The sequence below is a fragment of the Kluyvera sp. CRP genome, from assembly GCF_019930565.1.
GTDB lineage: Bacteria > Pseudomonadota > Gammaproteobacteria > Enterobacterales > Enterobacteriaceae > Kluyvera > Kluyvera georgiana_A.
This window is the reverse complement of sequence record NZ_CP082841.1, coordinates 749,731-980,416: the sequence shown is the minus strand read 5'-3', so window position 1 is coordinate 980,416 and position 230,686 is coordinate 749,731. Positions and strand designations below refer to the sequence as shown.

Annotated in this window: 183 protein-coding genes, 14 tRNA genes, 9 rRNA genes, 1 pseudogene and 3 riboswitches (2 of these 210 running past the window's edge); of the genes and pseudogenes, 141 read left to right on the top strand and 66 right to left on the bottom strand. The window is 55.4% G+C overall.

All coding sequences use genetic code 11. The features are described 5' to 3' along the window. On the top strand, positions 1-174 hold the end of the coding sequence (locus K7B04_RS04460; protein WP_223804122.1) for an aminoimidazole riboside kinase. It extends 771 nt beyond the left edge of the window; 174 of the gene's 945 nt are visible here — the last part of the coding sequence; its start codon lies beyond the left edge, outside the window; it ends in the stop codon at positions 172-174. 58 nt (positions 175-232) lie between these two features. Here the strand turns inward: K7B04_RS04460 and metJ are convergent, their stop codons facing one another. Beyond that, positions 233-550 carry a met regulon transcriptional regulator MetJ gene (gene metJ / locus K7B04_RS04455; RefSeq protein WP_012907792.1) on the bottom strand — a complete coding sequence of 106 codons (318 nt, stop codon included), beginning with the start codon at positions 548-550 and terminating at the stop codon, positions 233-235. Positions 551-809: 259 nt separating this feature from the next. On the opposite strand from metJ, the gene metB reads away from it, so the two are divergent. Next, positions 810-1,970, top strand: coding sequence for a cystathionine gamma-synthase (metB, locus tag K7B04_RS04450; RefSeq protein ID WP_163448636.1), 1,161 nt, complete (start codon positions 810-812; stop codon positions 1,968-1,970). Between the two features lie 2 nt (positions 1,971-1,972). Beyond that, positions 1,973-4,405 (top strand): bifunctional aspartate kinase/homoserine dehydrogenase II, encoded by a 2,433-nt coding sequence (locus K7B04_RS04445; RefSeq protein ID WP_163448635.1) that lies wholly within the window; start codon positions 1,973-1,975, stop codon positions 4,403-4,405. Here the strand turns inward: K7B04_RS04445 and K7B04_RS04440 are convergent, their stop codons facing one another. Further along, positions 4,406-4,786 (bottom strand): carboxymuconolactone decarboxylase family protein, encoded by a 381-nt coding sequence (locus K7B04_RS04440; RefSeq protein WP_163448642.1) that lies wholly within the window; start codon positions 4,784-4,786, stop codon positions 4,406-4,408. It abuts the gene before it with no gap. An 88-nt stretch (positions 4,787-4,874) separates the two neighbouring features. Between K7B04_RS04440 and K7B04_RS04435 the strand changes: the two genes are divergently transcribed. Then, a complete protein-coding gene (locus K7B04_RS04435; RefSeq protein WP_163448634.1) occupies positions 4,875-5,783 on the top strand; it encodes a LysR family transcriptional regulator in 909 nt (302 codons plus the stop codon). On the opposite strand, the gene malI is transcribed toward K7B04_RS04435, so the two are convergent. The 3 genes from malI to K7B04_RS04420 all read right to left on the bottom strand — a co-directional run bounded on the left by malI (position 5,756) and on the right by K7B04_RS04420 (position 9,691). Continuing rightward, positions 5,756-6,772 carry a Mal regulon transcriptional regulator MalI gene (malI, locus tag K7B04_RS04430; RefSeq protein ID WP_065357279.1) on the bottom strand — a complete coding sequence of 339 codons (1,017 nt, stop codon included), beginning with the start codon at positions 6,770-6,772 and terminating at the stop codon, positions 5,756-5,758. The two genes, K7B04_RS04435 and malI, sit on opposite strands and share 28 nt — an antisense overlap. 88 nt (positions 6,773-6,860) lie before the next feature. Continuing rightward, on the bottom strand, positions 6,861-8,360 hold the full coding sequence (locus K7B04_RS04425; RefSeq protein ID WP_223803554.1) for a PTS transporter subunit EIIC: 1,500 nt from the start codon (positions 8,358-8,360) through the stop codon (positions 6,861-6,863). Positions 8,361-8,542: 182 nt separating this feature from the next. Continuing rightward, complete coding sequence (locus K7B04_RS04420) at positions 8,543-9,691, bottom strand: cytoplasmic protein (RefSeq protein WP_223804121.1); 1,149 nt, start codon at positions 9,689-9,691, stop codon at positions 8,543-8,545. Positions 9,692-9,824: 133 nt separating this feature from the next. Between K7B04_RS04420 and K7B04_RS04415 the strand changes: the two genes are divergently transcribed. The 4 genes from K7B04_RS04415 to katG all read left to right on the top strand — a co-directional run bounded on the left by K7B04_RS04415 (position 9,825) and on the right by katG (position 15,882). Beyond that, positions 9,825-11,381, top strand: coding sequence for a bifunctional UDP-sugar hydrolase/5'-nucleotidase (locus K7B04_RS04415; RefSeq protein ID WP_223803553.1), 1,557 nt, complete (start codon positions 9,825-9,827; stop codon positions 11,379-11,381). Between the two features lie 194 nt (positions 11,382-11,575). Then, positions 11,576-12,463, top strand: coding sequence for a methylenetetrahydrofolate reductase (gene metF, locus K7B04_RS04410; RefSeq protein ID WP_223803552.1), 888 nt, complete (start codon positions 11,576-11,578; stop codon positions 12,461-12,463). 112 nt (positions 12,464-12,575) lie between these two features. After that, entirely contained in the window at positions 12,576-13,481 is a 906-nt protein-coding gene (locus K7B04_RS04405) for a DMT family transporter (RefSeq protein ID WP_167577191.1), read from the top strand. Between the two features lie 226 nt (positions 13,482-13,707). Beyond that, positions 13,708-15,882, top strand: coding sequence for a catalase/peroxidase HPI (katG, locus tag K7B04_RS04400; protein ID WP_223803551.1), 2,175 nt, complete (start codon positions 13,708-13,710; stop codon positions 15,880-15,882). Between the two features lie 273 nt (positions 15,883-16,155). Here the strand turns inward: katG and K7B04_RS04395 are convergent, their stop codons facing one another. Genes K7B04_RS04395 through ptsP form a run of 3 tightly spaced genes read right to left on the bottom strand, consistent with a single transcriptional unit; the run spans position 16,156 to position 20,446 of the window. Continuing rightward, a complete protein-coding gene (locus K7B04_RS04395) occupies positions 16,156-17,259 on the bottom strand; it encodes a glycerol dehydrogenase (RefSeq protein ID WP_163448629.1) in 1,104 nt (367 codons plus the stop codon). Positions 17,260-17,270: 11 nt separating this feature from the next. After that, a complete protein-coding gene (gene fsa, locus K7B04_RS04390; RefSeq protein WP_167577189.1) occupies positions 17,271-17,933 on the bottom strand; it encodes a fructose-6-phosphate aldolase in 663 nt (220 codons plus the stop codon). Between the two features lie 11 nt (positions 17,934-17,944). Next, complete coding sequence (ptsP, locus tag K7B04_RS04385) at positions 17,945-20,446, bottom strand: phosphoenolpyruvate--protein phosphotransferase (RefSeq protein ID WP_223803550.1); 2,502 nt, start codon at positions 20,444-20,446, stop codon at positions 17,945-17,947. A gap of 312 nt (positions 20,447-20,758) precedes the next feature. Between ptsP and K7B04_RS04380 the strand changes: the two genes are divergently transcribed. The 3 genes from K7B04_RS04380 (at position 20,759) to K7B04_RS04370 (ending at position 22,624) form a co-directional block, all read left to right on the top strand. Then, positions 20,759-21,838, top strand: a complete 1,080-nt coding sequence (locus K7B04_RS04380) for a PTS fructose transporter subunit EIIC (RefSeq protein ID WP_163448626.1) — start codon at positions 20,759-20,761, stop codon at positions 21,836-21,838. A 17-nt stretch (positions 21,839-21,855) separates the two neighbouring features. Beyond that, positions 21,856-22,176 (top strand): PTS fructose-like transporter subunit IIB, encoded by a 321-nt coding sequence (locus tag K7B04_RS04375; RefSeq protein ID WP_163448625.1) that lies wholly within the window; start codon positions 21,856-21,858, stop codon positions 22,174-22,176. Between the two features lie 91 nt (positions 22,177-22,267). Continuing rightward, positions 22,268-22,624, top strand: coding sequence for a PTS fructose-like transporter subunit IIB (locus tag K7B04_RS04370; RefSeq protein ID WP_167577186.1), 357 nt, complete (start codon positions 22,268-22,270; stop codon positions 22,622-22,624). Here the strand turns inward: K7B04_RS04370 and K7B04_RS04365 are convergent. The 3 genes from K7B04_RS04365 to argE all read right to left on the bottom strand — a co-directional run bounded on the left by K7B04_RS04365 (position 22,611) and on the right by argE (position 27,672). Then, positions 22,611-23,456, bottom strand: coding sequence for an AraC family transcriptional regulator (locus K7B04_RS04365; RefSeq protein ID WP_223803549.1), 846 nt, complete (start codon positions 23,454-23,456; stop codon positions 22,611-22,613). The genes K7B04_RS04370 and K7B04_RS04365 overlap by 14 nt on opposite strands. 100 nt (positions 23,457-23,556) lie before the next feature. Further along, positions 23,557-26,208 (bottom strand): phosphoenolpyruvate carboxylase, encoded by a 2,652-nt coding sequence (gene ppc, locus K7B04_RS04360; protein WP_223803548.1) that lies wholly within the window; start codon positions 26,206-26,208, stop codon positions 23,557-23,559. A gap of 312 nt (positions 26,209-26,520) precedes the next feature. Continuing rightward, positions 26,521-27,672 carry an acetylornithine deacetylase gene (gene argE, locus K7B04_RS04355; RefSeq protein WP_064540316.1) on the bottom strand — a complete coding sequence of 384 codons (1,152 nt, stop codon included), beginning with the start codon at positions 27,670-27,672 and terminating at the stop codon, positions 26,521-26,523. 153 nt (positions 27,673-27,825) lie between these two features. On the opposite strand from argE, the gene argC reads away from it, so the two are divergent. From argC to oxyR, 4 genes are all read left to right on the top strand, one after another. Then, positions 27,826-28,830, top strand: a complete 1,005-nt coding sequence (gene argC / locus K7B04_RS04350; RefSeq protein ID WP_223803547.1) for an N-acetyl-gamma-glutamyl-phosphate reductase — start codon at positions 27,826-27,828, stop codon at positions 28,828-28,830. A gap of 12 nt (positions 28,831-28,842) precedes the next feature. Next, positions 28,843-29,616, top strand: a complete 774-nt coding sequence (gene argB / locus K7B04_RS04345) for an acetylglutamate kinase (protein WP_163448620.1) — start codon at positions 28,843-28,845, stop codon at positions 29,614-29,616. Positions 29,617-29,811: 195 nt separating this feature from the next. Further along, positions 29,812-31,185 carry an argininosuccinate lyase gene (gene argH, locus K7B04_RS04340; RefSeq protein ID WP_223803546.1) on the top strand — a complete coding sequence of 458 codons (1,374 nt, stop codon included), beginning with the start codon at positions 29,812-29,814 and terminating at the stop codon, positions 31,183-31,185. A 278-nt stretch (positions 31,186-31,463) separates the two neighbouring features. After that, positions 31,464-32,381, top strand: a complete 918-nt coding sequence (oxyR, locus tag K7B04_RS04335; protein ID WP_163448618.1) for a DNA-binding transcriptional regulator OxyR — start codon at positions 31,464-31,466, stop codon at positions 32,379-32,381. Here oxyR and sthA read toward each other — a convergent pair. Then, positions 32,364-33,764: a Si-specific NAD(P)(+) transhydrogenase gene (gene sthA, locus K7B04_RS04330; RefSeq protein WP_064540302.1), complete on the bottom strand. Its 1,401-nt coding sequence runs from the start codon at positions 33,762-33,764 to the stop codon at positions 32,364-32,366. The genes oxyR and sthA overlap by 18 nt on opposite strands. A 197-nt stretch (positions 33,765-33,961) precedes the next feature. Between sthA and fabR the strand changes: the two genes are divergently transcribed. Both fabR and K7B04_RS04320 read left to right on the top strand, forming a co-directional pair. Next, complete coding sequence (gene fabR, locus K7B04_RS04325; protein ID WP_064540299.1) at positions 33,962-34,597, top strand: HTH-type transcriptional repressor FabR; 636 nt, start codon at positions 33,962-33,964, stop codon at positions 34,595-34,597. A 15-nt stretch (positions 34,598-34,612) separates the two neighbouring features. After that, complete coding sequence (locus K7B04_RS04320; RefSeq protein ID WP_163448616.1) at positions 34,613-34,966, top strand: YijD family membrane protein; 354 nt, start codon at positions 34,613-34,615, stop codon at positions 34,964-34,966. Between the two features lie 49 nt (positions 34,967-35,015). Here K7B04_RS04320 and trmA read toward each other — a convergent pair whose 3' ends face one another. Next, positions 35,016-36,116 (bottom strand): tRNA (uridine(54)-C5)-methyltransferase TrmA, encoded by a 1,101-nt coding sequence (gene trmA, locus K7B04_RS04315; RefSeq protein WP_223803545.1) that lies wholly within the window; start codon positions 36,114-36,116, stop codon positions 35,016-35,018. A 114-nt stretch (positions 36,117-36,230) separates the two neighbouring features. Next, positions 36,231-36,419: riboswitch (cobalamin riboswitch) on the top strand. 65 nt (positions 36,420-36,484) lie between these two features. Here trmA and btuB point away from each other — a divergent pair. The 9 genes from btuB to K7B04_RS04270 all read left to right on the top strand — a co-directional run bounded on the left by btuB (position 36,485) and on the right by K7B04_RS04270 (position 44,969). After that, complete coding sequence (gene btuB, locus K7B04_RS04310; RefSeq protein ID WP_223803544.1) at positions 36,485-38,341, top strand: TonB-dependent vitamin B12 receptor BtuB; 1,857 nt, start codon at positions 36,485-36,487, stop codon at positions 38,339-38,341. After that, on the top strand, positions 38,286-39,143 hold the full coding sequence (gene murI / locus K7B04_RS04305; protein ID WP_064540286.1) for a glutamate racemase: 858 nt from the start codon (positions 38,286-38,288) through the stop codon (positions 39,141-39,143). The genes btuB and murI overlap by 56 nt, the downstream gene beginning before the upstream one ends. A 368-nt stretch (positions 39,144-39,511) precedes the next feature. After that, positions 39,512-41,051, top strand: a 16S ribosomal RNA gene (locus K7B04_RS04300). Positions 41,052-41,121: 70 nt separating this feature from the next. Beyond that, a tRNA-Ile gene (locus tag K7B04_RS04295) sits at positions 41,122-41,198 on the top strand. A 110-nt stretch (positions 41,199-41,308) separates the two neighbouring features. Further along, a tRNA-Ala gene (locus K7B04_RS04290) sits at positions 41,309-41,384 on the top strand. Positions 41,385-41,592: 208 nt separating this feature from the next. After that, positions 41,593-44,500, top strand: a 23S ribosomal RNA gene (locus K7B04_RS04285). A 93-nt stretch (positions 44,501-44,593) separates the two neighbouring features. Further along, a 5S ribosomal RNA gene (gene rrf / locus K7B04_RS04280) occupies positions 44,594-44,709 on the top strand. The 16S, 23S and 5S rRNA genes sit together here with 4 tRNA genes alongside, the layout of an rRNA operon. A gap of 55 nt (positions 44,710-44,764) precedes the next feature. Then, positions 44,765-44,841, top strand: a tRNA-Asp gene (locus K7B04_RS04275). Positions 44,842-44,893: 52 nt separating this feature from the next. Then, a tRNA-Trp gene (locus tag K7B04_RS04270) sits at positions 44,894-44,969 on the top strand. A 99-nt stretch (positions 44,970-45,068) separates the two neighbouring features. On the opposite strand, the gene hdfR is transcribed toward K7B04_RS04270, so the two are convergent. Next, entirely contained in the window at positions 45,069-45,887 is an 819-nt protein-coding gene (gene hdfR, locus K7B04_RS04265) for an HTH-type transcriptional regulator HdfR (RefSeq protein WP_163448139.1), read from the bottom strand. A gap of 118 nt (positions 45,888-46,005) precedes the next feature. On the opposite strand from hdfR, the gene K7B04_RS04260 reads away from it, so the two are divergent. Further along, positions 46,006-46,344, top strand: a complete 339-nt coding sequence (locus tag K7B04_RS04260) for a DUF413 domain-containing protein (protein ID WP_064549235.1) — start codon at positions 46,006-46,008, stop codon at positions 46,342-46,344. Between the two features lie 25 nt (positions 46,345-46,369). On the opposite strand, the gene K7B04_RS04255 is transcribed toward K7B04_RS04260, so the two are convergent. Further along, positions 46,370-47,890, bottom strand: coding sequence for a YifB family Mg chelatase-like AAA ATPase (locus tag K7B04_RS04255; protein ID WP_223803543.1), 1,521 nt, complete (start codon positions 47,888-47,890; stop codon positions 46,370-46,372). 355 nt (positions 47,891-48,245) lie between these two features. On the opposite strand from K7B04_RS04255, the gene ilvL reads away from it, so the two are divergent. From ilvL to K7B04_RS04185, 14 genes are all read left to right on the top strand, one after another. Continuing rightward, complete coding sequence (ilvL, locus tag K7B04_RS04250) at positions 48,246-48,344, top strand: ilv operon leader peptide (RefSeq protein WP_001311244.1); 99 nt, start codon at positions 48,246-48,248, stop codon at positions 48,342-48,344. 139 nt (positions 48,345-48,483) lie between these two features. Further along, on the top strand, positions 48,484-50,130 hold the full coding sequence (gene ilvG / locus K7B04_RS04245; RefSeq protein WP_223803542.1) for an acetolactate synthase 2 catalytic subunit: 1,647 nt from the start codon (positions 48,484-48,486) through the stop codon (positions 50,128-50,130). Beyond that, the gene (ilvM, locus tag K7B04_RS04240; RefSeq protein WP_040118523.1) at positions 50,127-50,393 is read left to right on the top strand and encodes an acetolactate synthase 2 small subunit; all 267 of its coding nucleotides are present in this window, start codon (positions 50,127-50,129) and stop codon (positions 50,391-50,393) included. The genes ilvG and ilvM overlap by 4 nt, the downstream gene beginning before the upstream one ends. A gap of 17 nt (positions 50,394-50,410) precedes the next feature. After that, positions 50,411-51,340, top strand: a complete 930-nt coding sequence (locus K7B04_RS04235) for a branched-chain amino acid transaminase (protein ID WP_163448141.1) — start codon at positions 50,411-50,413, stop codon at positions 51,338-51,340. 63 nt (positions 51,341-51,403) lie between these two features. After that, the gene (gene ilvD / locus K7B04_RS04230; RefSeq protein ID WP_223803541.1) at positions 51,404-53,254 is read left to right on the top strand and encodes a dihydroxy-acid dehydratase; all 1,851 of its coding nucleotides are present in this window, start codon (positions 51,404-51,406) and stop codon (positions 53,252-53,254) included. A 5-nt stretch (positions 53,255-53,259) separates the two neighbouring features. Further along, positions 53,260-54,804, top strand: a complete 1,545-nt coding sequence (gene ilvA, locus K7B04_RS04225) for a threonine ammonia-lyase, biosynthetic (RefSeq protein WP_163448142.1) — start codon at positions 53,260-53,262, stop codon at positions 54,802-54,804. A 251-nt stretch (positions 54,805-55,055) separates the two neighbouring features. Continuing rightward, positions 55,056-55,565: a PTS sugar transporter subunit IIA gene (locus K7B04_RS04220; protein ID WP_223803540.1), complete on the top strand. Its 510-nt coding sequence runs from the start codon at positions 55,056-55,058 to the stop codon at positions 55,563-55,565. Between the two features lies 1 nt (position 55,566). After that, a complete protein-coding gene (locus K7B04_RS04215) occupies positions 55,567-55,845 on the top strand; it encodes a PTS sugar transporter subunit IIB (RefSeq protein WP_223803539.1) in 279 nt (92 codons plus the stop codon). Positions 55,846-55,890: 45 nt separating this feature from the next. Next, positions 55,891-57,294 (top strand): PTS transporter subunit IIC, encoded by a 1,404-nt coding sequence (locus K7B04_RS04210; protein ID WP_223803538.1) that lies wholly within the window; start codon positions 55,891-55,893, stop codon positions 57,292-57,294. 68 nt (positions 57,295-57,362) lie between these two features. Continuing rightward, positions 57,363-59,426: a BglG family transcription antiterminator gene (locus K7B04_RS04205; RefSeq protein ID WP_223803537.1), complete on the top strand. Its 2,064-nt coding sequence runs from the start codon at positions 57,363-57,365 to the stop codon at positions 59,424-59,426. A 102-nt stretch (positions 59,427-59,528) separates the two neighbouring features. Next, on the top strand, positions 59,529-60,191 hold the full coding sequence (locus K7B04_RS04200; RefSeq protein ID WP_009654927.1) for a class II aldolase/adducin family protein: 663 nt from the start codon (positions 59,529-59,531) through the stop codon (positions 60,189-60,191). A gap of 45 nt (positions 60,192-60,236) precedes the next feature. Continuing rightward, the gene (locus tag K7B04_RS04195; RefSeq protein WP_223803536.1) at positions 60,237-61,250 is read left to right on the top strand and encodes a dihydroxyacetone kinase subunit DhaK; all 1,014 of its coding nucleotides are present in this window, start codon (positions 60,237-60,239) and stop codon (positions 61,248-61,250) included. Positions 61,251-61,259: 9 nt separating this feature from the next. Further along, on the top strand, positions 61,260-61,901 hold the full coding sequence (locus tag K7B04_RS04190) for a dihydroxyacetone kinase subunit L (protein WP_223803535.1): 642 nt from the start codon (positions 61,260-61,262) through the stop codon (positions 61,899-61,901). Positions 61,902-61,916: 15 nt separating this feature from the next. Further along, on the top strand, positions 61,917-62,183 hold the full coding sequence (locus K7B04_RS04185) for an HPr family phosphocarrier protein (RefSeq protein WP_009654924.1): 267 nt from the start codon (positions 61,917-61,919) through the stop codon (positions 62,181-62,183). A gap of 133 nt (positions 62,184-62,316) precedes the next feature. On the opposite strand, the gene fabV is transcribed toward K7B04_RS04185, so the two are convergent. The 4 genes from fabV to ilvY form a co-directional block, all read right to left on the bottom strand. After that, positions 62,317-63,510, bottom strand: a complete 1,194-nt coding sequence (gene fabV / locus K7B04_RS04180) for an enoyl-ACP reductase FabV (protein WP_032449369.1) — start codon at positions 63,508-63,510, stop codon at positions 62,317-62,319. 217 nt (positions 63,511-63,727) lie between these two features. Continuing rightward, on the bottom strand, positions 63,728-64,357 hold the full coding sequence (gene dhaL, locus K7B04_RS04175; RefSeq protein WP_163448147.1) for a dihydroxyacetone kinase subunit DhaL: 630 nt from the start codon (positions 64,355-64,357) through the stop codon (positions 63,728-63,730). 1 nt (position 64,358) lies between these two features. Next, on the bottom strand, positions 64,359-65,363 hold the full coding sequence (locus K7B04_RS04170; RefSeq protein ID WP_223803534.1) for a dihydroxyacetone kinase subunit DhaK: 1,005 nt from the start codon (positions 65,361-65,363) through the stop codon (positions 64,359-64,361). A gap of 120 nt (positions 65,364-65,483) precedes the next feature. Beyond that, complete coding sequence (gene ilvY, locus K7B04_RS04165) at positions 65,484-66,386, bottom strand: HTH-type transcriptional activator IlvY (RefSeq protein WP_009654922.1); 903 nt, start codon at positions 66,384-66,386, stop codon at positions 65,484-65,486. A 151-nt stretch (positions 66,387-66,537) separates the two neighbouring features. Here ilvY and ilvC point away from each other — a divergent pair, with 151 nt between their 5' ends. Then, the gene (ilvC, locus tag K7B04_RS04160; RefSeq protein WP_069325102.1) at positions 66,538-68,013 is read left to right on the top strand and encodes a ketol-acid reductoisomerase; all 1,476 of its coding nucleotides are present in this window, start codon (positions 66,538-66,540) and stop codon (positions 68,011-68,013) included. A gap of 76 nt (positions 68,014-68,089) precedes the next feature. Here ilvC and ppiC read toward each other — a convergent pair whose 3' ends face one another. The 3 genes from ppiC to K7B04_RS04145 are packed head-to-tail and all read right to left on the bottom strand — an operon-like array spanning position 68,090 to position 71,328. Continuing rightward, positions 68,090-68,371, bottom strand: coding sequence for a peptidylprolyl isomerase PpiC (gene ppiC, locus K7B04_RS04155; protein ID WP_004886861.1), 282 nt, complete (start codon positions 68,369-68,371; stop codon positions 68,090-68,092). Between the two features lie 57 nt (positions 68,372-68,428). After that, the gene (locus K7B04_RS04150; protein WP_223803533.1) at positions 68,429-69,922 is read right to left on the bottom strand and encodes an alpha-N-arabinofuranosidase; all 1,494 of its coding nucleotides are present in this window, start codon (positions 69,920-69,922) and stop codon (positions 68,429-68,431) included. An 11-nt stretch (positions 69,923-69,933) separates the two neighbouring features. Next, positions 69,934-71,328 (bottom strand): MFS transporter, encoded by a 1,395-nt coding sequence (locus tag K7B04_RS04145; protein WP_223803532.1) that lies wholly within the window; start codon positions 71,326-71,328, stop codon positions 69,934-69,936. A gap of 429 nt (positions 71,329-71,757) precedes the next feature. On the opposite strand from K7B04_RS04145, the gene rep reads away from it, so the two are divergent. Then, the gene (gene rep / locus K7B04_RS04140; RefSeq protein WP_223803531.1) at positions 71,758-73,779 is read left to right on the top strand and encodes a DNA helicase Rep; all 2,022 of its coding nucleotides are present in this window, start codon (positions 71,758-71,760) and stop codon (positions 73,777-73,779) included. 53 nt (positions 73,780-73,832) lie between these two features. Here the strand turns inward: rep and gppA are convergent, their stop codons facing one another. After that, the gene (gene gppA / locus K7B04_RS04135; RefSeq protein ID WP_223803530.1) at positions 73,833-75,317 is read right to left on the bottom strand and encodes a guanosine-5'-triphosphate,3'-diphosphate diphosphatase; all 1,485 of its coding nucleotides are present in this window, start codon (positions 75,315-75,317) and stop codon (positions 73,833-73,835) included. Positions 75,318-75,324: 7 nt separating this feature from the next. Beyond that, a complete protein-coding gene (gene rhlB, locus K7B04_RS04130) occupies positions 75,325-76,590 on the bottom strand; it encodes an ATP-dependent RNA helicase RhlB (protein ID WP_064546396.1) in 1,266 nt (421 codons plus the stop codon). Positions 76,591-76,733: 143 nt separating this feature from the next. Here rhlB and trxA point away from each other — a divergent pair, with 143 nt between their 5' ends. From trxA to K7B04_RS04030, 21 genes are all read left to right on the top strand, one after another. Further along, the gene (gene trxA, locus K7B04_RS04125; RefSeq protein WP_004386384.1) at positions 76,734-77,063 is read left to right on the top strand and encodes a thioredoxin TrxA; all 330 of its coding nucleotides are present in this window, start codon (positions 76,734-76,736) and stop codon (positions 77,061-77,063) included. 161 nt (positions 77,064-77,224) lie between these two features. Then, positions 77,225-77,308 (top strand): rho operon leader peptide, encoded by an 84-nt coding sequence (locus K7B04_RS24545; RefSeq protein WP_106929928.1) that lies wholly within the window; start codon positions 77,225-77,227, stop codon positions 77,306-77,308. Between the two features lie 86 nt (positions 77,309-77,394). Further along, positions 77,395-78,654: a transcription termination factor Rho gene (rho, locus tag K7B04_RS04120; RefSeq protein ID WP_035895778.1), complete on the top strand. Its 1,260-nt coding sequence runs from the start codon at positions 77,395-77,397 to the stop codon at positions 78,652-78,654. A gap of 241 nt (positions 78,655-78,895) precedes the next feature. Beyond that, positions 78,896-79,999, top strand: a complete 1,104-nt coding sequence (gene wecA / locus K7B04_RS04115; RefSeq protein ID WP_163448150.1) for a UDP-N-acetylglucosamine--undecaprenyl-phosphate N-acetylglucosaminephosphotransferase — start codon at positions 78,896-78,898, stop codon at positions 79,997-79,999. Between the two features lie 13 nt (positions 80,000-80,012). Then, positions 80,013-81,059 (top strand): ECA polysaccharide chain length modulation protein, encoded by a 1,047-nt coding sequence (gene wzzE / locus K7B04_RS04110; protein ID WP_163448151.1) that lies wholly within the window; start codon positions 80,013-80,015, stop codon positions 81,057-81,059. A gap of 56 nt (positions 81,060-81,115) precedes the next feature. Beyond that, entirely contained in the window at positions 81,116-82,246 is a 1,131-nt protein-coding gene (gene wecB, locus K7B04_RS04105) for a UDP-N-acetylglucosamine 2-epimerase (non-hydrolyzing) (protein WP_163448152.1), read from the top strand. Continuing rightward, on the top strand, positions 82,243-83,505 hold the full coding sequence (gene wecC, locus K7B04_RS04100) for a UDP-N-acetyl-D-mannosamine dehydrogenase (RefSeq protein ID WP_163448153.1): 1,263 nt from the start codon (positions 82,243-82,245) through the stop codon (positions 83,503-83,505). Before wecB ends, wecC begins: the two co-directional genes overlap by 4 nt. Beyond that, positions 83,502-84,569, top strand: coding sequence for a dTDP-glucose 4,6-dehydratase (gene rffG / locus K7B04_RS04095; RefSeq protein ID WP_163448154.1), 1,068 nt, complete (start codon positions 83,502-83,504; stop codon positions 84,567-84,569). Before wecC ends, rffG begins: the two co-directional genes overlap by 4 nt. Positions 84,570-84,591: 22 nt before the next feature. After that, positions 84,592-85,473 (top strand): glucose-1-phosphate thymidylyltransferase RfbA, encoded by an 882-nt coding sequence (gene rfbA / locus K7B04_RS04090; RefSeq protein WP_163448155.1) that lies wholly within the window; start codon positions 84,592-84,594, stop codon positions 85,471-85,473. After that, complete coding sequence (rffC, locus tag K7B04_RS04085) at positions 85,451-86,125, top strand: dTDP-4-amino-4,6-dideoxy-D-galactose acyltransferase (RefSeq protein WP_163448156.1); 675 nt, start codon at positions 85,451-85,453, stop codon at positions 86,123-86,125. The genes rfbA and rffC overlap by 23 nt, the downstream gene beginning before the upstream one ends. A 4-nt stretch (positions 86,126-86,129) precedes the next feature. Further along, positions 86,130-87,260, top strand: a complete 1,131-nt coding sequence (gene rffA, locus K7B04_RS04080; protein WP_163448157.1) for a dTDP-4-amino-4,6-dideoxygalactose transaminase — start codon at positions 86,130-86,132, stop codon at positions 87,258-87,260. 1 nt (position 87,261) lies between these two features. Further along, positions 87,262-88,512 (top strand): lipid III flippase WzxE, encoded by a 1,251-nt coding sequence (wzxE, locus tag K7B04_RS04075; RefSeq protein ID WP_163448158.1) that lies wholly within the window; start codon positions 87,262-87,264, stop codon positions 88,510-88,512. Then, positions 88,509-89,588: a TDP-N-acetylfucosamine:lipid II N-acetylfucosaminyltransferase gene (locus tag K7B04_RS04070; RefSeq protein WP_163448159.1), complete on the top strand. Its 1,080-nt coding sequence runs from the start codon at positions 88,509-88,511 to the stop codon at positions 89,586-89,588. The genes wzxE and K7B04_RS04070 overlap by 4 nt, the downstream gene beginning before the upstream one ends. Beyond that, positions 89,585-90,934: an ECA oligosaccharide polymerase gene (gene wzyE / locus K7B04_RS04065; protein WP_163448160.1), complete on the top strand. Its 1,350-nt coding sequence runs from the start codon at positions 89,585-89,587 to the stop codon at positions 90,932-90,934. Before K7B04_RS04070 ends, wzyE begins: the two co-directional genes overlap by 4 nt. Before the next feature lies 1 nt (position 90,935). Next, a complete protein-coding gene (gene wecG / locus K7B04_RS04060; RefSeq protein WP_163448161.1) occupies positions 90,936-91,676 on the top strand; it encodes a lipopolysaccharide N-acetylmannosaminouronosyltransferase in 741 nt (246 codons plus the stop codon). Positions 91,677-91,907: 231 nt separating this feature from the next. Then, the gene (locus K7B04_RS04055; protein ID WP_163448162.1) at positions 91,908-93,293 is read left to right on the top strand and encodes an amino acid permease; all 1,386 of its coding nucleotides are present in this window, start codon (positions 91,908-91,910) and stop codon (positions 93,291-93,293) included. Between the two features lie 102 nt (positions 93,294-93,395). Next, positions 93,396-93,472: transfer RNA gene (locus tag K7B04_RS04050), tRNA-Arg, on the top strand. A gap of 58 nt (positions 93,473-93,530) precedes the next feature. Beyond that, positions 93,531-93,606 (top strand) — tRNA-His (locus K7B04_RS04045). Positions 93,607-93,629: 23 nt separating this feature from the next. Beyond that, positions 93,630-93,715, top strand: a tRNA-Leu gene (locus K7B04_RS04040). A gap of 42 nt (positions 93,716-93,757) precedes the next feature. After that, positions 93,758-93,834 (top strand) — tRNA-Pro (locus K7B04_RS04035). 145 nt (positions 93,835-93,979) lie between these two features. Beyond that, positions 93,980-95,215 (top strand): anaerobic sulfatase maturase, encoded by a 1,236-nt coding sequence (locus K7B04_RS04030; RefSeq protein ID WP_223803529.1) that lies wholly within the window; start codon positions 93,980-93,982, stop codon positions 95,213-95,215. A 45-nt stretch (positions 95,216-95,260) separates the two neighbouring features. Here the strand turns inward: K7B04_RS04030 and K7B04_RS04025 are convergent, their stop codons facing one another. The 5 genes from K7B04_RS04025 to hemC all read right to left on the bottom strand — a co-directional run bounded on the left by K7B04_RS04025 (position 95,261) and on the right by hemC (position 101,669). Beyond that, positions 95,261-96,913 (bottom strand): arylsulfatase, encoded by a 1,653-nt coding sequence (locus K7B04_RS04025; RefSeq protein WP_167577161.1) that lies wholly within the window; start codon positions 96,911-96,913, stop codon positions 95,261-95,263. Positions 96,914-97,575: 662 nt separating this feature from the next. Beyond that, positions 97,576-98,772 (bottom strand): protoheme IX biogenesis protein HemY, encoded by a 1,197-nt coding sequence (gene hemY, locus K7B04_RS04020; protein ID WP_223803528.1) that lies wholly within the window; start codon positions 98,770-98,772, stop codon positions 97,576-97,578. A gap of 3 nt (positions 98,773-98,775) precedes the next feature. Continuing rightward, the gene (gene hemX, locus K7B04_RS04015) at positions 98,776-99,969 is read right to left on the bottom strand and encodes a uroporphyrinogen-III C-methyltransferase (protein ID WP_167577160.1); all 1,194 of its coding nucleotides are present in this window, start codon (positions 99,967-99,969) and stop codon (positions 98,776-98,778) included. Between the two features lie 21 nt (positions 99,970-99,990). Then, on the bottom strand, positions 99,991-100,731 hold the full coding sequence (hemD, locus tag K7B04_RS04010; RefSeq protein ID WP_223803527.1) for a uroporphyrinogen-III synthase: 741 nt from the start codon (positions 100,729-100,731) through the stop codon (positions 99,991-99,993). Continuing rightward, on the bottom strand, positions 100,728-101,669 hold the full coding sequence (gene hemC / locus K7B04_RS04005; protein WP_223803526.1) for a hydroxymethylbilane synthase: 942 nt from the start codon (positions 101,667-101,669) through the stop codon (positions 100,728-100,730). The genes hemD and hemC overlap by 4 nt, the downstream gene beginning before the upstream one ends. A 407-nt stretch (positions 101,670-102,076) precedes the next feature. On the opposite strand from hemC, the gene cyaA reads away from it, so the two are divergent. After that, positions 102,077-104,623 (top strand): class I adenylate cyclase, encoded by a 2,547-nt coding sequence (cyaA, locus tag K7B04_RS04000; RefSeq protein WP_064546437.1) that lies wholly within the window; start codon positions 102,077-102,079, stop codon positions 104,621-104,623. A gap of 43 nt (positions 104,624-104,666) precedes the next feature. Here the strand turns inward: cyaA and cyaY are convergent, their stop codons facing one another. Further along, positions 104,667-104,987 (bottom strand): iron donor protein CyaY, encoded by a 321-nt coding sequence (gene cyaY, locus K7B04_RS03995; protein WP_163448169.1) that lies wholly within the window; start codon positions 104,985-104,987, stop codon positions 104,667-104,669. A gap of 139 nt (positions 104,988-105,126) precedes the next feature. Here cyaY and K7B04_RS03990 point away from each other — a divergent pair, with 139 nt between their 5' ends. From K7B04_RS03990 to corA, 7 genes are all read left to right on the top strand, one after another. Further along, complete coding sequence (locus tag K7B04_RS03990) at positions 105,127-105,330, top strand: lipoprotein (RefSeq protein ID WP_163448170.1); 204 nt, start codon at positions 105,127-105,129, stop codon at positions 105,328-105,330. Between the two features lie 32 nt (positions 105,331-105,362). Next, positions 105,363-106,187: a diaminopimelate epimerase gene (gene dapF / locus K7B04_RS03985; RefSeq protein WP_064546442.1), complete on the top strand. Its 825-nt coding sequence runs from the start codon at positions 105,363-105,365 to the stop codon at positions 106,185-106,187. After that, positions 106,184-106,891: a DUF484 domain-containing protein gene (locus tag K7B04_RS03980; RefSeq protein WP_223803525.1), complete on the top strand. Its 708-nt coding sequence runs from the start codon at positions 106,184-106,186 to the stop codon at positions 106,889-106,891. Before dapF ends, K7B04_RS03980 begins: the two co-directional genes overlap by 4 nt. Further along, positions 106,888-107,793 carry a tyrosine recombinase XerC gene (xerC, locus tag K7B04_RS03975; RefSeq protein WP_223803524.1) on the top strand — a complete coding sequence of 302 codons (906 nt, stop codon included), beginning with the start codon at positions 106,888-106,890 and terminating at the stop codon, positions 107,791-107,793. Before K7B04_RS03980 ends, xerC begins: the two co-directional genes overlap by 4 nt. Beyond that, a complete protein-coding gene (yigB, locus tag K7B04_RS03970) occupies positions 107,793-108,509 on the top strand; it encodes a 5-amino-6-(5-phospho-D-ribitylamino)uracil phosphatase YigB (RefSeq protein WP_223803523.1) in 717 nt (238 codons plus the stop codon). Before xerC ends, yigB begins: the two co-directional genes overlap by 1 nt. Positions 108,510-108,572: 63 nt before the next feature. Beyond that, the gene (gene uvrD, locus K7B04_RS03965; RefSeq protein WP_065357473.1) at positions 108,573-110,735 is read left to right on the top strand and encodes a DNA helicase II; all 2,163 of its coding nucleotides are present in this window, start codon (positions 108,573-108,575) and stop codon (positions 110,733-110,735) included. A 356-nt stretch (positions 110,736-111,091) separates the two neighbouring features. Beyond that, complete coding sequence (corA, locus tag K7B04_RS03960) at positions 111,092-112,042, top strand: magnesium/cobalt transporter CorA (protein ID WP_064546451.1); 951 nt, start codon at positions 111,092-111,094, stop codon at positions 112,040-112,042. A gap of 42 nt (positions 112,043-112,084) precedes the next feature. On the opposite strand, the gene rarD is transcribed toward corA, so the two are convergent. After that, positions 112,085-112,978, bottom strand: coding sequence for an EamA family transporter RarD (gene rarD / locus K7B04_RS03955; RefSeq protein ID WP_163448176.1), 894 nt, complete (start codon positions 112,976-112,978; stop codon positions 112,085-112,087). Between the two features lie 50 nt (positions 112,979-113,028). Then, positions 113,029-113,496, bottom strand: coding sequence for an acyl-CoA thioesterase YigI (yigI, locus tag K7B04_RS03950; protein ID WP_106929870.1), 468 nt, complete (start codon positions 113,494-113,496; stop codon positions 113,029-113,031). Between the two features lie 161 nt (positions 113,497-113,657). Here yigI and pldA point away from each other — a divergent pair, with 161 nt between their 5' ends. The 3 genes from pldA to rhtC all read left to right on the top strand — a co-directional run bounded on the left by pldA (position 113,658) and on the right by rhtC (position 117,176). Further along, positions 113,658-114,524, top strand: a complete 867-nt coding sequence (gene pldA, locus K7B04_RS03945) for a phospholipase A (RefSeq protein WP_163448177.1) — start codon at positions 113,658-113,660, stop codon at positions 114,522-114,524. 118 nt (positions 114,525-114,642) lie between these two features. Next, positions 114,643-116,472 (top strand): ATP-dependent DNA helicase RecQ, encoded by a 1,830-nt coding sequence (gene recQ / locus K7B04_RS03940; RefSeq protein ID WP_223803522.1) that lies wholly within the window; start codon positions 114,643-114,645, stop codon positions 116,470-116,472. Positions 116,473-116,552: 80 nt separating this feature from the next. Continuing rightward, on the top strand, positions 116,553-117,176 hold the full coding sequence (gene rhtC / locus K7B04_RS03935; RefSeq protein WP_065357470.1) for a threonine export protein RhtC: 624 nt from the start codon (positions 116,553-116,555) through the stop codon (positions 117,174-117,176). Between the two features lie 47 nt (positions 117,177-117,223). Here the strand turns inward: rhtC and K7B04_RS03930 are convergent, their stop codons facing one another. After that, the gene (locus K7B04_RS03930) at positions 117,224-118,108 is read right to left on the bottom strand and encodes an Rpn family recombination-promoting nuclease/putative transposase (protein WP_223803521.1); all 885 of its coding nucleotides are present in this window, start codon (positions 118,106-118,108) and stop codon (positions 117,224-117,226) included. Positions 118,109-118,262: 154 nt separating this feature from the next. Next, positions 118,263-118,883 (bottom strand): homoserine/homoserine lactone efflux protein, encoded by a 621-nt coding sequence (rhtB, locus tag K7B04_RS03925; protein WP_064546461.1) that lies wholly within the window; start codon positions 118,881-118,883, stop codon positions 118,263-118,265. 109 nt (positions 118,884-118,992) lie between these two features. On the opposite strand from rhtB, the gene pldB reads away from it, so the two are divergent. The 3 genes from pldB to K7B04_RS03910 all read left to right on the top strand — a co-directional run bounded on the left by pldB (position 118,993) and on the right by K7B04_RS03910 (position 121,812). Then, the gene (gene pldB / locus K7B04_RS03920; RefSeq protein WP_167577155.1) at positions 118,993-119,985 is read left to right on the top strand and encodes a lysophospholipase L2; all 993 of its coding nucleotides are present in this window, start codon (positions 118,993-118,995) and stop codon (positions 119,983-119,985) included. Between the two features lie 41 nt (positions 119,986-120,026). Further along, on the top strand, positions 120,027-120,827 hold the full coding sequence (gene yigL, locus K7B04_RS03915) for a sugar/pyridoxal phosphate phosphatase YigL (RefSeq protein ID WP_163448182.1): 801 nt from the start codon (positions 120,027-120,029) through the stop codon (positions 120,825-120,827). An 85-nt stretch (positions 120,828-120,912) separates the two neighbouring features. Further along, entirely contained in the window at positions 120,913-121,812 is a 900-nt protein-coding gene (locus K7B04_RS03910) for a carboxylate/amino acid/amine transporter (protein WP_163448183.1), read from the top strand. Here the strand turns inward: K7B04_RS03910 and metR are convergent. Beyond that, positions 121,700-122,653 carry an HTH-type transcriptional regulator MetR gene (gene metR / locus K7B04_RS03905; RefSeq protein ID WP_163448184.1) on the bottom strand — a complete coding sequence of 318 codons (954 nt, stop codon included), beginning with the start codon at positions 122,651-122,653 and terminating at the stop codon, positions 121,700-121,702. The two genes, K7B04_RS03910 and metR, sit on opposite strands and share 113 nt — an antisense overlap. Before the next feature lie 117 nt (positions 122,654-122,770). On the opposite strand from metR, the gene metE reads away from it, so the two are divergent. Continuing rightward, positions 122,771-125,032 (top strand): 5-methyltetrahydropteroyltriglutamate--homocysteine S-methyltransferase, encoded by a 2,262-nt coding sequence (metE, locus tag K7B04_RS03900; protein ID WP_223804120.1) that lies wholly within the window; start codon positions 122,771-122,773, stop codon positions 125,030-125,032. A 50-nt stretch (positions 125,033-125,082) separates the two neighbouring features. Here metE and K7B04_RS03895 read toward each other — a convergent pair whose 3' ends face one another. Together K7B04_RS03895 and K7B04_RS03890 are read right to left on the bottom strand one after the other, a co-directional pair. After that, a complete protein-coding gene (locus K7B04_RS03895; protein WP_163448185.1) occupies positions 125,083-126,546 on the bottom strand; it encodes a family 1 glycosylhydrolase in 1,464 nt (487 codons plus the stop codon). A gap of 434 nt (positions 126,547-126,980) precedes the next feature. Then, on the bottom strand, positions 126,981-127,793 hold the full coding sequence (locus K7B04_RS03890; RefSeq protein ID WP_163448186.1) for a dienelactone hydrolase family protein: 813 nt from the start codon (positions 127,791-127,793) through the stop codon (positions 126,981-126,983). Between the two features lie 237 nt (positions 127,794-128,030). On the opposite strand from K7B04_RS03890, the gene udp reads away from it, so the two are divergent. The 9 genes from udp to tatD all read left to right on the top strand — a co-directional run bounded on the left by udp (position 128,031) and on the right by tatD (position 135,905). Next, positions 128,031-128,792, top strand: coding sequence for a uridine phosphorylase (gene udp, locus K7B04_RS03885; protein WP_064546475.1), 762 nt, complete (start codon positions 128,031-128,033; stop codon positions 128,790-128,792). Between the two features lie 140 nt (positions 128,793-128,932). Next, complete coding sequence (gene rmuC, locus K7B04_RS03880) at positions 128,933-130,342, top strand: DNA recombination protein RmuC (RefSeq protein WP_223803520.1); 1,410 nt, start codon at positions 128,933-128,935, stop codon at positions 130,340-130,342. A 100-nt stretch (positions 130,343-130,442) separates the two neighbouring features. Next, positions 130,443-131,198, top strand: a complete 756-nt coding sequence (gene ubiE, locus K7B04_RS03875) for a bifunctional demethylmenaquinone methyltransferase/2-methoxy-6-polyprenyl-1,4-benzoquinol methylase UbiE (protein ID WP_064546477.1) — start codon at positions 130,443-130,445, stop codon at positions 131,196-131,198. A 16-nt stretch (positions 131,199-131,214) separates the two neighbouring features. Next, a complete protein-coding gene (locus K7B04_RS03870; RefSeq protein WP_223803519.1) occupies positions 131,215-131,820 on the top strand; it encodes an SCP2 domain-containing protein in 606 nt (201 codons plus the stop codon). Then, positions 131,817-133,457, top strand: a complete 1,641-nt coding sequence (gene ubiB, locus K7B04_RS03865; RefSeq protein ID WP_163448189.1) for a ubiquinone biosynthesis regulatory protein kinase UbiB — start codon at positions 131,817-131,819, stop codon at positions 133,455-133,457. Before K7B04_RS03870 ends, ubiB begins: the two co-directional genes overlap by 4 nt. 76 nt (positions 133,458-133,533) lie before the next feature. Further along, entirely contained in the window at positions 133,534-133,788 is a 255-nt protein-coding gene (gene tatA / locus K7B04_RS03860; RefSeq protein WP_064546483.1) for a Sec-independent protein translocase subunit TatA, read from the top strand. A gap of 3 nt (positions 133,789-133,791) precedes the next feature. Beyond that, positions 133,792-134,316, top strand: coding sequence for a Sec-independent protein translocase protein TatB (gene tatB / locus K7B04_RS03855; RefSeq protein ID WP_167577151.1), 525 nt, complete (start codon positions 133,792-133,794; stop codon positions 134,314-134,316). 2 nt (positions 134,317-134,318) lie between these two features. Beyond that, on the top strand, positions 134,319-135,083 hold the full coding sequence (tatC, locus tag K7B04_RS03850) for a Sec-independent protein translocase subunit TatC (RefSeq protein WP_064546487.1): 765 nt from the start codon (positions 134,319-134,321) through the stop codon (positions 135,081-135,083). A gap of 27 nt (positions 135,084-135,110) precedes the next feature. Further along, positions 135,111-135,905: a 3'-5' ssDNA/RNA exonuclease TatD gene (tatD, locus tag K7B04_RS03845; RefSeq protein WP_223803518.1), complete on the top strand. Its 795-nt coding sequence runs from the start codon at positions 135,111-135,113 to the stop codon at positions 135,903-135,905. Between the two features lies 1 nt (position 135,906). On the opposite strand, the gene rfaH is transcribed toward tatD, so the two are convergent. Further along, the gene (gene rfaH, locus K7B04_RS03840) at positions 135,907-136,395 is read right to left on the bottom strand and encodes a transcription/translation regulatory transformer protein RfaH (protein ID WP_163448192.1); all 489 of its coding nucleotides are present in this window, start codon (positions 136,393-136,395) and stop codon (positions 135,907-135,909) included. A gap of 162 nt (positions 136,396-136,557) precedes the next feature. On the opposite strand from rfaH, the gene ubiD reads away from it, so the two are divergent. Both ubiD and fre read left to right on the top strand, forming a co-directional pair. Beyond that, on the top strand, positions 136,558-138,036 hold the full coding sequence (gene ubiD / locus K7B04_RS03835; protein WP_223803517.1) for a 4-hydroxy-3-polyprenylbenzoate decarboxylase: 1,479 nt from the start codon (positions 136,558-136,560) through the stop codon (positions 138,034-138,036). A gap of 86 nt (positions 138,037-138,122) precedes the next feature. Further along, complete coding sequence (gene fre, locus K7B04_RS03830; RefSeq protein WP_064546498.1) at positions 138,123-138,824, top strand: NAD(P)H-flavin reductase; 702 nt, start codon at positions 138,123-138,125, stop codon at positions 138,822-138,824. A gap of 33 nt (positions 138,825-138,857) precedes the next feature. Here fre and K7B04_RS03825 read toward each other — a convergent pair whose 3' ends face one another. The 6 genes from K7B04_RS03825 to fadB form a co-directional block, all read right to left on the bottom strand. Beyond that, complete coding sequence (locus K7B04_RS03825; RefSeq protein ID WP_223803516.1) at positions 138,858-139,505, bottom strand: hypothetical protein; 648 nt, start codon at positions 139,503-139,505, stop codon at positions 138,858-138,860. An 8-nt stretch (positions 139,506-139,513) separates the two neighbouring features. Continuing rightward, a complete protein-coding gene (locus K7B04_RS03820) occupies positions 139,514-141,664 on the bottom strand; it encodes a hydantoinase/oxoprolinase family protein (RefSeq protein WP_223803515.1) in 2,151 nt (716 codons plus the stop codon). Positions 141,665-141,673: 9 nt separating this feature from the next. Next, positions 141,674-142,969: a hypothetical protein gene (locus K7B04_RS03815; protein ID WP_223803514.1), complete on the bottom strand. Its 1,296-nt coding sequence runs from the start codon at positions 142,967-142,969 to the stop codon at positions 141,674-141,676. Positions 142,970-142,978: 9 nt separating this feature from the next. Continuing rightward, a complete protein-coding gene (locus tag K7B04_RS03810) occupies positions 142,979-144,325 on the bottom strand; it encodes an FAD-dependent oxidoreductase (RefSeq protein ID WP_223803513.1) in 1,347 nt (448 codons plus the stop codon). A gap of 346 nt (positions 144,326-144,671) precedes the next feature. After that, a complete protein-coding gene (fadA, locus tag K7B04_RS03805; protein WP_223803512.1) occupies positions 144,672-145,835 on the bottom strand; it encodes an acetyl-CoA C-acyltransferase FadA in 1,164 nt (387 codons plus the stop codon). Between the two features lie 9 nt (positions 145,836-145,844). Beyond that, positions 145,845-148,034 (bottom strand): fatty acid oxidation complex subunit alpha FadB, encoded by a 2,190-nt coding sequence (gene fadB, locus K7B04_RS03800; protein ID WP_163448200.1) that lies wholly within the window; start codon positions 148,032-148,034, stop codon positions 145,845-145,847. Between the two features lie 191 nt (positions 148,035-148,225). Here fadB and pepQ point away from each other — a divergent pair, with 191 nt between their 5' ends. From pepQ to birA, 10 genes are all read left to right on the top strand, one after another. Continuing rightward, positions 148,226-149,557 (top strand): Xaa-Pro dipeptidase, encoded by a 1,332-nt coding sequence (pepQ, locus tag K7B04_RS03795; protein WP_163448201.1) that lies wholly within the window; start codon positions 148,226-148,228, stop codon positions 149,555-149,557. Then, positions 149,557-150,171, top strand: a complete 615-nt coding sequence (locus K7B04_RS03790) for an IMPACT family protein (protein ID WP_223803511.1) — start codon at positions 149,557-149,559, stop codon at positions 150,169-150,171. The genes pepQ and K7B04_RS03790 overlap by 1 nt, the downstream gene beginning before the upstream one ends. A gap of 42 nt (positions 150,172-150,213) precedes the next feature. Beyond that, positions 150,214-151,665 carry a Trk system potassium transporter TrkH gene (trkH, locus tag K7B04_RS03785; protein WP_064546515.1) on the top strand — a complete coding sequence of 484 codons (1,452 nt, stop codon included), beginning with the start codon at positions 150,214-150,216 and terminating at the stop codon, positions 151,663-151,665. Between the two features lie 12 nt (positions 151,666-151,677). Next, a complete protein-coding gene (gene hemG, locus K7B04_RS03780) occupies positions 151,678-152,211 on the top strand; it encodes a menaquinone-dependent protoporphyrinogen IX dehydrogenase (RefSeq protein ID WP_223803510.1) in 534 nt (177 codons plus the stop codon). Between the two features lie 386 nt (positions 152,212-152,597). Further along, positions 152,598-154,137, top strand: a 16S ribosomal RNA gene (locus K7B04_RS03775). Between the two features lie 85 nt (positions 154,138-154,222). Beyond that, positions 154,223-154,298 (top strand) — tRNA-Glu (locus K7B04_RS03770). Positions 154,299-154,509: 211 nt separating this feature from the next. Next, a 23S ribosomal RNA gene (locus tag K7B04_RS03765) occupies positions 154,510-157,417 on the top strand. Positions 157,418-157,509: 92 nt separating this feature from the next. Beyond that, positions 157,510-157,625 (top strand): 5S ribosomal RNA (gene rrf, locus K7B04_RS03760). 368 nt (positions 157,626-157,993) lie between these two features. After that, on the top strand, positions 157,994-159,022 hold the full coding sequence (gene murB, locus K7B04_RS03755) for a UDP-N-acetylmuramate dehydrogenase (protein WP_223803509.1): 1,029 nt from the start codon (positions 157,994-157,996) through the stop codon (positions 159,020-159,022). Next, positions 159,019-159,981: a bifunctional biotin--[acetyl-CoA-carboxylase] ligase/biotin operon repressor BirA gene (gene birA, locus K7B04_RS03750; RefSeq protein ID WP_223803508.1), complete on the top strand. Its 963-nt coding sequence runs from the start codon at positions 159,019-159,021 to the stop codon at positions 159,979-159,981. The genes murB and birA overlap by 4 nt, the downstream gene beginning before the upstream one ends. 36 nt (positions 159,982-160,017) lie before the next feature. Here the strand turns inward: birA and coaA are convergent, their stop codons facing one another. After that, a complete protein-coding gene (coaA, locus tag K7B04_RS03745) occupies positions 160,018-160,968 on the bottom strand; it encodes a type I pantothenate kinase (RefSeq protein ID WP_065358485.1) in 951 nt (316 codons plus the stop codon). A 423-nt stretch (positions 160,969-161,391) separates the two neighbouring features. Between coaA and K7B04_RS03740 the strand changes: the two genes are divergently transcribed. The 13 genes from K7B04_RS03740 to rpoC all read left to right on the top strand — a co-directional run bounded on the left by K7B04_RS03740 (position 161,392) and on the right by rpoC (position 175,449). After that, positions 161,392-161,467, top strand: a tRNA-Thr gene (locus K7B04_RS03740). Positions 161,468-161,470: 3 nt separating this feature from the next. Next, positions 161,471-161,555: transfer RNA gene (locus K7B04_RS03735), tRNA-Tyr, on the top strand. A 119-nt stretch (positions 161,556-161,674) separates the two neighbouring features. After that, positions 161,675-161,749, top strand: a tRNA-Gly gene (locus tag K7B04_RS03730). A 5-nt stretch (positions 161,750-161,754) separates the two neighbouring features. After that, positions 161,755-161,830: transfer RNA gene (locus K7B04_RS03725), tRNA-Thr, on the top strand. 116 nt (positions 161,831-161,946) lie between these two features. Beyond that, complete coding sequence (gene tuf, locus K7B04_RS03720) at positions 161,947-163,131, top strand: elongation factor Tu (protein WP_047407352.1); 1,185 nt, start codon at positions 161,947-161,949, stop codon at positions 163,129-163,131. 221 nt (positions 163,132-163,352) lie between these two features. Continuing rightward, on the top strand, positions 163,353-163,736 hold the full coding sequence (gene secE, locus K7B04_RS03715) for a preprotein translocase subunit SecE (RefSeq protein ID WP_064546531.1): 384 nt from the start codon (positions 163,353-163,355) through the stop codon (positions 163,734-163,736). Position 163,737: 1 nt separating this feature from the next. After that, a complete protein-coding gene (nusG, locus tag K7B04_RS03710; protein WP_003862341.1) occupies positions 163,738-164,283 on the top strand; it encodes a transcription termination/antitermination protein NusG in 546 nt (181 codons plus the stop codon). Positions 164,284-164,440: 157 nt separating this feature from the next. Beyond that, the gene (gene rplK, locus K7B04_RS03705) at positions 164,441-164,869 is read left to right on the top strand and encodes a 50S ribosomal protein L11 (protein WP_012133815.1); all 429 of its coding nucleotides are present in this window, start codon (positions 164,441-164,443) and stop codon (positions 164,867-164,869) included. Positions 164,870-164,872: 3 nt separating this feature from the next. After that, positions 164,873-165,577 carry a 50S ribosomal protein L1 gene (rplA, locus tag K7B04_RS03700; protein WP_064546534.1) on the top strand — a complete coding sequence of 235 codons (705 nt, stop codon included), beginning with the start codon at positions 164,873-164,875 and terminating at the stop codon, positions 165,575-165,577. A gap of 295 nt (positions 165,578-165,872) precedes the next feature. Continuing rightward, a complete protein-coding gene (gene rplJ / locus K7B04_RS03695) occupies positions 165,873-166,370 on the top strand; it encodes a 50S ribosomal protein L10 (protein ID WP_001207203.1) in 498 nt (165 codons plus the stop codon). 66 nt (positions 166,371-166,436) lie between these two features. Further along, entirely contained in the window at positions 166,437-166,802 is a 366-nt protein-coding gene (rplL, locus tag K7B04_RS03690) for a 50S ribosomal protein L7/L12 (protein WP_000028882.1), read from the top strand. A gap of 318 nt (positions 166,803-167,120) precedes the next feature. Further along, positions 167,121-171,149: a DNA-directed RNA polymerase subunit beta gene (gene rpoB / locus K7B04_RS03685; RefSeq protein ID WP_064546536.1), complete on the top strand. Its 4,029-nt coding sequence runs from the start codon at positions 167,121-167,123 to the stop codon at positions 171,147-171,149. Positions 171,150-171,225: 76 nt separating this feature from the next. Then, the gene (gene rpoC, locus K7B04_RS03680; protein ID WP_163449377.1) at positions 171,226-175,449 is read left to right on the top strand and encodes a DNA-directed RNA polymerase subunit beta'; all 4,224 of its coding nucleotides are present in this window, start codon (positions 171,226-171,228) and stop codon (positions 175,447-175,449) included. A 193-nt stretch (positions 175,450-175,642) separates the two neighbouring features. Here rpoC and K7B04_RS03675 read toward each other — a convergent pair whose 3' ends face one another. The 10 genes from K7B04_RS03675 to K7B04_RS03630 all read right to left on the bottom strand — a co-directional run bounded on the left by K7B04_RS03675 (position 175,643) and on the right by K7B04_RS03630 (position 184,331). Continuing rightward, entirely contained in the window at positions 175,643-175,960 is a 318-nt protein-coding gene (locus tag K7B04_RS03675; protein ID WP_064546540.1) for a PTS lactose/cellobiose transporter subunit IIA, read from the bottom strand. A gap of 7 nt (positions 175,961-175,967) precedes the next feature. Continuing rightward, complete coding sequence (locus K7B04_RS03670; RefSeq protein ID WP_064546542.1) at positions 175,968-176,273, bottom strand: PTS sugar transporter subunit IIB; 306 nt, start codon at positions 176,271-176,273, stop codon at positions 175,968-175,970. A gap of 186 nt (positions 176,274-176,459) precedes the next feature. After that, positions 176,460-178,001, bottom strand: coding sequence for a sensor domain-containing diguanylate cyclase (locus tag K7B04_RS03665; RefSeq protein ID WP_223804119.1), 1,542 nt, complete (start codon positions 177,999-178,001; stop codon positions 176,460-176,462). Positions 178,002-178,233: 232 nt separating this feature from the next. Next, positions 178,234-179,364, bottom strand: coding sequence for a 2-iminoacetate synthase ThiH (gene thiH, locus K7B04_RS03660; RefSeq protein ID WP_163449378.1), 1,131 nt, complete (start codon positions 179,362-179,364; stop codon positions 178,234-178,236). Continuing rightward, positions 179,361-180,131, bottom strand: a complete 771-nt coding sequence (gene thiG, locus K7B04_RS03655; RefSeq protein ID WP_223803507.1) for a thiazole synthase — start codon at positions 180,129-180,131, stop codon at positions 179,361-179,363. Before thiG ends, thiH begins: the two co-directional genes overlap by 4 nt. A 1-nt stretch (position 180,132) precedes the next feature. Next, positions 180,133-180,333, bottom strand: a complete 201-nt coding sequence (thiS, locus tag K7B04_RS03650) for a sulfur carrier protein ThiS (RefSeq protein ID WP_001166845.1) — start codon at positions 180,331-180,333, stop codon at positions 180,133-180,135. Further along, the gene (thiF, locus tag K7B04_RS03645) at positions 180,314-181,072 is read right to left on the bottom strand and encodes a thiazole biosynthesis adenylyltransferase ThiF (protein WP_223804118.1); all 759 of its coding nucleotides are present in this window, start codon (positions 181,070-181,072) and stop codon (positions 180,314-180,316) included. Before thiF ends, thiS begins: the two co-directional genes overlap by 20 nt. Further along, positions 181,065-181,700 carry a thiamine phosphate synthase gene (gene thiE, locus K7B04_RS03640; RefSeq protein WP_223803506.1) on the bottom strand — a complete coding sequence of 212 codons (636 nt, stop codon included), beginning with the start codon at positions 181,698-181,700 and terminating at the stop codon, positions 181,065-181,067. The genes thiF and thiE overlap by 8 nt, the downstream gene beginning before the upstream one ends. Further along, positions 181,700-183,598, bottom strand: a complete 1,899-nt coding sequence (gene thiC / locus K7B04_RS03635; RefSeq protein WP_163449381.1) for a phosphomethylpyrimidine synthase ThiC — start codon at positions 183,596-183,598, stop codon at positions 181,700-181,702. Before thiC ends, thiE begins: the two co-directional genes overlap by 1 nt. Positions 183,599-183,684: 86 nt before the next feature. Next, positions 183,685-183,794: riboswitch (TPP riboswitch) on the bottom strand. A gap of 51 nt (positions 183,795-183,845) precedes the next feature. Beyond that, the gene (locus tag K7B04_RS03630; RefSeq protein ID WP_064546558.1) at positions 183,846-184,331 is read right to left on the bottom strand and encodes an Rsd/AlgQ family anti-sigma factor; all 486 of its coding nucleotides are present in this window, start codon (positions 184,329-184,331) and stop codon (positions 183,846-183,848) included. Between the two features lie 97 nt (positions 184,332-184,428). On the opposite strand from K7B04_RS03630, the gene nudC reads away from it, so the two are divergent. The 6 genes from nudC to K7B04_RS03600 all read left to right on the top strand — a co-directional run bounded on the left by nudC (position 184,429) and on the right by K7B04_RS03600 (position 188,775). Beyond that, positions 184,429-185,202, top strand: a complete 774-nt coding sequence (gene nudC / locus K7B04_RS03625; protein ID WP_163449382.1) for an NAD(+) diphosphatase — start codon at positions 184,429-184,431, stop codon at positions 185,200-185,202. Positions 185,203-185,242: 40 nt separating this feature from the next. After that, positions 185,243-186,307: a uroporphyrinogen decarboxylase gene (gene hemE / locus K7B04_RS03620; RefSeq protein ID WP_163449383.1), complete on the top strand. Its 1,065-nt coding sequence runs from the start codon at positions 185,243-185,245 to the stop codon at positions 186,305-186,307. Then, entirely contained in the window at positions 186,307-186,987 is a 681-nt protein-coding gene (gene nfi / locus K7B04_RS03615; RefSeq protein WP_223803505.1) for a deoxyribonuclease V, read from the top strand. The genes hemE and nfi overlap by 1 nt, the downstream gene beginning before the upstream one ends. 33 nt (positions 186,988-187,020) lie before the next feature. After that, positions 187,021-187,611, top strand: coding sequence for a YjaG family protein (locus tag K7B04_RS03610; RefSeq protein ID WP_065358223.1), 591 nt, complete (start codon positions 187,021-187,023; stop codon positions 187,609-187,611). A gap of 186 nt (positions 187,612-187,797) precedes the next feature. Then, positions 187,798-188,070 carry a nucleoid-associated protein HU-alpha gene (gene hupA, locus K7B04_RS03605; protein WP_001044509.1) on the top strand — a complete coding sequence of 91 codons (273 nt, stop codon included), beginning with the start codon at positions 187,798-187,800 and terminating at the stop codon, positions 188,068-188,070. 12 nt (positions 188,071-188,082) lie between these two features. Further along, complete coding sequence (locus tag K7B04_RS03600; protein ID WP_223804117.1) at positions 188,083-188,775, top strand: DUF1481 domain-containing protein; 693 nt, start codon at positions 188,083-188,085, stop codon at positions 188,773-188,775. Positions 188,776-188,778: 3 nt separating this feature from the next. Here K7B04_RS03600 and zraP read toward each other — a convergent pair whose 3' ends face one another. After that, positions 188,779-189,213, bottom strand: coding sequence for a zinc resistance sensor/chaperone ZraP (gene zraP, locus K7B04_RS03595; protein ID WP_223803504.1), 435 nt, complete (start codon positions 189,211-189,213; stop codon positions 188,779-188,781). Positions 189,214-189,461: 248 nt separating this feature from the next. Here zraP and zraS point away from each other — a divergent pair, with 248 nt between their 5' ends. Then, the gene (zraS, locus tag K7B04_RS03590) at positions 189,462-190,841 is read left to right on the top strand and encodes a two-component system sensor histidine kinase ZraS (RefSeq protein WP_223803503.1); all 1,380 of its coding nucleotides are present in this window, start codon (positions 189,462-189,464) and stop codon (positions 190,839-190,841) included. Beyond that, a complete protein-coding gene (gene zraR, locus K7B04_RS03585; RefSeq protein ID WP_223803502.1) occupies positions 190,838-192,169 on the top strand; it encodes a sigma-54-dependent response regulator transcription factor ZraR in 1,332 nt (443 codons plus the stop codon). Before zraS ends, zraR begins: the two co-directional genes overlap by 4 nt. On the opposite strand, the gene purD is transcribed toward zraR, so the two are convergent. Both purD and purH read right to left on the bottom strand, forming a co-directional pair. Further along, positions 192,166-193,455 carry a phosphoribosylamine--glycine ligase gene (gene purD / locus K7B04_RS03580; protein ID WP_223803501.1) on the bottom strand — a complete coding sequence of 430 codons (1,290 nt, stop codon included), beginning with the start codon at positions 193,453-193,455 and terminating at the stop codon, positions 192,166-192,168. The genes zraR and purD overlap by 4 nt on opposite strands. 15 nt (positions 193,456-193,470) lie before the next feature. After that, the gene (purH, locus tag K7B04_RS03575) at positions 193,471-195,060 is read right to left on the bottom strand and encodes a bifunctional phosphoribosylaminoimidazolecarboxamide formyltransferase/IMP cyclohydrolase (RefSeq protein ID WP_223803500.1); all 1,590 of its coding nucleotides are present in this window, start codon (positions 195,058-195,060) and stop codon (positions 193,471-193,473) included. Between the two features lie 622 nt (positions 195,061-195,682). Here purH and K7B04_RS03570 point away from each other — a divergent pair. From K7B04_RS03570 to rrf (K7B04_RS03555), 4 genes are all read left to right on the top strand, one after another. Then, positions 195,683-197,222, top strand: a 16S ribosomal RNA gene (locus K7B04_RS03570). A gap of 85 nt (positions 197,223-197,307) precedes the next feature. After that, positions 197,308-197,383: transfer RNA gene (locus K7B04_RS03565), tRNA-Glu, on the top strand. A gap of 211 nt (positions 197,384-197,594) precedes the next feature. Continuing rightward, a 23S ribosomal RNA gene (locus tag K7B04_RS03560) occupies positions 197,595-200,502 on the top strand. A 91-nt stretch (positions 200,503-200,593) separates the two neighbouring features. Then, positions 200,594-200,709, top strand: a 5S ribosomal RNA gene (gene rrf / locus K7B04_RS03555). 280 nt (positions 200,710-200,989) lie between these two features. Here the strand turns inward: rrf (K7B04_RS03555) and K7B04_RS03550 are convergent. Then, positions 200,990-201,442 carry an acetyltransferase gene (locus K7B04_RS03550; RefSeq protein WP_223803499.1) on the bottom strand — a complete coding sequence of 151 codons (453 nt, stop codon included), beginning with the start codon at positions 201,440-201,442 and terminating at the stop codon, positions 200,990-200,992. A 159-nt stretch (positions 201,443-201,601) separates the two neighbouring features. On the opposite strand from K7B04_RS03550, the gene metA reads away from it, so the two are divergent. From metA to aceK, 4 genes are all read left to right on the top strand, one after another. Then, positions 201,602-202,531: a homoserine O-succinyltransferase gene (gene metA, locus K7B04_RS03545; RefSeq protein WP_163447568.1), complete on the top strand. Its 930-nt coding sequence runs from the start codon at positions 201,602-201,604 to the stop codon at positions 202,529-202,531. A 271-nt stretch (positions 202,532-202,802) separates the two neighbouring features. Continuing rightward, positions 202,803-204,404 (top strand): malate synthase A, encoded by a 1,602-nt coding sequence (aceB, locus tag K7B04_RS03540; protein ID WP_223803498.1) that lies wholly within the window; start codon positions 202,803-202,805, stop codon positions 204,402-204,404. Between the two features lie 31 nt (positions 204,405-204,435). Then, complete coding sequence (gene aceA, locus K7B04_RS03535) at positions 204,436-205,740, top strand: isocitrate lyase (protein WP_163447566.1); 1,305 nt, start codon at positions 204,436-204,438, stop codon at positions 205,738-205,740. 102 nt (positions 205,741-205,842) lie between these two features. Beyond that, entirely contained in the window at positions 205,843-207,627 is a 1,785-nt protein-coding gene (gene aceK, locus K7B04_RS03530) for a bifunctional isocitrate dehydrogenase kinase/phosphatase (protein WP_223804116.1), read from the top strand. A gap of 51 nt (positions 207,628-207,678) precedes the next feature. Here aceK and iclR read toward each other — a convergent pair whose 3' ends face one another. Continuing rightward, entirely contained in the window at positions 207,679-208,506 is an 828-nt protein-coding gene (gene iclR, locus K7B04_RS03525) for a glyoxylate bypass operon transcriptional repressor IclR (protein ID WP_223803497.1), read from the bottom strand. A 198-nt stretch (positions 208,507-208,704) separates the two neighbouring features. On the opposite strand from iclR, the gene metH reads away from it, so the two are divergent. Further along, positions 208,705-212,388 carry a methionine synthase gene (gene metH / locus K7B04_RS03520; RefSeq protein ID WP_223803496.1) on the top strand — a complete coding sequence of 1,228 codons (3,684 nt, stop codon included), beginning with the start codon at positions 208,705-208,707 and terminating at the stop codon, positions 212,386-212,388. Positions 212,389-212,579: 191 nt separating this feature from the next. After that, positions 212,580-214,211: a Na/Pi cotransporter family protein gene (locus K7B04_RS03515; RefSeq protein ID WP_163447563.1), complete on the top strand. Its 1,632-nt coding sequence runs from the start codon at positions 212,580-212,582 to the stop codon at positions 214,209-214,211. Positions 214,212-214,367: 156 nt separating this feature from the next. Here K7B04_RS03515 and pepE read toward each other — a convergent pair whose 3' ends face one another. Next, positions 214,368-215,057, bottom strand: a complete 690-nt coding sequence (gene pepE, locus K7B04_RS03510) for a dipeptidase PepE (protein ID WP_163447574.1) — start codon at positions 215,055-215,057, stop codon at positions 214,368-214,370. A 214-nt stretch (positions 215,058-215,271) separates the two neighbouring features. Between pepE and K7B04_RS03505 the strand changes: the two are divergent. The 3 genes and pseudogenes from K7B04_RS03505 to rluF all read left to right on the top strand — a co-directional run bounded on the left by K7B04_RS03505 (position 215,272) and on the right by rluF (position 216,933). After that, positions 215,272-215,630 (top strand): annotated as a pseudogene (locus K7B04_RS03505) (type II toxin-antitoxin system RelE/ParE family toxin). Then, a complete protein-coding gene (locus K7B04_RS03500) occupies positions 215,620-215,937 on the top strand; it encodes a helix-turn-helix transcriptional regulator (RefSeq protein WP_163447561.1) in 318 nt (105 codons plus the stop codon). The pseudogene K7B04_RS03505 and the gene K7B04_RS03500 overlap by 11 nt, the downstream one beginning before the upstream one ends. A gap of 123 nt (positions 215,938-216,060) precedes the next feature. After that, on the top strand, positions 216,061-216,933 hold the full coding sequence (gene rluF, locus K7B04_RS03495; RefSeq protein WP_163447560.1) for a 23S rRNA pseudouridine(2604) synthase RluF: 873 nt from the start codon (positions 216,061-216,063) through the stop codon (positions 216,931-216,933). On the opposite strand, the gene K7B04_RS03490 is transcribed toward rluF, so the two are convergent. From K7B04_RS03490 to rtcR, 3 genes are all read right to left on the bottom strand, one after another. Continuing rightward, complete coding sequence (locus tag K7B04_RS03490; protein WP_064546605.1) at positions 216,930-217,202, bottom strand: DUF3811 domain-containing protein; 273 nt, start codon at positions 217,200-217,202, stop codon at positions 216,930-216,932. The two genes, rluF and K7B04_RS03490, sit on opposite strands and share 4 nt — an antisense overlap. A gap of 140 nt (positions 217,203-217,342) precedes the next feature. Further along, the gene (gene panS / locus K7B04_RS03485; protein WP_163447559.1) at positions 217,343-218,269 is read right to left on the bottom strand and encodes a ketopantoate/pantoate/pantothenate transporter PanS; all 927 of its coding nucleotides are present in this window, start codon (positions 218,267-218,269) and stop codon (positions 217,343-217,345) included. A gap of 235 nt (positions 218,270-218,504) precedes the next feature. Continuing rightward, complete coding sequence (gene rtcR / locus K7B04_RS03480) at positions 218,505-220,085, bottom strand: RNA repair transcriptional activator RtcR (protein WP_223803495.1); 1,581 nt, start codon at positions 220,083-220,085, stop codon at positions 218,505-218,507. A gap of 451 nt (positions 220,086-220,536) precedes the next feature. On the opposite strand from rtcR, the gene K7B04_RS03475 reads away from it, so the two are divergent. Then, positions 220,537-221,664, top strand: a complete 1,128-nt coding sequence (locus K7B04_RS03475; RefSeq protein ID WP_223803494.1) for a slipin family protein — start codon at positions 220,537-220,539, stop codon at positions 221,662-221,664. An 8-nt stretch (positions 221,665-221,672) separates the two neighbouring features. Further along, positions 221,673-222,458, top strand: a complete 786-nt coding sequence (locus tag K7B04_RS03470) for a nucleotidyltransferase domain-containing protein (protein WP_223804115.1) — start codon at positions 221,673-221,675, stop codon at positions 222,456-222,458. An 86-nt stretch (positions 222,459-222,544) separates the two neighbouring features. On the opposite strand, the gene lysC is transcribed toward K7B04_RS03470, so the two are convergent. Further along, positions 222,545-223,894 carry a lysine-sensitive aspartokinase 3 gene (gene lysC, locus K7B04_RS03465; RefSeq protein ID WP_223803493.1) on the bottom strand — a complete coding sequence of 450 codons (1,350 nt, stop codon included), beginning with the start codon at positions 223,892-223,894 and terminating at the stop codon, positions 222,545-222,547. Between the two features lie 115 nt (positions 223,895-224,009). Next, positions 224,010-224,207: riboswitch (Lysine riboswitch) on the bottom strand. A gap of 244 nt (positions 224,208-224,451) precedes the next feature. On the opposite strand from lysC, the gene pgi reads away from it, so the two are divergent. The 5 genes from pgi to K7B04_RS03440 all read left to right on the top strand — a co-directional run bounded on the left by pgi (position 224,452) and on the right by K7B04_RS03440 (position 230,213). Continuing rightward, positions 224,452-226,101 carry a glucose-6-phosphate isomerase gene (gene pgi / locus K7B04_RS03460; protein ID WP_163447555.1) on the top strand — a complete coding sequence of 550 codons (1,650 nt, stop codon included), beginning with the start codon at positions 224,452-224,454 and terminating at the stop codon, positions 226,099-226,101. Positions 226,102-226,437: 336 nt separating this feature from the next. Further along, a complete protein-coding gene (gene yjbE, locus K7B04_RS03455) occupies positions 226,438-226,683 on the top strand; it encodes an exopolysaccharide production protein YjbE (RefSeq protein ID WP_163447554.1) in 246 nt (81 codons plus the stop codon). A gap of 64 nt (positions 226,684-226,747) precedes the next feature. Further along, complete coding sequence (locus K7B04_RS03450; protein WP_223803492.1) at positions 226,748-227,386, top strand: YjbF family lipoprotein; 639 nt, start codon at positions 226,748-226,750, stop codon at positions 227,384-227,386. Then, entirely contained in the window at positions 227,380-228,117 is a 738-nt protein-coding gene (locus tag K7B04_RS03445; protein ID WP_223804114.1) for a capsule biosynthesis GfcC D2 domain-containing protein, read from the top strand. Before K7B04_RS03450 ends, K7B04_RS03445 begins: the two co-directional genes overlap by 7 nt. Further along, entirely contained in the window at positions 228,117-230,213 is a 2,097-nt protein-coding gene (locus K7B04_RS03440; protein WP_223803491.1) for a YjbH domain-containing protein, read from the top strand. The genes K7B04_RS03445 and K7B04_RS03440 overlap by 1 nt, the downstream gene beginning before the upstream one ends. A 40-nt stretch (positions 230,214-230,253) precedes the next feature. Here K7B04_RS03440 and K7B04_RS03435 read toward each other — a convergent pair whose 3' ends face one another. Continuing rightward, positions 230,254-230,686 carry the 3' portion of an acyltransferase gene (locus K7B04_RS03435; RefSeq protein WP_223803490.1) on the bottom strand. 23 nt of this gene lie beyond the right edge of the window, so only the last 433 of its 456 coding nucleotides appear in the window; its start codon lies beyond the right edge, outside the window — the gene reads right to left on this strand; it ends in the stop codon at positions 230,254-230,256.

The following is a 230,686-nucleotide window of genomic DNA, read 5'->3' as shown; positions in this document are numbered from 1 at the left end:
GCACAGCAAGGGATGCCTGACGATGTCACGCAGTTACATCGCGCGATGGCGCAAGCCAGCGCCTGTGGCGCACTGGCGACCACGCAGAAAGGGGCGCTTTCGGCGATTCCCGACCGCGATGCGGTGGCGCAGTTTATTGCCGCGCGACCATGGCCGGAGTACGAGATGAAGTAACGCTCGCTGACAATAAAAAAGCCGGGAAACATTAACGTTTCCCGGCTTCTTCAGCGAATCAATATTCCCACGTCTCCGGGTCAATTCCCAGCTCACGCATAATTTCTTTCGCCGCTTCCGGAATTTCATCGCTGCGCTCTTTCCGCAGGTCTTCATCGTTAGGTAACGGTTGACCGGTAAAAGCATGCAGGAACGCTTCACACAGCAGTTCGCTGTTGGTGGCGTGACGCAGGTTGTTCACCTGACGACGCGTGCGTTCATCGGTGAGGATCTTCAACACCTTCAGAGGAATGGAAACCGTAATTTTTTTTACTTGCTCACTCTTCTTACCGTGCTCAGCGTATGGGCTGATATATTCGCCGCTCCATTCAGCCATGAGATACCTTTAATCCTCTAGTCATTAGTTAACAGGCCGGTTCAGGGCCATGATCGCGCGTAGTGTACCGTAGTGGCCTTGCGCTGACACGCGCTTCGCCTTCGCAGATGTGCGCTAATGCATATAATTTTAACGGCTATTTGCCAATAGCTCAATCTATACGCAAAGAGGTTTAGATGTCTAGATGTATTGACGGCTATGGCAACAATGTTTACTCTGGGGTCTGACTTTTCACAGACCTTGCCAGGAACGAATCCTCATGACCCGTAAACAGGCCACCATCGCAGTGCGTAGCGGATTAAATGACGACGAGCAGTATGGTTGTGTTGTCCCGCCGATCCATCTTTCCAGTACCTATAACTTTACCGGCTTTAACGAACCGCGCGCGCATGACTACTCGCGTCGCGGCAACCCGACGCGTGACGTCGTGCAGCGCGCGCTGGCTGAGCTGGAAGGCGGCGCGGGCGCCGTGATGACCAATACGGGCATGTCGGCGATTCACCTGGTGACCACCGTCTTCCTGAAACCTGGCGATCTGCTGGTGGCGCCACACGACTGCTACGGCGGCAGCTACCGTCTGTTTGATAGCCTGGCAAAGCGCGGCTGCTATCGCGTGCTGTTTGTCGATCAGGGCAATGATGAAGCCTTAAAAGCGGCGCTGGCGGAAAAACCGAAGCTGGTTCTGGTCGAAAGCCCGAGCAACCCGCTGCTGCGCGTGGTCGATATTGCGAAAATCTGCCAGCTGGCACGTGAGGCCGGCGCGGTGAGCGTGGTGGATAACACCTTCTTAAGCCCGGCGCTGCAAAACCCGCTGGCGCTTGGCGCCGATCTGGTACTGCACTCCTGCACCAAATACCTCAACGGCCATTCCGACGTGGTGGCGGGCGTGGTGATTGCTAAAGATCCGGATACCGTCACAGAACTGGCATGGTGGGCGAATAATATCGGCGTCACCGGCAGCGCGTTCGACAGCTACCTGTTGCTGCGCGGCCTGCGTACGCTCTCTCCACGTATGGAAGTGGCGCAGCGTAACGCGTATGCGATTGTCGACTTCCTGAAAACCCAACCGCTGGTGAAAAAGCTGTATCATCCTTCTCTGCCGGAAAACCAGGGCCACGAAATTGCCGCCCGCCAGCAGAAAGGGTTTGGCGCGATGCTCAGCTTCGAGCTCAACGGCGACGAGCAAACGCTGCGCCGCTTCCTGAGCGGGCTGTCGTTGTTCACCCTGGCGGAGTCGCTGGGCGGGGTAGAGAGCCTGATCTCGCATGCGGCTACCATGACCCATGCGGGCATGGCGCCGGAAGCGCGCGCCGCTGCGGGGATTTCTGAGACGCTATTACGCATCTCAACCGGTATTGAAGATAGCGAAGACTTAATTGCCGATCTGGAAAATGGATTCCGGATCGCAGCACAGGGGTAAATATGAGTGTGATTGCGCAGGCAGGGGCGAAAGAGCGTCAGCTGCATAAATTTGGTGGGAGTAGTCTGGCGGATGTGAAGTGTTACCTGCGTGTTGCCGGCATTATGGCGGAGTACTCTCAGCCAGGCGATATGATGGTGGTTTCCGCCGCCGGTAGCACCACCAACCAGCTGATCAACTGGCTGAAGCTCAGTCAGACCGATCGCCTCTCTGCGCATCAGGTTCAGCAGACGCTGCGCCGCTATCAGTCCGATCTGATTAGCGGCCTGCTGCCCGCCGAGATTGCCGATGGCATGATTGCCGACTTTATTCATGACCTGGAGCGGTTAGCCGGGCTGCTGGATAACGGCGTCAACGACGCGGTGTACGCGGAAGTGGTCGGCCACGGTGAACTGTGGTCGGCGCGCCTGATGGCGGAAGTCCTCAAGCTGCAAGGTCTGGACGCTGCCTGGCTCGATGCTCGCGCGTTCCTCCGTGCTGAACGTAGCGCGCAGCCGCAGGTGGATGAAGGATTGTCATACCCGCTGTTACAACAGCTGATGGCGCAGCATCCGGGTAAACGTCTGGTGGTGACCGGTTTTATCAGCCGTAATAACGCGGGTGAAACCGTACTGTTGGGGCGTAACGGTTCCGACTATTCCGCCACCCAGATTGGCGCGCTGGCGGGTGTTTCCCGCGTTACCATCTGGAGCGACGTGGCGGGCGTGTACAGCGCCGATCCGCGTAAAGTGAAAGATGCTTGTCTGCTGCCGCTGCTGCGTCTGGATGAAGCCAGTGAACTGGCGCGTCTGGCCGCTCCGGTGCTGCACGCGCGTACCTTACAGCCGGTTTCCGGCAGCGATATCGATCTGCAATTGCGCTGTAGCTACACGCCGGATCAAGGGTCCACGCGCATCGAACGCGTGCTGGCTTCCGGTACCGGCGCGCGGATTGTCACCAGTCATGATGATGTCTGTTTAATCGAATTCCGCGTTCCGGCTAGCCAGGACTTTAAGCTGGCGCATAAGGAGATCGACCAGATACTCAAACGCGCGCAGATTCGTCCGCTGGCGGTTGGCGTGCACGCGGATCATCGTCTGCTGCAGTTCTGCTATACCTCGGAAGTGGTTGATAGCGCGCTGAAAATTCTCGATGAAGCGGGTCTGCCGGGCGAGCTACGCCTGCGACAGGGGCTGGCGCTGGTGGCGATGGTTGGTGCGGGCGTCACCCGCAACCCGCTGCACTGCCACCGTTTCTGGCAACAGCTTAAGGGGCAGCCGGTCGAATTTACCTGGCAGTCGGAAGAGGGCATCAGCCTGGTCGCCGTACTGCGTGCTGGCCCGACGGAAAGCCTGATTCAGGGGCTGCACCAGTCGATTTTCCGCGCCGAAAAACGCATTGGCCTGGTGCTGTTCGGCAAAGGGAATATCGGTTCCCGCTGGCTGGAACTGTTTGCCCGTGAGCAGACGACGCTATCGGCGCGAACCGGTTTTGAATTTGTGCTGGCAGGCGTGGTGGATAGCCGCCGCAGCCTGCTGAGCTATGAAGGGCTGGACGCCAGCCGCGCGCTGGCTTTCTTTGACGATGAAGCCGTTGAGCAGGACGAAGAGTCGCTGTTCCTGTGGATGCGCGCCCATCCATATGACGACCTGGTGGTACTGGATGTCACCGCCAGCGAACAGCTGGCCGATCAGTATCTCGATTTTGCCAGCCACGGTTTCCACGTGATCAGCGCCAACAAACTGGCCGGGGCCAGCAGCAGCGATAAATATCGCCAGATTCACGACGCGTTTGAAAAAACCGGCCGTCACTGGCTGTATAACGCCACCGTAGGCGCGGGTCTGCCGGTTAATCATACCGTGCGCGACCTGATTGAAAGCGGCGACAGCATTCTGGCGATCAGCGGTATCTTTTCCGGCACGCTCTCCTGGCTGTTCCTGCAGTTTGATGGCACTGTGCCGTTTACCGACCTTGTCGATCAGGCCTGGCAGCAGGGGCTGACCGAGCCGGATCCGCGTGTCGACCTCTCCGGTAAGGATGTGATGCGTAAGCTGGTGATTCTGGCGCGTGAGGCGGGCTATGACATTGAGCCGGACCAGGTTCGCGTGGAATCGTTGGTGCCGGCGCACTGTGAAGAAGGCTCAATCGACCATTTCTTTGAGAACGGCGATGAGCTGAACGAGCAGATGTTGCAGCGTCTGGAAGCCGCTCAGGAAATGGGGCTGGTGCTGCGTTATGTGGCGCGTTTCGACGCCAACGGCAAAGCGCGCGTCGGCGTGGAAGCGGTGCGTCAGGAACATCCGCTGGCCTCGCTGCTACCGTGTGATAACGTCTTTGCCATTGAAAGCCGCTGGTATCGCGATAACCCGCTGGTGATTCGTGGGCCGGGCGCCGGCCGCGACGTGACCGCCGGGGCCATTCAGTCGGATATTAATCGTCTGGCGCAGTTGCTGTAACTAGCGTTTGCCGTTCGCCGCAAAAACCTCTTTTGCGGCGAACAGGCCGTTGAGCGCCGCCGGAAATCCCGCATAAACCGCCATCTGCATAATCACTTCAATAATTTCTTCCTGCGTTAAGCCAACGTGCAGCGCAGCGGCGATGTGCACTTTGAGCTGCGGCGCGGCGTTACCCATGGCGGTCAGCGCGGCGACGGTGGCGATTTCCCGGCTGCGCAGGTCCAGTCCCGGGCGCGCATAAATATCGCCAAACGGGAACTCAAGCAGATAGCGGGCGAAGTCCGGTGCGATATCCTTCAGGCTATTCACGACGGCCTCTCCCCCTTTTCCATCAACCTGTTGCAGCATTTTCTGACCGGTTATATAGCGTTCTGAATCCATCATCATCACCTCGTTTGTTAGCGTATGGCGAGAGGATAGAGCGCGCAGAATCATTTGGATAATACCGATTCCGTGATACCTTTTCGGTATGACTACATCCCCTTTGCACGCGCTGGATATCCGGCTGCTGCGCTACTTTGCCGTGGTGGCGGAAGAGAACAATATGCGTCGTGCGGCGGAAAGGCTGTATATGTCGCAGCCGCCGCTGAGCCGTCACATTCGCCAGCTTGAAGAACGGCTGGGGGTAACGCTTTTTGTCCGGCATACCAAAGGGCTGACGTTAACGGCTGAAGGGCGACAGGTGCTGGCGATTATTCGCCCACTGTTGGCGCAGCAGGATGAAACCTATGATGCCCTGAGCCGGCTCGCTCAGGCTGGCGCGTCATCGCTACGGATTGGATTGACCACCGCGTTTGAGCAGGGCGTTTTTGCCACGCTGGAAACCGTGCTGGCGGCCCAGGTGGAGACACTGCACGTTGTGCGGCACGGTTCACCAGAGCTGGTGCGTCAGGTGCGCCGCGGAAAACTGGATGCTGCGCTGGTGGCGCTGCCGCTGGAAACCTCAGAGTTAAGCCTGATTCCTGTTGGCCGACAGGAGCCGTTGATTGCGGCGTTGCCCGCACAATGGCCTGAGTCAGCGCAGCAGCAACTGATGCTCAGCGCGCTGAACGGCCGACCGTTATTCTGGTTCAAGCGCGAGCGTAACCCCGCCTTCTTTGACTTTACTCGCGATATTTTCCGCCGGGCGGGTTACCTGCCCGCCTGTATTGAAGAGCCGCTGGAACACGACGTGCTGCTGGCGCGTATTGCCCGCGGAGAAGGGCTGAGCTTGTTTCCCGAATCTTTTGCTGCGATTCAGCGTCAGGGCGTGGTTTTCCGCCCCATTGATGAAGCCGCCCTGTACGTCCAGTGCGGGCTCGTGATGTCGCCGGAAAACGCGGCGAGGCTGGATTGGCTGGTGAACGTGGTTCAGGCAGACTCGCGCGGCACCAGTTGACCCGACAACGTAATCGCCTGATTTTGTAATGTTGGCTCGCGCAATTTACGGATCATCAGCGTCGCGGCCTGACGCCCGGTCTCTTCGCTGGCCGAGGAGACGTAGGTAAATGACGGCGAGGTCAGGTTGATGTGCAACATGTCTTCAAAGCCGATCAGCGCCACCTGCTGGGTTAAAAAGACATCTTTCCCCACGGTGCGCCCCACCTTATGAATTCCATCGATACAGCCGATCATCGCGTCCGGTGAATGACACAACAGGGCGGTAATGGCGTTATTGTTTTCCAGCAGCTGACGCGTCGCGACGCTGGCGGCGTACGTATCATCGCCGCAGGCGGGACTGAATTCGTCGCGAGTCGCAATGCCGAGGCGGGTGAGGGTACTGCGAAAACCGACCAGCCGCTGCTGGCGAATCAGATCGTGTTCCTGGCCGCCAAGGTAGGCGATGTAGCGATGGCCGCGCTCCAGCAGATAGCGAGTTGCCAGACTGGCCGCCTGTTGGTTATCACGCATCACCAGGTTGCATTTTTCTTTGATGGGAGACTGTGAGACGACGACCAGCGGTAATGGGCATTGGCGAATTTGTGCGGGCAGCGTATCGCGACGCACATCCGATGCCAGATAGATAACGCCAGCGACGCCCTGCTGTTTAAACGACAGGAGGCAGCGTTCAAGATGTTCGTGCTCGTTAAGCGGCTGGCCGAGGAACACCATGTAACCCTGCGCTTCCAGCTCCTGGACAATGCTGGCCATCACTTTGATGGAGAAGCTGTCGCTAAAGTCGCGCAGAATCAGGCCGATCAAATTGGAGGTATTGGCCCGGAGGTTGGCGGCCGCCACGTTGTGGACGTAGCCCAGCTCGTGGATAGCAGCCTGCACTTTTTCGATGGTCGCATCGGAGATTTTTCCTTTCTGGCGTAGCACCAGCGACACGGTAGAAACCGAGACGCCCGCGCGCTTCGCGACATCAATTATGCTGACCTTCTTCAAAAGCGCTCCCTGGACCATCGTGAATATCCGCAGAAAACAAGGAGGTGCCCATCATGGATGGGACCTCCAACCGGCGACAATCTTATGATTATTTGCCAATCATCGTCGACATGGTTTGCGCGATAAATTGCGCTCTGGCGCCAAAAATCACCTGAATACCGTTATCACCGACGAAAACGACGCCGCGCGCACCGATATTGTTCAGACCATCTTTATCCACTGAGTCTTTATCCGACACTTCCAGGCGTAGACGGGTAATGCACGAGCCCACGGAGGCGATATTCTGCTCGCCGCCCAGCAGGCTGATAATTTCCGTTGCCAGATCTTCATCGGTTTTATCGTTAGCGCTCACCGTGGTTTCGGTACGGCCCGGCGTTTTGACGTCAAAACGGCGAATCACGAAACGGAAGGTGAAGTAGTAAATCAGCCCCATCGGCACGCCGACGATAATCGCGTTCAGGAAGTTCGTCTGATAGCCGTTAAACGACGGCAGAATGCCAAACGAGATATAGTCGATAAGCCCAGCGGAGAACGATTTGGCAATGTGCGCGTGCAGCAGGTACATCACCATGTAGGAGAGGCCCGCCATAATGGCGTTGAAGACGTAGAGAATGGGCGCCACGAAGATAAAGGTGAACTCAACCGGCTCGGTGATCCCGGTGAGGAAACAGGTCAGCGCGGCGGAGAACAGAATACCGGCGGCGATTTTTTTATTTTTCGTGTGCGCTTCATGGTACATCGCCAGACACGCTGCAGGCAGCGCGAACAGCATCAGCGGGAACTCGCCCTGCATAAACTTACCGGCGTTCTGATAAGTGTCGCTGCTGAAGGATTTCACCCCTTCTTCCAGCATTTTGAACCAGATGGTTTGGTCGCCGTGAATCACCTGGCCTGCGTGGGTGGTGTAATCGCCGAAGGAGTACCAGAATGACGGATACCAGATGTGGTGCAGGCCCAGTGGAATCAGCGCGCGCTCAACCAGCCCGAAGATAAAGGTCGATACCGCTTGGTTATCGCCGTTGATCACCACCGACAGCGCGTCGATGCCCGCCTGAATGTGCTGCCAGATGTACGGCAGAAGCAGACCGAGAATAAACGACAGCAGGGCGGTTGCAATGGCGACAAAGCGTTTGCCGGAGAAGAATCCAAGGAACTCCGGTAGCTGCATTTTGTGGAAGCGGTTATAGCACCACGCGGCGAGGATACCGCAAATCAGGCCGCCAAAGACGCCCATTTGCAGAGTCGGAATGCCGACCACCATCGCATATTTCCCGCCTTGCCCCGCCATTTCCGGCGTGATACCGAGCACGGTACTGATGGTAATGTTGGTCACAAAGACGGAGACCGCGGCAGACAGCGCCGCGATGCCGGATTCGGACGCCAGACCGACGGCGGAGCCGATAGCAAACAGCATCGGCAGGTTGTCGAAAATAATGCCGCCTGCGTTCATCATCAACGGCAGGTGGAATTTATCCCCGAACGCCAGCAACAGACCGGCCGCAGGCAGCAGCGAGATGGGCAGCATCAGCGCGCGGCCTATCATCGACAGTTTAGAAAGCGATTTAACGACACTTGATATCAGACTCATACTGATTTCCCCCGGATAGACGCCTCTTCGTGCGTGCTTTTAATAACCCTGTTTATGTTAGGTATAACGTTATAGTAGAACGTTCTACTTATCGTGAAACAAGCCATTAACGTCTGCAATAGAATTTTTGTCAGGGCCGCAGAGGAGTGAGAGAACTGAGAAGTAGTTCTCACTTTAATGTATTAGAGGGTGGGGATTCGTGTGGGCATATATTCATCGTTTTGGGCATTGTACTGGCATGCCAGGGTGGTCACGAGACGCATAATATGCGCGGCAGAGTAGCGGGAGCTTTGCTGAAACTCATCCTGCACGGCGAGCCAGCGGAAGAAACGTCGACTGGCTGTGAGGGTTATCTTGCTACCATTGTCCTGGCGGTGGTCGGTTAATGGGCAGACCATTTTTTGATTACGGCCCTGCGCCCATAACTGCCACTGATTTTTCCACCATCCTTGATTCGTTTTGCCCAACAGTCGCCAGGCATCCGTATTGTCTTCATCGATGGTCTTCTCTTCAATAAACCAGAGTGAAGCCCGGCGCTGACGAAATAACTCCGCCCATGCGGTGATGATCGCCCCGCGAAGAAAGCATTCGTGGGCCACAATATGGGTACCCACCTCAGGGAAGCGGTTCTTGAGTACGCGAAAATGGCCATGGGCAGCTATGACAGGTCGTAGAATCATCCCGTTCGCATTGCGCTTCAGCGCCGCTGCCCCGTACTGGATTTCGTCAAATTGACTGCGCTGAAGGAACTGCCGTTCTTTCAGTGCAACGCTTTGAATAATATCGTGATGATGGGTCGGTGTGGGGCGAATGCCTTTCCAGCGGTAGCGCAACGTATTTCCTGCCGGATATGGCGTGTAATTGCTCGATACATGGAGGATATTGCCGCGAACAGCATCGAAACTAAAAAGCAGGTAGAGCTTCTGCGCGGCAAGTTCGCCCTGAAAGTCCATAATAAACGGCACGCTGCAAATCGCGTCTGGTGATAAGGCATTTGTCAGCGGCTGTCGCTTTGGCGTCCACACTTTTTTGCAGCGTTGACACTGCAATCGTTGGCTTCCTCCCGGATTATGCCCGTAACGGATCACCTCCGCCTGGTAGCAAGCAGGGCAAAAATGGCCGTATTCACGCGCATAGCCGGTGAAACAGGCGGCTGCCCAGCGTTGAAATTCCTGATCATTAAAAAGTGGCGGGTAGCTTCCGCATGCCTGGCAGTGCAGGGCGGGATAGCCCAATCGATAATCCGGCCACTGATAATCTGGCGATGTGGCTAACCCTAAATTAGGGCAACCATACGTTTTGCAGGTATTAATCGTGAAGAGAGAATCCATCGTGCTACCAACGATTTCGACAGGTCGTTGATTTTGTTCTACGACTTTCACCCACCGCTGTGATTGTTCTCACATAAAAAAACCTTTCAGAACGTAACGTAGCGATTCCTCATATGACTGAAAGGGATTGATTATGAAGTTAAAAACGATTGCCGCCGGCATACTGCTGACTCTGCCATTCTGGGCGTGCGCCAAAGACGTCACCATTATCTATACCAACGATCTGCATGCCCATGTGGAACCTTATAAGGTGCCATGGATTGCCGATGGAAAGCGCGATATTGGCGGCTGGGCGAATATCACCACGTTGGTGAAGCAGGAAAAAGCCCAAAATAAGGCCACGTGGTTTTTTGATGCTGGCGACTATTTTACCGGGCCGTACATCAGCAGTTTGACTAAGGGTAAGGCGATTATCGACATCATGAACACGATGTCGTTTGATGCCGTCACGATGGGTAACCATGAATTTGACCACGGTTGGGACAACACGCTGCTGCAGCTGAGTCAGGCAAAATTCCCGATTGTGCAGGGCAATATTTTCTATCAGAACAGCAGCAAAATGTTCTGGGATAAGCCGTACACCATTATTGAAAAAGATGGGGTGAAGATTGGCGTGATTGGCCTGCACGGCGTGTTTGCTTTTGATGACACCGTTTCTGCCTCGACGCGCGTTGGGATTGAAGCGCGTGATGAGGTGAAGTGGCTACAACGCTATATTGATGAGCTAAAAGGTAAGGTAGATCTGACGGTGGCGCTGATTCATGAAGGAACTCCGGCGCGCCAGTCCAGCCAGGGAAGCACCGACGTTCGTCGCGCGTTGGATAAAGACATTCAGACCGCCAGCCAGGTGAAAGGGCTGGATATCCTAATCACTGGCCACGCCCACGTCGGCACGCCGGAGCCGATTAAAGTGGGTAAGACGCTGATTTTGTCCACCGATAGCGGCGGTATTGACGTGGGGAAACTGGTGCTGGATTACAAAGAGAAGCCACATGACTTTACGGTGAAGAATTTTGAGCTGAAAACCATTTTTGCCGATGAGTGGAAGCCTGATCCACAAACGAAGCAGGTGATTGATGGCTGGAATAAAAAGCTCGATAAAGTGGTGCAGCAAACGGTAACCCGCGCGCCGGTGGAACTGACCCGCGCTTATGGCGAGTCTTCCTCTCTGGGCAACCTGGCGGCGGATGCACTGCTGGCGGCGGCGGGAAAAGAGACCCAGTTAGCCCTGACCAACTCTGGCGGCATTCGTAATGAAATTCCGGCGGGAGAGGTCACGATGGGCGGCATTATCAGTACCTTCCCGTTCCCTAACGAACTGGTGACGATGGATTTGACCGGTAAACAGCTTCGTAGTTTGATGGAGCATGGCGCAGGCTTGAGTAATGGTGTATTGCAGGTTTCCAAAGGGCTGGAGATGCAGTATGACAGCAGTAAGCCCGTCGGCCAGCGCGTGACGGCGTTCACCCTGAACGGCAAATCGATTGATGATGCGACGGTTTATCACATCGCGACCAATAGCTTCCTGGCCGATGGCGGTGATGGTTTTGCCGCCTTTACTGAAGGCAAGGCGCGTAATACGTCAGGGGGATACTATGTCTCCAATGCGGTGGTGGATTACTTTAAATCCGGCGGTCAGCTTTCCGATGAGCTGTTAAACGGGATGCGAGTGAAGGATGTGAAGCACTAAGCGGACCCACTGCGGCGGGTTGCCCGCCGCAGTGCCAGATGAATATTTTTCATCTTCGCTGAAGATTACTCACTTTTTACGCCGATCTTTCTATTGACGCCCGTCGCCTTTTGCGGCATTTTTACATCCAGACGTCTAAACGGATAGATGTTTACAACACAACAATAATGACACGCGATTGATAGAGGTAAGGTATGAGCTTTTTTCACGCCAACCAGCGGGAAGCGCTGAATCAGAGTCTGGCCGAAGTGCAGGGGCAGATTAACGTTTCTTTCGAGTTTTTCCCGCCGCGCACCAGTGAAATGGAGCAAACCCTGTGGAACTCTATCGACCGTCTGAGCAGCCTGAAGCCAAAATTTGTTTCGGTCACCTACGGCGCCAACTCCGGCGAACGTGACCGTACGCACAGCATCATTAAAGGCATTAAAGATCGCACGGGTCTGGAAGCCGTGCCGCATCTGACCTGCATTGACGCCACCCGCGACGAGCTGCGCGCGATTGCTCAGGACTACTGGAGCAACGGTATTCGCCACATTGTGGCCCTGCGCGGCGACCTGCCGCCGGGCAGCGGCAAGCCGGAAATGTATGCAGCCGACCTGGTCACCTTGCTGAAAGACGTGGCGGACTTCGATATTTCCGTCGCCGCCTATCCGGAAGTACACCCGGAAGCAAAAAGTGCTCAGGCCGACCTGCTCAACCTGAAGCGTAAAGTGGATGCCGGTGCAAACCGCGCGATCACCCAGTTCTTCTTTGATGTTGAAAGCTATCTGCGCTTCCGCGACCGCTGTGTCTCTGCGGGGATTGATGTTGAAATCATTCCGGGGATCCTGCCGGTGTCGAACTTCAAACAGGCGAAAAAATTTGCCGATATGACCAACGTCCGCATTCCGGCGTGGATGTCGACCATGTTTGAAGGGCTGGACGATGATGCGGAAACCCGCAAACTGGTTGGCGCCAGCATCGCGATGGACATGGTGAAAATCCTCAGCCGTGAAGGGGTGAAGGATTTCCACTTCTACACGCTGAACCGTGCGGAAATGAGCTACGCCATCTGCCACACGCTGGGCGTGCGCCCGGCGTAATTGCCGGCCCGGTAAGCGCAGCGCTACCGGGCAATTCCCGACAAAAGCCCTGTCTATGCAGGGCTTTTGCGCAGTATAGTAACGGCCATCACATCACCGTTACGGACTTACCATGACCACCGAAGGGAAAAGCAATCCGCTGGCGCTTGTTGGCCTGCTGACGCTGACGCTCATCTGGAGCTACAGCTGGATTGCGATGAAACAGGTGACGCTCTACATCGGCGCCTTCGACTTCACCGCGCTACGCTGCATCTCCGGCGCACTACTGCTGTTTATCGTTTTACTCCTGCGTGGGCGCGGCATGCGGCCAACGCCGTTTGGCTACACGCTGGCGATTGCGCTGCTGCAAACCTGCGGCATGATTGGCCTCGCGCAGTGGGCGCTGATGAGCGGCGGGGCCGGGAAAGTGGCGATTCTGACCTACACCATGCCGTTCTGGGTGGTGATTATGGCGGCGCTATTCCTGGGCGAACGCATGCGACGGCTGCAATATGCGGCGATTGGCGTGGCGGCGGTGGGACTGTGTCTGGTGATGCAGCCATGGCAGCTCGACCTCTCTTCGTTAAAAAGCGCGCTGTTAGCGATTCTCTCCGGCATCAGTTGGGGGGCGAGCGCCATCGTCGCGAAACGTATGTACCGGCGTCATCCAGGGCTCGATCTGTTGGCACTGACCAGCTGGCAAATGCTGTATGCCGCCGTCATCATGAGCGCCGTGGCGTTACTGGTGCCGCAGCAACCGGTCGACTGGCATCCCGCTGTTTTTGGGGCGCTGGCCTACAGCGCTATCCTGGCGACGGCGCTGGCCTGGAGCCTGTGGCTGTATGTGTTGCGAAACCTGCCTGCCGGTATTGCCAGCCTGAGTACGCTGGCGGTGCCGGTGTTTGGCGTGCTGTTTTCCTGGTGGCTGCTGGGGGAAAAGCCGGACGGATTGGAAACTGTCGGCATTGTACTGATCGTGTTTGCCCTGGCGGTTATCAGTCTCAAAAAGCGCGTTCCTCAGGTCCAACGTAGCCGATGAGAGATAATGAATTCCTTATATTTTATAAGGAATTTCTTGCCAATCCTCCCCAGGTCACAGCCATCGTGTCCCATTCTATGCAAGGATAAGTATGGCCTACGCAAAAATTCCGCTCTGACAAGGAAAAAATAAGAGGAATTAACTATCAAATCCGTGGGTCATTTCAGCTATAACTTATCAGCAGGGGTGTATATCTTAATGATAAATACTGTAAGGGAGCATAGTGATGAGCACGCCAGACGATATCCAGAACGCAGGTAAATGTCCTTTCCACCACGGTGGTGGCCACGACCAGAGCGCCGGTGCCGGCACCAGTAGCAAAGACTGGTGGCCGAAACAGCTGCGCGTTGATCTACTTAATCAGCATTCCAATCGATCCAACCCGCTGGGTGAGGATTTTGATTATCGTAAAGAATTCAGCAAATTAGATTACTCCGCACTGAAGGGGGACATCCGCGCGCTGTTAACCGAGTCGCAATCCTGGTGGCCTGCCGACTGGGGTAGCTATGTGGGGCTGTTTATCCGCATGGCGTGGCACGGGGCGGGTACCTACCGTTCAGCCGATGGTCGTGGTGGCGCAGGTCGCGGTCAACAGCGTTTTGCCCCGCTGAACTCGTGGCCGGATAACGTGAGCCTGGATAAGGCGCGTCGTCTGCTGTGGCCAATCAAACAGAAATACGGCCAAAAAATTTCCTGGGCCGACCTGTATATTCTGGCGGGTAACGTGGCGCTGGAAAACTCCGGCTTCCGTACCTTTGGTTTTGGTGCCGGGCGTGAAGACGTCTGGGAACCGGATCTGGACGTGAACTGGGGTGATGAAAAAACCTGGCTGGCGCACCGTGACCCGGAAGAGCTGGCAAAACGCCCGCTGGCAGCCACTGAAATGGGCCTGATTTACGTCAACCCGGAAGGACCAAACGCCAGCGGCGAACCGCTGTCGGCGGCATCGGCCATTCGCGCAACCTTCGGCAACATGGGGATGGATGACGAAGAAACCGTCGCCCTGATCGCCGGTGGCCACACGCTGGGTAAAACCCACGGTGCAGGCCCGGCCACGCATGTTGGTCCGGATCCGGAAGCGGCGCCGATTGAAAACCAGGGCCTCGGCTGGAAGAGCGATTTCGGCACGGGCGTCGGTAAAGATGCGATCACCTCTGGTCTGGAAGTGGTATGGACTCAGACCCCGACCCAGTGGAGCAACTACTTCTTCGAGAACCTGTTCAAATACGAATGGGTACAGACTCGCAGCCCGGCTGGCGCTATCCAGTTTGAAGCAGTAGACGCGCCGGAAATCATTCCGGATCCGTTCGACCCGTCGAAAAAACGTAAGCCAACGATGCTGGTGACCGACCTGACGCTGCGCTTCGACCCGGACTTCGAGAAAATTTCCCGTCGCTTCCTTAACGATCCGCAGGCCTTCAACGAAGCCTTTGCCCGCGCGTGGTTCAAACTGACCCACCGTGATATGGGGCCAAAAGCGCGTTACATCGGGCCGGAAGTACCGCGTGAAGATCTGATTTGGCAGGATCCGCTGCCGCACGCGTTCTTCAACCCATCAGCAGAAGATATCGCCAGTCTGAAAGCGGATATTGCCGCTTCCGGTCTGACGGTGAGCGAACTGGTGTCGGTAGCGTGGGCGTCAGCCTCAACGTTCCGCGGCGGTGATAAGCGTGGCGGCGCCAACGGCGCGCGTCTGGCGCTGGCTCCGCAGCGTAGCTGGGACGTTAACGCTACGGCGGCACGCGTGTTGCCAGTGCTGGAAGGCATCTATAAATCGGCGCATAAAGCGTCGCTGGCCGATATTATCGTGCTGGCTGGCGTGGTAGGCATTGAGCAGGCGGCGAAAGCGGCTGGCGTTAGCATCTCCGTACCGTTCACTCCGGGCCGCGTTGATGCGCGTCAGGATCAGACCGATATCGAGATGTTCGAACTGCTCAAGCCGGTTGCCGATGGTTTCCGTAACTATCGTGCGGCGCCGGGTGAAGCGACCACAGAGTCTCTGCTGATCGACAAAGCACAGTTACTGACGCTGACCGCACCGGAACTGACCGTACTGGTCGGCGGGATGCGCGTACTGGGTGCGAACTTTGACGGCAGCAACCACGGCGTGTTGACCGACAACGTCGGTGCGCTGACCACCGACTTCTTCGTTAATCTGCTGGATATGCGCACGGAATGGAAGGCTACGGACGAAACGGCTGAGCTGTTTGAAGGCCGTGATCGTGTGAGCGGTGAGGTGAAATACACTGCGACGCGCGCCGATCTGGTGTTCGGTTCCAACGCCGTACTGCGCGCGCTGGCGGAAGTTTACGCTTCCAGCGATGCGAAAGAGAAGTTTGTGAAGGACTTCGTCGCGGCTTGGGTGAAAGTGATGAACCTGGACCGTTTCGACCTGCTGTAAGGTCGGTTTGAGGTATAAAAAAATCCCCGCGAAAGCGGGGATTTTTTTTGGTGGGGGGGCGGGATTTCCCCTCACCCCGGCCCTCTCCCCAAAGGGGCGAGGGGGAAAATCGGCCCGAGTCGATTTTGAGTGCTGTACCTAAAACGGCTCATTACGATCCTCCCCCCAAAGGGCGAGGGAGAAAAGCGGTCTGAGCAGATTTTGATCGCTGTATTCACAAACCGCACTAAACGGTCCCCTCTCCCCCGTGGGGAGAGGGTTAGGGTGAGGGGGTTACTCCCACTCGTGCAGAAAACGCTGCCCATACTGGTCGGCAACCAGCAGCGCCGCGTACACGCGGTCAGGATCCGCGCCGCCAGGCATGTTGTGAATGGTTTCCCCTTCCGCGCAGGCCGCTTCCGCCACCAGGCGCATTTTCGCCGGGATATCTTCTTTAATATCCAGCTGCGCCAGGGTGATCGGCAGACCAACGCTGTGGCACAGCGCGGCAACGGTCTCAATTTCTTCCACCGACGCGTTTTCAAGCACCAGTTGAGTCAGCGTACCGAAAGCGACTTTCTCGCCGTGATAGAAGTGATGCGCGTCCGGAATGGCTGTCATGCCGTTGTGGATAGCGTGTGCCGCGGCCAGGCCGCCGCTTTCAAAACCAACGCCGCTGAGATAGGTATTGGCTTCAATCACGCGCTCCAGCGCCGGAGTGACCACGTGCTGCTCGGCGGCCAGCATCGCTTTTTCACCTTCTTCAATCAGCGTGTTGTAGCACAGTTCGGCCAGCGCCAGCGCCGCCTGAGTACACTTGCCGCCTGCCATGGTGGTGGCACCGCTGCGTGAGCAGGCGCGGGCTTCAAACCAGGTGGCCAGCGCATCGCCAATCCCGGCGGCCAGCAGACGTGCCGGGGCGCCGGCGACGATTTTGGTGTCGACGATAACCATGTTTGGGTTATGCGGCAGCATCAGGTAGCGGTCGAATTCACCGTCATCGGTGTACAACACGGAGAGCGCGCTGCACGGCGCGTCGGTGGAGGCGATGGTGGGCACGATAGCCACCGGCAAATTCATAAAGTGGGCCAGCGCTTTCGCGGTATCCAACGTTTTCCCGCCGCCAATACCTAAAATAGCGCTGCATTTTGCGCTGGTGGCGACGTCCTGCAGTCGATTGACTTCATTCTGTGAGCACTCGCCGCCAAACGGCGCGATTTCAACGGACAGACCTGCGCCGGTCAGGCTCTTGCGCAGCGTCTCTTCGGCAAATCCCAGTACAAACTTATCGCCGACGACCAGCCAGCTGTTCGCCATCGGTTTTAAGTAATCACCCAGGCGAGTGATGACGTCAGCGCCCTGAATATACTTACCTGGTGATTGAATAATGCGATCCATACATTTCTCCCTTACAGGTTCAGATTACCAAATGCGTTTTTCCAGTCTTGCTCGAACTTCTCTATAGCTGACTCTACAGCGGGCGTGCCGAGCATTTGTTGCGCTACATCTAAAGGAAGGGTGATGGCCTCACATCCCGCTAATAAACAGTCCAGCGCCTGACGTGGGGTTTTAAAGCTGGCGGCCAGCACTTTGCTCTGTGGCGCGTGCAGTTCCAGCAGCGTTTGTAATTCCTGCACCATACGGATGCCGTCGCCACCCTGGGCATCCACGCGGTTAACGTATGGCGCGACATATTCAGCGCCGGCCAGTGCGGCGAGCAGCCCCTGCGCCGCGCTGTAAACCGCGGTACCCAGCGTCGGTATGCCTTCTTTTTTCAAAAGCTTGATTGCGGCCAGCCCTTCGGCGGTGACCGGTACTTTCACCACGATGCCGGGAACGGCCTCGTTCAGGCGACGAGCGTCGGCAACCATACCATCCGCCGTGCGGCTCATGGTTTGGGCAAACAGCGTGCCGTTTTCGCCCATCGCTTTTTTCAGGCGCGGCAGCACATCCCAGATAGATTCACGGCTGGCGGCGACAATACTCGGGTTGGTGGTCACGCCAACAATCGGGAAAATACGCGCCAGACGCTCAACTTCCTGCACATTGGCGGTATCCAGATACAGTTCCATGCTATGTCCTCTTAAAGTTCCAGTTCGTGTTGCAGCAGGCTGGCAATCGCGTCGGCTGAAGCGGCGTTAACCAGCGAGTGACGGAATTCTTCATGCATAATCCGGCGAGCCAGGCGCGAGAAAATGCGCATATGCTGGTCGCCCGCGGCATGTTTGTTAAGCGTCAGCATAATGATGAATTGCGCCTGTTCATCGCCCCAGGCCACCGGCGCGGGCAGGCGTGCGACGCTGATGGTCGACTGTTCAATATGCTCAGATTTGCTGTGCGGAATGGCAAAGCTAAAGCCAAGGCCGGTCGAGAAGACCGCTTCGCGTGCCCACAGGTCGGCCTCAAGCTTGCGCGGATAGCGGCAGCGCCCGGCGAGCAGCAGGTTATCGGTCATGCCTTTGAGCACCTCCTCTTTGCTGCGCCAGTCGTTATCCAGCGAAATGCAGCGCGGGGTAATCAGCGGCGCATCCTGCTGGCTCATGCGGAACTGTGCCAGTAAATGTTCCACTTCCAGCGAGGTACGGCAGGCCATCGCCTGATTCAGAAGCTGACGACAGGCGCGGCTGTCGAGCTGGGCCAGGCGCGCTTTGGTGGCCGGAATCGAGGGCGCGCTCATGCTGATTTCGTCCAGCCCCAGCCCAACCAGCAGCGGCAGGACGGAGCCTTTCGCTCCCAGTTCGCCGCACAGACCAATCCATTTTCCCTGACGATGCACCGCCTGGACGGCGTAGTCGAGTGCGCGCAGGAAGGCCGGATTCAGACTGTTGTAGTGACGGGTGACCCTCGCGTTATCACGGTCGACCGCCAGCAGGTATTGCGTCAGGTCGTTACTGCCGATGCTAAAGAAATCAATCTCTTCACAGCACTGATCGATGATGAACATCACCGAAGGGACTTCCAGCATGATGCCCAGCGGAATGCGCTCATCAAACGGCACGTGCTCGCTGCGCAGTTGCTGTTTCGCTTCGGCAACCTTTTCTTTTACCCACAGGATCTCTTCCATGGAGGAGATCATCGGAATCATAATTTTCAGGCTGCCGTGCGCCGAGGCCCGCAGAATGGCGCGCAGTTGGGTGGTGAACAGCGTGGAATATTCTTCATAAATACGCACCGCGCGGTAGCCAAGGAACGGGTTGTTCTCCGCCGGAATATTGAGGTAATCCACCGGCTTATCACCGCCGATATCCATGGTGCGGATAATAATGCTACGTCCGTTGGCGGACTCCAGCGCCTGACAGAAAATATTGTAGAGCTCACTCTCGCTCGGCTCGCTGGCGCGGTCCATATACAGCATTTCAGTGCGGAACAGGCCTACCGCTTCCGCGCCGTTACCAAAGGCCGCCTGCGCTTCGACGGAGTGAGCGATGTTGGCCGCCACTTCCAGACGAATCCCGTCGGCGCTGCGCGCCTCTTTATTCAGCCACACGCTCTGCTGTTCGCGGATAGCGGCCTGAACGCGCGCCTCCTGCTGGTAGTAGCGGGTAATGGCTTCGTCAGGCGCGACAATGACCGCTCCGGCGTTGCCATCGAGGTAGACCGTCTGGTTTTGCCACGGCGTCAGCGCGTCAATTTCCACGCCAACAAGGGTGGGAATATTGAATGAGCGCGCAAGTATTACCGTGTGTGAGGTCGTGCCGCCGCTTTGCAGCAGCAGGCCTTTGAGCTGCGTTTTGTCCAGCTCAAGGAATTGGCTTGGGGTTAGCTCTTCCGCCATACAGATAGACGGCTGAGTCAGCTGGCCCGGCGCCGGGAAACGCTGTTCGCCATAAATGTGCTGTAAAAGCTGAAAGCCGACGTCACGCACGTCCAGCGCGCGCTCCTGCAGATAGCTGCTGCTGGAACGGGCGAACTCGGCGCAGAAATGGTTGGTGCTGGCGATAATTGCCTGTGCGCAGCTGAGGCCCTGATTGACGCCTTCCAGCAGATGCTGGCGTAGCGAGGTGTCGGTGGCCAGCGAACGATGTGCTTCAAGGATAGTGCTGGCGGTGCTGTCGCTGTCCAGCAGGCGCAGTTCCAGCGTTCTGACCAGCCGCGTCAGGCCGCCGTCCAGCGCGGATTGTTCCTGCTCCGGACTTTGTGCCGTAGGCAGTTCGCCGAGGTTATTGAGATCCAGCGCGGCCAGGCGGGTCAGGATGCCGCCGGCGCTGCCGTTGCATACCGGCTGCGCGCGGAACAGCGTTGGGTTCAGGCGAGTCAGCGACGCCGGCAGCGGTTCCTGCTCAACGGCGGTAACTTGCGCCAGCGGCGCATCGCACAGTGGGAATTCGTCTTTCAGCCAGACGGACAGGCGTTCGTGAGCGGCGTTTTCATCAGTACCGCTAATGAGCAACTGGCAGCTATCGCCCGCCAGCGTGTCGGTACCGATAATCGCCAGCGCGCTTTTGGCGTTGCCCTTACGGTCGGTGCGCAGGTTATGCCATTCAATGTCGCAGCAAAAGGTATTGCACAGCGTTTCGACATGGCTGGCCGGACGGGCGTGCACGCCGTTCGGCAATTCACAGATAAATTCAACAACCAAGGCCATAACCTTCTCTCCCAAATCAGTCGATATGGGTAACAGAATAGGGGGCATGTTATCGGCGCTGCTATCTGACATTTATGTCAAAAACTGGACAAATGTATTGTCCGCTTGAAAATGCGAGCCACCTCACAGGTTGCTAGTGGAGCTTATAAAGAGGGGAATAGCGTTAACTTTTGAGGTCGCTCGCATTTTTCTTCTGACATTACAAAAATCCAGTAAATGCACTTTTTATCCACTGTCTGTCCCGCCACCAATTGCCTATTGTTTGCCACAACACCTTAATGGACATGGGCCGAAGAAGCCCAGGAGCGACTGATGAAAGAATTGGTGCACATACTCAAAAACACCCGTCAGCACTTAATGACTGGCGTGTCGCACATGATCCCGTTTGTGGTTGCGGGGGGTATTTTACTGGCGGTCTCGGTCATGTTGTACGGCAAAGGGGCCGTACCGGATGCGGCCACCGATCCCAACCTGAAGAAGCTGTTTGATATTGGCGTCGCGGGTCTGACGCTGATGGTGCCATTCCTGGCGGCCTATATCGGTTACTCCATCGCCGAGCGCTCCGCACTGGCGCCTTGCGCCATCGGCGCGTGGGTGGGCAACAGTTTTGGCGCGGGCTTCTTCGGCGCGCTGATCGCCGGGATTATCGGCGGAATCGTCGTCTACTATCTGAAAAAAATTCCGGTGCACAAAGTGTTGCGCTCGGTGATGCCAATCTTCGTCATTCCTATCGTCGGCACCTTCATAACCGCAGGCGTGATGATGTGGGGGCTGGGTGAACCGGTGGGTCTGCTGACGACCAGCCTGACCCACTGGCTGCAAGGCATGCAGCAGGGCAGCATCGTGGTGCTGGCGGTGATTATGGGCCTGATGCTGGCGTTCGACATGGGCGGCCCGGTGAACAAAGTGGCCTACGCCTTCATGCTGATTTGTGTCTCGCAGGGTGTTTATACCGTGGTAGCGATTGCTGCCGTCGGCATCTGCGTTCCGCCGCTGGGTCTGGGCCTGGCCACGCTGATTAATCGTAAGAATTTCAATAACGAAGAGCGCGAAGCCGGGAAAGCGGCGCTCGTCATGGGGTGTGTGGGCGTCACCGAAGGGGCGATTCCATTCGCTGCCGCCGACCCGCTACGCGTGATTCCATCCATCATGTTGGGTTCCGTTTGCGGCGCGGTGACCGCTGCGCTGATGGGGGCACAGTGTTACGCCGGATGGGGCGGTCTGATTGTCCTGCCGGTGGTAGAAGGCAAACTGGGCTATTTGCTGGCGATTGTGGTGGGGGCTGTGGTGACCGCCGTCAGCGTTAACCTGCTGAAAAGCCTGGCGCGTAAGAACAAGAAAGCGGTTGTCGAAAAAGAAGATGACCTGGATTTAGATTTCGAAATTAACTAATTGAGAAGGTAGAGATTATGACCAATATTATTGCGGTAACGGCCTGTCCTTCCGGCGTAGCACACACCTACATGGCCGCGGAAGCGCTGGAAAGCGCGGCCAAATCCAAAGGCTGGAACGTGAAGGTAGAAACGCAGGGGTCGATTGGTCAGGAAAATGAGCTGACCGCCAGCGACGTCGCGGCTGCGGATATGGTCATTTTGACCAAGGATATCGGCATCAAATTTGAAGAGCGCTTCACCGGGAAAACGATCGTACGCGTCAATATTAGCGATGCAGTAAAACGCGCCGACGCTATTATGAATAAAATCGAGGCACACTTAGCGCAGAGCGCATAAGCATTATCTCGATATTATAGGTACTTACAGACTGGCGGGCGCGAAAGAGTATTTGCGCCTGCCAGCGTTTGTTTTCTGCAAGGAGGGGACGATGACGGCAACGGGCGGACGAATGTTAGTGGCGGTAACCGCCTGCGTGAGCGGCGTGGCCCATACCTATATGGCGGCTGAACGTCTGGAGAAGCTCTGTCAGCAGGAAAAATGGACCATCAAAATCGAAACCCAGGGGGCGCTGGGCATTGAGAATGCGCTCACGGAAGAGGACATTCGCCGCGCTGACGCGGTACTGCTGATCACCGATATTGAGTTGAATGGGGCCGAACGTTTTACCCAGAGCCGCTATGTGCAGTCGGGTATCAGCGCTTTTCTACGCGATCCGCAAAAGGTGATGATCGCGGTGCGTAAGCTGCTTTCCGCGCCTCAGCACACGCATATTATTCTGTCGTAGTCAGCTGGCTGTGGTACTGGCGACGGTACTCTGACGGTGAGCGTGCGGTGTTTTTGCGAAACAGGCGGCAGAAGTAGTTGCTATCGACGAACCCACAGGCGTGGGCGATCTCTTTTACCTTCAGATCATACCCCTTCAACAGCCGTCTGGCGTGCTCCAGGCGGGTGTGGTTGAGGTATTCATTAAAGCCCATAATGCCGCTTTTCTGGAACAGGTGTGACAGGTAGTTCGGCGAAATATAGAACGCCTGTGCCACTGATTCGCGGGTCAGCGGTTCGGCGAAGTGGCTATCGATATATTCGCGAATGGCGTCGAACAGTGCCTGGCTGCGCGAGGCGGTCTGAATCTGGCTGCTGAGCAGGTCGGCGCAGTGGCTGATGAGGCTGGTGGCAATCAGCCGCGCGGTTTGCTGCTCCTGCGGCTGCATTTGAATTTCGCTCATGGTTTGCAGCAGGAAGGAACCGACGCGCGGCCCGCGACGGGCAACATGCTGTTTTGCCAGATTACTCAAGCGGTAGCCATCCCACTGCTGGATGCTAAACCCCAACTGCTGTTTGCCAAACAGAATGCTTAGCGTGGTGGCAGGTTCCAGCCAGTGAGGAAAATTCCAGCCGCCAGCGGGAACGAACAGCGCATCCAGCGTCTGCATGGGCGTGTCGTCGCCCAGTCCGGCGTCGGCGAGTTGCCCTTCCAGCACAATTTCGAGGCGCGGAAAGTCGACCTGAAAAGCCATATCGGGAACGGGCGTGTGATTGCCGGCAAAACCGATTTTTTGCAGCGGGGTGGCCCCGGACGCAATGCGGGAAAGCAGTGGGTTGATGTCGAAAAACATGGGGCTCCCTGTCGTGATGAACAACAAAGAAACCTTAACTGAGGGTATGAAAAAAGGCCACAAAGAATGTGGCCTTTTGGGGTGTCCGCGTCTTGATAAATTAACCGGTGTTACGCATACCCGCTGCGACGCCCGCGATGGTGACCATCAGCGCCTGCTCGACGTTAGGATCCGGCTCCAGGCCTTCTTCTTCCGCTTTACGAGAACGGTGCAGCAGTTCGGCCTGCAGTACGTTCAGCGGGTCGGTGTAGATGTTACGCAGCTGGATAGACTCGGCAATCCACGGCAGGTCGGCCATCAGGTGCGCGTCGTTGGCGATGTCCAGCACCACTTTGATGTCGGCTTCGAGCAGATCGCGCAGTTCGGCACCCAGCGCCCACAGCTCCTGTTTCACCAGACGCTGATCGTAATATTCTGCCAGCCATAGGTCGGCTTTCGAGTAGACCATCTCCAGCATCCCCAGACGGGTAGAGAAGAACGGCCAGTCGCGGCACATGGTTTCCAGCTTGCTCTGCTTGCCGTCTTCCACCACTTTTTGCAGCGCCGCGCCGGCACCCAGCCAGGCTGGCAACATCAGGCGGTTCTGTGTCCAGGCGAAGATCCACGGGATGGCGCGCAGGGACTCGACGCCGCCGGTTGGGCGACGTTTTGCCGGACGTGAACCCAGCGGCAGTTTACCCAGCTCCTGTTCCGGCGTGGCGGAACGGAAATAAGGCACGAAATCTTTGTTTTCACGCACGTAGCCGCGGTACATCTCGCAGGAGATATCGGACAGCTCGTCCATGATGCCGCGCCACTCTTCTTTTGGCTCCGGCGGCGGCAGCAGGTTCGCTTCCAGAATCGCGCTGGTGTACAGCGACAGGCTGCTGACGGTGACTTCCGGCAGACCGTATTTGAAGCGGATCATCTCGCCCTGTTCCGTCACGCGCAGACCGCCTTTCAGGCTTCCCGGAGGCTGAGAGAGCAGCGCCGCGTGCGCCGGTGCGCCGCCGCGACCAATAGAACCACCGCGACCATGGAACAGCGTCAGTTCAATACCGGCTTTTTCACAGGTTTTGATCAACGCATCCTGCGCCTGGTACTGCGCCCACGAAGCCGCCATAACGCCCGCATCTTTCGCGGAGTCGGAATAGCCGATCATGACCATCTGCTTGCCCTGAATAAAGCCGCGATACCAGTCAATGTTGAGCAACTGGGTCATCACGTCGTCGGCGTTGTTCAGGTCGTCCAGGGTTTCGAACAGTGGGGAGACCGGCAGCGCGAAGGTGATGCCGGCTTCTTTCAGCAGCAGGTGAACCGCCAGCACGTCGGACGGCGTTTTGGCCATCGAGATCACGTAAGCGGCAACCGAGCCGATCGGCGCATCGACAATGGCTTTACAGGTATTCAGAACTTCACGGGTGTCGTTGCTTGGCTCCCAGCTACGCGGGAGGAGCGGACGTTTAGAATTCAGTTCGCGGATCAGGAAGGCCTGTTTGTCGGCTTCTGACCAGCTTTCGTAGTCGCCGATGCCCAGGTAGCGGGTCAGTTCGCCCAGCGCTTCAGTGTGGCGGGTGCTCTCCTGACGCACGTCAATACGCACCAGCGGTACGCCAAAACACTTCACGCGACGCAGCGTGTCGAGCAGCTCGCCGTTAGCGATGATGCCCATACCGCAGGCCTGCAGTGATTTATAGCAGGCGTACAGCGGTTCCCACAGCTGCTCGTTCTGGCTGATCAGACCGGCTGGTTTTGGCAGGCGCTGGCCTTTCAGACGCGCTTCCAGCCAGGCCTGGGTGGCCATCAGCTGGCTGCGCAGGGTTTTCATCAGGTAGCGATACGGCTCGGTCGCGCCTTCTTCGCCAACCCGCTCGCGCAGTTCGTCGGTGCATTCCACCATCGACAGCTCGGAAATCAGCACCTGAATATCTTTCAGGAACAGATCGGTCGCTTTCCAGCGGCTGAGCAGCAGCACGTGGCGGGTGATTTCGGCGGTGACGTTCGGGTTGCCGTCACGGTCGCCGCCCATCCAGGAGGTGAAGCGTACCGGCACGAAATCGACCGGAAGCTGGTAGCCCAGGTTCTCTTCCAGCTGTTCATTCAGCTCACGCAGGTAGTTCGGTACGCCTTCCCACAGGCTGTTTTCCACCACCGCGAAGCCCCATTTGGCTTCATCCACCGGGCTTGGGCGATGTTTACGAATTTCATCGGTGTGCCATGACTGAGCAATCAGCTGGCGCAGACGGCGCATCACCTGGTTGCGTTCGTAGTCGGCAATGTCGTTATTATCGAGCTGTTTCAGACAGTTGTTGATTTCGCCCATTTTATGAATCAGCGTACGACGCGTGATTTCAGTCGGGTGCGCGGTGAGTACCAGCTCCAGCGACAGGGATTCAACGGCTTTTTTAATTGTGGTTTCGTCGAGATTGGGTTGGTCTTTGAGTTTACGCAGGGTACGGGCAATCACTTCCGGGTTGCTTGCCGCTTCACCTTTCGGCGAAATGCTGTGGTACTGCTCGGCGGTATTGGCCAGGTTCAGGAACTGGCTAAACGCGCGGGCAACCGGCAGCAGTTCATCGTTGGACAGGTTCTGCAGCGTGGTGAGCAGCTCCTGACGATTGGCTTCGTTGCCGGCACGTGAAGATTTGGACAACTTACGGATCGTTTCTACACGGTCAAGAATGTTCTCACCAAGCGCATCCTTGATGGTATCGCCTAGCACTTTACCGAGCATACTGACATTACTACGCAACGCGGAATATTGTTCGTTCATTAACCCAGACACCCCATCTCATTTTATTTTGTTATATCCCAGCCTTTGGAACGAAAGGGCGGGATAAAGACACCTCTTTTATAAAGCCACGTAAAAACCCGTACGTCAATTGCTGCGAAATCGCTTCAGCAAACGAATAAATTGCGGCAATTGACGAAAGTTAATTCACATCGTGCCAGATAAGAAATGCTTATGAAAATGTGAAGGCGATCGCGGGAATCGGGGGGCGGAGAGATGCCGGATGGCGCTGCGCTTATCCGGCCTGCAGGCGAGGGTAGACCCGGTAAGCGTAGCGTCACCGGGCAGAACACATTAATGCCAGCAGAAGTGATGCACGACCTGGGTAATTAATTCGCGCGTCGGCTTAATAAAGCGCGTTTCCAGGTATTCGTCCGGCTGGTGTGCCTGATTAATCGAGCCTGGCCCGAGGACGATGGTCGGGCACAAGGTCTGGATAAACGGCGCTTCGGTGCAGTAGTTCACCACTTCGGTCTTGGTGCCGAGCAGTTTTTCCAGCACTTCAACCAGCTGATGATCTGGCGGGCATTCGTAGCCCGGAATCGGTGCGTGCAGCTCGCTAACCGTCAGGCGCCCCGGCCATTGCGCGCTGACCGGCTCCAATGCTTCATCCAGCAGACCGTTGAGGTCGCTCAGCGTCATGCCCGGCAGCGGGCGGATATCCATATGTAGCTCACAGCAGGCGCAGATACGGTTGGACGCATCGCCACCGTGGAGGCTACCGAGATTGAGCGTTGGGTACGGTACGGTGAACGCTTCATAGTGATAGCGCTCTTTCAGCGAGTCGCGCAGCTGCATCACGCGGCCAATGGCGTCGTGCATGATTTCAATGGCGTTCACACCGCGCGCCGGGTCGCTGGAGTGGCCGGACTGGCCCATGACGCGAATGGCGTTCGACATATGACCTTTGTGCGCGCGCACCGGCTGCAATGAGGTGGGCTCACCGATGATAGCGCAGTCCGGGCGTAGCTCGGTGGATTCGGAGAAATAGCGCGCACCCGCCATGCTGGTCTCTTCATCCGCCGTCGCCAGAATGTAGAGCGGCTTTTTCAACTGCGTCACGTCAACATCCCGCAGCGCGTCGAGAATAAAGGCGAAGAAGCCTTTCATATCGGCAGTGCCCAGACCGTAGAGCTTGTTATCGTGCTCGGTCAGGGTAAACGGATCGCGGGTCCAACGCCCGTCGTCGAACGGTACGGTATCGGTATGACCGGCAAGCAGTAGCCCGCCCGCGCCATGTCCGGTGCTGGCCAGCAGGTTGAATTTATTGCGCGTGCCGGGAACCGGCTGCACCTCAACATTGAAGCCGAGAGAGGCGAACCAATCGGCCAGCAGAGTGATTAAAGACGCATTACTCTGATCGAGTGCTTCTTCGGTTGCGCTGATGGACGGTGTGGCGATCAACGCACGGTAAATCTCGATAAATGGTGGTAAATTGTTTTTCATTGTTGACACACCTCGGGTCGTGATAGTATCAATATTCATGCAGTATTTGTGAATAAAAATACATTATCATTAGGCGTAAGAAAACCCACCAACGGTAGGGTGAAGTGACGACGCTTAATCAGGCAAACAGACATAAGAAGGTAAACGGCCCCGATGTTGAATACGCTGATTGTGGGCGCGAGCGGTTACGCTGGCGCTGAGCTTGTGACCTATGTGAATCGCCATCCTCATATGAACATAACCGCTTTGACGGTCTCAGCGCAAAGCAATGATGCGGGAAAGTTAATCTCCGATTTGCATCCACAGCTAAAAGGGATTGTTGATCTCCCTTTGCAGCCGATGTCCGACATCAGTGAATTCAGCGCCGGTGTTGATGTGGTGTTCCTCGCTACCGCTCATGAAGTCAGCCACGACCTTGCGCCGCAGTTCCTCGCGGCGGGCTGTGTGGTGTTTGATCTCTCCGGCGCGTTCCGCGTGAACGACGGCGCCTTCTATGAAAATTATTACGGATTTACCCATCAGCACCCGGAACTGCTGGCGCAGGCGGTATATGGCCTGGCCGAATGGAGCGGCGAAGCGCTGAAAGAGGCGCAGCTGATTGCCGTGCCGGGGTGTTATCCCACGGCGGCACAGCTTTCCTTAAAACCGTTGATCGACGGCGATTTACTGGATCTCTCCCAGTGGCCGGTGATCAACGCGACCAGCGGCGTGAGTGGCGCGGGGCGTAAAGCGGCGATCTCCAACAGTTTCTGCGAAGTGAGTCTGCAGCCTTACGGCGTGTTTACCCACCGCCATCAGCCGGAAATCGCCAGCCACCTTGGTGCCGAGGTGATTTTCACCCCGCACCTGGGCAATTTCCCGCGCGGGATTCTGGAAACCATCACCTGCCGCCTGAAACCGGGCGTGACCCATGCTCAGGTGGCGGAAGCCTTACAGCAGGCCTACGGCGATAAGCCGATGGTGCGTTTATACGACAAGGGTGTTCCGGCGCTGAAAAACGTCGTCGGCTTGCCATTCTGTGATATCGGTTTTGCCGTGCAGGGCGAGCATCTGATCGTGGTGGCGACCGAAGACAACCTATTGAAAGGCGCTGCCGCACAGGCCGTGCAGTGCGCCAATATCCGTTTCGGCTTCGCTGAGACGCAGTCTCTTATCTAAGGTGTGATGACGATGAATCCATTAATTATCAAACTGGGCGGCGTGTTGCTGGATAGCGAAGAAGCGCTGGAGCGTCTGTTTACCGCGCTGGTGAACTACCGCGAGTCGCATCAACGCCCGCTGGTGATTGTCCACGGCGGCGGCTGCGTGGTGGATGAGCTGATGAAGCAGCTCAACCTGCCGGTGAAAAAGAAAAATGGCCTGCGCGTGACGCCTGCCGATCAGATCGACATTATTACCGGTGCGCTGGCGGGCACTGCCAACAAAACGCTGCTGGCCTGGGCGAAGAAGCATGAAATCGCCTCCGTGGGCCTGTTCCTCGGCGACGGTGACAGCGTGCAGGTCACTAAACTGGATGAAGAATTGGGCCACGTTGGTCTGGCGCAGCCGGGCTCGCCTAAACTGATTAATCTGCTGCTGGAAGGCGGTTTCCTGCCGGTGGTGAGCTCTATCGGCGTGACCGTCGAAGGGCAATTGATGAACGTCAACGCGGACCAGGCGGCAACCGCGCTGGCGGCCACGCTGGGTGCGGATCTGATCCTACTCTCCGACGTCAGCGGTATTCTCGATGGCAAAGGCCAGCGCATTGCGGAAATGACTGCGGCCAAGGCGGAACAGCTGATCGAGCAGGGGATTATTACCGACGGCATGATTGTGAAGGTGAACGCGGCGCTGGACGCGGCGCGTACGCTCGGCCGCCCGGTCGATATCGCCTCATGGCGTCACGCGGAGCAGCTGCCGGCGCTGTTTAACGGCACGCCGATTGGTACGCGTATTCTGGCATAAGTTTTTCCCCCTCACCCTAACCCTCTCCCCACAGGGGAGAGGGGACTGGCCGGAGCCGGTATAGTTCTCCCACTCTCCACAGGGACGAGGGAACTGACGGTTTTCCCCCTCTCCCTCAGGGAGAGGGCCGGGGTGAGGGTTGTTTTCAGGCCGGAGACTACCCGGCATAAATAAACGAATTTAAGGAAGCATGTTATGGCACTTTGGGGCGGGCGTTTTTCTCAGGCAGCAGATCAGCGGTTCAAACAGTTCAACGACTCTTTACGCTTTGATTATCGCCTGGCGGAGCAGGATATCGTTGGCTCTGTAGCCTGGTCTAAAGCGCTGGTGACGGTTGGCGTACTGACGGCGGAAGAGCAATCTCAACTGGAAGCGGCGCTGAGCGTGCTGTTGGAAGAAGTTCGCGCTAATCCGCAACAGATCCTGGAAAGCGATGCCGAAGACATCCATAGCTGGGTGGAAGGTAAGCTGATTGATAAGGTGGGCCAACTGGGTAAGAAGCTGCATACCGGGCGTAGCCGTAACGATCAGGTCGCGACCGATCTCAAGCTGTGGTGCAAAGACACCGTGGCGGAGCTGCTGGCCGCGAATCGTCAGCTGCAAACCGCGCTGGTGGAAACTGCGCAGGCTAACCAGGACGCGGTGATGCCGGGTTACACTCACCTGCAACGCGCGCAGCCGGTGACGTTTGCTCACTGGTGCCTGGCCTACGTAGAGATGCTGGCGCGCGATGAAAGCCGCCTGCAGGATACCCTCAAGCGTCTGGACGTCAGCCCGCTGGGCTGCGGCGCGCTGGCGGGTACCGCTTATGAAATTGACCGTGAACAGCTGGCGGGCTGGCTGGGCTTCGCGTCCGCGACCCGCAACAGTCTGGACAGCGTGTCTGACCGTGACCACGTGCTGGAGCTGCTGTCTAACGCTTCCATCGGTATGGTGCACCTGTCGCGCTTCGCGGAAGACCTGATCTTCTTTAATACCGGTGAAGCGGGCTTTGTTGAGCTTTCCGACCGCGTGACGTCAGGCTCTTCTCTGATGCCGCAGAAGAAAAACCCGGATGCGCTGGAGCTGATCCGCGGTAAATGTGGCCGTGTACAGGGTGCGCTGACCGGCATGATGATGACCCTCAAAGGTCTGCCGTTGGCTTACAACAAAGACATGCAGGAAGATAAAGAAGGCGTATTTGACGCGCTGGATACCTGGCTGGACTGTCTGCATATGGCGGCGCTGGTGCTGGACGGCATTCAGGTGAAGCGTCCGCGTTGCCAGGAAGCGGCGCAGCAGGGCTACGCCAACGCCACCGAACTGGCGGATTATCTGGTCGCTAAAGGCGTGCCGTTCCGTGAAGCTCACCACATCGTGGGCGAAGCGGTGGTGGAAGCCATCGCCCAGGGCAAGCCGCTGGAAGATCTGCCGTTGGCCAATCTGCAGAAATTCAGCGCGGTGATTGGCGACGACGTTTACCCGATTCTGTCGCTGCAATCGTGCCTCGATAAGCGTGCGGCAAAAGGCGGCGTTTCGCCGAAGCAGGTAGCGCAGGCGATTAGCGACGCGAAGGCGCGCCTGAGCTAGCCCTCTGCATAGCCAAAAGATAGCCCGGCCGAGCGCAAGCGACGCCGGGTTTTTTTATGCGCAAAAAAAGCGGGCCACGGGGCCCGCAAACGTTCATGTTGGCTTTAGTTAGTCGAGTTTTGAGAGAAACTCAGAAATCCACGCGGCGACTTCAAAGGGTTAAACAAGGAACCGCGCTGTTTCTGTGGTCTATTATTAAACAGAATCCTTGATAGGGATAATCATTCATTGCTATTCTATCTATCGCCATGAACTATCGTGGCGATGGAGGATGAATAATGAATATTCGCGATCTTGAATACCTGGTGGCATTAGCTGAACACCGGCATTTCCGCCGGGCGGCAGATTCCTGCCACGTCAGCCAGCCAACCCTGAGCGGGCAGATTCGTAAACTGGAAGATGAACTGGGCGTTATGCTGCTGGAACGCACCAGCCGTAAGGTGCTGTTTACCCAGGCCGGGCTGCTGCTGGTGGACCAGGCGCGTACCGTGCTACGTGAGGTCAAAGTGCTCAAGGAGATGGCTAGCCAGCAGGGGGAGACGATGTCCGGCCCGTTGCATATCGGCCTGATCCCGACCGTTGGCCCGTACCTGCTGCCCCACATTATCCCAATGCTGCACCAGACGTTCCCGAAGCTGGAAATGTACCTGCACGAAGCGCAAACCCATCAGCTGCTGGCGCAGCTTGATAGCGGTAAGCTGGACTGCGCCATTCTGGCCCTGGTGAAAGAGAGCGAAGCCTTTATTGAGGTGCCGCTGTTTGACGAACCGATGATGCTGGCGATCTATGAAGATCACCCATGGGCTGAGCGCGATCGCGTGCCGATGTCGGATCTGGCCGGTGAGAAACTGCTGATGCTGGAAGACGGTCACTGCCTGCGCGATCAGGCGATGGGGTTCTGTTTTGAAGCCGGTGCGGATGAAGATACTCACTTCCGCGCGACCAGTCTGGAAACGCTGCGCAATATGGTGGCGGCGGGCAGCGGTATTACCTTACTGCCAGCGCTGGCCGTGCCGCATGAGCGTAAACGCGATGGTGTCGTTTACCTGCCATGCATTAAGCCGGAGCCGCGCCGCACCGTTGGGCTGGTCTATCGACCTGGATCGCCGCTGCGCAGCCGCTATGAGCAGCTGGCAGAGACCGTCCGTGAGGCGATGGACGGTCATTTCGACAAGGCGTTAAAACAGGCGATTTAAGCCGTTTAGCGCCGCAACCCGATAGGCTTCCGCCATCGTCGGGTAGTTAAAGGTGGTGTTAACGAAGTACTCAATGGTGTTACCGCCACCTTTCTGCTCCATGATCGCCTGGCCGATGTGAATAATTTCGGCCGCGCGTTCGCCAAAGCAGTGAATGCCAAGGATCTCCTTCGTCTCCCGGTGGAACAGGATTTTCAGGCTCCCCACGCTCATCCCGACGATTTGCGCTCGCGCCAGGTGTTTAAACTGGGCGCGTCCGACCTCGTACGGCACCTTCATGGCGGTCAGTTGCTGTTCGGTTTTGCCAACAGAGCTGATTTCCGGAATGGTATAGATACCGGTCGGAATATCTTCAATCAGGTGTGCGGTGGCTTCACCTTTCATCAGCGCCTGGGCAGCAATACGTCCCTGATCGTAGGCAGCAGAGGCCAGGCTCGGATAACCGATTACGTCGCCGACGGCATAGACATGCGGCAGGGCGGTCTGGTACATGCTGTTCACTTTCAGCTGGCCGCGGCCATCGGCCTGTAGGCCAATATTTTCCAGCGACAGTGAGTCGGTGTTGCCGGTACGGCCGTTGGCAAACAGCAGGCAGTCGGCCTTGAGCTTTTTGCCGGACTTCAGGTGCATGATCACGCCGTCGTCCACGCCTTCAATCTTCTCGTACTCTTCGTTGTGGCGAATGACCACGCCGCTGTTCCAGAAGTGATAAGAAAGCGAGTCTGACATCTCCTGATCGAGGAAGGCCAGCAGACGGTCGCGGGTGTTGATCAGGTCAACTTTCACGTCCATGCCACGGAAGATAGATGCGTATTCGCAGCCAATAACCCCGGCGCCGTAGATAATGACGTGGCGCGGTTCGTGGTGCAGACTCAGGATGGAATCGCTGTCGTAAATGCGCGGATGAGTGAAATCCACGTCGGCCGGACGATACGGGCGTGAACCGCAGGCGATCACGAATTTATCGGCGGTTAACGTTTCAACGGAGCCGTCCGGGCATTCCAGCGCGATGGTGTGTTCATCGACGAAACGGGCGTCTCCCTGCAGCATTTCACAGTGATTGCGCTCATAAAAACCCTGACGCATGCGAGTTTGCTGATTGATAACGCTATCGGCATGATTCAGGATGTCGGCAAAGGAAGAGCGGAGAAGTCGGCTGTGGTCGCTGTAGAGAGGGTTCTGGTTGAATTCGATAATACGGCTGACGGCATGGCGAAGAGCTTTGGACGGGATGGTACCCCAGTGGGTACAGCCGCCGCCGACATTATGATAACGCTCAATAACGGCGACACGGGCTCCTTGCTTCACCAGACCCATAGCAGCGCCTTCGCCGCCGGGGCCGGAACCAATTACTATTGCATCATAATCGTAGGAATGTGGCATGGTAGGGCTTACCTGTTCTTATACATAAAAGCAACAGAATCATAACATCATCGAAGATATAACCCAATTATCGTTGGGCTTTTTTCATACGAAATAGCATAAATAGCATGTAAACAATCATTAACAAAGCGACGTAAGTCGATTCGTTTTAATCTCTGGTATAGTGCCAGCATGTCATGTGGAAGGATTCAGTTATCGTGATGGGTGTTAGAGCGCAACAAAAAGAAAAAACCCGGCGGTCGCTGGTCGAAGCGGCATTCAGTCAACTGAGTGCTGAACGTAGTTTTGCCAGCTTGAGCCTGCGCGAAGTCGCGCGTGAGGCGGGAATTGCGCCAACCTCCTTTTATCGCCATTTCCGTGATGTGGACGAGCTGGGGCTGACCATGGTCGACGAAAGCGGCCTGATGCTGCGCCAGCTGATGCGCCAGGCACGCCAGCGTATCGCCAAAGGTGGCAGCGTGATCCGCACTTCCGTCTCAACCTTTATGGAATTTATTGGTAACAACCCGAACGCCTTCCGCCTGCTGCTGCGTGAACGTTCCGGGACGTCTGCCGCCTTCCGCGCCGCGGTGGCGCGTGAAATTCAGCACTTCATTGCGGAACTTGCTGACTATCTGGAAATCGAAAACCATATGCCTCGTGCGTTCACGGAAGCGCAGGCAGAGGCGATGGTGACAATCGTATTTAGCGCGGGAGCGGAGGCTCTGGATGTTAGCCTTGAGCAGCGCCGACAGCTGGAAGAGCGGCTGGTGCTGCAGTTACGGATGATCTCCAAAGGCGCATACTACTGGTATCGCCGTGAACAAGAGAAGACGACACATCAGTCCGAATAAGGTGGTAAACGAGCAATGAAACAGTCAGGTCAAGAAAAGGGTACGCTGCTGCTGGCGCTGTTAGCTGGCTTATCGATTAACGGCACGTTTGCAGCCCTGTTTAGCTCCATTGTACCTTTCTCCATTTTTCCCATTATCTCGCTGGTGCTGACGGTCTATTGCCTGCATCAGCGCTACCAGAACCGCACGATGCCGGTAGGGCTGCCTGGCCTGGCAGCTGGCTGCTTTATCCTTGGCGTGCTGCTGTATAGCACCGTGGTGCGTGCGGAGTACCCGGATATCGGTTCTAACTTCTTCCCGGCGGTACTGTCGGTAGCGATGGTCTTCTGGATTGGCGTGAAGTTGCGTAACCGCAGGCAGGAATCGTAATTATCGCCCAGGCCGGATGGCGCTACGCTTATCCGGCCTACCTTCAGTCTTACTTCTTCGTTAACAGCACGCCGCATTCCATATGATGGGTATACGGGAACTGATCGAACAGCGCGAGGCGTGACACCTTGTGCGTCTGGCTCAACGTTTCCAGGTTCTGGCACAGTGTCTCCGGGTTACAGGAGATGTACAGAATGTTCGGATACGCCTGCACCATCTTCTCCGTTTCGCTATCCAGCCCGCTGCGCGGTGGGTCGACGAAAATCGTTTCGCATTGATAGCTTTTCAGATCAATGCCCTGCAAGCGGTTAAATTCCCGCACACCGTTCATCGCCTGAGTGAACTCTTCCGCCGCCATGCGGATAATCTGCACGTTGTCGATCTGGTTGGCGGCAATGTTGTACTGCGCCGCCGCGACGGACGGCTTGGCGATTTCAGTGGCCAGCACCCGGTTGAAGTTACGCGCCAGCGCCAGCGAGAAGTTGCCGTTGCCGCAGTACAGTTCCAGCAGGTCGCCCTGTGAATTGTTCGTGGCGTCCAGCGCCCACTCCAGCATCTGGATGTTCATGGCGGCGTTCGGCTGGGTGAAGCTGTTCTCGACCTGACGGTAGATCATCTCTTTGCCCGCTACCGGCAGGCGCTCATCGATATAATCTTGATCCAGCTCGATTTTGGTTTTCGTCGCGCGGCCAATCAGGTGCACATTCAGCCCCCGGGCACGTAGCGCATCGCGCAGCGCGTCGGCCTGCTCGCGCCATGCGTCATCGAGCTTTTTATGATACAGCAGTGAGACGACCGCCTGATTGCTCAGCGTGGTGAGGTAGTCAATCTGGAAAAGCTTATGACGCAGGACGTGGTTCTCGCGCACGCCGTCTAGCATCGCGGTCATCAGCGTGTTGATCAGTTCGCTGGCGGCCGGGAAGGCGTCGACGCGGATGCGGCTTTTGGTCTGCTGGTCGAACATGATGTGGTACAGATCATCGCCGTCGTGCCAGATGCGAAATTCGGCGCGCATCCGGTAGTGGCTGACCGGCGAGCGGAACACCTCCGGCGCGGGTGCGCTAAACGGCGCCATCATCGTTTGCAGGCGAGTCACTTTCTCGGCGAGCTGTGCGTCGTACTGTTCGGTTGGGAGGTGTTCGGGGGTCATGATGCATCCTGAATAATAAAAGTACGCGGGGATTGTAGGGCCTGCTCAGGGGATGTCCAGTATCGATGCAGGTGAAAATCGTAAATAGCAGTCTGGACATCTATATGTAACTAAATGTAGCATTCGCGTACCGGTCCTGTGAGTTAAAAGGGAATCCAGTGTAAATCTGGGGCTGACGCGCAGCGGTAAGGATGGTGAGAGACGAGCGCACGAAGTGCAGACACTGCGGCTTGCCGTGGGAAGTCATCGTTTCTCTATTATAGCCTCCAAGCCCGAAGACCTGCCGGATGACGTCGCATGAGGTTTTATCGTCGCGAGCAACTGATAAAGCCTGCGGCATCCTTTTTCTGTTTCGGATGCTTTGAAAAATGATTAAAAAAGCTTCGCTGATGACGGCGTTATCCGTCACGGCTTTTTCCGGCTGGGCGCAGGACAGCAATTCAGACACGTTAGTGGTCACCGCTAATCGCTTCCAACAACCTGTGAATACTGTACTGGCGCCGACCGATGTGGTCACGCGTGATGATATTCAGCGCTGGCAATCAAAAGACCTGAATGATGTGATGCGCCGACTTCCCGGCGTGGATATTTCGCAGACCGGCGGCATGGGTAACAGCAGCTCTCTTTATGTACGTGGTACTGAGGGGCGTCATGTTCTGGCGCTGATTGACGGCGTGCCGATGGCGCGTGCGGGCATTTCCAACGGTATTGATATCAGCCAAATCCCCGTTTCACTGGTGCAGCGCGTGGAATATATTCGCGGGCCGCGTTCAGCGGTTTATGGTTCCGGAGCCATCGGTGGTGTCGTCAATATCATTACTATGAGCGACAATGAACGCGCGCAGATTAACGCAGGCGTGGGGACCGATGGCTATCAAACCTACGACGGCGCGGTGAACAAACGCTTTGGCGACACGGTGGTGACCGCGGCGGGCGCTTACCAGACGACGAATGGCTTCAACGTTCAGCCAAACTCCCCTTACAGCGGCGACAGCGATCGCGACGGTTATCGTAATAAACTGTTCCTCGGCGGCGTGCAGCATAAGTTCGACGATAATTTCTCCGGCTTTTTCCGTGGTTACGGCTATACCGCCAACAGCGACTACGATCAGGGCTCATACGGCTATGCGGGTGGCAATGACGAAAGTCAGAGCTACAACCAATCCTGGGACACCGGCCTGCGCTACAACTCCGGTATCTACTCCTCTCAACTGATCGCCAACTACCAGCGTCTGAAGAATTACAACTACAGTAACGATCTCGGTCGCTATGCGGGTGACGCTACGCTGGATGATATGGAGCAGCGCTACATCCAGTGGGGTAATAACGTTGAAGTCGGGCACGGGGCGATTAGCGGCGGCGTGGACTGGAAGCAGGAGAAGCTGACGTCCAGCAGTACAACTCTCTCGGATACTTACAAACGTGATACCACCGGGCTGTACCTGACCGGGCAGCAGCAGATTGACGCGGTGACGCTGGAAGCGTCCGGACGTGAGGATCACGATGAGCAGTTCGGCTGGCACGGTACCTGGCAGACCGCCGCGGGCTGGGAGTTTGTCGATGGCTATCGCGCGACGCTCTCCTATGGCACGGGTTTCCTGGCGCCTTCGCTGGGCCAGCAGTTCGGCGCAACGCGCTTTGCCTCTTCTTATGGTCCCGGCATCGCCGCTAACCCAAACCTGAAACCGGAAGAGTCTAAGCAGTGGGAAACGGGTCTGGAGGGTTTAACCGGGCCGCTTGACTGGCGTCTCTCCGCCTACCATTACGAAATCCAGAACCTGATTGACTACAAGAACAATCAGTATATCAACGTGAAGTCGGCCACTATTAAAGGCGTGGAGTGGACGGGCAACATCACTACCGGCCCGGTGGATCATCACCTGACGCTGCAATATGTCGACCCGCGCGATGACCAGACGGATAAAGTACTCTACCGCCGCGCCAAGCAGCAGGTGAAGTATGAATTGACCGGGCAAGTCGCCGACCTTGGCTGGAACGTCATGTACCAGTACCTCGGGGAGCGTTACGACAACGACTATGACAATGGTCGCGATGTCAAAATGGGTGGGGTCAGCCTCTGGGATATCGGATTGTCGTATCCGGTCACCTCACACCTGACAGTTCGTGGTAAAATAGCCAACCTGTTCGATAAAGATTACGAGACAGTTTATGGCTACCAAACTGCAGGACGGGAATACACCTTGTCTGGCAGCTACACCTTCTGAACCACGTCCCACCGTGCTGGTCTTTGACTCTGGCGTCGGTGGGCTGTCGGTCTATGATGAGATCCGGCATCTTCTGCCGGATCTCCATTACATCTACGCTTTCGATAACGTCGCGTTTCCCTATGGGGAGAAGAGCGAGGAATTTATCGTCGAGCGAGTCCTGGAAATCGTGACTGCGGTACAGCAGCGCTATCCGTTAGCGCTGGCGGTGATTGCCTGTAACACGGCGAGCACGGTATCGCTGCCTGCGCTGCGCGAAAAATTCGCCTTCCCGGTTGTCGGCGTCGTACCCGCTATTAAACCGGCGGCACGGCTGTCGGCTAACCGCATTGTGGGGCTGCTGGCGACGCGGGGTACGGTGAAACGTCCTTATACTCACGAGCTGATCGCGCGCTTTGCGAATGAATGCCGCATTGAGATGTTAGGTTCCGCCGAGCTGGTGGAGCTGGCGGAAGCAAAACTGCACGGAGAACCGGTCTCGCTGGAAGAGCTACGTCGTATTCTGCGCCCGTGGCTGCGGATGCCGGAGCCGCCGGATACCGTTGTACTCGGTTGTACCCACTTCCCTCTATTACAAGAGGAGTTGCTGCAGGTGCTGCCGGAAGGAACGCGCCTGGTGGATTCCGGCGCGGCGATTGCACGGCGTACGGCCTGGTTGCTGGAACATGAAGCGCCGGATGCAAAATCGAGCGACGCGAATCTGGCTTATTGCATGGCCCTGACGGCAGAAACTGAACAACTTTTACCCGTTTTACAGCGTTATGGCTTTGAAACGCTCGAAAAACTACCTGTTTCAGCCTGATTTGTTCAAAAAAGAGGCGGTTGAAAAGTTTTTTTAAAACAGGGCTTGTCAACGTCTCAGAACTCCCTATAATGCGCCTCCACTGACACGGAACAACGGATTATAAGCCGCCGGGTCAGGGAGGTTCTCCTGAGAATCTCAACAGAGAAAAGCGAAATAAACGCTTGACTCTGAAGCGGGAAAGCGTAATATGCACATCCCGCGCCGCTGAGAAAAGCGAAGCGGCACTGCTCTTTAACAATTTATCAGACAATCTGTGTGGGCACTCGAAGATACGGATTCTTAACGTCGCAAGACGAAAAATGAATACCAAGTCTCTGAGTGAACACGTAATTCATTACGAAGTTTAATTCACGAGCATCAAACTTAAATTGAAGAGTTTGATCATGGCTCAGATTGAACGCTGGCGGCAGGCCTAACACATGCAAGTCGAACGGTAGCACAGAGAGCTTGCTCTCGGGTGACGAGTGGCGGACGGGTGAGTAATGTCTGGGAAACTGCCCGATGGAGGGGGATAACTACTGGAAACGGTAGCTAATACCGCATAACGTCGCAAGACCAAAGTGGGGGACCTTCGGGCCTCACACCATCGGATGTGCCCAGATGGGATTAGCTAGTAGGTGGGGTAACGGCTCACCTAGGCGACGATCCCTAGCTGGTCTGAGAGGATGACCAGCCACACTGGAACTGAGACACGGTCCAGACTCCTACGGGAGGCAGCAGTGGGGAATATTGCACAATGGGCGCAAGCCTGATGCAGCCATGCCGCGTGTATGAAGAAGGCCTTCGGGTTGTAAAGTACTTTCAGCGAGGAGGAAGGCGTTGTGGTTAATAACCGCAGCGATTGACGTTACTCGCAGAAGAAGCACCGGCTAACTCCGTGCCAGCAGCCGCGGTAATACGGAGGGTGCAAGCGTTAATCGGAATTACTGGGCGTAAAGCGCACGCAGGCGGTTTGTTAAGTCAGATGTGAAATCCCCGGGCTCAACCTGGGAACTGCATTTGAAACTGGCAAGCTTGAGTCTCGTAGAGGGGGGTAGAATTCCAGGTGTAGCGGTGAAATGCGTAGAGATCTGGAGGAATACCGGTGGCGAAGGCGGCCCCCTGGACGAAGACTGACGCTCAGGTGCGAAAGCGTGGGGAGCAAACAGGATTAGATACCCTGGTAGTCCACGCCGTAAACGATGTCTATTTGGAGGTTGTGCCCTTGAGGCGTGGCTTCCGGAGCTAACGCGTTAAATAGACCGCCTGGGGAGTACGGCCGCAAGGTTAAAACTCAAATGAATTGACGGGGGCCCGCACAAGCGGTGGAGCATGTGGTTTAATTCGATGCAACGCGAAGAACCTTACCTACTCTTGACATCCAGAGAACTTAGCAGAGATGCTTTGGTGCCTTCGGGAACTCTGAGACAGGTGCTGCATGGCTGTCGTCAGCTCGTGTTGTGAAATGTTGGGTTAAGTCCCGCAACGAGCGCAACCCTTATCCTTTGTTGCCAGCGGTTCGGCCGGGAACTCAAAGGAGACTGCCAGTGATAAACTGGAGGAAGGTGGGGATGACGTCAAGTCATCATGGCCCTTACGAGTAGGGCTACACACGTGCTACAATGGCATATACAAAGAGAAGCGACCTCGCGAGAGCAAGCGGACCTCATAAAGTATGTCGTAGTCCGGATTGGAGTCTGCAACTCGACTCCATGAAGTCGGAATCGCTAGTAATCGTAGATCAGAATGCTACGGTGAATACGTTCCCGGGCCTTGTACACACCGCCCGTCACACCATGGGAGTGGGTTGCAAAAGAAGTAGGTAGCTTAACCTTCGGGAGGGCGCTTACCACTTTGTGATTCATGACTGGGGTGAAGTCGTAACAAGGTAACCGTAGGGGAACCTGCGGTTGGATCACCTCCTTACCTTAAAGAAGCGTTCTTTGAAGTGCTCACACAGATTGTCTGATGAAAAATAGCAGTAAAGAATCTCTGCAGGCTTGTAGCTCAGGTGGTTAGAGCGCACCCCTGATAAGGGTGAGGTCGGTGGTTCAAGTCCACTCAGGCCTACCAAATTCTTCCTGATACCGCGTTGTGAAACGACTCGCATACTTCAGTATGCTTCGCCGTTCCACGCCTTGTCTCAGAAAGAATTACGGTTTTAAGAGATTCTGTCAAACGATGGGGCTATAGCTCAGCTGGGAGAGCGCCTGCTTTGCACGCAGGAGGTCTGCGGTTCGATCCCGCATAGCTCCACCATCTTTACTGCAACAAACCAAGAAAACTTCAGAGTGTACCTGAAAAGGTTCACTGCGAAGTTTTGCTCTTTAAAAATCTGGATCAAGCTGAAAATTGAAACGACACACTGTGTCTGTTCTCCGTAATAAGAACAGATAAGCGGTGTGTTCGAGTCTCTCAAATTTTCGCAAGTCGATGATGAATCGAAAGAAACATCTTCGGGTTGTGAGGTTAAGCGACTAAGCGTACACGGTGGATGCCCTGGCAGTCAGAGGCGATGAAGGACGTGCTAATCTGCGATAAGCGTCGGTAAGGTGATATGAACCGTTATAACCGGCGATTTCCGAATGGGGAAACCCAGTGTGTTTCGACACACTATCATTACGTGAATACATAGCGTAATGAAGCGAACCGGGGGAACTGAAACATCTAAGTACCCCGAGGAAAAGAAATCAACCGAGATTCCCCCAGTAGCGGCGAGCGAACGGGGAGCAGCCCAGAGTCTGAATCAGCTTGTGTGTTAGTGGAACGGTCTGGAAAGTCCGACGGTACAGGGTGATAGTCCCGTACACCAAAATGCACAGGTTGTGAACTCGAAGAGTAGGGCGGGACACGTGGTATCCTGTCTGAATATGGGGGGACCATCCTCCAAGGCTAAATACTCCTGACTGACCGATAGTGAACCAGTACCGTGAGGGAAAGGCGAAAAGAACCCCGGCGAGGGGAGTGAAAAAGAACCTGAAACCGTGTACGTACAAGCAGTGGGAGCACCCTTTGGGGTGTGACTGCGTACCTTTTGTATAATGGGTCAGCGACTTATATTCTGTAGCAAGGTTAACCGTATAGGGGAGCCGAAGGGAAACCGAGTCTTAACTGGGCGTTAAGTTGCAGGGTATAGACCCGAAACCCGGTGATCTAGCCATGGGCAGGTTGAAGGTTGGGTAACACTAACTGGAGGACCGAACCGACTAATGTTGAAAAATTAGCGGATGACTTGTGGCTGGGGGTGAAAGGCCAATCAAACCGGGAGATAGCTGGTTCTCCCCGAAAGCTATTTAGGTAGCGCCTCGTGAACTCATCTTCGGGGGTAGAGCACTGTTTCGGCTAGGGGGTCATCCCGACTTACCAACCCGATGCAAACTGCGAATACCGAAGAATGTTATCACGGGAGACACACGGCGGGTGCTAACGTCCGTCGTGAAGAGGGAAACAACCCAGACCGCCAGCTAAGGTCCCAAAGTCACAGTTAAGTGGGAAACGATGTGGGAAGGCTCAGACAGCCAGGATGTTGGCTTAGAAGCAGCCATCATTTAAAGAAAGCGTAATAGCTCACTGGTCGAGTCGGCCTGCGCGGAAGATGTAACGGGGCTAAACTGTGCACCGAAGCTGCGGCAGCGACACTATGTGTTGTTGGGTAGGGGAGCGTTCTGTAAGCCTGCGAAGGTGTCTCGTGAGGGATGCTGGAGGTATCAGAAGTGCGAATGCTGACATAAGTAACGATAATGCGGGTGAAAAACCCGCACGCCGGAAGACCAAGGGTTCCTGTCCAACGTTAATCGGGGCAGGGTGAGTCGACCCCTAAGGCGAGGCCGAAAGGCGTAGTCGATGGGAAACAGGTTAATATTCCTGTACTTGGTGTTACTGCGAAGGGGGGACGGAGAAGGCTATGTTAGCCGGGCGACGGTTGTCCCGGTTTAAGCATGTAGGCGGAGCGTTTAGGTAAATCCGGACGCTTACTAACGCTGAGGTGTGATGACGAGGCACTACGGTGCTGAAGTAACAAATGCCCTGCTTCCAGGAAAAGCCTCTAAGCATCAGGTAACATCAAATCGTACCCCAAACCGACACAGGTGGTCAGGTAGAGAATACCAAGGCGCTTGAGAGAACTCGGGTGAAGGAACTAGGCAAAATGGTGCCGTAACTTCGGGAGAAGGCACGCTGATATGTAGGTGAAGTGGTTTACCCATGGAGCTGAAATCAGTCGAAGATACCAGCTGGCTGCAACTGTTTATTAAAAACACAGCACTGTGCAAACACGAAAGTGGACGTATACGGTGTGACGCCTGCCCGGTGCCGGAAGGTTAATTGATGGGGTTAGCGGCAACGCGAAGCTCTTGATCGAAGCCCCGGTAAACGGCGGCCGTAACTATAACGGTCCTAAGGTAGCGAAATTCCTTGTCGGGTAAGTTCCGACCTGCACGAATGGCGTAATGATGGCCAGGCTGTCTCCACCCGAGACTCAGTGAAATTGAACTCGCTGTGAAGATGCAGTGTACCCGCGGCAAGACGGAAAGACCCCGTGAACCTTTACTATAGCTTGACACTGAACACTGGTCCTTGATGTGTAGGATAGGTGGGAGGCTTTGAAGCGCGGACGCCAGTTCGTGTGGAGCCATCCTTGAAATACCACCCTTTAATGGCTGGTGTTCTAACGTAGACCCGTGATCCGGGTTGCGGACAGTGTCTGGTGGGTAGTTTGACTGGGGCGGTCTCCTCCTAAAGAGTAACGGAGGAGCACGAAGGTTAGCTAATCCTGGTCGGACATCAGGAGGTTAGTGCAAAGGCATAAGCTAGCTTGACTGCGAGAGTGACGGCTCGAGCAGGTGCGAAAGCAGGTCTTAGTGATCCGGTGGTTCTGAATGGAAGGGCCATCGCTCAACGGATAAAAGGTACTCCGGGGATAACAGGCTGATACCGCCCAAGAGTTCATATCGACGGCGGTGTTTGGCACCTCGATGTCGGCTCATCACATCCTGGGGCTGAAGTAGGTCCCAAGGGTATGGCTGTTCGCCATTTAAAGTGGTACGCGAGCTGGGTTTAGAACGTCGTGAGACAGTTCGGTCCCTATCTGCCGTGGGCGCTGGAGAATTGAGGGGGGCTGCTCCTAGTACGAGAGGACCGGAGTGGACGCATCACTGGTGTTCGGGTTGTCATGCCAATGGCATTGCCCGGTAGCTAAATGCGGAAAAGATAAGTGCTGAAAGCATCTAAGCACGAAACTTGCCCCGAGATGAGTTCTCCCTGACTCCTTGAGAGTCCTGAAGGAACGTTGAAGACGACGACGTTGATAGGTCGGGTGTGTAAGCGTAGCGATACGTTGAGCTAACCGATACTAATGAACCGTGAGGCTTAACCTTACAACGCCGAAGATGTTTTGGCGAAGAGACACGATATTCAGCTTGATTACAGATAACATCAGAACGCATAAAGCGGTCTGAAAACAGAATTTGCCTGGCGGCTGTAGCGCGGTGGTCCCACCTGACCCCATGCCGAACTCAGAAGTGAAACGCCGTAGCGCCGATGGTAGTGTGGGGTCTCCCCATGCGAGAGTAGGGAACTGCCAGGCATCAAATTGCAGTAAACCGGGATGAATAATCCGGGTAGTGACAAAGAAATTCGGTGGAGCGGTAGTTCAGTCGGTTAGAATACCTGCCTGTCACGCAGGGGGTCGCGGGTTCGAGTCCCGTCCGTTCCGCCACTTATTCAATATTAAGCCTGCTAAATTAGCAGGCTTAATGATAAGAAAATTTAGGGGCGTAGCTCAGTTGGTAGAGCACCGGTCTCCAAAACCGGGTGTCGCGAGTTCGAGTCTCTCCGCCCCTGCCATCTATAATCCTTTGCTTCGGCGAAGGATTTTTTTTGCCCAAAATTTACCTTCCTGAAAGGCCCATCGCTGTTCTCCGGGCCATAAAATGATCGCTTTAATCAAAAAACGTTGTTTTTCAATATGTCGCGAATTTGTGCTTGTTTATCGCTATTTTGCAGCCAGATTGCGTATAAAGGCCGTAAAATCGCTGCGCCATCGGTTACCGGATATAACCCATCCTGCTCTTGTGCCCATGAAACAGGCAACCAGGTGCAACCTTTTAGCGGCACCAGTTGAAGGCGTGCCAGGCTAGCCGAACTGGTAGTCAGCAAAGGAATATCGTCAGCAGCGATAAGCCCCACTTCATGCTGATGGAAATCGGCCCCCCACTCCAGACGCAGATAGTTCAGATCGGCTTTGGTCGTTTCCGGGGAAGCACAATACAGCTCAAGCTCAAAATGGCCCAGTAGTTGGCTGCTGAATTCATCCATCTTGGGCGCTTCGGTAGTGAGTAAGAGATCGAGTTGGCGCTCGTGCAACTGCTTAACCAGCGACTGACGTTGGGCGATCCGCGCCTCAAACTGCAGAGAATTATCTGCCTGATAAAGCCGTGCCAGCCACTTATTGAGCATGCACTCCCACAGCGAAGCGCTCGCACCGATTGAAAACTCATTGTGTCGCGAGGTGTTCGCCACTTCTTTACGCGCAGCCTGCCACGTACTCATCAGCGTTTCGGCGTAGGGGAGAAGTTTTTCTCCCGCCGCGGTTAAACGGATGTTATTACGATGCCGGGTAAACAGGTTAACCCCAAGCTGATTTTCTAACTGACGGATTCGAAAGCTCACCGCAGATTGTGTCAGATAGAGCGCTTCTGCAGCTCGCCCGAAGTGGCGAGTTCTGCTCACTTCGAGGAAAGTTTTCAGCAATTCGGTATCCACAGCTTTCTCCGCAAATTTTTTTGTCGTAATGATTTAAATCTTTTGTTTTACACTCTGTCAAGCGTATCTAATACTCCGCGCCATAAATAGCTCGGCCAAAGAATTAGGAGCGTGTAGGATGGCGGAAAGCTTTACGACGACTAATCGTTTTTTCGATAATAAAAATTATCCGCGCGGGTTCTCTCGTCATGGTGATTTCACCATCAAAGAGGCGCAGCTGCTTGAGCGTTATGGCTTTGCCTTTAACGAACTCGATCTTGGCAAACGCGAGCCTGCGACCGAAGAAGAACAGCAGTTTGTTTCGGTATGCCGCGGTGAACGTGAGCCAGCGACGGATGCTGAACGCGTATGGACCAAGTATGTTACGCGCATTAAGCGTCCGAAGCGTTTCCACACCCTGTCTGGTGGTAAACCGCAGGTGGAAGGCGCTGAAGACTACACCGATAGCGACGATTAATAAAAAAGGGGCTTTGGCCCCTTTTTTATTGTAGTAAGGTTTGCAGATGGGCAAGCATCCTGTCGATACCGCGATAGCTGAGCGCTTCCTGCAAATGATGTTTTGCAATATCCTCAACTCCCTCCATATCTGCCAGCGTACGCGACACCTTTAGCAAGCGCTGCCAGGCGCGAATAGACAATCCCAGACGCGTTAACGTTTGTTCAAGCCATAACGCATCTGCCTCCCCCAGCGAACAATACTGCCGGATGTCGCTACTGCCTAAATGCGCATTAAGCTTTCCCTGGCGCTCATACTGGCGCTGCTGCGCCACGATAACCCGTTGCTGTACCGTCTGGCTGTTTTCTCCCGTATGTACAGACTGGCTCAGCAGACCTGGCGGCGGCAGCGGTATCTCCAGCGACAGATCAAAGCGGTCGAGAAACGGACCAGAAAGCCGATTGAGGTAACGCAGCGTCTGCTCTGGTGTACAGCGGTTATGCTGCCCCTCGTAGTGCCCGGTCGGACTCGGATTCATGGCAGCAATGAGCTGAAACCGCGCGGGGTAGGTAATTTTTGCTCGTGTACGTGAAATATGAATCTTGCCGGACTCGATTGGCTCTCGCAGTGCATCCAGAACCCGACGTTCAAATTCCGGTAGCTCATCGAGAAACAGGATGCCGTTATGGGCGAGAGAGATCTCGCCTGGCGCAGGAATTGACCCACCGCCGACCATTGCTGTCAGAGAAGCACTATGATGAGGCGCGCGAAAAGGACGGCGACGCCATTCGTTTTGCACGCGATAGGTATTCTCCAGACTAATGATGGCCGCGCTTTCCAGTGCTTCACGATCGCTGAGCGGCGGAAGCAATCCGCGCATTCGGGTGGCGAGCATAGTTTTTCCCGTACCTGGCGGCCCAATAAGCAACAGATTATGGCCACCGGATGCCGTTATCTCTAAAGCACGTTTACCCTGTTGCTGACCCATCACTTCGCTTAAATCTTCACACGCGACAGCCGTCGACAGGCTCTCCGGCGGTGGCAGACGTAAATCCTGCTTTCCTTCCAGAAATGCGCAGACTTCAAGAAGATGACTGGCAATGAGACAGTCGCTACCGCCCAGTAGCCCCACGAGCGGCGCGTCATCATCGGACAGTATAATCTGGCGACCGGCGTGGGTTGCCTCCATTGCGGCCGATAGCGCCCCAGGAATACCGCGTAGCGCGCCCGTGAGCGCTAATTCGCCTACAAACTCATACTGCCCCAGTTTTTGGCTATTAAGCTGCTCAGAAGCCGCCAGGAGCGCAATAGCGATAGGTAAATCATATCGCCCGCCTTCCTTGGGGAGGTCGGCGGGTGCCAGGTTGATGGTTATCTTCTTTGCCGGAAAGGTATATCCGCTGTTGATGATAGCGCTACGCACCCGGTCACGGGCCTCTTTGACGGTGGTTTCCGGTAACCCCACCATGACCAAGCCGGGCAACCCCTGGCTGATATGCACTTCGATAGTAATGAGCGGGGCGCTGATCCCCAGCGCGGCGCGCGTATAGACGACGGATAGCGACATAGTTCCCTCCCTGAATGGCGGTATTATGTGTCATCCTGTCGTAGCATTAATCCGATGATTACCGTATTTACGTGGCGCATTCCTGGGTTTTCGCTGATTTTCAGCGCGTTTCATTTTTTGCGGAAGCGCGCTCGAATAACGCAACCCACACCGAGCATGAAGTCTTCCGCCGGGCCGTGGTCAGAGTCAAAAGGTGAAATTTTTTCATTTCATAAATTCTCTATATAAAACAAATCGTTTTAATCAGATCGTTAGCATGGTAATCATCCGTGTCATAAAAAAAACTTGTGCTTTTTGTGATGTCTGTGGTAACTCTGTAGGTATTCCTTCGAACAAGATGCAAGAACAGACGAAAATGACAGCCCTTCTACGAGTGATTAGCCTGGTCGTGATTAGCGTGGTGGTGATTATTATCCCACCGTGCGGGGCTGCACTTGGACGAGGAAAGGCATAGAAATCAAGCCTTAACGAACTAAGACCCCCGCACCGAAAGGTCCGGGGGTTTTTTTATGACCTAAAAACAATAACGGGAGGCAGATGATGACACGCAGCATAAAATTCTGTTTCTCACGATCTACGGCGGGGAACTAACTATGAATGGCGCACAGTGGGTGGTACATGCGTTGCGAGCGCAGGGTGTTGAAACGGTATTCGGTTATCCAGGTGGAGCCATTATGCCGGTTTATGACGCGCTGTATGACGGCGGCGTAGAACATCTGCTGTGTCGACACGAGCAGGGCGCGGCGATGGCGGCCATTGGCTATGCCCGTTCTACGGGTAAAACCGGTGTCTGCATCGCCACTTCGGGCCCAGGGGCAACTAACCTGATCACCGGCCTGGCGGACGCGCTGCTCGACTCGGTTCCCGTGGTTGCCATCACTGGTCAGGTTGCCGCACCGTTAATCGGTACCGATGCTTTCCAGGAAGTGGACGTCCTTGGTTTGTCACTGGCCTGCACCAAACACAGTTTCCTGGTGCAATCCCTGGAAGAGTTGCCGCGCGTGATGGCAGAAGCGTTCCAGGTGGCAAACTCAGGCCGTCCAGGCCCGGTCCTGGTGGATATTCCTAAGGATGTGCAGATCGCGCAAGGCGAACTGGACCCGTTCTTCTCCACCGTCGAAAGTGACGATGTTTTCCCGCACGCCGAAATGGCGCAGGCTCAGCAGATGCTGGCGCAGGCGCACAAACCGATGCTGTACGTTGGTGGTGGTGTTGGGATGGCGCAGGCGGTTACGGCGCTGCGTGAATTTATGTCTGTGACGCAAATGCCCGCGACTTGCACCCTGAAAGGTCTGGGCGCGGTACCGGCAGACTACCCGTTCTACCTCGGTATGCTGGGGATGCATGGCACCAAAGCTGCTAACCTGGCGGTACAGGAATGTGACCTGCTGATCGCCGTCGGCGCGCGCTTTGACGACCGTGTGACCGGTAAGCTGAATACCTTCGCGCCGCACGCGAAAGTTATCCATATGGATATCGACCCGGCTGAAATGAATAAGCTGCGCCAGACGCACGTTGCGTTGCAGGGTGACCTGAATGCGCTGCTGCCCGTGTTGCAGCAGCCGCTGGCCATCGACGCCTGGCGTCAGCACAACGCCGGGATGCGCGCCGAGCACGCCTGGCGCTATGATCATCCTGGTGACGCTATCTATGCGCCTCTGCTGCTCAAGCAGCTCTCCGATCGTAAACCGGCGGAATGCGTTGTCACGACCGACGTGGGCCAGCACCAGATGTGGTCCGCTCAGCATATGACCTACACCCGTCCAGAGAACTTCATCACCTCGAGCGGCTTAGGCACCATGGGCTTCGGCCTGCCAGCCGCCGTGGGCGCCCAGGTCGCGCGCCCGAACGATACGGTTATCTGTATCTCCGGTGACGGCTCTTTCATGATGAATGTGCAAGAGCTGGGCACCGTGAAGCGTAAGCAGTTACCGCTGAAGATCGTGTTACTCGACAACCAGCGGTTAGGAATGGTTCGACAATGGCAGCAGCTGTTCTTCCAGGAACGTTATAGCGAAACCACCCTCACCGATAACCCCGATTTCCTCATGCTGGCCAGCGCCTTTGGCATCCCTGGTCAGCACATCACCCGTAAAGACCAGGTTGAAGCGGCACTCGACACCATGCTGGCAAGCGAAGGCCCGTACCTGCTTCATGTCTCAATTGACGAACTTGAGAATGTCTGGCCCCTGGTGCCGCCTGGTGCCAGTAACTCACAAATGCTGGAGAAATTATCATGATGCAACATCAGGTCAACGTGCAGGCCCGCTTCAACCCGGAAACCTTAGAACGCGTCTTACGCGTGGTGCGTCATCGCGGCTTTCAGATTTGCTCGATGAATATGGAAACCGCCAGCGACGCGCAGAATATAAATATCGAATTGACCGTTGCCAGCCCACGGTCGGTCGACTTACTGTTTAGCCAATTAAATAAACTGGTGGACGTGGCCTCGGTTGCCGTTCAGCAGTGTACAAGCACATCACAACAACAAATTCGCGCCTGAGCGCAATAGGAAGAGAAATGACGACGAAAAAAGCGGATTACATCTGGTTCAACGGTGAGATGGTACGTTGGGAAGAGGCAAAGGTGCACGTCATGTCCCATGCCCTACACTACGGCACCTCCGTCTTCGAAGGCATCCGTTGCTACGACTCTCACAAAGGCCCGGTCGTTTTCCGTCACCGCGAGCACATGCAGCGCCTGCGTGACTCCGCCAAAATCTATCGTTTCCCGGTCTCTCAGAGCGTTGATGAGCTGATGGAAGCCTGCCGCGCCGTGCTGCGCAAAAATAACCTGACCAGCGCCTATATTCGCCCGCTGGTTTTTGTTGGTGATGTTGGTATGGGCGTAAACCCGCCGGACGGTTACAGCACCGACGTGATCATCGCGGCGTTCCCGTGGGGGGCTTATCTGGGCGCGGAAGCGCTGGATCAGGGGATCGATGCGATGGTTTCTTCCTGGAACCGCGCCGCGCCGAACACCATCCCAACCGCCGCGAAAGCGGGCGGTAACTACCTCTCCTCACTGCTGGTCGGCAGCGAAGCGCGCCGTCATGGCTATCAGGAAGGGATTGCGCTGGACGTCAACGGCTACATCTCCGAAGGCGCGGGTGAAAACCTGTTTGAAGTGAAAGATGGCGTGCTGTTCACTCCGCCGTTTACCTCTTCCGCGCTGCCGGGTATTACCCGTGACGCGATCATCAAGCTGGCGAAAGACCTCGGTCTGGAAGTCCGTGAGCAGGTACTCTCTCGCGAATCCCTGTACCTGGCGGACGAAGTGTTCATGTCCGGTACCGCGGCAGAAATTACCCCGGTACGCAGCGTCGATGGTATCCAGGTGGGCGAAGGCCGCTGCGGTCCGGTCACCAAACGTATTCAGCAAGCATTCTTTGGCCTCTTCACCGGCGAAACCGAAGATAAATGGGGCTGGTTGGATCAGGTTAATCAATAAGATAAATAATGGGGCGGCACGCACCGCCCCATTAACGAGACAGAGACTGGGAGTAACTAAAGCATGCCTAAATATCGTTCCGCCACCACTACCCACGGCCGCAATATGGCGGGCGCCCGCGCACTGTGGCGCGCCACCGGGATGACCGACGCTGACTTCGGTAAGCCGATTATCGCCGTCGTGAACTCGTTTACCCAGTTCGTGCCGGGTCACGTGCACCTGCGCGATCTCGGTAAACTGGTTGCCGAGCAGATTGAAGCCGCTGGCGGCGTGGCCAAAGAGTTCAACACCATTGCGGTGGATGACGGTATCGCCATGGGCCACGGGGGCATGCTTTATTCACTGCCGTCCCGCGAGCTGATCGCTGACTCCGTTGAGTACATGGTCAACGCCCACTGTGCCGACGCGATGGTCTGCATCTCGAACTGTGACAAAATCACCCCGGGGATGTTAATGGCCTCTCTGCGCCTGAACATTCCGGTGATCTTCGTTTCTGGCGGCCCAATGGAAGCCGGGAAAACGAAACTCTCTGACAAAATCATCAAGCTCGACCTGGTCGATGCGATGATTCAGGGCGCGGACCCGAAAGTTTCCGACTCGCAGAGCGAGCAGGTTGAGCGCTCCGCCTGCCCAACCTGCGGATCGTGTTCCGGTATGTTCACCGCTAACTCGATGAACTGTCTGACCGAAGCGCTGGGCCTGTCGCAGCCGGGTAATGGTTCGCTGTTGGCAACCCACGCTGATCGCAAAGAACTGTTCCTCACCGCAGGCCAGCGTATTGTTGAGCTGACCAAACGCTACTACGAGCAGGACGATGCTTCCGCGTTGCCGCGCAACATTGCCAGTAAAGCGGCGTTTGAGAACGCCATGACGCTGGATATCGCCATGGGCGGTTCCACCAACACCGTACTGCACCTGCTGGCGGCGGCGCAGGAAGCGGAAATCGACTTCACCATGAGTGATATCGACAAGCTGTCCCGTAAAGTGCCGCAGCTGTGTAAAGTGGCGCCAAGTACCCAGAAATACCATATGGAAGACGTGCACCGTGCGGGCGGCGTGCTGGGCATTCTCGGCGAGCTGGACCGTGCCGGCCTGCTGAACCGCGAAGTCAAAAACGTGCTCGGTCTGACTCTGCCGCAGACGCTGGAGCAGTACGACATCACCGTGACCCAGGACGAAGCGGTCAAAAAAATGTTCCGCGCCGGCCCGGCGGGTATTCGTACCACCCAGGCGTTCTCGCAGGACTGCCGTTGGGATACCCTGGATGACGATCGCGCCGAAGGCTGCATCCGCTCGCTGGAGCACGCGTACAGCAAAGATGGCGGTCTGGCCGTGCTGTACGGCAACTTCGCGGAAAACGGCTGCATCGTGAAAACCGCGGGGGTGGATGACAGTATCCTCAAATTCACCGGCCCGGCAAAAGTCTACGAAAGCCAGGACGAGGCGGTTGAAGCGATCCTCGGCGGTAGAGTGGTTGAAGGCGACGTGGTGGTCATTCGTTACGAAGGGCCGAAAGGCGGGCCGGGCATGCAGGAAATGCTCTACCCAACCACCTTCCTGAAATCGATGGGGCTTGGCAAAGCCTGTGCGCTGATCACCGATGGTCGTTTCTCCGGCGGTACCTCCGGTCTCTCTATCGGCCACGTTTCTCCGGAAGCGGCCAGCGGCGGTAACATCGCGATCATTGAAGATGGCGACATGATTGCTATCGACATTCCGAACCGTGGCATTCAGCTGCAGCTGAGCGAAGCGGAAATCGCCGCCCGTCGTGAAGCGCAGGAAGCTCGCGGCGACCAGGCGTGGACGCCGAAAAACCGTGAACGTCAGGTCTCCTTTGCCCTTCGCGCCTATGCCAGCCTGGCAACCAGCGCCGACAAAGGTGCGGTGCGCGATAAATCGAAACTGGGGGGTTAATCACCATGGCGGAATCACAGCCCCTATCCGGCACCCCTGAGGGTGCCGAGTATCTCAGAGCGGTGCTGCGCGCACCGGTCTACGAAGCGGTACAGGTAACGCCGCTGCAAAAAATGGACAAGCTCTCTTCGCGCCTCGACAACGTCATTCTGGTCAAGCGCGAAGACCGTCAGCCAGTGCACAGCTTTAAGCTGCGCGGCGCGTACGCGATGATGGCGGGCTTAACGCCTGAACAGAAAGCGCGTGGGGTCATCACCGCTTCTGCGGGCAACCATGCTCAGGGCGTGGCGTTCTCCTCTGCACGTCTGGGCCTGAAGTCGCTGATTGTCATGCCGGTGGCGACTGCCGATATCAAAGTTGATGCTGTTCGCGGCTTTGGCGGCGAAGTACTGTTGCACGGCGCTAACTTTGATGAAGCCAAAGCCAAAGCGATTGAACTGGCGCAGCAGCAGGGCTTTACCTGGGTTCCGCCTTTCGATCACCCGATGGTGATCGCCGGACAAGGTACGCTGGCCCTGGAGTTGCTCCAGCAGGACGCACACCTCGACCGCGTGTTTGTGCCGGTGGGCGGTGGCGGTCTGGCGGCGGGCGTGGCGGTGCTGATCAAACAGCTGATGCCGCAGATCAAAGTGATTGCCGTCGAAGCCGAAGACTCCGCCTGCCTGAAGGCGGCGCTGGATGCCGGTCATCCGGTGGATCTGCCGCGCGTGGGTCTCTTTGCTGAAGGCGTGGCGGTAAAACGTATCGGTGACGAAACCTTCCGTCTGTGCCAGGAATATCTCGACGACATTATTACCGTCGATAGCGATGCGATCTGTGCGGCGATGAAAGACCTGTTTGAAGATGTGCGCGCGGTAGCGGAACCTTCCGGGGCGCTGGCGCTGGCGGGGATGAAAAAATACATCGCTCAGCACAACATTCGCGGTGAGCGTCTGGCGCATATTCTTTCAGGCGCTAACGTCAATTTCCACGGCCTGCGCTACGTTTCCGAACGCTGCGAGCTAGGGGAACAGCGTGAAGCGTTGCTGGCGGTGACGATCCCGGAAGAGAAGGGCAGCTTCCTGAAGTTTTGCCAACTGCTGGGCGGGCGTTCGGTCACCGAGTTTAACTACCGCTTCGCCGACGCGAAAAACGCCTGCATTTTTGTGGGCGTGCGTCTGAGTCGCGGCTTCGAAGAGCGCAAGGAAATCCTTAATCTGCTCAACGATGGCGGCTATAGCGTCGTCGACCTCTCCGACGACGAAATGGCTAAGCTGCACGTGCGCTATATGGTCGGTGGTCGTCCGTCGAAGCCGTTGCAGGAACGTTTGTTCAGCTTCGAGTTCCCGGAATCGCCGGGTGCGCTGCTGAAGTTCCTCTACACCCTGGGCACGCACTGGAATATTTCCCTGTTCCATTATCGTAGCCACGGCACCGACTATGGCCGTGTACTGGCGGCGTTTGAGCTGGGCGATAACGAACCGGACTTCGAAACCCGGCTCAACGAACTGGGCTATGAGTGCCACGACGAGACCAATAACCCGGCGTTTCGTTTCTTCCTGGCAGGCTAAGCACCGTTTCTCGGGGGATAACCATCGCGGTTATCCCTCGTTATTTCATTTTCCCGTCTCTGCTTCCCTCTATTTTTCCCGTTAGCCTGTTCTTACAATAAAAATGTGATGCAATTCATAATAAAACGCTCACCGCGTTGCGCCAGGTTCTGGTCATCTTTTGGGGGCAATACTTCTCGCTCGACCGTAACTCCTGAATTAACATTGTCGGTAGTTAATTCTTAGCGGTTAGAGAGGATATTCGGATGAGAATGGATATAGTTGATACCCCGAATGAAAATGCGCAAGGAAGTAAATATTTAACGCCTCAGCTTACGTTCCTCGATAAGCATTATAATAATTCCACGGACTTTTTTTCTTCGATATTTTTACTGCTGAAAGAGAAAGGCTACGTTCGGGATTCTTTCCTCGATGCCATTCTTGCCAGAGAAAAAGCCTATCCAACCGGGTTACCCACGATGCCGGTGGCTATCGCGCTGCCGCATACCGACCCCCAGCACGTCATTCGTCCCTTTATCTCTGTTACGCGACTGTCACAACCTCTCGCCTGGCAGGAAATGGGGAATGACGACAATACGCTCTACGTTCAATTTATTGTTCTTCTTGGTTTTATTGACCACAGCAGCCACCTGACAGCGCTGCAAAACCTGATGGACTGCCTTGCTGATGAACAGGTCGTCCAGACCCTACGCGAGATAGACGATGTAGATACCTTTCTCTGTACCCTCACATCAAGACTGCAATTGGATAAGGATTTATAAAATGAAAAAAGTCATTGTTGCCTGTGGAAGCGGCGTTGCGACCTCACAAACAGTTGCCAGTAAAGTGACTCGCTTATTGAATGAACGTAACCAGTCGCACATTAAAGTTGAAGTAATCGACCTTAAATCTCTCGATAGCCATATTAAGGATAGTGCTGCGTATATCGCAATTACTAAAGTTGATAAGCAATATCCTATCCCCGTGATTAACGGTATCGCATTTCTGACCGGTATGGGTATGGAACCGGAATTACAAAAGGTCATTGATGCCTGTAAATAAGGCGTAGCTCTTTAATCCTTATAATTATTTTAGTGGAGAAGTGCTATGGACTTTCTTGGTGTAGTCATAAATTATATTCTGAATTTAGGCGCGCCGGTTTTTGTGCCTTTTATTATGTTATTAGCCGGGCTGGTGGTGCGGATGAAATTCCGCGATGCGGCTTCGGCGGCCATCACGCTAGGCGTCGCCTTCGTTGGGATGAGCATGCTGATTGGTTTTATGGTTGATGCTATCGGTGTCGCCGCGCAGACCATGATGAACCGCACCGGCCTTGAACTGAGTATCGTCGACGGCGGTTGGACGACGATGGCGAATATCTCCTGGGCCTGGCCTTATGCATTCGCCATGTTCCCGCTTCAGGTTGGCGTAAACATTGTGATGTTGATGCTAAACAAGACCAATACCTTCAACGCCGACCTCTGGAACGTGTGGGGGAAAATCTTTACCGCGTTTATCGTAGTGAGCGTCACCACCCCATTGTTTGGCCCGGTCTGGAGCCTGGTGCTGGCGTTCCTGATTGCAGCTTTGCAGATTATCGTTGAGCTGAACGCTGGCGACATTCACCAGCATCGCATTGAGAAACTGACTGGCATCCCCGGCGTCACCTGTACCCACCGCATGGTGTTCTTTGGCGCAATTTATTACCCGTTCGATCTGCTGCTGCGCAAAATTCCGGTGTGCAATAAGCCGATGGATGCCACCGCGCTGCGCGCAAAAGTTGGCGTTTTTGCGGAAAACCATATCATCGGTTTTATTCTCGGGATCCTGTTCGGCATTATCGCGGGCTACAGTGTGGCGAAAACGCTGATGCTGGGCGTTCAGGCCGCAACGGCGCTGGTGCTGTTCCCGATGATTTCCAAACTCTTTATGCAGGCGCTGTCGCCTATTTCGGAAGCCATCAGCGACTACATGAACAAGAAATTCTCCGGGCGTAAGCTGTTCGTCGGCATCGATTGGCCATTTATGGGCGGCGCCAGCGAAATCTGGTTTGCCATCATCGTTGCGATTCCGTTCACGCTCATCTGGGCGCTGATTCTGCCGGGCAATAAGATTTTACCCTTCGCCGGTATTATTAATATTTCCCTGATTGTTCCTGCCTACCTGGTGACGCGTGGCAACACCCTGCGCATGGTGATCCTTAGCATTATCGGGGTGCCGTTCTTCCTGTTCGTGGGTACGCAGTTTGCGCCAATGATTACCGAACTGGGCCAGGCGACGAAGGCAATTACCATTCCCGCCGGCCAGCTGATTTCCAATAGCTCCATTGATGCCCCGGTCTTTACCTATGCCTTCTCCTTCCTGTTCAAATTCCTGGAAGGCAACTTTATCCCGCTCATTTTCGCCATCTGGTGGGGATGCGGCTACTTCTTCTACTCCCGCGAGCTGCGTCGTGAAAGCAGCCTCGCGCAGCAGGAAGCCGAGCAGCAGGAGAAAGCTCAGCAGGCTTAATTCTGGGTTTCATGTTCATGTCTGGCGGCAGGCGCCGCCGCCAGACTTTTGATTGCAGGAGAGTCGACATGGCTATGGATAAACGTGTGGTTGCAGTGCTGGATGCCATTGTGAACGATCCCGGCATCACGGGGACGAAGCTTGAGGAGCAGTTTTGCCTGACGCGCAAACAGCTGAGCTATACGCTGAAAAAGGTGAATGATTATCTGGAATCGAACCACTTCGACCGGATCAACCGCCTGAAAACCGGGAAACTGCATATCCCGCGCCATGTGATTGAGCATTTTCGTCAGAATCAGACCGCTGAAACCGAGCATCGCTATCTCTACTCGGAAGATGAACGCGGACAGATGATTATCTTTATGCTGTTGACCCGCAGCGAGCGGCTTTCATTGTTGCATCTCTCCTCTTCGCTGGGCGTCAGCCAGAATACGATTATCAACGACCTGAAAAAGGTGCGCACCGAGGTTATCGAGCACGGGCTGGAGATAAGCTATGACAGGGGCAATGGCTACCATATTCTGGGTGAGGAGCTGGAAAAACGCTACCTGTTGCTAAACTGCCTGCGCCGGGTGCTGGAAATCCCGGTCGCCAAAAACATTATTGCTCAATACAACAATGTGATGAGCGACTATCTGGAAAAGGTGGGCAATGTTTTCAGCGAAATTGAAAAACGTTTTAAAATTCAGTTTACCGACCGCCAGCTTCAGGAGCTTATTTATTTTATCTGCTTTGTCCTGCACCGTATTGATTCAGGAAAAAGTCTGGTCAATATCCCGAGCAGCTACGCTGACATTATTGGCAGCAGAGAATATACATTGATGCAGAGCGTTATCAGTAAAATCAATATCAGTAGCGAGAATGAACTGGTTTTCCTGACGGCACTGATCCAAAGTTCAAATATTCAAAGCATTGCCGATAAATATTTCCACCTTGATACGCTTCTGCTCGAAAGCGTGGTCGCGGTGGTCGATAACTTCGAAAAAATAAGCTGCGTCACCATCAAAGAAAAAAATGAGCTGATTGAAAAGATCTATCAGCACTGGAAACCGGCCTATTACCGTATTCGCTACCATCTGACCAACACCAGCAGCGTTTACGATCTGGTGGTGAAAGAGTTCAGCCACCTGCACGAGATGGTTCGCCGGGCGGCGGTGCCGTTCGAAACGGTATTGCACTGTGAAATTCCCGATGAAGAGATGGCATTTTTGACGGTGCTTTTTGGCGGCTGGCTGACTCGCGAAGGGGTTATCCATCAGATTAAGCTGCAGAAAACGGCGGTGGTCGTGTGTGAGAATAGCGCCACGATTTCGACTTATCTGTTTCTGACGCTGCAGGTGCTATTCCCGGAACTGCACTTTACCGAGGTGATGTCGCGCCGCGAGTTTGAGCGCTATACCGGGCACTACGATGTGGTCTTCTCGACCACACACCTGAATACCAGCAAGATGGTGTTTGTGGTGAATCCGTCCATCAGCAGCATCCATAAGAGCGCATTCCGCAATCATGTTATCAGCGCGCTACAGGGCGTGGACCCGAACATTATTCAGATAGAGCAACTGCTGCTTATCTTCGAACGCTTCGGCAACATTATCGATCACAAAGGATTGCAGCGCGCGCTGGCCAGCTATATCTACGATGAAAAAAGCGCCGCGAGCGCGGTGGGCAACATTGAACCGCCAGCGCCGTCGCTGACCGACTTGCTGCGGCGCGAACACGTTCAGTTTGTCACTTCGTGTCCCGGCGACTGGCAGCAGGCCATTACTCAGGCCGCTGCGTCACTGTTGGAAAGCGGCGTGATTGAACCCCGCTATCTGCAAATTATGCTGAATAAAATCGCTGACGAGCAGCCCTATATCATGCTGGCCGATGGCGTGATTATCGCCCACGCAGGCGTCGATGATGGCGCACTGGATACGGGGATGGCGTTATTACGCCTGCCTTCTAAGATTGATTTCGCGGGTTATATGCAGGCCGATATTATTATCGTCCTGGCAACTAATAATCCACAGAAACATCTCAAGGCGCTCGCGCAATTAAATGAATTTCTCGAATTTTATGATGGCGGTAATGTTATTCGCCGCGCGCAGGATGAATATGCATTGATAAAAGAATTCGTCCATCACCTGTAATAAGTCATTAAACGCCGTTGCAGCTAAAAACTGCAACGTTATTTCCCGGCAACCATTGTCGCGACATCGCTCGCCCCTATAACCGTATACAGGATAAATATTATGTTAGAAATTCAGAAAAAACACGTTGTCGAAATGGCCAGAACCGCTCAGCAATGGGGACTGTGTAAACATAAAGCGGGTAATTCCAGCGTACGAGATAAAGAGACGGGACTTATTCTGGTAACCCCCACGACCATCGACAAAATGCATTTAACGCCGCGCGATATCGTGGTAATGGACGTTGAAGCCAATGTGATTGAAAGCGAAGCGGGTTTGCGCCCGACCAGCGAATGTCTGATGCATATCGAGATTTATAAGGCGCGCCCGGATGTGTTTGCGATTTCCCACACCCATTCGCTGTATGCGACTTCGTTTGCCGTACTGAATAAACCGATCCCGGCGGTGGTGTACGAATGCGCGATCCTCAATCTGAAAGATGGCGTCATTCCGGTTGCGCCCTATGGCCGCCCCGGCACGCCTGCGTTGTCGAACAGCGTTATCGAACCTATCAAACGCGCTGATGCCATTCTGATGGAAAAGCATGGAGCTATCGGCGTAGACAAGGACCCGTATGAAGCGGTGCTGAAGTCTGCCTATCTTGAGGAGATGGCGCAGATTTACTACCACGCGCTGGTGATTAACGGCGGCAAGGAGCCTGAATCCTTCGCCCCGGAAGAGCTGCAACGCTGGGCCTATCCGTCGCAGATTAAATTTTCCCGCTAACTGAGCGCCCGCCCGTTCAGGGCGGAATATTCATGGAGAGAGCGCATGAAAAAATTTCTGAATCAGGCGGAGAACTTTATCCCGGAGATGCTGGAAGGTATCTATCTGGCGCATCCCGATAAATTCCGCTGTGTTAATGAGGATTTTCACTGTCTTGCCACGGCGCGTCCGGTGCCTGGCAAGGTGGGGATCGTCACCGGTGGCGGTTCCGGGCATCTGCCGCTATTCCTCGGCTACGTCGGTCAGGGCATGCTGGACGGCTGCGCCATTGGCGATGTGTTTCAGTCACCCTCGCCGGAGCAGATTCTCGCCGTCACGCAGGCGGTCGATAGCGGCGCGGGCGTGCTTTATCTGTACGGTAACTATAACGGCGATATTTTCAATTTTGATATGGCGGCGGAAATGGCCGACATGGAGAGTGATATCCGAACCGCGACGGTAGTGGCGGCTGATGATTCGGCAGGTGCGGTGCCGGACGGTACAGAAGCCACCACCCGTCGTGGGGTTGCGGGGATCTTCTTCGTCTACAAATGCGCCGGGGCATCCGCGGCCAGAATGGATGACCTTGAAACCGTCCAGCGCATTGCGCAGAAAGCAGGAGACCGCGTGCGCACGCTTGGCGTCGCGCTGTCTCCGTGTATCGTGCCGCGAATCGGTAAACCGGGTTTCCATATTGGCGACAACGAAATGGAGATTGGCATGGGGATTCACGGCGAAAGCGGTATTCGCCGGGGTCCGCAGCTCAGCGCCGAACAGATTGCCGAAGAGATGATGTCCTGGCTGCTGGCGGACTCACCTTGCCAGCAGGGCGATGAAGTTGCCGTGTTGATCAATGGGCTTGGCGCCACGCCGCTGGAAGAGTTGTACCTGATGTATCGCCATGTACATCAGATTCTGGCCGAGAGCCAGATGCGCATTTTCCGCGTCTGGATTGGCGAATTTGCGACGGCAATGGAGATGACCGGTATGTCCATTAGCCTGATGCCGGTGGATGACGAGCTGAAAACGCTGCTCAACGCCGGGGCCGATACCCCGATGTTCCGCCAGTTTCCGGCTTAAGGAGGGGGGATGACGCTAGATACGCAGAGTCTGCGACCGCTTTTTACCGAGTGGGCGCGCATCATGGAGGCCAACAAATCGGTCCTGACCGAGCTGGATAGCGTGGTTGGCGACGGGGATCTGGGGCTGACGATGAGCGACGGTTTCGCGGCGGCGGCGCGCTACGCGCAGCAGAGCGAAGAACGTGACCTGGGGCGATTCTTCTACACGGCGGGCAAGGCGATGGCCTCGGCGGTGCCGTCGACCATGGGGACGCTGATGGCTTCCGGGCTGATGCAGGCGGGTAAGGCGTTTAAAGGCCGGGAAACGCTGGGGCTAACGGAAGCCGGCGTGTTGTTCCAGGCCTGGTATGACGGCGTGCAGCAGCGCGGGAAAGCGCAGCCGGGCGAAAAAACCTTCCTCGATGGCATGGCCCCTGCGCTGGCGGCGCTGCTTGCCGGAGAGGAACCGCTGACCGCGGCGAGGAATGCGCTACTGCAAGCACAACAGGGCGTGCAGCAGACAACCACCATGGTGGCGAAGCACGGGCGTGCAGCTATTCATGGCGAGCGCTCGCGCACGTTTGTCGATCCTGGCGCCATGGTCGCGCAACTGTTGATCCAGGGCTATTTTAACTTCGTGCAGGCTATTTGCCCGAGCGACGGGCGGTAAGTAAGGAACGCAATTATGTTGAAAGAAGTGGTGAAAATCAGCAATCAACACGGCATTCATGCCCGTCCGGCGGGGGTTTTGGCCAAAGCCTGCGCGCAGTATCAATCGCGGATCGAGATGATCTATGACGGCAAGGTTATCAAAGGGAAAAGCATCATGAGCATTCTGGGGGCAGGGATCAAAGGCCGAGGATCGCTTGAGATCATCTGTAGCGGTAGCGATGAGCAGGAGGCAATGGAAAAGTTGAAGGTGCTGTTCGCGGAAGGCTTTGGCTTCGATTAGCCCACGCCTTATCAGGCGGAATAAAAAAGGGTTCATGCTTTCGCACGAACCCTTTGCCCGATGACGCTACGCTTATCGGGACGACAAATCTCGTTGGCCGGGTAAGGCGTAACCGACACCCGGCTTCAACGCATTACAGCGTGATGACGTCGAATTCAACTTCAGGGTTCACGTCCGCATCGTAATCCACACCGTCGAGAGCAAAACCGAACAGGTTCAGGAATTCCTGCTTGTATCCTGCATAGTCGGTTTCTTGCGTCAGGTTTTCGGTGGTGATCAGCGGCCACAGGTCACGGCACGCCTGCTGAATATCGTCACGCAGTTCCCAGTCATCCATACGGATACGCTGATTGTCATCAAGCGCCACTTTATCGCCGTACAGGCTGGTGGTCATCAGACGGTTGATCTGCTCGATACAACCTTCGTGAATCCCCTGTTCTTTCATCAGCTTGAAGACCATGGAGATGTACAGCGGCATCACCGGAATAGCAGAAGAGGCCTGGGTGATAACGGATTTCAGTACTGCAACGTTCGCGGAGCCGTGCAGTGGAGCCAGCTGGTTACGCAGTTCACCTGCCGCGCGGTCGAGGTCTTCTTTCGCTTTGCCCAGCGCGCCGTGCCAGTAGATTGGCCAGGTCAGGTCGGTACCGATGTAGGAGTAGGCCACGGTTTTCACGCCTTCGGCCAGCACGCCTGCTTCGCTCAGCGCGCCCATCCACAGTTCCCAGTCTTCGCCGCCCATGACGGTAACGGTGTTCTTAACTTCTTCTTCGGTGGCCGGCTCAATGCTGGCGGTGATGATCTGATCTTTGTTGGTATCAATCGCTTTAGAGGTATAAACCTCGCCGATTGGCTTCAGCGCAGAACGAACGATTTCACCGGTTTTCGGCATTTTACGCACTGGAGAGGCCAGTGAGTAAACCACTAAATCAATCTGACCCAGGTCTTCTTTGATCAGTTTGATGACTGCGTCGCGGCATTCATCGGAGAACGCGTCGCCGTTGATGCTTTTGGAATACAGACCTTCGCGTTTTGCGGCCTCATCGAAGGCGGCAGAGTTATACCAGCCCGCGGAACCCGGTTTGGTTTCCGTGCCCGGTTTTTCGAAAAATACGCCGATAGTGGCGGCACCGCTACCAAACGCGGCGGAAATTCTGGAAGCCAGGCCGTAACCGGTGGAAGCACCGATCACCAGCACGCGGGAAGGGCCGTTAGCGATTTTCCCGTTTTTCTTCACATATTCGATCTGTTTTTCCACGTTGACTTTACAGCCAGTCGGATGGGTCGTTGTACAGATGAATCCACGAATTTTTGGTTTGATTATCATAATGATGGCTAATTAAGTTTGTATTTTCGCTGTCAAGTGCGCAATGACACCGTCTGTTCTGGCTTGTTTAACATCAGGGTTAACAAGCCCCCCACATCTATTATGGCACGGGGCATTATACAGAAAAGCGGCTGCAATGATGAATTACGTCTGATTTTCGCTATAACGCAAAAGGGCCCATGTACGGACATGAACCCTTTTTACACGGGCAGGTGGGTTAGCGGGTATGGGTGAATTCGGCCATAAATTGCAGAATTAGCGCCATCGACACCGCGCCGGGGTCGCAGTGGCCGATGGCCCGTTCGCCGAGGTTTTTCGCGCGCCCGAAGCGGGCCACCATCGTGGATGTCCCTTCCGCACCGGCCATCGCCGCCTGCGCGCAGTTTGCCAGCGCTTCGGATAATGGCAGGGTTGCGTCTGAACGTGCGCGCGCTGCCGCTGCGGCGAGTGCATCCATCATTGTTTTATCGCCCGGCTCTGCGCCGCCGCGCTGGTGGATTGCCTGCATACCTGTCTCCAGCCATTCAGCCAGCGTCGCGGCATCCAGCTCGCGGCGTCCAGCCAGCCCTTTGCCGCCCGCGCGGAACAGGGTGCCGAAGATCGCGCCGGAAGCGCCGCCCATGCTGGTCATCAGCCGCGTGCCGCTTTGCAGCAGGCAGTCACCGATATCGGCGGGAGAAAATTCAGGCGCGGAAAGTAGCGTCTGCAAAGCGGTAAAGCCGCGCTTAATGCCAATGCCGTGATCGCCATCGCCAATGACCTGGTCGAGTGCGGTCAGGCGCGGTTCGCTGGCGATCATGCCCTGGGCAACGTGCTGTAGACAGGCGGTGAATTGCGTGGTGTTCATCTTATTTTCTCCAGCCGAGGGTATTGATGGGGTGGTCATACAGACGTTGCATTTCATCGTCCAGCCGCAGCAGGCTTAACGAAAATCCGGACATCTCCAGCGAGGTGCAAAAGTGGCCGACCTGCACGTCGTGAGTGTGAATGCCGCGTTCTGCCAGCGCCATGCCGACCTTACGGGTGATGACCATGAGCTCAGTGTTGCTCAGCGCACCCAGGTTATTGACGCTGACGCAGACGTTATCGCCGTGGCCAAACGGCAGGTCATCGCACAGGCGGGCGATCATCATCTCGACCAGCTCGTCGCTATGCGGCATGGGCATGCGGCATAGCCCCGGCTCACCATGAATACCAATTCCCAGCTCAATTTCGTTGTCTGCCAGCGTGAAGTTAAAGGCGTCGGACTGCGGTAGTGCGCAGCCGCTGAGCGCCACGCCGATGGTACGCGTATTGTGATTGGCCTTTTGCGCCAGTGCCTCCAGCGCGGGCAGAGTGTAGCGCTCAAACTGTGCCGCCGCACCGGCGAGTTTATACAAGAACGCCAGCCCACCGACGCCGCGGCGATCGGACATTTTCTCCGGCGGCGCAGAGGCAATATCATCCGTGGCGCGCACGGTGCGGCACTCAATGCCTTCTTCCGCCAGTATTTCGGCGGCGATATCAAAGTTCATGCCGTCGCCGGAGTAATTCCCATAGAGGAACAGAATGCCGTTGCCCTGATGAACGGCCCGGCTGGCTTCGATAATCTGATCGGGAGAAGGCGAGGTGAAAACCTCACCCAGCGCGCAGGCATCGATGCCACCTTCACCGACGAACCCGGCAAACGTCGGCTCATGGCCGCTGCCGCCGCCGCTGACGATAACGGTCTGGCCGGTTTGCGTCATCGTGCGATAAACCGCGCAGTACTCCGGGAGGGCGTGGATCCTTCCGCACCCGGCGTACACCAGCCCTTCCATGATTTCGCTGCGGATATTATCGGTGTTGTTGAACAGCTTTTTGGGTTTCTGCATCGTCACTCCCTCTCGTAAGGTCCTGTTTCTTTAGCGACGATTTTACCTGCACAGCCCGTTTAGACCTGGCACCTTTGATACCAATTAATCTCCCAAACCTGGGGCATGACTGGGGCCATGCTATTCGGTCATTTTACGCTCGAGCACAATCTTCCAGAACGCATCCACCAACGGCTCATGCAGCCGTTTTTTCTGCACGCAGACCCCCAGTTCGAACGGGGTCTTCTCATCGCTGCGTTCTAAAATCATCACGCGGTTGCGCACCGGTTCCGGGCTGTTTTCCAGCACGATTTCGGGAATGAGCGCCACGCCGCAGCCCAGCGCCACCATTGAGACCATCGCCTCATGGCCGCCTACCGTCGCGTAAATAGATGGATTACTGATTTTGTGACGACGGAACCACAGCTCAATGCGGCGGCGTACCGGCCCCTGATCGGCCATGATAAACGGCACCGTCGACCAGTCGGGCTTATCAACCGAAACCTGATTGCGCACCGGGCAGGGCAGCGCCGGGGCGATCAGCACCACCGCCAGATTTTCCAGCATCGAAAAGGCGACCGCGCCGGGCAGCGTTTCCGGCTTACCGGCAATCGCCAGATCGGCCTCGCCGGTGACCACTTTGTCCATGGCGTCGGCGGCGTCGCCGGTGGTGAGCTTAATTTCCACCGAGGGATGTTCGGCGCGGAAGCGGTCGAGGATCGGCGGCAGATGACTGTACGCCGCGGTCACTGAACAGAAGATATGGAGTTCGCCGGAAAGGGACGGCCCCTGCTGATCGAGGGTATGGCGCAACTGCTGATATTGCAAAAGCGTCTGTTGGGCAAACACTCGCAGCTCTTCACCGGCTTCGGTCAGCGTGACCGTGCGGTTATCGCGTACAAACAGCGGCTGGCCGAGATCTTCTTCCAGCCGCTGAATCTGCCGGGAGAGCGTGGAGGGGCTGACGTGCATCGCCCGCGCGCTGCGGCCAAAGTGGCGGCTTTCCGCCAGATGCAGGAAGGTTTTCAGATCGCGTAAATCCACCGATTTCACCTCACGGATTTATATTGCAGAAATTGCAACGTAATGTTGTGAATATATCAATTTCCGCAATGAATTTCCTGTTGTAATGTGGGTTCATTCTCGCAAAAGCGAACCGAACAATAAGACACACAACATCACGGAGTACACCATCATGGCTAACTACTTTAATACACTGAATCTGCGCCAGCAGCTGGCGCAGCTGGGTAAATGCCGCTTTATGGGCCGCGACGAATTCGCCGACGGCGCGAGCTACCTGCAGGGTAAAAAAGTGGTCATCGTCGGCTGTGGCGCTCAGGGTCTGAACCAGGGCCTGAACATGCGTGACTCCGGTCTGGATATCTCCTATGCCCTGCGTAAAGAAGCGATTGCTGAGAAGCGGGCTTCCTGGCGTAAAGCGACCGAAAACGGCTTCAAAGTAGGCACCTACGAAGAGCTGATCCCGCAGGCGGACCTGGTGGTTAACCTGACGCCAGACAAACAGCACTCCGACGTGGTGCGTTCCGTACAGCCGCTGATGAAAGACGGTGCGGCGCTGGGCTACTCCCACGGCTTCAACATCGTCGAAGTCGGCGAGCAGATCCGTAAAGACATCACCGTGGTGATGGTAGCGCCGAAATGCCCGGGTACCGAAGTGCGTGAAGAGTACAAACGTGGTTTCGGTGTTCCGACCCTGATCGCCGTTCACCCGGAAAACGATCCGAAAGGCGAAGGTATGGCGATTGCTAAAGCCTGGGCTGCGGCCACCGGCGGTCACCGTGCGGGCGTACTGGAATCTTCTTTCGTTGCGGAAGTGAAATCTGACCTGATGGGCGAGCAGACTATCCTGTGCGGTATGCTGCAGGCCGGTTCTCTGCTGTGCTTCGACAAGCTGGTGGCAGAAGGCACCGACCCGGCTTATGCGGAAAAACTGATTCAGTTCGGCTGGGAAACCATCACCGAAGCGCTGAAGCAGGGCGGCATCACCCTGATGATGGACCGTCTGTCTAACCCGGCGAAACTGCGTGCTTACGCGCTGTCTGAACAGCTGAAAGAGATCATGGCTCCGCTGTTCCAGAAACACATGGATGACATCATCTCCGGCGAATTCTCCTCCGGCATGATGGCTGACTGGGCTAACGACGATAAGAAACTGCTGACCTGGCGTGAAGAGACCGGCAAAACCGCGTTCGAAACCGCTCCGCAGTATGAAGGCAAAATCGGCGAGCAGGAGTACTTCGATAAAGGCGTGCTGATGATTGCGATGGTGAAAGCGGGCGTTGAGCTGGCGTTCGAAACCATGGTCGATTCCGGCATCATCGAAGAATCCGCTTACTACGAATCACTGCACGAACTGCCGCTGATCGCCAACACCATCGCCCGTAAGCGTCTGTACGAAATGAACGTGGTTATCTCCGATACCGCAGAATACGGTAACTACCTGTTCTCTTACGCTTGCGTGCCGCTGCTGAAAGAGTTCATGACCACCCTGCAGACCGGCGATCTGGGCAAAGCGATTGCCGAAGGCGCGGTAGACAACGCGCAGCTGCGTGATGTGAACGACGCCATTCGCGGCCATGCTATCGAGAAAGTGGGCCAGAAACTGCGTGGCTATATGACGGATATGAAACGTATTGCAGTCGCGGGCTGATGCCCTCACCCCAACCCTCTCCCGCAGGGAGAGGGAGCAAACATTAAAGGCCTTCTCTTTGAGAAGGCCTTGCTGTTTATTTCCGGTACAGCACTTTGATGATGTGGTAACCGAACTGAGTGTGCAGCGGGCCGGTTGGCTCCAGCACCGGGCAGGAGAAGACCACTTTGTCGAACGCCGGCACCATCTGGCCCTGGCGGAATTCACCTAAGTCGCCGCCGCGTTTGCCCGACGGGCAGATGGAGTGCTTCTTTGCCAGCTTGCCGAAGTCGGCGCCGTTTTTAATCTGCTCCAGAAGATCCAATGCCAGTTTCTCTTCTTTTACAAGGATATGCAGTGCTGCTGCTGTTTTTGCCATGGTTTGCGCCCTGGGTTAAGTGATAAATCAGGGCGCAATATTAGCATGTAAAAGCCGTTACAGGATGTCGAAGGTGATGCGGTTCCACGACAGCGGCGGCAGGGTGAGGTCGGAGGCCGTTAGCGTCTCCGGCGCAACGCGATCCGGACGATCAAAGGTATTTTTCGCGTAGAGATCGTCACAGCGGAGGATCTGATGTTCTGCAAGACGCGTCTGGCCAAACGCCGACAGATCCGGATCCAGCGTGAAGTTGTCGTGAAAATCGCTGTTCAGCGCGAATAAATAGAGTTTACCCGCTGCGGCATTGTGCACCACGGCAGACTGGATGCGCCGTGCGTCACCGTATTTGCTGCTGAAGGTGCCCGCAGGAATGAAGTGGCGCAACGCGCTGCCTTTCGCCACGTTAGCCACCATCGCAAAGGGCCAGAAGATGGTCTGACGAATCACCCCGCCGCCCGCTTCGGTAAAGATGGGGGCAATGACGTTCACTAACTGCGCCAGGCTGGCCATTTTTACCCGATCGCAGTGGTTAATGAGGGAGCAGAGAAGACCGCCAACGACCAGCGCGTCGAGAAAAGAGTAACGATCTTCCAGCAAAGGCGGCGCAACCTTAAAGCGATTCTCTTTATGCTTCATCGGCGCATCCCAGGGGTCGCCGCGCAGATACCAGACGTTCCATTCATCGAAGGAGATCATAATGTCCTTCTTACCGCGCTTGTACGCTTTCACGTAGTTGGCGGTGCTGACGATGGTCTCGATAAAGTTGTCCATATTGACGAAGGAGGCCAGAAAGTCGCTTTCTGTGCCTTCGTTTTCATAATACTGGTGGCAGGAGATGTAATCGACGTAGTCGTACAGTTCTTCGAGAACGACCCGATCCCAGGTGGGGAAGGTATCCATCATCGAGCTTGAACTCCCGCACGCAATGAGCTCAACCTCCGGGTCGACGCAGCGCAGAATTTTGGCCGTCTCGCGCGCCTTTTTGGCGTAGTCGTCGGCGCTCATCTGCCCGGTTTGCCACGGGCCGTCCATCTCGTTACCGAGGCACCAGAGTTTAAAGTTATAAGGCTCGGCGTCGCCGTGCTGCACGCGCAGATCGCTGAGCGTGGTGCCGCCAGGGTGGTTACAGTATTCAATAAAGTATCCCGCTTCCTGCGGCGTGCCGGTCCCCAGATTGATGGCGATCATCGGCTCGACGTGGGTTTGTTGGCACCAGTGGTTAAACTCGCTGATGCCAAACTGGTTGCTCTCTTTGCTGATCCACGCGTAGTCCAGGCGCACCGGACGCTCTTCTTTGGGGCCAATACCATCGCGCCAGTTGAAGCCGGAGACATAGTTGCCGCCGGGATAGCGCACGGTGGTGACGTTCATCTCTTTCACCAGGTTAATCACGTCCTGGCGGAACCCTTGCGCATCGGCTTCCGGGTGGCCGGGTTCGTAAATACCGGTATAAACCGCACGGCCCAGATGCTCAACGAAAGAGCCAAACAGCCGGGGGTTAATCTCGGCGATGCGATTATCCGGGGTAATGGCGAAGTGGAGCTTCGACATAACGTTCCTCCTTAAGCGGGGTAGTGGTTAGCTTTTAAATCGGTCTGAATTTCGTTCATCATCCGGGTGTCCAGCTTGTAAAAGAACAGGAACAGCAGTGATGTGATGATGCTGCCCGCTGCGGGAATGACGGTGATCAGCAGCATAATGGCGTTCAGTGTCTCTGGCGTTTGCTGAGGCGCATCCGGAACATAGTGTGTTAAGGACAGGATGGTGGCGGTAATCGTGCCGGCAATCGCCAGACTTACCTTCAGGGCAAACAGGTTGCCGGATGCATAGACGCCGGACATACGACGCTTGAATTTCCATGCGCCAAAGTCGTCGGCATCACCAATAAAGGACCAGAATATCGGCACCGTAATCGCGCCAATATAGCCGCGCAGGGTGTTGAGGGCGAAAATAGTCTCTATGTTTCGTGGGTCGATAAAGTAAATCAGGATGGAGATGGCGGCGGTAATAAAACCAACGTAAATATATAGTTTCACCTTGCAAATATATTTTGTTAGCGTATTGGTGGTCAGGTTACCTAATATCGCAGCCACGATCCCGATACTGATAAACACCGTCGTCCAGAGGTCGTTAAGGTGCATAAGATATTTGGTGAAATAGATGGTCGCGCCGCCGCAGACAAAAGCGGGAATACAACCGATAAACATCCCGGAGACCACCAGAACCCACTGCTTGTTTTTAAAGGCAAAAAGCAGGCTTTTGAAGATATTTTCCTGCGGCCCCTCTTCCGGCGCGATGCGCTCGCGGGTATTGAAGACACACAGCAGGAACATGCAGAGACCAATAATTGAAAAGAGGGTGTTGGTAATAAAGAACCCTTTTTGCTGATCGCCCGCGCCGAAATAGTGTACGAGCGGCAACAGCGTTAAGGAACACAGCAGCACCGCACAGTTGGCCATGGTAAAACGGTAGGACTGACACGAGATGCGATCGACCGGGTTGGCGGTAATGACGCTACCCAGCGAACAGTAAGGAATATTGACCGTACTGTACAATACTGACAGCAACAGGTAGGTGACAAAAGCATACACGCCTTTCCAGCCCGCGGTGATATCCGGCGTATAGAACGCGAGGATACAGATCAGGCAGAAGGGAACGCAGCCGTAAAGAATATAAGGGCGAAAACGTCCATAGCGTGAACGCGTGCGATCGGCAATACCGCCAAGCATAGGGTCGACAAACGCATCGACCAGTCTGACGACTAAAAACATGGTGGCGAGGAGCGCTGCATCCAGACCAAATATATCGGTATAAAAATAGGTGAGGAACATGGTGACCGGGCCCCAACTCATATTACAGGCCGCATCGCCAAAACCAAATCCTAGCTTCTCCCTAACGCTCAATCTCTCCGTGCTATTGGTCACGGTGACGTCTGGTAATAAAATTTCCTGTGCCATTCTTTATTTCACCATAAAGTAAGTGGTTAATTATTGCTAACAGTGAGAACAACAGGTAAACCCAAACAGATAACGAAAGTCATGACGGGGACAATACTATTGATGGCATTGTTTTCATTTTGTGATGTTTCATTGATATCGCTGGTTACCCTCTTTTTTGTGCAGGGATACAGCTATATTCTCCATATTAATAAAACAGTTGTTTTCATTTGAAATTAATTGTTCAGAAGATGAATTACTCTCGAAATATATTATCCAGAATACGGCTCGCCGATTTTCATCGGGAAAAAGCATGAGCTAGTGGCATAAACATCAGCCTCCGTTCGCTTCAGCGCTGATTTTCTTCGGCGCCTTTCAGTGGGCGATCCCTCCCGCCAGACTTTCTGCTACAATCCACACCCCCGTGTTTACAGATTGAGCAATCCCCCTATGCGTTTGAACCCCGGACAACAACAAGCCGTCGAATTCGTCACCGGACCCTGCCTGGTGCTGGCGGGTGCTGGCTCCGGCAAGACCCGCGTTATCACCAATAAGATTGCCCACCTGATCCACGCCTGTGGCTATCAGGCGCGTCATATTGCCGCCGTGACCTTTACCAACAAGGCCGCGCGTGAGATGAAAGAGCGTGTGGCGCAAACGTTAGGGCGCAAAGAAGCACGTGGGCTGATGATCTCCACCTTCCACACGCTTGGGCTGGATATCATTAAGCGCGAGTACGCCGCGCTGGGAATGAAGTCGAACTTCTCGTTGTTTGACGATACCGACCAGACTGCGCTGCTCAAGGAGCTGACTGAAGGGCTGATTGAAGACGATAAGGTGGTGTTCCAGCAGCTGATCTCGACGATCTCCAACTGGAAAAACGATCTGATGACCCCGGCGCAGGCGGCGGCCAGCGCGAAGGGCGAGCGGGACCGTATTTTTGCCCACTGCTACGGTCTGTATGATGCGCATATGAAAGCCTGTAACGTGCTGGACTTCGACGATCTGATCCTGTTGCCGACGCTGCTGCTGCAACGTAATGAAGAGGTGCGTGAGCGCTGGCAGAATAAAATCCGCTACCTGCTGGTGGATGAATATCAGGATACCAACACCAGCCAGTACGAGCTGGTGAAGCTGCTGGTGGGGCAACGCGCGCGCTTTACCGTGGTGGGTGACGATGACCAGTCCATCTACTCATGGCGCGGCGCGCGTCCGCAGAATCTGGTGCTGCTGAGCAAAGACTTCCCTGCGCTGCAGGTGATTAAGCTCGAGCAAAACTATCGCTCCTCCGGGCGTATCCTGAAGGCGGCGAACATTCTGATCGCCAACAACCCGCACGTGTTTGAAAAACGGCTGTTTTCCGAGTTGGGTTATGGTCCGGAACTGAAGGTATTGAGCGCCAACCACGAAGAGCACGAGGCTGAGCGTGTTACCGGCGAGTTGATTGCGCACCACTTCGTCAACAAGACGCAGTATAAGGATTATGCAATCCTCTACCGCGGCAACCACCAGTCGCGGGTGTTTGAAAAATTCCTGATGCAGAACCGCATCCCGTACAAAATTTCCGGCGGCACCTCGTTCTTCTCACGCCCGGAGATTAAAGACCTCCTGGCCTACCTGCGCGTGCTGAGCAACCCGGATGACGACAGCGCGTTCCTGCGTATCGTCAACACGCCGAAACGCGAGATTGGCCCCGCAACGCTGCAAAAACTCGGCGAGTGGGCGATGACCCGCAACAAGAGCCTGTTCACCGCCAGCTTCGATATGGGGCTGAGCCAGACGCTCACCGGCCGTGGCTATGAATCGCTGACGCGCTTTACCCAGTGGCTGGGCGAAATTCAGCGCCTGGCGGAACGCGAGCCGATCGCCGCTGTGCGCGATCTGATTCACGGTATTGATTACGAATCCTGGCTGTTTGAAACCTCGCCGAGCCCGAAAGCCGCCGAAATGCGCATGAAAAACGTCAACACGTTGTTCAGTTGGATGACGGAAATGCTGGAAGGCAGCGAGCTGGAAGAGCCGATGACCCTGACGCAGGTGGTCACTCGCTTTACGCTGCGTGACATGATGGAGCGCGGCGAAAGCGAGGAAGAACTGGATCAGGTTCAGCTGATGACCCTGCACGCATCAAAAGGTCTGGAGTTCCCGTACGTCTTCCTGGTGGGGATGGAGGAGGGGCTGCTGCCGCACCAGAGCAGCATTGACGAAGATAACGTTGATGAAGAGCGCCGCCTGGCCTACGTCGGCATTACCCGCGCGCAGAAAGAGCTGATTTTTACTCTGTGCAAAGAACGCCGTCAGTACGGTGAATTAGTGCGTCCGGAGCCGAGCCGTTTCCTGCTGGAACTGCCGCAGGATGATGTGATCTGGGAACAGGAGCGGAAGGTGATTACTGCGGAAGAACGTATGCACAAAGGGCAGGCTAATGTCGCCAATATTCGTGAAATGCTGGCGAAGGCGAAAAAATCATAACTGAGTCATGGTAGGCCGGATAAGCGCAGCGTCATCCGGCAACCCGATGAGGTTTAGCGGACTTCCAGCGGCCAGTGAATATAGCTTTGCCACTGGCACTCCTGATCGACCATTTCGCGGCCCAGAGGGTGGTGCGCAAGCCAGCCTTCCGGCAGCGTCAGCGTCAGGTTTTCACCTTCGGCAACCAGCGTAATCGCGGGCAGGAGATCGTCACGACGGCGGCTGGCAAACAGAATCGCCAGGCGTAGCAGGCGGCAAAGATGCTCGGCTACGCGCGGCGGTACGGCGTTCTGCTGATGCAGCGTAGGCAGATTGACGGTGTTGGTCTGGTTTAACAGCAGGGTGGCGAGCAGCTTTTTCTGTGCGGGGGTAAAACCCGGTAGATCGAGGTTACGCACCAGATAGGCTGCGTGCTGCGGGGCTTGCTTGAAGTCAACGCTGAGGCCGATTTCATGCAGCGCGCAGGCGCTTAGCAGCAGTTCGCGGCTTAATGGCTCCAGTTCCCAGCTTTTAGCAACCTGATCGACAAAGTTATCCGCCAGCTGTGCGACGCGGTTCGCCTGCTCAGTGTCGACCATAAAACGGCGCTGAATATTGCGCAGCGTGCGGCTGCGAATATCTTCATCGACCGCCAGATGCAGCATACCGTAAACCAACCCTTCGCGCAGTGCGCCGCCGGCCAGGGTCATGCACTGGATGTTCAGTTCGGTAAAAATAGCGATCAGGATCGCCAGCCCGCTCGGGAAAACCAGCGCGCGTTCCAGCGTTAACCCTTCAATCTCCAGCTCTTCCAGACGGCCACACTGGATGGCGCGCTGCTTGAGCTGCTGAAGTTTTGCGAGGGTGATGCGTTCATCCATTCCCTGCGCCATCATGATTTCCTGCAACGCCTGAACCGTACCGGAGGCACCGACACAGACTTTCCAGCCGTGGTGACGCAGTTCATCCGCGACCGGCTTTAACACTTCACGGGCGGCACGTTCCGCTTCGTCGAAATGTTCCTGCGCCAGATTACGGTCGGTGAAGTAGCGCTCCAGCCAGGTCACGCAGCCCATCGACAGGCTGAACAACGAGGTAGTTTGCGCACCGGTGCCGGTCACCAGTTCAGTACTGGCGCCACCGATATCGACCACTAAACGACGATCGTCGCCGCCAGTGGTGTGCGCGACGCCCTGATAAATCAGACGTGCTTCTTCTTCGCCGCGGATAACCTGCACCGGACAGCCGAGGATCTCCTGGGCTTTGGCGATAAAGACGTCGGCATTCACGGCAAGACGCAGCGTTGCGGTTGCCACGATGCGGATTTGCGTGGGGGGAATATCTTGTAATCGCTCGGCGAAAAGACGCAGGCACTGCCAGCCTCGTTCCATGGCTTCCGTCGACAGGATGTTGTCCTGGCTCAGCCCGGCGGCCAGACGCACTTTACGCTTGATACGGGTGAGCGTCTGGATGCTACCCGCCACCTCGCGCACAATCAGCATATGAAAACTATTGGAACCGAGATCAATGGCTGCGTACAGCGAGGTGGTAGTGAGCATAACTTATTTAACCTGAACGACGACGATTACGTGGCGCGCCCGAACGACGCGGACCGTTACCCTGGCGAACGCGCGTCAGACGCAGCGGCTTCGGCAGGTCGGTTAACAAGGCATCCGGGTTGTACTTACTGACCGGAATCGAGTGACCCGTGTAGGTCTCAATGGCCGGCAAGTTCAGTGCATACTCTTCACAGGCGAGGCTAATTGAGTGGCCGCTTGCGCCTGCGCGACCGGTACGACCGATGCGGTGTACGTAGTCTTCACAGTCGTCTGGCAGGTCATAGTTAAAGACGTGCGTCACAGCAGGAATGTGCAGGCCGCGCGCCGCAACGTCGGTCGCGACAAGAATGTCGAGATCGCCACGGGTGAAATCTTCCAGAATACGCAGACGTTTTTTCTGCGCCACGTCACCGGTCAGCAGGCCGACGCGATGACCATCGGCAGCCAGGTGGCCCCAGATGTCTTCACAGCGGTGCTTGGTGTTGGCGAAGATAATCGCGCGATCGGGCCATTCTTCTTCCAGCAGCGTTTGCAGTAAACGCATTTTTTCTTCATTGGAAGGATAGAAAAGCTCTTCTTTAATGCGATGGCCCGTTTTCTGCTCTGGCTCCACTTCCACATATTCGGCGTTGTTCATTTGCTCGAACGCCAGTTCGCGTACGCGGTAAGAAAGGGTGGCGGAGAACAGCATGTTCAGACGCTGGTTGGCCGGCGGCATGCGGCGGAACAGCCAACGGATATCTTTAATAAAGCCGAGATCGTACATACGATCGGCTTCGTCCAGCACCACGACCTGGATCGCGCCCAGATTAATATGGTTCTGTTTTGCATAATCAATGAGACGGCCGGTGGTGCCGATCAGAATATCGACGCCGCTCTCCAGCACTTTCAGCTGTTTGTCATAGCCGTCACCGCCGTAGGCCAGGCCCAGCTTCAGACCGGTGGCCTGAGCCAGCGGCTCTGCGTCAGCGTGAATCTGTACCGCCAGCTCACGGGTCGGCGCCATAATTAACGCGCGCGGTTGATTCACCTGGCGGTCAGCAACTGCCGGGTGAGAAAGAAGATAATGAAACGTTGACGTCAGGAACGCCATCGTTTTTCCGGTACCGGTTTGCGCCTGTCCAGCTACATCACGTCCAGCAAGCGTCAGCGGCAAAGCCAGCGCCTGAATGGGCGTGCAATTATAAAACCCTTTAGTTTCAAGGGCTTCAACCACTTTAGGGTGCAGGGCGAAGTCGGAAAACTTCTGTTCAGTTAAATGTGTTTTGCTCATAGTGTGGTAGAATATCAGCTTACTATTGCATTAAGAAAGCGTATCCGGTGAAATAACGTCAACCTTTGTTGGCGAAGTCAACATCAACACCTCGTTGGTTAATGCTACACCAACACACCAGGCTTATTCCTGTGGAGTTAAATATGAGCGATAAAATTATTCACCTGACTGACGACAGTTTTGACACGGACGTACTCAAAGCTGACGGGCTGACCCTCGTCGATTTCTGGGCAGAGTGGTGTGGTCCGTGCAAAATGATCGCCCCGATTCTGGATGAAATCGCCGATGAGTATCAGGGTAAACTGACCGTTGCCAAACTGAACATCGATCAGAACCCGGGCACTGCACCGAAGTATGGCATCCGCGGTATCCCTACGCTGCTGCTGTTCAAGAACGGCGAAGTGGCTGCAACCAAAGTTGGCGCGCTGTCTAAAGGCCAGCTCAAAGAGTTCCTCGACGCTAACCTGGCGTAAGCAATTCGACTCGGGCGTCCTGTGTTCTTAAATTGAGCGGAACTCTGGACGCCCGGCTTTAGTCGTGCTAAGTTAAGTTTGACTTCGTTTTAAACATACCTTGTTTGAATCTTGTTTGACCCAAACCTCCCGTCGCATTTAGCCACGTCAGAGGTTGAAAAATTCCAGGCTTGTCACTCTTTCCGTCTTGTCGTTTCAGTTCTGCGTACTTTCCTGTGACCAGGCAGCGAACAGACATGAGTTGATGGCCGTAAACAGGCACGGATGACCCTGCCATACCATTCACAAATTAAGTTCGAGATTTACCCCGAGTTTAAGAACCCACACCATTATGAATCTTACCGAATTAAAGAACACGCCGGTTTCTGAGCTGATCACTCTCGGCGAAAATATGGGTCTGGAAAACCAGGCACGTATGCGCAAGCAGGACATCATTTTCGCCATCCTGAAGCAGCACGCGAAGAGTGGCGAAGATATCTTTGGCGACGGTGTGCTGGAGATACTGCAGGATGGATTTGGTTTCCTCCGCTCCGCAGACAGCTCCTACCTCGCCGGCCCTGATGATATCTACGTTTCCCCCAGCCAAATCCGCCGTTTCAACCTCCGCACTGGTGACACCATCTCTGGTAAGATTCGTCCTCCGAAAGAGGGTGAGCGTTACTTTGCACTGTTGAAAGTTAACGAAGTTAACTACGACAAGCCGGAAAACTCGCGCAACAAGATCCTGTTCGAGAACTTAACACCGCTGCACGCAAACTCCCGTCTGCGTATGGAACGTGGTAACGGTTCTACCGAAGACTTAACGGCTCGCGTACTGGATCTGGCATCGCCGATCGGTCGCGGCCAGCGTGGTCTGATTGTGGCGCCGCCGAAAGCCGGTAAAACCATGCTGCTGCAGAACATCGCGCAGAGCATTGCCTACAATCACCCGGACTGCGTGCTGATGGTGCTGCTGATTGACGAACGTCCGGAAGAAGTGACCGAGATGCAGCGTCTGGTGAAAGGTGAAGTGGTTGCTTCTACCTTTGACGAACCGGCATCTCGTCACGTTCAGGTAGCCGAAATGGTTATCGAGAAGGCGAAACGTCTGGTAGAACACAAGAAAGACGTGATCATCCTGCTCGACTCCATCACCCGTCTGGCGCGTGCCTACAACACCGTGGTTCCGGCTTCCGGTAAAGTCCTGACCGGTGGTGTGGACGCCAACGCCCTGCATCGTCCGAAGCGTTTCTTCGGCGCGGCGCGTAACGTGGAAGAGGGCGGCAGCCTGACCATCATCGCCACTGCGCTTATCGATACCGGCTCTAAAATGGATGAAGTTATCTACGAAGAGTTTAAAGGTACCGGCAACATGGAACTGCATCTCTCTCGTAAGATTGCGGAAAAACGCGTCTTCCCGGCTATCGACTACAACCGTTCCGGTACCCGTAAAGAAGAGCTGCTCACCACGCCTGAAGAGCTGCAGAAAATGTGGATCCTGCGCAAAATCATCCATCCGATGGGTGAAATCGACGCGATGGAATTCCTCATTAACAAACTGGCCATGACCAAGACCAACGACGATTTCTTCGACATGATGAAACGTTCGTAAAACACGGTTTTTCGCTGAAAAACGCCACACAATTGTGTGGCGTTTTTGTTTTTAGGAGTTTCGCCGATGGGGTTCCGCTTTTTTTTCGCGGACAATTGCGGTTTACGGCTACAATAATAGCTAGTTTGTAAAATTGGTTATAAATCAGGCGAGTTTCCCCAATATTCATCAGGCTTCCTCTTCTGATGAGTAGTTATCGTGGGTATACTTTCGCTACTAATATTCGCAGCGAGTATAAATTGTGAGTTTACTGGCCGTCGGTACTGACCTGATCAGTATTTTTTTGTTCACCACCGTATTTCTTTTTTTCGCCCGCCGGGTGGCTAAAAAGATCGGGTTGGTGGACAGACCTAATTTTCGTAAACGTCACCAGGGGGTTATCCCGCTTGTGGGCGGCATCTCTGTATACGCCGGTATTTGCCTCACTTTTGCGATCGCCAATTACTACATCCCGCATGCTTCCCTTTATCTGGCCTGTGCTGGCGTACTCGTGCTGGTCGGCGCACTCGACGACCGTTATGACATCAGCGTTAAAATTCGCGCAATCATTCAAGCGCTGATTGGTATTGTGATGATGAGCGTCGGAGGGCTGTACCTGCGCAGCCTCGGCTATATCTTCGGCTCGTGGGAGCTGGTGCTCGGTCCGTTTGGCTTCTTCCTGACCTTGTTTGCCGTCTGGGCCATCATCAATGCTTTCAATATGGTGGACGGTATCGATGGCCTGCTTGGCGGCCTGTCGAGCGTCAGCTTCGGCGCCATTGGTCTGATTCTGTGGTTTGACGGGCAGACCAGCCTCGCCATGTGGTGCTTTGCCATGATTGCCGCCATCCTGCCATACATTATGCTCAACCTGGGCGTGCTGGGGCGTCGCTATAAAGTCTTTATGGGGGATGCCGGCAGTACGCTGATTGGCTTCACCGTTATCTGGATCCTGCTGGAAACCACCCAGGGTACGCATCACCCGATTAGTCCGGTCACCGCGCTGTGGATTGTCGCCATTCCGCTTATGGACATGGTGGCGATTATGTATCGCCGTCTGCGTAAGGGCATGAGCCCGTTCTCGGCTGACCGTCAGCATATTCACCATCTGATCATGCGTGCGGGCTTCACCTCTCGTCAGGCGCTGGTGTTGATTACGGTTGCCGCCGCGTTGCTGGCGGGCATTGGTGTGGCTGCCGAATACACTCGCGTTGTGCCTGAATGGGTCATGCTGATTTTGTTCCTGATGGCTTTTGGCCTCTACGGTTACTGCATCAAGCGGGCATGGAAAGTGGCGCGTTTTATTAAACGCATGAAGCGCAGAATGCGTCGGAACAGTGAAAAAAATCCAAAATTAACCAAGTAAAACTGGGGTAGTAATGACACAACCATTACCGGAAGCACAGTTATCAAGTGCGGAGAATGAACTGGATATTCGTGGCCTGTTTCGCGCGTTGTGGTCGGGGAAACACTGGATTATCGGCCTTGCGGTGCTATTTGCCGCTGTTGTGCTGATTTATACCTTTTTTGCCCGACAGGAATGGAGCACCACGGCGATCACCGACCGGCCAACGGTCAACATGCTAGGCGGCTATTACTCGCAGCAGCAATTCCTGCGCAATCTGGATGTGAAGGTTAACCCAACCACCACGACGCCGCCGTCGGTGATGGATGAAGTTTACAAAGAGTTCGTTATGCAGCTCGCCTCCTGGGATACCCGTCGTGATTTCTGGTCGCAGACGGACTACTACAAGCAGCGGATGGTGGGCAATTCCCGCGCCGATGCCGCCCAGCTTGATGACCTGATTAACGACATTCAGTTCATCCCAGGCGATGCGCAAAAAAACGTGAGCGACAGCGTCACGCTGAGCGCAGAAACCGCGCAGGACGCCAATAACCTGCTTCGCCAGTACGTGGCGTTTGCCAGCGAACGTGCCGCGGGGCATCTGAATGACGAGCTGAAAGGCGCGTGGGCCGCGCGAACCATTCAGGTGAAAGCGCAGGTGAAGCGTCAGGAAGAGGTGGCTCAGGCGATTTTCAATCGCCGTCTGCACAGCATTGAAGCCGCGCTGAAAATTGCGCAGCAGAACAATATTACCCGTAGCGTCACGGATGTACCGGCCGATGAGCTCCCGGATTCCGAGCTTTCTTTACTGGGACGTCCGATGCTGCAGGCACGACTGGAAAACCTGCAGGCTGTTGGGCCGACCTTCGATCTGGATTACGACCAGGCGCGCGCTATGCTGACGACCCTCAACGTGGGGCCGACGCTGGCAAAGAGTTTTCAGACTTATCGGTATTTGCGCACACCGGAGGAGCCGGTAAAACGCACCAGCCCGCGCCGCGTATTCCTGATGGTGATGTGGGGCATTGTCGGCGCATTGGTGGGTGCGGGGGTGGCACTGGCGCGTCGTCGCACGCAGTAAATACCCATCAATGGTGAAGGGCGATGGGCCTGGTTCATCTATAGAAGAGAATCGATGTGAAAGTTCTGACTGTATTTGGCACACGTCCGGAGGCGATCAAAATGGCGCCTCTGGTTCATGCGCTAGCAAAGGATCCTCATTTTGAGGCAAAAGTATGCGTCACCGCACAGCATAGGGAAATGCTTGATCAGGTGCTAAACCTCTTCTCCATTGTTCCGGACTATGACCTCAACATCATGAGTCCAGGACAGGGTTTAACCGAAATAACCTGCCGCATTCTGCAGGGGTTGAAGCCTGTTCTGGAGTTGTTTAAACCGGATGTCGTTCTGGTGCATGGCGACACGACAACGACCGCCGCGGCAAGCCTGGCGGCATTTTATCAGCGCATTCCCGTTGGTCATGTGGAAGCGGGGCTGCGCACGGGCGATCTCTATTCGCCGTGGCCGGAAGAAGCGAATCGCACGCTCACCGGGCACCTGGCGATGTATCATTTCGCGCCGACCGAAAATTCGCGGCAGAATCTGCTGCGGGAGAATCTGCCGGATAAGCGCATTTTCGTCACCGGCAACACGGTGATTGACGCGCTGTTCTGGGTTCGCGATCGGGTGCTGAACGATACCGCGCTGCGTAGCGATATGGCGCAGCGTTATCCGTTCCTCAGCAATGGCAAAAAGACGATTCTGGTCACGGGGCACCGTCGCGAGAGTTTTGGTCAGGGCTTTGAACATATTTGTCATGCGCTGGCCAAAATTGCCGCGGATAACCCGGATGTGCAGATTGTGTATCCGGTGCACCTCAATCCGAATGTCAGCGAACCGGTCAATCGGATTCTGGGGCACATCGATAGCGTCATATTGATTGAACCGCAGGACTACTTGCCGTTTGTCTGGTTGATGAATCATGCATGGCTGATTCTCACCGATTCGGGCGGCATTCAGGAAGAGGCGCCGTCGCTGGGCAAACCCGTACTGGTGATGCGTGAAACCACTGAGCGTCCGGAAGCCATCGATGCCGGCACGGTCCGCCTGGTGGGAACGGATAGCCAACGCATTGTGGATGAAGTTACGCGCCTGCTGCGCGATGACGAAGAATATCAAAGGATGAGCCGGGCCCATAACCCCTACGGGGATGGCCGGGCATGCGAACGTATTTTGGCAGCATTAAAAAATAATCAGGTAACGTTATGAGTTTCTCAACCCTCTCGGTGATCGGTCTGGGCTATATCGGCCTTCCTACGGCGGCGGCGTTTGCCTCCCGGCAAAAGCAGGTTGTGGGCGTCGATATCAATCAACACGCGGTGGATACCATCAACCGCGGTGAAATTCATATTGTCGAACCCGATCTCGACAGGGTGGTGAAAACCGCGGTGGCGGATGGCTATCTGCGCGCCACCACCACGCCAGAAGCGGCCGACGCTTACCTGATTGCCGTGCCGACGCCGTTTAAAGGCGATCACGAGCCGGATATGATTTATGTCGAAGCGGCAGCGCGTTCCATTGCGCCGGTGCTGAAGAAAGGGGCGCTGGTGATCCTCGAGTCCACTTCGCCGGTTGGCGCGACCGAGCAAATGGCCGGCTGGTTGGCTGAGATGCGCCCGGATCTGACCTTCCCGCAGCAGGTTGGCGAGCAGGCGGATATTAACATTGCCTACTGCCCGGAACGCGTGTTGCCGGGGCAGGTGATGGTCGAACTGATTAAAAACGACCGCGTCATTGGCGGCATGACGCCGGTGTGCTCCGCGCGCGCCAGCGAGCTGTACAACATTTTCCTCGAAGGCGAATGCGTGGTGACCAACGCCCGCACCGCCGAGATGTGTAAGCTGACGGAAAACAGCTTCCGCGACGTTAACATCGCGTTTGCTAACGAACTGTCGCTGATCTGCGCCGATCAGGGGATTAACGTCTGGGAATTGATTCGCCTGGCGAATCGTCATCCTCGCGTCAACATTCTCCAGCCGGGTCCTGGGGTGGGCGGGCACTGTATTGCCGTCGACCCGTGGTTCATCGTGGCGCAAAATCCGCAGCAGGCACGTCTGATCCGTACCGCGCGTGAAGTGAACGACCATAAACCGTTCTGGGTGATCGACAAGGTGAAGGCGAATGTCGCCGACTGCCTGGCCGCCAGCGACAAACGCGCCAGCGAATTGAAAATTGCCTGCTTTGGCCTGGCATTTAAACCGAACATCGATGACCTGCGCGAAAGTCCGGCGATGGAAATTGCTGAACTGATCGCCCAGTGGCACAGTGGCGAAACGCTGGTGGTAGAGCCGAATATTCATCAACTGCCGAAAAAACTCGACGGCCTGTGCTCGCTGGTGTCGGTAGAGACGGCGTTAGCCGATGCCGATGTGTTGGTGATGCTGGTCGACCATGCTCAGTTCAAAGCCATCAGCGGCGACGTGATTGCCCAGCAGTTTATTGTCGATACCAAAGGGGTCTGGCGTTGAAACGTATTCTGGTGACTGGCGGCGCGGGCTTTATTGGCTCCGCCGTCGTACGTCACATCATTAACCACACCGCGGACAGCGTGGTGGTCGTTGATAAGCTGACCTACGCCGGTAACCTGGCGTCTTTAGCGCCGGTTGCGGATGATGATCGCTTTGCTTTCGAGCAGGTAGATATCTGCGATCGCCCGGCGCTGGACCGCGTATTTGCCCAGTATCGCCCGGACGTGGTGATGCACCTGGCCGCGGAAAGCCACGTTGACCGTTCTATCGATGGACCGGCGGCATTTATCGAAACCAACATTGTCGGTACCTACACGCTGCTGGAAGCCGCTCGCGCCTGGTGGTCCACGCTGGATGATGCGGGTAAAGCGGCGTTCCGCTTCCACCATATTTCTACCGATGAAGTGTACGGCGATCTGCATTCGACGGACGATTTCTTTACCGAAACCACGCCGTATGCGCCAAGCAGCCCGTATTCCGCGTCGAAAGCCAGCAGCGACCATCTGGTACGCGCCTGGCTGCGTACCTATGGCCTGCCGACGCTTATCACTAACTGTTCAAACAACTACGGTCCGTACCACTTCCCGGAAAAACTGATCCCGCTGACTATTCTCAACGCCCTGGCGGGTAAACCGCTGCCGGTGTACGGCAACGGTCAGCAGATTCGCGACTGGCTGTTTGTCGATGACCACGCCCGCGCGCTCTATCTCGTCGCCACCACCGGCGGCATTGGCGAAACCTACAATATTGGCGGTCATAACGAGCGTAAAAATATCGAGGTCGTCGAGACGATTTGCGCGCTGCTTGAAGAACTGGTGCCGCAAAAGCCGCAGGGTATTGCGCGTTATCATGACCTGATTACTTTTGTCGCCGATCGTCCGGGCCATGATTTACGCTACGCGATTGATGCCGCGAAAATTGCCCGCGAGCTGGGCTGGACGCCGGAAGAGACGTTTGAAAGCGGTATGCGTAAAACGGTGCAGTGGTACCTCGCCAACGAAAGCTGGTGGAAGCAGGTACAGGACGGCAGCTATCAGGGTGAACGCCTGGGTCTGAAAGGCTAAAACGCCCGGAGGAGGAAAAGCAATGAAAGGCATTATTCTGGCTGGCGGCTCGGGTACGCGCCTGCATCCGATTACCCGCGGCGTGTCGAAGCAGCTGTTGCCGATTTACGATAAGCCAATGATCTACTACCCGCTGTCGGTGCTGATGCTGGCGGGGATCCGTGACATTTTGATTATCACTACCCCGGAAGACAGAAGTTACTTCCAGCGACTGTTGGGCGACGGCAGTGAGTTCGGTATTTCACTACAGTACGCTGAACAGCCAAGCCCGGACGGGCTGGCGCAGGCGTTTATCATTGGCGAAACCTTCCTCAACGGCGAGCCGTCGTGTCTGGTTCTGGGTGACAATATCTTCTTTGGCCAGGGCTTCAGCCCGAAACTGCGTCACGTGGCAGCGCGTAGTGAAGGGGCGACAGTCTTTGGTTATCAGGTGATGGATCCGGAACGTTTTGGCGTGGTGGAATTTGATGACCAGTTCCAGGCGCTGTCGCTGGAAGAAAAACCGAAACAACCGAAATCGAACTGGGCGGTCACCGGGCTGTATTTCTACGACAGCAATGTTGTGGAATACGCGAAGCGGGTGAAGCCCTCCGAACGCGGCGAGCTGGAAATCACGTCTATCAACCAGATGTATCTGGATGATGGCAAGCTGACCGTCGAGTTGCTGGGGCGCGGTTTTGCCTGGTTGGATACCGGCACCCACGACAGCCTGATTGAAGCGAGCATGTTTGTGCAGACGGTCGAAAAACGTCAGGGCTTTAAAATTGCCTGTCTGGAAGAGATCGCCTGGCGCAACGGCTGGCTCGACGACGAAGGCGTGAAGCGTGCCGCCGCCGGGCTGGCGAAAACCGGTTACGGTCAATATCTGCTGGAGCTGCTTCGTGCCCGTCCGCGCCAATATTGAGCCCCTGACGTGGGAAAATCAGTTTTTCGGCGTGAATAGCGCGATCGTCCGCTTTGCCGACGATGCGCCGCTGCTGACCGCCGAACGGCTGGCGGGCTGGTCGCGGGTGCAGGCGAAGATCGCCGCACACCAGGTCGCGCAACTGGATGCGCTGCAGGCGCTGGGCTTTCAGCTCGTGGAAGGCGAGGTCGATCTGGCGCTGCCCGTCACGCCGGTAGCCTGCCCGCAGGCGCAGGTGGCCTGCGAGTCCGATATCCCGGAATTACGGGCACTGGCGGCGCAGGCGTTTGCCTTAAGCCGCTTTCGTGCGCCGTGGTACGCTCCCGACGCCAGCGGCCACTTCTATGCTCAGTGGATAGAAAACGCGGTCAAAGGCACGTTTGATAACCAGTGCCTGGTTTTTCGCGACAACAACGGCGCGATCCGCGCATTTGTTTCTCTACGAGAATTGAGTGCCTCCGATGCGCGTATTGGCCTGCTGGCCGGACGCGGCGCGGGCGCAGAATTGATGCAGGCTGCGGTACGCTGGGCGTATACTCGCGGCCTATCGACGCTACGTGTGGCGACGCAAGCCGGCAACACCGCAGCACTTCAACGCTATATTCACAGCGGCGCTAATGTCGTCAGCACCGCGTACTGGCTATACAGGTGACATCATGATCCCATTTAACGCCCCACCAGTCGTGGGTACCGAACTCGATTACATGCAATCCGCGATGGGCAGCGGCAAGTTGTGCGGCGACGGCGGCTTTACCCGCCGCTGCCAGCAGTGGATGGAGCAACGCTTTGGTAGCGCCAAAGTGCTGTTAACGCCGTCCTGTACCGCATCGCTGGAGATGGCGGCCATCCTGCTGGATATCCAGCCGGGCGACGAAGTGATCATGCCGAGCTATACCTTTGTCTCCACCGCCAACGCCTTCGTGCTGCGCGGCGCCAAAATTGTGTTTGTCGACGTGCATAAAGAGACCATGAACATCGATGAGACGCGGATTGAAGCGGCAATCACCGACAAAACCCGCGCCATCGTGCCGGTGCACTACGCGGGCGTGGCCTGCGAGATGGACACCATCATGGCGTTGGCGAAGAAGTACAACCTGTTCGTGGTAGAAGACGCCGCGCAGGGCGTGATGTCGACCTACAAAGGCCGCGCGCTGGGCTCCATCGGCCATATCGGTTGCTTCAGTTTCCACGAAACCAAAAACTACACTGCGGGTGGTGAAGGCGGCGCAACGCTGATTAACGATCGTGCGCTGGTCGAGCGGGCGGAAATCATCCGCGAAAAAGGCACCAACCGTAGCCAGTTCTTCCGTGGGCTGGTGGATAAGTACACCTGGCGCGATATTGGTTCGAGCTACTTGATGTCCGATCTGCAGGCCGCCTATCTGTGGGCGCAGCTCGAAGCCGCCGACCGTATCAACAAGCAACGTCTCGCGCTATGGCAGAGCTACTATGATGCGCTGCTGCCGCTGGCTGACAGCGGACGTATTGACCTGCCGGTGATTCCGCAAGACTGCGACCATAATGCGCACATGTTTTACATCAAGCTGCGCGACGTTGAAGACCGCAGCGCGCTGATTAACTGGCTGAAAGAGGCCGAGATTCTGGCGGTGTTCCACTATATTCCGCTGCACTCCTGTCCGGCGGGCGAGAAGTTTGGCGAGTTCCACGGTGAAGATCGCTTTACCACCAAAGAAAGTGAGCGCCTACTTCGTTTACCGCTGTTCTACAATCTGTCGCCGGTCAATCAGCGCACGGTGATCAATACGCTGCTGAGCTACTTCGCCTGATATGTCGCTGGCAAAAGCTTCGGTGTGGACCGCCGCGTCCACGCTGGTAAAAATTGGCGTTGGCCTGCTGGTGGTGAAGCTGCTGGCGGTGTCGTTTGGCCCCTCGGGCGTCGGCCAGGCGGGTAACTTCCGCCAACTGGTGACCGTGCTCGGCGTACTCGCCGGGGCCGGTATTTTCAACGGGGTGACGAAATTTGTTGCCCAGCATCATGACGACCCGGCACGCTTGCGGCAGGTCGTCGGCACCTCCTCGGCGATGGTGTTGGGTTTTTCGACGCTACTGGCGGCGATTTTCCTGCTGGCGGCGGCACCGATAAGTCAGGGCCTGTTTGGTCATAGCCACTATCAGGGGCTGGTACGGCTGGTTGCGCTGGTACAGATGGGCATCGCCTGGGCGAACCTGCTGCTGGCGCTGATGAAAGGGTTCCGCGATGCGGCGGGTAATGCGCTGTCGTTGATCGCCGGGAGCCTGATTGGCGTTGTGGCCTATTACGCCTGCTATCGGCTAGGCGGTTACGAGGGGGCGCTACTGGGGCTGGCGCTGGTGCCCGCGCTGATTGTCATTCCCGGGGCGGTGATGTTAACCCGGCGCGGCCAGATTCCGTGGGGTTATCTCAAGCCGCAGTGGGACAATGCGCTGGCGGGCCAGTTGGGTAAATTTACCCTGATGGCGCTGATTACCTCGGTCACGATGCCGGTGGCCTACGTGATGATGCGAAACCTGATGGCGGCGCACTACAGCTGGGATGAAGTCGGGATTTGGCAGGGCGTCAGCAGTATCTCCGACGCTTATCTACAGTTTATTACCGCTTCGTTTAGCGTCTATTTGCTACCAACGTTATCGCGCCTGGTCGCGAAGCAGGATATTTCCCGCGAAATTGGCCGCTCGCTGAAGTTTGTATTACCCGCCGTGGCGGCGGCGAGTCTGACCGTCTGGTTGCTGCGCGATTTTGCTATCTGGCTGCTGTTCTCCTCGAAGTTTGTCGCCATGCGCGACCTGTTCGCGTGGCAGCTGGTGGGCGATGTATTGAAAGTAGGCGCTTACGTTTTTGGTTATTTAGTCATCGCTAAGGCTTCGCTGCGCTTTTATATTCTGGCGGAACTGAGTCAGTTCACGCTGCTCACGGCGTTCTCGCACTGGCTGATTCCGGCGCACGGTGCGCTGGGGGCGGCGCAGGCCTATATGGCGACCTATATTGTTTATTTCGCGCTGTGTAGCGGCGTATTTTTAATTTGGCGTAAACGGCAATGACCGAACTGATACATATCCTGGGATCGGATATCCCTCATCATAACCAGACAGTGCTGCGGTTTTTTGCCGAGGAGCTGGCCGAAGAGCCTGCACACGCCCGTCAGTTTATGGTGGTCAGCAAAGACGACGGCCTGGAGGCCGCGTTCCCTTCGCTGATGATTGAACGCTACGTCGATAAATCGGCGCTGGCGAAAGCCGTGGTGGCGAAGGCGAAGGCCAATCGCCAGCAGCGATTCTTCTTCCACGGCCAGTTTAATACCGGCATCTGGTTGGCGTTACTGAGCGGCGGCCTGAAGCCGTCGCAGGTGAGCTGGCATATCTGGGGAGCCGATCTGTATGAAGTCTCGCGTGGCCTGAAGTTCCGCCTGTTCTATCCGCTGCGCCGGATGGCACAAGGCCGCGTAGGGCGCGTGTTCGCCACCTGCGGCGATCTGAGCTATTTCGGCAATATGCACCCGCAGGTGCCCGGTGAGGTGCTCTATTTCCCGACGCGGATGGATCCGGCGCTGAATTCGCTGGCGGATTCCACGCCGCGAGAAGGCAAGTTGACCATTCTGGTGGGCAACTCTGGCGATCGTAGTAACGAACACATTGCCGCGCTGAAGGCGGTGCACCAGCAGTTTGGCGACACGGTAAACGTGATCGTACCGATGGGCTATCCGGCCAATAACGAGGCTTATATCGCTGAAGTAGACCACGCCGCGCAGGCGTTGTTCAGCAAAGAAAATGTGCAGATTCTGCGGGAAAAGCTGGAATTTGACGCCTATCTTGCCTTGTTGCGCCGCTGCGACCTGGGCTATTTTATTTTTGCGCGCCAGCAGGGTATTGGCACGCTGTGCTTGCTCATTCAGGCGGGGATTCCCTGCGTGTTGAATCGTCAGAACCCGTTCTGGCTGGATATGGCCGAGCAGAACATTCCGGTGTTGTTTACTGACGACGTGCTCACCGAGCCGGTGGTGCGAGAAGCCCAGCGTCAGCTGGCGCTGGTGGACAAAAACGCCATCGCCTTTTTCAAACCTAACTATCTGGCGCCATGGCATCGGGCGTTGCAACTGGCGGCGGGGGAAGCGGTATGAGCGAAATGCAGTTTACCGGGCTGTTCGTCGTCTGGCTGCTGTCGACGCTGTTTATCGGCACCCTGACGTGGTTCGAGTTTCGCCGCGTGCGTTTTAACTTCAACGTCTTCTTTTCGTTGTTGTTCCTGCTGACTTTTTTCTTCGGCTTCCCGCTGACCTGTACCCTGGTGTTTCGCTTCGGCGTCGGCGTTTCTCCGCCTGATGTATTGCTGCAAACGCTACTGATTTCGGTCTGTTTCTACGCGGTGTACTACGTCACTTACAAAACCCGGCTGCGCCCTGCCAATGCGACGGTCACGCGCCGCCCGCTGTTTACCATGAATCGGGTTGAGACGCATATTACCTGGGTATTGCTGATGGGGCTTGCGCTGTTGACGGTCGGCACGTTCTTCCTGCACAACGGTTTTCTGCTCTTTAAGCTGCACTCCTATAGCCAGATTTTTTCCAATGAGGTCTCCGGGGTCGCGCTTAAGCGCTTCTTTTACTTCTTTATTCCGGCGATGCTGGTTGTCTATTTTCTCAAGCCGAGCTTTAAAGCGTGGATTGGCTTCCTGATTGCTACCGTGGCCTTCGGCCTGCTGACCTATGCTATCGTCGGCGGCACGCGAGCTAACATTATCATCGCTTTCGCTATCTTCCTGTTTATCGGTATTATTCGCGGCTGGATTTCGCTGTGGATGCTGGTGGCGGCGGGCGTGCTGGGCATTGTTGGCATGTTCTGGCTGGCGTTGAAACGCTACGGTATGAACGTCAGTGGTGACGAAGCGTTTTATACCTTCCTTTACCTGACGCGCGACACTTTCTCGCCGTGGGAGAACCTGGCGCTGCTGCTGCAAAACTACGATAAGATCGACTTCCAGGGCCTGGCGCCAATGGTGCGCGACTTTTACGTCTTTATCCCCAGTTGGCTGTGGCCATCGCGCCCAAGCATTGTGCTGAATACCGCCAACTACTTTACCTGGGAAGTGCTTAACAACCACTCCGGACTGGCTATCTCACCGACGCTGATTGGCTCGCTGGTGGTGATGGGCGGCATGTGGTTTGTGCCGCTGGGCGCGGTCGCGGTAGGGCTGATTATTAAGTGGTTCGACTGGCTGTATAGTCTGGGCAACCAGGAGCCGAATCGCTATAAGGCGGCCATCCTGCACAGTTTCTGTTTTGGCGCAATTTTCAACATGATCGTGCTCGCGCGTGAAGGCTTGGATTCCTTCGGTTCTCGCGTCGTCTTCTTTATGGTCATCTTTGGTTTCTGTTTGCTGGTGGCGAAATTGCTGTACTGGTTGTTTGAGAGCGCGGGGCTGATTCATCAGCGGTTAAAACGCCCAGCGCAGGTTGGAGAAGGATAAAATGGCTGACTTACGGACCGCGCCGACTTATACCCTACGCGGGATCAACCTCATCGGCTGGCGCAATATGCAGCACGCGCTGGACTATCTGTATGCGGGTGGCAATCTGAAGCAAGGGACTCTGGTGGCGATCAACGCCGAGAAGATGCTGACGCTGGAAGATAACGCCGAAGTGCGGGCGTTGATTAACGACGCCGAATTTAAATATGCCGACGGTATCTCGGTAGTGCGATCCGTACGTAAGAAATACCCAAATGCTGATGTGTCTCGTGTGGCGGGGGCCGACCTGTGGGAGGCGCTGATGGCGCGCGCGGGCGCGGAAGGGACACCGGTGTTTCTGGTCGGCGGTAAGCCGGAGGTGATGGCCGAAACGGCGCAAAAACTGCGTCAGCAGTGGAACGTCAATCTGGTGGGTACCCAGGATGGTTATTTCACCGCCGAGCAGCGTCCCGCGTTGTTTGAACGTATCCGCGACAGCGGGGCGAAAATCGTGACCGTAGCGATGGGCTCGCCTAAGCAGGAAATCCTGATGCGCGACTGCCGTCAGGTTTACCCTGACGCTCTCTACATGGGGGTGGGCGGCACTTACGACGTCTTTACCGGCCACGTCAAACGCGCGCCTAAGGTGTGGCAAACGCTGGGGCTGGAGTGGCTTTATCGCCTGTTTTCCCAGCCGAGCCGCATCACGCGCCAGCTGCGCCTGCTGCGCTATTTACGCTGGCATTACACCAATAACCTCTGAATATTCCGCGCATTATTCGCAATGAATCACGCATTTCCTGCGTGATTCATTCACAATCTCGATACGTTATCCCTCATTTATATTTGCCATTTGTGTGAAATTGTTAAACCATTCGCATGCCCTGACGATGTATCCGTATTTCTACGGATATGTCCACATCCGAAAGACATCTTTTTTCTATAAAAATAAAACCGGCATTGACCGGGTATATATGCAAACACAAGAGGATCTATGGCAGAGAATAAACCGGAGCTCCAGCGCGGCCTGGAAGCCCGTCATATTGAGTTGATTGCCCTTGGCGGCACCATTGGCGTCGGCCTGTTCATGGGGGCGGCAAGCACCCTGAAGTGGGCCGGCCCGTCGGTGCTGCTGGCCTACATTCTGGCCGGGGTTTTTGTTTTCTTCATTATGCGTTCGATGGGCGAAATGCTGTTTATCGAACCGGTCACCGGCTCGTTCGCCGTTTACGCGCACCGTTATATGAGCCCGTTCTTCGGCTACCTCACCGCCTGGTCATACTGGTTTATGTGGATGGCGGTCGGGATTTCGGAGATTACGGCGATAGGGGTGTACGTGCAGTTCTGGTTCCCGGAGATGGCGCAGTGGATCCCGGCGCTGATTGCCGTGGGGCTGGTGGCGCTGGCGAACCTGGCGGCGGTGCGCTTGTACGGGGAAATTGAGTTCTGGTTCGCAATGATTAAGGTCACCACCATTATCGTGATGATCGTCATTGGTCTTGGCGTGATTTTCTTTGGCTTTGGCAACGGCGGCACCTCCATCGGTTTTAGCAACCTCACTGAACACGGCGGCTTCTTCGCGGGCGGCTGGAAGGGCTTCCTGACGGCATTGTGCATCGTTGTGGCTTCCTATCAGGGCGTAGAGCTTATCGGCATGACGGCCGGTGAAGCCAGGAACCCGCAGGTGACTCTGCGCAGCGCGGTAGGCAAAGTGCTGTGGCGCATCCTGATTTTCTACGTGGGCGCGATTTTCGTTATCGTCACCATCTTCCCGTGGAATGAAATTGGCACTAACGGCAGCCCGTTTGTACTGACCTTCGCCAAAATCGGTATCACCGCGGCGGCGGGCATTATCAACTTCGTGGTACTGACAGCGGCGCTGTCTGGCTGTAACAGCGGAATGTACAGCTGCGGGCGCATGCTTTACGCGCTGGCGAAAAACCGTCAGCTGCCTGCGGCGATGGGTAAAGTGAGCAAAAGCGGCGTACCGGCGGTTGGGGTGAGCGTGTCGATTGTTATTCTGCTGATTGGCTCCTGCCTGAACTACATCATTCCAAACCCGCAGCGTGTGTTCGTCTACGTCTACAGCGCCAGCGTGCTGCCGGGGATGGTGCCGTGGTTTGTTATCCTGATTAGCCAGCTGCGTTTCCGTCGCGCACATAAAGCGGCGATTGCCAGCCATCCGTTCCGCTCAATTATGTTCCCGTGGGCCAACTATTTGACCATGGCGTTCCTGATTTGTGTGCTGATCGGTATGGGCTTCAATGACGATACCCGTATGTCGCTGTTTGTGGGGGCGTTGTTTTTGGCCATCGTGACCGTGGTTTATAAGGTTTTTGGTATGGGCAAGGGCGTTGAAGTGCAAAAAGTGCAGAAATAAGCAGCAAAACGCACAAACCATGAGCAAACGATAATTTTCTTTAAAAAGGCACTAGACAGCGGGGTAGGAAGTCCGTATTATCCGACCCCGCAACGGCGCTAAGCGCCCGTAGCTCAGCTGGATAGAGCGCTGCCCTCCGGAGGCAGAGGTCTCAGGTTCGAATCCTGTCGGGCGCACCATTTACCCGGTGCTGGAGCTGCGGTGGTTTTTTTAAGACCGCGTAAAAGATTTGCAGTGGTGGCTATAGCTCAGTTGGTAGAGCCCTGGATTGTGATTCCAGTTGTCGTGGGTTCGAATCCCATTAGCCACCCCATTATTTGATAGAGTTGTGAATTTGCGAAGGTGGCGGAATTGGTAGACGCGCTAGCTTCAGGTGTTAGTGTCCTTAGGATGTGGGGGTTCGAGTCCCCCCCCTCGCACCACGACTTTAACGAATTGAACTAAAAATTCAAAAAGCAGTATTTCGGCGAGTAGCGCAGCTTGGTAGCGCAACTGGTTTGGGACCAGTGGGTCGGAGGTTCGAATCCTCTCTCGCCGACCAATTTTGAACCCCGCTTCGGCGGGGTTTTTTGTTTTCTCCGTTCCAAGCACATTTCCGAATTTCTCGCTATGCGCAAAAAACGCCCCTTTCGCTGAGAAATGCTTCACTATGATGAAGCATTCCCGTGCATAAGGATGGCGAGACGATGCCCCAACAGATCCCAATCCGCGCGTTTCACGCGATGGCCAAGCCCAGCGGCTCTGACTGCAACCTCAACTGTACCTACTGTTTTTATCTTGAGAAGCAAGCGCTTTACCCCGACGTGTGCTCACGCATGAGTGACCAGACGCTGGAGGCCTACATCAAAAACTATATTGCCGCCGTTGAAGCGCAGGCTGAAGTGGCCTTTACCTGGCAGGGTGGCGAGCCGACGCTGCTGGGGCTGGACTTTTATCGTCGCGCGGTGGCGTTACAGGCTAAATACGGCGCGGGTCGACGCATCAGCAACAGTTTTCAGACCAACGGCGTGTTGCTGAATGACGAGTGGTGCCTCTTTTTCCGCGAACAGCGTTTTTTAATCGGCCTGTCTCTGGATGGCCCGGCGGAGATTCACAACGCCTATCGTCTGACAAAAGGCGGCAAGCCCACGCACAAGCTGGTGATGCGCGCGCTGGCGCTACTGCAAAAACACGGTGTTGATTACAATGTTCTGGCCTGCGTGAACCGGCAAAGCGCACAGCAACCGCTTAAAGTTTATGATTTTCTGTGTGAATCCGGCGTGGAATTCATCCAGTTTATCCCGGTCGTCGAGCGCCTGGCTGGCCCGCGGGAAGCCAATGTGGGGCTTTCGCTGCAGGGGCCAGGGAGTGAGCATTCAGCAGAGAGGGTCACGGCCTGGTCCGTTCGCCCGAAAGCCTACGGTGAGTTTCTTACCGCGATTTTTGACCGCTGGATCCAGCGCGACGTCGGTAAAGTGTTTGTGATGAACATTGAGTGGGCTTTTGCCAACTTTGTCGGCGCGCCCGGTGCGGTGTGTCATCATCAGCCTACCTGCGGGCGCTCGATCGTTGTTGAGCACAGCGGTGATGTTTATGCCTGTGATCACTATGTCTACCCGGAATTCCAGCTCGGCAATCTCCATCAACACAGCTTTGCGCAGATGGTTGATACCCCTGAGCAGGAACAGTTTGGTCGTGATAAATTTGCCCGCCTGCCGGTGGCCTGTAAGCAGTGTGAAGTGCTGAGGGCGTGCTGGGGCGGCTGCCCTAAGCATCGTTTTATCTCAACGGAGGGCGGTGAGCAAAACTACCTGTGTGAAGGTTTCCGCCACTACTTCCGTCATTTGCCTCCGTATCTGAAGGCGATGCGCGATCTGCTTGCCAGCGGTCGCCCGGCCAGCGACATCATGAAGGCGCAGCGGGTATTCCCATCGCACAAATAGCCAGCTCGCCGGAGATGTTTCCGGCGAGCTGGATCGGTGCGGCTGTCAGAGCTTGATTTGGACTTTTGGCGGATATTTTTTCAGGATAGCCATGTAGTCATGTACTTCGGTCTGTAGCGGCACGCCCATAGGGATGTGACGGATGCCAACAGATTCGCTTTCCTGTGGGTCGGTATACAGATTAAACATCATGCTTCCTGCCGTCTGCATCACCGCGCCGGTGAAGCCGCCCTGATAGCCGGTTTGGGTAAAGGCATACGGTTGTTGAATCAGCAGATGATATTTAAACTCATCGATACGCACGGCAGAGAGCTGGCCGTTGAGGAAGTAGTGTTCCGCCTTGCGGTTAGACTGCCCGTTGCTGCCAAGGAAGAATGAGGACTGATCGACCCCGTCAATGAAGGTGGTTTTGGGTACCAGTTTAGAGACTTCCGCTCCCGGTTTACCGGCTAACGCCAGCGCCGTTGGGAACAGATCCGCCAGATCGACGATACCGTCTGACTTACGCGGCTGGATCATCCCCTTCCAGTAAACGAAGGTGGGGACGCGGACGCCGCCTTCCCAGGTGGACCCTTTTGCACCCCGGAACGGCGTGCGGCCATGCGGTGGGACTTCCGCTTCCGGGCCGTTATCGGAGGTGAAGACGATTAGCGTATTATCCAACTGGCCATTTTTCTCCAGTGTTTTATACAGGTTGGCGAACACATCATTCATTTCAACCATGCAGTCGCTAAAGGATGTGCGCGCCGGTGAACTTCCCGCATATTTGGCGTTAGGGTAGTTGTCGAAGTGGCAGCCGCGCGTGCCGTAGTACAGGAAAAAAGGCTTATCGCTTTTCGCCATCTTGTTGAGGAAGTCTACGCCGTACTGCATCCAGCGCTGATCGAGATCCTCCATATACTTTGGCGTAATGTCAGCAATCGCTTCCTGTTTACCGCCTCGTACCGCGTGAACGTCATCTTTACTGAACGGCAGATTTTTAATGTATTCGGAGCGAGAGGGGCTTAGCGCAACCTCTGGGTTCACGTTGACGTCACGCCACTCGGTATACATATCAGAGACCGAATTAAACCCGCGGAAATCATCAAAGCCGACGTTCTGGGGCTGTGAGCCTTCATTTTCGCCCATGTGCCATTTACCGATCGCCTGAGTGACATAACCCTGATCGTGCAGCAATTGCGGCAGGGTGGTTAACCCTTCCAGCCCCCCGGGCATGCCATACATCGGGGGCATCAGAATCCCGTGGTGTACAGAGTATTGACCGGTCATGATGGTGGCGCGTGTGGGAGAGGAACTGGGTTGCGAGTAAGCAGAAGTCAAAATTAACCCCTGACTGGCAACGGCATCGATATCCGGAGTTGGGTTGCCAACCGCGACACCGCCGCCGTTAAAGCCAACATCCATCCAACCTACGTCATCCAGAATGAAGATGATAACGTTAGGTTTTTTTCCGGTTTTTTTCTCAATGTCGGCCAGCTTTTGCTGCGCCTCTTTATTCTGTTCGGGGTGCATCATTACCGGCATCATATTATCGGCAATAGATGTCGCTTTTTTTACCAGATATTGATTAGGGTGGTCGTAACCGGAGTAACCTTGCTTAGCTGTCGCTACCGCGGGTGTATCTACCGCATTAGCGAACGCAGGAAGCGCCGTAATGATAGCTACAGCCAGCAGCTTACGTGGGAAAGATAAATCCATTATATAATCTCCAGGTAATATATTATTGATAGATACAACAGCCTTGGATAAGAAGGTTAAAACAACTATCTAATAATTATGGATAAAAGATTACAGCAACGGCTGGCGTTGCCTGTGAAGAATCGTATACCTTAATTTCTTCTGCTGTAAATATAATGACAGCGCAGGTGCGATAATGGATTAATAATCAATTGTTACTAATTTCTAAATAATTTGCCGCATGAATGAGGTCGATATTGGTATCTGGTTTTATTATTTATATATTGCCGTGGATTATTATTATGGTTAAATAAAACGGCAAAGTGAAATGACTGCGATGGCATGTTTTTTGATGAGTTAAAAAAGACGATATTGTCTTTAACCAGACATGTCATTTCTCAAAATTTTATGACATAATGCGCCGCGTAGATGCTCATTCCATCTCTTATGTTCGCCTTGTGCCTCATAAACTCAGGAATGATGCAGAGCCATTGACGGTGCTTATCGTCCACTGACAGATGTCGCTTTTTTGCCTCATCAGACACCATGGACATAACGTTGAGTGAAGCACCCATTAGTTGTCGAATTAAACCTGTTTAACGCCTGCTCCCAAAAAGAGCGGGCGTTTTTTTATGGGTAAAAAAGAAAAGGAGCCATTTGGCCCCTTTTTGCTAGCGCGTAGATTACGCTGGCGGATTGTTCTGCAGCGTCAGCATCAGCCCGTCCCGGCGCATGGCAGCGGCTTCTTCCGGCTGTTTCAGGCGGTCAAGCGTGTCAGCCAACCAGGCATAGTCGAAAGCATCCGGACGCTGCTTAAGCGCGGCGCGAAACGCCAGACTCGCTTCCTGCCACTCGCCGTGCTTCATCAGCGACTGGCCCAGCGTGCTCCACAACAGCGGGCGGTCGCCCACGGTTTTGATCTGCTGGCGCAGCAGTTTTTCCATCTGCTCCGGATTATTGGTGTGCAGACGTGGAATCAACATCACCAGACGATCGTCATACTGACGCTTCAGGCCGTCGATGATGATCTGCTGTGCGGTGTCATGATCGTCACACTCAATGAGGTGATCCGCCATGGCAACCTGCAGGGCCACCTGATGACGCGTTTTACGGCTTTGATTCTTCCACCAGTCACGCAGCCCTTCGCTGCCCTGGTCGGCGCGCACCTGGTCCATCAGACCAATCCACGCCTGCTGCTCCAGCGCCGCGCGATGGACGTCATCGCCGACGTTGGCTTTCGCCATTGATGGGATGATATCCAGCAGCGAACTCCAGGCCCCGGTCTGAATATAAGCCTGCTCGGCCAGACGCAGGACTTCCGGATGGCGTGGGGCGATTTCCAGCAGCTTATCAATACCGTGGCGCGCCGCGTGGGTTTCATGACGCGCCAGCTGTAGACGGACGCGAGTGATCTCAACCGGGATCAAATCGTTACCGGCATTTTCCGCTGCACGCTGTAGGTGTTGATTGGCGCGCGCTTCGTCACCGCGCTGCTGCGCGGCTTCAGCCGCCAGCAGGTAGTTGACGACAGGCTGTTCCGCGTGATCGGCATTTTTCGACATCAGCTTTTCAACCTGCTGATAGTCGCCTTCCGCCAGTTTCAACAGCGCCTGCTCGGTCTGCTTGCGTGCGCGACGGCGTTTACGGCCCACAAACCAGCCTCGGGTATGGGCGCTGGTACGGAAAATGCGGCGCAGAATCCATTCCAGCGCGAACAGGACCACCATGATCAGAATCATGATGATGACCAACCCGGTGACGCTGGTTTCAATGTTGTAATTGTCGGTCTGAATCAGCACGTAACCCTGGTGACCTGCAATCATCGGGCCGACCACCACGCCGGCAATCAGCAGTGCAAAGAGTAATAAGACTTTAAGCATCGATTACTCTCCTTGTGCTGGGGCTGGCGCAGGTTCTGCGGCGGCCGGTTGCTCTGCCGTAGGCTGAGCGGCAGCGGGCTGCGCCATCAAGTTACGCACGCGGGTCTGCATCAGTTTTTCCAGAATCGGCTGGCTTTGCAGGGTTTCCGGAACGTCCATGGCGATACTCTGCTGGCTGAGTTGATCGATGTCGTTCAGGAACGTTTTCGTGGCGGCGTCATCGGTATCATAGTAGGCGCGTACCCAGGTCGAGACGTTATCCAGCGCCTGCTTGTAGGTTTCCTGCTGATGACGCGGCACTGCCTGCGAGGCGGCAAGCAGTTGAGCACGGATGTTCTCGCGCAGGTAGATATCCTGGTTCGGCGCCAGCAGCGGAACGGCGGTCTCGTCGCGGCGGCGAATGGTAATAAAGCTGTCCATAAAGTTCTGCCAGCTTTTTTGCAAATTGACGCGCCACTCGCTGAGCGAAGCCGACAGTTCGCCATCGTCGCTGTCCATCGGCGAATCGTCGGTATTATTGTCCGCCAGACGCAGGTTATCCACCTGATTAGCAAGCTGGTTCACCTTCAGAATGATGCCGTCGAAATCAACCTGCGACACGGCGGAAAGGCTGGCGATATCTTCGGTAATTGCCCGGCGCGCGGTAATCAGACTGGGGTCGTTCATGTCCGCGAGACTGGCATCCGCGCTTTTCAGCAGTGCGGCAGCGGTGGTCACGTCCTGATCGCTCCACAGCTTGCGCCCGGCCAGCTTCACCAGGAAATCGGACTGGGCCAGCAGCCAGGTTTTTGAATCGGTGCCGGAGATAGCAGCCACTTTTTGCTGCACTTCATCCAACTGTTTGGCCATTTCGCTCTGCTGGGCTTTCGCCGCATCAAGCTGTTCGGCCTGTTGTTTAATGGTGGTTTCCAGCGCCTCTTTCTGCGCATCCTGCGCTTTTTGCAGCGCGATGAGCTGATTGGCGAGAGTATCGCTGGTGGTGGATTGGTTGACGGCCTGCTGTTTACCCCAGCCGTACAGACCGATGCCCGCCGCCAGCGCGATAGCGATAGCAACGGCGCTCAGCACCAGACTGGTTTTCCCGCCGGTATTTTTCTTCTCAGCATTTTCTGGCTTACGGACCTCGGGTTGCGGCGTGGTGTTCACGACGTCCCCGGATTCTTCAACCACGGCGGAGTTTTCTTTTTGTTCCGTCATTATGGCTTCCAATTTTGAGAGTTATTGTAATGCGCGCAGCAGCGCATCGTTGTCGGCGCTATCGGCAACCTGAATTTCCTGCCAGCCCATCTCCCGGGCCAGTTTTGCAATGCGCTCACTCACCACCAGTAACCGACACTTGAGCAACCAGCTCTCCCGGTACCAGAGGGGAATCAGCGTCCAAAGCTGTTGCAGCATTTCGCCGCTGGTGACCACAATCGTCGAGACGCCTCGCGACTGCCAGCGCATGGCTTCTTCCGCGCCATCGTAGTGAATGGCGCTGCGCTGATAGCATTCACACAGCGTCACGTCGGCGCCACGGGCGGTAAGCGTTTCAGCGAGCAGCTCACGGCCACCGTTGCCGCGCAGAATAAGCGCCTTCTTTCCCGCAATATTTTGTAATTCAGGTAATTGTAGCAATACTTCGCTGATTTCCCGATCTAAAGGGTAGCGTACGTCGGCTCCGCTGACCTGATGCAGAGCCAGCGCCGTAGTGCGACCAATGGCAAAATAGCGGGGAGCCGTTGGCCAGCAAAGGCGCTGCTGCTGTAACTGCGATTGGGCAAAGCTCACCGCATGCTGCGACAACGCGAACGCTAAATCTCCATCGTCCAGCGCGCCAAGCGCTTGGCCGAGCGTATTAAGTTCGCGACCGGGGGTGAATTCAATCAGCGGGAAACTCCAGGCTACTCGCCCCAGCGCGCGCAAACGGCTCACGAGCGCTTCACTTTGCGGGGCGGGGCGGGTAACCAGAATGGTCATACTGAGGCGTCTCCGTCGTAGACCGCGGCAAGAATTTCTCGTGCGCCGTTATCGAGCAGCTCTTCAGCCAGCGCAATGCCCATTTTCTCGGCCTCTTCCGGCAGGCCGCGACGCTCGCCGCAAACCATTTGACTGCCGTCCGGCGCGCCAACCAGCGCGCGCAGCCAGAGTTCTCCATCAATGAGTTCCGCATAGCTGCCGATAGGCACCTGACAGCCGCCTTCCAGCCGCGTGTTCATCGCCCGTTCGGCGCGCACGCGGACAGCAGTGTCGTCATGATTCAACGGCGCCAGCAGCGCACGCGTTTGTTCATCGTCGAGGCGGCACTCAATGCCGACGGCGCCCTGGCCAACGGCCGGGAGCGACTCTTCCGGCGACATCGGCTGGCGGATGCGGGCATCCAGTTCCAGACGTTTAAGGCCGGCAACGGCGAGGATGATCGCATCGTAGTCGCCGTTGTCGAGTTTGCTCAGCCGCGTGCCGACGTTGCCGCGCAGCGAACGAATCACCAGGTCCGGGCGGCGTTTGGCCAACTGACACTGGCGACGCAGACTGGAAGTGCCGACGACGCTGCCTGCCGGGAGGTCATCCATGCTGGCGTAATGGTTCGAGACGAAGGCGTCACGTGGGTCGTCGCGCTCGCAGATGGTCACCAGCCCCAGCCCTTCAGGGAATTCCACTGGCACATCTTTCATCGAATGCACGGCGATATCCGCGCGATTTTCAAGCAGTGCCAGCTCCAGTTCTTTGACAAAAAGCCCCTTGCCGCCCACTTTGGCCAGCGGCGTATCAAGGATCACATCACCGCGCGTGACCATCGGGACAAGCGTCACCGTCAGCCCAGGATGGCAGGCCTCCAGGCGTTCTTTTACATAGTGCGCTTGCCAGAGCGCGAGCGGGCTCTGACGTGTGGCAATTCTCAAAACTTTGTCTAACATGCTTGTTACCGTCATCTATCGTCCGTTGTCCATCCTAACATTGTTGCCTTAATGATGTTAGTTTTCAGGGATTCATACCCTGAACAATTCGCGATGCAGGAAACGTGCCTTCAGCCTAAACGGAGACAAGCATAAACGGGGTTGTGTTTACCGTTCATTACTGGCACTGTCTTGATCGTATGCCGGGGTTTACAGCAGCATTCAATGCTACACTTGTTGTAGTGCAACATTCTTTACGGTCAACCGGCAAGGTGTTAAATTGATCACGTTTTAAACCATTTTTTGTCCAGAATTCGATAATGACAACGGCGGACGAAAAACGGTAACGGTTCTTCTTGTTGAAATATTAAAACCTCCGTACCGCTTGAACAGGATACGTCGAGGTTTTGAACATCAGGCGATATGTCTTGTACCTCTATATTGAGACGCTAAAACAGAGACTGGATGCCATCAACCAACTGCGCGTGGATCGCGCGCTTGCAGCCATGGGCCCTGCTTTCCAGCAGGTATACAGTCTACTGCCGACATTATTACATTATCATCATCCGCTGATGCCGGGTTACCTTGACGGTAACGTTCCCAAGGGCATCTGCCTCTACACGCCTGATGAAACCCAACGCCATTACCTCGACGAACTCGAGCTGCATCGCGGCATGCCGCCGCAGAGCACTGCCAAGGGCGAACTGCCGATTACCGGCGTTTACACCATGGGCAGCACCTCGTCCGTTGGCCAGAGCTGTTCCTCCGATCTGGATATCTGGGTCTGTCACCAGTCGTGGCTCGACAATGATGAACGCCAATTGTTACAGCGCAAATGCAGTCTGCTGGAAAGCTGGGCGGCATCGCTGGGCGTGGAAGTCAGCTTCTTCCTGATCGACGAAAACCGTTTCCGTCATAACGAAAGCGGCAGCCTCGGTGGGGAAGACTGCGGTTCAACGCAGCACATTTTACTGCTCGACGAATTTTATCGTACGGCGGTGCGCCTGGCGGGCAAACGTATTCTGTGGAATATGGTGCCGTGCGAAGAAGAAGATCATTACGATGACTACGTGATGACGCTCTACGCCCAGGGCGTGCTGACGCCGAATGAATGGCTTGACCTCGGCGGATTGAGCTCGCTCTCCGCCGAAGAGTACTTTGGCGCCAGCCTGTGGCAGCTGTATAAGAGTATCGACTCGCCGTACAAAGCGGTGTTGAAAACCCTGCTGCTGGAAGCCTACTCGTGGGAGTATCCCAACACGCGCCTGCTGGCGAAGGACATTAAACAGCGCCTGCATGATGGCGAGATCGTCTCTTTCGGTCTTGATGCCTACTGCATGATGCTGGAACGCGTGACCGAATACCTGAAGGCCATCGACGACGAAACCCGTCTCGACCTTGTGCGTCGCTGCTTCTATCTGAAAGTATGCGAAAAGCTCAGCCGTGAACGCGCTTGCGTTGGCTGGCGTCGCGAAGTGGTTGGGCAACTGGTGAAAGAGTGGGGCTGGAGTGAAGAGCGTCTGGCGATGCTCGATAACCGCGCCAACTGGAAAATCGACCAGGTCCGTGAAGCACACAACGAACTGCTCGACGCGATGATGCAGAGTTACCGCAACCTGATTCGCTTCGCCCGTCGTAACAACCTCAGCGTTTCCGCCAGCCCGCAGGATATCGGCGTGCTGACGCGTAAGCTGTACGCGGCGTTTGAAGCGCTGCCGGGCAAAGTGACGCTGGTGAACCCGCAGATCTCCCCGGACCTGTCCGAACCGAATCTGACCTTTATTTATGTTCCGCCAGGACGCGCCAACCGTACAGGTTGGTATCTTTACAACCGCGCCCCGAACATGGAATCCATCATCAGCCATCAGCCGCTGGAATATAACCGCTATCTCAACAAGCTGGTGGCCTGGGCCTGGTTTAACGGCCTGCTGACTTCACGCACGCGCCTGTTTATTAAGGGCAATGGCATTGTCGACCTGGCGAAACTGCAGGAGATGGTTGCTGACGTATCGCACCACTTCCCGCTGCGCCTGCCCGCGCCAACGCCGAAAGCGTTGTACAGCCCGTGTGAAATTCGCCATCTGGCGATTATCGTCAACCTCGAATACGACCCGACGGCAGCCTTCCGCAATCAGGTGGTGCACTTCGATTTCCGTAAGCTGGATACTTTCAGCTTCGGTGAAGACCAAAAATGCCTGGTCGGCAGCGTCGACCTGCTGTATCGCAACTCGTGGAACGAAGTGCGTACGCTGCACTTCAACGGCGAGCAGGCGATGATTGAAGCGCTGAAAACCATCCTCGGTAAAATGCACCAGGACGCCGCGCCGCCGGACAGCGTCGAAGTGTTCTGCTACAGCCAGCACCTGCGCGGCTTGATTCGTACCCGCGTGCAGCAGCTGGTTTCCGAGTGTATTGAACTGCGCCTTTCCAGTACCCGTCAGGAAACCGGTCGCTTCAAAGCGCTGCGTGTCTCCGGGCAAACCTGGGGCCTGTTCTTTGAGCGTCTGAACGTGTCGGTACAGAAGCTGGAAAACGCCATCGAGTTTTACGGCGCGATTTCGCATAACAAGCTGCACGGTCTGTCGGTGCAGGTTGAGACCAACCATGTGGAGTTGCCGCCGGTGGTGGATGGTTTTGCCAGCGAAGGGATTATCCAGTTCTTCTTCGAGGAGTCGGGCGAAGATCAGGGCTTTAACATCTATATTCTTGACGAGAGTAACCGCGCAGAGGTGTATCACCACTGTGAAGGCAGCAAAGAGGAGCTGGTGCGCGACGTCAGCCGCTTCTATTCCTCGTCGCACGATCGCTTCACCTACGGCTCAAGCTTTATCAACTTCAACCTGCCGCAGTTCTATCAGATTGTGAAGGTTGACGGCCGTGCGCAGGTGATTCCGTTCCGCAGCCAGGCGATTGTGCCGCCGCCGTCGAATCACGACAACAATAACGCGCCGCTGTTACAGCAGTACTTCTCTTAACTATGATGCCGGATGGCGGTTTCGCCTTATCCGGCAATCAGTCTTAGCGGAAGCTTACTTCCTCACCCGCCTGCTGCGTCGCCGCCTGTTCCAACAGATCCCAGAACGTTTCGCCGCTGCGATCGCAAACCCACTCGTCGCCTTTCAGGTCAAAGTGATAGCCGCCCTGTTTGGTCGCCAGCCACACCTGGTGCAACGGCTCCTGACGGTTAATAATGATTTTACTGCCGTTTTCAAAGCTGATGGTCAACACGCCGCCGTTGATTTCACAGTCGATATCGCTGTCGCCATCCCAGTCGTCCAGACGTTCTTCGATGGCTAACCACAGAGTGTCGGCAAGGCGATGAAATTCACTGTCGTTCATTGTTTTATCCCGCTATTTAGTGATAGCGGCAGTATAGCGTGAAACAAATCACGTTGCAGTCAGGCGCTTAACGCTTGCTTTTGCGCCTTCTCCTGCGATGATAGAAAATAGAAAGCATTGAACTACAGGCATCTTAAGAATGAATAAGATTTTTCGACCGCTGGCTTTGTTACTTGCACTGTTTAGCCTTGCAGGCTGCGGCCTGAAGGGCCCGCTCTATTTCCCTCCGGCTGATAAGACGGCGGCACCGCCGACCAAACCCGTGACGCCGCCTGTGCAGAGCGCATCGCCGGACCGTAACGATCGTGGCGACGACGGCGGCCCGACGCAGGTTAACTACTGATTCCGTTCTGTACCGCGCAACTGGAGTAGATAATGCAGTTCTCTAAAATGCATGGCCTCGGCAACGATTTTATGGTCGTCGACGCGGTAACGCAGAATGTGTTTTTTTCGCCTGAGCTGATCCGCCGACTGGCGGACCGGCATCTGGGCGTGGGTTTTGATCAACTTCTGGTTGTCGAGCCGCCTTACGATCCGGACCTTGATTTCCACTACCGCATTTTCAACGCCGACGGCAGCGAAGTTTCTCAGTGCGGCAACGGCGCGCGCTGCTTTGCCCGCTTTGTGCGCCTGAAAGGCCTGACCAATAAACGTGATATTCGCGTCAGTACGGCTAACGGCCGTATGGTATTAAGCGTCACGGAAGATGACCTGGTACGCGTCAATATGGGGGAGCCGAACTTTGAGCCCTCGCAGGTCCCGTTCCGCGCCAACAAAGCGGAAAAGACCTATATTATGCGTGCGGCCGAGCAGACAGTATTGTGCGGCGTGGTTTCAATGGGGAACCCGCACTGCGTGATTCAGGTCGACGACGTCGATACGGCGGCCGTTGAAACGCTGGGCCCGGTGATGGAAAGCCATGAACGTTTTCCAGAACGCGCTAACATTGGTTTTATGCAGGTCGTGAAACGCGATCACATCCGCCTGCGCGTTTACGAACGCGGCGCGGGTGAGACGCAGGCCTGTGGAAGCGGTGCGTGTGCGGCGGTTGCTGTCGGTATTCAGCAGGGGTTGCTGGCGGAAGAAGTGCGCGTGGAATTGCCGGGCGGGCGTCTTGATATCGCCTGGAAAGGCCCGGGCCAACCGTTGTTTATGACTGGCCCGGCGGCACATGTCTATGACGGATTTATTCATCTATGAAACAGGTTGGGGAAGAACAGCAGGACGCCATCACCGCGCTGAATGACGGCGCGGTGGTAGACTATCTGTTGCAACATCCTGAATTCTTTATTCGTAATGCCGCTGCCGTCGAGCAGATGCGCGTCCCGCACCCGGTGCGGGGCATGGTCTCGCTGGTCGAGTGGCATATGGCGCGCTCGCGCAACTATATCGCGATGCTCGAAGAGAATATGAGCCAGCTGATGGAGCAGGCGACGGCCAACGAAGGTCTGTTCTATCGCTTGCTGCATCTGCAAAACCGGCTGGCGTGTGCCGACAGCCTCGACGATCTGCTGCTGCGTTTTCACCGCTGGGCGCGTGAGCTGGGGCTGGCGGGGGCGTCGATACGTCTGTTCTCCGATCGCTGGCGGCTTGGCGCTCCCTCTAAACACACCGACCTGGTGCTCTCTCGTCAGGCGTTCGAGCCGCTGCGTATCCAACGCTTAGGCCAGTCAAACCACTATCTGGGTACCCTCAATGGTCCGGAACTGCTGCTGGTATTGCCGGAGGCGAAAGCAGTAGGCTCGGTAGCCATGTCGATGATGGGCAGCGATGGCGACCTCGGGGTGATTCTCTTCAGCAGTCGTGACCCGCACCACTATCAGCCTGGACAGGGAACGCAGCTGTTGCAGGAAATCGCCTTGATGCTGCCTGGCCTGTTGGAACGGTGGATTGAACGCGAATGACCAGCGATATCGCATTGGGGCAAGATGTTACCCGTTTCCTGCGCTATCTGGGCGTTGAGCGGCAGCTAAGCCCCATTACCCTCCTGAACTATCAGCGTCAGCTTGATGCCATTATTGAACTGGCCGAAGGTATGGGCCTGCAGAATTGGCAACAATGTGATGCTGCGATGGTGCGTAGCTTCGCCACCCGCAGCCGTCGTAAGGGGCTGGGAGCGGCAAGCCTGGCGTTGCGCCTGTCAGCCTTACGCAGCTTCTTTGACTGGATGGTCAGCCAGGGCGTGCTACCGGCTAACCCGGCGAAAGGTATTGCCGCGCCAAAAGCGCCGCGCCACCTGCCGAAAAATATCGACGTCGACGACGTTAACCGCCTGCTGGATATTGACCTTAACGACCCGCTGGCGGTGCGCGACCGCGCGATGCTGGAAGTGATGTACGGCGCGGGTCTGCGTCTGTCCGAGCTGGTCAATCTGGATATCAAACATCTGGATCTCGACACCGGCGAAGTCTGGGTCATGGGCAAGGGCAGCAAAGAGCGCCGGTTGCCGATTGGCCGCAACGCTGTCGCGTGGATCGAACATTGGCTCGACCTGCGCGGGCTGTTTGGCGGCGACGAAGACGCGCTGTTCCTCTCAAAGCTCGGCAAGCGTATTTCGGCCCGCAACGTACAAAAACGTTTTGCCGAATGGGGTGTGAAGCAGGGGCTGAACAGCCACGTCCATCCCCATAAACTGCGCCATTCGTTCGCCACTCATATGCTTGAGTCGAGCGGCGATTTGCGCGGTGTGCAGGAACTGTTGGGGCACGCCAACCTCTCGACCACCCAAATCTATACCCATCTTGATTTTCAACACCTTGCTTCGGTGTACGATGCGGCGCATCCGCGCGCCAAACGGGAGAAATAATGCGTTTTTATCGACCACTGGGCACGATTGCCGCGTTGACCTTTGACCTTGACGATACCCTTTACGATAACCGCCCGGTGATTGACCGCACGATGCAGGAGTCGCTGAATTTTGTTCGCGGCTATCACCCGGCGCTGGCCAATTTTGATGCCCACACGCTTCAACAGTGGCGCGATGCGTTGCTGAAGACCGAGCCGGAGATTTATCACGACGTCACCGAATGGCGCTGGCGTGCGCTGGAGTCAGGGATGCGACAGCTGGGGTTAACGGCCCAGGAAGCGAAAGCTGGTGCCGATGCGGCAATGGATAACTTCGCCCACTGGCGTAGCCGGGTTGATGTGCCGCAGGAAACCCACGATACCCTGAAAAAGCTGGGCGAAAAGTGGCCGCTGGTGGCGATTACCAACGGTAACGCGCAGCCGGAGCTATTTGGTCTGAGCGACTACTTTGAGTTCGTGCTCCGCGCCGGGCCGGACGGGCGCTCGAAGCCGTTTGCCGATATGTATCACCTGGCGGCAGAAAAGCTCAACGTACCGCTCGGCGAGATTTTGCACGTGGGTGATGACCTGACCACCGATGTCGCGGGCGCCGTGCGCTGCGGGATGCAGGCCTGCTGGATCAAGCCGGAAAACGCCGATCTGATGCAGACCGCCGACAGCCGTTTGTTGCCGCACATTGAGATTTCCCGGTTGGCATCTCTGACCTCGCTGATATAATCGTCATAACTCTGTATAAATTCCCAGGGGTTCGTTAGAGCCCTCATTTTTCCGGCGGTGCCAATGGACGTTTCTTACCTGCTCGACAGCCTCAACGATAAACAGCGCGAAGCCGTCGCGGCGGAGCGAACCAACATGCTGGTGCTCGCCGGGGCAGGCAGCGGTAAGACGCGCGTACTGGTGCACCGCATCGCCTGGCTGCAAAGCGTCGAGAACTGCTCGCCGTACTCGATTATGGCGGTGACCTTCACCAACAAAGCGGCGGCGGAGATGCGCCACCGTATTGCCGAACTGATGGGCACCTCGCAGGGCGGCATGTGGGTCGGCACCTTCCACGGGCTGGCGCACCGTCTGCTGCGTGCGCATCACCTGGACGCCGGGTTGCCGCAGGATTTCCAGATTCTCGATAGCGAAGATCAGCTGCGCCTGCTCAAACGCCTGATTAAGGCGATGAACCTTGATGAAAAACAGTGGCCGCCACGCCAGGCGATGTGGTTTATCAACAGCCAGAAAGACGAAGGGCTGCGTCCACACCATCTGCAAAGCTACGGCAACCCGGTCGAACAGACCTGGCAGAAGGTCTATCAGGCCTATCAGGAAGCGTGCGACCGCGCGGGACTAGTGGATTTCGCTGAACTGCTGCTGCGCGCCCACGAGCTGTGGCTCAATAAGCCGCACATCCTCCAGCACTACCGCGAACGCTTTACCAATATCCTGGTGGACGAATTCCAGGATACCAACAACATTCAGTACGCCTGGATCCGCCTGCTGGCGGGCGACACCGGTAAGGTAATGATCGTTGGCGACGATGACCAGTCGATCTACGGCTGGCGTGGGGCGCAGGTGGAGAACATCCAGCGCTTCCTCAACGATTTCCCCGGTGCCGAAACCATCCGCCTGGAGCAGAACTACCGTTCGACCAGCAACATTCTGAGCGCGGCGAACGCCCTGATTGAAAACAACAACGGGCGTCTGGGCAAAAAGCTGTGGACCGATGGCGCCGACGGCGAGCCGATCTCGCTCTACTGCGCGTTCAACGAACTCGACGAAGCCCGCTTCGTGGTCAACCGTATTAAAACCTGGCAGGACAACGGCGGCGCGCTGGATCAGTGTGCCATTCTCTATCGCAGCAACGCCCAGTCGCGTGTGCTGGAAGAGGCCTTGTTGCAAGCCAGCATGCCGTATCGTATCTATGGCGGGATGCGCTTCTTCGAACGTCAGGAAATCAAAGATGCGCTCTCGTACCTGCGCCTGATTGCCAACCGCAATGATGACGCGGCATTCGAACGTGTGGTGAATACGCCAACCCGCGGCATTGGCGACCGTACGCTGGACGTGGTGCGCCAGACCTCGCGCGATCGCCAACTGACCTTGTGGCAGTCCTGCCGTGAGCTGCTGCAAGAGAAAGCGCTGGCTGGCCGTGCCGCGAGCGCTTTACAGCGCTTTATGGAGCTGATTGACGCGCTGGCACAGGAAACGGCCGATATGCCGCTGCACGTGCAGACCGATCGGGTGGTCAAAGATTCCGGCCTGCGCATGATGTACGAGCAGGAAAAAGGCGAAAAGGGCCAGACGCGTATCGAAAACCTGGATGAACTGGTGACGGCAACGCGCCAGTTCAGCTACAACGAAGAAGACGAAGATTTAATGCCGCTGCAGGCGTTTTTGTCTCATGCGGCGCTGGAAGCCGGGGAAGGTCAGGCCGATACCTGGCAGGATGCGGTACAGCTGATGACCCTACACTCGGCCAAAGGTCTGGAGTTCCCGCAGGTGTTTATCGTCGGGATGGAAGAGGGGATGTTCCCAAGCCAGATGTCGCTGGATGAAGGCGGCCGTCTGGAAGAAGAGCGCCGCCTGGCCTACGTTGGCGTCACCCGTGCGATGCAGAAGCTGACGCTAACCTATGCCGAAACCCGCCGTCTGTATGGTAAAGAGGTTTATCATCGCCCGTCGCGTTTCATCGGCGAACTGCCGGAAGCCTGCGTGGAAGAGGTGCGTCTGCGCGCGACCGTCAGCCGTCCGGTGAGCCATCAGCGGATGGGGACGCCGATGGCCGAGAATGATACTGGCTACAAACTTGGCCAGCGCGTGCGCCACGCCAAGTTTGGCGAGGGCACCATCGTCAACCTGGAAGGCAGCGGTGAACACAGCCGTTTGCAGGTCGCGTTCCAGGGGCAGGGAATTAAATGGCTGGTGGCGGCCTACGCCAGGCTGGAAACAGTATAACTTTCAGAAAAATATCATTATTTTGTAACGATCTGCTAGCCTTACGGAAGAGAAGGTAATTAATCCTGGTTAGCGTTTCGTTGCGTGTTGACGCCGTTTTTTTGCTGGCGTAACATGCGCGCACGATTACGCTAAGAGGACAAAGCCTTGGACACACCCAGTAGATGCTGGCTCACCTTCCTGTCATTCAGGAACAACTCCTAAGGCTATCCTCGTATGCTGATAGCCTTAGCGGTTGTCAGCGACCCGTATTTTATCCCGTCGCATTGAGTCAGGCTGTTTAATGGTCTGAAACCCCTGTAGTTTCTGTGTGCCCACCGGCTGTCCGATAATTTTTTGCATTGGGAGTCCCGGTCATGCTGAGCGCATTTCAACTGGAAAATAATCGTTTAACGCGTCTGGAAGCGGACGAAATCGAACACCTCGCCAGCTCGGTGTGGGTCGATTTAGTCGAGCCTGACGACGACGAACGAAACCGTGTGCAAAAGGATTTGGGCCAGAACCTGGCCACGCGCCCCGAACTGGAAGACATCGAAGCATCCGCACGTTTTTTTGAAGACGAAGACGGCCTGCATATTCACTCCTTCTTCTTTTACGAAGATGCGGACGATCACGCCGGTAACTCCACCGTCGCATTCACCATCCGCGAAGGGCGACTGTTTACCCTGCGCGAGCGCGAGCTGCCGGCGTTCCGCCTGTATCGTATGCGCGCACGTAACCAGGCGATGGTCGATGGTAACGCCTACGAGCTGTTGCTGGACCTGTTCGAAACCAAAATCGAACAGCTGGCGGATGAAATTGAAAACATCTACAGCGACCTGGAAAAGCTGAGCCGCGTGATTATGGAAGGTCACCAGGGTGACGAGTATGACGAAGCGCTGTCCACGCTGGCCGAGCTGGAAGATATCGGCTGGAAGGTTCGTCTGTGTCTGATGGATACCCAGCGCGCACTGAACTTCCTCGTGCGCAAGGCGCGTTTACCGGCCAGCCAGCTGGAGCAAGCGCGCGAAATCCTGCGAGATATCGAATCCCTGTTGCCACACAACGAATCGCTTTTCCAGAAGGTTAACTTCCTGATGCAAGCGGCGATGGGCTTTATCAACATCGAGCAGAACCGCATCATCAAGATCTTCTCGGTGGTATCCGTGGTGTTCCTGCCGCCAACGCTGGTGGCTTCGAGCTATGGGATGAACTTTGAGTTTATGCCGGAATTGAAGTGGAGCTTTGGCTACCCAGGGGCAATTATCTTTATGATTCTGGCAGGGCTTGCGCCGTATCTGTACTTTAAGCGCAAGAACTGGCTGTAATGGTTGTGCCGGAGAAAGCGTCGCCGCCCTCCGGCCACTTCTTTAACCTCGACGACCGCGTCTCTGCGTATAAATCGCATCCATCACGAAAATCGCCAGCGCCACCCAGATAAAGGCAAAGGTCACCATCTTATCCGCTCCCGGTACCTCACCGTAGAACATCACCGCCAGCAGGAACATCAGCGTTGGACCGATGTACTGGAAAAAGCCCAGCGTGGAAAGGCGCAGACGTGTAGCCGCACCGGTAAAGCACAGCAACGGAATGGTGGTCACCACGCCGGCGGCAATCAGCAGCAGATTCAACGACCACGGGTTGTTACCCATGTGGCTGGTGGCGCTGTCGGCGATGCCGAACAGATAAATGGCCGCCACCGGCAGCAGCCAGAGCGTTTCGAACAGCATCCCGGTTTGCGCATCGACGGCAATTTTCTTACGTACCAGGCCGTAGAAGGCGAAACTGAACGCCAGGCCCAGCGCGATAATCGGCAGCGAGCCGAAGGTCCACAACTGTACCAGCACGCCACAGATAGCCAGAATCACCGCCAGCCACTGCATGCGGCGGAAGCGCTCGCCGAGGAAAATCATTCCCAGCAGAATATTCACCAGAGGGTTAATGAAATAACCTAGGCTGGCTTCCAGCATGTGGTGGTTGTTCACCGACCAGATAAACAGCAGCCAGTTACCGCCGATCAGCACCGCCGACAGCGCCAGCAGAAAGACCTTTTTCGGGGTTTTCAGCAGTGTGCGCACCTGCGGCCATTGGCGACTGATGCTAATCAAGGCCACCATAAAGAAAAACGACCAGATGACGCGGTGGGTCAGGATCTCATCGGCAGGGACGTAGTAAATCAGCTTGAAGTAGGCTGGAGCGATGCCCCAGATGAAATAGGCGGCAAGAGCGAGAAGTACGCCCTGACGCGTTTGTTTGGGATCCATGTGAAACATCCATTACGAAAAAGTCATGTAATGTTACGCGATTCTGGCGGTTATCCCACCATATAAGTCGCCGTCGCGCTGGCAATATGCGTTTTCTCTTCGTTATGTAGCTCAACGCGCGCCACAGCAACCTTGTTCCCGGCGCGCAGCAGCGTACTGCTGGCGGTAAAGCGTGTGCCGCGACCTGGACGCAGATAGTCGACGCGCAGATCGATGGTGCCCATTTTCGACAGCCTCTGGCGCAGCTCGTCTTCATTAATGGTGTCGTGGCGCGTCAACGTGCTGCCTACGCACACCAGCCCGGCGGCCACGTCCAGCGCTGAGGCGATCACACCACCGTGCAGAATGCTTTGCGCCCAGTTTCCTACCATCATCGGTTGATTGTTAAAGCTCAGCTGCGCAAAGGCTTTTTCGTAGACTTCCAGCTCCAGATTCAGCGCGCGGTTAAACGGCATATGGTAGACAAAGATTTCCCCAACCAGCTTGAGCGCGTCGGCGGCGGTGAGTTCGGCAGACATAATGACCTTACTTTTGCTTGTTAATAAAATGTTGATTTTATGCCGAATGAATGTTGATTTCTACTTTCGGAAAGGTTTGATGAGCAAGAACAACGTAAAAAGGTAGAATGAATGTCATTTTGTTATTCATTGTTTTTATATATCTCAGGGGAAAGTGACTGATGCGATTCTCAAGGAGTGGGTTACTGGCGTTGCTGCTGCCTGCCTCGGCGCTGGCGCAGGAAGCGACGATTAAGGAAGTACATGATGTGCCGGCGGTGCGTGGCAGTATTATTGCCAACCTGCTGCAGGAGCATGACAATCCGTTCACGCTCTACCCTTATGAAAGCAACTACCTGCTGTATACCTGGACCAGCGACCTCAATAAAGAGGCGATTCGCTCCTACGACTGGGCTGAGAACGCGCGTAAGGACGAGGTGAAGTTTCAGCTGAGCTTGGCTTTCCCGCTGTGGCGCGGCATCCTGGGAGATAACTCGGTGCTGGCGGCGTCCTACACGCAGCGCTCCTGGTGGCAGCTTTCTAACAGCGGCGAATCTGCGCCGTTCCGCGAAACTAACTACGAGCCGCAGATGTTCCTCGGCTTTGCCACCGACTATCGCTTTGCCGGCTGGACGTTGCGCGATGTAGAGTTCGGTTTTAACCATGATTCGAATGGTCGATCCGACCCGACTTCGCGCAGTTGGAATCGCCTGTATACGCGACTGATGGCGCAAAACGGCAACTGGCTGGTGGAAGTCAAACCCTGGTATGTGATCGGCGAAACCGACGATAATCCGGACATCACCAAATATATGGGATACTACCGGCTGAAAATTGGTTATCAGCTGGGTGATGCGGTGCTGAGCGCGCAAGGCCAGTACAACTGGAACACCGGCTACGGCGGCGCGGAGCTGGGCGTCAGCTACCCCATCAGTAAACATGTGCGCGTCTATACTCAGGTCTACAGCGGCTACGGTGAATCGCTTATTGATTACAACTTCAACCAAACCCGCGTTGGGGTGGGTGTGATGCTTAACGACCTGTTTTAACAGGGTATCCGACGGTTTGTTGCGAGCATGACCGAAGGATTTCGTCTAAAACATTGCAGTTTGGCACGCAGGCGCTGAAAATAGCGCCTGTTTTTATTTTCAGGTAAATGGGGTCAACGTGGCACAGGCGGAAGTTATTAATCAGGAATCGCTGGCTAAACAGGTTTTGCAGGAGACCTTTGGCTATCAGCAATTCCGCCCGGGCCAGGAGACCATCATCGATACCGTGCTTAGCGGACGCGACTGCCTGGTCGTGATGCCGACTGGCGGCGGCAAATCCCTTTGTTATCAGATTCCTGCGCTGGTAATGGATGGCCTGACGGTGGTGGTTTCACCGCTGATCTCGCTGATGAAAGACCAGGTCGATCAGCTGCTGGCAAACGGCGTGGCGGCGGCGTGCATTAACTCCACGCAGACCCGTGAACAGCAGCAAGAGGTGATGGCCGGCTGCCGCATCGGGCAGATTCGCCTGCTCTATATCGCCCCCGAACGCCTGATGCTGGATAACTTCCTTGAGCATCTGGCACACTGGAACCCGGTGATGCTGGCGGTCGATGAAGCGCACTGTATTTCGCAGTGGGGACACGACTTCCGTCCGGAATACGCCGCCCTGGGACACCTACGCCAGCGCTTCCCGGCGCTGCCATTTATGGCGCTGACTGCCACCGCCGACGACACCACCCGCAGCGATATCGTGCGCCTGCTGGGGCTTAACGATCCCCTGATTCAAATCAGTAGCTTCGACCGGCCTAACATTCGCTACATGCTGATGGAGAAGTTTAAGCCGCTCGACCAGCTGATGCGCTATGTGCAGGAGCAGCGCGGTAAATCCGGCATTATCTACTGTAATAGCCGCTCGAAGGTGGAGGACACCGCCGCGCGTCTGCAAAGCCGGGGAATTAGCGCCGGAGCCTATCATGCCGGGCTGGACAATGACGTGCGCGCTGACGTGCAGGAGAAATTCCAGCGCGATGACCTGCAAATCGTGGTCGCGACCGTCGCGTTTGGTATGGGCATCAACAAGCCTAACGTGCGCTTTGTGGTGCACTTTGATATTCCTCGCAACATCGAATCCTACTATCAGGAGACTGGCCGCGCCGGGCGTGATGGCCTGCCTGCGGAGGCGATGCTGTTTTACGATCCGGCGGATATGGCATGGCTGCGCCGCTGTCTGGAAGAAAAGCCAGAAGGCATGCTGCAGGATATCGAGCGGCATAAGCTTAATGCGATGGGGGCCTTTGCCGAAGCGCAAACCTGCCGTCGCCTGGTGCTGCTGAATTACTTCGGCGAAGGACGTCAGGAGCCGTGCGGCAACTGCGATATCTGCCTCGACCCGCCAAAGCAGTACGACGGCGTGCAGGATGCGCAGATTGCGCTGTCGACCATTGGCCGGGTGAACCAGCGCTTTGGCATGGGCTACGTGGTGGAGGTGATTCGCGGCGCGAACAGTCAGCGTATCCGCGAGTTCGGCCACGATAAGCTGAAGGTCTACGGGATGGGGCGTGATAAAAGCCATGAGCATTGGGTTAGCGTCATTCGCCAGCTGATCCACTTAGGCTTTGTCACGCAAAATATCGCCCAACACTCAGCTCTCCAGCTCACGGATGCCGCGCGCCCGGTGCTGCGCGGTGAAGCGCCGCTGCAGCTTGCCGTGCCGCGTATTGTGGCGCTGAAGCCGCGCGTGATGCAGAAAGCGGCGGTCGGCAACTATGACAAGCAACTGTTCGCCAAGCTGCGCAAGCTGCGTAAAGCCATTGCCGATGAAGAAAATATCCCACCGTACGTTGTCTTTAACGATGCGACCTTGATTGAAATGGCCGAGCAGATGCCGGTTTCGCCGAGCGATATGCTCAGCGTCAACGGCGTGGGAACGCGTAAGCTTGAGCGTTTTGGCCGCGAGTTCCTGGCGCTGATTCGCGCTCACGTTGATGGTGACGATGAAGAGTAGTCAGTTGACGGAAAAAGTGTCAGGATAGTCACTCACTGTACTATTTTCCGCGAATTTATCGTCCCGTTGGTAGGTCTATCATGATAACGCTATTTCTTACCGTGGCGCTGGTGCACATCATTGCGTTGATGAGCCCGGGTCCAGACTTCTTTTTTGTCTCGCAGACTGCTGTCAGCCGCTCGCGTAAAGAGGCGATGATGGGCGTGCTGGGGATTACCTGCGGCGTTATGGTCTGGGCGGGCGTGGCGCTGCTTGGCCTGCATTTAATTATCGAGAAGATGGCGTGGCTGCATACCATTATCATGGTCGGGGGCGGCCTGTATCTGTGCTGGATGGGCTACCAGATGCTGCGCGGGGCGTTGAAGAAAGAGAAAGCATCGACGGAATCCGAACCGCAGGTTGAACTGGCGCAGGGTGGACGCAGCTTTATGAAGGGGCTGCTGACCAACCTGGCGAATCCGAAAGCGATTATCTACTTTGGCTCGGTGTTCTCACTGTTCGTCGGCGACAGCGTCGGTGCCGGGGCTCGCTGGGGCATTTTCCTGTTAATTATCCTGGAAACGCTGGCGTGGTTCACCGTGGTTGCCAGCCTGTTTGCGCTGCCGGCGATGCGTCGCGGCTATCAGCGCGCGGCGAAGTGGATTGACGGCGTGGCAGGGACATTGTTTGCCGGGTTTGGCATTCATTTGATTATTTCGCGCTAACCATGTTGGCCCACTCGACGACGTGTTTCCGGGTGGGCTGCGTTATTTCAGCGCTTGAGCTGCTGTAGCTCATCCACTGAAAGGCCGGTGATTTCCATGATTACACGATGTTCAAACCCTCGCGCCAGCATGGCTTTTGCTACATCCTGCATTGCGCTGTGTTTTCCTTCCTTTCGTCCAATCATCTTCAACTCTTCTGCCATGGTCATGAATTTATCTCCATGCTCCGGCACGCGCTGTGCCAGCCCATACAATAGTTTCTGAACGTTTCGAGCTTGCCCCGCCCGCACCATGTAGTTTACCAGGACGATTATTTGTTGTCCGCTCAACAGTCCTGATACGAACAAACTGGCGAGTTTATCCTCCAGCTGCGCCATGTCCCGGAGACGGATATGCTTTTGGACTAGCGTAAGCGCGGCCATACTGCGATGTTGCATAATTTCTTCGTCAGGAATGGTGGTGATATCGACGAGTGGAAAAGCATGGCTGTAAAGCTGGCGTGCCGCATTCGGATCGTGAAATTCATCCAGCCAGTTCAGCGTCCAGGGATAGGGGCTGCGCTTGCCGTGATAGAACAGAATAGGGATGACCAACGGTAGTTTCTTATGACCTGCATTGAGATGCTGCTGCATCGCCGCTACGGCGTAGCGTAGCAAGCGAAAAGCCATATGTTTGTCCGGCGAGCTCTGGTGCTCGATAAGAACATGGATATAGCCGCGCCCGGTTGTGGTTTGCAGGGAATAGAGAATATCGTTGAAGTAAGGACGCAGGTCGTCTTCAATAAAACTTCCTGACTCTAAGCGCAGCGTCTCCAGTTTGCACAGTTTTATCAGCGCTGGCGGTAGGTGAATTTCGATAAAATCCCGCGCGGTTTCCACGCGGGAAAGAAACGTTTTGAAGACCGCATCATGCGGTGAGGCAGCTTCCGCCATCGTTCGTCATCCTTGAATGAGAAGGTCTGGCGGCATTCTGGCACTGACGCGTCCGCGCCAATAGCGGAGATCTAAAACCGTTTTCGGCTATGCGTGCGGCCTCGTGCCAATTTGTCGGCTGGCAACGTTGATGACAAAAAACTGCGAGCGGCTTTCACGCATGTCTTGCCGAAGCCAGCAGCGCGCCAACCAGCATAAACAGCGAACCGAACACCTTATTCAGCGCCTTCATTTGTTTCGGCCCTTTAATCCATGCTGAAATGCGCTGCGCCAGCGTGGCGTAGCCAATCATCACAATGATGTCGACCACGATGGTGGTGACCCCAAGGACGAGGTACTGCATCACCTGCGGCTGGTGCGGCACGATAAACTGGGGGAACAGCGCAGCCAGGAACACAATGCTTTTTGGGTTGGTCAGGTTAACGAACACCGCGCGCTGGAACAGCTTGCCGCGCGATTGCGTTTTGGCCAGCGTTTTCAGGTCAATAGAGCCTGCCGCGCGCCACTGCTGGATACCCAGCCAGATAAGATATGCCGCGCCCGCCCATTTCAGTACTTCAAAGGCCAGCACCGAGCGGGAGAACAGGGTGCCCAGACCGATACCTACCAACACGATATGGATAGCCAACCCGGCCTGCAACCCGGCAATTGATGCCGCTGCGCCACGGTAGCCGTGGTTGATGGAGGTGGTCATCGTATTGATCGCCCCTGAGCCCGGTGAGAGGCTAAGAATTATGGATGTTAGCAGGTAGGCGAACCACCATTCGAAGGTCATGAGAAACTCCCTGATTGTCTGTTTTTATGCCACAATACGCTATTGTCCAGACGTTGTGTGAGACGTCACGAAAAAACAATTTTCAGCGGTTAACAGGGGTGGAAGCCCGATGTTTCAACAGCAAAAGGATTGGAATACAAGAGAAAACGCGTTTGCTGCGTTTACCACCGGCCCGTTGATGGACTTCTGGCGTGGACGGGAAGAGGCGGAGTTTGTCGGCGTCGATCGCGTTCCGGTACGATTCGTACGTTTCAGCCTGCCCGCGCATGACCGGGTTATCGTGGTTTGCCCGGGGCGAATTGAAAGCTACGTGAAGTATGCTGAACTGGCATACGATCTTTTCCACAGCGGTTTTGATGTCCTGATTATCGACCACCGCGGCCAGGGGCGTTCCGGGCGTATGTTGTCCGACACCCATCGTGGCCACGTGGCGAAATTCAGCGACTACGTCGACGATCTTGCCGCCTTCTGGCAGCAAGAGATTGTGCAGGGGCGTTGGCGTCAGCGGTTTATTCTCGCCCATTCCATGGGAGGGGCGATTGCGACGCAGTTTTTACAGCGCAATCCGCAGGGCTGTGATGCTCTCGCGCTTTGTGCGCCGATGTTCGGTATTATCATGCGTCTGCCAGAATGGGTTGTGCGGCCGCTTCTCGATTGGGCTGAGGGCCATCAGCGTCTTCGTGAAGGGTATGCAATGGGAACAGGCCGATGGCACGCGCTGCCGTTTAGCCTTAACGTATTGACCCATAGCCGCGAACGTTATCGTCGCAACGTGCGTTTTTACGCCGATGAACCCCGGCTGCGTGTGGGCGGGCCGACGTACCACTGGGTCAGAGAAGGCATTCTGGCAGGAGAACAGATCCTTGCCGACGCCGCAAACGACGCGTTTCCTGTGCTGCTGATTCAGGCAGAAGAAGAACGCGTGGTGGATAACCGCATGCACGATCGTTACTGCGCCCTTCGCGCGGAGGCGGGCCACCCTTGTGAGGGCGGTAAACCGCTGGTCATCGAAGGCGCCTATCATGAGATCCTTTTTGAAAAGGACGCTATGCGCTCAGTAGCACTCAATGCCATCGTCGATTTTTTTGGTCGACACCCTTAATTCGGCGCCAGCGCCGCACTTTTTAGAGGTTAAATTCGAATATGTACCAGGTAGTCGCATCTGATTTAGATGGCACCTTACTCTCTCCTGACCACCACTTAACGCCGTACGCTAAAGAGACCTTGAAGCTACTGACCGAGCGTGGCCTGAACTTCGTGTTCGCCACTGGCCGTCACTACATTGACGTCGGCCAGATTCGCGATAATCTGGGGATCAAATCCTACATGATTACCTCCAACGGCGCGCGCGTGCACGATGCCGACGGCAAGCAGGTCTTCGCTCACAACCTCGATCGCGATATCGCGGCCGATCTCTTCGGCATCGTCAATGCCAACCCGGATATTGTGACTAATGTCTATCGTGATGACGAATGGTTTATGAACCGCCACCGCCCCGAAGAGATGCGTTTCTTCAAAGAAGCGGTATTCAACTACACCCTGTATGAACCGGGTCTGCTGGAACCGGAAGGCGTGAGCAAGGTGTTCTTCACCTGTAACGACCACGAAACGCTGCTGCCGCTGGAGCAGGCGATCAACGCCCGTTGGGGCGATCGCGTAAACGTGAGCTTCTCGACGCTGACCTGTCTGGAAGTGATGGCGGGAGGCGTGTCGAAAGGTCACGCGCTGGAAGCGGTGGCGAAGGCGATGGGCTATACGCTGAAAGACTGTATCGCCTTTGGCGATGGCATGAATGATGCCGAAATGCTGTCGATGGCGGGTAAAGGCTGCATCATGGCCGGCGCGCACCAGCGTCTGAAGGATCTGCATCCGGACCTCGAAGTGATCGGGTCAAACGCCGATGATGCGGTACCGCACTACCTGCGCGATATGTACCTGCGATAAAAATTGACGACTGGCTATTTAGTAGTCAGTTGTCAACCTCCAACTCCGCTACAATGCATGTTCATTTTCCAATCGGACATTCATTGTGGCGCTCCTGATTATTACCACGATTCTGTGGGCCTTTTCGTTCAGCTTTTACGGCGAATACCTTGCCGGGCATGTGGATAGCTATTTTGCGGTGCTGGTGCGCGTGGGCCTGGCGGCGCTGGTGTTCCTGCCGTTCCTGCGCACGCGCGGACATAGCCTGAAAACCGTCGGGCTATATATGCTGGTGGGGGCGATGCAGCTGGGCATCATGTACATGCTGAGCTTCCATGCCTATCTCTATCTGACGGTCTCCGAGCTGCTGCTGTTTACCGTGCTGACGCCGCTCTATATCACGCTGATTTATGACCTGATGAGTGGACGCCGTCTGCGCTGGAGCTACGCTTTTAGCGCACTGCTGGCGGTGATCGGCGCGGGCATTATTCGTTACGACCACATCACCAGCCACTTCTGGACCGGTCTGATTCTGGTGCAGTTATCGAACATCGTCTTTGCCATCGGTATGGTGGGCTATAAACGCCTGATGGAGACCCGACCGATGCCGCAGCATAACGCCTTTGCCTGGTTTTATCTCGGGGCGTTTCTGGTCGCGGCGGTGGCCTGGATGCTGCTCGGCAACGCGCAGAAAATGCCGCAAACCCTGCCGCAGTGGGGAATTCTGGTATTCCTGGGCGTCGTTGCGTCGGGGATTGGTTACTTTATGTGGAACTACGGCGCCACGCAGGTGGATGCGGGCACCTTAGGTATTATGAACAATATGCATGTGCCTGCGGGGCTGCTGGTTAACCTGGCAATCTGGCACCAACAGCCTCACTGGCCGAGCTTCCTCACAGGTGCGGCTGTGATCCTGGCCTCGCTGTGGGTGCATCGGCACTGGGTCGCTCCGCGTTCTTCACAAACGGCAGATGATCGCAAGCGTGGTTCCGCGCTGAACGAATAAACGCATCCATCACCGGCTGACGCTGCTCGCCATCGCGCACGGCGGCGTACAGTCGGCTCCATAGACCTTCGCCCAGGGTTTTGGTCACCACCAGACCCTGGCGCTCAAAACTCTCCACCACCCAGTGCGGCAGGGCGGCAATGCCCATCCGCGCGGCCACCATCTGAATCAGCAGTAACGTGTTATCCACGCTTTTCAGCTGTGGGCTAATACCTGCTGGCTGGAGGAAATGACGCCAGATATCCAGACGCTGACGCTGTACCGGATAAATCAACAGCGTTTCTGCCGCCAAATCTTCTGGCGTAATGCGTGCTTTGGCCGCTAATGGGTGATCCGGCGCCAGAATCAGGCGCACTTCATAATCAAACATCGGTGAATAGTGCAGACCGCTACGCGGCAGGATGTCGGAGGTCAGCACGATATCCAGTTCGCTTTGTTGTAGCGCCGGCTGTGGGTCGAAGGTGACGCCGGACTTAAAGTCCATCTCCACCTGTGGCCACTGCTTATGGAAGTTTTCCAGCGCGGGCGTCAGCCATTGAATACAGCTATGGCACTCAATGGCGATGCGCAGCGTTGCCTGCTGCGGTTCGTTACAGGCCTGAAGCGCCTGGGTAATTTGTGGCAACACCTGATTGGCCAGTTGCAGCAGAATCTCGCCCTGCGGCGTAAACCGTAGTGGCTGGCTCTTGCGGACAAAAAGTCGAAAGCCGAGGCGCTGCTCCAGATCGCTGAACTGGTGGGAGAGGGCGGATTGCGTCTGATGCAACGTCGCCGCTGCTGCTGCGAGCGACCCGCAGCTCCGCAACGCCTGGAGCGTTTTCAGATGTTTAATTTCAATCATGAAAGTCCTTCACTTCGGCATGAACAATTTGCGCTTGAGGATTATACAGTACATTCACATTATGGATGTGTAAACATCTGGACGGCTAAAACACAAAAAATCCATGAGAGGCATATGATGACTATCCTGAACCACACCCTCGGTTTTCCTCGCGTTGGCCTGCGTCGCGAGCTAAAAAAAGCGCAAGAAAGCTACTGGGCGGGTAACGCCTCCCGTGAAGAACTGCTGGCTGTAGGCCGCGAGCTGCGTGCCCGCCACTGGGATCAGCAGAAGCAGGCGGGCGTTGACCTGCTGCCGGTGGGCGATTTCGCCTGGTATGATCACGTCCTGACCACCAGCCTGCTGCTCGGCAACGTTCCGGCTCGTCATCAAAATAAAGATGGCTCTGTCGATATCGACACCTTATTCCGCATTGGCCGTGGCCGCGCACCAACGGGTGAACCCGCGGCGGCGGCAGAAATGACCAAATGGTTTAACACCAACTATCACTACATGGTGCCGGAGTTCACCAAAGGTCAGCAGTTCAAACTGACCTGGACCCAACTGCTGGATGAAGTGGACGAAGCGCTGGCGCTCGGTCACAAGGTGAAGCCTGTGCTGTTGGGACCGGTAACTTATCTGTGGCTGGGGAAAGTGAAGGGCGAACAGTTTGACCGCCTGAGCCTGTTGAACGATATTCTGCCGGTTTACCAGCAGGTGCTGGCTGAGTTGGCGAAACGCGGTATTGAGTGGGTGCAGATTGATGAACCTGCGCTGGTACTGGAGCTGCCGCAAGCGTGGCTGGATGCTTTTAAACCGGCTTATGACGCCCTGCAAGGCCAGGTGAAGCTGCTATTGACCACCTACTTCGAAGGTGTAACGCCAAACCTGGATACCATTACCGCGCTGCCGGTGCAGGGGCTGCACGTTGACTTCGTGCACGGCAAAGATGATGTCGCCGAGCTGCATAAACGTCTGCCTGCCGACTGGCTGCTGTCAGCGGGTCTGGTAAACGGTCGCAACGTCTGGCGTGCCGATCTCAGCGAAAAATATGCGCAAATTAAAGATATCGTCGGCAAACGTGACCTGTGGGTGGCTTCCTCCTGCTCTCTGCTGCACAGCCCAATCGATCTCAGCGTGGAAACCCGCCTTGATGCAGAAGTGAAGAGCTGGTTTGCCTTCGCGCTGCAAAAATGTGGCGAGCTGGCGCTGCTGCGCGATGCGTTGAACAGCGGCGATACGGCGGCAATTGTGGAATGGAGCGCACCGATCCAGGCGCGTCGTCACTCTACCCGCGTACACAACGCCGCAGTGGAAAAACGTCTGGCGGCGATCACCGCCCAGGACAGCCAGCGCGCCAACGCTTACCCGGTTCGTGCTGAAGCACAGCGTACCCGTTTTAATCTGCCGGCATGGCCGACCACGACTATCGGCTCATTTCCGCAAACCACCGAAATTCGCGGCCTGCGTCTGGACTTCAAAAAAGGCAATCTTGATGCTGCGCACTATCGCACCGGTATTGCGGAGCATATCAAACAAGCGATCGTTGAACAGGAACGTCTGGGGCTCGATGTGCTGGTGCACGGTGAAGCCGAGCGTAACGACATGGTGGAATATTTTGGCGAACACCTGGACGGTTTCGTCTTTACCCAAAACGGTTGGGTGCAGAGCTACGGCTCTCGCTGCGTGAAGCCGCCGGTGGTGATTGGCGATGTCAGCCGCCCGGAAGCGATCACCGTTGAGTGGGCGAAGTACGCGCAGTCGCTGACCGACAAACCGGTAAAAGGCATGCTGACCGGTCCGGTGACCATTCTTTGCTGGTCCTTCCCGCGCGAAGACGTGACGCGTGAAACCATCGCGAAGCAGATTGCGCTGGCGCTGCGTGATGAAGTGGCGGATCTGGAAGCTGCGGGCATCGGTATTATTCAGATTGACGAACCGGCGCTGCGCGAAGGTCTGCCGCTACGTCGCAGTGATTGGGCGGCGTATCTGGCGTGGGGCGTGGAAGCCTTCCGCATTAACGCGGCGGTGGCGAAGGATGAAACCCAGATCCACACCCACATGTGTTATTGCGAGTTCAATGACATCATGGACTCCATTGCCGCGCTGGACGCGGACGTGATCACCATTGAGACCTCTCGCTCTGATATGGAACTGCTGGAATCGTTTGAAGAGTTCGACTATCCGAACGAAATCGGGCCGGGCGTCTACGACATTCACTCGCCGAACGTCCCGAGCGTGGAGTGGATTGAAGCCCTGCTGAAGAAAGCCGAGCAGCGTATTCCCGCTGAGCGTCTGTGGGTGAACCCGGACTGCGGCCTGAAAACCCGCGGCTGGCCGGAAACGAGGGCGGCGCTGGCTAACATGGTCAAAGCAGCGCAGAATCTGCGTCAGGCGTAAGTCACGGAGGGCAGGCGTTATGCCTGCCCGTCCATCAACCGGCAGGTCGCTTAGCTCATGTCAGCGCCATTGCTGGCAATCACTCTCTGATACCACCAGAAAGAGTCTTTGCGCAGACGCTGGAGAGATCCGTTGCCTTCGTCGTCCTGATCAACATAGATAAAACCGTAACGTTTTGACATCTGCGACGTGCCAGCGCTGATGATATCGATACAACCCCAGGTGGTGAATCCCATCACCTCCACCCCTTCATGAATGGCGGCCAACGTTTGCTCAAAGTGGGCGCGGAAATAGTCGATACGGTAATCATCGTGAATTTTACCGTCCACCACCACGTCTTTCGCGCCCAGGCCATTTTCAACGATAAATAGCGGCTTCTGGTAGCGGTCATACAGCTCAAGCAGCGAAATTTTCAGGCCAAGGGGGTCAATCTGCCAGCCCCATTCCGAGGCGGGCAGGTAGGGATTTTTCACGCCCAGCACGGTGTTGCCGGGAATACGTTCAGCATCGGGCTGCGTTGATTCGGTCATCGACATGTAGTAGCTAAAAGAGACGAAATCGACGGTATGCTGTTTTAAAATGTGGCGATCTTCATCATGCATGACAATCTCAATGCCGCGACGTTCAAGATCGCGCAGGATCAGCGGCGGATATTCGCCAAACACCTGTACGTCGGCATAGAAGTAATTTTCGAGATTCTTCTTCAGCGTCGCCTCGACATCCTCCGGGCGGCAGCTGTGCGGATAGGTGGTGAGCTTGGTCAGCATGCAGCCGACCTGGCTACCGGGGATAATCGCATGGCAGTCGCGGGTGACCAGCGCGGACGCGACAAACTGGTGATGTAGCGCCTGGTAGATATCTTGTTTTGCCTTGCCCGGCGCGCTTTTCTCTTCGCGGATCCCGGCGGTAGTAAACGGGTGGCGATGAATACTGTCGATTTCGTTAAACGTCAGCCAGTAGCGCACCAGATCTTTATAGCGCTCGAAGCACACCTTGCTGAAACGTACGAAGGCATCCACGACGTTTCGGTGCACCCAACCGTTATACTTTTCACTGAGCGCCAGCGGCATTTCATAGTGCGAAAGCGTAACCAGCGGCTCGATGTGATGGCGGCGCAGCTCACGGAACAGGTCTTCATAAAATTGCAGCCCCGCCTCGTTCGGCTCGGCGTCTTCGCCGGTGGGGAAGATGCGCGACCAGGCGATGGAGACGCGCAGAACCTTAAAGCCCATTTCGGCGAACAGCGCGATATCCTCCTTATAGTGATGATAAAAATCAATGCCGCGACGTTTCGGATACAACGCATCGTTTCGGCCCAATTGCGCATCCTGTACGTTTTCATCCGTCAGCGCGGCGTGGCCGGCATAGTCCTTCAACGACAGGTTGGGTTTCCAGGAGATGGCATCGGCGACCGATGGCCCTTTACCCGCCACGTTCCATGCCCCTTCGGCCTGATTTGCGGCGATCGCGCCGCCCCATAAAAACCCCTGCGGAAACGAGAGAGATTTTGCCATTACACGGACTCCTTAAGCGTCATAATAATCTGCGGGTTGGAATGTTTTTCGTCGTGGCCGTTCTGCGACAGTGTGAAGCGTTCGCCGTAGGTTACCACCATCGCAAACATGTGGGTCACCGTCCCGCTCGCAGGCCCCTGTGAAGGAGATGATTTTGCGAGAGAAAACATCGTCGTTAACTTTTTCAGGGGAATAATTTGCCCTTCAACGGGGTGAATAAACGTGAGCGAGCCCGCTTTTTCGGCAGCCTTGTTGTGCCGCCCACCAGGGCGATGATATCCAGTGCCGTCTGTACAGGGTTCATGTCGGGTCCATGCCAGCAGAGCAAAAAAAGACCTGAAGCCGAACGTCTCTCGAAAGAGATGATCGGCTTCAGGTCTTGCCTGTGGAGCATCGTGATACGCCTGTGCTTACCACGCTGAACGGCGAGCGGCTTAACCCTTTTTACCGTTGTACTGCGCGAACCACGCTAGCATGCGCTGCCAGCCATCTTTGGCTGACTCTTCATGATAGCTGGGACGGTAATCGGCGTTAAATGCGTGCCCGGCCTCGGGATAAACCACGATTTCCGCTTTCGCGTTCGCTGCACGTAGCGCATGGCGCATGGTTTCCACGGTATCAAGCGGAATGCCGGTATCTTCGCCGCCGTACAGACCGAGCACCGGGGCGCTGAGATCAACCGCCACGTCGACCGGGTGTTTAGGGCTGTTCAGCGATTTATCGCCCACCAGTCGGCCATACCAGGCGACGGCTGCCTTAAGCTGCGGGTTATGCGCAGCATACAGCCACGCAATGCGCCCGCCCCAGCAGAAGCCGGTAATTGCCAGGCGGTTGGCGTCGCCGCCGTTGCGGGCCGCCCAGCTGGCGACATGATCGAGGTCAGCCAGCACTTGCGCGTCGGGCACTTTGCTGACCAGACCGCTGAACAGCGACGGAATGTCGTCATAATCGTTCGGATCGCCCTGGCGGAAATAGAGCTCCGGCGCAACGGCCAGATACCCCTCCAGAGCCAGACGTCGGCAGATATCACGGATGTGTTCGTGGACGCCAAAAATCTCCTGCACTACGATGATTACCGGAAGCGGCGCATCGCTGTGTTTTGGTCGAGCGTGGTAGGCGGGCAGCAGATCGCCTTGTGACGGAATGGAGGTTTCTCCCGCCGTAATCGCCTCTTCGGGCGTATGAACGATGGTCGAGGCATGAGGTGAAGCCGCAGGGGCAAATCCAGGTTGTTTGTTGGTTGTCATGGCATTCTCCGTACCCTTTTAATGAACGCATAGCCGAATTACAGTGCCTTAATGCGGCGCATTTTTGTGCAGCAGGAATTAACAATAACTTGTTAATGTGATGTAAATCACTAATTGCGTGGAATTTAATGTAATATTTTTAATTCTTAGTGATGGTAATCACGAAAAAGAGTTGTGGTCTTCTATAAAGTACATTTTTGCTTCTTCTGACAAAACTGAACCACAGAGGAGTTCTTTATGTCCAAGTCTGATGTTTTTCATCTCGGTCTCACTAAAAATGACTTACAAGGGGCCACGTTAGCGATTGTCCCTGGTGACCCGGAGCGTGTGGAAAAGATCGCCGCGCTGATGGAAAAGCCGGTCAAACTGGCATCTCATCGTGAATTTACCTCCTGGCGTGCCGAACTCGACGGCAAGCCGGTGATCGTGTGCTCTACCGGTATCGGTGGCCCATCAACGTCTATCGCCGTGGAAGAGCTGGCGCAACTGGGTATCCGTACCTTCCTGCGCGTGGGCACCACCGGGGCGATTCAGCCGAACATCAACGTCGGTGACGTGCTGGTGACGACTGCTTCCGTCCGTCTGGACGGCGCGAGCCTGCACTTTGCGCCGATGGAATACCCGGCCGTTGCTGATTTCGCTTGTACCACCGCGCTGGTTGAAGCGGCGAAATCTGTGGGTGCAACCACCCACGTGGGCGTAACCGCCTCTTCCGACACCTTCTACCCGGGGCAGGAACGTTACGACACCTTCTCTGGCCGCGTGGTGAAAGCCTTCAAAGGCTCCATGGAAGAGTGGCAGTCTATGGGTGTCATGAACTACGAAATGGAATCGGCCACGCTGCTGACCATGTGTTCCAGCCAGGGTCTGCGTGCGGGGATGGTTGCCGGCGTTATCGTTAACCGTACCCAGCAGGAAATTCCAAACGCAGAGACCATGAAGCAGACCGAAAGCCACGCGGTGAAAATCGTGGTGGAAGCGGCGCGCCGCCTGCTGTAATTTCCCCTCCCTTTGTGAAAGGCCGACTTGTTCGGCCTTTTTCTTTTTGCGTAGACGCTCGCAGGAAACTGCTTTAAAACTGGACGTTTATACAGCACAATCCTATTTTTTGCAGATAACCGGTTTATGCAGGGGGCATTGTGGATATTGCCGTGGTGATTTATGCGCTGGTGGCGCTGGCGGGGATCGCGATTGGCTGGCTGGCGGCGAGCTATCGCGTGGCGCAGCAGCGCGCGGAGCAGTTAGCGGAAGAGCGTGATGTGTACGGTGAGCTGAGCGCGGCGAAGCAGCAGATTGCCCAGAATAGCCACTGGCGTGAAGAGTGCGAACTGCTCAATAACGAACTGCGTAACCTGCGGGAAATCAACTCGTCGCTGGAAGTCGATCTCCGCGAAGTCACGACGCTGCTGGAAACCACCCGTCAGCACGGCGATGAAAAATACCGCCTGATGCTCAACAGCGAGCAGCGCCTGAGCGAACAGTTTGAAAACCTCGCCAACCGCATCTTTGAACAGAGCAACCGCCGCGTTGATGAACAGAATCGGCAGAGTCTGCACGGCCTGCTTACGCCGTTGCGCGAGCAGCTCGACGGTTTTCGCCGCCAGGTGCAGGAGAGCTTTGGCCAGGAGGCGAAAGAGCGCCATACGTTGGCCTATGAAATTCGTAGCCTGCAAGAGATGAGCGGCAGGATGATGCAGGAAGCGGTCAACCTGACCCGAGCGCTGAAGGGTGACAACAAAACCCAGGGCAACTGGGGCGAAGTGGTGCTAACCCGCGTACTGGAGGCTTCCGGCCTGCGGGAAGGGCACGAATACGAAACCCAGGTGAGCATCAATACCGATGCCAATTCGCGCATGCAGCCTGATGTGATCGTCCGCCTGCCGCATCGCAAAGATGTGGTGGTCGACGCCAAAATGACGCTGGTGGCCTACGAGCGCTACTTTAACGCTGATGATGACTACACCCGCGAAGCCGCGTTGCAGGAACACATTGCCGCGGTGCGTAACCATATTCGCCTGCTGGGGCGCAAAGACTACCAGCAGTTGCCGGGCCTGCGTTCGCTGGACTACGTGCTGATGTTTATCCCCGTTGAGCCGGCTTTCCTGTTGGCGCTTGACCGCCAGCCAGAGTTAATCAGCGAAGCACTGAAAAACAATATTATGCTGGTGAGCCCCACTACGCTGCTGGTGGCGCTGCGTACCATTGCTAACCTGTGGCGCTATGAACATCAAAGCCGCAATGCGCAACATATTGCTGAACGAGCCAGCCGCTTATATGACAAAATGCGCCTTTTCGTGGACGACATGTCGGCCATCGGCCAGAGCCTCGATAAAGCCCAGGATAACTACCGTCAGGCGATGAAAAAACTGACCAGCGGGCGCGGCAACCTGCTGACGCAGGCCGAAGCCTTCCGCCACCTTGGCGTAGAGGTGAAGCGCGAGATTAATCCGGATTTGGTTGAGCAAGCGACGGCGCAAGACGATGATTTTCGTCTGCGTGACGACACCGACATGAATGATGACAATCCGTTAGCTGCAGAACGCCGTTAATCCGGCGTCGGAACGGATTTCGTAACGGGGTGGAATCGTAGGGCAATTGCGCCCAATCTGTTACACTCCATGAACATTTTCTTGATAAGCAGGCATAGAGATGGTTGAGGATTCACAAGAAACGACGCACTTTGGCTTTCAGACAATCGCCAAATCACAGAAAGAAGACATGGTGGCGCATGTATTCCATTCTGTCGCCGCAAAATACGATGTAATGAACGATCTGATGTCATTCGGGATTCATCGTCTATGGAAGCGTTTTACCATTGATTGCAGCGGCGTGCGCCGTGGACAGACGGTTCTTGATCTGGCGGGCGGCACCGGCGACCTGACGGCGAAATTCTCGCGCATGGTGGGTGAAACCGGCCGTGTGGTGCTGGCGGACATCAACGACTCCATGCTGAAAATGGGGCGTGAGAAGCTGCGCAATATCGGTGTGGTCGGCAACGTGGAATACGTGCAGGCCAACGCGGAAGCGCTGCCGTTCCCGGATAACACCTTTGACCTGATCACCATCTCTTTCGGTCTGCGTAACGTCACCGACAAAGACAAAGCGCTGCGTTCCATGTACCGCGTGCTGAAGCCGGGCGGACGCCTGCTGGTGCTCGAATTCTCCAAGCCGGTTTTCGACCCGCTGAGCAAAGCCTACGACGCCTATTCATTCCACATTCTGCCGCGTATTGGCGAAGCGGTGGCTAATGATGCCGACAGCTATCGCTATCTGGCGGAATCTATCCGTATGCATCCGGATCAGGACACGCTGAAAGAGATGATGCAGAACGCCGGGCTGGAAAACGTTGATTACTACAACCTGACGGCAGGGATTGTCGCGCTGCACCGTGGCTATAAATTCTGATAAGTGGGGGGCCGCTATGCCTTTAAAACCCTTAATGACCGGCAGTATTGAAACCGCCATAAACGCGCTGCTCTGGCGTGAAAAAGCGTTAAAGCCTGTCCGTCAGCGTCTTATCGGGAAAGTATTACGCGTTGAACTGAAAGAGTTTTCTTCGCCGCTGGTGCTGGTCTTCAGTGAACGTCAGGTTGACGTACTGGGCGCGTGGGAAGGCGAGGCTGATTGCACCGTCATCACCCGGGTTAGCGTGTTGCCGCAGTTGCGCAATCGCCAGCAGCTCACCGCGCTTATCCGCAATAACGATCTGGAAGTGCAGGGCGACCTTCAGGTGGTACAAAACCTGGTGTCGCTGGCCGATCTCGCCGAGTTTGACCCGGCAGAACTGCTGGCGCCGTATACAGGCGATATTGCCGCCGAAGGCGTCAGTAAACTGCTGCGCGGCGGGGCGAAGTTCTTACAGCATGGTCTGGCACGTCAGCAGCGCTATGTGGCTGAAACCCTGACGGAAGAGTGGCGTCTGGCACCGGGCGCGCTGGAAGTCGCCTGGTTTGCGGAAGAGACGGCGGCGGTGGAGCGTGAGCTTGCGGCGCTGGCCAAACGGTTGGAAAAACTGGAGGGGAAATGACGCCAGGAGAATTACGGCGCCTGTATTTTATCATCCGCACCTTTTTGAGTTACGGGCTTGATGAGCTCATTCCCAAAATGCGTATCACGCTGCCGCTGCGTATGGGGCGTCGGCTGCTGTTCTGGATGCCAAATCGCCACAAGGATAAGCCGCTGGGCGAACGTCTGCGGCTGGCGTTACAGGAGCTTGGCCCGGTATGGATTAAGTTCGGGCAAATGCTGTCTACCCGTCGCGACCTTTTCCCCCCGCAGATTGCCGACCAATTAATCCTGCTGCAGGATCGCGTTGCGCCGTTTGACGGCAAGCTGGCGAAGCAGCAGATTGAAAAATCGATGGGCGATATTCCCGTCGAGAGCTGGTTCGACGATTTTGACATTGAACCGCTAGCTTCAGCCTCTATTGCCCAGGTGCATACCGCACGTCTGAAAGAGAACGGCAAAGAGGTGGTTATCAAGGTGATCCGTCCGGATATCCTGCCGATCATCAAAGCCGATATGAAGCTGATTTACCGCCTGGCGCGCTGGGTTCCCCGCCTGCTGCCGGACGGTCGTCGTTTGCGCCCGGTAGAAGTGGTGCGCGACTATGAAAAAACGCTGATCGACGAGCTGAACCTGCTGCGCGAAGCGGCGAACGCCATCCAGCTGCGGCGTAATTTTGAAAATAGCCCGATGCTGTACGTGCCAGAGGTGTATTCCGACTACTGTCGCGTCGATATGCTGGTGATGGAGCGCATCTACGGCATTCCGGTGTCCGACATCGAAACGCTTGAGAAGCAGAATACCAACATGAAGCTGCTGGCCGAGCGCGGCGTGCAGGTGTTCTTTACCCAGGTGTTCCGCGACAGCTTCTTCCACGCCGATATGCACCCTGGCAACATCTTTGTTAGCTATGAGCATCCGGAAGATCCCCAGTATATTGGCATCGACTGCGGTATCGTCGGCTCGCTAAATAAAGAAGACAAGCGCTACCTGGCGGAAAACTTTATCGCCTTCTTCAACCGAGACTACCGCAAGGTGGCCGAACTGCACGTCGATTCCGGCTGGGTACCGCCGGACACCAACGTCGAAGAGTTTGAATTCGCGATTCGTACCGTTTGCGAACCTATTTTCGAAAAGCCGCTGGCGGAGATCTCCTTTGGTCACGTGCTGCTGAACCTGTTTAACACCGCCCGGCGCTTCAACATGGAAGTTCAGCCACAACTCGTGTTACTGCAAAAGACATTACTTTACGTAGAAGGGGTAGGACGTCAGCTCTATCCTCAGTTAGATTTATGGAAGACGGCAAAACCGTTCCTCGAATCGTGGATTAAGGATCAGGTCGGTATTCCGGCGCTGTTCCGTGCGCTGAAGGAAAAAGCGCCGTTCTGGATTGAAAAAATGCCGGAATTGCCTGAGTTAGTCTACGACAGCCTGCGTCAGAGCAAACAGGTACAGGCTAGCCTTGAGAAGCTTTCTCAGGAGATGGCAACGCACCGTACCCGTCAGGGGCAATCGCGTTATCTCTTTGGTATAGGTGCGGTTTTACTCCTCAGCGGTACCGTATTACTGGTTCAACGCCCTGAATGGGGGCTGGCACCCGCGTGGCTTATGGCCGGAGGGCTGGTGGTATGGCTCGTGGGATGGCGGAAGACGCGCTGAATTATGCGTCGCTAACAGGGCGCCGCATAACGTATAATGCGCGCTGATTAATTCATCATCTATCAGAGGAACATGTATGGGTGGTATTAGTATTTGGCAGTTGCTGATTATCGTCGTTATCGTAGTTCTGCTTTTCGGGACTAAAAAGCTGAGCTCGCTGGGTTCCGATTTAGGCTCGTCCATCAAAGGCTTCAAGAAGGCCATGAGTGATGAAGACGACACCAAACCTAAAGCGGACCAGGATGCAGATTTCACTGCAAAATCAATTGCTGATAAGCAGGAAAGTGCAAAGAAAGACGAAGCGAAACGCCACGACAACGAGCAGGTGTAATTCGTGTTTGATATTGGTTTCAGTGAACTGCTGCTGGTGTTCGTTATTGGCCTCATTGTATTGGGGCCAAAACGTCTGCCGGTAGCGGTGAAAACGGTGGTGGGCTGGATTCGGGCGCTGCGTTCGCTGGCGACTACCGTACAAAATGAGCTGACGCAGGAGCTTAAACTCCAGGAGTTTCAGGACAGCCTGAAGAAAGTGGAGAAAGCAAGTCTGGATAGCCTGACGCCTGAACTTAAGGCTTCCATGGATGAACTGCGTGAAGCGGCTGAGTCGATGAAACGGTCCTATTCGATGCATGATCCTGAAAAGGCGAGCGACGAGGCCAATACCATCCATAACCCGGTGGCGAAGGATAAAGCCGTTGAGCCATCGCAGGCGGCTGAACCGCAGGCGACGCACGCTGAAGAGCCGGTGGCTAAGCCTGCCGAAGTACCGGAGTCCGAGGTGGTGAAACCGGCAGAGAAAGAGAAAGTCTCTGCTGCCGCTGCTCCTGAATCCTCCCCCGCATCGAGTGATAAATCGTAAACATGAGCGTAGAAGATACTCAACCGCTGATCGCTCATTTGATTGAGCTGCGCAAGCGCCTGCTCAACTGCATCATCGCGGTTCTCGTCATTTTCCTGGCGTTGGTTTACTTCGCCAACGATATCTATCAGCTGGTCTCCGCGCCGCTTATTAAACAGATGCCGGTTGGCGCGACGATGATCGCCACCGACGTGGCGTCGCCGTTTTTCACGCCGATCAAGCTGACCTTTATGGTTTCGCTGATCCTCTCCGCGCCGGTTATTTTGTACCAGGTATGGGCGTTTGTTGCCCCTGCGCTGTATAAGCATGAACGTCGTCTGGTGGTGCCGCTGCTGGTGTCCAGCACCCTGCTGTTTTATATCGGCATGGCGTTTGCCTACTTTGTGGTGTTCCCGCTGGCCTTTGGCTTCCTGACGCATACCGCGCCGGAAGGGGTGCTGGTCTCAACGGATATCAAGAGCTATCTCGATTTTGTCATGTCGCTGTTTATTGCCTTCGGCGTGTCGTTTGAGGTGCCCGTTGCTATCGTTCTGTTGTGCTGGGTCGGCGTGACCACGCCGGACGATCTGCGCAAGAAGCGCCCTTACGTGCTGGTTGGCGCGTTTGTGGTCGGCATGCTGCTGACGCCACCGGACGTGTTCTCGCAGACGCTGCTGGCTATCCCGATGTACTGTCTGTTTGAAGTGGGGGTCTTCTTCTCTCGTTTCTACGCGGGCAAGCGACTCACGCGTGACGAAGACGCGGAAGCGGAACAAACTGAAGAATAACCAACCGCCCGTAAGGGCGGTTGTCATATGGGGGCAAGGATGTTTGATATCGGTGTTAACCTGACCAGTTCACAGTTCGCGCGCGATCGTGATGAGGTGGTCGCGCGAGCACGGGCCGCAGGCGTGCACGGCATGTTGCTGACCGGAACCAACCGTCATGAGAGCGAAGAAGCACAGCGGCTAGCGGAACGCTTTGAAGGCTGTTGGTCAACGGCAGGCGTTCATCCACATGACAGCAGCAGTTGGTCGCCGGAGGTAGCGGACGCCATCTATGCGCTGGTGAACAAGCCCGAAGTCGTGGCTGTGGGCGAGTGCGGCCTGGACTTCAACCGCAACTTCTCCACGCCAGCCGAGCAGGAAATCGCGTTTAGCGCTCAGTTGGCGATGGCCGCCGAGCTGGGTATGCCGGTATTTTTGCACTGCCGCGATGCTCACGAGCGTTTCCTCGCGCTGCTGGAGCCGTGGCTCGACCATTTGCCGGGTGCAGTGCTGCACTGCTTTACAGGCACGCGTGAAGAAGCGCAGCAGTGCCTGGACCGGGGCCTGATGATTGGCATCACCGGCTGGGTCTGCGATGAGCGTCGCGGTCTGGAACTGCGAGAACTGCTGCCGACGATCCCCGCGGATCGCCTGCTGCTGGAGACCGATGCGCCGTATCTGTTGCCGCGCGACATGACGCCGAAACCGGCATCGCGTCGTAACGAGCCGGCCTACGTACGGCATATTCTGTCACGCGTGGCCGAATGGCGTGGGGAAGACGCACAGTGGCTGGAAGCCGTTACGGACAGTAACGCCAAACGGCTATTGAAGATCGGCTTTTAGTTCAGGCCTTGCGGAAATCGGTGTTTTTGACGCTCTGCTTAATTTGCTTGTTCAGCAGGTTAAGCAGCAGCATAGAGCGTGCTTCGCCGTCAGGCTCGGCAAAGATGGCCTTCAGCCCTTCGAACGCACCTTCGGTAATGACCACGCTGTCGCCGGGATAGGGGGTTTCCGGGTCGGTGATATCATCAGGTTGATAGATTGAGAGCTGATGGATGACCGAAGATGGCACGGTTGCCGGACTCATCCCAAAGCGGACAAAATGGCTGACGCCGCGGGTGGCGTTAATCGTGGTGGTGTGAATCACCTCCGGGTCAAATTCCACGAACAGATAGTTCGGGAACAGCGGCTCACTAACCGAGGTGCGCTTGCCGCGCACTATTTTTTCCAGGGTGATCATCGGCGTCAGGCAGTTTACCGCCTGTCTCTCAAGATGTTCCTGGGCGCGCTGAAGTTGCCCGCGTTTGCAGTACAGTAAATACCAGGCTTGCATAATGACTCTTTCCACTCGTTAGCGCGGAAGCATAGCAAAAGTGCGGGCAGATCGCGATGTTGATTATGACAGCTTTAATTCACGCTAATTTAACAAAAATACAGCATCGAAGGACCATTCGCCGTATACTAAGGCGCTTACCAGGAGGCCAAGAATTACCCCATGAAATACCATGACCTACGCGACTTTCTGACCATACTCGAACAGCAGGGTGAACTAAAACGTATTAGCCTCCCGGTTGATCCCCATCTGGAAATTACCGAAATTGCCGATCGCACCCTGCGTGCGGGTGGGCCAGCGCTGCTGTTTGAAAATCCTAAAGGTTATGACATGCCGGTGCTGTGCAACCTGTTCGGCACCCCCAAGCGCGTGGCGCTGGGCATGGGGCAGGAAGACGTCAGCGCGTTACGTGAAGTGGGTAAACTCTTAGCCTTCCTGAAGGAGCCGGAGCCGCCAAAAGGTTTCCGCGACTTGTTCGACAAACTGCCGCAGTTCAAACAGGTGTTGAACATGCCGACTAAGCGCCTGCGCGGCGCGCCTTGCCAGCAGAAAGTTCTCTCCGGCGACGATGTCGATCTCTCGCGCATTCCGGTGATGACCTGTTGGCCGGAAGATGCGGCACCGCTCATTACCTGGGGCCTGACGGTGACCCGTGGTCCGCATAAAGAGCGGCAGAACCTGGGCATCTATCGTCAGCAGGTGATTGGCAAAAACAAATTGATTATGCGCTGGCTGTCGCATCGCGGCGGCGCGCTGGATTTCCAGGAGTGGTGCGCTGCACACCCGGGCGAACGTTTTCCGGTATCGGTCGCGCTGGGCGCAGACCCGGCAACCATTCTTGGCGCGGTGACGCCGGTACCGGACACGCTTTCTGAGTACGCGTTCGCGGGTTTGCTACGCGGGACGAAAACGGAAGTGGTGAAGTGTGTTTCCAACGATCTGGAAGTGCCAGCCAGCGCCGAGATTGTCCTCGAAGGCTATATTGAGCCTGGTGAAATGGCGCCGGAAGGCCCCTATGGCGATCACACCGGTTACTACAACGAAGTGGACAGCTTCCCGGTGTTTACCGTCACCCACATTACCCAGCGCGAAGACGCGATTTATCACTCCACCTATACCGGGCGTCCGCCGGATGAACCGGCGGTGCTGGGCGTAGCGCTGAATGAAGTCTTCGTGCCTATTTTGCAAAAGCAGTTCCCGGAAATCGTTGATTTCTATCTGCCGCCGGAAGGGTGTTCATATCGCCTTGCCGTCGTGACGATGAAAAAACAGTATGCTGGGCACGCAAAACGCGTAATGATGGGCGTGTGGTCGTTTTTACGCCAGTTTATGTACACAAAATTCGTGATTGTCTGCGATGATGACGTCAACGCACGTGACTGGAACGATGTGATATGGGCGATCACTACTCGCATGGACCCCGCGCGGGATACCGTGCTGGTAGAGAATACGCCGATTGATTATCTGGATTTCGCCTCGCCGGTTTCCGGCCTGGGGTCGAAAATGGGGCTGGACGCCACCAACAAATGGCCTGGGGAAACCCAGCGCGAATGGGGCCGTCCAATTAAGAAAGATCCCGCCGTTACGGCGCGTATTGATGAGATCTGGGACGAGCTGGCCATATTTTCCGACAATAAATGATAACCCACCCCGGAAGATTTCACGCCGTGGGCGTTGCGCCGACCGCGTGAATGAGGATGGGGGAAAAGACCCGACAGAGGGAGCGCATGACAACCTTAAGCTGTAAAGTGACCTCGGTGGATGCCATTACCGATACGGTATATCGCGTTCGTTTAGTACCCGAAGCTGCCTTCTCATTTCGTGCCGGACAGTATCTGATGGTGGTGATGGACGAGCGCGATAAGCGTCCGTTCTCCATGGCCTCAACGCCGGATGAAAAGGCGTTTATCGAGTTGCACATTGGTGCTTCTGAGCTGAACCTGTACGCAATGGCCGTGATGGACCGCATCCTCAAAGACCGCGAAGTGGTGGTAGATATCCCGCACGGCGAGGCCTGGTTACGTGATGAAGACGATCGTCCGCTGGTGCTGATTGCTGGCGGTACGGGCTTCTCCTACGTACGCTCCATTCTGCTGACCGCGCTGGCGCGTAACCCGAATCGCGACGTGGCGATCTACTGGGGTGGCCGCGAAGAGAAACATCTCTACGATCTCTCTGAGCTGGAAGCACTGTCGGTGAATCATCCTAACCTGCGCGTAGTGCCGGTGGTTGAGCAGCCTGAAGAAGAGTGGCGTGGGCGTTCTGGTACCGTACTCACCGCGGTGCTGCAGGACTACGGTACGCTAGCGGAGCACGATATCTATATCGCGGGACGTTTTGAAATGGCGAAAATCGCGCGTGACCTGTTCTGCAATGAACGTCAGGCGCGTGAAGACCGCCTGTTCGGCGATGCATTTGCGTTTATTTAACGCTCCTCAGGCCGGTTCGATGAATCGGCCTTGTCATATTTGCTGTAGTTCGTTCCACGCTGCTGCCAGCAGCGCATCTCGTTGTTGCGCAGTGCATTTACCGTTATCAATTAACCATAGCCAATCAAACCAGCTCGGGTAAAACGGCAGACCGTTCAGATGCTGGCAAAATCGATGGGCAGCAATCTCCGAAGTGGCCATAACCGTTGCATAGCTACGCCAGGGGCCAAACGCAAAATGACAGACTTTGTCCAGCGTGGCGGGCACGGGTTGATAGTGGTGATGTTCAAGAAAATGAAAGAATTCGTGAGCGAGGTGAATATGGATAATTTCCCGTTCGCTCATGGCGTATCCCATTTGCGCGCAGCTGGCTCGCAGGCTGTCCAGGGAGGGCTGATATAACGTCACCTGGCGTCGGCGCTGAGCTTTGCTGTACTCCAGTTGAGCGCGTAAGCGGGCGCTAAAAAAGACGCCGCCGTGCGTTGCCAGTTTGATACTGATGTCATTTTCCGCGTATAGCCGCTCAAGATCCCGATGCGGCAGATTAGCTGCCGCTTTTTCGCCCGCCGCCAGCGCGTGCTCTAAATAATAGCGACGCCTGGCGATGGGTATTTTGTTGAATACGGCATCGCGCCGCAGATCCAACCAGGCGAGCGCCCGATCGCGGTGTTCCGCTTCCATTTCTCTCCTTATTGCCAGGCAATCGCGACGATGGATTGCTGCGGCTCTTCCATTTCCAACTCCATCTCGATAATCGACAACATCTGATCTTTGGTTTGCATACCGCTCAGGTCGAGCATCTTTTCTTTCCAGAAGAGATATACGCGGGGGATAGCGGCATTGGCCTCGGAATAGCGCGTGTTGTTATCAATAAACTCGGCGAAGTGCGAGGCGATTTCTCCGCGCTGGAAAAGTAGCCAATTGGCGTTCTCCTTTTTCAGACGTACAACGCCCTCCCGGTCGACAACGCTCAGGCGGGCGATTCGTTTCTTCAGTAGGCCAAAACAGCTTTTTTTCTCATAGGTGCCGCAGAACAATGACCAGCGCCCGGTCTGGCAGGTGATGATCATGGCGTGAGCTTCAAGGTTGACGGATTCAGCGGCGATCTGCCGTAGCTGTTCGACGGACAGCGTTTTATTCAACGAGGTTTTTTGTCGAAGTTCGGTGGCGCCAGTGGCAATGGCGCGCAGGATGTTTTTCTGTTGATCAATTTCAATGCTGATATCGACTGTCGCTTCGTTTGCGCCTGATTGCACAATGCGCTCCAGCACCTCCGCGCGAATTTTTTTGATCGCAGTGTCATCAGGGTTTACGACGCTTTTTTCCAGTGTCTCCCGCACCATCGCCATGCCAACGCCGATAGTTGAGATATAGGGCGCGTTGCGGGCGAGATTGTATTTCATGGCGGTTTTCTCCGCCATTGCCGGTATCAGCACAGACCCGCTCCCTCCGCCGCCGACCAGAGTAATGAAGTGTCGATCGAGCTGGTACTCCCGTATCATTTCATCCACCACAACCATCACGTTGGCGATGGCGATATCCAGCGCCTGACGCGCGGTCTGCTCTGCGCTTAACCCCAGCGATTGGCCCAGGAGTTGCCAGGCAGCCCGTGTACAGGTCTGGTTTCCCGCAGCGTAATCACCGGCGGGAATATAGCCCAGCAGGTTCGCGGCACCCGCCAGCGTTAGTGCGTAACGCTTGCCATGAGAGGTCTGGATGGCTGCATAGGTTGGCGGGTCGCCGGGCAGTGGGGAGATAAACTCAAGCGTAGGTGAGTTATCGAAGGTTCCTTCTGCGGCAAAGCATTCGTAATCGCACCCTGCAATGTGCGCGCTGCGCGGACCGGTCATGGCGAGCCTACCATTTTCGACAACGATCATGCTGCCGCCCGCAATCGCCAGCGTGCGCACATCCAGTGAACGCAGGTAGGTACGATGCCCGCCGACTTGGGCATTCTGAATCATGACCTTACCGTTTTTGATCACCGAGATATCAATACTGGTGCCGCCAACCTCAAAGAAAATGCCGTCGGAGACTTTCTCATACATCAGCGCGCCAGCCACGCCAGCGGCCAGTCCTGATAGCATAGTCAGAATGGGGCGTTTACGGACTTCGTCAATGTTCATCACCCCGCCATCACAGCGCATGATCATCAATGGCGAGCTAATACCGGCGGCCTTTATCGCCTGTTCGGTCATATTGGCTGTTTCCAGCATGCGGGGGATCAGGCTGGCATTGACCACGGCGGTACGGGTGCGAGTTTTCAAACCGTACAGTTGGCTAATCTCGTGCCCGGCGGTGGCGCAAAGCCCCATTTGCGTGGCGAGCGCCATGACGCGTAGCTCATTGCGGGGATCGTCTACGCTGTAGGCTTCAGAGGCAACAATGACCTCCGCCCCCTGGTGGCGCAGTTCGTCAATCGCAGCCCGAATCGTGTTATCGTCCATTTGCCGGGTGTCGAGAAAGCAATTGCAGGTCTGAAGATACTTGTTGTTCGCCAGAGGGATATTCTCAATCGTCGCTTCTTTGCGCGCGCTTTTACCTTCCAGGCCGCTGCCCATCGCCAGAATACCCACTTTGGCGACATCCCCCTCCAGCAAGGCGTTGGTTGCCTGCGTGGTGCCATGGGCGATAAAGCTGACTTCCTGCGGTGAAAGGTGGTTTTCCGCCAGCAACTGCTGAATGATGACAATAATGCCATGCGCTACGCCATGCGGATGATGGTGCGTAGTGGGGATCTTTTTTTTCGCGACCAGTTCAAACGTGTCGTTATCAATGACCGCTGCATCCGTAAATGTGCCACCCACATCAATGCCGATGCGGTATTTTTTTGTCGCCATAGCGGCTCCTTAATAGGCGATGACGCCCGCCATAACCATGGAGATCAGTACTGCGACCATCGCCCACGGCAGGGTCTGGCGCAGAATGCTGTTTACGTCGACCTTAGTGAAGTCAGAAGCCCAGACGTTGTGGGTATTGGTGGGATCGGAAAGCCCCTGTACCAGCGATGTCGCCCGTAGTGCGAGCATGGTGGCCAGCGGAGAGAGTCCGCCATGCATCATCAAGACGCCGATGCCGCTGCCAAGACCGTAGCTATTGAGCGGGCCGCGATAGAGCGCGAGCGGGCTGAGCAGGGAAAATAGCAGGATATACATCCACATCGAGCCGGGGACAATCCCGCCGATAAGCGGTTTGAGCAACGCACTGACCTGCGGCGCGGTCACCGCATTGAGTAATATGCCAATTCCGACCATTAAACCGATGGCTCCCGCCACATTCTGAATCCCTTCAATAAGGCTGCCGACCAGCACATGCGTGGGGCGTTTGGGGCGAGCCAGCAGCAGACAAATCAACAGACTCAGGCAGATAGCCGGTATGACATCAAGGCTAAAACAGAAGATCAGCGCGACGGGCACCAGGGGGGAGATCAGTGCAATATCGCTGATACGTTTACGCTCACCCAGCGTTTCGGTAGTTGGCATTGCCCAGGCTTTACGCACTACAGCGTCGCGTTTGACCAGCCAGATAACCATCCCCAGATACACCACCGTTGGCGGGATAATAAACAGCATGGTGTAACGGACGATGTCGGCGATGGGAATACCGTATAAATCGTGCATCATCGCCCAACTGCCGACGGAGAATAGACCGCCGATAGAGTGAGAAGAGAGCAGCACAACGCAGCAGGACATTGGCGACAGACCGGCGGTCAGCAAAATGGGAATGACAATGCTACCGACCAGAATCACCATACCGAGGCCATCGCTGGAGGAGAAAATCACGGTGCTAATGGCGAAGAAAATAATCGCCATCACCAGAGGTTTGTCACCGGATAGCTCTGCGGCTTTACGTACCAGCGCTTCGGTAATGCCAACTTTTTTCAGCGCTTCGCCAAACCAGGCGCCAAAAATCAGCGCCATGATGGTTGCGCCAAGGCGCAGCGAGCCCTGAGTCAGAACGTTATTGGCGATCGTGTAGGTCGTTGGGTCCTTACTGAAAAGTGGAACGCCCGCGACCAGCGGCATCAGAATAGCCATCAGCGGCAGTGCCAGAATCGCGGGCATTCTGCGGCTCATCATCAGCCCGGAGAAAAGCAGGAAGATCAGCAATAATGCACAAACCTGGATGAGATATAACGTCTCCATAGCGGGTCCTTAAAAGTCGAGATATCCGTGCTGCTGGCGAATGGTATCCTGCAACTGGGCGATGGGAAGTTGATGGACGCTGAGCCGTTGCTGTACCGAGAGGGCTGCGGCGATGCCGCCTGCCTGACCGATAGCGCCAACGGTCGGGGTCGTGCGAATGGCCGCCTGGGCTTCAAAAGTGGCGGATATACAGCGGCCGACCACGATCAGGTTATCCAGTGATGGGGTAATCAGTGTGCGCCATGGAATACCGTACATCCCCCCTTCGGGCAATTTGCCATGCTGTGTTCCTTCGCCGTCAGGACTGTGAATATCAATGGGGTAGCCTGATATTGCGATGGTGTCGGCGAAGCGAGTTTGCGCCAGCAGGTCGTCGGCGGTGAGCTGATAGCAGCCTTGAATCTGGCATGAGCTGCGGATACCAACGCTGGGACCGGTCTGGACAACGGTTGCTTGCTCAAAACCGGGAAGCCGCTTGCGGGCAAATTGTTCTAGCTGTCGACATTGTTGACGGCCGATAAACTCGGCATCGCTCAGGCTCCAGGGGTCGGTGGCGTCATGGTCAAGAATACGGCTGGTATTGAAAACAAACTCACCGGGCGTATTGGTTTCAAAAATCAGCACGTCTTCGCGCGGGATATCGAGCTCCCCAGCAGCCTTAGCGGCGGCAAATTCAGCCACAAAACCATGGCAGGCGAGTCGGGGGGCGAGTTCGATGCAGTCTCTCTGGTAGTGGTTATTCAGCGTAACGATGTTCGCCAGCATATAGCGGCGGAGCTTTTCCCGATCAACGTTGACCATTTTCATGGTCATTGTCATCGGCTGCGCTTTGCCATCGGAGGGGCGACCTTTGTCCAGTGGAACGCCCGCTTTTGCCGCCAGCGCAGCGTTTCCGCTGGCGTCGATGAACATGTTACCGCTGAGGTGCATGAGTCCGGACTGCGTGCAAACCGTAATGCCGTGTAGCCGTCTGTCGGACTGAGATACATCCGCGAGCATGGCATGGTAGAGAATCTGGCCTCCGGCTTCGGTAATCATCAGCTCCAGTTCGTGCTTCATCGCTTCGGCGTCGAACGGTGTGTAGGTGGGGGTGAAACGGCTTGGGTCCGGGAGGTGTCCAGGGGATTTTCCCTGCCGTTTGAGGCGCGAAATCAGTTCTTCCGTAATACCGCGGATAACCTGATTGTCACCGGCATGAAAGGTCATCATCGGATTCACGCCATTGGTGGTTAGCGATCCGCCTGGGCAGGCGCTGGCTTCAACGACCACTGTCCTGGCTTGGTTGCGCGCGGCGGCGATGGCGGCGATACAGCCGGAGAACCCACCGCCAACAATGATTACATCAATGTTTTCCATAACATCACCTTGAATAAATATTATTCGATGCGGGCAATCCTGCACGTGGCGATGCCTTTCTGTACAGATGAGACAGGGGAGATTGTGAGGACGTTCGCGAATTTAGTTATAAATGTAATTGACTGATTTAAATGATGTTATTACATTTTTCATTACTATTGCGCACCGTGCGATAGATAAAAAACCCGCCCCTGACAGGCGGGAAGAACGGCAACTAAACTTTGTGGTGTTGTAGGCCGGATAAGACGTTTTGCGTCACCATCCGGCGTTATTTGCCGGGGGCGCTTCGCTTGCCCGGCCTACAATAGCGATATACTGCGCGCCCCAGTTTCCGGGGCGCGTTTTTTTATACGCGCTCGATAACCGTCGCGATCCCCTGACCTAAACCGATACACATTGTCGCCAGACCAAACTGAGCGTCTTTGCGTTCCATCAGGTTAAGCAGGGTGGTGGTGATGCGCGTACCGGAACAGCCTAACGGGTGACCCAGGGCGATCGCGCCACCGTTGAGGTTGATCTTCTCGTCGATCTGCTCCATCAGCCCCAGATCCTTAATACACGGCAGGATCTGCGCGGCAAAGGCTTCGTTCATCTCAAACAGATCGATATCACTTGTGCTCAGACCCGCTTTTTTCAGCGCCAGCTTTGAGGCCGGAACCGGACCGTAGCCCATGATCGACGGATCGCAGCCGACCACCGCCATTGAGCGGATGCGCGCGCGCGGGGTTAATCCCAGCTCGCGGGCGCGGCTTTCGCTCATCACCAGCATGGCAGAGGCGCCATCGGAGAGAGCGGAAGAGGTCCCTGCGGTCACGGTACCGGTAACTGGGTCAAACGCGGGACGAAGAGTGGATAACGCCTCAACGGTGGTTTCCGGACGGATCACTTCGTCGTAGTTAAACTGCTTGAGCACGCCATCCGCGTCGTGGCCACCGGTAGGAATGATTTCATTCTTAAAAGCCCCAGACTGCGTCGCGGCCCAGGCGCGGGCGTGGGAACGCGCGGCGAAGGCATCCTGCATTTCACGGCTGATGCCATGCATACGGGAAAGCATTTCCGCCGTCAGGCCCATCATACCCGCGGCTTTCGCCACATTGCGGCTCATCCCCGGGTGAAAATCAACGCCATGGCTCATCGGTACGTGGCCCATGTGTTCTACGCCGCCGACCATACAGACCTGCGCATCACCGGTCATGATCATCCGCGCCGCATCGTGCAGCGCCTGCATTGAGGAACCACACAGACGGTTAACGGTGACTGCCGGTACTGAATGCGGGATTTCCGCCAGCAGCGACGCGTTACGGGCGATGTTAAAACCTTGCTCCAGCGTCTGCTGTACGCAGCCCCAGTAGATGTCGTCGATGGCCGCCGCTTCCAGCGTCGGGTTACGCGCCAGCAGGCTACGCATCAGGTGCGCGGAGAGATCCTCCGCACGCACGTTACGGAACGCGCCGCCTTTGGAACGGCCCATCGGGGTACGAATTGCATCAACAATAACAACCTGTTCCATCGTGACTCCTTAAGCCGTTTTCAGCTCACCAGCCGGGCGGGCTGGCTCAACCGGGGGATAATACGCTTCGTTATGGCGCGCCTTGTCTCGCAGACCGGCCGGTACTTCGTACAGCGGGCCAAGGTGCTGATACTGCTGAGCCATATCGAGATACTTCGCGCTGCCAAGCGTATCCAGCCAGCGGAACGCGCCACCGTGGAACGGAGGGAAGCCCAGGCCGTAGACCAGCGCCATATCGGCTTCCGCCGGGCTGGCGATGATGCCTTCTTCCAGGCAACGCACCACTTCATTGACCATCGGGATCATCATACGAGCAATAATCTCGTCGTCGCTGAAGTCGCGCTTCGGCTGGCTAACGTCGGCCAGCAGGCCGTCCACTGCAGCATCTTCTTCTTTCTTCGGCTTGCCTTTGCTGTCTTCTTTATAGCGCCAGAAGCCCAGACCATTTTTCTGACCGTAGCGGCTTGCTTCAAACAGCGCGTCGATAGCGTCGCGGTAATCTTTCTGCATACGCTGCGGGAAACCGGCCGCCATCACTGCCTGCGCGTGGTGCGCGGTATCAATACCGACCACGTCGAGCAGATAAGCCGGACCCATCGGCCAACCGAACTGTTTCTCCATCACTTTATCAACCTTGCGGAAGTCCGCGCCGTCGCGCAGCAGCTGGCTGAAGCCAGCAAAGTACGGGAACAGCACGCGGTTGACGAAGAAACCGGGGCAGTCGTTGACCACGATAGGTGTTTTACCCATCTTGCTCGCCCAGGCGACGACTTTGGCAATGGTGCTTTCTGAGGTTTTCTGGCCACGGATGATCTCAACCAGCGGCATACGGTGCACCGGGTTAAAGAAGTGCATGCCGCAGAAGTTTTCCGGGCGTTCCAGCGCATCGGCCAGCTCGCCGATGGGAATGGTCGAGGTGTTAGAAGCTAGCACGGTATCCGGGCGCACCTTCTGCTCGGTTTCTGCCAGCACTGCTTTCTTGACCTTCGGGTTTTCCACGACGGCTTCAACAACCACGTCAACGCGATCAAAACCGGCGTAATCCAGCGTCGGCTGAATGGTGGAGATCACTCCGGCCAGCTTCAGGCCGTCGATTTTGCCGCGCTCCAGCTGTTTATTGAGCAGCTTGCTGGCTTCCGTCATTCCGAGAGTCAGCGATTTTTCATTGATATCCTTCATGATCACCGGCACGCCCTTCCAGGCGGACTGGTAAGCGATCCCGCCACCCATGATCCCCGCGCCAAGCACGGCGGCATGTTTCGGCGGTTCGGTGTTTTTGGTCAGTTTCTTTGCCTGACCTTTTACGTATTGGTCGTTGAGGAAAATACCGACCAGCGCACGGGCTTCATTAGAATGGGCCAGTGGAACAAAACTTTTGTTTTCCAGATTCAGCGCTTCTTCGCGGCCAAAGCGGGCCGCCGCCTCGATGGTTTTCACCGCCGTGATCGGCGCCGGATAGTGTTTGCCCGCAGTTTGCATCACCATGCCTTTAGCAATGGTGAAGCTCATGGTGGCTTCAATTTTGCTGAGCTTGAGCGGTTCCAGTTTCGGCTGGCGTTTTGCTTTCCAGTCGAGGTCGCCGTTAATCGCCTGACGCAGGACCGCCAGCGCGCCGTCGAACAGTTTTTCCTGTTTAACGATGCCGTCGACCAGACCGATTTTCAGCGCCTGTTCGGCACCGACGTCTTTACCGGCGGCGATGATTTCCAGCGCGCTGTCGGCTCCTAACAGACGCGGCAGACGCACGGAACCGCCGAAGCCCGGCATAATGCCCAGCTTGGTTTCCGGCAGGCCGATGCGCAGGTCCGGCGTGGCCAGACGATAGTCGGTCGCCAGCACGCATTCGCAGCCGCCGCCCAGCGCATAGCCGTTAACGGCGGAAATCGTCGGGACTGGCAGATCTTCCAGACGGTTAAACACGCTGTTGGCGAAATGCAGCCACTGGCTGAACTGTTCTTCTGGTACCAGGAACAGCGAAAGGAATTCGGTGATATCCGCGCCGACAATAAAGGCCGCCTTTTCAGAGCGCAGCAGCAGCCCCTTCAGCTCTTTTTGTTTTTCGAGGACGTCGAGCGCCTGGCCGAGGCTGGCTACGGTTGCGGTATCTAACTTGTTAACTGAGCCAGGGGCATCGAACACCAGTTCGGCAATGCCATCTTCCAGCCAGTTGAGGTACAGGGTGTCGCCTTTGTAGAGCATGTCAGTCTCCTGAATCCAGCAATATGATCTGGTCATACCAGATAAACTCGAGTGTGTATTTTGTGTTAAATAAATGCAAATAAGACTTTAAATATTTGCTGGTCGGATCACGTCCGGGGGAAATCACGCAGGATCAATGAGGTGTGCTACTATGCGGGGACTAAAGGGCAATAAATTCAGAAGGGTAAATAATGGAATCACTGGCCGCACTTTATAAAAATCATATTGTTACCTTACAAGAGCGGGCGCGTAACGCACTCGAGCGTTTTAAGCTTGATGCGCTGCTTATCCACTCTGGCGAGCTGATGAATGTTTTTCTGGATGACCACGCTTACCCGTTCAAGGTTAACCCGCAGTTTAAAGCCTGGGTGCCCGTGACTCAGGTACCTAACTGCTGGCTGCTGGTGGACGGCGTCAATAAACCTAAGCTGTGGTTCTACCTGCCGGTCGATTACTGGCACAACGTTGAACCCCTGCCGACCTCATTCTGGACGGAGGATGTTGAGGTTATCGCGCTGCCGAAAGCAGACGGTATTGGCAGCCAACTGCCCGCTGCCCGTGACAATATCGGCTATATCGGTCCGGTTCCGGAGCGTGCGCTGGGCTTAGGTATTGCGGCGAACAACATCAACCCGAAAGGGGTTATTGATTACCTGCACTACTATCGTTCCTATAAAACAGATTACGAGCTGGCGTGCATGCGCGAAGCGCAGAAGATGGCGGTGAATGGCCACCGTGCCGCGGAAGAAGCGTTCCGTTCCGGCATGAGCGAGTTTGATATCAACCTGGCGTATCTGACCGCCACCGGTCACCGTGATACCGATGTACCGTACGGCAACATTGTGGCGCTGAACGAACATGCTGCCGTGCTGCACTACACCAAGCTGGATCACCGCGCACCTTCGGAAATGCGCAGCTTCCTGCTGGACGCAGGCGCGGAATACAACGGTTATGCCGCTGACCTGACCCGTACCTGGGCTGCGCACAGCGATAACGACTACGCGCACCTGGTAAAAGACGTCAACGCCGAGCAACTGGCGCTGATCGCCACCATGAAAGCGGGGACCAGCTATGTGGATTACCACATTCAGTTCCATCAGCGCATTGCCAAACTGCTGCGTAAACATCAGATCGTCACCGACATGAGCGAAGAAGCAATGGTCGAGAACGATCTGACCGGGCCATTTATGCCACACGGCATTGGTCACCCGTTAGGTCTGCAGGTGCATGATGTTGCTGGCTTTATGCAGGACGATAGCGGTACGCATCTGGCAGCGCCGTCCAAATATCCGTATCTGCGTTGTACCCGAGTGCTGGAGCCGCGCATGGTGTTGACCATCGAGCCCGGTATCTACTTCATTGAATCGCTGCTTGCGCCGTGGCGCGAAGGCCAGTTCAGCAAGCACTTCAACTGGCAGAAAATCGAAGCGCTGAAACCGTTTGGCGGCATTCGTATTGAAGATAACGTGGTGATCCACGAGAACAACATCGAAAATATGACGCGTGACCTGAAGCTGGCGTAATGGAAAGCTGGCGAATACCGGCGGAGCCGGTCACCTTCGTTGAAGAGATCAAGAAGAGCCGTTTTATCACCCTGTTGGCGCATACCGATGGGGTGGAAGCGGCCAAAGCGTTCGTCGAGTCGGTTCGCGCTGAACACCCGGATGCCCGTCACCATTGCGTGGCGTGGGTAGCGGGTAGGCCGGACGACTCGCAGCAACTGGGTTTCTCTGATGACGGTGAACCGGCGGGCACGGCCGGTAAACCGATGCTGGCTCAGCTAATGGGCAGCGGCATCGGTGAAATTACCGCCGTAGTGGTGCGCTACTACGGCGGTATCTTATTGGGCACCGGTGGGTTGGTGAAAGCCTATGGCGGTGGGGTGCAGCAGGCACTGAATCTGCTGTCGACGGAGATCAAAACGCCGTTAACCGAATATACTTTGCTATGCGAATACGGACAGTTGGTGGGCGTTGAGGGGCTGGTGGAGCAATATGCGGGACAGATAGTCGACAGCGACTATCAGGCCTCGGTACAGCTTCGCGTGGCGCTTCCGCAGGCGAAAGTGGCGGATTTTTCCGCAAGACTGGCCGATTTTAGCCGTGGTTCATTGCATTTGTTAGCGATTGACGAATAATCCCCCTCCTGACTTTATTGATTATCAAAGGACGCGCCGGACATGCAGTTTCGTGCCATTACTCGAATTGTTGGACTTCTGGTCATCTTATTCTCGGGGACAATGATCCTGCCGGGATTAGTGGCTTTGATTTACCGCGATGGCGCCGGGCGCGCATTTACCCAGACCTTTTTCGTCGCGCTGGTAATTGGTTCCCTGCTGTGGTGGCCAAACCGTCGTGAAAAACGCGAGCTGAAATCGCGCGAAGGCTTTCTGATTGTCGTCCTGTTCTGGACGGTACTGGGCAGCGTGGGTGCGCTGCCGTTTATATTCTCCGAGCAGCCGAACCTGACGGTGACCGACGCGTTCTTTGAATCGTTCTCGGGCTTAACCACGACCGGGGCGACCACGCTGGTGGGGCTGGATTCATTACCTCACGCGATACTCTTCTATCGGCAAATGCTGCAATGGTTCGGTGGGATGGGGATCATTGTGCTGGCGGTGGCGATTCTGCCTATCCTCGGCGTCGGGGGGATGCAGCTCTATAGAGCAGAAATGCCCGGGCCGCTAAAAGACAACAAGATGCGCCCGCGTATCGCTGAAACGGCGAAAACCCTATGGCTTATCTATGTCCTGCTGACGGTGGCCTGCGCGCTGGCGCTGTGGTTTGCCGGAATGCCGGCGTTTGATGCGATCGGCCACAGTTTTGCCACTATCGCGATCGGCGGTTTCTCGACGCATGATGCCAGCGTGGGTTTCTTTGATAGTCCAACTATCAACACCATTATTGCTATCTTCCTGCTGATCTCTGGCTGTAACTACGGCCTGCACTTCTCTTTATTAAGCGGGCGGAGCCTGAAGGTGTACTGGCGCGACCCGGAATTCCGTATGTTTATCGGCGTGCAGCTGACGCTGGTGGTGATCTGTACGCTGGTGCTGTGGTTCCATAATATCTATGCCTCGGCGGTCACAACGCTCAACCAGGCCTTCTTCCAGGTGGTGTCGATGGCGACCACAGCCGGCTTTACGACCGATAGCATCGCGCGCTGGCCGCTATTCCTGCCGGTTCTTCTTTTGTGTTCGGCATTTATTGGTGGTTGCGCCGGTTCAACCGGTGGTGGTCTGAAGGTGATTCGTATTCTGCTGCTGTTCAAGCAGGGGAACCGTGAGCTGAAGCGCCTCGTCCACCCGAATGCGGTTTATAGCATTAAGCTCGGCAACCGTGCGCTGCCGGAACGTATTCTTGAAGCCGTATGGGGATTCTTCTCCGCTTACGCGCTGGTCTTCATTATTAGCATGCTGGCGATCATCGCCACCGGCGTGGACGACTTCTCGGCGTTTGCTTCCGTCGTGGCGACGCTCAATAACCTGGGGCCAGGGCTGGGCGTGGTGGCGGATAACTTCGCCAGCATGAACCCGGTGGCGAAGTGGATCCTGATCGCGAACATGCTGTTTGGTCGTCTGGAAGTCTTTACGCTGCTGGTGCTGTTTACCCCAACATTCTGGCGCGAATAACAGGAGTCAGCGTTGAAAACATTAATGCTCTTTTCTACCCGTGATGGGCAGACGCGCGAAATCGCTGCTTATCTCTGTTCACAACTGAGTGAGCTGGACGTCGAGACGGCAATGGTGGATCTGAATCGGACGGATCATGTCGACTGGACGCAGTACGATCGCGTCATTATTGGTGCGTCTATTCGCTATGGGCATTTTCATCCCACCCTTGATCGCTTCGTGAAAAAACATGCGGCGGCGCTGCAGGCGATACCGAGCGCTTTCTTCGCGGTGAACCTGGTGGCGCGTAAGCCGGAGAAACGTTCACCGCAGACGAACAGCTATACACGTAAGTTCCTGTTACGTTCGCCATGGCAGCCGGATACCTGCGCGGTGTTTGCCGGGGCGCTGCGTTATCCACGCTACGGCTGGTTCGATCGCTTCATGATTCGTCTCATTATGAAGATGACCGGTGGTGAAACGGATACCAGTAAAGAAGTGGTTTATACCGATTGGGGTCAGGTGGCCGATTTTGCCAAAGAAATCGCGCGACTTTCGCACAAATAGGGCGTGAATTCGGCGCATTGCCTGGAAAATGAGCGAACGAAAAGTTTTTTTATATTTCTGCTTGCGGGTTCTCAATTTCTCCCTATAATGCGGCCCCACTGAGACGGAACAACGGCAAACAAGCCACCGGGTCAGCGAGGTTCTCCTGAGAATCTCGACAGAGAAAAGCGAAATAAACGCTTGACTCTGAAAGAGGAAAGCGTAATATACGCCACCTCGCGACAGAGCGCTAAAGCGCGTCGCAACTGCTCTTTAACAATTTATCAGACAATCTGTGTGGGCACTCGAAGATACGGATTCTTAACGTCGCAAGACGAAAAATGAATACCAAGTCTCTGAGTGAACACGTAATTCATTACGAAGTTTAATTCACGAGCATCAAACTTAAATTGAAGAGTTTGATCATGGCTCAGATTGAACGCTGGCGGCAGGCCTAACACATGCAAGTCGAACGGTAGCACAGAGAGCTTGCTCTTGGGTGACGAGTGGCGGACGGGTGAGTAATGTCTGGGAAACTGCCCGATGGAGGGGGATAACTACTGGAAACGGTAGCTAATACCGCATAACGTCGCAAGACCAAAGTGGGGGACCTTCGGGCCTCACACCATCGGATGTGCCCAGATGGGATTAGCTAGTAGGTGGGGTAACGGCTCACCTAGGCGACGATCCCTAGCTGGTCTGAGAGGATGACCAGCCACACTGGAACTGAGACACGGTCCAGACTCCTACGGGAGGCAGCAGTGGGGAATATTGCACAATGGGCGCAAGCCTGATGCAGCCATGCCGCGTGTATGAAGAAGGCCTTCGGGTTGTAAAGTACTTTCAGCGAGGAGGAAGGCGTTGTGGTTAATAACCGCAGCGATTGACGTTACTCGCAGAAGAAGCACCGGCTAACTCCGTGCCAGCAGCCGCGGTAATACGGAGGGTGCAAGCGTTAATCGGAATTACTGGGCGTAAAGCGCACGCAGGCGGTTTGTTAAGTCAGATGTGAAATCCCCGGGCTCAACCTGGGAACTGCATTTGAAACTGGCAAGCTTGAGTCTCGTAGAGGGGGGTAGAATTCCAGGTGTAGCGGTGAAATGCGTAGAGATCTGGAGGAATACCGGTGGCGAAGGCGGCCCCCTGGACGAAGACTGACGCTCAGGTGCGAAAGCGTGGGGAGCAAACAGGATTAGATACCCTGGTAGTCCACGCCGTAAACGATGTCTATTTGGAGGTTGTGCCCTTGAGGCGTGGCTTCCGGAGCTAACGCGTTAAATAGACCGCCTGGGGAGTACGGCCGCAAGGTTAAAACTCAAATGAATTGACGGGGGCCCGCACAAGCGGTGGAGCATGTGGTTTAATTCGATGCAACGCGAAGAACCTTACCTACTCTTGACATCCAGAGAACTTAGCAGAGATGCTTTGGTGCCTTCGGGAACTCTGAGACAGGTGCTGCATGGCTGTCGTCAGCTCGTGTTGTGAAATGTTGGGTTAAGTCCCGCAACGAGCGCAACCCTTATCCTTTGTTGCCAGCGGTTCGGCCGGGAACTCAAAGGAGACTGCCAGTGATAAACTGGAGGAAGGTGGGGATGACGTCAAGTCATCATGGCCCTTACGAGTAGGGCTACACACGTGCTACAATGGCATATACAAAGAGAAGCGACCTCGCGAGAGCAAGCGGACCTCATAAAGTATGTCGTAGTCCGGATTGGAGTCTGCAACTCGACTCCATGAAGTCGGAATCGCTAGTAATCGTAGATCAGAATGCTACGGTGAATACGTTCCCGGGCCTTGTACACACCGCCCGTCACACCATGGGAGTGGGTTGCAAAAGAAGTAGGTAGCTTAACCTTCGGGAGGGCGCTTACCACTTTGTGATTCATGACTGGGGTGAAGTCGTAACAAGGTAACCGTAGGGGAACCTGCGGTTGGATCACCTCCTTACCTTAAAGAAACGTTCTTTGAAGTGCTCACACAGATTGTCTGATGAAAAGTAAATAGCAAGGCGTCTTGCGATTGAGACTTCAGTGTCCCCTTCGTCTAGAGGCCCAGGACACCGCCCTTTCACGGCGGTAACAGGGGTTCGAATCCCCTAGGGGACGCCACTTGCTGGTTTGTGTGAGTGAAAGTCGCCGACCTCAATATCTCAAAACTCATCTTCGGGTGACGTTTGAGATATTTGCTCTTTAAAAATCTGGATCAAGCTGAAAATTGAAACGACACACTGTGTCTGTTCTCCGTAATAAGAACAGATAAATGGTGTGTTCGAGTCTCTCAAATTTTCGCAATCAGAAGTGAAACATCTTCGGGTTGTGAGGTTAAGCGACTAAGCGTACACGGTGGATGCCCTGGCAGTCAGAGGCGATGAAGGACGTGCTAATCTGCGATAAGCGTCGGTAAGGTGATATGAACCGTTATAACCGGCGATTTCCGAATGGGGAAACCCAGTGTGATTCGTCACACTATCGTTAACTGAATACATAGGTTAACGAAGCGAACCGGGGGAACTGAAACATCTAAGTACCCCGAGGAAAAGAAATCAACCGAGATTCCCCCAGTAGCGGCGAGCGAACGGGGAGCAGCCCAGAGTCTGAATCAGCTTGTGTGTTAGTGGAACGGTCTGGAAAGTCCGACGGTACAGGGTGATAGTCCCGTACACCAAAATGCACAGGTTGTGAACTCGAAGAGTAGGGCGGGACACGTGGTATCCTGTCTGAATATGGGGGGACCATCCTCCAAGGCTAAATACTCCTGACTGACCGATAGTGAACCAGTACCGTGAGGGAAAGGCGAAAAGAACCCCGGCGAGGGGAGTGAAAAAGAACCTGAAACCGTGTACGTACAAGCAGTGGGAGCACCCTTTGGGGTGTGACTGCGTACCTTTTGTATAATGGGTCAGCGACTTATATTCTGTAGCAAGGTTAACCGTATAGGGGAGCCGAAGGGAAACCGAGTCTTAACTGGGCGTTAAGTTGCAGGGTATAGACCCGAAACCCGGTGATCTAGCCATGGGCAGGTTGAAGGTTGGGTAACACTAACTGGAGGACCGAACCGACTAATGTTGAAAAATTAGCGGATGACTTGTGGCTGGGGGTGAAAGGCCAATCAAACCGGGAGATAGCTGGTTCTCCCCGAAAGCTATTTAGGTAGCGCCTCGTGAACTCATCTTCGGGGGTAGAGCACTGTTTCGGCTAGGGGGTCATCCCGACTTACCAACCCGATGCAAACTGCGAATACCGAAGAATGTTATCACGGGAGACACACGGCGGGTGCTAACGTCCGTCGTGAAGAGGGAAACAACCCAGACCGCCAGCTAAGGTCCCAAAGTCACAGTTAAGTGGGAAACGATGTGGGAAGGCTCAGACAGCCAGGATGTTGGCTTAGAAGCAGCCATCATTTAAAGAAAGCGTAATAGCTCACTGGTCGAGTCGGCCTGCGCGGAAGATGTAACGGGGCTAAACTGTGCACCGAAGCTGCGGCAGCGACACTATGTGTTGTTGGGTAGGGGAGCGTTCTGTAAGCCTGCGAAGGTGTCTCGTGAGGGATGCTGGAGGTATCAGAAGTGCGAATGCTGACATAAGTAACGATAATGCGGGTGAAAAACCCGCACGCCGGAAGACCAAGGGTTCCTGTCCAACGTTAATCGGGGCAGGGTGAGTCGACCCCTAAGGCGAGGCCGAAAGGCGTAGTCGATGGGAAACAGGTTAATATTCCTGTACTTGGTGTTACTGCGAAGGGGGGACGGAGAAGGCTATGTTAGCCGGGCGACGGTTGTCCCGGTTTAAGCATGTAGGCGGAGCGTTTAGGTAAATCCGGACGCTTACTAACGCTGAGGTGTGATGACGAGGCACTACGGTGCTGAAGTAACAAATGCCCTGCTTCCAGGAAAAGCCTCTAAGCATCAGGTAACATCAAATCGTACCCCAAACCGACACAGGTGGTCAGGTAGAGAATACCAAGGCGCTTGAGAGAACTCGGGTGAAGGAACTAGGCAAAATGGTGCCGTAACTTCGGGAGAAGGCACGCTGATATGTAGGTGAAGTGGTTTACCCATGGAGCTGAAATCAGTCGAAGATACCAGCTGGCTGCAACTGTTTATTAAAAACACAGCACTGTGCAAACACGAAAGTGGACGTATACGGTGTGACGCCTGCCCGGTGCCGGAAGGTTAATTGATGGGGTTAGCGGCAACGCGAAGCTCTTGATCGAAGCCCCGGTAAACGGCGGCCGTAACTATAACGGTCCTAAGGTAGCGAAATTCCTTGTCGGGTAAGTTCCGACCTGCACGAATGGCGTAATGATGGCCAGGCTGTCTCCACCCGAGACTCAGTGAAATTGAACTCGCTGTGAAGATGCAGTGTACCCGCGGCAAGACGGAAAGACCCCGTGAACCTTTACTATAGCTTGACACTGAACACTGGTCCTTGATGTGTAGGATAGGTGGGAGGCTTTGAAGCGCGGACGCCAGTTCGTGTGGAGCCATCCTTGAAATACCACCCTTTAATGGCTGGTGTTCTAACGTAGACCCGTGATCCGGGTTGCGGACAGTGTCTGGTGGGTAGTTTGACTGGGGCGGTCTCCTCCTAAAGAGTAACGGAGGAGCACGAAGGTTAGCTAATCCTGGTCGGACATCAGGAGGTTAGTGCAAAGGCATAAGCTAGCTTGACTGCGAGAGTGACGGCTCGAGCAGGTGCGAAAGCAGGTCTTAGTGATCCGGTGGTTCTGAATGGAAGGGCCATCGCTCAACGGATAAAAGGTACTCCGGGGATAACAGGCTGATACCGCCCAAGAGTTCATATCGACGGCGGTGTTTGGCACCTCGATGTCGGCTCATCACATCCTGGGGCTGAAGTAGGTCCCAAGGGTATGGCTGTTCGCCATTTAAAGTGGTACGCGAGCTGGGTTTAGAACGTCGTGAGACAGTTCGGTCCCTATCTGCCGTGGGCGCTGGAGAATTGAGGGGGGCTGCTCCTAGTACGAGAGGACCGGAGTGGACGCATCACTGGTGTTCGGGTTGTCATGCCAATGGCATTGCCCGGTAGCTAAATGCGGAAAAGATAAGTGCTGAAAGCATCTAAGCACGAAACTTGCCCCGAGATGAGTTCTCCCTGACTCCTTGAGAGTCCTGAAGGAACGTTGAAGACGACGACGTTGATAGGTCGGGTGTGTAAGTGTAGCGATACATTGAGCTAACCGATACTAATGAACCGTGAGGCTTAACCTTACAACGCCGAAGATGTTTTGGCGAAGAGACTGATATTCAGCTTGATTACAGATTAAATCAGAACGCATAAAGCGGTCTGAAAACAGAATTTGCCTGGCGGCTGTAGCGCGGTGGTCCCACCTGACCCCATGCCGAACTCAGAAGTGAAACGCCGTAGCGCCGATGGTAGTGTGGGGTCTCCCCATGCGAGAGTAGGGAACTGCCAGGCATCAAATAAAACAAAAGGCTCAGTCGAAAGACTGGGCCTTTTGTTTTATGTGTTGTTTGTCGGTGAGCGCTCTCCGGAGTAGGACAAATCCGTCGGGAGCGGATTTGAACGTTGCGCAGCAACGGCCCGTAGGGTGGCGGGCAGGACGCCCGCCATAAACTGCCAGGCATCAATTAGTGAAGAAGCCCATCCTGACGGATGGGCTTTTTTGCGTCTGTGCGATCCCGTCTCACATGCCGGATGTTGGCGCCAAAGTCTTATCCGGTCTCGCTCTCCTGTATTACCAGAAGCTCTTCCTCCATATAACCGCAAGCCTTCCCCATGCAGATACGGTAAACTATCGCCGATTTAGCATCAGGAAAGCAGCCATGACCCACTCCCTAAAACCCTGGAACACCTTCGGCATTGACCATTGTGCAAAGCACATCGTATGCGCTGAAAACGAACAACAACTTTTGCGCGCCTGGCAGCAAGCAACCCGTGAAGGGCTGCCGGTTATGATCCTGGGTGAAGGAAGTAACGTCCTGTTTCTGGAAGACTATTCCGGTACCGTGATCCTTAACCGTCTCAAAGGTATTGAGGTCAATGAAACCGCAGACGCCTGGCACCTACACGTCGGCGCAGGCGAGAACTGGCATCAGTTGGTTCGCTATGCGCTGGATAACAATATGCCCGGCCTCGAAAACCTCGCGCTAATCCCTGGTTGTGCAGGTTCATCCCCTATTCAGAATATCGGCGCCTACGGCGTCGAATTACAGCACGTTTGCGAGTATGTCGACTGTATTGAGCTGGCCACCGGAGAGCGAAAACGCCTCACTGCCGCAGAATGTCAGTTTGGTTACCGGGATAGCATCTTCAAGCATGCTTATCAGGATCGTTTTGCGATTGTTGCAGTTGGCTTCTGCCTGGCCAAAGCATGGCGGCCGGTGCTGACTTATGGCGATCTGACACGCCTGGATCCGCAAACCGTCACTCCGCGTGAGGTTTTCGATTCAGTCTGCCATATGCGCATGACCAAACTGCCGGACCCTAAGATTAACGGCAACGCGGGCAGCTTCTTTAAAAACCCCGTGGTCAGCGCAGAATACGCACAGACGCTGTTGGCGAACTACCCGAAAGCACCTCATTACCCACAGGCGGACGGTAGCGTTAAGCTGGCGGCTGGCTGGCTTATCGATCAGTGTCAGTTGAAAGGTCACATTGAAGGCGGCGCAGCGGTACACCAACAGCAGGCGCTGGTACTGGTGAATATCAATCACGCCCGGAGTGGCGATGTGGTGAAGCTGGCTCATTATGTTCGCCAGCAGGTGGGCGACAAATTTAACGTCTGGCTGGAACCTGAAGTTCGCTTTATTGGTTCTACGGGTGAAGTGAACGCGGTTGAGGTAATTCAATGAAAGACAATACGGTGCCATTAACGCTTATCTCACTGCTGGCCGACGGCGATTTTCACTCCGGCGAGCAGTTAGGCGAAACGTTGGGGATGAGCCGCGCGGCGATTAACAAGCATATCCAGACGCTGCGTGACTGGGGAGTTGATGTCTTTACCGTACCTGGTAAAGGCTATAGCTTACCGGAACCGATACAACTGCTGAATGCTGAACGTATTCGCAATTCGGTTGATTACGGTGATGTCGCGGTTCTCCCGGTTATCGACTCGACAAACCAGTATCTGCTCGATCGTATTGGTGAGCTGAAGTCCGGTGATGCATGCGTCGCCGAATACCAGCAGGCGGGCCGTGGCCGTCGCGGCCGTAAATGGTTCTCACCGTTTGGCGCTAACCTGTATCTTTCCATGTACTGGCGTTTAGAGCAGGGGCCCGCCGCCGCGATTGGCCTGAGCCTGGTGATTGGTATTGTGATGGCAGAAGTCCTTCAGGATCTCGGCGCGGATAAAGTGCGGGTGAAATGGCCAAATGACCTGTATCTGAATGACCGTAAACTATCCGGTATTCTCGTTGAGCTGACCGGTAAGACGGGTGATGCCGCGCAAATAGTCATTGGCGCCGGCATTAACCTGGTTATGCGTCGTGTTGAAAACGATGTGATTAACCAGGGTTGGATCAACCTGCAAGAGGCGGGGATCACCATCGATCGTAACGTTTTGGCCGCGCGCTTAATTAATGAGCTGCATGAAGCGCTGCATCTCTTCGAGCAGGAAGGCCTGGCACCATATCTCTCGCGCTGGGATAAATTAGATAACTTTATTAATCGGCCGGTGAAACTGATTATCGGTGATAAAGAAATCTTCGGTATTTCCCGTGGAATTGATACTCAGGGAGCATTATTACTTGAGCAAGATGGGGTAATTAAACCGTGGATGGGCGGTGAGATTTCGCTGCGCAGCGCCGAATAAAAAAGGGAGCTTCGGCTCCCTTTTCTTTTATCTTTTTTATTTCCGCAACCGCACTTGCTCAACGGAGTGGTTAGCGCTTTTCGTTAAAATCAGGCTTGCGCGCTCACGCGTTGGTAGAATATTTTCGTTTAGATTTCGTAGGTTAATTTCATTCCACAGTGATGTCGCGACGTTAATGGCTTCCTCTTTAGAAAGCTGCGCATAGTTATGGAAATAAGAATCCGGGTCCGTAAAGGCCCCTTCGCGGAATTTCAGGAAACGGTTGATATACCACGATTGTAATAATTTTTCAGGCGCATCAACATAAATAGAAAAATCAACGAAGTCGGAAACAAATACATGATGCGGATCGTGCGGATAATCCATCCCGCTCTGCAGAACGTTTAATCCCTCAAGGATTAAAATATCGGGATGAGTGACCGTTTTATCGCCATCAGGGATAACGTCATAAATCAGATGCGAATAGACCGGTGCGGTAACGTTCGGTACCCCGGACTTCAGGTCAGAAACGAATTTCACCAGTCGATGCATATCATACGACTGCGGGAAGCCTTTCTTCTTCATCAGGCCGCGTTCTTTAAGCACCTCGTTAGGATGCAGAAAACCGTCGGTGGTGATCAGCTCTACGCGGCGGTGTTCCGGCCAACGACTCAGCAGTGCCTGTAACACGCGCGCGGTCGTACTTTTACCCACCGCCACGCTGCCGGCAATACTGATGATATAAGGAATGCGTTGGCCGTTAGTGCCAAGGAACTGCTCCAGCACCGCCTGGCGGCGCAGGTTAGAACTAATATAGAAGTTCAATAAACGTGACAAAGGCAAATAGATCTCCGCCACTTCCTCCAGCGACAGATCTTCGTTGATACCTTTTAAGCGCGTAATTTCGCCTTCAGTCAGGGTCATTGGCACGGAATCGCGCAGCGCTGCCCACTGGCTACGATTGAACTGTAGATAAGGTGTCATTAACGTTTGCTCTTGTTTTCTCATAAGCATGTTCTGGCTACCACGCTGACTGCACGCGACGCTTCACATTCAGTTAATCAGGACAATGGGCAGGAGGTTAACACCAGATGGAAGATAAAAAGAAGAAAAAATCCAAATGAGTGGCGCTTTCGTGAGAAAACGCCACTGTTTACTCTCAACCAGGCGATTTGCCATTAATGAAGAAAGAGCGCAAAAGAAGACAATGCGAAAATCTACGCTATCCAGCCTGAACTTTCGCCCTGAATATCGTTAAAGACGAGCAAAGCATCGCGAGACTATCCGATCCCCAGCGAGATTTTTGGACGTAAAACCGACGTTTTGCTGAGTTTTTACGCGCAAATGCACAAAACGTGAGCGATAGAACATTTTATGCAATTTTTTAGTTGCATGTCTCCGCAGGTCTCCATAGAATGCGCGCTACTTGATGCCGACTTAGCTCAGTAGGTAGAGCAACTGACTTGTAATCAGTAGGTCACCAGTTCGATTCCGGTAGTCGGCACCATCAGGTGGGGTTCCCGAGCGGCCAAAGGGAGCAGACTGTAAATCTGCCGTCACAGACTTCGAAGGTTCGAATCCTTCCCCCACCACCACTTTCAGGCTAAGCATTGCGAAGCCAGAGTTGGTTGGTAAAATAACTAGCTCAAACAAAGGAAAGGGAGAAATCTCTTTCCTTTGGCACAGAAAGAACTGGGTAGCCGAGTTTTAGGATGCGGGCATCGTATAATGGCTATTACCTCAGCCTTCCAAGCTGATGATGCGGGTTCGATTCCCGCTGCCCGCTCCAGACGTGCTGATATGGCTCAGTTGGTAGAGCGCACCCTTGGTAAGGGTGAGGTCCCCAGTTCGACTCTGGGTATCAGCACCACTTCTCTTCTCCCTCCCATTTCTCTCTGTTCAAATTCAAGCATTCAACAATTCAGGCGTTTTGTCTGGTTGATGTGGTGATATCACCGATTTATCCGTGTATTAGAGGGACTATCGATGTCTAAAGAAAAATTTGAACGTACCAAACCGCACGTCAACGTCGGTACTATCGGCCACGTTGACCATGGTAAAACTACCCTGACTGCTGCAATCACTACCGTTCTGGCTAAAACCTACGGCGGTGCTGCTCGTGCTTTCGACCAGATCGATAACGCACCGGAAGAAAAAGCTCGTGGTATCACCATCAACACCTCCCACGTTGAATACGACACCCCGACCCGTCACTACGCACACGTAGACTGCCCGGGGCACGCCGATTATGTTAAAAACATGATCACCGGTGCTGCTCAGATGGACGGCGCGATCCTGGTTGTTGCTGCGACTGACGGCCCGATGCCGCAGACTCGTGAGCACATCCTGCTGGGTCGTCAGGTAGGCGTTCCGTACATCATCGTGTTCCTGAACAAATGCGACATGGTTGATGACGAAGAGCTGCTGGAACTGGTTGAAATGGAAGTTCGTGAACTTCTGTCTCAGTACGATTTCCCGGGCGACGACACTCCGATCGTTCGTGGTTCTGCTCTGAAAGCGCTGGAAGGCGACGCAGAGTGGGAAGCGAAAATCATCGAACTGGCTGGCTTCCTGGATTCTTACATCCCAGAACCAGAGCGTGCGATTGACAAGCCGTTCCTGCTGCCGATCGAAGACGTATTCTCCATCTCCGGTCGTGGTACCGTTGTTACCGGTCGTGTAGAGCGCGGTATCATCAAAGTTGGCGAAGAAGTTGAAATCGTTGGTATCAAAGACACTGCTAAGTCTACCTGTACTGGCGTTGAAATGTTCCGCAAACTGCTGGACGAAGGCCGTGCTGGTGAGAACGTTGGTGTTCTGCTGCGTGGTATCAAACGTGAAGAAATCGAACGTGGTCAGGTACTGGCTAAGCCGGGCTCTATCAAGCCGCACACCAAGTTCGAATCTGAAGTGTACATCCTGTCCAAAGACGAAGGCGGCCGTCATACTCCGTTCTTCAAAGGCTACCGTCCGCAGTTCTACTTCCGTACTACTGACGTGACTGGTACCATCGAACTGCCGGAAGGCGTAGAGATGGTAATGCCGGGCGACAACATCAAAATGGTTGTTACCCTGATCCACCCGATCGCGATGGACGATGGTCTGCGTTTCGCAATCCGTGAAGGCGGTCGTACCGTTGGCGCGGGCGTTGTTGCCAAAGTAATGAGCTAATTGCTGATAACATTTGACGCAATGCGCAATAAAAGGGCATCATTTGATGCCCTTTTTGTACGCTGTCGAACCAGAACCTGGCTCATCAGTGATTATTTTTGCCATAATCATTGCTGAGACAGGCTCTGTAGAGGGCGTTTAGTCCGAAACTTATTTCGGTTTGGATCGCCTCGCAATCGCGGGGTGGAAATGTTTGTAGAATACTTCTGACAGGTTGGTTTATGAGTGCGAATACCGAAGCTCAAGGGAGCGGGCGCGGCCTGGAAGCGATGAAGTGGGTCGTTGTTGCCGTATTGCTGATTGTCGCAATTGTGGGTAACTACCTTTATCGCGACATGATGCTGCCGCTGCGTGCGCTGGCCGTAGTAATTATTATTGCTGCAGCGGGTGGTGTCGCGCTGTTGACGACGAAAGGCAAAGCGACCGTTGCGTTTGCTCGTGAAGCGAGAACGGAAGTTCGTAAGGTGATTTGGCCGACTCGCCAGGAAACGCTGCACACTACGCTGATCGTTGCGGCGGTCACTGCGGTAATGTCACTGATCCTGTGGGGACTGGATGGTATTCTGGTTCGCCTGGTATCCTTTATCACTGGCCTGAGGTTCTAAGATGTCTGAAGCACCTAAAAAGCGTTGGTACGTCGTTCAGGCGTTTTCCGGTTTCGAAGGCCGTGTAGCGACTTCGCTGCGCGAGCATATCAAATTACACAACATGGAAGAGCTGTTTGGCGAAGTCATGGTTCCGACCGAAGAAGTGGTTGAAATCCGTGGCGGCCAGCGTCGTAAGAGCGAGCGCAAATTCTTCCCTGGCTACGTATTAGTTCAGATGGTGATGAACGACGCGAGCTGGCACTTGGTGCGCAGCGTTCCGCGCGTAATGGGCTTTATCGGCGGTACCTCTGACCGTCCGGCGCCAATCAGCGATAAAGAAGTTGATGCGATTATGAACCGCCTGCAGCAGGTTGGTGATAAGCCGCGTCCGAAAACGCTGTTTGAACCGGGTGAAATGGTTCGCGTTAACGACGGTCCGTTCGCTGACTTCAACGGCGTGGTTGAAGAAGTGGATTACGAGAAGTCTCGCCTGAAAGTGTCTGTTTCTATCTTCGGTCGTGCGACCCCGGTAGAGCTGGACTTCGCTCAGGTTGAGAAAGCGTAAGGCTGCGATCAAAAAAGCATCGATCTAATCGTTGCATAGGGCGCGAAATTGACATACAATTTCGCGCCTTTTGTTTTTATGGGCCACGGCCTGTAAAACGATTTTTATTCACGGGGAGCCTCCTTGAGGCGCTATTACCCAATTAGAGGATTTTAGAATGGCTAAGAAAGTCCAAGCCTACGTTAAGCTGCAGGTTGCAGCTGGTATGGCAAACCCGAGTCCGCCGGTTGGTCCTGCTCTGGGTCAACAGGGTGTTAACATCATGGAATTCTGCAAAGCGTTCAACGCGAAGACTGATTCCATCGAAAAAGGTCTGCCGATTCCGGTTGTTATCACAGTTTACGCTGACCGTTCTTTCACCTTCATTACCAAAACGCCTCCGGCAGCAGTTCTGCTGAAGAAAGCGGCTGGTATTAAGTCTGGTTCCGGTAAGCCGAACAAAGACAAAGTAGGTAAAATTTCCCGCGCTCAGCTGCAGGAAATCGCGCAGACCAAAGCTGCCGACATGACCGGTGCCGACATTGAAGCGATGACTCGCTCCATCGAAGGTACTGCACGTTCCATGGGCCTGGTAGTGGAGGACTAAGAAATGGCTAAACTGACCAAGCGTATGCGCGTGATCCGTGAAAAAGTTGATGCAACTAAACAGTACGACATCAACGAAGCTATCTCTCTGCTGAAAGAGCTGGCCACTGCTAAATTCAACGAAAGCGTTGACGTTGCCGTTAACCTCGGCATCGACGCTCGTAAATCTGACCAGAACGTACGTGGTGCAACTGTACTGCCGCACGGTACTGGCCGTTCTGTTCGCGTTGCCGTATTTACCCAGGGCCCGAACGCTGAAGCAGCTAAAGCTGCTGGCGCTGAGCTGGTAGGTATGGAAGATCTGGCTGAACAGATCAAGAAAGGCGAAATGAACTTCGACGTTGTTATTGCTTCCCCGGATGCAATGCGCGTTGTTGGCCAGCTGGGTCAGGTTCTGGGCCCGCGCGGCCTGATGCCAAACCCGAAAGTTGGTACTGTAACTCCGAACGTTGCTGAAGCGGTTAAGAACGCTAAAGCGGGTCAGGTTCGTTACCGTAACGACAAAAACGGCATCATCCACACCACCATCGGTAAAGTGGACTTTGACGCTGACAAACTGAAAGAAAACCTGGAAGCTCTGCTGGTTGCGCTGAAAAAAGCAAAACCGACTCAGGCGAAAGGCGTGTACATCAAGAAAGTTAGCATCTCCACCACCATGGGTGCGGGTGTTGCAGTTGACCAGGCTGGCCTGAGCGCTGCTGCAAACTAATGCCTTTACGTGGGCGGTGATTTTGTCTACAATCTTACCCCCACGTTTGCTAACAAAAGTTAGCGGCTAAAAAGATTTGTTCGTTGGAGCCTGGCCTATCCAGGCCTCCGTCGAAGACCGCAGGTGTTTCGCAAGAAACTTAATGCCCTGCGTAGACGGTGACAGAACGCTAGGATTATTTTTTAAAGTACTCTTTGGCTTGTTTCTGCTCACCGTATTAAGACGCTCTTCTCGTTGAGATGAGTGAAGTGAGTTCCAGAGCATAAGCTCTGGCAAACATCCAGGAGCAAAGCTAATGGCTTTAAATCTTCAAGACAAACAAGCGATTGTTGCTGAAGTCAGCGAAGTAGCCAAAGGCGCGCTGTCTGCAGTAGTTGCGGATTCCCGTGGCGTAACTGTAGATAAAATGACTGAACTGCGTAAAGCAGGTCGTGAAGCTGGCGTATACATGCGTGTTGTTCGTAACACCCTGCTGCGTCGCGTCGTTGAAGGTACTCAGTTCGAGTGCCTGAAAGACACGTTTGTTGGTCCGACCCTGATTGCATACTCTATGGAACACCCGGGCGCTGCTGCTCGTCTGTTCAAAGAGTTCGCGAAAGCGAATGCAAAATTTGAGGTCAAAGCTGCAGCCTTTGAAGGTGAGCTGATCCCGGCGTCTCAGATCGACCGCCTGGCAACTCTGCCGACCTACGAAGAAGCAATTGCACGCCTGATGGCAACCATGAAAGAAGCTTCGGCTGGCAAACTGGTTCGCACTCTGGCTGCTGTACGCGATGCGAAAGAAGCTGCTTAATCGCAGTTATCTTTGTAAAGCATCTGCTTACGTATAAACTTATTCTGATATTCAGGAACAATTTAAATGTCTATCACTAAAGATCAAATCATTGAAGCAGTATCCGCTATGTCCGTAATGGACGTTGTTGAGCTGATCTCTGCAATGGAAGAAAAATTCGGTGTTTCCGCTGCTGCTGCTGTAGCTGTAGCTGCTGGCCCGGCTGAAGCTGCTGAAGAAAAAACTGAATTCGACGTAATTCTGAAAGCTGCTGGCGCTAACAAAGTTGCTGTAATCAAAGCAGTACGTGGCGCAACTGGCCTGGGTCTGAAAGAAGCTAAAGACCTGGTAGAATCTGCTCCGGCCGCTCTGAAAGAAGGCGTGAGCAAAGATGACGCTGAAGCACTGAAAAAATCTCTGGAAGAAGCTGGCGCTGAAGTTGAAGTTAAATAAGCCAACTTTTCTGGTTGAAGCCTGAGTAATCAGGCCGATGGCTGGTGACTTTTTAGTCACCAGCCATTTTGCGCTGTATGGCGCCAGTAGCATTTCACACTGTTTGACTACTGGTTGTCCTGACAATGCATGTTTCTATCGACGACTTAATATATTGCGACAGGGTGCTCGCTCTGTGTAAATCGCAATGAAATGGTTTAAGCGTGATAGCAACAGGTATTGCGGAAAGTGTTCCATTTTCCGGTCAACAAAATAGTGTTGCACAAACTGTCTGCCCATGGACAGATGCGTCGACTTGTCAGCGAGCTGAGGAACCCTATGGTTTACTCCTATACCGAGAAAAAACGTATTCGTAAGGATTTTGGTAAACGTCCGCAAGTACTGGATGTCCCATATCTCCTTTCTATCCAGCTTGACTCGTTCCAGAAGTTTATCGAGCAAGATCCTGAAGGTCAGTATGGTCTGGAAGCGGCTTTCCGTTCCGTATTCCCGATTAAAAGCTACAGCGGTAACTCCGAGCTGCAATACGTCAGCTACCGCCTTGGCGAACCGGTCTTTGACGTTCAGGAATGTCAGATCCGTGGCGTGACCTATTCCGCACCGCTGCGCGTAAAACTGCGTCTGGTGATCTACGAGCGCGAAGCGCCGGAAGGCACCGTCAAAGACATTAAAGAACAAGAAGTCTACATGGGCGAAATTCCGCTCATGACCGACAACGGTACCTTTGTTATCAACGGTACTGAGCGTGTTATCGTTTCTCAGCTGCATCGTAGCCCAGGCGTCTTCTTTGACTCCGATAAAGGCAAAACCCACTCTTCGGGTAAAGTGCTGTATAACGCGCGCATCATTCCTTACCGTGGTTCCTGGCTGGACTTCGAATTCGATCCGAAGGACAACCTGTTCGTACGTATCGACCGTCGCCGTAAACTGCCTGCGACCATCATCCTGCGTGCGCTGAACTACACCACTGAGCAGATCCTTGACCTGTTCTTTGAGAAAGTTGTCTTCGAAATTCGCGACAACAAGCTGCAGATGGAGCTGATTCCAGAACGTCTGCGTGGCGAAACCGCGTCCTTCGACATCGAAGCGAACGGTAAAGTGTACGTTGAAAAAGGCCGCCGTATTACTGCGCGCCACATTCGCCAGCTGGAAAAAGACGATATCAAACATATCGAAGTTCCGGTTGAGTACATCGCTGGCAAAGTCGCTTCCAAAGACTACGTTGACGAATCTACTGGCGAGCTGATCTGCCCGGCTAACATGGAGCTGAGTCTGGATCTGCTGGCTAAGCTGAGCCAGTCTGGCCACAAGCGTATCGAAACGCTGTTCACTAACGATCTGGATCACGGTGCCTACATTTCTGAAACTGTACGCGTCGACCCAACCAACGATCGTCTGAGCGCGCTGGTAGAAATCTACCGCATGATGCGCCCTGGTGAGCCGCCGACTCGCGAAGCTGCTGAAAGCCTGTTCGAGAACCTGTTCTTCTCCGAAGACCGCTATGACCTGTCTGCGGTTGGTCGTATGAAGTTCAACCGTTCTCTGCTGCGCGACGAAATCGAAGGTTCCGGTATCCTGAGCAAAGACGACATCATCGAAGTGATGAAGAAGCTCATCGATATCCGTAACGGTAAAGGCGAAGTCGATGATATCGACCACCTCGGCAACCGTCGTATCCGTTCCGTAGGCGAAATGGCGGAAAACCAGTTCCGCGTTGGCCTGGTACGTGTAGAGCGTGCGGTGAAAGAGCGTCTGTCTCTGGGCGATCTGGATACCCTGATGCCTCAGGATATGATCAACGCCAAACCGATTTCCGCAGCAGTGAAAGAGTTCTTCGGTTCCAGCCAGCTGTCTCAGTTTATGGACCAGAACAACCCGCTGTCTGAGATTACGCACAAACGTCGTATCTCCGCACTCGGCCCGGGCGGTCTGACCCGTGAGCGCGCAGGCTTCGAAGTTCGAGACGTACACCCGACTCACTATGGTCGCGTATGTCCAATCGAAACGCCTGAAGGTCCGAACATCGGTCTGATCAACTCCCTGTCCGTGTACGCACAGACTAACGAATACGGCTTCCTTGAGACTCCGTACCGTAAAGTGACCGACGGTGTTGTAACCGACGAAATTCATTACCTGTCTGCTATCGAAGAAGGCAACTACGTTATCGCTCAGGCGAACTCCAACCTGGATGACGAAGGCCACTTTGTAGAAGATCTGGTTACCTGCCGTAGCAAAGGCGAATCCAGCTTGTTCAGCCGCGACCAGGTTGACTACATGGACGTATCCACCCAGCAGGTGGTATCCGTCGGTGCGTCCCTGATCCCGTTCCTGGAACACGATGACGCCAACCGTGCATTGATGGGTGCGAACATGCAACGTCAGGCCGTTCCAACTCTGCGTGCTGATAAGCCGCTGGTTGGTACCGGTATGGAACGTGCTGTAGCCGTCGACTCCGGTGTTACTGCAGTGGCTAAGCGTGGCGGTACCGTTCAGTACGTCGACGCATCCCGTATCGTTATCAAAGTTAACGAAGACGAGATGTATCCGGGCGAAGCGGGTATCGACATCTACAACCTGACCAAATACACCCGTTCTAACCAGAACACCTGTATTAACCAGATGCCTTGCGTGTCTCTGGGTGAGCCAATCGAGCGCGGCGACGTGCTGGCAGATGGCCCGTCCACCGACCTGGGTGAGCTGGCGCTGGGTCAGAACATGCGCGTGGCATTCATGCCATGGAACGGTTACAACTTCGAAGACTCCATCCTCGTATCCGAGCGTGTTGTTCAGGAAGACCGTTTCACCACCATCCACATTCAGGAACTGGCCTGTGTGTCCCGTGACACCAAGCTGGGGCCGGAAGAGATCACCGCCGACATCCCGAACGTGGGTGAAGCTGCGCTCTCCAAACTGGATGAATCCGGTATCGTTTACATTGGTGCAGAAGTCACCGGTGGCGACATTCTGGTTGGTAAGGTAACGCCGAAAGGTGAAACCCAGCTGACGCCAGAAGAGAAGCTGCTGCGTGCGATCTTCGGTGAGAAAGCGTCTGACGTTAAAGACTCTTCTCTGCGCGTACCAAACAGCGTTTCCGGTACCGTTATCGACGTTCAGGTCTTTACTCGCGATGGCGTAGAAAAAGACAAACGTGCGCTGGAAATCGAAGAGATGCAGCTGAAGCAGGCTAAGAAAGACCTGTCTGAAGAACTGCAGATCCTTGAAGCTGGCCTGTTCAGCCGTATCTACGCTGTGCTGGTTGCCGGTGGTGTTGAAGCTGAGAAGCTCGACAAACTGCCTCGCGATCGCTGGCTGGAGCTCGGCCTGACCGACGAAGAGAAACAGAATCAGCTGGAACAGCTGGCTGAACAGTACGACGAACTGAAGCACGAGTTTGAGAAGAAACTCGAAGCGAAACGCCGCAAAATCACCCAAGGCGACGATCTGGCACCGGGCGTGCTGAAGATTGTTAAGGTATACCTGGCCGTTAAACGCCGTATCCAGCCTGGTGACAAAATGGCAGGTCGTCACGGTAACAAGGGTGTTATCTCCAAGATCAACCCGATCGAAGATATGCCGCACGATGCTAACGGTACGCCGGTAGATATCGTTCTGAACCCGCTGGGCGTACCATCGCGTATGAACATCGGTCAGATCCTTGAAACTCACCTGGGTATGGCTGCGAAAGGTATCGGCGATAAGATCAACGCCATGCTGAAACAGCAGCAGGAAGTCGCGAAACTGCGCGAGTTCATCCAGCGTGCTTACGATCTGGGCGCCGACGTTCGTCAGAAAGTCGACCTGAGCACCTTCAGCGATGATGAAGTTCTGCGTCTGGCTGAAAACCTGCGTAAAGGTATGCCGATCGCAACGCCGGTATTCGACGGTGCGAAAGAAGCGGAAATTAAAGAACTGCTGCAGCTGGGCGACCTGCCGACTTCCGGTCAGATCACCCTGTTCGACGGCCGTACCGGTGAACAGTTCGAGCGTCCGGTAACCGTAGGTTACATGTACATGCTGAAACTGAACCACCTGGTCGACGACAAGATGCACGCGCGTTCCACCGGTTCTTACAGCCTGGTTACTCAGCAGCCGCTGGGTGGTAAGGCGCAGTTCGGTGGTCAGCGCTTCGGGGAGATGGAAGTGTGGGCGCTGGAAGCTTACGGCGCCGCCTACACCCTGCAAGAAATGCTCACCGTTAAGTCTGATGACGTGAACGGCCGTACTAAGATGTATAAGAACATCGTAGATGGCAACCATCAGATGGAACCGGGCATGCCGGAATCCTTCAACGTACTGTTGAAAGAAATCCGCTCGCTGGGCATCAACATCGAACTGGAAGACGAGTAATCCTCGCTCAAACAGGTCACTGCTGCCGGGGTAATTCCCGGCAGTGGATTGTGCTAACTCCGACGGGAGCAAATCCGTGAAAGATTTATTAAAGTTTCTGAAAGCGCAGACTAAAACCGAAGAGTTTGATGCGATCAAAATTGCTCTGGCCTCGCCAGACATGATCCGTTCATGGTCTTTCGGTGAAGTTAAAAAGCCGGAAACCATTAACTACCGTACGTTCAAGCCTGAGCGTGACGGCCTTTTCTGCGCCCGTATCTTTGGGCCGGTAAAAGACTACGAGTGCCTGTGCGGTAAGTACAAGCGCCTGAAACACCGCGGTGTGATCTGTGAGAAGTGCGGCGTTGAAGTGACCCAGACCAAAGTGCGCCGTGAGCGCATGGGCCACATCGAGCTGGCATGTCCGACTGCGCACATCTGGTTCCTGAAATCGCTGCCGTCCCGTATCGGTCTGCTGCTCGATATGCCGCTGCGCGATATCGAACGCGTACTGTACTTCGAATCTTATGTGGTTATCGAAGGCGGTATGACCAACCTGGAACGTCAACAGATCCTGACTGAAGAGCAGTATCTGGACGCGCTGGAAGAGTTCGGTGACGAATTCGACGCGAAGATGGGTGCGGAAGCTATCCAGGCCCTGCTGAAGAGCATGGATCTGGAGCAAGAGTGTGAAACTCTGCGTGAAGAGCTGAACGAAACCAACTCCGAAACCAAGCGTAAAAAGCTGACCAAGCGTATCAAACTGCTGGAAGCGTTCGTACAGTCTGGTAACAAGCCAGAGTGGATGATCCTGACCGTTCTGCCGGTGCTGCCGCCAGATCTGCGTCCGCTGGTTCCGCTGGATGGTGGTCGTTTCGCGACTTCTGACCTGAACGATCTGTATCGTCGCGTCATTAACCGTAACAACCGTCTGAAACGTCTGCTGGATCTGGCTGCGCCGGACATCATCGTACGCAACGAAAAACGTATGCTGCAGGAAGCGGTCGACGCCCTGCTGGATAACGGTCGTCGCGGTCGTGCGATCACCGGTTCTAACAAACGTCCTCTGAAATCTTTGGCCGACATGATCAAAGGTAAGCAGGGTCGTTTCCGTCAGAACCTGCTCGGTAAGCGTGTTGACTACTCCGGTCGTTCTGTAATCACCGTAGGTCCATACCTGCGTCTGCATCAGTGCGGTCTGCCGAAGAAAATGGCACTGGAGCTGTTCAAACCGTTCATCTACGGCAAACTGGAACTGCGTGGCCTGGCCACCACCATCAAAGCCGCGAAGAAAATGGTTGAGCGCGAAGAAGCTGTCGTTTGGGATATCCTGGACGAAGTTATCCGCGAACACCCGGTGATGCTGAACCGTGCACCAACACTGCACCGTCTGGGTATCCAGGCCTTTGAACCGGTACTGATCGAAGGTAAAGCTATCCAGCTGCACCCGCTGGTTTGTGCGGCATATAACGCCGACTTCGATGGTGACCAGATGGCTGTTCACGTACCGCTGACGCTGGAAGCCCAGCTGGAAGCGCGTGCACTGATGATGTCTACCAACAACATCCTGTCTCCAGCGAACGGCGAGCCAATCATCGTTCCGTCTCAGGACGTGGTATTGGGTCTGTACTACATGACCCGTGACAAAATCAACGCCAAAGGCGAAGGCATGGTGCTGACTGGCCCGAAAGAAGCGGAACGTCTGTACCGCTCTGGCCAGGCTGAACTGCACGCTCGCGTTAAAGTTCGTATCACTGAATACGAAAAAGACGAGAACGGTGAGTTCGTAGCAAAAACCACACTGAAAGATACTACCGTTGGTCGTGCCATTCTGTGGATGATCGTTCCTAAAGGTCTGCCGTTCTCTATTGTGAACCAGCCGCTGGGTAAAAAAGCGATCTCCAAAATGCTGAACACCTGTTACCGCATTCTGGGCCTGAAACCGACCGTTATCTTTGCTGACCAGACCATGTACACCGGCTTTGCCTATGCAGCCCGTTCAGGTGCGTCTGTTGGTATCGACGACATGGTGATTCCGGAGAAGAAATACGAAATCATCAGCGAAGCGGAAGCGGAAGTTGCTGAGATTCAGGAACAGTTCCAGTCTGGTCTGGTAACCGCTGGCGAACGCTATAACAAAGTTATCGATATCTGGGCCGCGGCGAACGATCGTGTATCCAAAGCGATGATGGACAACCTGCAAACTGAAACCGTTATTAACCGTAACGGCGAAGAAGAGCAGCAGGTTTCCTTCAACAGCATCTACATGATGGCCGACTCCGGTGCGCGTGGTTCTGCAGCACAGATTCGTCAGCTGGCAGGTATGCGTGGTCTGATGGCGAAGCCAGATGGCTCCATCATCGAAACGCCAATCACCGCGAACTTCCGTGAAGGTCTGAACGTACTCCAGTACTTCATCTCCACGCACGGTGCGCGTAAAGGTCTGGCGGATACCGCACTGAAAACAGCGAACTCCGGTTATCTGACGCGTCGTCTGGTTGACGTTGCACAGGACCTGGTTGTTACTGAAGACGACTGTGGCACCCTGGAAGGCATCACCATGACCCCGGTTATCGAGGGTGGTGACGTTAAAGAGCCGCTGCGCGATCGCGTACTGGGTCGTGTGACTGCTGAAGACGTTCTGAAGCCGGGTACCGCGGACATTCTGGTTCCGCGTAACACGCTGCTGAACGAACAGTGGTGTGACCTGCTGGAAGTTAACTCCGTTGACTCCGTGAAGGTTCGCTCCGTTGTATCCTGTGACACCGACTTTGGTGTATGTGCGCACTGCTACGGTCGTGACCTGGCGCGTGGCCACATCATCAACAAAGGTGAGGCTATCGGCGTTATCGCTGCACAGTCCATCGGTGAGCCGGGTACACAGCTGACGATGCGTACGTTCCACATCGGTGGTGCGGCATCTCGTGCGGCTGCTGAATCCAGCATCCAGGTTAAGAACAAAGGTAGCATCAAGCTCAGCAACGCGAAGTCGGTTGTGAACTCCAGCGGTAAACTGGTTATCACTTCCCGTAACACCGAGCTGAAACTGATCGACGAATTCGGCCGTACCAAAGAAAGCTATAAAGTGCCTTACGGCTCCGTTATGGCGAAAGGTGATGGCGAACAGGTTGCCGGCGGCGAAACCGTTGCAAACTGGGATCCGCACACCATGCCGGTTATCACCGAAGTAAGCGGTTTTGTTCGCTTCACTGACATGATCGACGGCCAGACCATTACTCGTCAGACCGACGAGCTGACCGGTCTGTCTTCTCTGGTGGTTCTGGATTCTGCAGAGCGTACTGCGGGTGGTAAAGACCTGCGTCCGGCACTGAAAATTGTTGATGCTCAGGGCAACGACGTTCTGATCCCAGGCACCGATATGCCTGCTCAGTACTTCCTGCCGGGTAAAGCGATTGTTCAACTGGATGATGGCGTTCAGATCAGTTCTGGTGACACCCTGGCCCGTGTTCCGCAGGAATCCGGCGGTACCAAGGACATCACCGGTGGTCTGCCGCGCGTTGCCGACCTGTTCGAAGCACGTCGTCCGAAAGAGCCGGCAATCCTGGCTGAAATCAGCGGCATCATTTCCTTCGGTAAAGAAACCAAAGGCAAACGTCGTCTGGTTATCACTCCGGTAGACGGTAGCGAACCTTACGAAGAGATGATTCCGAAATGGCGTCAGCTCAACGTGTTCGAAGGTGAACGTGTAGAACGTGGTGACGTGGTTTCCGACGGTCCGGAAGCACCGCACGACATCCTGCGTCTGCGTGGCGTACATGCTGTTACTCGTTACATCGTTAACGAAGTGCAGGACGTATACCGTCTGCAGGGCGTTAAGATTAACGATAAACACATCGAAGTTATCGTTCGTCAGATGCTGCGTAAAGCCACCATCGAAAGCGCTGGTAGCTCCGACTTCCTGGAAGGCGAGCAGGTTGAATACTCCCGCGTCAAGATCGCTAACCGCGAGCTGGAAGCGAACGGCAAAGTGGGTGCAACCTTCTCCCGCGATCTGCTGGGTATCACCAAAGCGTCTCTGGCAACCGAGTCCTTCATCTCCGCGGCATCGTTCCAGGAGACCACTCGCGTGCTGACCGAAGCAGCCGTTGCGGGCAAACGCGACGAACTGCGCGGCCTGAAAGAGAACGTTATCGTGGGTCGTCTGATCCCGGCTGGTACCGGTTATGCGTACCACCAGGATCGTATCCGTCGCCGTGCGGCGGGTGAAGTTTCTGTTGCGCCGCAGGTTAGCGCAGAAGAAGCGACCGCGAGCCTGGCAGAACTGCTGAACGCAGGTCTGGGTGGTTCTGATAACGACTAATCGTTCACGTTAGTGCGATAAGTTGAAAAGGCCAGTCTTCGGACTGGCCTTTTTTATGGTTCCGGTAGCCCCGATAAGCGCAGCGACATCAGGTAATCATAGAGCACATTCCCGGATGGATGCGTCGCCTTATCCGGCTTACAAAAGCAAAAGGCACCCAATTGGGTGCCTTTTCTATTCCGTTGTTGTGCGCTTAGCTAACGAGTGGAATACGGCGATACAGCTCAATCATGTCGGTTGCCAGGTCCTGGATAACCATCGCGTTCATCAGGTGATCCTGAGAGTGAACGGTAATCAGGTTAACCGGCAGCTTGCCCGTGCCTTCGTCGATGCCAATCAGCTGAGTCTGGATACCGTGAGCCAGTTTGACAAACTCGCGGGACTCTTCCATCGCTTTTTCTGCGCCTTCGAAGTCGCTTTTGCGTGCCAGCTGTAATGCGGTTAATGCAGAACTACGTGCGGCACCGGCGTTGACCAGCAGTTCCATGATGATTGATTCTAAATCTTCCACGTCTTTCTCACTCCATTAACTTAAGGGCTTTCTCAAGCACAACGTCGCCTTTCATCATGCCGTAGTCCATCATATCGATGACCGCGACTTTCTTGCCCAGAGGATCTGCCAGAGCCTGCAGTTTAGCCTGCTCGTACTTCACCTGCGGACCGAGCAGAACGATATCTGCTTCGTTGATGTTCGCTTTGAATTCGGCCACTGGTACGGCTTTAATTGAGACTTCAACCCCTTTCTTCTGAGCTGCATCCTTCATACGTTGAACCAGCATGCTGGTGGACATACCTGCAGCGCAGCATAAAACGATATTCTTCATAATGCTCCCTCATGACCCGTGATGACTCATGTTTATCGCGAGCTGAAACGATCAACAACCGCTTTGCGACGATTGTGTGTAAGCCATCACAAAGATCGTCTCAAAAAACTGAAACCGGTTACATTTTCGTGCGATGAAGATATAAAAAAACCCGCAAAGCGGGTTTTCTATCACGGGGCAAAAGCGTCAGGTTTCTGAGGTTCGCTCGATACGGTTTTTGCCCTGCCGTTTAGCACGGTAGAGCGCCTCGTCGACGCTGGAGACCAGATGATCCAGCGTTTCCATATGCCACTCGCCAAGCCCGGCGCTGAAGGTGACATGCAAACCTTCCTCACGCCACGTACGGTTGGCGACGTTCATCCGCCACAGCTCAAGCAGCGCGGCAGACTCGGCAACGTGTTCGGCGGGGAAAATGACCGCAAACTCCTCGCCGCCGTAACGGTAGAGCGACAGACCATGCGCCTGTAAGATGGCAATCCCTTCGCGCGCCACGCTGCGTAGCACAATATCGCCGCTGAGATGACCCCAGGTATCGTTGATCGATTTAAAGTTATCGATATCAACCAGCGCCAGCGCAAATGACTGACGCGCGTTCATCAGCGCGGTGATGTCGGTGTCAAAGGCCCAGCGGTTCTTACAGCCGGTGAGTGAATCGACGGTGGCCTGGCGCACGTAGGCTTGCTCGCGTTCTTTGTTGGTTTCAATGGCTTTATGCAACATCACCTCAAGGCCCGGCGCGCGCTTGGTATCACCTGTCTTGATAGCGTTGATGATGTTCATCAGGATGCCGCGGGAAGCGTGGCGTAAATACAGGCCGAAGGTGATGATAATCAGACCTGCCAGCGCGAAGCCCCACGAAATGATGATGCTCTCATGCTGCGCCAGCACGCTGAGCGTATGACCCGTGACTTTATAAATCACAAACCAGTCGGGATTGCTGAACGAGTAGTAGTAATACCAGGTCCGGGTAGCCTTATCGAACACTTCTCCTTCGCCAGCCGTCATACTGCCGAGCAACTGCTCGGAAACCACCGGCTGGAAAAGCTTGCCGCTGTCCGGATGCAGCAGCGCCAGCCCCTGGCGGTTAACCACGAAGAACTCCCCCTGTACCGGCGGCCTCATCTGGCGCAGGGTATGGCTCATGGCAGCTAAATCAAAGTGGAACGCCAGCGTTCCCCTCAGTTTGCCATCGGTTGAGATCACCGGTTTTGCCAACGTAACGGTCTGCTGTTGAGTAAAAAAGTCGGTATAAGGTTGGGTATAGCGGCTGAAGATCCCCACGTCTCCTTGATGCACAAACCAGGGGCGGGTGGTGGCATTGAAAACCGGCGAGTTCTGGCGCTCAACCGCCTGCGGAGCACGCAGGTAATGTCCTTCAGTATCCGCGATGGATAGCGATGAGACCGTCGGCATCATCGACAGAAGCTGCATCATGGATTGCAACCCTTGCTCTGGATTGATATTTACGATCCTGTTCAGCTCATCGTTGCGAGCTAAATAGGTTGCAGCACGGCCCAGAATATAATCGTTTTCGTGCAGGATAGATTCGGTGTAATTGACCGCCAGGTTATGGGTAAAATTGCGGTTAATACTATGATAATCACGAATAATATCGTTACGTTGAATTATCGTAACTAGCGTAGCGATGATGACAAAACACAGAATAATGCCGGCAAAGCTAATAAAGATCGGTGTGGTAAATGACAGCCTTCTGCTGTGAGAACTCATCATGGTTTCCATTCCTGGGCAAATTGCCGAAAACCAGCGAAAACTGGCACTGCAATTTTATACACATATTTTTGACTCAATAATTATACGGTATTGAATTAAATATGAGTATTTAATCTACATCTTTAGATTAAATTGCTAGTACCAATCGGTTTTTATGAAATATTATTCCGTCAATAATTAGGAATAGGACGAGGTTAATTTCCTCGTCCTGAATAAGTGTAGACGACTTTTAGCGCTGGATCCCACGCCCCAGCCAGCTGTCCCAATCTTTCCATACCGGCTGAAGTCCGCGAGCGGCAAGCGCGCCGGCCACTTCGTCAGGCGTCCTGCCATCGTGAGGAGAAAACTGCTCAAGCTCAGGATGATTATCGGCGTAGCCGCCGGGCTGCGTTTTTGAGAATGCGCTAACGTTGTTGATCGCCAACGGAATCACGCGATCGCGGAACCACGGAGATTCACGGGTAGATAGCGACAACTCCGTATCTGGCGAAAACAAGCGGAAGGCGCAGATGGTCTGTACCAACTGACGCTCGTCCATCAGCGATGCCGGTTCAATTCCACCTGCACAGGGCCGCAGGCGGGGGAAGGAGATGGCGTAGCGGCTTTTCCAGTAACGTTGCTGGAGCCACAGCAGATGCTCAGCGACCATAAAACAGTCAACCCGCCAGCTATCGGACAAGCCAATCAGCGCGCCGAGGCCGATTTTATCAATCCCGGCCTGGCCGAGCCGGTCTGGGGTGTCGAGTCGCCAGAAGAAGTCCTGCTTTTTTCCCTTGAGATGATGCCGGGCATACATCCCTTCGTGATAGGTCTCCTGATACACCATCACGCCATCCAGCCCCAGCGTCTTGAGCTCGGCATACTCCTCGGTTGCCAGCGGCTGCACTTCCATATGTAGCGAGGAAAACTGGCGGCGAATGGCCGGGAGATGGCGGCGGAAATAGTCCATGCCCACTTTGCTCTGGTGCTCGCCGGTCACCAGCAGAAGGTGCTCAAAGTGCAGCGCCCGGATAGCGGCGCACTCGCGGGCAATTTCAGCCTCATCCAGCGTCTTACGCTTGATGCGGTTGCTCATGGAGAAGCCGCAGTAGGTGCAGTCGTTGGCACAGAGGTTTGAGAGATAAAGCGGCACGTAGAAACTGACGGTGTTGCCAAAGCGTTGTCGGGTCAGCCTTTGTGCCCGCTGCGCCATCGGTTCCAGATAATCGGCGGCGGCGGGGGAGAGCAACGCCATCAAATCGTCCCGGCTAAGATGCGCGGCGTTCAGCGCGCGCTCCACGTCGGCGGCGGTTTTACCGTTGATGCGCAGGCGAATATCGTCCCACTCCAGTTGCCGCCAACGGTCGCTGAAGGTTTTCATGACAGGGCCTCCAGAAATCCGGTGAGCGGGCTGGTGGCGCTGGCGTAGGTGCTACGATTACCCGGCACCGCCTGACGCGCCAGTACTCCCGCTTCTACAGCCAGGCGGAAAGCGGTTGCCATCATCACCGGATCGTCCGCCACGGCAATCGCCGTGTTGACCAGCACCGCATCAGCGCCCATTTCCAGCGCCTGCGCCGCATGGCTGGGCACGCCAATGCCCGCATCAACCACCACCGGCACGGTGGACTGCTGGATAATAATCTCCAGCATCGCTTTGGTTTCCAGCCCCTGATTCGAACCGATAGGCGCGCCGAGCGGCATCACCGCCGCGCAGCCGACCTCTTCCAGCCGCTTGCACAACACCGGATCCGCGCCGCAGTAGGGCAGCACTACAAAACCCTGCTTCACCAGCGCCTCGGCGGCTTTTAGCGTTTCGATCGGGTCCGGCAATAGCCAGCGGGCATCCGGGTGGATTTCTAATTTCAGCCAGCGGGTGCCCAGCGCTTCCCGCGCCAGTTGGGCGGCGAAGATCGCCTCTTCAGCGGTTTTCGCCCCGGAGGTATTGGGCAGCAGCGTGACGCCCGCTTCAATCAGTGGCGCCAGAATCGCATCGTTGTGCTGGCGCAGGTCCACGCGTTTCATCGCCAGCGTCACCAACTGGCTGCCGGAAGCGCGAATTGCCTCGACCATCAGTTGCGATGAGGCAAACTTCCCGGTACCGGTGAACAGATGTGAATCAAACGTTTTGTCGGCAATACGTAACATATCAACCCCCTGCAATAACCTGAAAAAGCAGGATCTGGTCGCCTTCCTGCACGATTTGCTGCTGCCACTGCTCGCGCGGCAGGATCTGCTGATTGAGCGCCAACGCCGCGCCCGGTTTAAGCTGATTAAGCGTAGCGAGCAGGCTGCTGACGGTTTGCCCTTCGGCGCACTGCATCGGCTCGTCATTGAACTGAATCTGCATGTCGCCCTCCGCATACCGGACAGCCGCTGGCGCGACGCAGCGCCAGGCTGCGCCACTGGCTGGTTTTACCGTCAAAGAGGCGTAGCTCTCCGCTGGGCGTCTCAATACCGCTGAGTAATTTAATCGCCTCCAGCGCCTGCAAGGTGCCCATCACACCAACAACCGGTCCGACGATACCGGCGGTACGGCAGTTGCGTTCAGGCTCGACATCGTCCGGCCACAGGCAGCGGTAACAGCCTTGTTCCCACGGTGGCGTGAGGACCATTAGCTGGCCGCCAAAGCCGACGGCGCTGGCGGAAATTAACGGAGTGTTGAGCGCCACGCAGGCGGCGTTAATTTCCTGGCGCGTGGCCATGTTATCGGTACAATCGAGCACCACATCGGCGTGTGCTACCGCATGCCGCAGTGCCTCGCCTTTTAGTCGCTGCTGGAGTGATACCAGTTCGATATCCGGGTTGAGCTGTGTCAGGCGCTGCTGGGCAACCTGAGATTTTGAACGCGCGATATCATCGGTGGTAAATAGAATCTGGCGCTGCAAATTGCTCAGATGAATGTCGTCATCGTCTACCAGCGTCAGTTTGCCGATGCCTGCTCCCGCCAGATACAGCGCGGCAGGCGAGCCTAACCCGCCTAAACCCACGATCAGCACATGACTCGCGAGCAGCTTTTGCTGGCCTTCAATGGCGATATCGCCGAGCAGGATTTGCCGGCTGTAGCGCATAAAGTCACGGTCATTCATCGCCGACTCCCACGATTGCCAGCAGTTGCGCGGTGGCTTCACGCCAGTCTGCCGCCTGGGTAATGGCGCTAACCACAGCCACGCTGCCGACGCCGGTCGTCAGTACCGCCGGAGCGCGTTCAAGGCTGATGCCGCCGATGGCGACGGTCGGGTAATCCGCCAGTCGTTCAATATGACTGGCCAACTGCGCCAGCCCCTGCGGGGCGGAAGGCATTTGCTTGGTTTGCGTCGGGAAGACGTGGCCGAGTGCGATATAAGAAGGCTTAGCGGCCAGCGCCACGTCTATCTCCATATCATCGTGGGTCGATACGCCCAGGCGTAAGCCCGCCGCCTGAATCGCTTTCAGGTCGGTGGTTTCAAGGTCTTCCTGGCCCAGATGCACGCCGTAAGCGCGGTGCTTAATTGCCAGACGCCAGTAATCGTTGATAAACAGGCGGGCGTCATAACGACGCCCCAGCTCGATGGCGGCGATAACATCCGCTTCCACCTCTTCATCGCGCTTATCTTTGATACGCAGTTGGATCGTGCGTACGCCCGCCTCCAGTAAACGCTCAATCCATGCAACGCTATCCACCACCGGGTAAAGCCCGAGGCGGAACGGCACGGTCGGGAAATCAGGCTGATACATCAGGCTTCCTCCCGCTTGAGATAAATTTCGCCGCCTTTGGCGCGGAAGTTTTCCGACATATCCGCCATCCCCACTTCAATGGTTTGCGCGGCGGCGTAGTCGCGGACCTCCTGGCTGATTTTCATCGAGCAGAACTTCGGCCCGCACATGGAGCAGAAGTGGGCAACCTTGCCGGACTCCTGCGGCAGGGTTTCATCGTGATAAGCGCGGGCGGTGAACGGGTCGAGCGCGAGGTTAAACTGGTCTTCCCAGCGGAATTCGAAGCGCGCTTTCGACATGGCGTTATCGCGGATCTGTGCGCCCGGATGGCCTTTCGCTAAGTCAGCGGCGTGGGCGGCAATTTTGTAGGTGATCAGCCCCTGTTTCACATCTTCTTTGTTCGGCAGGCCGAGGTGCTCTTTCGGCGTCACATAACACAGCATCGCGCAGCCAAACCAGCCGATCATCGCGGCGCCAATGCCGGAGGTGAAGTGGTCATAGCCCGGCGCGATATCGGTGGTCAACGGCCCTAAGGTGTAGAACGGCGCTTCGTGGCAGCTCTCCAGCTCTTCGGTCATGTTGCGCTGAATCATATGCATCGGCACGTGGCCCGGGCCTTCAATCATCACCTGCACGTCGTATTCCCAGGCGATTTTGGTCAGCTCGCCCAGCGTATGCAGCTCGGAGAACTGCGCTTCGTCGTTAGCGTCCTGAATGGAGCCGGGGCGCAGGCCGTCGCCCAGCGACAGGGAAACGTCGTAGGCGGCGCAGATTTCGCAAATCTCGCGGAAATGTTCGAACAGGAAGTTCTCTTTGTGATGGGAGAGACACCACTTTGCCATGATCGAACCGCCGCGCGAGACAATCCCGGTCAGGCGTTTGGCGGTCATCGGCACGTAGCGCAGCAGCACGCCCGCGTGAATGGTGAAGTAGTCGACGCCCTGTTCAGCCTGCTCCAGCAGCGTGTCGCGGAACGCTTCCCAGGTAAGGTCTTCGGCGATCCCGTTGACCTTCTCCAGCGCCTGGTAGATCGGGACGGTGCCGATCGGTACCGGGCTGTTACGCAGGATCCATTCGCGGGTTTCGTGGATATAGCGGCCGGTGGAGAGATCCATCACTGTATCCGCCCCCCAGCGCGTCGCCCACACCAGTTTTTCTACCTCTTCTTCGATAGAGGAGGTGACGGCAGAGTTGCCGATGTTCGCGTTAACCTTCACCAGGAAGTTACGACCGATGATCATCGGCTCGGATTCCGGGTGGTTGATGTTGGCAGGGATAATCGCGCGGCCCGCGGCGACTTCATCACGCACGAATTCCGGGGTGATGTTTTCCGGCAGGCGCGCGCCAAAGCTCATCCCCGGATGCTGGTGGCGCAGCACTTCACTGCTAATGCGCTCGCGGCCCATGTTTTCACGGATAGCGATGAACTCCATTTCGGGAGTGACGATCCCCCGGCGGGCGTAGTGTAACTGGGTGACGCGCTTGCCCGCTTTGGCGCGTTTCGGCGTCAGCAGGCCGGTAAAACGCAGATCGTCCAGGCCATCGTCGGCCAGACGTTCTTTGGTGTAAGCCGAGCTACGGTCGTCTAGTTCTTCGCTATCGTTACGTGCGTCAATCCACGGCTGGCGCAGTTTCGCCAGACCCTGCTGGACGTTAATCGCCACCTCAGGATCGCCATACGGGCCGGAGGTGTCGTACACCGGCACGGCTTCGTTCTCTTCAAACTGCGGGTTGTCTTTACTGCCGCCGATGAGCGTCGGGCTCAGTTGAATTTCACGCATCGGAATGCGGATATCCGGCTGTGAGCCGGTGATATAGATGCGTTTTGACTCAGGAAAGGCGGTCCCTTCCAGCGTATTGATAAAGTGTTGCGCCTGGGCGCGTTGTTCACGGCGTGATGGTTTAGTAGTGACAGACATAGCTCATTCCAAAAAAGTAAGGACGTGGCTTGTCAGACGACGGATGGAGTAATGGATGTGCGCCGCCCGTAAAGGCAGCAGCATAAAGCTGAATTACTCTTGTTCCCTTCGCAGGTCTTAACCTGATCAGGTTCCGCGGATCCCGAATTAACGGTCTCAGCCCGTGCTTGCGCACCAGGCACTCCGACAAGAAGTAACCTCTATCTTAGAGGTAATGATTGTAAACTACTCGTTAATGCGGCAAATCTCAAGCCGGGCGTTTTATTTCATCCTGGCCGAGGGCCTCGAAGGTCAGCATGATGAGCTGATCCTCTAATAGAAAACGGGCTTCCAGCGCTTCACCAATATCGGACAACGCCTGCTGAAACGCATATACGTTATCCTGGTCGATAGCGTTCTCCAGCGCAGAGTCGTAGTAGTCCATAATTTGTTGGGTATTGGCGTCCAGCAGCGGCCAGATTTTGCTGGCGTTTAAAAGCGGACTGTTGCCTTCCATTTTATGGATAATACGTTCATAAATACTGAAATGACCGGCAGAAAGGTAGTCGACCAGCCGCTGACAAAAGTCATCAAGCGCCTTTTCATTAAGACGCATAAATGATTCTTTGCCAGGCTTAAGGCCAACCAGATTGTAGTAAGCCACGAGCAGGTGCTTACGAATATTCAGCCAACGGTCGACCAGTCTGTGGTGTCCATGAATTCGCTCTTTTAGACTTTCTAACTGGTTTAACATAGGTTGACCCCGCATCGATAAGATTAAAATCTGCTCACGTCATTATGTAATAATAATGTTAACAACATGCCTGTGAAGCAAAGGTAGCGCAAGAGATATGGATCGTATTATTGAAAAATCGGATCGCGGCTGGTGGATCGTCAGCCACGAACAAAAATTATGGTTGCCCGGTGGGGAAATACCAATTGGCGAAGCGGTAAATTTCGATCTTGTGGGCCAGCGCGCACTCCAGATTGGCGAGTGGGAAGGCTCTCCTGTCTGGTTGGTACAGCAGCAACGCCGCCATGATATGGGCACCGTGCGCCAGGTGCTCGACCAGGATGTGGGGCTGTTTCAACTCGCCGGACGCGGCGTACAGCTGGCTGAGTTTTATCGCTCGCATAAGTTCTGCGGCTACTGCGGCCACACCATGCATCCGAGTAAAACCGAGTGGGCGATGCTGTGCAGCCACTGTCGCGAACGTTACTATCCGCAAATTGCCCCTTGCATTATCGTCGCGATCCGCCGTGAGGATTCCATCCTGCTGGCCCAGCATGTTCGCCACCGCAACGGCGTGCATACCGTGCTGGCCGGTTTTGTCGAAGTGGGGGAAACCTTAGAGCAAGCGGTCGCGCGTGAGGTGATGGAAGAGAGCGGCATTAAGGTGAAAAACCTGCGCTATATTACTTCGCAGCCGTGGCCGTTCCCGCAGTCGCTGATGACGGCGTTTATGGCGGAGTACGACAGCGGCGATATCGTCATCGATCCGAAAGAGCTGCTTAACGCTAACTGGTATCGCTATGACGATCTGCCGCTTCTACCGCCGCCGGGCACCGTCGCGCGTCGCCTGATCGAAGATACTGTGGCAATGTGTCGGGCTGATTACGACTGACATGTTACAATAGGCGCATCAACGCTAAAGGAATGTAAAAATGAGCGAACTGAAGAACGATCGTTACCTGCGTGCGCTGCTGCGCCAGCCCGTAGACGTCACCCCGGTATGGATGATGCGCCAGGCAGGCCGCTATTTACCGGAGTACAAAGCGACCCGCGCCCAGGCCGGCGATTTTATGTCGCTGTGCAAAAACGCCGAGCTGGCCTGTGAGGTGACGCTGCAGCCGCTGCGCCGCTATCCGCTCGATGCGGCGATCTTGTTCTCGGATATCCTGACTATTCCCGATGCGATGGGGCTGGGGCTGTACTTCGAAGCCGGAGAAGGCCCGCGTTTTACCTCGCTAATTACGACCAAAGCCGACGTTGAAAAACTGCCGATTCCGGATCCAGAAGGTGAACTGGGCTACGTGATGAATGCGGTGCGGACCATCCGCCGCGAGCTGAAGGGTGAAGTGCCGTTGATCGGTTTCTCCGGCAGCCCGTGGACGCTGGCAACCTACATGGTCGAAGGCGGCAGCAGCAAGGCCTTCACCGTGATTAAAAAGATGATGTATGCCGACCCTAAAGCGCTGCATCTGCTGCTTGATAAGCTGGCGCAGAGCGTCACGCTGTATCTGAACGCGCAGATTAAAGCGGGTGCGCAGTCGGTGATGATTTTCGACACCTGGGGCGGCGTGCTCACTGGCCGCGATTACCAGCAGTTCTCCCTGTACTACATGCATAAAATCGTCGATGGCCTGCTGCGTGAAAACGATGGCCGCCGCGTACCGGTAACGTTGTTCACCAAAGGCGGTGGGCAGTGGCTGGAAGCGATGGCGGAAACCGGCTGCGACGCGCTGGGGCTTGACTGGACCACCGATATCGCCGACGCACGTCGTCGCGTGGGCCATAAGGTGGCGCTGCAAGGCAATATGGACCCGTCCATGCTGTACGCTCCGGCGTCGCGCATTGAGGAAGAAGTGGCGACGATTCTGGCCGGTTTTGGTCAGGGCGAAGGCCATGTCTTCAACCTCGGCCACGGTATTCATCAGGACGTGCCGCCGGAACATGCGGGCGTCTTTGTTGAGGCAGTACACCGTCTGTCGGCGCAGTACCACCGCTAATGGATCTCACCTCGCTGCGCGCGCAGCAGCTGAAATTGGCGTCATCGGTGATCCGTGACGATCGTTTTATTAGCGATCCGCCGGATCTGATCGGCGGGGCCGACGTTGGCTTTGAGCAGGGCGGTGAAGTAACGCGCGCGGCGATGGTGCTGTTGAAATACCCTACGCTCGAGCTGGTGGAGTATCAGGTGGCGCGCATCGCCACCACCATGCCCTACATCCCGGGTTTCCTCTCGTTTCGTGAAACCCCGGCGCTGATGGCCGCCTGGCAGCAGCTTTCGCACAAGCCGGATCTGCTGTTTGTCGATGGCCACGGTATTTCCCACCCGCGCCGTCTTGGCGTAGCCAGCCATTTTGGTCTGCTGGTGGACGTGCCGACAATCGGTGTGGCGAAAAAACGCCTGTGCGGTAAGTACGAACTGCCTTCTTCAGAGGTGGGCGCGCTGGCGCCGCTGATGGACAAAGACGAACAGCTGGCGTGGGTCTGGCGCAGTAAAGCGCGCTGTAACCCGCTGTTTATCTCCACGGGCCATCGCATCAGTCTGGAGAGCGCTTTGGGTTGGGTACAGCGCTGCACTCAGGGCTACCGGCTACCAGAACCGACGCGCTGGGCGGATGCGGTGGCATCCGGGCGGCCGGCTTTTACGCGGCTTGCAGCAAAAATGCCCCATATCAGGTAAACTGCCGCTAATTTCCGTATTTGAGAACTCATCATGTTACAAAACCCGATTCATCTGCGTCTGGAGAAGCTGGAAAGCTGGCAGCACGTCACCTTTATGGCCTGTCTGTGTGAACGCATGTATCCAAACTACGCCATGTTCTGCAAAGAGGCGGAATTTGGCGAGCCACAGCTGTACCGACGCATTCTTGACCTCATCTGGGAAACGCTGACGGTCAAAGACGCGAAGGTGAACTTCGACAGCCAGTTGGAAAAGTTGGAAGAGGCGATCCCGGCGGCGGACGATTATGACATGTACGGTGTTTATCCGGCGATCGATGCTTGCGTTGCATTGAGCGAATTAATACATTCGCGTTTGAGCGGCGAAACCCTCGAACACGCGATCGAAGTCAGTAAGAGTTCTATTACCACCGTTGCAATGTTAGAAATGACCCAGGCTGGTCGTGAAATGACCGACGAAGAGCTGCGTTTGAACCCCGCGGTAGAGCAAGAATGGGACATTCAGTGGGAGATTTTCCGCCTTTTAGCCGAGTGTGAAGAACGCGATATTGAACTGATTAAAGGGCTACGCGCAGACCTCCGCGAGGCCGCAGAAAGCAATATTGGTATAATTTTTCAGCAATGAGACAATAAAACGTGATTTACCGCCTGAATTGTCACGCCTGAAGGCTTCACATCTGCCCCCCGTCTGGTCTACATTTGGAGGGCGAAAAAAAGTGGCTATCGGTGCGTGTATGCAGGAGAGTGCTTTTCTGGCATTTTCGTCGCACTCGATGCTTAGCAAGCGATAAACACATTGTAAGGATAACTTATGAACAAGACTCAACTGATTGATGTAATTGCGGACAAGGCTGAACTGTCTAAAACCCAGGCTAAAGCAGCACTGGAATCCACCCTGGCTGCTATTACTGAGTCTCTGAAAGAAGGCGATGCTGTACAGCTGGTTGGTTTCGGTACCTTCAAAGTGAACCACCGCGCTGAGCGTACTGGCCGCAACCCGCAGACCGGTAAAGAAATCAAAATCGCCGCTGCTAACGTGCCGGCATTTGTTTCTGGTAAAGCACTGAAAGACGCTGTTAAGTAAGACTGCGTGGCAGTGAACAGTTTTAAAGAAGGGGCGGTTTCGCCCCTTTCGTTCATCTGGCGTCGCTTTTCGGGGCTGGCGGGCACCTTATTGCTTACCGCCTGTAGCCATAACAGCGAACTGCCTCCGTTTACCGCCAGCGGCTATGCTGACACCCAGGGCGCGGTGCGCATCTGGCGTAAAGATAGCGGCGGCGAGACTCACCTGCTGGCCACTTTTAGTCCGTGGCATAGCGGTAGCACTTCAACCAGCGAATACCGCTGGCAGAACGATCAACTGCAACTGATCGAACTGAATATCTACGGCAAACCCACCGAACACATCCGCGCCCGTTTCGATCGCAACGGCGAACTGAGCTTTATGCAGCGTGAGATGGATGGGCAAAAACAGCAGCTCTCCAGCGACCAGGTCGCGCTCTATCGTTATCGCGCCGAACAGATTCGCCAGACCAGCGACGCGCTGCGTTTGGGGAAAGTTGTGCTGCGACAGGGGCGCTGGCACGCCGATCAGTCGGTAACGACCTGCGAAGGCGAAACGGTGAAACCGGATTTCGACGCCCGCGCGTTAGGGCATATCGCCAGCCGTCAGAGCCGTTCTTCTGCTGAAGTCAGTATCGCCTGGCTGGAAGCCCCGGAAGGCTCCCAGCTGCTGCTGGTGGCGAATGAAGACTACTGCACCTGGCAGCCGACGGAAAAAAACTTCTAAGCGTTACCAGCGGTGCATGCCGCCCATGTGTCCGTTCCCACCCTGGCAGCCGATTCCCATACCCCCGTGGCGGGGAATGCCGGCCTGTGCCAAGGCGACATCAAACTTCACCCGCTGCTGATCCAGCTTCTGCTGTAACGTCTCTATCTCCTGCGCTACGCCCTCAATTTTCGCGCTGTCTGGCTTATCGGCGGTAAGCAGCGCATTGTATTCATAGCGTTTAGAGGTGAGCTGTTGGCGCAGCGCGCTGGTCTGGTTGTAGAAGTCATTGTGCAGCTTCTGTGCGGTGGCCTGCTGGGCATCAGTTAACTGGCTGTAACCGTCGACGTTGCCGTTGTTATTCCCCCAATGATGCGGGCCAGCCAGCGCGGCGCCGCTAGTGAAGGTCAACGCCGCAAAAGTCAGTAGTGCAAAAGCTAAATTGTTGTTCCGTTTCATGGTGGATTCTCCTGTAGTGTGGTCACCTTAGCTATTGCATCTTCTGTGCCAGCTTCCCGAGCCGCGAAAATCGCGGCGCTGGGCGATATGTGGCGAGAGAAGCGAGTAAAAATGACGCGATCGCGCTATCCAGGCGAGTCATTTTTACTCGCTTTATCTTGATGTCTGCGCCGACTGGCCGGGTTGTGGGCGAGAAAAGCTGGCATGATTTCTGCTGCAGGAAAGCAAAGAGCAAAGAAGGAAACCCCATGGGCTTTATACGATTACAGAAGGATTCGGTCGCGACTTGCCTGAGCTGGTTACTGACTGGCGTGATTCTGCTGTTGGTGTGTTTGTTCTCTGTGCTGATCGTTCGTGACTATGGCCGTGAAAACGCCGCCGCGCAGCAAGCGCTCCACGAGAAGGGGCGCGTGCTGGTGAGCGCGCTGGAGTCTGGTACGCGCGCCGGAATGGGTATGCGTATGCATCACGCTCAGCTTCAGTCCATGCTGGAGGAGATGGCCTGGCAGCCTGGCGTTTTGTGGTTTGCCGTCACCGATGAGCAGGGGAAGGTGATTGCGCATAGCGATCCACAGCAGGTGGGGAAAACGCTGTATCAGCCGGACGAGATGCGTGCGCTTCAGGTCAGCGACAAAGAGCGCTGGCGACGTACCGGGACACCGGAACCGGCGCTGGAAATCTATCGCCAGTTTCGCCCTCTGGACGCGACTCGCGGTCACCATATGCGCATGATGATGCGCCGTGACGTTGTCGATACGTCGCAGGTGATCTTTATCGCGTTTGATAGCCGGGAAATGGACGCCGAGCAGGCTCGTGCGCAGCGCAATATGGTGGTTATGCTGTTTGCCGCTCTGTTAGTCATGGTTGCCACATTGCTTGCTCAGTTCTGGTTCCGGCGCTATCAGCGTTCGCGCCGACAACTGCTGGAAGCGACGCATCGCCGGGAGAAACTGGTGGCGCTGGGCCATCTGGCCGCCGGCGTGGCGCATGAAATCCGTAATCCGCTCTCTTCGATTAAAGGTCTGGCGAAATATTTTGCCGAACGTACTCCACCAGGTGGTGAGGCTTATGCGCTGGCGCAGGTAATGGCGAAAGAGGCCGATCGACTGAATAGGGTGGTGAGTGAACTGCTGGAGCTGGTACGTCCGGCGCATTTAAAATGGCAGCCCGTGGATCTCAACGAGGTTATTGCCCATTCGCTTCAGTTGGTGAGTCAGGATGCATCAGGTCGGGATATTCAGCTGCATTTTACCGCCAGGCCGGCGCTACGGCGGATTCAGGCGGACCCAGATCGCCTGAATCAGGTACTGCTAAATCTCTACCTTAACGCTATCCAGGCGATTGGCCGTGATGGGGAGATTACGGTCGCGGTAAACGAGGCAGGAGAGGGAAGCATTAAGCTGAGCGTAACCGACAGCGGTAAAGGGATGACGGAAGAGCAAAAACAGGCCATCTTCACCCCGTACTTCACGACCAAGGCTGACGGTACCGGGCTGGGGCTGGCGGTGGTGCAGAATATCGTTGAGCAGCATGGCGGGACCATTCAGGTTGAGAGTTCACCCGGCAAGGGGGCGACCTTTACCCTCACTCTACCGATCGATGGGCAACAGAAGGATGAACAAGGATGATGGCGGAAAAGGTCACGATTCTGGTGGTGGATGACGACATCAGCCACTGCACTATCTTACAGGCGTTACTGCGGGGCTGGGGCTATGAGGTGTCGGTGGCTTATAACGGCCTGCAGGCGCTGGAGCAGGTACGTCAGCAGGTGTTTGACCTGGTGCTTTGCGATATCCGCATGGCGGAGATGGACGGGATTGCCACGCTAAAAGAGATCAAGGCTTGCAACCCGTCGATTCCGGTGCTGATCATGACCGCCTACTCCAGCGTGGGAACGGCGGTGGAGGCGCTAAAATCCGGCGCGCTGGATTACCTGGTGAAGCCGCTTGATTTTGATAGCCTGCAGCAGACGCTGGCTGATGCGCTGGCGCATACCCGGCAATCGGAAGGCGGTCTCACGATGACCCCGGCGGCGACGTTTGGCATGGTGGGCGACAGCGCGGCGATGCAAGCGTTGCTTAATGAGATTGCGCTGGTAGCGCCTTCGGATGCGACCGTCTTAATCCACGGTGAATCGGGGACCGGGAAAGAACTGGTTGCCCGCGCGCTTCACGCCAGCAGCGCGCGCAGCGATAAGCCGCTGGTGACGCTAAACTGTGCGGCGCTCAATGAGTCTCTGCTGGAGTCTGAGCTGTTCGGCCACGAAAAAGGTGCGTTTACCGGCGCGGATAAACGTCGGGAAGGGCGTTTTGTCGAAGCGGATGGCGGCACCTTATTCCTCGATGAAATTGGCGATATTTCGCCGCTGATGCAGGTGCGCCTGCTGCGGGCGATTCAGGAACGTGAGGTGCAGCGTGTGGGCAGCAATCAGACCGTGTCGGTTGATGTGCGGCTGATTGCCGCCACCCATCGAGATTTGGCCGAAGAGGTCAGCGCCGGACGCTTCCGACAGGATCTCTACTACCGTCTGAACGTGGTCACCATCGAAATGCCGCCGCTGCGTCAGCGTCGTGAAGATATCCCGTCGCTCGCGCACTATTTTCTCCAGCGTTACGGCGAACGTAACCGCAAAACGATACAGGGATTTACCCCACAGGCGATGGATCTGCTGATCCATTACGACTGGCCGGGCAATATTCGCGAGCTGGAAAATGCGGTGGAGCGGGCGGTAGTACTGCTCACGGGGGAGTATATATCCGAGCGCGAGCTACCGCTGGCGATTGTCGGTACGTTGCTGAATGCTTCCTCATCATCCGATGATGTGATTCAACCGCTGGTGGAAGTGGAGAAAGAGGTGATTCTGGCGGCGCTGGAAAAAACGGGCGGCAACAAAACGGAAGCCGCCCGTCAATTGGGCATTACGCGCAAAACGCTGCTGGCTAAACTCAGCCGTTAGTTTTGCTCACGCTCGATGGCGCGCCAGCCGATGTCGTTACGGCTGAAGCTGCCGTCCCAGCGAATGTCGGTCATCAGGGCGTAAGCGCGTTTCTGCGCCTCAGCCACGGTGTGACCCAGCGCGGTCGCGCACAGTACGCGGCCGCCGCTGGTGAGCACACGGTCGTCGTCGGCGAGCTTAGTGCCTGCGTGGAAGACTTTGCCGTCAGTTGAGGATTCCAGCGGCAGGCCGTGGATCTCATCGCCGGTGTTGTAGTTGCCCGGATAACCTCCGGCGGCAATGACCACACCCAACGAGGCGCGTTCATCCCACTCAGAGGTTTTCTCATCCAGCTTGCCGTCGCAGGCGGCCAGGCAAAGATCCACCAGGTCCGACTTCATGCGCAGCATGATCGGCTGGGTTTCCGGATCGCCGAAGCGGCAGTTGAACTCGATAACTTTCGGGTTGCCTTGCTTGTCGATCATCAGACCTGCGTACAGGAAACCGGTATAGGTGTTACCTTCCGCCGCCATGCCTTTCACTGTTGGCCAGATGATGCGTTCCATGGTGCGCTGGTGGACTTCATCAGTCACCACCGGCGCCGGTGAGTAGGCCCCCATACCGCCGGTGTTCGGGCCGGTATCGCCGTTGCCCACGCGTTTGTGGTCCTGGCTGGTGGCCATCGGCAGCACGTGCTCGCCGTCGACCATTACGATAAAGCTCGCTTCTTCGCCGTCGAGGAACTCTTCGATGACGATACGATGTCCCGCATCACCAAAAGCGTTACCCGCCAGCATGTCATGAACGGCGGCTTCGGCTTCTTCCAGCGTCATCGCCACGATAACGCCTTTACCGGCAGCCAGACCGTCAGCTTTGATAACGATCGGCGCGCCTTTCTCACGCAGATAAGCCAGCGCAGGCTCAATCTCGGTGAAATTCTGGTATTCCGCCGTCGGAATCTGGTGACGAGCGAGGAAATCTTTGGTGAACGCTTTGGAGCCTTCCAGTTGCGCGGCCCCTTCGGTTGGGCCAAAGATCTTCAGACCTGCGGCGCGGAACGCATCGACCACGCCAATCACCAGCGGCGCTTCCGGGCCAACGATGGTCAGGTCAATTTTCTCGTTCTGGGCAAAGCTCAGCAGCGCCGGGATATCGGTGACGCCGATAGCCACGTTTTGCAGCGCGGGTTCCAGCGCGGTGCCCGCGTTGCCCGGTGCGACAAAAACGGTATCAACCAGCGGGGACTGTGCGGCTTTCCAGGCTAGCGCGTGTTCGCGCCCGCCGTTACCAATGACTAAAACTTTCATCGTCTGCTCCCTGAATTAATGGCGGAAGTGGCGCATGTCGGTGAAGATCATCGCAATGCCGTGTTCGTCGGCGGCGGCAATCACCTCTTCGTCGCGAATCGAACCGCCAGGCTGGATAACGCAGCTCACGCCGACAGCGGCAGCGGCATCAATACCGTCACGGAACGGGAAGAACGCGTCGGAAGCCATAGCTGAACCTTTCACTTCCAGACCTTCGTCAGCGGCTTTAATGCCAGCGATTTTGGCGGAGTACACGCGGCTCATCTGGCCTGCGCCTATGCCGATAGTCATGTTTTCTTTGGCATACACAATGGCGTTGGATTTCACGAACTTCGCCACTTTCCAGCAGAACAGCGCATCGCGCAGTTCCTGCTCGGTCGGCTGGCGTTTGGAAACCACGCGCAGTTCAGCTTCGCTCACCATACCCAGATCCCTGTCCTGAACCAGCAGGCCGCCGTTAACGCGTTTGAAATCCAGGCCCGGAACGCGGCTTGCCCATTGTCCGCAGGTCAGAACACGGACGTTCTGTTTGGCTGCGGTGATTTTCAGCGCTTCTTCGGTAGCCGATGGGGCGATGATCACTTCCACGAACTGGCGGGAGATGATGGCCTGCGCGGTTTCCGCATCCAGCTCGCGGTTGAATGCGATGATGCCGCCGAACGCGGAGGTCGGGTCGGTTTTGTACGCACGGTCGTAAGCGTCGAGAATAGTGGTGCTAACCGCCACGCCGCACGGGTTGGCGTGCTTGACGATCACGCAGGCTGGCTCGTTGAACTCTTTCACGCACTCCAGCGCCGCGTCGGTATCAGCGATGTTGTTGTAGGAAAGCGCTTTGCCCTGTACCTGCTGTGCGGTGGCAACGGACGCTTCTTTCACATTCTCTTCTATATAGAAGGCAGCCTGCTGGTGGCTGTTCTCGCCGTAGCGCATATCCTGCTTCTTAATGAAGTTCAGGTTCAGCGTACGCGGGAAGCGACCGGCGGCTTGTTTGCTTTCACCGTGGTAGGCCGGAACCATGCTGCCGAAGTAGTTGGCGATCATGCTGTCGTAGGCGGCGGTGTGTTCGAAGGCTTTAATCGCGAGATCGAAACGGGTGTCGAGGGTCAGAGAGCCTTCGTTAGCATCCATCTCTTTAATAATGGCGTCGTAGTCGCTGCTCTTAACAACGATGGCGACGTCTTTATGGTTCTTAGCAGCAGAGCGCACCATGGTCGGGCCGCCGATATCGATGTTTTCTACCGCATCTTCCAGCGAGCAGCCTTCGCGGGCAACGGTCTCGGCGAACGGATACAGGTTAACGACAACCATATCGATAGGGGCGATGTGGTGCTGCTCCATAATGGCATCGTCCTGGCCGCGACGACCGAGGATGCCGCCGTGTACTTTTGGATGCAGGGTCTTTACGCGTCCATCCATCATTTCCGGGAAGCCGGTGTAATCGGAAACTTCGGTCACTGGCAGACCTTTCTCCGCTAACAGGCGCGCGGTGCCACCCGTTGACAGCAGCTCCACACCGCGTGCGGAAAGTGCCTGAGCGAATTCGATGATACCGGCCTTGTCAGAAACACTGAGCAGAGCGCGGCGGACTGGACGACGTTGTTGCATGGTAAATCCCCTGGATTTGACTATTACAGAGAGCGTTAGGTGAATTCTTGGCTAAAAACTCAGCTAACGCCCCTTACGGGGCATCCTTGTTTTGCGGGGGCATTGTAACGAAAACGTTTGCGCAACGCTCGCGAATTTTTCTCTTTCCCTTAATTCGATAATTTCAGCTTTATAGACGAGGGGTAAAACGAAGTGATGATCGCAAGAGATCCTTATTTTTGTGGATAACTCTGTGTGTAAATGGGTATAAAGCCGGGTTCTGCTGTGGAATGCAGCAGTCAGTCATTTTTCTGCAATTTAAGGGTTGCGGCCCCGAGGAAACTCCCTATAATGCGCCTCCATCGACACGGCGGATGTGAATCACTTCACACTAAGTAGCCGGGTTGGTTGAAGAGAAAAACCTGAAAATGAGGGTTGACTCTGAAAGAGGAAAGCGTAATATACGCCACCTCGCGACGGTGAGCTGTAAGCCGCGTCGCAACTGCTCTTTAACAATTTATCAGACAATCTGTGTGGGCACTCGAAGATATGGATTCTTAACGTCGCAAGACGAAAAATGAATACCAAGTCTCTGAGTGAACACGTAATTCATTACGAAGTTTAATTCACGAGCATCAAACTTAAATTGAAGAGTTTGATCATGGCTCAGATTGAACGCTGGCGGCAGGCCTAACACATGCAAGTCGAACGGTAGCACAGAGAGCTTGCTCTCGGGTGACGAGTGGCGGACGGGTGAGTAATGTCTGGGAAACTGCCCGATGGAGGGGGATAACTACTGGAAACGGTAGCTAATACCGCATAACGTCGCAAGACCAAAGTGGGGGACCTTCGGGCCTCACACCATCGGATGTGCCCAGATGGGATTAGCTAGTAGGTGGGGTAACGGCTCACCTAGGCGACGATCCCTAGCTGGTCTGAGAGGATGACCAGCCACACTGGAACTGAGACACGGTCCAGACTCCTACGGGAGGCAGCAGTGGGGAATATTGCACAATGGGCGCAAGCCTGATGCAGCCATGCCGCGTGTATGAAGAAGGCCTTCGGGTTGTAAAGTACTTTCAGCGAGGAGGAAGGCGTTGTGGTTAATAACCGCAGCGATTGACGTTACTCGCAGAAGAAGCACCGGCTAACTCCGTGCCAGCAGCCGCGGTAATACGGAGGGTGCAAGCGTTAATCGGAATTACTGGGCGTAAAGCGCACGCAGGCGGTTTGTTAAGTCAGATGTGAAATCCCCGGGCTCAACCTGGGAACTGCATTTGAAACTGGCAAGCTTGAGTCTCGTAGAGGGGGGTAGAATTCCAGGTGTAGCGGTGAAATGCGTAGAGATCTGGAGGAATACCGGTGGCGAAGGCGGCCCCCTGGACGAAGACTGACGCTCAGGTGCGAAAGCGTGGGGAGCAAACAGGATTAGATACCCTGGTAGTCCACGCCGTAAACGATGTCTATTTGGAGGTTGTGCCCTTGAGGCGTGGCTTCCGGAGCTAACGCGTTAAATAGACCGCCTGGGGAGTACGGCCGCAAGGTTAAAACTCAAATGAATTGACGGGGGCCCGCACAAGCGGTGGAGCATGTGGTTTAATTCGATGCAACGCGAAGAACCTTACCTACTCTTGACATCCAGAGAACTTAGCAGAGATGCTTTGGTGCCTTCGGGAACTCTGAGACAGGTGCTGCATGGCTGTCGTCAGCTCGTGTTGTGAAATGTTGGGTTAAGTCCCGCAACGAGCGCAACCCTTATCCTTTGTTGCCAGCGGTTCGGCCGGGAACTCAAAGGAGACTGCCAGTGATAAACTGGAGGAAGGTGGGGATGACGTCAAGTCATCATGGCCCTTACGAGTAGGGCTACACACGTGCTACAATGGCATATACAAAGAGAAGCGACCTCGCGAGAGCAAGCGGACCTCATAAAGTATGTCGTAGTCCGGATTGGAGTCTGCAACTCGACTCCATGAAGTCGGAATCGCTAGTAATCGTAGATCAGAATGCTACGGTGAATACGTTCCCGGGCCTTGTACACACCGCCCGTCACACCATGGGAGTGGGTTGCAAAAGAAGTAGGTAGCTTAACCTTCGGGAGGGCGCTTACCACTTTGTGATTCATGACTGGGGTGAAGTCGTAACAAGGTAACCGTAGGGGAACCTGCGGTTGGATCACCTCCTTACCTTAAAGAAACGTTCTTTGAAGTGCTCACACAGATTGTCTGATGAAAAGTAAATAGCAAGGCGTCTTGCGATTGAGACTTCAGTGTCCCCTTCGTCTAGAGGCCCAGGACACCGCCCTTTCACGGCGGTAACAGGGGTTCGAATCCCCTAGGGGACGCCACTTGCTGGTTTGTGTGAGTGAAAGTCGCCGACCTCAATATCTCAAAACTCATCTTCGGGTGACGTTTGAGATATTTGCTCTTTAAAAATCTGGATCAAGCTGAAAATTGAAACGACACACTGTGTCTGTTCTCCGTAATAAGAACAGATAAATGGTGTGTTCGAGTCTCTCAAATTTTCGCAATCAGAAGTGAAACATCTTCGGGTTGTGAGGTTAAGCGACTAAGCGTACACGGTGGATGCCCTGGCAGTCAGAGGCGATGAAGGACGTGCTAATCTGCGATAAGCGTCGGTAAGGTGATATGAACCGTTATAACCGGCGATTTCCGAATGGGGAAACCCAGTGTGATTCGTCACACTATCGTTAACTGAATACATAGGTTAACGAAGCGAACCGGGGGAACTGAAACATCTAAGTACCCCGAGGAAAAGAAATCAACCGAGATTCCCCCAGTAGCGGCGAGCGAACGGGGAGCAGCCCAGAGTCTGAATCAGCTTGTGTGTTAGTGGAACGGTCTGGAAAGTCCGACGGTACAGGGTGATAGTCCCGTACACCAAAATGCACAGGTTGTGAACTCGAAGAGTAGGGCGGGACACGTGGTATCCTGTCTGAATATGGGGGGACCATCCTCCAAGGCTAAATACTCCTGACTGACCGATAGTGAACCAGTACCGTGAGGGAAAGGCGAAAAGAACCCCGGCGAGGGGAGTGAAAAAGAACCTGAAACCGTGTACGTACAAGCAGTGGGAGCACCCTTTGGGGTGTGACTGCGTACCTTTTGTATAATGGGTCAGCGACTTATATTCTGTAGCAAGGTTAACCGTATAGGGGAGCCGAAGGGAAACCGAGTCTTAACTGGGCGTTAAGTTGCAGGGTATAGACCCGAAACCCGGTGATCTAGCCATGGGCAGGTTGAAGGTTGGGTAACACTAACTGGAGGACCGAACCGACTAATGTTGAAAAATTAGCGGATGACTTGTGGCTGGGGGTGAAAGGCCAATCAAACCGGGAGATAGCTGGTTCTCCCCGAAAGCTATTTAGGTAGCGCCTCGTGAACTCATCTTCGGGGGTAGAGCACTGTTTCGGCTAGGGGGTCATCCCGACTTACCAACCCGATGCAAACTGCGAATACCGAAGAATGTTATCACGGGAGACACACGGCGGGTGCTAACGTCCGTCGTGAAGAGGGAAACAACCCAGACCGCCAGCTAAGGTCCCAAAGTCACAGTTAAGTGGGAAACGATGTGGGAAGGCTCAGACAGCCAGGATGTTGGCTTAGAAGCAGCCATCATTTAAAGAAAGCGTAATAGCTCACTGGTCGAGTCGGCCTGCGCGGAAGATGTAACGGGGCTAAACTGTGCACCGAAGCTGCGGCAGCGACACTATGTGTTGTTGGGTAGGGGAGCGTTCTGTAAGCCTGCGAAGGTGTCTCGTGAGGGATGCTGGAGGTATCAGAAGTGCGAATGCTGACATAAGTAACGATAATGCGGGTGAAAAACCCGCACGCCGGAAGACCAAGGGTTCCTGTCCAACGTTAATCGGGGCAGGGTGAGTCGACCCCTAAGGCGAGGCCGAAAGGCGTAGTCGATGGGAAACAGGTTAATATTCCTGTACTTGGTGTTACTGCGAAGGGGGGACGGAGAAGGCTATGTTAGCCGGGCGACGGTTGTCCCGGTTTAAGCATGTAGGCGGAGCGTTTAGGTAAATCCGGACGCTTACTAACGCTGAGGTGTGATGACGAGGCACTACGGTGCTGAAGTAACAAATGCCCTGCTTCCAGGAAAAGCCTCTAAGCATCAGGTAACATCAAATCGTACCCCAAACCGACACAGGTGGTCAGGTAGAGAATACCAAGGCGCTTGAGAGAACTCGGGTGAAGGAACTAGGCAAAATGGTGCCGTAACTTCGGGAGAAGGCACGCTGATATGTAGGTGAAGTGGTTTACCCATGGAGCTGAAATCAGTCGAAGATACCAGCTGGCTGCAACTGTTTATTAAAAACACAGCACTGTGCAAACACGAAAGTGGACGTATACGGTGTGACGCCTGCCCGGTGCCGGAAGGTTAATTGATGGGGTTAGCGGCAACGCGAAGCTCTTGATCGAAGCCCCGGTAAACGGCGGCCGTAACTATAACGGTCCTAAGGTAGCGAAATTCCTTGTCGGGTAAGTTCCGACCTGCACGAATGGCGTAATGATGGCCAGGCTGTCTCCACCCGAGACTCAGTGAAATTGAACTCGCTGTGAAGATGCAGTGTACCCGCGGCAAGACGGAAAGACCCCGTGAACCTTTACTATAGCTTGACACTGAACACTGGTCCTTGATGTGTAGGATAGGTGGGAGGCTTTGAAGCGCGGACGCCAGTTCGTGTGGAGCCATCCTTGAAATACCACCCTTTAATGGCTGGTGTTCTAACGTAGACCCGTGATCCGGGTTGCGGACAGTGTCTGGTGGGTAGTTTGACTGGGGCGGTCTCCTCCTAAAGAGTAACGGAGGAGCACGAAGGTTAGCTAATCCTGGTCGGACATCAGGAGGTTAGTGCAAAGGCATAAGCTAGCTTGACTGCGAGAGTGACGGCTCGAGCAGGTGCGAAAGCAGGTCTTAGTGATCCGGTGGTTCTGAATGGAAGGGCCATCGCTCAACGGATAAAAGGTACTCCGGGGATAACAGGCTGATACCGCCCAAGAGTTCATATCGACGGCGGTGTTTGGCACCTCGATGTCGGCTCATCACATCCTGGGGCTGAAGTAGGTCCCAAGGGTATGGCTGTTCGCCATTTAAAGTGGTACGCGAGCTGGGTTTAGAACGTCGTGAGACAGTTCGGTCCCTATCTGCCGTGGGCGCTGGAGAATTGAGGGGGGCTGCTCCTAGTACGAGAGGACCGGAGTGGACGCATCACTGGTGTTCGGGTTGTCATGCCAATGGCATTGCCCGGTAGCTAAATGCGGAAAAGATAAGTGCTGAAAGCATCTAAGCACGAAACTTGCCCCGAGATGAGTTCTCCCTGACTCCTTGAGAGTCCTGAAGGAACGTTGAAGACGACGACGTTGATAGGCTGGGTGTGTAAGCGTAGCGATACGTTGAGCTAACCAGTACTAATGAACCGTGAGGCTTAACCTTACAACGCCGAAGATGTTTTGGCGAAGAGACAGATTTTCAGCCTGATACAGATAACATCAGAACGCACAAAGCGGTCTGAAAACAGAATTTGCCTGGCGGCTGTAGCGCGGTGGTCCCACCTGACCCCATGCCGAACTCAGAAGTGAAACGCCGTAGCGCCGATGGTAGTGTGGGGTCTCCCCATGCGAGAGTAGGGAACTGCCAGGCATCAAATAAAACGAAAGGCTCAGTCGAAAGACTGGGCCTTTTGTTTTATCTGTTGTTTGTCGGTGAGCGCTCTCCGGAGTAGGACAAATCCGCCGGGAGCGGATTTGAACGTTGCGCAGCAACGGCCCGTAGGGTGGCGGGCAGGACGCCCGCCATAAACTGCCAGGCATCAATTAGTGAAGAAGCCCATCCTGACGGATGGGCTTTTTTGCGTCTGTACGAAATGAAAATGCAGTGAAATCCCGGGCTACAGCTGCTCTGGTCGCCCGGATGAGGCGTGTTACGCCGACTCCGCTGATGCACCACAATAACGTAAATGCAGCAGTGGATAAGGTCTCCCATGATCGTCCGTCTCCGACCGCCCGGTCACAACAAACCCCATCTTCTGGTAAAACCCTACCGCCTGATCATTCTGCTCGTTCACGTCGGTGGTCAGGTCGGGGATCAGCGATAACGCATGTTCAACCAGCCTTCGTCCCACCCCGCTACCTCGAGCATCCGGATCGACAAACAGTGCCTCCAGATGGTGCTCTGACAGCAGCATGAATGCTAAAGGCACATTATTGGCATCTGCCGCCACCCAAAGCGGCGCTTCAGGTAAAAATGTCCGTACCTGTATCTCAATCTCCGCTCTATCCTGCGCGGACAAGAAATCATGCGTCGCATCCACCGAACGACACCATATTTCCACTAATCGTTCGCCTTCATGGCGCTGAGAACGTCGAATAATCACTTCATTTACTCCCTTTCGAATCGTTTCCGCATTCTACCGCAATCGTAATTGAAACTTTCTCACCTTTAACATGCAGACTCGACATTTCACTGAATTCTGGGTATCGTTAGGTGTCTGGATGTCTAAACGTTTATACGTATGCTGTGAGGTAATAAGGTTATGCCGATTCGGGTGCAGGACGAGCTACCAGCCGTCAAGTTCTTGCGTGATGAGAACGTCTTTGTGATGACCACGTCGCGTGCTACAGGTCAGGAAATTCGTCCTCTGAAGGTGCTGATCCTGAACCTGATGCCAAAGAAGATAGAGACAGAAAACCAGTTCTTACGTCTGCTGTCAAACTCTCCGCTACAGCTGGATATTCAGCTACTGCGTATTGATGCGCGTGAATCGCGTAATACGCCAACTGAGCATTTGAACAACTTTTACTGCAATTTCGACGACATTCGCGACCAGAACTTCGATGGTCTGATCGTCACCGGCGCACCGCTGGGCCTGGTCGAATTTAATGATGTTGCCTACTGGCCGCAGATTCAGCAGGTGCTGGAGTGGGCTAAAGATCACGTCACATCGACGCTGTTTGTCTGTTGGGCGGTACAAGCCGCGCTGAATATTCTGTACGGGATTCCTAAGCAAACCCGCGACGACAAGCTTTCCGGTGTCTATGAGCATCATATTCTGCATCCTCATGCCCTGCTAACCCGCGGTTTTGATGATTCTTTCCTGGCGCCCCATTCGCGCTACGCCGACTTTCCTGCAAAGCTGATTCGTGATTTTACCGACCTGGAAATCCTCGCGGAAACCGCTGACGGCGACGCCTATCTGTTTGCCAGCAAAGATAAACGTATTGCCTTCGTCACGGGCCATCCGGAATACGATGCTCATACTCTGGCGAGTGAATATTTCCGCGATGTGGATGCCGGCCTGAGCCCGGAAGTGCCCTATAACTACTTCCCCAAAGATGACCCGCAAAACAAACCGCGTGCCACCTGGCGTAGCCACGGTAACCTTCTGTTTGCGAACTGGCTCAACTACTACGTCTACCAGATCACGCCATACGATCTGCGGAATATGAATCCAACGTTGGATTGATCCGCTACTCTTCACGATCCTAAAGCGTTTCAGCATGCTCAATCAGGCACCTTCGGGTGCCTTTTTTGTTTCCGAAATACACCCCATACAACCATAAATTTTTAATTCTAATCTAATCAATGTCTTGTAATTATTTTAATTTAAAAATGGAAATTGTTTTTGTTTTTTTAATTTTATTGATTAGGCTTAAAAACGTTGAGCGAAAACTACACAACGATCGTCCGCTCACCTGACGGGGAAACTATTCGGATCACTCACGAGGAGGTGCACCATGACACAACAAGCCACAACAACCGATGAACTGGCTTTTCTGAAGCCTTATGGCGAGCAGGAACAGCAGGTTTTAACTGCGGAAGCGGTGGAATTTCTGACCGAACTCGTGACCCGATTTACGCCAAAACGCAATAAGCTGCTGGCAGCGCGCATTCAGCAGCAACAGGATATTGACGACGGCAAGCTGCCAGATTTCATTTCGGAAACCGATTCCATTCGTAATGGAAATTGGCAGGTACGCGGCATTCCAGCCGATCTGCAGGACCGCCGCGTTGAAATTACCGGCCCCGTTGAGCGCAAAATGGTGATTAACGCCCTGAACGCTAACGTCAAAGTGTTCATGGCCGATTTTGAAGACTCATTAGCGCCGGACTGGAACAAAGTGATCGAAGGGCAGATCAACCTGCGTGACGCGGTCAATGGCACCATCAGCTACACCAACGAAGCGGGAAAAATCTATCAGCTCAAGCCGAACCCCGCTGTGCTGGTCTGTCGCGTACGCGGCCTGCACCTGCCGGAAAAACACGTCACCTGGCGCGGTGAAGCCATTCCGGGCAGCCTGTTTGACTTTGCGCTGTACTTTTTCCACAACCACAAAGCGCTGTTAGCCAAAGGCAGCGGCCCCTATTTCTACCTGCCGAAAACCCAGGCGTGGCAGGAAGCGGCCTGGTGGAACGAAGTGTTCTGCTATGCCGAAGATCGCTTCAACCTGCCGCGCGGGACTATCAAAGCCACGCTGCTGATTGAAACCCTGCCAGCCGTGTTCCAGATGGACGAAATTCTCCACGCCCTGCGCGACCATATTGTTGGCCTGAACTGTGGCCGTTGGGATTACATCTTCAGCTATATCAAAACGTTGAAGAACCACCCGGACCGCGTTTTGCCGGATCGTCAGGTCGTCACCATGGATAAACCGTTCCTCAGCGCCTATTCACGGCTGTTGATTAAAACCTGTCACAAGCGCGGCGCGTTCGCGATGGGCGGCATGGCAGCGTTTATTCCTCACAAAGATGCCGAGCGCAACGCGCAGGTGCTGAATAAGGTGAAGGAGGATAAATCACTGGAAGCCAATAACGGCCATGACGGCACCTGGGTTGCCCATCCCGGTCTTGCTGATACTGCCATGGCGGTGTTTAACGAGGTGCTGGGCGATCGCCCGAACCAGCTCTCTGTTTCCCGCGCCACCGACGCGCCGATTACCGCCGAACAGCTGCTGGCACCGTGCGACGGTGAACGCACTGAAGAGGGGATGCGCGCCAATATTCGCGTGGCGGTCCAGTACATCGAGGCGTGGATCTCCGGCAACGGCTGCGTACCGATTTATGGCCTGATGGAAGATGCGGCCACCGCCGAAATCTCCCGTACCTCTATCTGGCAGTGGATCCATCACCAGAAAACCCTCAGCAACGGCAAACCGGTAACCAAGCCGCTGTTCCGCCAGATGCTGGCGGAAGAACTGCAGGTGATTAAAGGCGAGCTGGGCGAAGCCCGCTTCAACGGCGGCCGTTTTGACGATGCCGCGCGTCTGATGGAGCAAATCACCACTTCCGACGAACTGATCGACTTCCTGACCCTGCCGGGCTACCGCCTGCTGGCGTAATTCACCACATAACAATATGGAGCATCTGCACATGAAAACTCGTACTCAACAAATCGAAGCATTACAACAAGAATGGACGCAGCCACGTTGGGAAGGCATCAAGCGCCCGTACAGCGCGGAGGAAGTGGTGAAACTGCGCGGTTCGGTCAACCCGGAGTGTACGCTGGCGCAGTTGGGCGCGGCCAGAATGTGGCGCCTGCTGCACGGTGAAGCGAAAAAGGGCTACGTTAACAGCCTTGGCGCGCTGACCGGCGGCCAGGCGTTACAGCAGGCGAAGGCGGGCATTGAGGCGATTTACCTCTCTGGCTGGCAGGTCGCGGCGGACGCGAACCTGGCGTCCAGTATGTACCCGGATCAATCGCTCTATCCTGCGAACTCAGTGCCTGCGGTGGTCGATCGGATCAACAACACTTTCCGCCGTGCGGATCAGATCCAGTGGGCGAACGGTATCGAGCCAAACGATCCGCGCTACGTTGATTATTTCCTGCCGATCGTTGCCGATGCGGAAGCGGGTTTCGGCGGGGTGCTGAACGCCTTTGAACTGATGAAATCGATGATTGCGGCCGGTGCAGCGGCGGTACACTTTGAAGATCAGCTGGCGTCGGTGAAGAAATGCGGTCATATGGGCGGCAAAGTGCTGGTGCCCACGCAGGAAGCGGTTCAGAAACTGGTCGCCGCACGTCTGGCGGCCGACGTGATGGGCGTACCGACCCTGCTGATTGCGCGTACCGATGCCGATGCGGCGGATCTCATCACCTCCGATTGCGACCCGTACGATAGCGACTTCATCACCGGCGAACGCACCAGCGAAGGCTTCTACCGTACTCGCGCAGGCATTGAGCAGGCGATTAGCCGTGGCCTGGCGTACGCACCGTACGCCGACCTGGTGTGGTGTGAAACCTCTACGCCGGACCTGGAACTGGCGAAGCGCTTTGCCGATGCTATCCACGCGAAATACCCTGGCAAACTGCTGGCCTACAACTGCTCGCCGTCGTTCAACTGGCAGAAAAAGTTGGACGACAAAACCATCGCCAGCTTCCAGCAGCAGCTGTCTGACATGGGCTACAAATACCAGTTCATCACACTGGCCGGTATCCACAGCATGTGGTTCAACATGTTCGACCTGGCGCACTCTTACGCGCAGGGCGAGGGGATGAAGCACTACGTTGAGAAGGTTCAGCAGGCCGAGTTCGCGGCGGCGAAAGATGGCTACACCTTCGTTTCTCACCAGCAAGAGGTGGGCACCGGCTACTTCGATAATGTCACCACCATTATCCAGGGCGGAACCTCCTCGGTGACCGCGCTGACCGGTTCGACCGAAGAATCGCAGTTTTGATTTATGCCCGGTGGCGCTGTGCTAACCGGGCCTACAACGCAATGTAGGCCGGATAAGCGAATGCGCCATCCGGCATGACTCGGTGCCGGATGGGGAAACATGATGACGCGAGGCCTGGAATTACTGATTGCGCAGACCATTTTGCAGGGATTTGACGCCCAGTACGGGCGTTTTCTGGAAGTGACTTCCGGCGCACAGCAACGGTTTGAACAGGCCGACTGGCATGCCGTGCAGCAGGCGATGAAAAGCCGTATCCATCTGTACGACCATCACGTGGGGTTGGTGGTCGAACAGCTGCGCTGCATTACCGATGGCAAAAGTACTGACGCCGATTTTTTGCTGCGCGTAAAGGCGCAGTACACCCGTTTGTTGCCGGATTACCCTCGCTTCGAGATTGCGGAGAGCTTTTTTAATTCCGTCTATTGCCGGTTATTTGACCACCGCTCGCTGAGTCCCGAGCGGTTATTTATTTTCAGCTCGCAGCCCGAGCGTCGCTTTCGCGCGATTCCCCGACCGCTCGCGAAGGATTTCTTCCCGGACGCTGGCTGGGAAGCGGTGATTTTCAAAATGCTCAGCGATTTACCCCTGCGTCTGCCCTGGCAGAATAAGTTTCGCGACGTGGGCTATATCATGGCGCATCTGAGCGAAACGTTTGACGTCGAGACGCTACGTCAGTCGCACCTGCAAATCGCTAATGAGCTGTTTTATCGCAACAAAGCCGCATGGCTAATCGGCAAGCTCATCACGCCGACCGGCACGCTGCCGTTTCTCATACCCATTCACCGCACCGATGAAGGCGAGTTGTTCGTCGATACCTGCCTGACCACCACGGTTGAGGCCAGCATCGTCTTCGGTTTTGCCCGCTCCTACTTTATGGTGTACGCGCCGCTGCCTGCGGCTCTGGTGGAATGGCTGCGCGAAATTTTGCCGGGCAAAACCACCGCCGAGCTCTATATGGCGATTGGCTGTCAGAAGCACGCCAAAACCGAAAGCTATCGTGAATACCTGAACTACATCGCCAACGCCAATGAACAATTTATTGAAGCGCCGGGTATTCGCGGCATGGTGATGCTGGTGTTTACGCTGCCGGGCTTCGACCGGGTGTTTAAAGTCATAAAAGACAAGTTTGCCCCGCAGAAAGAGATGTCCGCCGCGCACGTCCGCGCCTGCTACCAGTTGGTGAAGGAACATGACCGTGTCGGGCGGATGGCTGATACTCAGGAGTTTGAAAATTTCGTGCTGGAAAAACGGCAGATAGATCCGGCGCTGATGGCGCTTTTGTTGCAGGAAGCGCCGGAAAAGATCGTCGACATGGGCGATAAAATCGCCATTAGCCATCTGTATATTGAACGGCGGATGGTGCCGCTCAATCTCTGGCTGGAACAGGTAGAAGGGCAACCGCTACGCGACGCGATTGAAGAATACGGCAACGCTATCCGCCAGCTTGCTGCCGCCAATATCTTCCCAGGCGACATGCTGTTTAAGAATTTCGGCGTCACCCGGCACGGACGCGTGGTGTTCTACGATTATGACGAGATTTGTTATATGACGGAGGTAAACTTCCGCGATATACCGCCGCCGCGCTATCCGGAGGACGAGCTGGCGAGCGAGCCCTGGTACAGCGTGTCGCCGGGCGATGTGTTCCCGGAAGAGTTTCGCCACTGGCTGTGCGCCGACCCGCGCATCGGGCCGCTGTTTGAAGAGATGCACGCCGACCTGTTTAGCGCCGACTACTGGCGTGGCCTACAGACGCGCATTAAAAATGGGCACGTGGAGGATGTTTATGCCTACCGACGTCGCCAGCGGTTCAGCGTGCGCTATGAAACCGACCGTAGGCCGGATAAGGCGCTTTCGCCGCCATCCGGTGAGGTGCGCCGATCTGCCTGATGGCGCAACGCTTATCAGGCCTACCGAGGATGCCCCAACGGGGCATTTTGTTTATCGAATCCCGCCGTAGGCCAGCGTCACCTCTTTCGCCGCTTTAATCACCATCGCGCCAAACTCGGTCACGCGGTCATCGGTAATGCGGGAAATCGGCCCGGAAATCGAGATAGCGGCAAACGGCTCGCGGTGCTCATCATAAATGCATGACGCCACGCAGCGCAGGCCCAGCGCATGCTCTTCATCGTCAAACGAATAGCCGCGCTTGCGCGTCTGGGCCAAATCGTCTTTCAGATGCAGCGGCGATACCAGCGTCGCATGCGTATAAGCGTGCAGCCCTTTGCGGTGCAGTAGACTGGTGACTTCTTCTTCACTCAGCTGGGATAAAAACGCTTTGCCGGCGCCGGAGGCGTGCATTGGCAGTTTGCCGCCGATCGGCGCGGACATGCGCATCAGCTGCGTACACTGCACCTGGTCGATAATAATCGCCTGATGATCGCTCTTATCGAGCACCGCCAGATTGACCGTCTCGCCGGAGTCTTCCATCAGCTGGCGCAGAATCGGGTGCACAATCGCCAGCAGATTACGACTTTGCAGGAAGCTACTGCCGACGATAAACGCATGCGCGCCCACCGCCCAATGGCCGAGTTCGCCAACCTGACGCACGAAGCCCAGCTGCTGCATGGTGGTGAGTAAACGGTGCGTGGTGGAGTTAGGAAGGCCAGCTTGTTGCGCCAGCTCGGTGAGCGCCACGCTGCTGTGTGATTCGGCGATCCACTCTAACAGTTTGAGGCCGCGGGTGAGCGACTGCACCTGGCCCGTTGCGGCGGCGGCAGTTGCCGGGGCGGGTTTTCTACCGCGTTTTGCAGGAACGTTGGCGACCATCGCGACTCCTTTCTGTATCGTGGAAATTATTTTCGTTTTTATTGATTATAATACAACCGTTCGTCTTACTGCTCCGATGAGTCATGCTGAACATGTCTCATGTAGACCGTTGTTCTCTTTTCCGCCACCCCGCTTTATGCCAGTATGGTCTATTGCCTATTTGGGTCTGGATTTCGTAGAGCGGTGTCGGGAGTGCCTGTGAGCAGCAAAGTGGAGCAACTGCGTGCGCAGTTAAATGAACGTATTCTGGTTCTGGATGGGGGCATGGGCACCATGATCCAGGGCTATCGTCTGAGCGAGCAGGACTTCCGCGGCGAACGCTTCGCCGACTGGCCTTGCGACCTGAAGGGAAACAACGACCTGCTGGTGCTCAGCAAGCCGGAGGTGATCGCGGCTATCCATCACGCCTACTTCGAGGCGGGGGCGGATATCATCGAAACCAACACCTTCAACTCCACCACTATCGCCATGGCCGATTACCAGATGGAATCGCTGTCGGCGGAAATCAACTTTGCGGCGGCGAAGCTGGCGCGCGCGGCGGCCGATGAATGGACGGCGCGTACGCCGAACAAACCGCGCTACGTCGCGGGCGTGCTCGGCCCAACCAACCGTACGGCGTCTATCTCGCCCGACGTCAATGACCCGGCGTATCGCAACATTACTTTTGATCAGCTGGTGGCCGCCTATCGCGAATCCACCAAAGCGCTGGTGGAAGGTGGCAGCGACCTGATCCTGATTGAAACCGTCTTCGACACCCTCAACGCCAAAGCGGCGGTGTTTGCGGTGAAAGAAGAGTTTGAAGCGCTGGGCGTTGATCTGCCGATCATGATTTCCGGCACCATTACCGACGCTTCTGGCCGTACGCTCTCCGGCCAAACCACGGAAGCGTTCTACAACTCCCTGCGTCACGCCGATGCCCTGACTTTTGGCCTCAACTGCGCCCTGGGCCCGGACGAGCTGCGCCAGTACGTGCAGGAGCTGTCGCGCATTGCCGAATGCTACGTCACCGCGCACCCGAACGCCGGCCTGCCGAATGCCTTTGGTGAATACGATCTCGATGCCGACACCATGGCAATGCAAATCCGCGAATGGGCCGAAGCGGGCTTCCTCAACGTGGTTGGCGGTTGCTGTGGCACTACGCCGGAACATATTGCGGCGATGAGCCGGGCGGTTGATGGCTTGCCACCGCGTAAGCTGCCAGAGATTGCGGTCTCCTGCCGTCTGTCCGGCCTGGAGCCGCTGAATATTGGCGACGACAGCCTGTTTGTTAACGTCGGCGAACGTACCAACGTCACCGGTTCGGCGAAGTTTAAGCGCCTGATCAAAGAAGAGAAATACAGCGAAGCGCTGGATGTCGCCCGTCAGCAGGTGGAAAGCGGCGCGCAGATTATCGATATCAACATGGATGAGGGGATGCTCGACGCTGAAGCGGCGATGGTGCGCTTCCTCAACCTGATTGCCGGCGAGCCGGATATCGCCCGCGTGCCGATTATGATCGACTCCTCGAAATGGGAAGTTATCGAAAAAGGGCTGAAGTGCATTCAGGGTAAAGGCATCGTGAACTCCATCTCAATGAAAGAGGGCGTAGAGCCGTTTATTGAGCATGCGAAAAAAGTCCGCCGCTACGGCGCAGCCGTGGTGGTGATGGCTTTTGACGAAGTGGGCCAGGCCGACACCCGCGAACGCAAAATTGAGATTTGCCGTCGCGCCTACAAGATTTTGACTGAAGAGGTGGGCTTCCCGCCGGAAGACATCATCTTCGACCCGAATATCTTTGCCGTCGCCACCGGTATTGAAGAGCACAACAACTACGCGCAGGACTTTATCGGCGCCTGTGAGGACATCAAACGCGAGCTGCCGCACGCGCTGATTTCCGGCGGCGTGTCTAACGTTTCCTTCTCGTTCCGCGGCAACGACCCGGTACGTGAAGCTATTCACGCGGTATTCCTCTACTACGCCATCCGCAACGGCATGGACATGGGCATCGTCAACGCCGGACAGTTGGCTATCTACGACGACCTTCCCGCCGAACTGCGCGATGCGGTTGAAGACGTGATCCTCAACCGCCGTGAAGACGGCACCGAACGTCTGCTGGAGCTGGCCGAGAAATACCGCGGCAGCAAAACCGACGAAGCTGCCAACGCCCAGCAGGCGGAATGGCGTAGCTGGGACGTGAAAAAGCGTCTCGAATACTCGCTGGTAAAAGGCATTACCGAATTTATCGAACTCGACACCGAAGAGGCGCGCCAGCAGGCTGAACGCCCGATTGAAGTGATCGAAGGGCCGCTGATGGACGGCATGAACGTGGTCGGCGACCTGTTTGGCGAGGGCAAAATGTTCCTGCCGCAGGTGGTGAAATCGGCCCGCGTAATGAAGCAGGCGGTGGCCTACCTCGAACCGTACATTGAAGCCAGCAAAGAGAAAGGTTCCAGCAACGGCAAGATGGTTATCGCCACGGTGAAGGGTGACGTGCACGATATCGGTAAAAATATCGTCGGCGTGGTGCTGCAGTGTAATAACTACGAAATCATCGATCTCGGCGTGATGGTGCCAGCGGATAAAATCCTCAAAACGGCGAAAGAGGTGAACGCGGATCTGATCGGTCTCTCTGGCCTGATTACGCCGTCGCTGGATGAAATGGTCAACGTGGCAAAAGAGATGGAGCGTCAGGGCTTCACCATCCCACTGCTCATTGGCGGCGCGACAACGTCGAAAGCACACACGGCGGTGAAAATTGAGCAGAACTACAGCGGCCCGACGGTTTACGTGCAGAACGCTTCGCGTACCGTCGGCGTGGTAGCGGCGCTGCTCTCCGACACTCAGCGCGACGATTTTGTTGCCCGTACGCGCAAAGAGTACGAAACCGTACGTATCCAGCACGGGCGTAAGAAACCGCGTACCCCGCCGGTCACGTTAGCCGCGGCGCGGGAAAACGATCTCGCGTTTGACTGGGAAAGTTACACCCCGCCGGTCGCACATCGTTTAGGCGTGCAGGAAGTCGAGGCCAGCATCGAAACGCTGCGCAACTATATCGACTGGACGCCGTTCTTTATGACCTGGTCGCTGGCTGGGAAGTATCCGCGCATTCTTGAAGATGAAGTGGTGGGGGAAGAGGCGAAGCGCCTGTTCAAAGACGCCAATGAGATGCTGGACCAGTTGAGCGCCGAGAAATCCCTCAACCCGCGCGGCGTCGTTGGCCTGTTCCCGGCTAACCGCGTGGGCGATGACGTGGAAATCTATCGCGATGAAACGCGTTCGCAGGTGCTGACCGTGAGCCGTCATCTACGCCAGCAGACCGAGAAAGTGGGTTTTGCCAACTACTGTCTGTCGGACTTCGTGGCGCCGAAAACCTCCGGCAAAGCGGACTATATCGGTGCCTTCGCCGTTACCGGCGGGCTGGAAGAAGATGCGCTGGCCGAGGCGTTTGAAGCGCAGCACGATGATTACAACAAGATCATGGTGAAGGCGATTGCCGACCGCCTGGCGGAAGCCTTTGCCGAGTACCTGCACGAGCGCGTGCGTAAGGTTTACTGGGGCTATGCGCCGAACGAAAACCTGAGCAACGAAGAGCTGATTCGCGAAAACTACCAGGGCATTCGCCCGGCGCCGGGCTACCCGGCCTGTCCGGAGCACACCGAAAAAGGCACCATCTGGGAACTGCTGGACGTGGAAGCCCACACCGGCATGAAGCTGACGGAATCCTTCGCCATGTGGCCCGGTGCATCGGTTTCCGGCTGGTATTTCAGCCACCCGGATAGCAAGTACTATGCGGTCGCGCAGATTCAACGCGATCAGGTTGAGGACTACGCGCAGCGTAAAGGGATGAGCGTAGCGGAAGTGGAGCGCTGGCTGGCACCAAACCTGGGTTACGATGCCGACTGATTCACAGAATCGTCATCTTTCCTTACAACTAACAGGGCGCTCTATGAGCGCCCTGTCTCTTTATTGCGCGTAAACCCTTATACTGGAAGAAGGTTCGCGAGCGCGGTTTGCCTGTTAAGCGCAGCGCCATCTGGCATGATGTCAGTCTAACGAACCTCAGGAACCTATAACGATAAGGAGAAGCTGATTCCGTGTTAACTCTGCTACACCTGCTTTCCGCCGTCGCGCTGTTGGTGTGGGGTACCCATATTGTGCGCACCGGCGTGATGCGTGTATTTGGCGCGCGTCTGCGTACCGTGCTCAGCCGCAGCGTGGAGAAAAAGCCGCTCGCCTTCTGTGCGGGTATCGGCGTTACCGCGCTGGTACAAAGCAGCAATGCCACCACTATGCTGGTGACATCCTTTGTTGCCCAGGATCTTGTGGCCCTGACGCCCGCGCTGGTGATCGTGCTTGGCGCCGACGTGGGGACCGCGCTAATGGCGCGTATCCTGACTTTCGATCTTTCGTGGCTGTCGCCGCTGCTGATTTTTATCGGCGTCACCTTCTTCCTGGGCCGCAAGCAAACCCGCGAAGGGCAGTTGGGCCGCGTGGGTATCGGCCTGGGGCTGATTCTGCTGGCGCTGGAGCTGATTGTGCAGGCGGTCACGCCAATCACTCAGGCCAACGGCGTGCAGGTCATTTTTGCTTCGCTGACCGGTGATATTCTGCTGGATGCGCTGATTGGCGCCGTGTTCGCCATCATCAGCTACTCGAGCCTGGCCGCCGTGCTGCTGACCGCCACGCTGACCACCGCCGGGGTCATCTCCTTCCCGGTGGCGCTGTGTCTGGTGATTGGCGCCAACCTGGGTTCGGGCCTGTTGGCCATGCTCAACAACAGCGCCGCTAACGCCGCCGCCCGCCGTGTGGCGCTGGGTAGCCTGCTGTTTAAGCTGGTGGGTAGCCTGATTATTCTGCCGTTTGTCCACGTGCTGGCGACCAACATGCAGAAGCTGCCGCTGGCGGAATCCGAACTGGTTATCTACTTCCACGTTTTCTACAACCTGATCCGCTGTGTGGCGATGGTGCCGTTTGCCGAGCCAATGGCGCGCTTCTGTAAACGCCTGATCCGCGATGAGCCAGAGCTGGAAGCGCACCTGAAGCCCAAACATCTGGATGTGACCGCGCTCGATACCCCCACGCTGGCGCTTGCCAACGCCGCACGTGAGACGCTGCGCATTGGTGATGCCACCGAGCAGATGCTGGACGGGCTAAAGAAAGTGATGCACGGCGAGCCGCGTGAAGAGAAAAACCTGCGCAAACAGGCGGATGATATCAACGTGCTCTACACCGCCATCAAGCTCTACCTGGCGCGAATGCCGAAAGACGAGCTGGCGGAAGAGGAGTCCCGCCGCTGGGCGGAGATTATCGAAATGTCGCTTAACCTTGAACAGGCTTCGGATATTATCGAGCGTATGGGCAGCGAGATTGCCGACAAATCGTTGGCCGCGCGCCGCGCCTTCTCGGTTGAGGGGCTGAAAGAGCTGGAAGCGCTCTATGAACTGCTGCTGAGCAACCTTCAGTTGGCGATGTCGGTGTTCTTCTCCGGCGATGTCACCAGCGCCCGCCGTTTGCGTCGTAGTAAACATCGTTTCCGTATTCTGAACCGCCGCTACGCCCACGCGCACGTTGATCGTCTGCATCAGCAGAACGTACAAAGTATTGAAACCAGCACCCTGCATCTGGCGCTGCTGGGGGATATGCAGCGTTTGAACTCGTTGTTCTGTTCGGTGGCTTACAGCGTGCTGGAGCAGCCGGATGAAGACGATGAGCGCGACGATTACTAGCCTAAACCCGGCCTCGGCTGGGCGACCTTGTAGGCCGGATAAGGCGTTCACGCCGCCATCCGGCAATGTGCGCCGAATAGCCTGATGGCGCTGCGCTTATCAGGCCTACGGTTTGTAGCCCGGGCGAGGCGTTCACGCCGACCCCGGGTTTATGGCTCAGAAGCGGTGCCCTTCCTCCAGCGCTACGGCTTCCTCACCCGCTTTAAATACGTAGGTCGTGCGCGGCCCGCCAAGCGTCGCCTCGCCGTTAGCCACCTCAATCCAGTTGCCTTCCGGCAGACCAATCACCGTTAACTCCGGCGCGACAACCAACAGCTCGCGAATGCGCTGTTCGCGGGTTTCGCCTTTATGCCCTTCGGGCAACGCATTGGTAAAGTGCGGGTTAATCTGTAGCGGGAACAGACCGAGCGCGTCAAAGCCCTGCGGGTCGACAATGGGCATATCGTTGGTGGTGCGAATGGTCGGACAGGCGAGGTTAGCGCCCGCGCTCCAGCCGATATACAGCGCCCCGCGTTTGACCACGTCGACAATCGGAGCCAGTAGCCCGCGCTGACGGCTCTCTTTGAGCAACTGGAAGGTGTTGCCGCCGCCGACAATGACCAGCTCGGCGTTTTCAATCGCTGAAACCGGATCGGCCACGGTATGAATGCCGGTGACCGATACGCCCAACGGCGCCATCACGGCCGCGGTTTTCGTGGTGTATTCATCCCAGGTCTGCGTCACGCCAGCAAACGGAATAAACACCGCGCGACGGCGGCCATTGAGCCGCGCCTCAATCAGCGGCAGCGCGTGTTCCAGCCAGGCTTTGCCCGGCAGCGTTGAGTTACTCAGCAGAAGCAGTTCCATCATTTCTCCCATTCATTAGAAAATTATCAATCGACGCAGGATGTTACCATCCTGAGCCCGATCGCTTACTGATGCAGTTCACGATGTTGCAGTAGATAGTCTGGAAGACGCCTCGCAGATTGTCATTGTGACCCATGCCGTACCTGGATCGTTGATTTATTCTCCTGCTAAACAATGGCTATTTATACCTATATGGATATAATCAGGAGGCGGGATGGCAAAACCGCTTTATTGGGTTGGGCAGTCCAGAAAGGATCTGCGAATGATGCCCGAACATGTACAGGATACGTTTGGTTTTGCGTTATGGCTTGCTCAGCAGGGGAAACAACATCCCCAAAGTAAACCTCTGAAAGGGTTTGGTAGCGCAGGCGTGATCGAGGTTGTCGAGGATTTTCACGGTAATACCTGGCGCGCGGTTTACACCATAAAATCAGAGGGGCGGTATACGTACTGCACGCTTTCCAGAAAAAGTCTTCGTCGGGTAAAGCAACGCCCAAGCCTGACATCGATCTTATTTACCAACGGCTAAAGGCCGCTCAGCGACACGCGCAGGAGAGTTTAAATGGCACATGAAGTCAAAATGAGTCGCGGCAATATCTATGCCGATCTCGGCGCAGATGATGCCGATGAGATGTTGCTGAAGGCACAGCTTGCGTTAGCTATCAGCGAGATCCTACAAAGTAAAAAACTGACCCAGCAGCAGGCGGCGAAAATACTCGGTATGACGCAGCCTAAGCTTTCTAATCTGCTGCGTGGTCAATTTCGTGGGATCAGCGAAGCAAAAATGCTCGAATGCCTGGTAAAACTCGGACGTGATGTCGAGATCGTGGTGGGGAAAAACAGCGTTGAGCATGGATCGCTGAAAGTCAGCTTTAGCTAAGCCCCTGGCATCTGCTCTGGCAAACGCCGCTGGTCCACTGTGGCGCGATATCGCAACGATTTGCAGTGGGCTATTTTTTCTCACCCGCAAGGTGAGGTATATTTCGCTGCCAAAGGAGAACTTATGCTGACAGACTCATCAACCCGATTAAATAAATATATCAGCGAAAGCGGTATCTGCTCGCGCCGCGAGGCGGATCGCTTTATTGAACAAGGCAACGTTTTTATCAACGGTAAGCGCGCCACGATAGGCGATCAGGTGAAGCCGGGCGACGTTGTGAAAGTCAACGGTCGGTTGATTGAGCCGCGTGAAGCGGATGATTTAGTGCTGATTGCGCTGAATAAGCCTGTCGGTATCGTCAGCACCACCGAAGACGGCGAGCGTGACAACATCGTCGACTTCGTTAACCATAGTAAACGAATCTTCCCGATTGGCCGTCTGGATAAAGACTCCCAGGGGCTGATTTTCCTCACCAACCATGGCGACCTGGTCAATAAGATCCTGCGCGCGGGCAACGACCACGAAAAAGAGTATCTGGTCACGGTCGATAAGCCCGTCACCGATGATTTTATTCGCGGTATGGGTGCGGGCGTACCGATTCTCGGCACCGTGACGAAGAAATGTAAGGTGAAGAAAGAGGCGCCGTTTGTCTTCCGCATCACCCTGGTGCAGGGGCTGAACCGGCAGATTCGCCGCATGTGCGAACACTTTGGTTATGAAGTCACTAAGCTTGAGCGTACGCGCATTATGAACGTTAGCCTGACGGGGATTCCGCTGGGCGAGTGGCGTGACCTGACGGACGATGAACTCATCGATCTCTTTAAACTGATTGAAAACTCTTCTTCCGAAGCCAAACCAAAAGCGAAAGCTAAACCGAAAACGGCGGGTATTAAGCGCCCGGTGGTGAAGATGGAAAAAACCAGCGATAAGCCAGCTCGCCCGGCGGGTAATGGTAAACGCTTCACCGCGCCGGGACGTAAAAAGAAAGGGCGTTAACGTCTGCCGCGCGTCGGCGTATTCGCCGACCAGGAGAACGAACTTTCGGAATCCGGTTTATAAGCCTGCTGTTTCTTCAACTGGCGGGCTTTTTTTGCGTCTGCTTCACGCTGCACCATCAGCTTATCGATGTACTCCTTTTTCACGCTGTTGGTCTCTGCGTTGGTCAGCGGACGACCATGCGCAATGCGCGCGCGGTCGAGCAGCGTTTTCAGCTCGCGCTGTTCGCGCTCGGTCATCTCTTTTTGCGTAATGCGGGGGAGTGCCATAGGGGTGCCCTCTGTCGGATGGTGCAACCAGTGTACGGCAAAGGTGAGAGGCTGTGTAGGCCGGATAAGGCGTTTACGCCGCCATCCGGCAATGTGCTTGCAGTGTGCCCGATGGCGCGACGCTATCGGGCCTACAGCGGTTATTGTTGTTTTTTCTTCTCGATAGGCTTCCCGGACCAGTATCCCGCCAGCAGCGAACCCGACAGGTTATGCCACACCGAGAACAACGCGCCAGGCAGCGCCGCCAGCGGCCCGAAGTAAATTTTACCCAGCGCGGCGGCCAGCCCGGAGTTTTGCATCCCGACTTCAATCGCCAGCGTGCGGCAGGTGGACTCATCGAAGCCAAACAGTTTCCCGCCCCAGTAGCCGCCGAGCAGGCCAATGGTGTTGTGCAGAATCACCGCGATAATCACCACGAAACCAACCGAGGCAATATGCGAGGCGGAACCGGCAACGACCGCGCTGATGATGGCCAGAATACAGACCATTGAGAAGGCGGGGAGATAGGGCTCTACCGCTTTCACCACGCGCGGGAACAGGTGATGAATCACCAGACCGAGCGCAATTGGAATCACCACAATTTGCAGAATGCTCAGCAGCATACCCATGACATCGACCTGAATATGGGCATCCACATACAGCCGGGTCAGCAGCGGCGTGGCGACCACGCCAACCAGCGTGGAGACCGACGAGATGGTGACGGACAGCGCCACGTCCCCCTTCGCCAGATAGATCATCACGTTAGACGCCGTTCCGCTGGCGACGCTGCCGACCAGCACCATCCCGGCAGACAGCTCCGGCGGCATATGAAAAATCAGCGCCAGCAGCCATGCGGCGAGCGGCATCACCAGATAGTGCAGGAAGATCCCTGCCGCAACCGGCGCAGGACGTGACAGTACGCGCTTAAAATCGTCCACCTTAAGATGCACGCCCATGCCGAACATAATCAGCATCAGCAGTGAGGGAACCAGCGGCCCAATAGGCGTAAAGGTGGTTGGCGTGAAGTAGGCAATAACAGAGAGCAGCAGCGCCCATAACGGGAACAGCCGGGTGATAGCGGTGAGCATATTGTATTCCTTGCGATTATACACTTCATCCTTCAAGTTGCCTCTGCGTTGGCTGCGCTCTCTCACCCCAGTCACGTACTTATGTACGCTCCCGGGGATTCGCTCGCTTGCCGCCTTGATCCAACTCGAATGATTTTGTGTATATTGTTGTTGTGTTGTTATAAAAAAGCCGGGTTCGAGCCCGGCTATAGTTATTATTTATCGTGTGTTCGAATTTTATTCAAACAAATTATGTTCATGTTCCAGAATGCAGGCTTTCCCAACTCAGCCCAAAACGCGCCAGATATTTGCGTAAGCGGTCAGCGTCATTCGGATTGGTTTTTTTCTGCCGGGAGACGGCAAACAGCTCGCGACCCGCTTCGGATAGCGATGCGCTACGGCGACATACGTCGAGCACAGTTTCTAACTGGCGTCGGTCAAACAGGTCAATTTCTCTTTCCAGCACTGGGGACGATACCGCTATCTGCCAGCTCTCCTGCAAGAGCAAGATCTCTTCTTCAACCAGCGCTAGCGTGATGCGCCCCTGCTCGGCTAGTGTGGCCATGCGCGCGATGGAGGAGCTGAGCTCACGGAAGTTGCCGCGCCACTGCGCCTGAGCTGAACAGGCGAAGGCCAGATAGCGCTCGCGGGCCTCTTTATCAAAGCGAATTTGCGTCTGTTTGAGGCTGGAGAAGCGCTGTAGTTCGTACTCAATATTGGGGGCAATATCTTCCCGCCGCTCTGCCAGGCCGGGCAGGGTAAAGCGCCACATATTGATACGTGCGTAGAGATCTTCCCGGAAACGGCCTTCTGCCACCCATTGCTGCATATCGCGATGTGTACCGGCGATCAGCTGGAAATCGCTGTGAACCTCTTTATCGCTGCCAAAGGGGAAAAAGGTTTTTTCCTCAATGGCTTTCAGCAGCATTGCCTGTTCATCCAGCCCCAATTCGGCGATCTCATCCAGAAATAACACGCCGCCATCGGCTTCACGTAATAGCCCGCTGCGTGGGGTTAGCGCCCCGGTAAACGCCCCTTTGACGTGCCCGAATAACGTCGACATCGCATTGTCTCCACGAAGGGTGGCGCAGTTGACCGCCACCAGTTTTCCCGCGACGAGATGGCGTGATTGACGTAGCTGGAATATCCGTTTCGCGAGGAAAGATTTCCCCGCCCCGGTGGGGCCGGTCAGCAGAATCGGATCGGTGGAGCGAAGCGCCACCCGTTCGATGCGGTCGATGAGTTTATTGAAGGTCGCGTTGCGGGTATCAATCCCGTCTTTCAGAAAAGAGATCGACTGCGCTTGTTCACGTTGGAAGCGGCTGGTCAGGGTGGAATAGCGGTTTAAATCCAGATCGATAACCGAACAGATGCCTGCGGCGACGGCCTCATCGGATGAACCACTCGGTGCCGGGCTGGATTGCAACAAGCAGGCCGGAAGATAGCGAGCCTCCGTGAGCAGGAACCAGCAAATCTGCGCCACGTGGGTACCGGTAGTGATATGTACCAGGTACTCTTCGTTTTCGGTATCAAACTTATAGCGGGTTGCGAAGTCGAGGAATGCGGCGTAAACCTCTTCAAAATCCCATGGATCGTTAATCGTCACGGCGTGAGACTGTACGTGGGTATGAGGAGATAGCAAGGCAACATCTTCCATCAGCCTTTGCGCCATGCTCTCATCGCGCGGTTGATAGAGTAGCTCCAGCCGGTCGATGGGGAAATCCGGCTGTTGGCAGATCCCGACCGTGGGGCGCCATTTTTTGAACCGATTTGCCCGTTTACCGCGCTTATCCAGCACCGTTCCCAGCACGCCAATGACTACCCGCCGTTTTTTCATGATTTATCCAAAAGAATAAGCTTCGATATCTAAAGATAAAAAACCAGCGTAAGTCTGGCAATCACCAATACAGGTAATAAAAATAAAATGATTGTTAATCAGATGGTTAGAAAATAATTTCGTTAATGTCTCTTTCTGGCACGCTTCTGGCAATACCTGATATGTCAACAACGCTGAAAACGCAGGGGGTTAAACCTCGCCGGCGCTTCGGAAACGGCAGTGGCTGTATTTCCGACGCGTTCCGTCAGCCGAAGACACACAGTGGGTTCGATTCCCAATTTCATCTTCCAAATGAAAACTGGTTGTTAATCATAGGTATAAATCGAGGTGGTATGTCGTTCGTCCACCTCAAAACAGGCTGCCGGTAATGATGCCGTGCGACAGGCAAAAAGGAATTCCCCTGCCGCTTCGCCCCAGCACCCGCGCCTGACTCACAGTAAGGAAGAAAAGCATGATGAAGAAAATAACCATCCGTAAAGGACAGCTCGGCCTGGTATCCCATAACGGCGATTACCAGCGGGTGCTGGAAGCTGGTGAGCACCGTTTACCTTGGTTTAACACGCCCGATGTGCTAGTGGTGAACACCGATGGCAGTGAAGTACCGGAGGCACTGGCGACCTATTTACGCCGATTCCAGCCTGAGTGGGTAGCCCATTACTGCCTGGCGGTAGATTTAAATGACACAGAAGCCGGTGCGTTGTATATCAACGATATCTTGCACGAGATATTGCCGCCCGCTACGCGCCGGCTTTACTGGCGTGCCGATGAGGCATTAGCGCTGGTTCGTCTGGATACACATCAGGTGCAGGTGCCAACGGAGATTATGAATGCGGTATTGCAACCTCGCCGAAGCGGTACGGTAAAAGGGCGCGAAGCGATATTAACGGTTCAGGTTCCGGCATGGCATGTGGGGGTCCTCAAAATTGACGGCGAGACGCAGGCGCTGCTGCCGCCGGGTCTGACGGCATACTGGAAGGTGAACCATCTGATTGACGCGGAAACGGTCGATACTCGCTTGCAGGCACTGGAAGTAAGTGGGCAGGAGATTCTGACCAAAGATAAGGTCAACCTGCGCCTTAATCTGGCGGCAAACTGGCGGTATCACGATGTGCTGCAGGCGTTTGGGCAACTGACTAAACCGGTAGAGCACTTGTACCGCGAACTACAGTTTGCGCTGCGTGAAGCGGTTGGTACCCGAACGCTGGATGCGCTGCTGGAAGATAAGCAGGTTATTGATGATGTGGTGAGTGCGCAGGTGAAAAAACGCGTCGCACCGTTTGGTATTGAGGTGGCGTCGCTGGGCGTGAAGGATATCGTACTGCCTGGCGATATGAAGACCATTTTATCGCAGTTGGTTGAAGCCGAAAAATCGGCGCAGGCCAACGTGATACGTCGACGCGAAGAGACGGCCGCCACACGCTCGTTGCTGAACACGGCGAAGGTGATGGAAAACAACCCGGTTGCGCTACGTTTAAAAGAGCTGGAAACCCTCGAAAGAGTGGCGGAGCGCATTGATAAAATCTCGGTATTCGGTGGTCTTGACCAGGTTCTCCATGGCCTTGTGAACATAAAAGGATAATAACAATGATGCGAGAAAATGGCGTTGATGCGACGATGCGCGAGCGCGTGTTGCAGCAGCTAAAAGCGGTGGAGCAGCGCGACAATGTCAGGGTGCTGTACGCGTGTGAATCCGGGAGCCGCGGGTGGGGATTTGCCTCGCCAGACAGCGATTATGACGTTCGATTTTTGTACGTCCACCCGCCTGAATGGTACCTGCGCGTTGAGGCTCCACGGGATGTTATAGAGCTGCCCATCGATGATGAACTGGATGTCTGCGGCTGGGAGTGGCGTAAAGCGCTGGGCTTACTCAAAGGGGCTAACCCAACGCTGATCGAGTGGCTGGACTCTCCGATCGTCTACCAGCAGGATGAGGCAACGATTGATGCGTTAAAAGCGCTGGTACCAAAATGGTTCTCTCCGCTGCGAGCACGTTGGCACTACTATTCGATGGCGCGAAAGAACTTCCGTGGCTATCTGCAGGGCGGAGAAGTCAGGCTAAAAAAATACTTCTACGTACTGCGTCCGTTGCTGGCCGTGCGTTGGGTTGAAGCGGGGAAGGGGGTTCCGCCAATGCGTTTTGCAGATTTGCTGGCGGGAAGCGAGCTGGATGCGTCGCTGCGCCAGGAGATAGATGAACTGCTTGAGCGTAAACAGCGTGCGGGTGAAGCGATGTATGGTCCGCGTCGACCGCTGCTACATGCGTTTATCCTGGCTGAACTGGCGCGCGGTGAAACGCCGCCGACGCTGCCTGATAGCCTTGAAGGTGATGTCAGCGAGTTAGATCAATTGCTGATGACTACGGTGATGCGATGAGTGGGATACAGCCCGATGGCGCAACGCGATCGGGCGGGTATCAACAACGGTAAGCCGGACTGGCTCTTTGCTATCCGGCTTTTTTGTTATTCAAACAAATTATGGTGAAGTTTCTGCACCACCTGCTCCGCTTCGGCGCCCGGCACCAGGAAACACAGGTTATGGCTGGAAGCGCCATAGCAGATCATGCGGATGTTGAACGGCTCCAGCACGCCAAACACCTCTTTACCCACGCCGCAGGCTTTCGACAGGTCGTTACCAATCAGCGCGATCAGCGCCAGATTTTCTTCTACCTCGACGCGGCACAGCGCCGACAGCTCCATCAGCAGTGACTGCGTCAGCAGCGTGTCGCCGGTTGAGGTGGAACCCGTGGTGTCGAGCGTCAGCGCGACGCTGACTTCCGAGGTGGTGATCAGGTCCACCGAAATATTGTGGCGCGCCAGGATGCCAAATACCTCAGCGAGGAAACCACGCGAGTGCAGCATGTTCAGGCTGTGCAGAGTCAGCAGAGTCTGCTTGCGACGCAGCGCCAGCGCGCGGAACAGCGGTGGATTAGCGGTTTCGTTGCACACCAATGTGCCACCTGCTTTCGGGTCTTTGCTTGAGCCGACAAACACCGGGATATCACTGCGCACGGCGGGCAGCAGCGTGGCCGGGTGCAGCACCTTCGCGCCGAAGGTCGCCAGCTCGGCGGCCTCTTCAAAAGCGATTTCATCAATACGTTTGGCAGCCGGTACCACGCGCGGGTCGGTGGTGTAGATGCCGGGGACGTCGGTCCAGATATCCACGCGAGTCGCGTGCAGCGCTTCGCCGAGCAGTGCAGCGGTGTAGTCGCTGCCGCCGCGGCCAAGCGTAGTGGTACGGCCCTTGCTCTCGCTGCCGATAAAGCCCTGGGTAATCACCAGTCCTTCGCTCAGACGCGGTGCCAGCTGCTGGGTCGCCAGTTCTGAAAGCGCGGCAACGTCCGGCTCGGCGCGGCCAAAACGATCGCTGGTGCGCATGACTTTACGCACGTCAAACCACTGTGCGGCAACCTGACGTTCACGCAGAATTTCAACGAATAAAAGGGTCGACATCAATTCGCCGTGGCTGACCAGCTCGTCAGTTAGCGCGGTTGAGGTTTCTGCCGAGGCGGCTTCCGCCAGCGCGGCGAGATTTTCCAGCAGACGTTCAATTTCGTCGCGGATCACGGCCGGATTGGCCAGACGTTCCAGTACGGCGTTCTGAATGGCGCGGATAGCGTCCAGCTTCGCCTGACGTTCCGCGGGCTCCAGCCCTTCGGCCAGCGCAACCAGCAGGTTGGTAATGCCCGCCGAGGCAGACAGCACCACGAGACGCACGTTAGCGTCGGAGAGCACCACGTCGGCGCTGCGATTCATAGCGTCAAAATCGGCTACACTGGTTCCGCCAAATTTGGCGACTACTAATGCTGTCATAAATAACCTCGTGTCAGGGGAGGCCGGGTTGATATAAACCGGACCAAATTATTCAGCCTTGGCACAAGGGAAGAGCGGAAGACGGGTGGGCGCAGAGCACTAGACGACTACGATATCACCCAGAAGTGCTCCACCACTTGTGAAACGCGCGACTGCGAACGTTTCTGGTGACAACCCAGGGGATTCAGCCCCTGTAGCCGATGAGGAACGCAACCTGTTGTTCACTCATCTCGGCGTTGCTCCCCCTCAGGTGTTTTCACAGGATGGGTTCCTCCAACACCGTTTACCTGGGCAACGCGCCTCTTCTGGCCTGCGCACGCGCAGGTAGTACATTTATAAATAAAGGGTTAGCAGGTCGCTTGTCAACGCCGGGGTTATGCGGATTTTTCATGCAGGCAGGCGCCCCAGAAATGGGGCTTATAAAGGCTATACTTTTGTCTGTTTTGTGTACGATTTGGTCCCCCAGAGGGGGGATAACATTAAAACCATCACAATTTTTTGTGGCAGGCGCTACAATCGAGGACAGTTTCGATTCTTAAATCAGAAGGGTATTGCTAATGAAAAACATCAACCCAACGCAGACCGCTGCGTGGCAGGCACTACAGAAACACTTCGATGAAATGAAGGACGTTACCATTGCGGAACTGTTCGCCAAAGATGGCGACCGTTTTAGCAAGTTTTCCGCAACCTTCGACGATCAGATGCTGGTGGACTTCTCCAAAAACCGCATCACCGAGGAAACGCTGGCGAAGCTGCTGGATCTGGCAAAAGAGACCGATCTGAGCGGCGCGATTAAGTCCATGTTCTCCGGCGAAAAGATCAACCGCACCGAAGACCGTGCCGTGCTGCACGTGGCGCTGCGTAATCGTAGCAATACCCCGATTATCGTTGACGGCAAAGACGTGATGCCGGAAGTGAACGCGGTGCTGGAGAAGATGAAGACGTTCTCCGAAGCCATCATCTCTGGTCAGTGGAAAGGCTACACCGGTAAATCCATTACTGACGTGGTGAACATCGGTATCGGCGGCTCCGACCTTGGCCCGTTCATGGTGACTGAAGCGCTGCGCCCGTACAAAAACCACCTCAACATGCATTTCGTGTCCAACGTTGACGGTACCCACATTGCTGAAGTCCTGAAAACGCTGAACCCGGAAACCACCTTGTTCCTGGTGGCGTCTAAGACCTTCACAACTCAGGAAACCATGACCAACGCCCACAGCGCGCGCGACTGGTTCCTGGCGAGCGCAGGCGACCAGAAGCACGTGGCTAAACACTTTGCTGCGCTGTCCACCAATGGTAAAGCGGTGGGTGAGTTTGGTATCGATACCGCGAACATGTTCGAGTTCTGGGACTGGGTCGGCGGCCGTTACTCTCTGTGGTCGGCGATCGGTCTGTCGATTATCCTGTCTGTCGGCTTCGACAACTTCGTGCAGCTGCTGTCCGGCGCGCACGCGATGGATCAGCACTTCTCCACCACCCCGGCGGAGAAAAACCTGCCGGTACTGCTGGCACTGGTTGGCATCTGGTACAACAATTTCTTCGGCACCGAAACTGAAGCGATTCTGCCGTACGACCAGTATATGCACCGCTTCGCAGCGTACTTCCAGCAGGGCAACATGGAGTCTAACGGTAAGTACGTCGACCGTAACGGCAACAAGGTTGAACACCAGACCGGCCCAATTATCTGGGGCGAACCGGGCACCAACGGCCAGCACGCGTTCTATCAGCTGATTCACCAGGGCACCAAAATCGTACCGTGCGATTTCATCGCTCCGGCCATCAGCCACAACCCGCTGTCCGACCACCATCCGAAGCTGCTGTCTAACTTCTTCGCCCAGACTGAAGCGCTGGCGTTCGGTAAATCCCGTGAAGTGGTTGAGCAGGAATACCGCGATCAGGGTAAAGATCCGGCAACCCTGGACTACGTGGTGCCGTTCAAAGTCTTCGAAGGCAACCGTCCGACCAACTCCATCCTGCTGCGCGAAATCACCCCGTACAGCCTGGGGGCGCTGATTGCCATGTATGAACACAAAATCTTCACCCAGGGCGCAATCCTCAACATCTTCACCTTCGACCAGTGGGGCGTTGAGCTGGGCAAACAGCTGGCAAACCGCATCCTGCCGGAGCTGAACGATGATAGCGCCGTCGACAGCCACGACAGCTCGACCAATGGCCTGATCAACCGCTATAAATCCTGGCGCGCGTAAGGTTATATATTCTCAATGCCGGCATCCTGCCGGCATTTTTTTGTCAGATAATTCTGTATATCCTGAAATTCCGCATTATATTTATATTGAGCATAATCCTAAATATCCCATTAACTTACCTTCCCTTTCGGATTTTCCGTATATTGCTATTTTTAAAATGTCATTTAATTTGCTGTTTTATATAGTAATTATTATTTGTTAATTCCTGTTTTCTTATTATCTGAAAAACCTTTCTCTTATTTCCGGCGTGCGAATTCCGTTCATTTGGTTGTGTATACTCGATGACGCCTGAATTATTTCAGGTATATCTCCATTCATCTAATGAAGGGAATACGTATGAAGAAAATCCTCTATGGCATTTTTGCCATTTCGGCGTTTGCTGCGGCAAGCGTCAGCGCGGCGCCGGTTGAAACCGGCGAAGCGGCTGGCGTAGCGGCAACGTCTGTGTCTGCCGGGAGTTCAACCGCCACCAGCGCCAGCACCGTGGGTTCTGCGGTCGGTATGGCGCTGGCAGCGGCTGGCGGTGACGGTTCCAATACCGGAACCACGACCACAACCAGCACGACCACCAGTACCCAGTAACACACGGTACTTTAATGCTAACCACACTTCGGTGTGGTTATTTTGCCCCTGGAGAAGAAGCGCCGTGAAGCGACTTATGATTCCTCTTTTTTGCCTGCTGCTTCAGGCGTGTTCACCCAGCACCAAGGGGCTGGGGCAATCGTTATGGAGCAGTATGTTTGGTACGTCGGGCGTGCAGCTGACCGACGATGACATCCAGAATATGCCCTACGCCAGCCAGTACATGCAATTGAACGGCGGCCCGCAGATTTTTGTCGTGCTGGCCTTCTCGGAGAACGGCCAGCAGAAATGGCTCACGCAGGACCAGGCGATGCTGGTGACTCAGCGTGGCCGTTTGGTAAAAACGCAGCTCGCGGGCGATAACCTGTTGACGATGAATAACCTCGATAACGATCCGCTGGCGCATCCCAATCAAATAACCGATGGCACGCGTTGGACCCGCACGATGGGCTGGACGGAACACCAACAGGTACGCTATGCCATCGCGACGTCCACTTTCCGCTGGGACGGCAGCGACACGCTGACGATGGGCAGCGAGAGCACGGCGGTGCGCGTGCTGGAAGAAGAGGTAACCACCTCCGAAGCTCATTGGCGTAACCGCTATTGGGTGGACAGCGACGGGCAGATTCGCCAGTCGGAGCAATACCTTGGCGCAGGCACTTTCCCGGTGAAAACCACGCTTATCAAGGCGGCAAAATCATGAAAAAAACGTTAATTGCCGCCGTGTTACTGAGCGTTATCTCCGCCGCGCAGGCGGCGGGCACCATTGAAGTCCATCAGGAAGGGGTGGCAAAACCGCTGACATTAACCAACGCCGAGCGCCTGGTAGACCTGGTGGGCCAACCGCGGCTGGCCGGAAGTTGGTGGCCCGGCGCGGTCATTGCCACGCCGCAGGCAACCGCCAAAGCGGAACGTGAACACCAGGCACTGCTGGCGCAGCTTGCAGCGCTGGCGGCAGATGAAGGGGGAAGTAGCGCTGGCGCGATCAACGCCCTGCGAAATCAACTCCAGGCTATGCCGGTAACAGGCCGCCTGCTGGTGCCGCTGGACCCGGATACGGTTCGCGTACACAGCGAAAAGAATCCACCGCTGCAGGGGAACTATACCCTGTGGCTAAGGCACGAGCCGTCGACCATCACCCTGGTAGGACTGGTGGATAAACCCGGAACGATGACCTTTACGCCGGGGCGCGATGTGGCCAGCTACCTCGAGGATATCAGCCTGCTGAGCGGCGCGGACCGTAGCTACGCCTGGGTGATTTATCCGGACGGACGTACACAGAAAGCGCCGGTAGCGTACTGGAATAAACGCCATATCGAACCCATGCCCGGTAGTCTTATTTTTGTCGGTTTTGCCGACGCGTTGTGGACGAACAAGTATGAGGCGCTCAACGCCGACATTCTTCGCTCCCTGTCGCAGCGGAGACCTGAATAATGCCTAAAAAATGTCTATATAGCCTGCTGGCTCTGGCGGTCAGCGCGGCCTGTCATGCTGAAACCTACCCCGCGCCGATTGGCCCATCGCAGTCAGATTTCGGCGGCGTAGGGCTGTTGCAAACGCCCACGGCGCGCATGGCGCGTGAGGGTGAATTCAGTCTTAACTATCGCGATAACGACCAGTATCGCTACTACTCCGCTTCAGCGCAGCTGTTCCCGTGGCTGGAAACGACCCTGCGCTACACCGACGTGCGCACCAAAAAATACAGCGACGTTGAAGCGTTTTCCGGTTCGCAAACATACAAAGATAAAGCCTTTGACGTGAAACTGCGCCTGTGGGAAGAGAGCTACTGGTTGCCGCAGGTCGCCGTCGGCGCGCGGGATATCGGCGGTACCGGGTTGTTCGATTCGGAATATGTTGTGGCCAGCAAAGCCTGGGGGCCGTTTGATTTCACGCTGGGTTTAGGCTGGGGTTACCTGGGCACCAGCGGCAACGCCACTAACCCGTTCTGTTCGTACAGCGATAAATATTGCTATCGCGATAACAGCTATCGCAAAGCGGGTTCGATCGACGGCAGTCAGATGTTCCACGGCCCGGCGGCCTGGTTTGGCGGGATTGAATATCAGACACCGTGGCAGCCGTTGCGTTTAAAACTGGAGTATGAAGGCAACAACTACCAGCAGGATTTCGCCGGTAAAATTGAGCAAAAGAGCAAGGTTAACGTCGGCGCCATTTATCGCGTTACCGATTGGGCCGACGTCAACCTTAGCTATGAACGCGGCAATACCGTGATGTTCGGCTTTACCCTGCGCACCAACTTCAACGATCTGCGTCCGTCGTATAACGACAACGCGCGTCCGGCCTACCGGCCACAGCCGCAGGATGCCATTCTTCAGCACTCGGTGGTGGCCAATCAGCTGACACAGCTGAAGTACAATGCCGGGTTCGCCGCGCCGAATATGCAGGTAAAAGGCGATACCCTCTACGTCACCGGCGAACAGGTGAAATACCGTGATTCGCGGGAAGGGATCGAGCGCGCCAATCGGATCGTCATGAACGATCTTCCGGAAGGGATCCGCACGATCCGCATTACCGAAACGCGCCTCAATCTGCCTGAGGTGACCACGGAAACCGATGTCGCCAGCCTGAAGCGTCATCTGGAAGGGGAGCCGCTCGGGCAGGAGACGCCGCTGGCGCAAAAACGCGTGGCGCCGATCGTGCCGGAGAAAACCGAGCAGGGCTGGTATATCGACAAATCGCGTTTTGATTTCCATCTCGATCCGGTGTTGAGCCAGTCTATTGGCGGCCCGGAAAGTTTCTACATGTACCAGGTGGGGGTGATGGGCACGGCGGACTGGTGGGTAACCGATCATCTGCTGACCAGCGGCAGCCTGTTCGCCAACATCGCCAACAACTATGACAAGTTTAACTACACCAACCCGCCAAAGGATTCGGCGCTGCCGCGTGTACGAACTCATATTCGTGATTATGTAGAAAACGATGTCTATGTTAACAACCTGCAAGCTAACTACTTCCAGTATCTGGGCAATGATTTCTATGGCCAGGTTTACGGTGGCTATCTGGAAACCATGTACGGCGGCGCGGGGGCGGAAGTGCTGTATCGCCCGGTTGATAGCAACTGGGCCTTCGGCCTGAACGCCAACTACGTGAAGCAGCGTGACTGGCGCAGCGCGCAGGACATGATGAAGTTCACCGACTACAGCGTGAAGACCGGCCACCTGACCGCCTACTGGACGCCGTCGTTCGCCCAGGACGTGCTGGTGAAAGCCAGCGTGGGTCAGTATCTGGCGGGAGACAAGGGCGGCACGCTGGATATCTCCAAACACTTCGACAGCGGCATTGTGGTGGGCGCTTATGCCACCATTACCAACGTGTCGGCGGATGAGTACGGCGAGGGGGAATTCACCAAAGGGGTGTACGTGAACATACCGATGGATCTCTTCACCTCCGGCCCAACCCGCAGTCGTGCAGCCGTCGGCTGGACGCCGCTGACCCGCGACGGTGGGCAGATGCTGGGGCGCAAGTTCGAGCTGTATAACATGACCGGCGATAAGAGCCTGAACTTCCGCTAACGCTTCCGTAGCCCGGATAAGCCACTTGTCCGGGCTACGCTTATAACCTCCGCAGTAACCGCGCGGGGTTCCCGGCGTACACGCCTTTCTCACTGATTGAACGCGTCACCACGCTGCCTGCGCCAATGACCACGCCATCGCAGATTGACACCGAGAGAATCGTTGCGCCACTGCCGATGGAGACATTGTCGCCGATAGCGATCCGTCCCCAGCTTTCACGGTCTGCGTTTGGCTTTCCCTCGCGAAACATATCGTTGGCAAACATAACCCCATGGCCGATAAAGCAGCCTCGCCCGATGGTGACATATTCGCAGATAAAAGTGTGCGACTGGATTTTAGTCTCGTCGCCAATCCAGCTGTTGCCCTGGATTTCGACAAACGGACCGATGAACACGTTGTTACCCAGCGTGCAGTCGTAAAGATTGGCAGGTTCATAAATGACGACGTTGTCGCCGCGTACCACATTGCGGATG

Excerpts from the sequence above, each read along its gene's own strand:
- metJ (WP_012907792.1), bottom strand. The coding sequence starts at position 550 with ATGGCTGAATGGAGCGGCGAATATATCAGCCCATACGCTGAGCACGGT.
- metB (WP_163448636.1), top strand. The coding sequence starts at position 810 with ATGACCCGTAAACAGGCCACCATCGCAGTGCGTAGCGGATTAAATGAC.
- K7B04_RS04445 (WP_163448635.1), top strand. The coding sequence starts at position 1,973 with ATGAGTGTGATTGCGCAGGCAGGGGCGAAAGAGCGTCAGCTGCATAAA.
- K7B04_RS04440 (WP_163448642.1), bottom strand. The coding sequence starts at position 4,786 with ATGGATTCAGAACGCTATATAACCGGTCAGAAAATGCTGCAACAGGTT.
- K7B04_RS04435 (WP_163448634.1), top strand. The coding sequence starts at position 4,875 with ATGACTACATCCCCTTTGCACGCGCTGGATATCCGGCTGCTGCGCTAC.
- K7B04_RS04425 (WP_223803554.1), bottom strand. The coding sequence starts at position 8,360 with ATGAGTCTGATATCAAGTGTCGTTAAATCGCTTTCTAAACTGTCGATG.
- K7B04_RS04420 (WP_223804121.1), bottom strand. The coding sequence starts at position 9,691 with ATGGATTCTCTCTTCACGATTAATACCTGCAAAACGTATGGTTGCCCT.
- K7B04_RS04415 (WP_223803553.1), top strand. The coding sequence starts at position 9,825 with ATGAAGTTAAAAACGATTGCCGCCGGCATACTGCTGACTCTGCCATTC.
- metF (WP_223803552.1), top strand. The coding sequence starts at position 11,576 with ATGAGCTTTTTTCACGCCAACCAGCGGGAAGCGCTGAATCAGAGTCTG.
- K7B04_RS04405 (WP_167577191.1), top strand. The coding sequence starts at position 12,576 with ATGACCACCGAAGGGAAAAGCAATCCGCTGGCGCTTGTTGGCCTGCTG.
- katG (WP_223803551.1), top strand. The coding sequence starts at position 13,708 with ATGAGCACGCCAGACGATATCCAGAACGCAGGTAAATGTCCTTTCCAC.
- K7B04_RS04395 (WP_163448629.1), bottom strand. The coding sequence starts at position 17,259 with ATGGATCGCATTATTCAATCACCAGGTAAGTATATTCAGGGCGCTGAC.
- fsa (WP_167577189.1), bottom strand. The coding sequence starts at position 17,933 with ATGGAACTGTATCTGGATACCGCCAATGTGCAGGAAGTTGAGCGTCTG.
- ptsP (WP_223803550.1), bottom strand. The coding sequence starts at position 20,446 with ATGGCCTTGGTTGTTGAATTTATCTGTGAATTGCCGAACGGCGTGCAC.
- K7B04_RS04380 (WP_163448626.1), top strand. The coding sequence starts at position 20,759 with ATGAAAGAATTGGTGCACATACTCAAAAACACCCGTCAGCACTTAATG.
- K7B04_RS04375 (WP_163448625.1), top strand. The coding sequence starts at position 21,856 with ATGACCAATATTATTGCGGTAACGGCCTGTCCTTCCGGCGTAGCACAC.
- K7B04_RS04370 (WP_167577186.1), top strand. The coding sequence starts at position 22,268 with ATGACGGCAACGGGCGGACGAATGTTAGTGGCGGTAACCGCCTGCGTG.
- K7B04_RS04365 (WP_223803549.1), bottom strand. The coding sequence starts at position 23,456 with ATGTTTTTCGACATCAACCCACTGCTTTCCCGCATTGCGTCCGGGGCC.
- ppc (WP_223803548.1), bottom strand. The coding sequence starts at position 26,208 with ATGAACGAACAATATTCCGCGTTGCGTAGTAATGTCAGTATGCTCGGT.
- argE (WP_064540316.1), bottom strand. The coding sequence starts at position 27,672 with ATGAAAAACAATTTACCACCATTTATCGAGATTTACCGTGCGTTGATC.
- argC (WP_223803547.1), top strand. The coding sequence starts at position 27,826 with ATGTTGAATACGCTGATTGTGGGCGCGAGCGGTTACGCTGGCGCTGAG.
- argB (WP_163448620.1), top strand. The coding sequence starts at position 28,843 with ATGAATCCATTAATTATCAAACTGGGCGGCGTGTTGCTGGATAGCGAA.
- argH (WP_223803546.1), top strand. The coding sequence starts at position 29,812 with ATGGCACTTTGGGGCGGGCGTTTTTCTCAGGCAGCAGATCAGCGGTTC.
- oxyR (WP_163448618.1), top strand. The coding sequence starts at position 31,464 with ATGAATATTCGCGATCTTGAATACCTGGTGGCATTAGCTGAACACCGG.
- sthA (WP_064540302.1), bottom strand. The coding sequence starts at position 33,764 with ATGCCACATTCCTACGATTATGATGCAATAGTAATTGGTTCCGGCCCC.
- K7B04_RS04320 (WP_163448616.1), top strand. The coding sequence starts at position 34,613 with ATGAAACAGTCAGGTCAAGAAAAGGGTACGCTGCTGCTGGCGCTGTTA.
- trmA (WP_223803545.1), bottom strand. The coding sequence starts at position 36,116 with ATGACCCCCGAACACCTCCCAACCGAACAGTACGACGCACAGCTCGCC.
- btuB (WP_223803544.1), top strand. The coding sequence starts at position 36,485 with ATGATTAAAAAAGCTTCGCTGATGACGGCGTTATCCGTCACGGCTTTT.
- murI (WP_064540286.1), top strand. The coding sequence starts at position 38,286 with ATGGCTACCAAACTGCAGGACGGGAATACACCTTGTCTGGCAGCTACA.
- K7B04_RS04260 (WP_064549235.1), top strand. The coding sequence starts at position 46,006 with ATGGCGGAAAGCTTTACGACGACTAATCGTTTTTTCGATAATAAAAAT.
- K7B04_RS04255 (WP_223803543.1), bottom strand. The coding sequence starts at position 47,890 with ATGTCGCTATCCGTCGTCTATACGCGCGCCGCGCTGGGGATCAGCGCC.
- ilvL (WP_001311244.1), top strand. The coding sequence starts at position 48,246 with ATGACAGCCCTTCTACGAGTGATTAGCCTGGTCGTGATTAGCGTGGTG.
- ilvG (WP_223803542.1), top strand. The coding sequence starts at position 48,484 with ATGAATGGCGCACAGTGGGTGGTACATGCGTTGCGAGCGCAGGGTGTT.
- ilvM (WP_040118523.1), top strand. The coding sequence starts at position 50,127 with ATGATGCAACATCAGGTCAACGTGCAGGCCCGCTTCAACCCGGAAACC.
- K7B04_RS04235 (WP_163448141.1), top strand. The coding sequence starts at position 50,411 with ATGACGACGAAAAAAGCGGATTACATCTGGTTCAACGGTGAGATGGTA.
- ilvD (WP_223803541.1), top strand. The coding sequence starts at position 51,404 with ATGCCTAAATATCGTTCCGCCACCACTACCCACGGCCGCAATATGGCG.
- ilvA (WP_163448142.1), top strand. The coding sequence starts at position 53,260 with ATGGCGGAATCACAGCCCCTATCCGGCACCCCTGAGGGTGCCGAGTAT.
- K7B04_RS04220 (WP_223803540.1), top strand. The coding sequence starts at position 55,056 with ATGGATATAGTTGATACCCCGAATGAAAATGCGCAAGGAAGTAAATAT.
- K7B04_RS04215 (WP_223803539.1), top strand. The coding sequence starts at position 55,567 with ATGAAAAAAGTCATTGTTGCCTGTGGAAGCGGCGTTGCGACCTCACAA.
- K7B04_RS04210 (WP_223803538.1), top strand. The coding sequence starts at position 55,891 with ATGGACTTTCTTGGTGTAGTCATAAATTATATTCTGAATTTAGGCGCG.
- K7B04_RS04205 (WP_223803537.1), top strand. The coding sequence starts at position 57,363 with ATGGCTATGGATAAACGTGTGGTTGCAGTGCTGGATGCCATTGTGAAC.
- K7B04_RS04200 (WP_009654927.1), top strand. The coding sequence starts at position 59,529 with ATGTTAGAAATTCAGAAAAAACACGTTGTCGAAATGGCCAGAACCGCT.
- K7B04_RS04195 (WP_223803536.1), top strand. The coding sequence starts at position 60,237 with ATGAAAAAATTTCTGAATCAGGCGGAGAACTTTATCCCGGAGATGCTG.
- K7B04_RS04190 (WP_223803535.1), top strand. The coding sequence starts at position 61,260 with ATGACGCTAGATACGCAGAGTCTGCGACCGCTTTTTACCGAGTGGGCG.
- K7B04_RS04185 (WP_009654924.1), top strand. The coding sequence starts at position 61,917 with ATGTTGAAAGAAGTGGTGAAAATCAGCAATCAACACGGCATTCATGCC.
- fabV (WP_032449369.1), bottom strand. The coding sequence starts at position 63,510 with ATGATAATCAAACCAAAAATTCGTGGATTCATCTGTACAACGACCCAT.
- dhaL (WP_163448147.1), bottom strand. The coding sequence starts at position 64,357 with ATGAACACCACGCAATTCACCGCCTGTCTACAGCACGTTGCCCAGGGC.
- K7B04_RS04170 (WP_223803534.1), bottom strand. The coding sequence starts at position 65,363 with ATGCAGAAACCCAAAAAGCTGTTCAACAACACCGATAATATCCGCAGC.
- ilvC (WP_069325102.1), top strand. The coding sequence starts at position 66,538 with ATGGCTAACTACTTTAATACACTGAATCTGCGCCAGCAGCTGGCGCAG.
- ppiC (WP_004886861.1), bottom strand. The coding sequence starts at position 68,371 with ATGGCAAAAACAGCAGCAGCACTGCATATCCTTGTAAAAGAAGAGAAA.
- K7B04_RS04150 (WP_223803533.1), bottom strand. The coding sequence starts at position 69,922 with ATGTCGAAGCTCCACTTCGCCATTACCCCGGATAATCGCATCGCCGAG.
- K7B04_RS04145 (WP_223803532.1), bottom strand. The coding sequence starts at position 71,328 with ATGGCACAGGAAATTTTATTACCAGACGTCACCGTGACCAATAGCACG.
- rep (WP_223803531.1), top strand. The coding sequence starts at position 71,758 with ATGCGTTTGAACCCCGGACAACAACAAGCCGTCGAATTCGTCACCGGA.
- gppA (WP_223803530.1), bottom strand. The coding sequence starts at position 75,317 with ATGCTCACTACCACCTCGCTGTACGCAGCCATTGATCTCGGTTCCAAT.
- rhlB (WP_064546396.1), bottom strand. The coding sequence starts at position 76,590 with ATGAGCAAAACACATTTAACTGAACAGAAGTTTTCCGACTTCGCCCTG.
- trxA (WP_004386384.1), top strand. The coding sequence starts at position 76,734 with ATGAGCGATAAAATTATTCACCTGACTGACGACAGTTTTGACACGGAC.
- rho (WP_035895778.1), top strand. The coding sequence starts at position 77,395 with ATGAATCTTACCGAATTAAAGAACACGCCGGTTTCTGAGCTGATCACT.
- wzzE (WP_163448151.1), top strand. The coding sequence starts at position 80,013 with ATGACACAACCATTACCGGAAGCACAGTTATCAAGTGCGGAGAATGAA.
- wecC (WP_163448153.1), top strand. The coding sequence starts at position 82,243 with ATGAGTTTCTCAACCCTCTCGGTGATCGGTCTGGGCTATATCGGCCTT.
- rfbA (WP_163448155.1), top strand. The coding sequence starts at position 84,592 with ATGAAAGGCATTATTCTGGCTGGCGGCTCGGGTACGCGCCTGCATCCG.
- rffA (WP_163448157.1), top strand. The coding sequence starts at position 86,130 with ATGATCCCATTTAACGCCCCACCAGTCGTGGGTACCGAACTCGATTAC.
- wzxE (WP_163448158.1), top strand. The coding sequence starts at position 87,262 with ATGTCGCTGGCAAAAGCTTCGGTGTGGACCGCCGCGTCCACGCTGGTA.
- K7B04_RS04070 (WP_163448159.1), top strand. The coding sequence starts at position 88,509 with ATGACCGAACTGATACATATCCTGGGATCGGATATCCCTCATCATAAC.
- wzyE (WP_163448160.1), top strand. The coding sequence starts at position 89,585 with ATGAGCGAAATGCAGTTTACCGGGCTGTTCGTCGTCTGGCTGCTGTCG.
- wecG (WP_163448161.1), top strand. The coding sequence starts at position 90,936 with ATGGCTGACTTACGGACCGCGCCGACTTATACCCTACGCGGGATCAAC.
- K7B04_RS04055 (WP_163448162.1), top strand. The coding sequence starts at position 91,908 with ATGGCAGAGAATAAACCGGAGCTCCAGCGCGGCCTGGAAGCCCGTCAT.
- K7B04_RS04030 (WP_223803529.1), top strand. The coding sequence starts at position 93,980 with ATGCCCCAACAGATCCCAATCCGCGCGTTTCACGCGATGGCCAAGCCC.
- K7B04_RS04025 (WP_167577161.1), bottom strand. The coding sequence starts at position 96,913 with ATGGATTTATCTTTCCCACGTAAGCTGCTGGCTGTAGCTATCATTACG.
- hemY (WP_223803528.1), bottom strand. The coding sequence starts at position 98,772 with ATGCTTAAAGTCTTATTACTCTTTGCACTGCTGATTGCCGGCGTGGTG.
- hemX (WP_167577160.1), bottom strand. The coding sequence starts at position 99,969 with ATGACGGAACAAAAAGAAAACTCCGCCGTGGTTGAAGAATCCGGGGAC.
- hemD (WP_223803527.1), bottom strand. The coding sequence starts at position 100,731 with ATGACCATTCTGGTTACCCGCCCCGCCCCGCAAAGTGAAGCGCTCGTG.
- hemC (WP_223803526.1), bottom strand. The coding sequence starts at position 101,669 with ATGTTAGACAAAGTTTTGAGAATTGCCACACGTCAGAGCCCGCTCGCG.
- cyaY (WP_163448169.1), bottom strand. The coding sequence starts at position 104,987 with ATGAACGACAGTGAATTTCATCGCCTTGCCGACACTCTGTGGTTAGCC.
- K7B04_RS03990 (WP_163448170.1), top strand. The coding sequence starts at position 105,127 with ATGAATAAGATTTTTCGACCGCTGGCTTTGTTACTTGCACTGTTTAGC.
- dapF (WP_064546442.1), top strand. The coding sequence starts at position 105,363 with ATGCAGTTCTCTAAAATGCATGGCCTCGGCAACGATTTTATGGTCGTC.
- K7B04_RS03980 (WP_223803525.1), top strand. The coding sequence starts at position 106,184 with ATGAAACAGGTTGGGGAAGAACAGCAGGACGCCATCACCGCGCTGAAT.
- xerC (WP_223803524.1), top strand. The coding sequence starts at position 106,888 with ATGACCAGCGATATCGCATTGGGGCAAGATGTTACCCGTTTCCTGCGC.
- yigB (WP_223803523.1), top strand. The coding sequence starts at position 107,793 with ATGCGTTTTTATCGACCACTGGGCACGATTGCCGCGTTGACCTTTGAC.
- uvrD (WP_065357473.1), top strand. The coding sequence starts at position 108,573 with ATGGACGTTTCTTACCTGCTCGACAGCCTCAACGATAAACAGCGCGAA.
- corA (WP_064546451.1), top strand. The coding sequence starts at position 111,092 with ATGCTGAGCGCATTTCAACTGGAAAATAATCGTTTAACGCGTCTGGAA.
- rarD (WP_163448176.1), bottom strand. The coding sequence starts at position 112,978 with ATGGATCCCAAACAAACGCGTCAGGGCGTACTTCTCGCTCTTGCCGCC.
- yigI (WP_106929870.1), bottom strand. The coding sequence starts at position 113,496 with ATGTCTGCCGAACTCACCGCCGCCGACGCGCTCAAGCTGGTTGGGGAA.
- pldA (WP_163448177.1), top strand. The coding sequence starts at position 113,658 with ATGCGATTCTCAAGGAGTGGGTTACTGGCGTTGCTGCTGCCTGCCTCG.
- rhtC (WP_065357470.1), top strand. The coding sequence starts at position 116,553 with ATGATAACGCTATTTCTTACCGTGGCGCTGGTGCACATCATTGCGTTG.
- K7B04_RS03930 (WP_223803521.1), bottom strand. The coding sequence starts at position 118,108 with ATGGCGGAAGCTGCCTCACCGCATGATGCGGTCTTCAAAACGTTTCTT.
- rhtB (WP_064546461.1), bottom strand. The coding sequence starts at position 118,883 with ATGACCTTCGAATGGTGGTTCGCCTACCTGCTAACATCCATAATTCTT.
- pldB (WP_167577155.1), top strand. The coding sequence starts at position 118,993 with ATGTTTCAACAGCAAAAGGATTGGAATACAAGAGAAAACGCGTTTGCT.
- yigL (WP_163448182.1), top strand. The coding sequence starts at position 120,027 with ATGTACCAGGTAGTCGCATCTGATTTAGATGGCACCTTACTCTCTCCT.
- metR (WP_163448184.1), bottom strand. The coding sequence starts at position 122,653 with ATGATTGAAATTAAACATCTGAAAACGCTCCAGGCGTTGCGGAGCTGC.
- metE (WP_223804120.1), top strand. The coding sequence starts at position 122,771 with ATGACTATCCTGAACCACACCCTCGGTTTTCCTCGCGTTGGCCTGCGT.
- K7B04_RS03895 (WP_163448185.1), bottom strand. The coding sequence starts at position 126,546 with ATGGCAAAATCTCTCTCGTTTCCGCAGGGGTTTTTATGGGGCGGCGCG.
- K7B04_RS03890 (WP_163448186.1), bottom strand. The coding sequence starts at position 127,793 with ATGACAACCAACAAACAACCTGGATTTGCCCCTGCGGCTTCACCTCAT.
- udp (WP_064546475.1), top strand. The coding sequence starts at position 128,031 with ATGTCCAAGTCTGATGTTTTTCATCTCGGTCTCACTAAAAATGACTTA.
- ubiE (WP_064546477.1), top strand. The coding sequence starts at position 130,443 with ATGGTTGAGGATTCACAAGAAACGACGCACTTTGGCTTTCAGACAATC.
- K7B04_RS03870 (WP_223803519.1), top strand. The coding sequence starts at position 131,215 with ATGCCTTTAAAACCCTTAATGACCGGCAGTATTGAAACCGCCATAAAC.
- ubiB (WP_163448189.1), top strand. The coding sequence starts at position 131,817 with ATGACGCCAGGAGAATTACGGCGCCTGTATTTTATCATCCGCACCTTT.
- tatA (WP_064546483.1), top strand. The coding sequence starts at position 133,534 with ATGGGTGGTATTAGTATTTGGCAGTTGCTGATTATCGTCGTTATCGTA.
- tatC (WP_064546487.1), top strand. The coding sequence starts at position 134,319 with ATGAGCGTAGAAGATACTCAACCGCTGATCGCTCATTTGATTGAGCTG.
- tatD (WP_223803518.1), top strand. The coding sequence starts at position 135,111 with ATGGGGGCAAGGATGTTTGATATCGGTGTTAACCTGACCAGTTCACAG.
- rfaH (WP_163448192.1), bottom strand. The coding sequence starts at position 136,395 with ATGCAAGCCTGGTATTTACTGTACTGCAAACGCGGGCAACTTCAGCGC.
- ubiD (WP_223803517.1), top strand. The coding sequence starts at position 136,558 with ATGAAATACCATGACCTACGCGACTTTCTGACCATACTCGAACAGCAG.
- fre (WP_064546498.1), top strand. The coding sequence starts at position 138,123 with ATGACAACCTTAAGCTGTAAAGTGACCTCGGTGGATGCCATTACCGAT.
- K7B04_RS03825 (WP_223803516.1), bottom strand. The coding sequence starts at position 139,505 with ATGGAAGCGGAACACCGCGATCGGGCGCTCGCCTGGTTGGATCTGCGG.
- K7B04_RS03820 (WP_223803515.1), bottom strand. The coding sequence starts at position 141,664 with ATGGCGACAAAAAAATACCGCATCGGCATTGATGTGGGTGGCACATTT.
- K7B04_RS03815 (WP_223803514.1), bottom strand. The coding sequence starts at position 142,969 with ATGGAGACGTTATATCTCATCCAGGTTTGTGCATTATTGCTGATCTTC.
- K7B04_RS03810 (WP_223803513.1), bottom strand. The coding sequence starts at position 144,325 with ATGGAAAACATTGATGTAATCATTGTTGGCGGTGGGTTCTCCGGCTGT.
- fadA (WP_223803512.1), bottom strand. The coding sequence starts at position 145,835 with ATGGAACAGGTTGTTATTGTTGATGCAATTCGTACCCCGATGGGCCGT.
- fadB (WP_163448200.1), bottom strand. The coding sequence starts at position 148,034 with ATGCTCTACAAAGGCGACACCCTGTACCTCAACTGGCTGGAAGATGGC.
- pepQ (WP_163448201.1), top strand. The coding sequence starts at position 148,226 with ATGGAATCACTGGCCGCACTTTATAAAAATCATATTGTTACCTTACAA.
- K7B04_RS03790 (WP_223803511.1), top strand. The coding sequence starts at position 149,557 with ATGGAAAGCTGGCGAATACCGGCGGAGCCGGTCACCTTCGTTGAAGAG.
- trkH (WP_064546515.1), top strand. The coding sequence starts at position 150,214 with ATGCAGTTTCGTGCCATTACTCGAATTGTTGGACTTCTGGTCATCTTA.
- murB (WP_223803509.1), top strand. The coding sequence starts at position 157,994 with ATGACCCACTCCCTAAAACCCTGGAACACCTTCGGCATTGACCATTGT.
- birA (WP_223803508.1), top strand. The coding sequence starts at position 159,019 with ATGAAAGACAATACGGTGCCATTAACGCTTATCTCACTGCTGGCCGAC.
- coaA (WP_065358485.1), bottom strand. The coding sequence starts at position 160,968 with ATGAGAAAACAAGAGCAAACGTTAATGACACCTTATCTACAGTTCAAT.
- tuf (WP_047407352.1), top strand. The coding sequence starts at position 161,947 with ATGTCTAAAGAAAAATTTGAACGTACCAAACCGCACGTCAACGTCGGT.
- secE (WP_064546531.1), top strand. The coding sequence starts at position 163,353 with ATGAGTGCGAATACCGAAGCTCAAGGGAGCGGGCGCGGCCTGGAAGCG.
- nusG (WP_003862341.1), top strand. The coding sequence starts at position 163,738 with ATGTCTGAAGCACCTAAAAAGCGTTGGTACGTCGTTCAGGCGTTTTCC.
- rplK (WP_012133815.1), top strand. The coding sequence starts at position 164,441 with ATGGCTAAGAAAGTCCAAGCCTACGTTAAGCTGCAGGTTGCAGCTGGT.
- rplA (WP_064546534.1), top strand. The coding sequence starts at position 164,873 with ATGGCTAAACTGACCAAGCGTATGCGCGTGATCCGTGAAAAAGTTGAT.
- rplJ (WP_001207203.1), top strand. The coding sequence starts at position 165,873 with ATGGCTTTAAATCTTCAAGACAAACAAGCGATTGTTGCTGAAGTCAGC.
- rplL (WP_000028882.1), top strand. The coding sequence starts at position 166,437 with ATGTCTATCACTAAAGATCAAATCATTGAAGCAGTATCCGCTATGTCC.
- rpoB (WP_064546536.1), top strand. The coding sequence starts at position 167,121 with ATGGTTTACTCCTATACCGAGAAAAAACGTATTCGTAAGGATTTTGGT.
- K7B04_RS03670 (WP_064546542.1), bottom strand. The coding sequence starts at position 176,273 with ATGAAGAATATCGTTTTATGCTGCGCTGCAGGTATGTCCACCAGCATG.
- K7B04_RS03665 (WP_223804119.1), bottom strand. The coding sequence starts at position 178,001 with ATGAGTTCTCACAGCAGAAGGCTGTCATTTACCACACCGATCTTTATT.
- thiH (WP_163449378.1), bottom strand. The coding sequence starts at position 179,364 with ATGAAAACCTTCAGCGACCGTTGGCGGCAACTGGAGTGGGACGATATT.
- thiG (WP_223803507.1), bottom strand. The coding sequence starts at position 180,131 with ATGTTACGTATTGCCGACAAAACGTTTGATTCACATCTGTTCACCGGT.
- thiS (WP_001166845.1), bottom strand. The coding sequence starts at position 180,333 with ATGCAGATTCAGTTCAATGACGAGCCGATGCAGTGCGCCGAAGGGCAA.
- thiF (WP_223804118.1), bottom strand. The coding sequence starts at position 181,072 with ATGAATGACCGTGACTTTATGCGCTACAGCCGGCAAATCCTGCTCGGC.
- thiE (WP_223803506.1), bottom strand. The coding sequence starts at position 181,700 with ATGTATCAGCCTGATTTCCCGACCGTGCCGTTCCGCCTCGGGCTTTAC.
- thiC (WP_163449381.1), bottom strand. The coding sequence starts at position 183,598 with ATGTCTGTCACTACTAAACCATCACGCCGTGAACAACGCGCCCAGGCG.
- K7B04_RS03630 (WP_064546558.1), bottom strand. The coding sequence starts at position 184,331 with ATGTTAAACCAGTTAGAAAGTCTAAAAGAGCGAATTCATGGACACCAC.
- nudC (WP_163449382.1), top strand. The coding sequence starts at position 184,429 with ATGGATCGTATTATTGAAAAATCGGATCGCGGCTGGTGGATCGTCAGC.
- hemE (WP_163449383.1), top strand. The coding sequence starts at position 185,243 with ATGAGCGAACTGAAGAACGATCGTTACCTGCGTGCGCTGCTGCGCCAG.
- nfi (WP_223803505.1), top strand. The coding sequence starts at position 186,307 with ATGGATCTCACCTCGCTGCGCGCGCAGCAGCTGAAATTGGCGTCATCG.
- K7B04_RS03610 (WP_065358223.1), top strand. The coding sequence starts at position 187,021 with ATGTTACAAAACCCGATTCATCTGCGTCTGGAGAAGCTGGAAAGCTGG.
- hupA (WP_001044509.1), top strand. The coding sequence starts at position 187,798 with ATGAACAAGACTCAACTGATTGATGTAATTGCGGACAAGGCTGAACTG.
- zraP (WP_223803504.1), bottom strand. The coding sequence starts at position 189,213 with ATGAAACGGAACAACAATTTAGCTTTTGCACTACTGACTTTTGCGGCG.
- zraS (WP_223803503.1), top strand. The coding sequence starts at position 189,462 with ATGGGCTTTATACGATTACAGAAGGATTCGGTCGCGACTTGCCTGAGC.
- zraR (WP_223803502.1), top strand. The coding sequence starts at position 190,838 with ATGATGGCGGAAAAGGTCACGATTCTGGTGGTGGATGACGACATCAGC.
- purD (WP_223803501.1), bottom strand. The coding sequence starts at position 193,455 with ATGAAAGTTTTAGTCATTGGTAACGGCGGGCGCGAACACGCGCTAGCC.
- purH (WP_223803500.1), bottom strand. The coding sequence starts at position 195,060 with ATGCAACAACGTCGTCCAGTCCGCCGCGCTCTGCTCAGTGTTTCTGAC.
- metA (WP_163447568.1), top strand. The coding sequence starts at position 201,602 with ATGCCGATTCGGGTGCAGGACGAGCTACCAGCCGTCAAGTTCTTGCGT.
- aceB (WP_223803498.1), top strand. The coding sequence starts at position 202,803 with ATGACACAACAAGCCACAACAACCGATGAACTGGCTTTTCTGAAGCCT.
- aceA (WP_163447566.1), top strand. The coding sequence starts at position 204,436 with ATGAAAACTCGTACTCAACAAATCGAAGCATTACAACAAGAATGGACG.
- aceK (WP_223804116.1), top strand. The coding sequence starts at position 205,843 with ATGACGCGAGGCCTGGAATTACTGATTGCGCAGACCATTTTGCAGGGA.
- iclR (WP_223803497.1), bottom strand. The coding sequence starts at position 208,506 with ATGGTCGCCAACGTTCCTGCAAAACGCGGTAGAAAACCCGCCCCGGCA.
- pepE (WP_163447574.1), bottom strand. The coding sequence starts at position 215,057 with ATGGAACTGCTTCTGCTGAGTAACTCAACGCTGCCGGGCAAAGCCTGG.
- K7B04_RS03500 (WP_163447561.1), top strand. The coding sequence starts at position 215,620 with ATGGCACATGAAGTCAAAATGAGTCGCGGCAATATCTATGCCGATCTC.
- rluF (WP_163447560.1), top strand. The coding sequence starts at position 216,061 with ATGCTGACAGACTCATCAACCCGATTAAATAAATATATCAGCGAAAGC.
- K7B04_RS03490 (WP_064546605.1), bottom strand. The coding sequence starts at position 217,202 with ATGGCACTCCCCCGCATTACGCAAAAAGAGATGACCGAGCGCGAACAG.
- panS (WP_163447559.1), bottom strand. The coding sequence starts at position 218,269 with ATGCTCACCGCTATCACCCGGCTGTTCCCGTTATGGGCGCTGCTGCTC.
- rtcR (WP_223803495.1), bottom strand. The coding sequence starts at position 220,085 with ATGAAAAAACGGCGGGTAGTCATTGGCGTGCTGGGAACGGTGCTGGAT.
- K7B04_RS03475 (WP_223803494.1), top strand. The coding sequence starts at position 220,537 with ATGATGAAGAAAATAACCATCCGTAAAGGACAGCTCGGCCTGGTATCC.
- K7B04_RS03470 (WP_223804115.1), top strand. The coding sequence starts at position 221,673 with ATGCGAGAAAATGGCGTTGATGCGACGATGCGCGAGCGCGTGTTGCAG.
- lysC (WP_223803493.1), bottom strand. The coding sequence starts at position 223,894 with ATGACAGCATTAGTAGTCGCCAAATTTGGCGGAACCAGTGTAGCCGAT.
- pgi (WP_163447555.1), top strand. The coding sequence starts at position 224,452 with ATGAAAAACATCAACCCAACGCAGACCGCTGCGTGGCAGGCACTACAG.
- yjbE (WP_163447554.1), top strand. The coding sequence starts at position 226,438 with ATGAAGAAAATCCTCTATGGCATTTTTGCCATTTCGGCGTTTGCTGCG.
- K7B04_RS03440 (WP_223803491.1), top strand. The coding sequence starts at position 228,117 with ATGCCTAAAAAATGTCTATATAGCCTGCTGGCTCTGGCGGTCAGCGCG.